The following is a 230,686-nucleotide window of genomic DNA, read 5'->3' as shown; positions in this document are numbered from 1 at the left end:
GGACATCCAGGGCGGAGAGGATCTCCACCTGGTCGTCCTCCGGGAGTTCCTGGAGGACGTCCGCCAGGCGTTCGTCCTGCAGTTCGCTGGCCACCTCGAAGCGGCGCTTGTCGCTCATCTCTTGGAGCGCCTCGGCGAAGTCGGCGGGTTTGAGGTCCTCGTGGTTGGCCACGAACTGGGTGGCGGCCTGCGGCTCGGTCTTCTGGCCCTGCTGGGCATCCGCCCAGTCGATGATCAGGGTCTCGTTGCGGCGCAGCCGGCTCAGGGGTGACAGCGAGTGTCCGCGCCGGACGAAGAGCTTGCTCACGAACCAGTCACGGGACCTGTGCTGGTCAATGGCGATGTCTTCGATGGTGGCGTCGCCGCTGCCGTCACGGAGGGTGACGCGCCGGTCGAACATCTCGGCCACCACCAGGGTTTCCGCGCCGCGCTGCTCAAACCGGCGCAGGTTGACCAGGCCGGTGCAGATGACCTGGGTCTGGTCGATCGAGGTGATGCGGGTCATGGGCACGAAGACGCGCTTCTTGCCCGGAACTTCCACCACGATGCCCACCACGTGCGGGGCGCCCTGGGTTCCCCGGGACAGCACAACAACATCGCGCAGCCGGCCCAGCCGGTCGCCCAGCGGGTCGAAGACATCGAGGCCCAGAAGGCGCGCCACGAAGACGCGTGTAGGTGTTGTGCTCACCACTACAGGCTACCGAGTCTGCTCTCTTTTAGCTGAATTTACAGGCAGTACCCACCTTGATGGGCAAGAATGGGACTATGTCGAACTTATTTGGTGCACCCAAGGCCGGCGCCCCGAGCGGACCGGACGATGCCCGGGCCGTTCCCACCGGTGACACCGTTGGCTCCTACACCTCCTACCTCGACGCCCAAAAAGCGGTGGACTACCTGGCAGACCAGCAGTTCCCGGTCCAGATGGTCTCCATCGTCGGCAATGAGTTGAAGATGGTGGAGCGGGTGACGGGGCGGCTGAGCTACCCCCGGGTGGCGCTTTCGGGGGCACTGAGCGGCATGTGGTTTGGCCTGTTCGTGGGAGTCATGCTGTCGTTTTTCGCGCCTTCCCCCGGATACTTTTCGATCATGACGTCGGTGCTGATGGGTGCCGCCTTCTTCATGCTCTTCGGCATCGTCACCTACGCCATGCAGCGCGGCAAGCGTGACTTCACGTCCACCAGCCAGGTGGTGGCAACTAGCTACGACGTCATCGTGGCCCCCGAAGCAGCCCATGAGGCCCGGCGCCTGCTGCAGCAGCTGCCGATGTCCCGTTCCGACGCTGCCTCGGCCCATGGCCCCTACACGCAGAACGACTACTACAACCAGCCCTATCAGCAGCAGCATCCGCAGCAGCAGGGGCCTGCGCGTCCGGCCGGTTGGAACGATCCCTACGGCCAGCGGCAAGGCGCGGTCAACGATACGTCCCCGTCCCGCGAGGGATCAGAGCACGGCTCATCGGCCCAGGACGGACAGGCTCACCCGCACGACGGCGGCCAGCAGTATGGGGGCGGTCAGCAGCAGCAGCCCGTCCGTTCGGCCCGCTATCCGGACCTGCCGGACGGACGCCCGCAGTACGGTGTCCGGCTCCCGCAGGGACCTGCCGCAGATGCCGGGCAGCAAAGTCCGGGTCAGAGCCCGGAACATGGTGCGGAACAGCACGGTGGAGAACATCGTGCGGAAGAACGTCACGTGTCCGACGGCGACCAGCACCAGGGCGAAAACCGGCAGTAACAGCCAACAGATTTACAGGGCCTGACAGCAGGGCATACAAAAAGCGGGACCGCCGGAAAGAATCCGGCGGTCCCGCCTCTTTGTAATTTCTGCCGCGTCAGGCTTCTTCGGTCCGGTAGATGCCGGCCATCCAGTCCTCCACGTCCTCCGCATTGCGTGGCAGGGCGGCGCTGAGGTTTACCGGGCCATCGGCAGTCATCAGGATGTCGTCCTCGATCCGGATGCCGATGCCGCGGTACTCCTCCGGGATCGCCAGGTCTTCCTTCTTGAAGTACAGGCCCGGCTCAATGGTGAACACCATGCCTTCGGTGAGGACGCCGTCGAGGTAGAGCTCCCGCTTGGCCTGCGCGCAGTCATGCACGTCCAGTCCAAGGTGGTGGCTGGTGCCGTGCGGCATCCAGCGCCGGTGCTGCTGGCCTTCGGGGCTGATCGCTTCCTCCACAGTGACGGGCAGGATTCCCCACTCGGCCAAACGCTCGGCCAGGACCGTGGTGGCGGCAGTATGGATGTCCCGGAACTTGGTTCCCGGCTGGGCAGCGGCGAAACCGGCGTCGGCGGCATCCAGGACCGCTTGGTACACCTTGCGCTGGATGTCGCTGAAGGAGCCGCTGGCCGGAAGTGTCCGGGTGATGTCTGCGGTGTAGAGGGAGTCGGCCTCGACGCCCGCGTCCAGGAGCAGGAGTTCGCCGGCATGGATGCGGCCGGTGTTGCGGGTCCAGTGCAGCACGGTGGCGTTGTTGCCGGACGCCGCGATGGTGTCGTAGCCGAGTTCGTTCCCCACCTCGCGGGCCCGGGCAAAGAACGCTCCCTCCACCACGCGCTCGCCGCGGGCGTGGGTGAGGGCGCGCGGCAAAGCCTTAACAACCTCTTCAAAGCCTTCCACGGTGGCGGACACCGCGATCTTCATCTGCTCGATTTCCCACTCGTCCTTGAGCAGGCGCAGTTCGGAGAGGGCCTCGCTGAGCTTCTCGTCCAGGGCATCCAGGACGCCCAGGTCCAGGTTCTCGGGGTCCCTGGCAGTGTTGTACCGTGCGGTGTCCACCAGGGCGTCGATGTTCTCGTCGACTTTGCGGACCAAGCGGATGGAGATGCCGCCGATTTCCGGGGCGCCCACGTCCTTGGTGACGGCTGTTTCCAGTTGGTCGATGTGCGCGGTGGCCAGCCCCAGGCGGGCCTCGAACTCTTCGAGGGTGGGGCGCGCACCAATCCAGAATTCGCCGGAGCGGGAATCCGCGTAGAACTGTTCCGTGTCCCGGCCGGCCAGTGGCCGGAAATAAAGCGTGGCGCGGTGGTTCCCGCCGTCGTCGCCCGTTCCCTCCTTGACCGGTTCCAGGATCAGGACAGCGTCGGGCTCGTGGTCCAGCCCGAGCCCGGTGAGGTGTGCGAAGCCGGAGTGCGGGCGGAAACGGTAGTCGCAGTCATTCGACCGCACCTTCAACGGCCCCGCGGGGATGACCAGGCGTTCGCCCTTGAACAGGGAGGAGATCGCCTTGCGCCGGTTTGCGGCATAGGGGGCGACGGCGTCCAGTTGCGGAAGCTCCTGGCTGGAAGGTGCCCAGTTGCTGGCCATGAAGGCCTTGAACGCGTTGGAACTGGGCCGCTGGGAGCGGTTGTTGACGCGCTCTTCCAACGGCTGGGAAGCAGAGTTTTGGGTGTTTTCGGCATCGTTCACGGCACCATCGTCTCACCAGCTTCGCGGCTAAGCGAACAGGCCTCCCCGGTCTCTAGTCCCCGGTCCACTACGCTGGATAAGTGAGGATTGACCTGCATGCCCACTCCAACGTCTCCGATGGCACCGAGACCCCTGCCGATGTCATGGCCTCTGCTGCCCGCGCGGGATTGGACGTGGTGGCGCTGACCGACCATGATTCGACGGCAGGTTGGGCGGAGGCTTCCGCGGCCGCTGCAAGGTACGGCGTGGCCCTGGTTCCTGGCATGGAGGTGTCGTGCCGGACCGAGGAGGGCATCAGCGTCCACCTTTTGAGCTACCTGCACGATCCCACCCATCCCGGCCTCCTGGAAGAGATCACCAAAGCCAAGGATTCCCGGCAGACCCGGGCTGAGCGGATGGTGACCATCCTGGCGGAGGATTACCCGCTTACCTGGGACGACGTGATCCACCATGTCGCGCCCGGTGCCACCCTTGGCCGTCCGCATATCGCGGATGCCCTCGTCGCCGCAGGGGTGGTGGAGGACCGTTCGGAGGCTTTCGCCTCCATTCTGACCTCCCGCTCGCGGTACTTCATCCCGCACTACGCTCCAGACCCTGCCACCGCCGTCGAACTTGTCCGTGCCGCCGGCGGCGTGCCGGTGTTCGCCCACCCCGTGGCTTCTGCCCGGGGGAGGATCGTGGGGGAGCGCACGTACCGCGAGATGATCGACGCCGGCCTGGCAGGCCTGGAGATCGATCACCGGGACAATCCGGAAGAGGGCCGGGACTTCCTCCGCAGGCTCGCGGCGAAGCATGACCTGCTGGTCACCGGTTCCTCCGACTACCACGGAACCGGCAAACCCAACCTGCTCGGGGAGAACCTCACTGCCGCCGGCATGCTGGCGCGGATCGAGGAACTCGGCACGGGAACTGCCGTCGTCCGCCCCTGACGTTACCTAGCTGGGCTGGCGGGTTACCAGGGTGGCGTGCGCACCGAGCCGCTTGGCCATGATGTCGATGGCCGGCTGGTTCTGGTCCACGCACACGAACTTCCGGCCCAGCTTCGCGGCCACTGCCCCCAGGGTGCCGGAGCCGGCGAAGAAGTCCAGGCACCAGTCCCCGGGGCGGGACGATGCGGCGACCACCCTGCGGACCAGGCCCTCCGGCTTCTGCGTGGGGTAGCCGGTCTTTTCCTTGCCGGTGGGGGAGACAATCGTGTGCCACCAGACGTCGGTGGGCAGCTTTCCCAGCTCCCGTTTGGCAGGGGTCACCAGGCCGGGCGCCATGTAGGGTTCACGGTCCACCTCGGCGCTGTTGAAGTGGTACTTGGCCGGGTTCTTGACGTACACCAGGATGTTGTCGTGCTTGGTGGGCCACCGGTTTTTCGCACGCGCGCCGTAGTCGTAGGCCCAGATGATCTCGTTCAGGAAGCATTCCCGGCCAAAGATGGCGTCCAGCATGACCTTGGCGTAGTGCACCTCGCGGTAGTCCAGGTGCAGGTACAGGGTTCCGTCGTCGGCCAGGAGCCGCCAGGCCTCCACGAGCCTGGGTTCCAGGAAGGACCAGTAGTCGCTGAACGCGTCGTCGTAGCGGTGCAGGGCGCCCTTGATGGTGTCGTAGGAGCGGCCCTTGAAACCCACCCGGTCCCCGCCGCCGTCAGCGTTGACCACCATACGGGTTTGCTGGCGCTGCTGCGGCCTGCCCGTGTTAAAGGGCGGGTCCACGTAAATCAGTGTGAAGGCGCCGTCCGGCAGCGTGGGGAGGTACTCCGCGTTGTCCGCGTGCACCACCAGGCTGCCGCCGTCCGGCGCCCAAACAGTGTCAGTCATCGGGGCAGTTAGCCCTCGGAGTTGCCAGGCTGCGTGCCCTTGTCGGCGCCGGCCACCACTTCGCCGTTGCGTCGGCGGGTGCGGGTCCGGCTGCGGCGGGCGCGGTTCGGCTTTTCGGCGTCCGCTGCGGGTGCTGCAGCTTCGGCGGCAGGAGCTGCTGCAGAGTCCGGCGTACGACGGCGGCGCTCACCTGAGCGGCCAGCGGAGTCACTGCTGCGGGCACCTTCGCGGTTGCCGCTTCGGCTTTCCCGTCCACGGCCGTCCCGGTCGCGTGAGCGGCCTGCGTCACGGCCGCCGCGGCTGTTCTTCTTGCCGGTTTCGCCCAGGTCCTCAAGCACCTCGGCATCGACGCCGGCCAGGGTGCGCTTGTCGCGCGGCAGGCGGCCCTTGGTGCCCTCGGGGATGTCAAGATCCGTGTACAGGTGCGGCGAGGATGAGTAGGTTTCCACGGGCTCCGGAACGCTCAGGCCCAGGGCCTTGTTGATCAGCGCCCAGCGCGGCATGTCGTCCCAGTCAACGAATGTGACGGCGGTGCCCTTGTTGCCGGCGCGTCCGGTGCGGCCCACCCGGTGCAGGTAGATCTTCTCGTCTTCCACGCACTGGTAGTTGATCACGTGGGTCACGTCGTCAACGTCGATGCCGCGGGCAGCCACGTCCGTGGCCACCAGGACGTCCACCTTGTTGTTGCGGAACGCGCGCAGAGCCTGTTCGCGGGCGCCCTGGCCCAGGTCTCCGTGGATGGCGGCGGCCGCGAAGCCGCGGTCCACCAGTTCCTCGGCCACTTTGGCGGCGGTGCGCTTGGTCTTGGTGAAGATGATGGTCCGTCCGCGGCCGCGGGCCTGCAGGATGCGGGCCACCACCTCGGTCTTGTCCATGCTGTGGGCACGGTAAATGAGCTGGCGGATGTCCCGCTTGGTCAGGCCCTCGTCCTCGGGATCCGCTGCGCGGATATGGGTGGGCTGGGTCATGTAGCGGCGCGCCATGGCAATGACCGGGCCGGGCATGGTAGCCGAGAACAGGAGCGTCTGGCGGACCGCAGGGGTGCCGGCGATGAGGGTCTCAACGTCCGGCAGGAAGCCGAGGTCCAGCATTTCGTCGGCCTCGTCGAGGACCACGAGCTTCACATTCTTCAGGCTCAGGTGCTTCTGCTTGTACAGGTCGATCAGGCGCCCGGGGGTGCCCACCACTACCTCGACACCCTGCTTGAGCGCCTCAACCTGGGGCTCGTAGGCGCGGCCACCATAGATGGTGGTGATCCTGGCGTTGCGTTTGCGGGATGCCGTCTGCAGGTCGCTGGCCACCTGCACGGCGAGCTCACGGGTGGGGACGATCACGAGGGCCTGCGGGGCTCCGGGAACGGCGAGCTTGGCGTACCCGGGGTCGTCCTGGCCGATGACCCGTTGCAGTGCGGGAATACCGAAGCCGAGGGTCTTGCCGGTGCCGGTCTTGGCCTGGCCGATGATGTCATGGCCGGCAAGAGCCACCGGCAGGGTCATGGCCTGGATGGGGAACGGGTGGGTAATCCCGGCGTCCGCCAGGGACTCAACGATGTCCGCGCGCACGTTGTAGTCGGCAAAGGACTTCTCCGCGATCTCGTGGGGCGTCTCGTCGGAGATGATGGTTTCTTCCGGCTCGATAGTTTCCGTGCCGGACTCATCGCTGAGGAGCTGGTGGGTATGCAATTCACTCACAGGGGAGTTTCCTTATTCATTTGGGCAATGGCGCTGCCTGCTCAACGGGCCGGCCAAAGCTGGCCGCTCCGGAGCACGCTCAGGCGCGCAAGCGATTCCAGTGGAAGCCGATCGCGGGCTATCTAAATGCTGGCACTGGTGACCAACGGGTAAATCTCAAGATCGCGTAGGGGCGGGCTTGTTGGTTTCAAATCGAGGAAATCAACGACCGGGCATCCAGTTCTACCCTTCAAGTCTAGCCGCATGGGCGTGGAAACACGGTTTCCTCCCGCCCGGGGCGTTCCGCCGGCCCTTTAGGAGACGAGTTCGAAGTGGATCTCCCGCGTGGTGATGTCTGAGGACACCAGCCGGACCCGGACCTTGGTGCCGGACTCCAGCTCGCCGGCGCAGCGCGCCGTCACTGCGGGTTCGGCAATCTGGATGATCCCGGAGCTGCCGTTGCCGTACTTGCCGTTTTTCCCGTTGCCGTTACTGTTCCCGTTCTGCGGCTTGGACCCGGAGATCACGATCGCGTCGAACTCCTGCCCGATGTGGTTCAGCAGCAGGGCCGCCTCCACGGTATCCAGGGCCAGGCGTTCCATCCGTGACGCCAGTTGGTCCGAGCCTGCCATGATGCCCGGCAGCAGCGGCAGGGCCTCCCGCGCCCAGCCGGGAACATCGCCGCCGTTGCTCAGGGCCTCGCAGATGACCAGCACGAAGCGGTCCACTAACCGGCGCAGCGGCGCGGTGGTGTGGGCATAGGCAGCGCCGATGGCGGACTGGATCCCATCCTCGGGGACGGTCCCGTCGAAGGCGGTGTAGGAGGCTCCGCGGAACAGCATGCCTGCCGAATGCATGATGGCCAGCTGCCGCGGATCGGTGGGGTCCAGGGACCGCAGATACTCGCCATAGCTGACTTCGCCGTCCCATGGCCTGCCCAGCACCCCGGTCTGCAGGCGAAAATGCTTCAGGGACCGTTCGTCCGGGGCCGGCATGGTGCGCAGGATGCCCACCTTGCCCTCCAGCATGAGCTGCGCCGCCGCCATCCCGGTCATCAGCGAAATCTGCGCGTTCCAGTCCTCCACCGGAAGCTGTGGAACAGCGTCAATCCGGTAGCCGCCGTCGGGCAGCTGGACAATCTCCTGCTCAGGCATGTTCAGGCTTGCACCTTCACGCGCCCGTTCCAGTGCCACCCGCTTCAGGCCCACCTCACGGAGCAGCTGGAGCACGGGCGGGGCGGTCCCGGCGTCGAGGGCTGCCTGGGCGCCCCGGTAGCTGAGCTTGTCGCGGCTGCGGACCCGCGCGCGACGGACGCTGACCGTCAGTACGGTTGCTTCGCCGTCGAGCGTGAAATCCCAGACGAAGGCCGAACACTCCTGGCCGGGCAGCAGGCTCCCGGCCCCTTCGCTGATGATCTCCGGGTGAAGCGGGATCCGGCCGTCAGGAGCGTAGAACGTCTGTCCGCGCCGCCGCGTCTCCGCGTCCAGGGGGCCTCCCGGCGCAACGAAGGCTGGAACATCGGCGATCGCGTACATCACGCGGTAGCCATCCCCGTCCAATTCAATGAACACTGCCTGGTCCAGGTCCGTGGAGGACGCCGGGTCGATGGTGACAAACTCGACGGCGGTCAGGTCGTAGGACGGCAGCTGCAGCGCCGCAACGGCAGCCAGGGCGTCTTCCACGGCTTCGGCGGGATAAGGACCCGGAAGCTCAAGCTCCGTCCGCAGCAGGCCCAACGCCTCTTCCAAGGCGTTCTTATGGTCGTGGACGTTGGGAGCCAGCCGATGATGTGACACAAAATTCAGCGTAGCCCCAAGTTCCGCGATTAAGCAGGCTCAGGAACCGGCAGCGTCCAGCGCGTCGAGGAGGGAGGCAGCAGCGGCGGCGGGATCAGGGGCTTCGGTGATGGCCCGGACCACCACGATCCTGCGCGCACCCGCCTCCGCCACATGGCGGACGTTGCCGTGGTCGATGCCGCCGATGGCAAACCAGGGCACCGGGTCCGCAGCCTGCCGTGACGCCTCGGCCGCGTACTTGACCAGTTCGGGACCGACGGCGGCCCTGCCGGGTTTGGTGGGCGTAGCCCAGACGGGGCCCACGCAGAAGTAGTCCAGCCCGGACGGTGCGGCAGTTGCGGCAAGGGCGGCATCCACCTGTTCGGGTGTATGGCTGGAGAGTCCGATGGCGGCGTTGCCGTCGACCAGCGTGCGTGCGGCCGCCAGCGGCAGGTCCTTCTGGCCGATATGGAACACCGGGGCCCCGGAAAGCACAGCGATGTCGGCGCGGTCGTTGACCGCCCACAGCTTGCCGTGCCGCACCGCCACTTCCTTCAGCACAGCCAAAAGGTCCAGTTCCTCGGCTGCCTCGATGGTCTTGTCGCGCAGCTGAATGATGTCCACGCCGCCGGCAAATGCCGCGTCCACGAACTCCGCAAAATCGCCGCGGTCCCGCCGTGCATCGGTGCAGAGATACAGGCGGGCAGCCTTGAGGGCCTCGCTGTCGCGGGCGTTGACAACCTCGGCATTGGCAACTCCGCCGGCCGGAGCGTGGGAACCTGCGGGAAGGGAAGGGGTGGTCGCATTCATGCCTGCAAGCCTAATTCCTCTAAACTGGGGAGGTACTGCGGGAGCCCGCGGCAGCTGTCACAAAGCGCCGGGCTGAGAGGGCGTCAGAGCCGACCGCTTGACCTGATCCGGTTAATGCCGGCGTAGGGAAGGAACCCAGATGCGTACCCCCGGCACCACCCAGCCCTCGTCCGTTGATGCGTCCATTCCCTCCACCCTTCGTGCCGACGTCGCCGTCATTGGCGGGGGAGTGGTGGGACACGGTATCGCCTGGGAAGTGCAGCGTTCCGGACGCTCCGTCGTCCTCATTGACGACGCGCCAGGTTCCGGCGCGAGCTGGGCTGCCGCCGGCATGCTGGCCCCCGTGAGCGAACTGCACTACCAGGAGGAGGACCTCCTGGAACTCATGCTGGAGGCATCGTCACGGTGGCCGGCATTCGCGGCCGCCGTCGCCGATGCATCGGGCACGGATTCCGGATACCTCACGACGCCGACACTCGCCGTGGGTGCCGACGCCGCCGACCGCCGCGCCCTGATGGACCTGCGCACAGTTCAACAGGCGAGCGGGCTGTCCGTGGAACCCTTGACCGTCCGGGAGGCCCGCAAACGCGAACCCCTCCTCAGCCCCGCCATCGCCTGCGCCCTCGATACCCCGGGGGACCACCAGGTGGATCCCCGCCGGCTGGTGGCGGCCCTGCGGCTGGCACTGGCCGGCGGCGTCCGCGAAACGCACCACCTGGCCGTGGCAGGGGCAGTGGACGGTTACGCAGTGCCGGAGCGGGCAAGCGGGCTGTTGTGGGAGGACGGCATCGTTACGGGGGTTCGGCTCGCCGGTGGCGGCACCGTCCTGGCAGCGGAAACCGTGGTGGCCAACGGGCTGCAGGCGGGGGCGCTCGCGGACCTCCCCCATGGCCTCGAGCTGCCCCTGCGTCCCGTCCACGGGGACATCCTCCGGCTTGCAGTGCCCGGCCACCTCCAGCCCCTGGTGACCGCAACGGTGCGGGGACTGGTGCACGGAGTTCCGGTGTACATCGTTCCGCGCCGGGACGGGACCGTGGTGATCGGAGCCACCCAGCGCGAGGACGCCCTGTCCGACGCCGTCAGTGCCGGCGGCGTCTACCAGCTGCTGCGCGATGCCCAGGCGCTGGTGCCCGCGGTCGCCGAGCTCGAACTTCTGGAGTGCACGGCCCGGGCCCGCCCGGGAACCCCGGACAATGCGCCGCTGCTGGGAAGGGTGCCGGTGGACCTGGCCTTAAGAAGCGAAGGGTCCGCAACGGAAGCCGGTTACGTTCCGGGGCTCATCATCGCCACCGGTTTTTTCCGGCACGGCGTCCTGCTCACACCCGCTGCAGCAGCGATCTGCACGGATCTGCTCGACGGAAAAGCCGACCCCCGCTGGGTCCCCTTCCGCCCGGGCCGGTTCTCCGGCCTGGGAACGGCCACCCACGGCCTCCACGACAATGGCACCCACACCAAGGAAACAGCGTGAACATCACCCTCAACGGAAACCCGCACACGGTGGCCGACGGCGCCTCCATCACCACACTCGTCAGCCAGGTCACCGGACGCCCGCTGGCTGACAACGGGCAGGCGACGGACGGCGGGAAGCTGGGCGTCGCCGTCGCCCATAACGCCCAGGTGGTGCCGCGCAGCCAATGGTTCGCCACGGCGCTCGCCGAGGGCGACGACATCGAACTCGTTACAGCAGTACAGGGAGGCTGACGCCATGACCGAAACCAGCACCATCAACCCCGCCGGAAACCCCGGTGCCGGCGACGCCCTGGTGATTGACGGCGTCGCCCTGGAATCCCGCCTCATTATGGGCACCGGCGGGGCGCCCAGCCTGGATGGCCTGGGCGCAGCACTCCTGGCCTCCGGCACCGCCCTGACCACCGTGGCCATGCGGCGCTACTCACCCGCCGAAACCGGCTCGCTGTTCCAGCTGCTGGTGGACCACGGGATCCGGGTGCTGCCCAACACCGCCGGCTGCTTCACCGCCAGGGATGCTGTGCTCACAGCGGAACTCGCGCGGGAAGCCCTGGAAACGGACTGGGTGAAGCTCGAGGTCATCGCCGACGAGCAGACCCTCCTGCCGGACGCCGTGGAGCTCGTGGAAGCCACGGAGCAGCTGGTGAACCGAGGCTTCAAGGTGTTCGCCTACACCAACGATGACCCCGTACTTGCGCTGCGGCTCGAAAACCTCGGCGCCGCCGCCGTGATGCCCCTGGGCGCCCCTATCGGCACCGGCCTGGGGATCCTGAACCCGCACAACATCGAGCTCATCGTTTCGCGTGCGTCGGTTCCGGTGGTCCTGGATGCAGGCATCGGTACGGCGTCGGACGCCGCCCTTGCCATGGAGCTGGGCTGTGACGCCGTACTGCTGGCCACTGCCGTGACGCGGGCGCAGAACCCCGCCCTTATGGGCGAGGCGTTCAAACACGCCGTGATCGCCGGCAGGATGGCCCGGGCGGCCGGGCGCATCCCCCGCAGGGAGCATGCCCTCGCCTCGTCGGCAATGGAGGGCCGGGCGGAGTTCCTCTGACCGCGGACCTTAAACAGCTGTGGCCACCACCCGGATGGGTGGTGGCCACAGGCCGTTTACGGATGCCTTAGCGCCGCAGGATGGCGGTCAGCCGCTCCATGTCGTGGCGGGTGCGGGTGCGGCCCAAATAGACCACAGCACCGATGGCGGCAGCAATGCCAAGGACCATGGGCAGGACCCAGGGGAGCCAGGTCAAGCCGGGCAGATAGCCGAAGCCGGCCGCCATGAGGATGATCCATGCCAGCGCCGCGACAGCCACGGCGATCCCCGCCGGCAGCACGGCGCCGTACTTGGCATGGCGCTTGTCATTGGCCCAGACAATGACACCGCCGGCGGCTGCAACCAGCACCACGATGGTCAACGAAAGCATGGATGCTCCCTTTCAGGCGCAGGCTAGAACTGGCCGAAGCCCACGCGGCGGACCTCTTCTGCCCCGATTTCCACGTACGCCAGGGCATTCCCCGGAACGATGATCAGGCGTCCCTTGTCATCCTTGAGGCGCAGCTCATTGCCTTCGCTGATGGCCTCGCCGACAACCTTGGCCACCGTCTCGGCATCCTGGGTCGATTCCAGTACGATTTCGCGGCCAACGTTCTGAACGCCGATCTTAATTTCCAAGGGGGCCTCCCAGCCTGTGAAGTTCTCGTACTTCTCTACGAGGTGTTGTCTTATTTGTAGTCTAGGACTCTTTGGGGAAGCGAGAGATTCCGCGCCAAGCTAAACGGTAGATGAGGTCGCTGGCCACATCGAGGTCCAGGTTGCCGTCGGTTTCCAGCCAGTACCGGGCGCTGACCTGCGCCATTCCGGCCAGACCGCGGCCCAGCAGTTCCGCCTCGAGATGGGGGAGTTTGGTGTCTTCCGCGATGACCCGTGCAATGGCATCGGCGAAGGTGCGGTTGAAGGTTTCCAGCCGGGAGCTGACGTCGGGGTCGTTGATCAGGTCCGATTCGAAGACCAGCCGGTGGGCCTGGTCGTCGCTGGCGATGAAGTGGAAGTACGCACGCATGACGGCCTGGACGCGTTCGTCATTGTCCGTGGTGGAGTTCAGTGCCCCCAGCATCAGTTCGGTCAGGGACGCCAGGTGGCTTTCCAGCAGGGCGAGGTACAGGTCGCGCTTGGAAGGGAAGTGCTGGTACAGCACCGGTTTGCTCACATGGGCGGTTTCCGCGATCTCGTCCATGGCAGCGCCGTGGTAACCGTTGGCAACGAACACTTCCTGGGCCGCAGCAAGGAGCTGGGCACGGCGCTCATCCCGGGGCAGCCGGGCGGACCGTTGGCCTGCGGGGCGGGAGGGAGTTTGCGGTTCGGCTGCGGGCGGGCGGTCGGCCCGTGCTTCAGGGACCACAGTTATCCTTCTTTCCATTGCAGTTACCTTCACTTTACTGCGGGGTAATATGACCTGGCGGTATCCCGGGGCATACATTGAAGTATGGCTTCGTCTTTCACCGCAAATGTTTCAACTATTTCCCTCGATCCACTGGTGGAACCGGCTGCGGACCTGACTCCTGACGAGGTGGAACGGTATTCCCGGCACCTGATCATTCCCGAGATTGGTGCCCTGGGGCAGCGGAGGCTCAAGAACGCCAAGGTGCTGGTGATCGGCGCCGGCGGCCTGGGCGCCCCGGCACTGCTGTACCTTGCCGCAGCGGGTGTGGGCACCATTGGAATCATTGACGACGACGTGGTGGACCTGAGCAACCTGCAGCGCCAGGTGATCCATGGTGTGAGCGACGTCGGACGGCCCAAAATCGAATCGGCGCGGGATACCATTGCGGAGCTGAACCCGCTGGTGGACGTCCGGCTGCACAACGTGCGCCTGGACTCGTCCAACGCCCTAGGGCTGTTCAGCGGCTACGACCTCATCCTCGACGGTGCCGACAACTTCGCCACGCGCTACCTGGTCAATGACGCCGCCGCCATCCTGGGCAAGCCCTACGTGTGGGGTTCCATCTTCCGATTCGACGGCCAGGTCAGCGTCTTCTGGGAAAAGCACGGCCCCACGTACCGCGACCTGTATCCGGAGGCGCCGCCGGCGGGCTCCGTCCCTTCCTGCGGTGAGGGAGGTGTGTTCGGCATGCTGTGCGCTGCCGTGGGATCGCTGATGGTGACCGAAGCCGTAAAGCTGATTACCGGCGTCGGACGTTCCCTGCTTGGACGCGTGGCACTGTTCGACGCCTTGGGCGGCAGCTGGCGCGAGATCCGCGTGGCCAAGGACCCCGCCGCGGAACCCATCACCGAACTTACGGACTACGAGGCGTTCTGCGGCATTGCCCCGGCAGCGCAGGCCGATATCGAACACACCGTCACTGCCACCCAGTTGGCCACCATGCTGGCGTCCCGGAAGGCCGGGCTCAAGGACTTCGAGCTGGTGGACGTCCGGGAATCGGGAGAGTACGACATTGTCCGGATCGATGGGGCCAGGCTCATCCCGCAGGGACGCATCCTGGCCGGTGAGGCCTGGGACGAACTTCCGCAGGACCGGGACATCGTGTTCCACTGCAAGGCCGGGACCCGGTCCGCCAACGTGCTGGCGGCGGCACGGCAGGCCGGCTACCAGCGGGTCAGCCATCTCGACGGCGGGATCCTGGCCTGGGTGCGCGACGTGGAACCCGAAAAGCCCGTCTACTGACCGGCATGCTCTATCAGATATGGCTCCCAAACCGGTGGTTTGGGAGCCATATCTGATAGAGCAACTTGGGTCTTGAAGGGACCTCAGGCGGTTTCGCGGCCCTTGTGGTCCACCGGGCACTCGGCCTGGGCCAGTGCAGCGGAAGCGGTGGGGGAGGCGGCGGGCTGTTCGACCGTGATGCCGTACAGCGCCTCCAGCGCAGCCACGTAGTCGTCCTGCTGGCCGTTGGCGGCGAGTTCGCGGGCGCGAACCGTGGGAACGTGCAGCAACTGCTTGACCATGCGGCGGAGGGCGAACTCCACTTCTTCGGCGGCGGCGGTGCAGCCGTGCCGGGCCCGGACCTTTTCCATCTCCGCGTCCAGCACGTTCATCGTGTGGCGCCGAAGGGCAACGATGGCCGAGTCGACAGAGCGGGCCTCGCGTTCCTGCTCAAAGGCCTTGGCCGCACCTTTCACGATGCCGCTGGCCTGGGCGAGTGATTCTGCCTGTTCCTGCGGTGCCGCGAGCCGCACCGACTCAAGGGTGAGCAGTTCAACGCCCTCCAGCTCGCCGACGGCGGGGTCGAAGTCATGGGTGAGGGCCAGGTCGATGGCGATCAGGGGCTGCGCGGAGTCGGCGCGTACCTGGGACAGTTCATCAGCCTCAACGCGGGTGTCCGAGCCGCTGCAGCCGATCATGACGTCGGCAGCAGCCACGGCGGGACGCAGGGAGTCCGCGTCCAGGGCCACGCCGCCGCGCGAGGCCACGAACCCTTCGGCCCGGCCGGATGAGGAGAAGACGGAAATGTCCGTGCAGCCGCGCTCGCGCAGCAGTGCCATGGTGGCGCCGGCGTAGGCGCCGGTCCCGAAGAGCACCACCTTCTTGGTGGACCAGTCGGGGTTTTCGGAAAGATCGGTGGCCAGGTCCAGCGCCACGGAGACGATGGAAAGCCCGCGGGAACCAAGGGCGGTCTGCGCGCCCACGTCCTTGGCGGTCTTCGAGGCCGCCTGGAACAGCCGGACCAGGCCGGCGCTGGCGGTGCCGTCGTGCTGGGCGTTGATCAGCGCCCGCCGCACCTGGCCGGCGATTTCACGTTCACCCACGACGGCGGAGTCCAGTCCCGCGCTGACGGCGAACAGGTGCTGGGTGACTTCCGGTCCGGTACGGGTGCTGAAGGACCGCGAAACGAGGGGTTCGGCCAGGCCGCTGGCCTCGCTGATCCGGGATACGAGGGCCGCCCGGGCCGCTTCGACGTCGTTGGGGTTGGGGGCTTCGCCGTAGATTTCGTAGCGGTTGCAGGTGGCAAGGACCACCGCCCCGGCCACGGCAGGGGATTCGGTCAGCGCGGATGCGGCAATCCCGGAGGAACCGTTGCTCAACTGAGCAACGGTTTCGAGATCGATGTCGGCGTGTGTAGCCACCAATGAGAAAAGAACCACAGCAGACCAATCATAGCTTTTTCGTTGTCCGGTAGAACAACCTCCGGAAAGGATAGTCGCCACACTCTGCAGTGATTCGCGCCACCTTGCCGAAGCGGGCCCGGACAGCGACAGGTTGTCGTTATCTTTTGCTGCTCTTTTTGGGCACAATCAAAAGCATGACTCCTAGCCCCGCCGTCTCAGCTGCCGGCGCCCTCGCCGCAGACCATCCATTGATGGACGGCCGCACCGCCGACTCCCCGCTGATCACGGCGTACCGCGGGGGCAAGCCGTCCCGCCGTCCCGTGTGGTTCATGCGCCAGGCTGGCCGGTCGCTGCCGGAATACCTGAAGGTACGCGAGGGCATCGCGATGCTGGACTCCTGCCTCCGCCCTGAACTGGCGTCCGAGATCACGCTCCAGCCCGTGCGCCGCCATGACGTGGATGCCGGTATCTTCTTCTCCGACATCGTGATCCCGCTGAAGCTGGCCGGCGTCGGAGTGGACATCGTTCCCGGGGTGGGGCCCGTCCTGGAGAAGCCCGTGCGCACAGCGGCCGACGTTGCCGCCCTGCCGCAGCTCACCTGGGAAGCGCTGGAGCCTATCCGCGAAGCCGTTCGGCTCACGGTGGCGGAACTGGGCAAGACGCCCCTCATCGGCTTTGCCGGTGCACCGTTTACCCTTGCTGCCTACATGGTGGAGGGAAAGCCGTCCCGCGACCACCTTGGCCCCCGGACCATGATGCATGCGGATCCCGAGACCTGGGCCGCCCTCGCCAACTGGGCTGCTGACGCCTCCGGCATGTTCCTCCAGGCCCAGCTCGAGGCAGGTGCCTCGGCCGCCCAGCTCTTCGACTCCTGGGCGGGTTCGCTGGGACTGGCCGACTACACGAAATATGTTGCGCCGGCGTCGGCCCGTGCCCTGGACCATGTCCGCCACCTCGGCGCCCCGCTGATCCACTTCGGCACCGGCACCTCCGAGCTCCTCGTTGCAATGCGCGATGTCGGTGTGGACGTCGTGGGCGTTGACTACCGGCTGCCGCTCGATGAGGCAAACCGCCGCCTGGGCGGAACCGTCCCGCTGCAGGGAAACATCGACCCCGCGCTGCTGTCGGCCCCCTGGGAAATCCTCGAGGCCCACGTCCGCGAGGTCATAGCCGCGGGATCGGCAGCTCCTGGCCACGTCCTGAACCTCGGCCACGGGGTTCCCCCGGAAACGGACCCCGACGTCCTGACCCGGGTCGTGAAACTCATCCACTCCATCTCGCCGGAGTAAACCCATGGGCAGCTCTCCGGCGGCGCCCGGCCCGGCACTGGTGGTGGGCGGCGGAATCTCCGGGCTCCTGTCGGCCCGGGAACTTGCCGCGGCCGGTTATGAGGTGACCGTCCTTGAAGCGGGGACGGCGTGGGGCGGCTGCGTGGGCAGCCACACGGTTGCCGGGCTCACGCTGGACAGCGGCGCCGAGTCGTTCGCCACAAGGTCCGACGCCGTTGCCCGGCTCTGTGTAGAGCTCGGCCTGGGCGAAAAGATCGTTCCTCCAAGGCCAGGCGGTGCGTGGGTGCAGCTTCCGGACGGGCCCCGCGAACTGCCCAGGACAGGAGTCCTGGGCATCCCGGCGAACCCCTGGGATCCTGAGGTTCGCCGCACCCTGGGCATGCTTGGCTCGTTGCGCGCCTCCCTGGACCGCTTCCTGCCTGCCTCCGTAGGCGCCGGTGCGGGTGTTACCAGCGTGGCCGCCCTGGTCCGGGCCCGGATGGGCTCGCGGGTGCTGGAGCGGCTCGTCTCGCCGGTGGTGGGCGGCGTGCACTCGGCCGACCCCGGGCTGCTCGACGTCGACATGGTGGCTCCGGGCCTGCGTGCAGGCCTGCGGAAACACGGTTCGCTCGCTGCCGCGGTGTTGGCGCAACGCCGCCGCGCCGGTGCTCCGGCCGCCCAGCAGGCACAGCAAGGACAGTCACCGCAGCCTGGTAAGCCGGCCAAGGCAGGTTCCGCCGTGGCCGGCCTCGAAGGCGGCATGCACACCCTGGTGGATGCCCTGGTATCGGATCTCCAGCGCCTGGGCGTGACGCTGCTGCCGGGCACTGCCGCCACGGCTGTCGCCCGCACCCGGGACGGCTGGCGCGTCGAAGCGCCCGGAACTTCCTATAGCGCCGCCTTGCTGGTCATGGCCGTGGACGGACCCGCCGCCGTCGAACTCCTGGAAGGTGCGGTTCCTGCCATCGCAGGGAAAAAGCCCGCCTCCGGGCCGGACGTCAAGCTCGTGACGCTGGTCCTGGATAAACCGGACCTGGACGCAAGGCCGCGTGGAACCGGAATCCTGGTGGCCCCGCAAACGCCTGGGGTCCAGGCTAAGGCCCTGACGCATGCCACCGGCAAATGGGACTGGCTCGCTGCTGCCGCCGGTCCGGGGAGGCACGTGGTGCGCCTCTCCTACGGCCGGATGGACGGCGAACCTGCCCCGGCAGCGGCATCGCCATCCGAAACAACGGTGCAGCCGGGCGGCCCCGAAACTGATGATGAGCTTTTTGCGGCTGCCCTCCGTGACGCCTCCGGGCTCCTCACTGTCCGGATCGCGGAGGAGGACGTGCAGGGCTGGGACGTGGTCCGCTGGCGCGGAGCCCTGCCGTTCGCGGCCGTGGGCCACCGCGCGCGGGCAGCGGAAATCCGCAAGGCCTGCACGGCTGCCGGCGGGCTGGCCGTCGTTGGCGGCTGGGTGGCCGGGAACGGACTGGCTGCCGTGGTCGCCGACACACGTGAGCAAATTGGCCAACTGGCCGCCGCCTGAGCATCGCTGCTGGTCAACCGGCCACCCCGGGATTCTGGAGCTGTCCAGCGCACACCCCGGTGGGCCTTCCGGTTTTCAAACGGCCCACCATTCTGGTTAGGGTCGATGACTATGGTTTCAAACAGGTCCGAGCTTTCACTGTCCCGGACCGGTATCCATGGGGGACTTCGACGCGGCACCGCAGCAGCGGCCGTCGGAGCGGTACTGGTTCTTTCCGCCGGCGTCCAGGCAGCATTGGCTGACGATGCAGTTTCCACTCCCCAGGACCCGCCGGTGCAGGCGTCCCCGGTGGCAACTGCTGATGCGGGTGTCGCCCCACACCAGGAGGCCATGACGGTTCAGCGCGGTTCAGAGGGGGATGGGAAGATGCCTGCCGCCGACGCCCAGCGTCCGACGGCTCCCGCCCTCCCCGCAGTGCCTGGGGTGTTGCGTCCAGCCGTGACGGTGTCCCTGTCCACCGCCATACCCACGGCAACGGCTCGGGCCACAGCCGCCGCCTCCATGACGGCACTTCCACTTCCCGACCTTCCGCTCCCGATCGTCTCAGGCACGCCGCTGGTTACGGGCGGGCAGGCCAGCGCGCCTACGGCCACATCTTCTCCGGCACCGTCTTCTCCAGTGCCGGCCTCGCCCGGATCGCCAACTGAGGCCGGGCCTTCCGCGGCCTCCGTGCCAGGCACTGCCCCTGCACCCGGCAGGTCGCCTGCATCCGGCACCGCCCCTGCTGTGGGCGCCCCGGTTGGAGCAGGCGCGCAGGCCCCAGCACCGGTTCCTCCATCGGGCGCATCGGGAACCGACCCACTGGCTGTAGCACACGCCGGCGGAGCACAGGCATCCGGGACTGGTACGGCGGGGGCGGCAGGAATGCCAGGGGCAGCCGCTTCCGGCATTGCGGGATCTACCGCGGCCGACGCGAGCCAAGCATCTTCGGATCCTGTGACCGCATCGGCTCCGGTGCTGCCGACTGATCTCCCCGCCGCCCTGTCCATCAACGCCCGCCAGTCCCTGCCCACCCGTGCCCCGCAGGCTGCCGGTGAGCCCGCGGAGCCGGGCCGGGCCGTTTCATCCACCGGACCGCTGCCGGACGTGCCCGGTGCCATGGTGTGGCTGGGGGCTGGACTGGTCGGCGTGGGGGCCGCGGCAGGGCTGGTATTCCTGCGCATGCGCCGCCTCTAGCAGTCCTCCTGGAGACTGCCTGCTGCACTGCCAAATGTGACTTTGCTCACTTCTACGTGCTGTAGAAGTCTTCGGTTTCGTCTTGGAGGCGGGGAGGGGGCAAACTTGTAACCATGAGCCACACTTCTGCCGAATCTGTCACTAAAACCGAAGAATCAGCCGAGCAGTTCTTTACCCTTTGGACGGTCTTCAAGCGGTCGGAATCAGTGGTCCGCAGCGCCGACGCCGCCGCCGACTTTGAAGCACTGCTGGAGCGGCTCGCCGCTGCCGGCGTGACGCACCGGGGCAGCTACGACGTCTCAGCCATGCGCGCCGACGCCGACGTCATGGTGTGGCTCCACGGTTCCAAGCCGGAAGCGCTGCAGCAGGCCATCCGCGACATCCGCCGCAGCACCCTCTTTGCCGGCACTGAGATTGTCTGGTCCGCCATGGGCGTGCACCGCGAGGCCGAGTTCGCCAAGAACCACACCCCCGCCTACTCCCGGGGCGTAGCTCCCGCCGAGTGGCTCTGTGTCTACCCGTTCGTGCGCTCCTATGAGTGGTACATCCTGCCGGAGGCCGAGCGCGGCAAGATGCTCCGCGACCACGGCCTGCTGGGACGTGACTTCCCGCAGGTCATCTCCAACACCGTGTCTTCCTTCGCGCTGGGTGACTGGGAATGGATCCTGGGCCTGGAGGCGCCGGAGTTGGTGGACCTGGTGGACCTGATGCGCCACCTGCGTGCCACGGAGGCCCGCAACCACGTCCGTGAAGAAGTCCCGTTCTACACCGGACGCCGGATCTCCGCCGACGAGGTTGCCGAGGTGCTGGCATGAGCCCGGAGCAGCAGGCAACCGCCGTCAACCCGGTGACCGAGGCCGGCCGCATGGCGCCCAAGAATTACGACGCCGTCCTGCTCGCCTCCTTCGGCGGTCCGGAAGGGCAGGAGGACGTCATTCCTTTCCTCCGCAACGTCACCCGCGGCCGGGGGATTCCGGACGAGCGGCTTGAGGAAGTCTCGCACCATTACCGCGCCAACGGCGGCGTCAGCCCCATCAACCAGCAGAACCGCGAGCTCAAGGCAGCGCTGGAAGCCGAACTCGCTGCCCGCGGCATCGACCTGCCGGTCCTGTGGGGCAACCGCAACTGGGCGCCCTACATCCCGGAAACCCTGCAGGAAGCGTACGACGCCGGCCACCGCCGGGTGCTGATGCTCACCACCAGTGCCTACTCCTGCTACTCCAGCTGCCGCCAATACCGCGAGGACATCGGCATGGCGCTGACGGAGACTGGCCTGGACGGCCGCCTGGAAGTGGACAAGGTCCGCCAGTACTTCGACCACCCCGGCTTCGTGGAGCCGTTCGTGGAAGGCACCGCCGCCGGCCTGGCCGACGTCCGCGCCAAGCTCGCGGAAGCGGGTACGCCGGACGCCCCGATCCACGTCCTGTTCGCCACCCACTCCATCCCCACCCGGGACGCCGAGGCCGCGGGCCGGTCCGAGGGGGAGCCGCGCGAGTTCGAGGAAGGGTCCGCCTACGTGGCCCAGCACCTCGCCAACGCAGGCGCCGTCATGGACAAGGTCAAGGACGAATCCGGGCAGAGCGCACCGTGGTCCCTGGTGTACCAGTCACGTTCCGGTGCCCCGCACGTGCCGTGGCTGGAACCGGACATCAACGACGCCATCGAGGAGCTTGCCGGTCAGGGCGTCAAGGGCATCGTCATTGTTCCCCTCGGCTTCGTCAGCGACCACATGGAAGTTGTCTGGGATCTGGACACCGAGGCGATGGAAACCTGCGCCAACCTGGGCCTGGCCGCCACCCGCGTCCCCACGCCCGGGACGCACCGGAAATTCGTCGACGGCCTGGTGGACCTGATCTGTGAACGCACCGTTGCCAACAACATCGCCGACCGGCCGGCCGTCACGGACCTTGGCCCCTGGTACGACGTCTGCCGGCCGGGATGCTGCGCCAACTTCCGCGGCGAAAAGCCCACCATCGCAGGGGCAGACACCACCGTCGGCACCGGCCACGATCCGTACCCTGCCGACGCAGCCGGGAAAACGGACCAGCTGTGACGGTCCGGATCGGAACCCGCGCCAGCAAGCTGGCGCTCACCCAGACCCAGCAGACCGCAGACCAGCTGGCCGCCGTCGGAGGTTTCCCGGTGGAACTGGTGCACGTCCGCACCGACGGCGACGTCCTCACGGGGTCGCTGTCCCAGATGGGCGGCACGGGCGTGTTTGTTGCTGCCCTGCGCGACGCGCTGCTGCGCGATGAGTGCGACGTGGCCGTTCACTCGCTCAAGGACCTGCCCACCGGGGCAGCGGTAGGGTTGGCTCTCGCCGCCACCCCGCGCCGGGTGGATGTCCGCGACGTCCTGTGCGCCCGCGACGGGTTCAAGCTGGCAGACCTGCCGACCGGTGCCCGCGTCGGCACAGGTTCGCCCCGCCGCGCAGCCCAGTTGCGCGCCGCCCGTGCGGACCTGGACATCGTGGATATCCGCGGCAACGTCGATACCCGCCTGGGCCGTGTCCCCGGGTTGCCCGGCAACTCCACCGACCAGGTGGTGCCCGGCAAGTCCTGCGACCTGGATGCTGTGGTCCTCGCCGCCGCCGGCCTGGAGCGGATCGGCAGGCTGGACGCCGTCACTGAGTACCTCGAAACCGACGTCATGCTGCCCGCCGCCGGCCAGGGATCCCTGGCCATCGAGTGCCGCACGGCCGACGCCCCGCCAAAGCCGGGATCAAGCGAGGGCTCCCGGGCCGTCCTGGCCCAGGCCCTGGCCGCGCTGGATGACCCCGACACCCGTCTCGCCGTCACCGCCGAACGCGCGCTGCTGGCCCGGCTCGAGGCAGGGTGTGCAGCCCCCGTCGGCGCCTACGCCTACCGGAAGGGCAGCATGCTGCATCTGGAGGCCGTGGTGTGCGCCGTCGACGGAACGGACATGGTGCGGGACAGGCGCGCCACGGACGGGCTGACAGAAGTCGGTGCCACCCTGCTGGGAATCGAACTGGCCGAAGCCCTCCTCGCCGCCGGAGCCGCCGACATCGCAGACCTGCAGGCGTCCTGACCTGGCAATGACGCAGCCTTCCAGTAGATCCGGACAGAACCACCCGAACGGCGGCAAGCTGCCCGGCGGAGTCCGGGTCCTGGTCACGCGCAGCCCCGAACGCTCCGCAGACCTGGTCGCGGCACTGCAGGAAGCCGGTGCCTCGCCGGTTCTGCTTCCGCTCATCGACTTCGAACGGGCCCCGGACCAGCACGCGCTGGATGTCGCCTGCGACGCCCTGGCAGCGGGTGCCTTCGACTGGCTGGTGGTCAGCAGTGCCACCACCGTGCACGTCCTGATGGAAAAGGCGGCCGAACGTGGCCTGCGCATGGACCAGATGGTTTCTTCCGGTACGCAGGTCGCCGCCATCGGTCCGGCAACACGCCGCCTGCTGGACTCGGGCGGAGTTCAGGTAACCCTCACGCCGGACGCCGAGCAGTCTGCTGCCGGCCTGCTTGCTGTGTGGCCCGGCGGCGGCACAGTGTTCCTGCCCCAGGCGGACATTGCCGCACCCACCCTGGCGGAAGGCCTGACAGCGGCGGGCAGTGCCGTTGAGGCGGTAACCGCCTACCGCACCGTTGACTACCCGGCGGCAGCGGAGCGAAGGCTCGGCGTGCATCCGGAGGACGGCGACGCCGGCCCGCAACCGCCGTCGTACTCCCTCCTGACGCCTGAAGCCGCCTCGGCAGAGATCGCGGCCGGAAAGATCGCCGCCGTGATCGCGGCCTCCCCGAGCGCCGTCCGGCGGATCGCTGTGCTGGGGCCGCTGGCGGCTTGCAGGCTGGTGGCCATAGGACGCTCGACGGCGGACCAGGCCGCCGCCCTGGGCCTGGACGTGGCGGCGGTGGCGGCTGAGCCGACGCCGGACGGGCTGGTGGCGGCCGTGGCCAAAGCACTCAACCCGCCCTGACCGGGACCGGCACGTTTACCTCCAAAAAGGCTTCACCACCAATGCGAAGGACAGGATCCATGACTTTCCCCAACCAACGCCCCCGCCGCCTGCGCACTACCCCCGCGATGCGCCGGATGACCGCCGAAACCCGCCTTGCACCGGCCGAACTCATCCTTCCGGCCTTCATTCGGGAAGGCCTCACCGAACCCAACCCCATCACGTCGATGCCCGGGGTGGTCCAGCACACCACCGACACCCTGAAGCGCGCCGCGGCGGAAGCCGTTGGGCTCGGCCTCGGCGGCATCATGCTCTTCGGTATCCCGGAAACCCGCGACCCGGAAGGCTCGGCTGCGCTGGACCCGGACGGGGTGCTGAACAAGGCCATCCGGGACGTCCGTGCCGAGGTGGGCGACGACCTGGTGATCATGAGCGACGTGTGCCTGGACGAATTCACCGACCACGGCCACTGCGGAGTGCTCGACGCCGACGGGTACGTCGACAATGACCGCACCGTGGAGATCTACGCCCGGATGGCCGTTGCACAAGCGGAGGCCGGGGCGCACATGCTTGGCCCTTCGGGCATGATGGACGGCCAGATCGCCGCGATCCGCTCGGCCCTGGACGAGGCCGGCCACGTCAACACCTCCCTCATCGCCTACGCCGCAAAGTACGCCTCGGCGTTTTACGGTCCCTTCCGCGAAGCCGTGGACTCCCAGCTCAAGGGCGACCGGCGGACCTACCAGATGGACGCCGGCAACCGCACCGAAGCCCTGCGCGAGGTCGAACTCGACCTCGCTGAAGGTGCGGACATCATCATGGTCAAGCCGGCCATGAGCTACCTGGACATCGTGGCGGATGTGGCCGCGATGAGCCCCGTGCCCGTGTCCGCGTACCAGATCTCCGGTGAGTACGCGATGATCGAAGCCGCCGCCGCCAACGGCTGGATCGACCGCCGGGCCGCCATCACCGAATCCGTGCTGGGCATCCGGCGCGCGGGCGCCCACACCGTCCTCACCTACTGGGCAGCCGAACTGGCCGGCTGGCTCAAGGAATCCCGATGACGGACGGGCCTGCTGCTGGGCGCACCGCACCGGGACCCACCGCACCGGTGGGGGAGGAGCGGATCCTCCTGGGCCTGAACACCTTTGGCGACGTTGGCGAAAATCCCGACGGCAGTCCTCAAAGGCACGCTGAGGTCCTGCGCCAGCTGCTGGAGCAGGCGGAACTGGCCGACGCCGTCGGGCTTCATGCCTTTAGCGTGGGGGAGCACCACCGCAAGGACTACGCTGTGTCCGCGCCGGAGGTCTTCATGGCTGCCGCTGCGGCGCGGACGTCCCGCATCCGGCTGGGCTCCGCCGTAACGGTCCTGAGTTCCGACGATCCCATCCGGGTTTTCCAACGGTTCGCCACGGTGGACGCCATCTCCAACGGCCGCGCCGAAGTGATGCTGGGCCGCGGATCGTTCGTGGAGTCCTTTCCGCTGTTCGGGCTGGACCTGGCGGACTACGAGGTCCTGTTCGAGGAGAAACTCGAGCTGTTCGACAAAGTGCGGGCGCAAAAGCCCGTGCACTGGGAAGGCCGCACCCGGCCCGCACTCGCCGGCCTGAGCGTCTACCCGCCGCTGGAGCACCACCTGCTCCCAACGTGGATCGGGGTGGGCGGAACGCCCGAATCCGTGCTCCGCTGTGCCCAGTACGGCTACCCGATCATCTTCGCCATCATTGGCGGCCAGCCGCGGGCCTTCAGGCCCCTGGCGGATCTCTACCGCGAGGCGATGGCCAAGTACGGGCACCCGATGCAGCAGATTGCCACCCACTCGCCGGGGCATGTGGCCGAAACCGACGAACAGGCCCGGGAAGAGCTGTTCCCGCACTGGCTGAAGCTGCGCAACAAGCTGGGAGCCGAGCGCGGTTGGGGGCCGGCGGGGCGGGGCGAGTTTGACGCCCTCTGCTCCACGGAAGGTGCCCTCTACGTTGGATCGCCGGAAACGGTGGCCCAAAAGATCGTCCGGCTCAAACGGAACCTCGGCGTGGACCGCTTCGACCTCAAGTACAGCAATGGGCCGCTTCCGCACGCGGCCATGATGCGCTCCATCGAACTGATGGGTACCGCGGTGGCGCCGCGGGTGGCGGAGCTGCTCGCCGGCTGACCGGGCCTTCCGATTGACTTCGCTGCCCTGCCAACTCCGCTTTTCGGCAAACTGAGAGAATAGGAACCATGACTTCCAGCAATCCTCGCAATGAGGCACTCTTCGACCGCGCCCGCCAGCTGATGCCGGGCGGCGTCAACTCCCCGGTCCGGGCTTTCGGTTCCGTCGGCGGAACGCCGCGCTTCATGGTCTCCGCCAAGGGACCATACCTGACGGACGCCGACGGCAAGGAATACGTGGACCTCGTCTGCTCCTGGGGCCCGGCGCTCCTGGGCCACGCCCACCCGGCCGTCCTGGATGCCGTGCACGCCGCTGTCGACCGCGGGCTGTCCTTCGGTGCTTCCACCCCCGACGAGGCCAACCTCGCCGAGATCGTCAAGGAGCGCGTTCCCGCCGTCGAACGCCTCCGCATGGTGTCCACCGGCACCGAGGCCACCATGACGGCCGTCCGGCTGGCCCGCGGGTTCACCGGCCGCAACCTCATCATCAAGTTCGCCGGCTGCTACCACGGCCACCTGGACGGCCTCCTGGCCGCGGCCGGTTCGGGCGTGGCCACCCTGGCCCTGCCCGGCTCCGCAGGTGTCACCGAGGCCACCGCCGCTGAGACCCTGGTGCTGCCCTACAACGACCTCACGGCTGTCAAGGAAGCCTTCGCCGCCCACGGCCAGAACATTGCGGCCGTCATCACCGAGGCAGCCCCTGCGAACATGGGTGTCGTCACCCCTGCCGAAGGATTCAATGCAGGGCTCTCCCGGATCACCCGCGAGCACGGCGCACTCCTCATCGTTGATGAGGTCCTGACCGGCTTCCGCACCGGCTACTCCGGCTACTGGGGCCTCACCGGCGGCGCGCCCGACGCCGAGGACCCTTGGACGCCCGACCTGCTCACCTTCGGCAAGGTCATCGGCGGAGGAATGCCGACGGCGGCACTGGGCGGCCGTGCAGACGTCATGGACTACCTGGCCCCCACAGGCCCGGTGTACCAGGCCGGAACGCTGTCAGGAAACCCGGTGGCCATGGCGGCAGGCGTTGCCACGCTGACCCATGCCACCCGCGACGTCTACTCCTTCATCGACGTCCGGTCGCTGGAACTGTCATCCGCCCTCTCCAACGCCCTGGATGCCGCGGGCGTGGACCACTCCATCCAGTTCGCCGGGAACCTCTTCTCGGTGGCCTTCGGAACCTCGGCCACCGGCGTGCACAACTACGCCGACGCCCAGGCGCAGGAGGCGTTCCGCTACGCGCCGTTCTTCCACTCCATGCTGGAATCCGGGGTCTACCTGCCGCCGTCGGTCTTCGAGGCCTGGTTCCTTTCGGCCGCCCACGACGACGACGCCATGAACCGTATCTACGACGCCCTTCCCGCGGCAGCGAAGGCAGCCGCCGCTGCACAGGGCTGAGCCCCCGGCGATAGGTGCCTCCCGCCGTCGTCCTCCAATCGCGAGATGGCATTTAACGGCAGTTCCCGGGCATGGGACTGCCGTTAAATGCCATCTCGCGGAAGGCAAAAGGAACCCCCGCCTGCAGGCCGCAGGCGGGGGTTCCTTGTGTGCTTCAGCTGCTACAGGACGTCCGAGAGGAAGCTCTTGAGCCGGTCGGTCCGCGGCTCGGTGAAAAGCTGTTCCGGAGGGCCGGATTCCACCACCACTCCGGCGTCCATGAACGTTACCGAGTCCGAGACGTTGCGGGAGAAACCCATTTCATGGGTCACCACCACCATGGTCATGCCGCCCGTGGCGAGGTCCGCCATCAGCGCCAGCACGCCCTTGACCAGCTCAGGGTCGAGGGCGGACGTGGCCTCGTCGAAGAACATGACCTCCGGCTTCATGGCCAGGGCGCGTGCAATGGCCACACGCTGCTGCTGGCCCCCGGAAAGGTTGGCCGGACGGGAATCGGCCTTGTGCTTCAAGCCCACCAGGTCCAGCTGCTCCAACGCTTCGGCTCGGGCCTGCTCCTTGGAAAGCTTGCGCAGTTTCCGCAGGGCCAGCGAGACGTTTTCCTCCACGGTCTTGTGAGGGAACAGGTTGAACTGCTGGAACACCATGCCGATCCGGCGCCGGAGCTCGTCCGGATTGTCCTTCAGCACGGACCGTCCGTCCAGCAGGATGTCGCCCTGGTCAGGTTCGATCAGTCGGTTCATGACCCGCAGCAAGGTGGACTTGCCCGAGCCTGATGGCCCGATGACCGATGCCGTGGTGCCCTGCGGAACGTGCAGGTCAATGCCCCGCAGGACGTGATTGCTGCCGAAGGAAAGGTGGATGTTCTTGGCGCTCAGTGTTCCCGATGCGAATTCGCTCATGCCTGGGCTCCCTTTCCAACGACGGCTGCTGCCTCGTCCGGTTCTTTCTTTTCCGGCCGGCCTGTCCGCAGGCGGGTATCGATGTAGTTGACCAGGTGGGTGAGCGGAATGGTCATAGCCAGGTAGAAGATGGCAGCTGCCACATACGGGGACAGGTTACCGCTGCGGGCGGCAGCGTCCTGGCCGATCTGGAACAGTTCCCGTTCCGTGGCCAGCAAGCCCAAGGTGAAGACCAAGGAGGAATCCTTGATCAGGGCAATGAACTGATTCATGAGGGCAGGAAGTACCCTGCGGATACCTTGTGGCACCACCACAAGACGCATCGAGGGACCGTAGCCGAATCCCAGGGCGCGCGATGCCTCAAGCTGCCCCTTGTCCACGCTCTGAATGCCGGAGCGGAAGATCTCACCCGTGTAGGCGGCAGCCATGAGTGACAGCGCCGCGACGCCCATGGGGTACGGGCTGTTGCTGCCTGTCAGTTCGCGGAAGATCGGTCCGAATCCAAGACCGATGACCAAGATGGTGAGGACCGCCGGGAGCCCACGAAACACGTCCGTGTACACCCGGGCAGTCCACCGCGCCACAGGATTCCTTGAGATTCCCATGAGAGCCAGGAGCAGGCCGACGACGGCCCCGATCAGTCCCGAGGTGATCGCCAGGACCAGCGTATTGGGCAGGCCCACCGCGAACATGCTTGGCAGAACCTCGGCGATCTGCTTCCAGTCAAGGAAGGTCTCTCCGAGTCGTGTCAGGAAATCCATATGGCGTCGCTATCTTTTGTGGTTGGCAGGTTTCTACTTTGCTGGGACCGTGACGGCCTTGCTGCCCGGCTTCCAACCCTCGGGGGTCTGCTCGGCAGCGGTCGGACGGTCCTTGTACCACTCGGCGGTCAGCTTGGACCAGGTACCGTCGGCAACTACGGCATCAAGGGCAGAGTTCAGCGCTTCCAGCAAGGCAGGGTTGTCCTTGGCAACGGCGTAGGCAGTGAAGTTCTGCGTGTTGAGCTTCTTCTCGGCAATCTTCGTGCCGTCACCGGGCTTTACCTGGCCGGTTGCCTGCTGCGACGGTGCCACCCAGGCATCCACCTGCCCGCTCTTCAAGCTGGCGAAAACGGTGTTGTAGTCAGGGAAGGACACAGGCTCAAGGTTCAGGGTGTTCTTGACGTAATCTTCCTGGACGCTGCCGCTGACAACGCCAATGCGCAGGCCGCTCTTCAGTTCACCGAACGTCTGGACCTTGGCGTCTTCCTTGGTCACCAGGGCCATGTAACCGAAGTCGTAACCATTGGTGAACGCAACTGTTTCACGGCGGGCGTCCGTGGTGGAGATCGAGGAGGATCCGACGTCGAACTGCTTGTTCTTGACCTGGCTGAGAAGCGCCTGGAATTTGGTGGAAGCAAACTCGACCTTGAGCCCCAGCTTGTCGGCCATAGCCCGCAGAAGCTCGTTGTCGTAGCCAGTGAACTTGCCGGACGAATCAACGAAGATATTCGGCGGGGCGTCTGACAGGGTTCCGACGCGCAGGGTGCCCTCATTAACGAGGCCCAGCTTGCTCTTGTCGATTTTGTCGAGGGGGGTGACATCGGCAGTGGTGTACTTGTCCAGCGTCTGCTGGTCGCTGCCCTTCAGGGCGTCCGTGGGGGTGCCGCTGGGCTGGGAAGACCCGCCGCCGCAGGCTGCAAGGGAAACCGCGAGGGCAAGTGCAACGGGAGCGGTAGTGAGCCACTTCATCGCTTTGATTTTCATCTGGTTGTCACTTTCATGAGAGTCGTAAGTCGACCGGGCCGCAAGGCAGCGCTGGGGCGCCTGGCACCTGCCCGGCGCTCATCCAACTCTCCGGGACAGGGGTGACTGCAAAACTTTATTGTCTCACCAGGGCAGAACCGGGCTGGCGCCGAAGAAAAAGAGTAGCTTTCCGTCTAGAGGCGAATTTAATGCGCTCCACGACGGTTTCAGGCGTCAAGGGAAGTGCTAGTGGTCCCTGCAGGCGAACGCTGCTCAGCGAGGGGCAGGCTTTATGTTTCCCGGCGTGACTGTGAGATGCCTCCCACTTGGAGGCACGGCGATGGTTCTAGAAGCCGCCTGCCGTGGCATCCTGCGGCGGAAGTACGGGCCAGTCTCCCTCAATGACGGCCGCGGGCTTCGTCTTCCGAAGATACCCCTGGAAGTCGGCGGCCTGGCTGACGGCCCAATCCACCTGGAGCTGGTGGAGCTGGCTGGCGGGCATCATCAGCTTTGGGAACTTCCCTGCCATCGCATCAAGGACCCGGAGGGTTGCCAAGGCATCAGCCGCCGACGTGTGGGCGTTGTCCAGCACCACTCCGTACTCCTCGCAGAGCGCGGTGAGTGTGCGTTTGCCCTTGCGGTACCGGTCAACCTGCTTGTTCATGATGTACGGGTCCAGGACCGGGAAGCGGGTGAGCTGCGGGATTCCGTAGCGGGCCGACTCGGCGGCAAGGACCGTGAAATCGTAGCTGGCGTTGAATGCAATCACCGGGGTCCCGGAATCGAAGAGCTCCTGCAGCGCCGCCGCCACTTCGCGTGTGACCTCGTGGGCGGGCCGGCCCTCCCGCCTGGCCTGTTCTGTGGTGATGCCGTGCACGTCGCTTGCCTCGGTGGGGATCTCGACGCCTGGATCGGCCAACCACTCGTGTTCCTTGATGACCTGGCCTTCGTGGTCCACCACGGTGATCGACGCCGTGACGATTCGTGCCGCCCGTGAATTACGGCCGGTGGTCTCAAGGTCGAAGGCTGCGCGGGGGAGTGTGTTCCAGGAGCTCATGCTTCAACGCTAAGGGGACCCGCCGACAATTCCCGGGAGCGCCACTGCGGCTACATTGGATCAATGCGGAATGAGTACGTCCAAGCGGTCCTGGCCGTCGTGAGGCTGGTGCCCGCAGGGTCCGCAGTGTCGTACGGGGACGTCGCCGAGCTCCTGGGGTCAGGAGGCCCGCGCCAGGTCGGTTCCGTCATGAGCCACCATGGCGGAGGTGTTCCATGGTGGCGTGTCCTGAAAGCCAGTGGCCATGCACCCGAGGGCCACGAAGCCGAGGCGCTGCTCCTTTACCTTGAGGAAGGAACCCCGCTTCTGGGGGATTACAGTTTGTACTTGCGCAGCGGGGAGGGGCGGTGGCGGGTGGATCTGGCCGCGGCGCGCTGGGCGCCGACAGAAAGTGATTTTGACACCATCGATGAAGTTGCCGAGGCCCTGGAGCGCCGCCTCCACCGATTGTCGGTGGCTGATGATGGAATGAGTTTGTGACCGTAACTATTCCTTTGACCGGCCCCTGGGACCCCCACCGGCAAGAGCCCGGGACTGGCCAGGAACCGGCAGCACCGGGTGCAGGAGGCACTGGAACCAGCAGTGCCCTGCCGGGGTCGCCGGCCCTTCGGCTGCTTCCGCCACGTCGGTTGCATGTGGAAGTGCCCCGGCTCACACCCGATCAGCAGGCAGCGGTCGACGTCGTGCAGGGTTCGGGACCCGTACTGGTGGCTGGCGCCCCGGGTACCGGGAAGACCACCGTCCTCGTCGAGGCCGCCGCCCAGCGCGTTTTTCGCGACGGCGTCGACCCCGAACGCATGCTGATCCTTGCACCCACCCGCCTGGCAGCGGACTTCCTGCGCGACCGTTTCACTGCCCGGCTGGACAGGAGCCTGAGCACCACCCCGGCCAGGACATGGGCTTCATATGCGTTCGACGTCATCCGGCGGGCAAAGGCCGAAGGCGTCATCCCGCTGTCCAGGCCGCCGCGCCTGCTGTCGGGTCCGGAACAGGACCTCATCATCAAGGAACTCCTAGGGGGCCACCAGCTGCCAGGACTGGAATTGCCCTGGCCTGCCGACCTGGAAGGCGCCATGGAGACACGCGGCTTCCGCCAGGAAGTGCGCCAGCTCTTTGACCGCATCATTGAATCAGGCCGTACAGCCGAAGACCTTGCACAGCTGGCGGATGACTGCGACCGGCCGGACTGGAAGGCCGCAGCGGCCCTCTATGCCGAATACCGGGACGTCCTGGACCTGCGGATGCCGGAGGCCTTCGACCCCGCTGGGATCATCACGGCGGCCAGGCAGATCTTCCAGGACTCACCCGATTTCCTCGCGGCGGAGCGCGCCCGGCTGCAGGTGGTCCTGGTGGACGATATCCAGGAGGCCAACCCAGCCATCTTCGAGTTACTGGCGGACATCACCGGCGGCAAGGACTGCTACGTGACGTCATCCCCGGACACGGTGGTCCAGGGCTTCCGGGGTGCCCGGCCCGATCTGGTGGCTGAACTGCCCCGTCTGCTCTCGGCTACGGGGGCCGTCATCGAGCGCCCGCTTTGGAATGCCCACGGCCTCGCGCCTGCCGTGGCGCAGGCCTGGCTGAACGTCGCAGGCCGCATCTCCCAGCGCGCGGGCGGGCAGCTGGCCCGCCGCCTCGAGCAACCCACGTGGCCTGCGCAGGTTGAAGACCCGGGCAAGCATGAAAATTCCGGACATACCGCCCGTGAGGCGGCGGAGGGCAGCGTGGAGGCCCACTTGGTCCCCACTCCCGTGCATGAGCTGCGGTATGTTGCCCAGCGGATCCTGGACCAGCACATCAACCACGACCGCGACCTGGCGGACATTGCCGTCATCGTGCGCAACGGCGGCCAGGTCAGCGAGCTGCAGCGGTACCTTGCCGGACAGGGCATTGCCGTACGGGTACCGGTGGCGGAGTCCGCAGTCCGGGACGAGGTAGCTGTACGTCCCCTCCTTGATGCGTTTGCCGTCGCCCTGGATCCGGCGCTGTTGACGCCGGAGGCCGCGGTTTCATTGCTTACCTCCCGCATCGGCGGGGCCACCTCCATTGAGCTGCGCAGGCTGCGGCAATCGCTGCGGCGGGAGGAACTCCTGGGCGGGGGTGGGCGGGCAAGTGACGCCCTGTTGGTCGAAGCACTGCTCGAACCGGGCGCGCTGGGTGCGTTGGGTATCGAGGGCCGCGCCGCCCGCCGCACTGCCCGCATGATCCATGCTGGGAGGGAGGCAGCAGTCCTGTCCGGAGCCAACGCGGAGTCAGTGCTGTGGGCACTGTGGGACTCCACCGGGCTCTCGCGGGTGTGGACAGCCGCGGCACTGGAGGGCGGACCCCATGGCGCCCGCGCCGACCGTGACCTTGACGCGATGATGGCGCTCTTCCACACGGCGGAGCGCTATGTGGACCAGATGCCCGGCGCCGGGCCCGAACAATTCCTCGAATACCTCCTGAACCAGGAGCTTCCCATGGACACCCTCGCAGCCCGCGCCCAGCTCGACGATGCTGTGGAACTGATGACTCCTGCCAGTGCGGCAGGCCGGGAATGGCCGGTTGTGATCATCGCCGGGCTGCAGGAGGGAGTATGGCCCAATACAAGGCTCAGGGGTGAACTTCTCGGAAGCACGCTGTACGCGGACGCTGTGGAGCACGGTCCCGCCTACGCCCTCCAGCGCGATCCCTTGAGCCGGCTGCGGGACATCCGCTACGACGAACTCCGAAGCTTCTCCACCGCGGTCTCGCGGGCACGCGAACTGCTGGTGTGTACCGCGGTGTCTTCGGAAGACGACCAGCCATCGTCCTTCCTGGATTTCGTTGCGCCCTTGGTGCCCGGCCAGGAGGCAAGGCCGTTCACCCAAGTGGAACGGCCCATGACTCTGCGCGCCCTGGTCGCTGAACTTCGGCAGCATGCCCAGCTGGATGGAGATTCGGCCCAGGCGCAGGAAGCAGCCAAGGTCCTGGCACACCTTGCCGCCGCGCAACCGGCCGTTGCCGGCGCGCACCCGGACAGCTGGTGGGGATTGGCCCCCCTGACATCCTCCGAGGCAGTGGTTCCGCCCGGCGGGACCGTTTCTGTATCCCCATCGAAGGTGGAGACGGTGCAAAAGTCGCCCTTGGACTGGTTTGTCCAGGCAGCAGGAGGCGAACCGGCCACCGACTTCGCCCGGAGCCTGGGAACCCTGGTGCATGCAATCGCCCAGGACATGCCAGACGCATCCGGATCCGAATACGTGGCTGAACTCGTTCGCCGCTGGCCGGCGCTGGGCATGAAGGACAACTGGGAGGGAAGGCTGGACTTCCAGCGCGCCGAGGCCATGGTGCGGAAGCTGGCGCAGTATGTGCTGTCCATGAGGAGCGAAGGCCGCAGCCTTCTGGGCGTGGAGCAGGACTTCGAAGTGGCCCTTGGCGAGGTGGCGGTGGATGAAGCGACGCCGCGGGAAGCGGTTCTCCGTGGGCAAGTGGACAGGCTGGAGATCGACGGCGAAGGCCGCCTGGTGGTGGTGGACCTCAAGACCGGGAAGCGGCAGCCGGGCAAGGGCGAGCTGTCCCGCCATCCGCAGCTTGGTGCATACCAGGCCGCAGTACTGGCCGGCGGCTTCGACGCCGGACCCGCCGGAGCCCGGCAGCCCGGGGGAGCGGTGCTGGCACAGCTGGGGACCACAGCCAAGAGTCCCGCCATCCAGCAGCAGGAACCACTAAACCCGGAGGAGAACTGGGCCTTGGACATGGTCAAGGACGCCGCCACCGTCATGGGCGGCAGCGAGTTCATTGCCCGGCACGACCCCTCAAAGGGCAGCCATGGGGGCCATGGTTGCCGGCTCCCCGAGGTATGCCCCTTGTGTGTGCGCGGAAGGCAGGTGACCGAATGAGCGAGGCACTTTCCACGCTGCCTGCGGCACAGGATGTACTGCCCGTACGCTTCAGCCCGGAAGAACTTTCCGTGCTGCTCGGCGAAAAGAACACCCCTACACCTGAGCAGTCGGCCATCATTTCCTCGCCCCTGGCACCCCGTCTGGTGATCGCCGGAGCAGGATCGGGAAAGACCGCCACCATGGCGGACCGGGTGGTTTGGCTGGTGGCCAATGGCTGGGTCACCCCGGAGGAGGTCCTGGGGGTGACCTTCACCCGCAAGGCTGCAGGCGAGCTGGCCAGCCGCATCAGGTCAAAGCTCCTGGCCTTGCAGCGCCTCGCCGCCAAGGACACCAGGATGTTCTCGGAGGGCCTGCTGAGCACCGACGCCCTGGAGCCCAAGGTGTCCACGTACCATTCGTTCGCGAGTGGCGTCGTGTCGGACTATGGGTTGCGGCTTGGCGTGGAGCGTGACGTGGTACTGCTGGGCGGAGCGCAGGCCTGGCAGTTGGCAAGCGAAGTGGTGGAGGCGTACGACGGCGAATACGCCCACTTCCGGGCCGCCAAATCCACCTTGGTCAAAGCCGTCATCCAGTTGGCGGGAGAGTGTGCCGAGCACCTCCAGGAACCCGAGGACGTCGAAGCGTGGCTCATGGCGCGCCTTTCGGAGTTTGAGTCACTGCCCTACCTGGCCGGCAAGATGAAGAACCCGCCCAAAGCGGCCGCGGACCTTGCGGGTATGCTGCGGACCCGCGCAAGCGTCGCGGACATGGTAGGCCGTTACGCCGCGGCCAAGCGTGCCCGGGGCGCACTCGATTTCGGCGACCTGGTGGCGCTCGCCGCCAAGGTGGCACAGGATGTCCCGTTGGCGGCCCAAATGGAGCGGCAGCGGTACAAGGTGGTTCTGCTGGACGAGTTCCAGGACACGTCCTACGCGCAGCTGGTCCTCTTTTCCCGTCTCTTCGGCGGCGGCCATGCGGTTACAGCGGTGGGTGACCCCAACCAATCAATTTATGGGTTCCGTGGCGCGTCGGCCGGACAGTTGTTCCACTTCGTCCGCGAGTTTCCGGTCCGTACCCGCGCGGCGGAACCTGGAGCGGGTTGGGCGCCCGCTCCAACTTCCTACCTGACGACAGCGTGGCGGAACGGCCGGTCCATCCTCTCGGCCGCCAATGTCATGTCGCAGTCCCTCGGCAGGGCAGCTGTACAAAATGGACCTGCCGGGGGCAAGGCCGCCGCCGCTGAGGTCCCTCCATTGCAGCCGAGTCCATTTGCCGTGGAGGGGACTGTGGTGCTTGGCCGCTTTGCCAGCGACGTGGAGGAGGCCGCCGCCTTGGCCGACGACGTCCTGAAATACCGGGTCACCGACTTTGAGCTGAAACCCGACGGCACCGCCGAACCTCCGGCCATCGCAGTGCTGTGCCGCAGGCGCGCCCAGATGGAGACCGTCCGGCGGCAGTTTGAAGCCCGGGCAATCCCTTACGAAATCGTGGGTCTTGGCGGTCTGCTGGACACCCCGGAGATCGTCGACCTTGTTGCCACCCTGCGGGTGCTTGCCGATCCTGGCCGCTCCGATGCCCTGATGCGGCTGCTTGCCGGTGCCCGGTGGCGGATAGGTCCCGCCGACCTCATGGCATTGCGCGACTGGTCAAGCCAGCTGGCGCGGAGCCGTGGAACGGCTGCACAGGGATTCGACGACCACAGCCTTGACACCGACAGCGACGAGACGGATGCGCCAATCCTCGAAGGTGACCTGACTGACGGCGCCAGCCTGGTGGAAGCTTTGGACTTCCTTCCCCGGGACGGGTGGACGTCGCCGACTGGACGTACCCTCAGCATGGGGGCGCGCAGCCGGTTGTCGCGCTTGTCGATTGAGCTGCGGCAGCTGCGGGCCTATCTGGGTGACGACCTGACCACACTTCTGGGTGAGGTAGAGAGGGCCATGCTGCTGGATATCGAGGTGGCGGCCCGCCCAGGGATCAGCATCCACCAGGCCCGCCGCAACCTCGACGCCTTCCAGGATGCAGCTGCCGGCTTCCTCCGCACCTCCCAGCGGGTGGACATCCTCGCCTTCCTGTCCTGGCTGGAGGCTGCATCGGCGGAAGAAAACGGGTTGGAAGCGCCGGCCAGCGACGTAAACCGGGAAGCGGTGCAGCTGCTGACCGTGCACGCGTCCAAGGGCCTGGAATGGGATGTGGTGTTTGTCCCCGGAATGAATGCGGGCGCCTTCCCCAGCGACAGGGACTCCCGCTGGAGCAGCGGCGCCGCCGCGCTGCCCTGGCCCCTGCGCGGGGACCGCGCGGACCTCCCCCAGTGGGACCTTGACCAGCCGGACCAGAAAGGCTGGCTGGATGCCGAGAAGGACTACAAGGCCGGCGTACAGGCACATGGCGAGTCGGAGGAACGGCGCCTGGCCTATGTTGCCTACACCAGGGCCAAGCACGTGCTGTGGGTGTCCAGCGCCGCCTGGGTTGGTTCACGGGCCGGGCGGGCGGAGATGTCACCCTTCCTTGCCGAGCTTGAAGCCTTGACCCAGCCGGCGGACGGCGTCCCGTCTCCGAATGCGGTGGTCCACCCGCTGTCGCTCGCGGAAGCCGACCTTCCTGACCAGAGCCCGCTGACCCTCGAAACAGAAGAAGCAGGCTGGCCGTACGATCCACTGGAAGGACCGGTGGATCCGCGGAGCGGTGAACGCCTTCGCTTGGCCCGCGGACGGCGTACAGCCATGGAAGCAGCCGCCCAGCGCGTGCGGGGGATCCTGGAGGCAGGCGCCGGCAGGCCGGTTCCCGGAGAGGTGGCAGGGAACCACAGCGCTCCCGGGAAGGGGAACAGCCCACTGTCCGGGGCCCGGCCCGAGCTTGCGGGTGTGGCGGCAGGCTGGGCCCGTGAAGCAGCCTTGCTGCTGGAGCGCAGGGCAAAGAGGTCCGGTGGCCGGGATATTCATCTGCCCACCCACATTTCCGCTTCAACCCTGGTTGACCTCGGCGACGACCCCAGCGCCGTATTGGGACGGCTGCGCCGGCCCGTGCCGCGTGAACCTGGTATGTCGGCGCGAAAGGGCACCGCTTTCCACGCCTGGGTTGAGGAGTACTTTGGAACGGCAGGGATGCTGGACCTCGGTGAAGCGCCGGGTTCAGACGACCACATCGATGCCGCTTACAACCTCGACGAGATGGTGGCCACCTTCAAGGCCTCCCCGTGGGCCGACAGGTCACCCGCGTTCGTTGAGGTCCCGGTGGAAACCAGGGTGGGCGAGGTTGTGGTCCGCGGACGGGTGGATGCCGTCTTCCAGGACGCCGATGGCCGCTGGGACCTGGTGGACTGGAAAACCGGACGCCGCCCGTCCGGGGAACAGCTGAAGACCCGTTCAATCCAACTCGCGGTGTACCGGCTCGCGTGGGCGCGGCTGAAGGATGTGCCGCTGGAGGATGTGCGGGCAGCATTCTTTTACGTTGGCGATAACGCCGTCGTCCGGCCGCACGACCTGGGAACGGCGGCTGAGCTGGAAGGAATCGTTGCTGCGGCGCTCAGCCGCCCCTAGGACCGGCGGGCCAGGACCGCCGCGCCTGGGGGCACCGGCACCAACGCGTCGCGGCCTACTCTCCAGCCGACACGGGCCGCTCCCTGCGAAGCTCAGCCCTGTTTGACGTTGATGACGGAAATAGCGGCAGTTGAGGTGTCGTCCGGACCCTTTTCTTCCTTACCCGGCCCCGCCTGGGCCTCGCCTTCGGCCGCGGGTGGTTCCACCGGAATGGGGGCTACATGCACGGCAGGACGGGGGCGTCCTGCCAGCTCTGCCTGGGCTGCCGGCTGGGCGCCTACGGCAGGCCGTGCCTGTCCGGAAGGTGTGGCCGGACCAGGCTGAACGGTCGCAGGTTGGGCGCCCGCAGGGCTGCCGGGATCGGCGTGGGTGCCCTCAGGGCTGGCAGGGCCAGGTTGGCCAGGGCCGGTTTGCGCGGGGACGGGGATGACAGTAACGGCGGGAGTGACGGCTGAACTGCCACTCCCCGTTACATGGGCTGTTGCGGAAGCTCCGGCAGCGGCAGGTGCTGCTGCTCCGGACGTATCCGGCCCGTTCTTGGCCGGCAGCGGCTCGACGCTGATGGGCTGCCCGCCGTACTCGGCGATGTCGCTGGCGAGGCTTTCCAGCATTCCCTCCGCTTCGCTGACCATTTCAGGATCACCCGCGGCCAGGCCTTTGACCAGGTACTGCGCCAGGGCGAACTCCGCGGACAGGGCGGCCCGGCGCAGCAGGTGCTGGTCCGGGACGTCGCGCCGGCTGGACGTGTAGGCGGCCAGCACCGTGTCGATGAAGTCCTGCTCGTTGGATGCCACCAACCAGGCAAAGTCGTCGGCAGGGTCGCCGATGCGCAGATCCGTCCAGCCGGTGACTGCGGTAACACGTCCGGACTCCACCAGCAGGTTGTCCTCGTGCAGGTCGCCGTGCACCACACAGGGGTTGAACCGCCACAGCGAAACATCCTCCATGGCGTGTTCCCACCGGCGCAGCAGGGTGGCGGGTATCTTCCCGGTGGTTGCAGCCTGGTCCAGTTCGTTCAGCCTCCGTTGGCGGAACTCGTTGGGGGTGTAGCTGGGAAGATCGGCGTTGCTGACCAGTGACCGCGGCAGGTCATGGATTGCAGCCAGGGCGGAACCGATTTCGCGGCCCAGCGCGGCGGGGCCCGACGTCAATTCCTCGACGCTGCGCGTGCTGCCGGACAGGTGCGAGTATACGAAAGTGGTTAGGGCCCCCAACCGGACGCTGCCCGCCACGGTCGGCATGAGGAACGGCAGTTCCGCCCGGACCCCCGGCGCGAAAGCACGCAGCACGAGGAACTCCGTTTCGAGCCGGGCGCTGGCTTCGGCGTGCCGCGGCGACCGTACCCGCCAGCGCTTTCCCTCGGAGTCAAGGAGCAGGGCTGAGTCGAAGTCCGCTGGGTCATCCGGCGCAGAGCTAACGGCCGTCGGGGTCAGTCCGGGGACTGCCGCGGTTGCAATCGCCGCCAGTTCAATCGGTTTTCTTCTCACCGTTCCACGGTAAGTTGCGCGCCGTCCCAGAAGGCGGTCCGGCCGCGGCGAGTCTTGAGATAGCTGCAAATCCCGGAAACCAACCCGGACGGACGCCCGGGAAATGTGAAATGTCGGTGGCAGTCAGTACGGTGGAACCATGAGCCACGCGGAGTCCGTAACACCCGTCCATCAGGCCGTGCCCGCACCACTGCCGGCAAACCACCTTGTGGACACCCTTCTTCCGGTGAGGCCGGCCCTGGTGGACCGCGGATCTGCCGTGCGCGGCAGGCCCGGCATGGTGGATGAGCTGCTGGCCGGTCCGGAGGCTGTGGCCGCAGTCCTGTCCCGGCGCCAGGGGCTGGTGCGGGGGAGCAGCCTGGTCCTGACTGGGGCCAGGGACCTCCTTGCGGAACTCAATGCGGCAGGATTCGCGCCGGAGCTCGTCGTATACCTGGGGTCGGCCCTGCCCCCCGCCGATCTCCCAGCCGGGACCGAGCTGTTGCTGTTCGTGCTGCCTGAACCCCCGGAACCTGGCACCGCCGGGATTCCTGCCGACGCAGCCTGGGCCGGGTTCCGGGAGGTCGCGGCAGGATTGACCGCCACCTCCACTGCCCTTTTCGTCGAGTCCAGCGCCATCGCCAACTGGCACGCAGCCCACATGCACTGCCCCCGTTGCGGGACACCCACAGAGGTGGAAGCCGGCGGCTGGGTGCGCCGGTGCCCGGCAGACAATTCAGAGCATTTTCCCCGGACTGATCCCGCCATCATTGTCACGGTGGTAGGACCGGACGGCCGGCTGCTCCTGGGCGGCGGCGGCCCTCCGGAAGCCCGGAACTACTCCACGCTGGCCGGCTTCGTCGAGCCAGGGGAGTCGCTCGAGGAAGCCGTAGTCCGCGAGATCCAGGAAGAGGTGGGGGTGCGAGTCACCGCCTGCCAGTACCTGGGCTCCCAGTCGTGGCCGTTCCCGGCCTCCCTTATGCTTGGATTTACCGCCGTTACCGAGGACGCCGAAGCAACGCCCGACGGCGTGGAGGTCACCAGGGCCCGCTGGTTCAGCCGCGGGGAACTCCAGGATGCGGTGCTCAGTGGGGAGATCACCATTTCCACCAGGCTTTCCATCGCCCGTTCCCTGATCGAGCACTGGTACGGCGGCCGGATCCAGGACCTGGCCGACGCCTAAGTTATTCCATTCACCAGACACCAGCACGCGGTAGTCGAGAAACAAAGCAGCAGAAGTGACTACAGAGAATTTTGATGGATCCGGTTCCCTTGAGGACCGGATCCTTGGAGGGCTGGACGACGAACAGCGTGAGGTGGCCAGCACCCTGAACGGTCCGTTGTGCGTGCTGGCCGGGGCGGGAACCGGGAAGACCCGCGCCATCACCCACCGCATCGCCTACGGCGTGCACTCCGGGGTTTACACACCGCAGCGCGTTCTCGCAGTCACCTTCACCGCCCGCGCGGCCGCTGAGATGCGGAGCCGCCTGCGGGACCTCGGCGCGGGAAATGTGCAGGCAAGGACGTTCCATGCTGCCGCCCTGCGCCAGCTGCAGTTCTTTTGGCCGCAGGCTGTGGGCGGCACACTGCCCAACCTGCTGGACCACAAGGCCCAGCTTCTTGCGGAGGCGGCCCGCCGGCTCAGGCTCAGCACCGACAGGGCGTCCATCCGCGACCTTGCCTCGGAAATCGAGTGGGCCAAGGTATCGATGCTGACGCCTGCCAACTACCTGGAAAACGCCCAGGGGAGGGGCGCACCCGGCGGGTTCGACCTCACAGCGGTGGCGCGTGTCTTCCAGTCCTACGAGGATGTCAAGACCGACCGCAACGTGATTGACTTCGAGGACGTCCTGCTGATCACGGTGGGCATCCTGCAGGAGGACGAAAGGGTAGCCGCCACCGTTCGCGAACAGTACCGGCACTTCGTGGTTGACGAATACCAGGACGTGTCACCGCTGCAGCAGCGGCTCCTGGAGCTCTGGCTCGGCGGGCGGGACGAACTCTGCGTGGTGGGCGACGCCAGCCAGACCATCTACTCCTTTACCGGCGCATCGCCCCGGCACCTCCTGGACTTCAAGGCCCGCTACCCGCAGGCCAACGTGGTCAAACTCATCAGGGACTACCGTTCAACGCCTCAGGTGGTGAAGCTGGCCAATGACCTGCTGGCGGGCCGCCCCAGCGGAGGGCCCACCGCTGACGCCGCCTGGGCCGCGCCCCTGCAGCTTGTGGCCCAGCGTCCAGCCGGGCCTGCACCGCAGTTCACGGAGTGCACGGATGATGAAGCGGAAGCCGCCACCGTGGCGCAGAAGATCAAGGCACTGCTCGACGCCGGCACTCCGGCCAGCCAGGTGGCCGTCCTTTTCCGCACCAACGGGCAGTCTGAGGCGTACGAGCAGGCATTGGCAGCGGCGGGCATCGGCTACCAGCTCCGCGGCGGTGAGCGCTTCTTTGCCCGCAAGGAAGTCCGGGACGCCATCCTCCAGCTGCGCGCGGCCACCAGGGCTGTGTCCCCAACGGATGCCCCGGAACCTCTCGGGCAGCTGGTGCGCGACATCGTTTCCTCCTTGGGTTACACAGATTCCGCGCCGCACAGCGGCGGGGCCCTGCGCGAACGCTGGGAGTCGTTGGCGGCACTGGTGGCGCTGGCCGATGAACTCGTGCAGAACCGCGGAGCCCAGTTCGGCCTGGGGGACTTCGTCAACGAACTCCAGGAACGCTCCCTCGCCCAGCACGCGCCCACCGTGCAGGGCGTTACGCTCGCTTCCCTCCATGCTGCCAAGGGCCTGGAATGGGATGCCGTCTTCCTGGTGGGCCTCAGCGAAGGGCTGATGCCCATCTCCTTCGCCGATTCGCCTGAATCGGTGGATGAAGAGCGGCGGCTGCTGTACGTCGGCATCACCCGTGCACGGGAACACCTGTCCCTCTCGTGGAGCACGGCAAGGACACCAGGGGGCCGGGCCAACCGCAAGCCGTCCCGGTTCCTTGACGGCCTGCGGCCTGACTCGGTGGCAAGTTCAAGCACCCGCGCAAAGGGAACCGTACCGCGCCGCAAGGCTGCCGCCCCCGCCGTCTGCCGGGTCTGCGGCAGCATGCTTGCCACGGGAGCTGAACGGAAGGTGGGCCGCTGCAACGCGTGTCCGCCCACCTATGAGGAACAGACCTTCGACGCCCTGCGCAGCTGGCGCCGGGAAGTGGCGCAGTCAGCGGACGTTCCGGCGTTCGTGGTCTTCACCGATGCCACCCTTACTGCCATCGCCGAAGCCAGGCCCGCGTCGATGGAGGAACTGTCGGGCCTCGCCGGCGTGGGTCCCTCCAAGCTGGAAAAGTACGGGGAAGACGTCCTCCGGGTCCTGGCCGAAAGCTCGGTCCTGTGAGGCCCAGCCCCAACAGCAGCTCGCGGCAGGCAGCACCCCAGCCGGCCGCGGCCCTGACCACAGCGGACGGTTCCCCCGTGGAGGTGCGGCGGTCTGTCCGGCGCACCCGCACGGTTGCTGCGTTTTGGGAGGACGGGACGGCGGTGGTTGCCATCCCGGCCCGGTTCACGGCAGCCCAGGAGCGCGAGTGGGTTCACCGCATGCTGGCCAAACTGCACAAACAAGGGGAGCGGCACGCTGCATCCGGCCGGCGGCGTCCTGCCACTGATGAGGCCCTTGCAGCCCATGCGGCACAGCTGTCCGCCCAGTATCTTGGCGGCCGGTCACGTCCTGCTGCCGTCCGATGGGTGGGCAACCAGAACTCCCGGTGGGGGTCCGCCACCCCGGCCGACGGAACCATCCGACTGTCGGACAAGCTACAGCCCATGCCGCAGTGGGTCATCGACTATGTCCTGCTCCACGAGCTTGCCCACCTCCTGGTGGCCTCGCACAACGCGGCTTTCTGGAAGCTGCTGGAGGCCTATCCGGAAACCCAGCGGGCCAAGGCGTTCCTTGAGGGCGTCTCGTTTGCCACGTCCCGCGGCCTGGCGCCCCGGGGTCTGGACAAGGACGGGGCGGAGAGCCAGGCAGGCACTGGGCAGCTGCCCGGCGAGTGGTCCGACGACGCCGACTAGGACTTTTCCGGGCACTCCGCCCCTGCTCCCGGTCCTTGAACACGGCTCCCGGACCTTCAACACGGTTCCTGGTCCTTAAACACGCTGGCGGGCCAGGAAATCCTGGCCCGCCAGCAAAGTGTCAGCCCCTTGGCTGGTCTGTACCGCCGTCGTCGTCCTGGCCTGGGGAGTCCTCGCCTCCGGAGTCCCCACCCCCGGCGCTGTCGTCAGTATCGTTGGTGTCCTCGAAGCCGCCGCTGAGCAGCTTCTGCAGCGCATCGTCCACCTCGCTGTCGCTGGCCTCGGCGAGCTTACGGCGGGAGCTGAAGCCCTTGGGGTCATCCAGGTCCTCGGCAGTGGGCAGCAGGTCGGGGTGGTGCCAGATGGCGTCACGGCCCTCGATGCCCCGCTCCTCCTTCAGGGTGGCCCACAGGGTGGCGGCGTCGCGGAGCCTGCGCGGGCGCAACTCAAGTCCCACCAGGGAAGCGAAGGCGTGTTCGGCGGGGCCGCCGGTTGCGCGCCGGCGCCGCACTGTTTCGCGCAGCGCGCCGGCGGACGGCAGGACCTTCTCGGTGGCAGCAGCGGTCAGTTCATCCACCCAGCCCTCCACGAGGGCCAGCGCGGTCTCGAGCTTCTCCAGCGCCTGCTCTTGGGCGGGGGTCCGCTGTGGCATGAAGACGCCCTGGGACAGGGCCTCCTGGATGCCCTCGGGATTGCTGGGGTCCAGGTCGCGGGCAAGCTCCTCAATGCGTGAGGTGTCGATGTGGATGCCACGGGCGTAGGCCTCGATGGCGCCCAGCAGGTGTCCGCGCAGCCACGGGACCTGCACGAAGAGGCGCGCGTGCGCGGCTTCGCGCACGGCAAGGAACAGCCGGATGTCGTTCTCGGGCAGGGACAGGCCTGCACCGAATGCGGCGACATTTGTTGGCAGGAGCGCCATTTCAAGGTCGGCGAGCGGCACACCGATGTCGGTGGAGCTCACCACGTCCTGGGACAACGCGCCGATGGCCTGCCCCAGCTGCATGCCGAAGATCGCGCCGCCCATGTTCTGCAGCATGGACGAGGCGCCGCCCATCATGGCCTTCATTTCCTCGGGCATCTGCTCCGTCATGGCGGAGGAGAGGGCGTTGGCGATGCTGTTGGCCACGGGCTCCGTGAGCCGCTTCCAGGTCCCCAGTGTGGCTTCCACCCATTCGGCGCGCGACCACGCCTTGCCGATCAGGCCGGTGGAGGGCAAATCGGTGACGGGGTCCAGCCACAGCTCAGCGAGGCGTAGGGCTTCGTCCACATCCCGCGACTGCTGCGCCGTGACCGACGGATCAGAGCTGCTTGCGGCCACACGGCGGGCATTGTCGTGGGCCAGGGTCCAGTTGACGGGGCCCTCCGACGGGGCGCTCATCATCGCCTGCACCTGTGAGAACATCTGTGCCAGCAGGTTGGGGTCATCCGGCAGCCCGGCCGCCTTGGCCAGTTCGGCGGGGTCGAAGTTCTCCATCCCCTTGCCGCCCATCAGGTTCTGCAGCATTTCGGTCAACGGATCCTTCGGATTGTCGTCGCCGTTGGACGGATTGAGTGGGTTGGAGGTCATGTTCCCGCCGATCGCTGGTGTGACTGTTGATCAACCTTCACGGTACCCCGGCGCGGGTCGGCTGTCTGCCGCCCGCCGCCGTCGTTCGCTGTAGGCAAAGCGCCCCCGGCGAGCCGTCACCGCGTAGTGTTGGTAGGGTGACTACAACCCGTGGCGGACATCCCTCCGAGGACCACGTTCCCGACGTTTCCCCCTTCTCCGCTCCCGGCCCCTTTGGCCCTGGCAGCACGCCGGAAAGCGCCGGCAGCGGCGACGCCGTGGAGGCGGACCGCGGGGTTGAAGCGGCCGACGGCGGACGTCCCGGCAGGCGGCTGTCCACCATGATGATCGCCGGGCTGGCTGCGCTGGGGTTGGGAATTGCGGTGGGTACACTGCCGGTGCCTTACGTCATCGAGTCGCCCGGCCCCACCTACAACACGCTGGGGGAGAGCCAGGGCCACCCCGTGATTAATGTGAGCGGCCATGAAACGTATCCCGCTGCCGGGAGCCTGGACCTGACCACCGTCTACGTTGACGGCGGCCCCACCGGCTCCGTCAGCATCCTCAGTGCCTTCTCCGCCTGGCTGGACGGCTCCAAGTCCGTCTATCCGGTGGAACTGATCTATCCGACCGGCACCACGAAGGAAGAGGCGCAGGAACAGAGCGCGGTGGCCATGGCCACGTCGCAGGAGAATGCCGTGGCCTCCGCACTGAACGAACTGAAGATCCCGTTCGGACAGCAGCTGCAGGCCGCGGGTCTGTCCAAGGATTCGGCGTCGGCAGGCAAGATCCAGCAAGGGGACATCCTCAAGGCCATCAACGGCAAGGACATCACCTCGCTCTCCGTTGTCCAGGATGAACTGGCCGAGGGCAAGGGGGCCCCGGCAACGGTGACAGTTGAGCGTGCAGGCCAGCCGGTCACTGTCCAAATCACTCCCAAGGACAATGGCCAGGGCCGCTTCATCCTGGGTGTCATGCTGAAATATCTCTTCACTTTCCCTTTCCAGGTGCAGATCTCCCTGGACAAGGTGGGCGGCCCCAGCGCAGGGCTTATGTTCTCGCTGGGCATCATCGATACGGTCACGCCCGGTGACCTCACGGGCGGCAAGCACATTGCCGGCACCGGCACCATCTCCCCGGAAGGAACGGTGGGCCCGATCGGTGGCATCGGCCAGAAGATGCGGGGTGCGCGCTCCGCCGGTGCCACCCTTTTCCTGGCGCCCGCCGGCAACTGTGACGAGGTTACCGGCCACGTTCCCGACGGACTCCAAGTAGTCAGGGTGCAGAACCTGGCCGAGGCCCGGCACGCAGTGGAGCTGGCCGGAAGCGGGCAGGATACCTCCGCACTTCCTGCCTGCACCGGCAAATAGCACCTGCGCCAGCACTAGACTGAGCCCAACTAGACTCGACAGGAACTAAGCTCCACCGCCACTCGTGGCACAGATGACGGACGAAACCAGCCGTTTGACCGGTACCGTACGTCGCTCGCACGCTTCGAATCTCGACGACCAGCTATGAGGTACCCAGTTTGTCCCGTCCCGCCAGCACCATGTCCACAGGCAGACCCCCTTCACGACGCGGCGCCCTGACGCCCACGTTGATCGTTGTCGCCCTGGTGGTAGTGGGCTTCATTTTCTTCGCCAACGTCTGGACCGATGTCCTCTGGTACCGGCAGCTGGGCTTCGTCGAGGTCTTCGTCACCGAGAACCTCGCCAAGATCGCAACCTTCGTGGCCGGCTTCGCCATCATGTTCGCGGCCGTCTTCTTCTCGATCCGCATTGCCTACAACGCCAGGCCGGTCTACGCGCCTGACTCGGAGGTCCGGGACAACCTCAACCGGTACCAGGCACAGCTGGAGCCTGTCCGCAGGATTGTCATGATTGGCCTGCCCGTCCTCTTTGGCTTGTTTGCCGGCAGCGCAGCCGCCAGCCAGTGGCAGAAAGTCCTGCTGTTCTTCAACCAGGTGGGCTTTGGCCAGGCCGATCCGCAGTTCAACATGGACATCAGCTTCTACCTGATGACCTTGCCGTTCCTCGGGTTTGTAACCGGATTCCTGATCAGCGTGGTGGTGATTGCGGGCATCGCCGGCATCCTCACCCACTACCTCTACGGCAGCATCCGCCTAATGGAGCGCGGCGTGTTCACCAGCCGCGCCGCGCAGATCCACATCGCAGTGACCGGCGCCGCGTTCCTGGTGCTCCTGGGCGTCAACTTCTGGCTGGACCGTTACTCTTCCGTGCAGAACAACGGCGGCCGCTGGGCCGGTGCCCTCTACACGGATGTCAACGCCGTCATCCCCACCAAGGCCATTCTCGCCGTGGCCGCCGTGCTGGTGGCCATCCTGTTCATCGTGGCGGCCGTAATCGGCCGTTGGCGCCTGCCGGTGATCGGCACGGCAATGCTGATCATCACGTCCATCCTGGCCGGCGGTGTTTATCCCTGGGTCATCCAGCAGTTCCAGGTCCGCCCCTCGGAGCAGACGCTGGAAAGCGAATACATCAAGCGCAACATCGAGAACACGCGCAAGGCCTACGGCCTGGACGGCATCGAGGAAACCCGGTACGAGGCCACCAACACCGCCAACACCGGCGCCCTGGCCCCCGATGCGCAGACCACGGCCAACATCCGCCTCCTGGACCCGAACCTCATTTCAGACGCCTTTGCGCAGCTGGAACAGTACCGCCCGTACTACCAGTTCCCCAAGGCCCTCAACGTGGACCGTTACGAGGTGGACGGCAAGATCCAGGACACCGTCATCGCGGTGCGTGAACTGAACCCCACGAACGTGGCCACCAACCAGCAGGGCTGGCTGAACCAGCACGTGGTGTACACGCACGGCTATGGGGTTGTGGCTGCCAAGGGCAACAAGTTCACGGCTGACGGCAAACCCGAATTCCTTCAGTCCGGTATCCCGTCGACAGGCGTGCTGGGCAATGACAACACTTACGAACCCCGCATCTACTTCGGCGAGTCCTCCCCTGAGTACTCAATCGTGGGCGCCCCCGACGGCGCTACGCCCCGCGAGCAGGACCGGCCTTCCGGCAAGGAAGGGGAGGGGGAGACCCAGTACACCTTCAAGGGCAACGGTGGCCCCAACGTTGGCTCGTTCTTCAACAAAATCCTCTACGCCATCAAATTCCAGTCCTCGGATCTGCTGCTGTCCGACGGCGTGAACCCGGAGTCGCAGATCCTCTACGACCGCAACCCGCGCGAGCGGGTCCAGAAGGTGGCCCCCTACCTGACCGTTGACGGCGGTGCGTATCCGGCAGTCGTGGACGGCCGGGTCAAGTGGATCGTGGACGGCTACACCACCAGCCAGTACTTCCCGTATTCACAGCAGAAGTCATTGTCCGATGCCACCGCTGATTCGCAGACTACTTCCGGCCGCGCCGTGGCCCTGCCCAACAGCACCGTGAACTACATCCGCAATTCGGTGAAGGCAACGGTGGATGCCTATGACGGTTCGGTCACCCTGTATGCCTGGGACGACACCGATCCTGTCCTGAAGGCCTGGCAGAAGGTCTTCCCGTCGACGCTGAAGCCGTACTCCGAGATGTCCGGCGCCCTCATGAGCCACGTCCGGTACCCGGAGGACCTGTTCAAGGTCCAGCGTGAGCTGCTGGGGCAATACCACGTGACGGATCCCACGAGCTTCTACAAGAACAACGATGCCTGGAGCACCCCGGCTGACCCGACCGTGAGTACGGATGTGAAGCAGCCGCCGTTCTACATGTCGCTGCAGATGCCTGACCAGGAGAAGCCGGCCTTCCAGCTGACGTCCTCATTCATCCCGCAGATCGTCAACGGAAATGCCCGCAACGTGCTGTACGGCTTCCTCGCCGCCGACTCCGATGCAGGCAACCAGGCCGGCGTGAAGGCGGACGGCTACGGCAAGCTGCGGCTGCTGCAGATCCCGCCGGAGACCCAGGTTCCCGGTCCCGGCCAGGCGCAGAACAAGTTCAACTCCGATCCCACCGTGTCGCAGGCGCTCAACCTGCTGCGGCAGGGAGCATCGGACGTCCTGAACGGCAACCTGCTCACCCTGCCCGTGGGCGGCGGCATCCTCTATGTCCAGCCGGTTTACCTCAAGTCGACGGGTGAGACATCCTACCCAACGTTGCAGCGCGTCCTGGTGGCGTTCGGCGACAAGGTGGGCTTCGCGCCTACCCTGGACGCTGCGCTCAAGCAGCTCTTCGGTGGGGATTCGGGTGCGGCAGCGGGTGACTCCGCCAACAACGGACAGACTCCGGCAGGTCCGGCAGCGCCTGCCACCCCCGCCGAGGCGGATGCCAAGGCCCAGTTGAAGGCGGCGCTGGATGAGGCGAACTCGGCCATCCAGGCCGGCCAGAGCGCGCTTGCAGCCGGCGACTTCGCTGCCTACGGCGACGCGCAGAAGAAGATTGCCGCGGCGCTGAAGAAGGCCATGGACGCGGAGGCCAAGATCCCGGCGACTGCCCCGCAGGCCAGCCCGGCCCCCGCAGCCTCCGCCGCGCCTTCGGCCACGCCTTCACCGTCCGCGTCAGCGGGTCGGTAGTACGACGTCGCCAGCCCGGTATCTGCGCCCACGGGAGCAGATGCCGGGCTGGCGTAACGGACGTCACGCCGCTCTGATTTGGCCTGCGGTTCACCTCCCGGTAGAGTAGTTCTTGCGACGCGGGGTGGAGCAGTTCGGTAGCTCGCTGGGCTCATAACCCAGAGGTCACAGGTTCAAATCCTGTCCCCGCAACTGAGGAAAGGCCCGGACATTGGAAACAGTGTCCGGGCCTTTTTGCTGTCCCCCGCAGCCGCGGCAGCACCGCCGTCGAACTTTGCCATAGCGGCGGACGGGACCAGGGTGCCCGGTCAGGAGTTGGAACCCGAGTGGCCGCGCTGGGTGGTCAGTCCGCCGGCAAAAGTAGGGTAGTGTTGATCAAGCGACGCGGGGTGGAGCAGTTCGGTAGCTCGCTGGGCTCATAACCCAGAGGTCACAGGTTCAAATCCTGTCCCCGCAACTTATGAAGGCCCCGACCGGCAGTTACGCCGGTCGGGGTTTTCCGTTTCCTTGGATGGGCCCAGTTCCTAGTATTCTCTTTCGAAGGGCCCCGCGATCTGTGGGCAGCCCCAGTCATTCCTGAGAGGTATGTTGTTCGATGGCCACACCCACGAAGAAGCCCGGCACCGCTACGGGCAAGCGGTCCCGGCTTTACTGGATGGTTCCCGCCGTCCTCGTGGCCGTGGTCCTGGTGGTGTTGGTCGCCAAGCTGCTCATGGGGCTTCCGGCCGTGGCTTCCTTCGTCAGCGACTACCCGGGCCAGTCGAAGCTGCCGGCCAATGCCCCGGTGGGATTTCCCGCGTGGCTGGCCTGGCAGCACTTCCTCAACGCTTTCTTCCTGCTCCTGATCATCCGAACCGGCTGGCAGGTGCGGACCACCACGCGGCCCAGCGGCCACTGGACCAGGAACAACAAGGGTTTGATCCGCACCAGGAACGCGCCCGCCAAGATCAGCCTTGAGCTCTGGTTCCACCTGACACTGGATGCCCTCTGGATCCTGAACGGGCTCATCTTCGCCGTCCTGCTGTTTGCCACCGGGCAGTGGACGCGCATCGTCCCCACCAGCTGGGACGTCTTCCCGAACGCGCTCTCGGCGGCGCTGCAGTACGCCTCGCTTGACTGGCCCACGGAGGACGGCTGGATCAACTACAACGCGCTGCAGCTGCTGGCATACTTCGTGACCGTCTTCATCGCCGCGCCACTGGCGTTTATCACCGGCCTCCGGATGTCCGGGGCCTGGCCCAAGAAGGCCGCCGGCCTCAACAAGGCGTTCCCGATTGAGTGGGCCCGCGCCGTCCACTTCCCGGTGATGATCTACTTCGTGGCCTTCATCGTGGTCCACGTCTTCCTGGTGCTTACCACCGGTGCCCTGCGGAACCTGAACCACATGTACGGGGTCCGCGACGACGACGGCTGGTTCGGTTTCTGGGTGTTTCTCGCCTCCGTCGCCGTGATGGTGGCTGCCTGGTTCCTGGCCCGTCCCATCTTCCTGCGGCCCATTGCTTCCCTGATGGGCAAGGTCAGCCGCTAAGCCTGGCGCCGCCAGCAGTGGTCAGGCGTTCTTGATCTGCTGGTAGGCCTCAAGCGCGCGTTCCCGCGACTCTGCCAGGTCCACAAGCGGTGCGGGGTAGCGGTCAACGTCGGCCGTCCAAGGCTCGTGGATCTTCTTGCCCTGGACGTCCCGGAGCTCCGGAATGAAGGTCCGCAGGTAGCTGCCGTCGGCGTCGAATTTCTTGCTCTGCGTGACGGGATTGAAGATCCGGTAGTAGGGCGAGGCGTCCGCCCCGGACCCTGCAACCCACTGCCAGTTGGCCGGGTTGTTGGCAGCGTCCGCATCCACCAGCGTGTCCCAGAACCATTCCTCCCCGATCCGCCAGTCGGTGAGGAGGTTTTTGACCAGGAAGGATGCAGCGGCCATCCGCACCCGGTTGTGCATCCAGCCTGTCTGCCACAGTTGCCGCATCCCGGCATCCACCAGCGGGTAGCCCGTGTTTCCCTGCTGCCAGGCGGCAAGCTCTTCACGGTTGGTGGGGGCCCAGCGGAAGTTGTCGAAGGCCGGCCGGAAATTGCGGGTGGCCAAATCCGGGTTGTGGTACAGCAGGTGCCAGTTGAATTCGCGCCAGCCCAGTTCAGCCCGGTAAATACCGACGTCGGAAGGGACCGTGCCCGGATGCCGGCGCCGGATCTCGCGCCACACGCGGAACGGACTGACCTCCCCGAACCGGAGGTGCGGCGACAGCCGGCTGGTGCCCTCGGTGCCGGGCAGGTTGCGGCCGGTTCCGTACTCCTCGATGGGCCCATCCAGGAAGTCTTCCAGGCGCTGCTGGGCGCCCATTTGGCCTGGCCGCCACGTGGCAGCCAGTCCGCCGCTCCAGTCGGGGGAGGAGGGCAGGAGATTCCAACTGGCCAGGCTGTCACTGGCCGGCAGCCCGCGTCCGGCAGGAGCGGGGTGGGGCGGCGTCTCCGGCGCCTCGAAGGGATCCCGGATGTCCTGTGACGCGAGGCAGGCGCGCCAGAATGGGGAATAGACCTTGTAGGGGCCGCCCGCCCCGGTCCTGACGGTCCAGGGCTCGAAGAGCAGGTTCGCCTGGAAGCTGGACGCCTGCATCCCGTTGCCGCCGGCCCACTCCTTGAGGTCGGCGTCGATGCTCCGTTCCGGCTGCCCGTACCTGCGGTTCCAGAACAGGTGGCTTGCCTTCGTCTGGGAGGCCAGCGTCCTGATGGCCTCTCCGGCAGGGCCTCGACGAAGGACCAGGCGTGATCCGCGGTTTTCGAGATCCGCGGAGAGTGCGGCGAGGGAGTGGTGCAGCCACCAGCGGGCGGCGCCGCCGAGGGGCCGGACGCCGCGGGACTCCTCATCCAGGACGTACACCACCGTGAGCGGCATGCCCCGGTGCACCGCTTCGGACAGGGCCGGGTTATCGTCCAGCCGCAAATCGTCGCGAAGCCAGACCAGGGACGTTCCTTCAGAAGAAGCCATGGCCCCACGCTACACAGCGGATACAACTATGGCCGGGACCGCGGTCCCGGCCATGGCCGTGTATCATCCGCCGACGTGATGGCGGGCCTTACAGCTTGTCGAAGTCTGCCTCCTCGACCGTTGATTCAGACGAAGCCGGGCTCGCCGCACCCAGGGCAGGCTTGGAGTTGCCGCCGGCCTTGAGCGCCGCCAGGCGGGCTTCGATCTCGGTCTGCTCACCCAAGTCCTCCAGCTGGTTGAACTGTGCGTCCAAGCTGGATGCCGCGAGCTCCTGCTGTCCGCGGACCTTGGCCTCTTCGCGGCGGATCTTCTCCTCGAAGCGGCCCACCTCGCTGGTCGGGTCCATGATGTCGATGCTCTTGATCGCGTCGTGGACCTGGGACTGAGCGGCTGCTGTCTTGGACCTGGCCACCAGCTCGTTGCGCTTGCTGGTCAGCTGGTTGAGCTTGTTCTTCATCTGGTCCAGGCCGGTCTTCAGCTTGTCCACCACTTCCCGCTGGGAGGCGATGGCAGGCTCTGCGCCCTTGGCTTCGTTCTCGGCAGCCATTTGGCGCTGCAGGGCGACCTTTGCCAGGTTGTCGAACTTCTCTGCGTCGGCAACGTCGCCGGCAGCACGGAACTCGTCAGCCTTGCGGGAGGCGGCCAACGCCTTGCTGCCCCAATCGCGGGCATTCTTGACGTCTTCGTTGTAGTCGTCTTCCAGCATGCGGAGGTTGCCGATGGTCTGCGCCACTGCGGACTCGGCTTCGGCGATGTTATTGGTGTAGTCGCGGACCATCTGGTCCAGCATCTTCTGGGGGTCCTCGGCGTTGTCCAGCAAAGAGTTGATGTTTGCCTTTGCCAGCTGCGCGATCCGGCCGAAAATGGACTGCTTAACCATGGTGTTTGCCTTTCATCCTGCTCTTTGTTGACCACTGGAACCGGTGCACAGTGGTGTACTTCGTCTCTCCGCCCCGCCGGGATCTTCCAGCGTGTCCGGCGGAAGTCTTTAGAAACTGCCGGAGTCGCCGCCGCCGAAATCGCCGCCGCCAAAGTCCCCGCCGCCGAAGCCGCCCGAGTCTCCGCCAAAGCCGCCTCCGCCGTCGCCGCCCCAGCCACCGCCGCCGCCCCAACCGCCATGGCCCCCATGAAGGATGGAATTGATTAGGATCCCGCCCAGGATGGCGCCGCCCAGTCCGCCGCCGCCTCCGCCGCCAAACATGCCGCCGCGCCCAAAGCCCGAGTTTGCGTAGCCGTCGAAGTGCTCAACGTCGGCCTGGGCCAGCTGCGCCGCCTGCGCCGCGAGGGCATGCGCCTGCTGCGCGTAAGTAAGCGCGGTGACGGGATCGGTCCTCGCGATGGACAGCGCGTAGTCGAGGTTCCGCTGGGACTCTGCCAGCCGGGTCCGTGCCTCGGTTCCCACACCGCCGCGCCGGGCGGTGATGTAGTCGGAGGTGGCGCTGATCTGGGCCTGTGCGGACATGATGGTCTGCTGCAGTGACGCCTGTGCCCGCCTCGCCTGCTCCTGCTGGTCGCGGATGCCGGCCAGGGCCTGGTCCAGGGACTGGTGGGCCGTCTCCACCCGCTGAAGGGTGGCGATGGGATCGATCTTCCCACCCTGGATCTCGGTCTTCACCTGGGCCAGCGCCGCTTCCACCGCGGCCACCGGACCTGCCAGTTCGGTGTGTGCTCCGGACTGGATCATGGCCTTTGCCTGGGCCAGGTCCTGGGAAGTGTCCACAACCGCTGCTTCGAGACCGTTGCGGGCCTCGTCGAGATTGCCGGCTACCTTGGAGATCGCGTCCAGGAGGACGTTGGTCTGGTGCAGGCTTTCCTCGGCCGCACGGACGGCTACCGCGGCCAGGCTGCCCTCGCCCTCACCCAGCTTCTGCCGCGCCGTCTCGGATGCGTTCTGCACGAAGGCCAGGCGTTCCTTGGCCTGCACGATATTGTCCGAGACCTGCACCAGCGCGCTGTCGGCATACTTGGACCGCATGGCCGCCAGGGACTGTTCAGCGCTGGAGATCTTGGCGTCAGCCTCGCTGGCTCCCGCGTTGACGGCCGCAAGGGCCTGCGGAGCGTTCTTCTCCAGCTCACGCAGCGAGTCAAAGTCCGCTTTTTGCTCTTGGAGCGATTCCAGGGCTGCCTCCGAGCGGCGGATGATCTCACCCATCCAAGTCCGCTGCTGTTCCTCGGTATCCGGGATGTGGTCATCGAGCTGCTGCTGCAGCTTGAAGGACTCCGCCATGTGGGCCTTTGCTTCCGCCAGGGCCTTGGTGAAGTTCCCGACGGCGGAATCCCCGTACTGCGCCTGGGCGAAACCGAGTTCCTGCTCGCTGGATTTGATGGCGTCGTCGGCTTCGATCAGCAGGGAACCACTCTTGCGTCGGAGTTCCTCAACGCTGAGTGACGCCAGCGGGTCCAGCTCGGCGCCCTGCGGGCCGTAGCTTCCGCTGGAGGCCGCTTGGACGGCGGCTTTCTTCCGGCGGTTCCGGTAGTACAGGTACGCCCCGCCTCCTGCGACCACTACGCCCGCACCCACCAGGACGCCGGCGCCGGCTCCGTTCCCGGACGAGACGTTGCCGCTGCCGCCGCCGGCGGCGTCGCCAACAGCGGCGGCGGTGTCGATGGCAGCTTGGGCGAAGTCACGCTTGCCGGCTCCGAGGTTGGGCACAATGGCGTTTTGGGAAATGCTACTGGTCTTCGACGCGATCGAACTGGCTGAGTTGGGTGCGAAGTAGTAGTGACCGTCATCGGACATGGTCAGGATGACGTCTGACTTGCCCATGCCCTTTTTGGTCGCAACGGCTTGAGCCCATTGTTTGGGATCGGTGGGGTTGGTGAACGTCTTCACGGTGACCACGTACAGGTTGTACTTGTGGTCCTTCAGCAGCTTCTGGATCGCATCCTGGACTTCGCCCTTCCGGCTGCCCAGCACGTTGGCGTCGTCAACGATGTTGGTCCCGGAGGGGATGGGGACAGGGTCTTCGGCCCAAGCGGCGCCGGCGGGTACCGCCAGCAGCCCGGCAAGGCCGATCACGGCGAGGATACGTCTGAACTTTGACCGCATGTGCAACCCTTCAGCATGCCTGACACCGATTCGGGACGAATCAGTCGTCGAATCCACAGCGCCCCCACGCTTGGTGTGAAGCCGCAGGTCGCTGTGGCATTTCATCTTGATTCTATGGTGCACCCCACAGGCAGTCCATGCGACCGAATATGCCTCCAGCGAAACGCCTTGCTGCCGGAGACCCTTGCTTGAAGCGTTCAGGAAGCTCTCAGCAAACATCCGAGCTTGTTCCAGCGGAACGGGTCATAGTTAATGGCAGACGAGGATGAAAGGAAGTCTCATGACTGAGAATCAAACCCCAGGACCGGTCCCTGAGGACAACCGCGCGCAAAGCCGGAACCCGTGGGACCGGCAGGGCGCGGAACAGCCTGGAGACCGCCAGACGGAAACTCAGTATGGGAACGCGGGCGGACCCGGCACCCCTCAAGGCAACACGGGCGCCCAGGACCACACGGGCCCCCAGACCCAAGCCGGCCCACAGAACAACACCGAGCGGCTGGACCCGCCGCAGGCACGCGACCACCACACCCAGGAACTTCCGGGCGCACCACGCCCGGTCTACCCGCAGCGGCAGCCGTTCTACGGCCAGTCCGCCAATTATGGACAGCAGCACCAGGATGGCCAGTCCGGATACTACGGACAGCAGCAGTACCAGAATGGCCAGCCCACGCACGGCACCGGCCACGGCGCACCCAATGGGAGTGTCGGCCTGGCCCCCAATCCCAAGGACGCCCCGCGCCGGAAGGCGACATTCGGTATCGGCACCCTTGTGGCCAGCATCCTCGCAGCAGGCCTGGTGGGCGGTGGAGTGGCTACGGTAGGTGCGGGCGAGCTCTCCGGCCACAACGCCTCCAGCACATCGACCGTCGGCAGCAACAGCCAGCCCGGCACGGTCATCGTCAACAACAAGGACGACGTCAACGCCATTACGGCAGCTGCGGTGAAGGCCTCGCCCAGTGTTGTCACCATCAGCGCCACCAGCGGCAGCTCCGGCGGCACCGGTTCCGGCATTGTCATCGATGACCAGGGGCACATCCTGACCAACACCCACGTGGTGACCCTGGACGGCCAGACCGCCAATGCCACCCTTGAGATCCGCACCAGCGACGGCAAGGTCCTCCCGGCAAAGCTGGTGGGAACCGATCCCCTGTCCGATCTCGCCGTCATCAAGGTCGACGACACCTCCGGGCTCACCCCCGCCACCCTTGGTGATTCCTCCAAGCTCAATGTAGGGGACACTGCCATCGCCATCGGTTCCCCGCTTGGCCTGACCGGGACCGTCACGGACGGCATCGTATCCACCCTCAACCGGACCATCAGCGTGGCATCATCGGCAGCGCCCAAGGGGGGCGACAACAGCCAGGGTGGCGACCAGGGATTCCAGTTTGCCCCTCCTGGCGGCGGGCAGAGCCAGCAGAACTCCAGTGAAGGTTCCATCGCCATCAACGTGATCCAGACGGACGCGGCCATCAACCCCGGCAACTCCGGCGGCGCCTTGGTGAACAGCAAGGGCGAGATCATCGGCGTGAACGTGGCCATCGCGTCCGCCGGTTCAGGCACCTCCACCTCCCAGAGCGGCAATATCGGCGTCGGGTTCAGCATCCCGATCAACAACGCCAAGCGTGTGGCCCAGGAGATCATCGACAGCGGCAAGGCCTCCCACGGCCAGCTCGGCGTGAGCGTCAAGGCCAAGACGACGTCGGGCGCGGCCTCCGAATTCTCGGTGGGAGCTGACGTCGCCACCGTTGAGGCCAACTCGGCAGCAGGAAAAGCGGGCATCAAGGCGGGCGACGTCATCACTAAGTTCAACGACCTCACCATCGGCGAGCCGAACCAGCTGACCGCGGCGGTCCGGGAACAGCCGGCAGGATCCAAGGTGAAGATCACCGTGCAGCGCGGCGGCAGTGAGCAGACGTTCGACGTCACGCTGGGCGCTGCAGCCAGCTAGGCACAGCAGGACCAACGCAAGCCATGACGACGGCGGCGTCCCCCACCAAAGGGGGCGCCGCCGTCGTCATTCCCTGCTTGGGAAACGGCGCTGAAACAGGCGTTAACGGAAGAGGGCGCGGGGACGCGCCGATATGGTTAGCTAGGAGCTACCCGCCTGCCGGGCATTCCGCGGCCATGCCCACCCGGCTGGCTGTCCACAAGCATGGAAGGCTGCTGTAAACACAGTGGAAGAGACATTGAAGATCGTAGTCCTGGTCAAACATGTACCGGACGCCCAGTTCGACCGCCACCTCAACGGGGACGGCAACACCGTGGACCGCGACGAAAGCATTCTGTCCGAGCTTGACGAGTACGCCCTTGAAGCAGCGCTGCAGCTGGCGGAGGCGCGTGGCGGCAGCAAAGCGGGCAACCAGGTCATCGCCCTCAGCATGGGACCTGCCGGTGCCGTCAACGCGGTCAAGAAGTCACTGCAAATGGGCGCCACTGAAGGCGTGCACCTCACGGACGATGCCCTGGCCGGATCCGATGCCGCGGCCACTTCACTTGCGCTCGCCGCAGCAGTGCGGCACCTGGGCGACGTGGACCTGGTCATCACCGGCATGGCCTCCACAGATGGCGAGACCTCCCTTGTTCCGGCCCAGCTGGCCGAGCGGCTTGGGCTGCCGCAGGTCACGTTCGCGTCCACGCTCCAGGTGGACGGCGGCCGCTTGACGGCCCGCCGCGATGCCGACACGTCGTCTGAAACGGTGGAGGCACCGCTGCCCGCCGTTGTGTCCGTCACCGACCAAATCAACGAACCCCGGTACCCCAACTTCAAGGGCATCATCGCCGCCAAGCGCAAGAGCATCACCACGCTGTCCCTGGCCGACATCGGCGTGGAGCCCGCGCAGGTGGGCTTCGCCGGTTCCTGGACCAGCGTGACCAATGCGGAGCAGCGGCCGCCCAGGACCGCGGGCACCATCATCACCGACGAGGGCGACGCCGGCATCAAGCTGGTTGACTTCCTGGCCGCCCAGAAGCTGCTCTAAGAGGGACACCGACATGGCACAAGTACTTGTATTCATCGACAACCCCGGCGCGTCGCTCAAGAAGAGCAGCCTGGAACTGCTGACCCTGGCGCGTTCCCTGGGCGAGAGCACAGTGGCGCTCAACGGCGAACTGGCCGACGGCGTCGCTGCCACCTTCGCCGAATACGGCGTGGCCGGCATCCTGCGCCCGTCCGTCCAGGACCTGGACGACTTCCTGGTGGCACCAAAGGCCGCCTACGTTGCCGCCGCCGCCGAAACCGCCGGTGCCGCCATCGTCCTGCTGGACAACTCGCCCGAGGGCAAGGAAATCGCTGCACGTGTGGGCATTCGCCTGAACGCCGGCGTCATCACTGACGTCGTCGCCGTGGACCCGGACGGCACTGCACACAAATCGGTGCTGGCTGGTTCCTACAACACCGCCTGCAAGGCCAGCACCGCGGTGTCGGTGTTGACCCTGAAGGCCAACAATGTCACCCCGGAGCCTGCAGCCGCCCCAACAACTCCCGGGACCGCCACGGTGGAGGTTCCCGCGGTAGCCGCAGCGGCCCGCATCACGGAGCGGCAGCAGAAGGTTGCCAGCGGCCGGCCTGACCTCACCGATGCCCGCATCGTGGTGGCCGGCGGACGTGGCATGGACGGCGACTTTGGTCCCGTTGAAGAACTCGCCGATGCCCTTGGCGCGGCCGTCGGCGCCTCCCGGGCCGCCACGGACGCGGGCTGGATCAGCCACGACGCCCAGGTGGGGCAGACCGGCAAGACCGTTTCCCCGCAGCTGTACATTTCCGCGGGCATCTCCGGCGCCATCCAGCAGAAGGCCGGCATGCAGACGTCCAAGGTCATTGTCGCGGTGAACAAGGATGCCGAATCCCCGGTCTTCGAAATTGCGGACTTCGGCATCATCGGCGACGTCTTCGATGTCCTGCCGCAGGCGGCCGCCGAGATCAAGAAGCGCAAGGGCTGAATCGTTGACTGCCTCCACTGGGCAGGCAGGGAGCCCGTTCAACCCGGATACGCACCGGGTTGGGCGGGTGCTCTGTTTTGCGGCCCATCCTGACGACATCGACTTTGGCGCGGCCGGAACCGTCGCCGCCTGGACGGCGGCCGGCGTGCAGGTCAGCTATTGCATCATGACCGACGGCGATGCGGGCGGCTTCGACCCCGCCAACCGTGCGGACATCATCGCCATGCGCGACGCCGAACAGCGCCGGGCCGCGAAGCTGGTCGGTGTCACCGACATTCACTACCTTCACCAGCGGGACGGCTACCTTGAGCCGTCGCACGAGGTGATGAAGGAAGTGGTGCGGCTGATCCGCCAGGTCCGTCCCGACGTCGTCCTTGCCATGCATCCGGAACGGAACTGGCAGCGCATCCAAAAGAGCCACCCGGATCATCTGGCCGTGGGGGAGTCGGTGACACGGGCCGTGTATCCGGCACTCGAAAACCCCTTCGCCTACCCTGAATTGGCCGACGCCGGGCTCGAGGCCTACAAGCTGCCGTGGCTGTGGCTGTACGCGGGACCCGAGGAACGGGAAAACCACTTTGTGGACGTCACGGACCAGGTGGAAGCCAAGCTGGCCGCGATCCACGTCCATGTCAGCCAGCATCCTGACGTCGCGGCGATGGAAACCACCGTCCGCCGGGGGATGCAGCTCAATGCCGGCAGGGCAGGGTTGCCCGAAGGGCGCAGCGCGGAGGCCTTCCACGTGGTGGCCGTTAACGGACCTGGCACCATCGCGGGTTTCTAGGACGGTGAAACGCCCCCGGTTCCTTGATCAAGGAACCGGGGGCGTTTTCCTGTCGCCGGGACCGGGGACCTCAGGCTCCCAGCGGAGCCGCCGCCACCGTGGGCAGCGTGGGGGCCTTGGATCCACCGGCCGGCTCAACGGTGATGCCCAGCGAGGCAGCCGTGTGGATGCCCTGGACGACGGCAGGCTTGGAGAGGGCCTGCTCATCCATCAGCCCCTGCGACACCGGCGCCGAACCGTCCTTGGGGATCAGCCACATCTGGTAGACCTTGCCGGCAGGGGGAGCGGGCACGCCGCTCATCTTCACCACGGCCGCGTCCTCGGAAGCTGAAATCAGCAGGGTTGCCTTGCCGCCGCCGGCCACGTTCACCGACGCCTCGCGCAGGTCGCCGGCCCTGGCCACCTGGTTGACGGGATCGTTCTGGTCAGCCATGTAGGCACCCACGCCCACACCGCCCAGGGCGATGGCCGCTGCTGCTGCCACGCCCACCAGCCAGCGTCGGGTGCCGGATGTGCCTCGGCGCTCCTCGCGGCGCTTGCGGGCCTGCGCCAGCTCATCCTGTGGGCCGGACCCGCCTGGAGTCCCCATCGGATGGGCCGGTGGCGTGCTTCCGGCCGGTGCCGGTGCGTCGCCGGCGCCCGGTCCACCCTGGCTGGGGAATTGGGCAGGAAGTTGGGCGACGATCCGCTTAAACAGGTCCGACGGCGGTTCCTCCTCTACCCGGAAAGTGCGGGCCAGCGCCTCCCGGGACTGCCGGACGCGCGCAAGGAAGGCCAGCCGCTCCGGCTCCGGGGCGGTCGAGATGTACTGGTCGATGGCATCGCGTTCCTGCTCCGTGACCGCGTCAAGAGCGTAGAGTTCGGCGAGGTCCACGGCGCGGCCTGCGGCAAGGTCCATCGCCACCGTGTCCCCGAAGGACCTTGACCGGCTGTTGCGGCCTTCATCCATTCCGCTCATCTCAACTCACCCCCAAACAGGTCTTCAATCGGATCAGTCCGTCGCGGATGCGGGACTTGATAGTGGGCACTGCCGCATTCAGCCGCTCTGCCACCTCACGGTAAGTAAGGCCGCCGTAGTAGGCCAGGCGGACGGATTCCTGCTGTGTTTCAGTCAGCGTGCCGAGGCAGCGGACCACCGCCTCCGCTTCCAGGCGGCTGCCCACTTCATCGGAAACGGTGTCATGGTCGATGTCCTGGGTGCTGGCACCGTACTTGGCTTCCCTGTCAGTGGAGGACTGCGACGAGCGCACCTTGTCCACGGCCCGCCGGTGCGAGATGGTCATCAGCCAGGAGAGCGGGCTGCCTGCCTGCGGATCGAACTTCGCGGCGTTCTGCCAGACCTGCAGGAAGACTTCCTGCGTGGTGTCCTCGCTGAGTTCGGGATCGATCAGAACACGGCGCGCCATGCCGAAGACCCGCCGGGACGTGAGCTGGTAAAACTCAGCAAACGACGCCTGGTCCCCTCGGGCGATGCCCGCCAGCAGGACCGAGAGGCGTTGACTGAGGTCAGCAGGTGGGTCAGTCACCGCGGCCGAGCCTTCGGAATTGGGCGCGTTGGGAGTTTCCATTACGTCCAAGCATAAGTCTCCGGGCGGGGAATCCTCAGCAGTGCCGTGCCGGTTGCGGCTGTCCGGCCTGGATGGTGCCTCCAGTAGTGTCACCTGCCGCTCCTCGGTCCTGGTCCGCTCGAATGCTTACAGGAGCTATTCGGCGCAGGGCAGGGCGCGGATGGGACAACGGATGAAGATTTTCCGTGGGGCGGAGCAGGGGATCCTAAAGCGTGGCCCCCGCGAATCCCTGCTGGCGCCAGGCCTCGTAGACCGCGATGGAGGCGGCGTTGGCAAGGTTAAGGGAACGCAGGGCCGGCAACATGGGCAGCCGCACCGTGGCAGTCACATGCGCATCCTTCTTCAGTTCGGGCGGCAGTCCGACGGATTCGCGGCCAAACAACAGGACGTCCCCCGGAGCGTAGGCAATGTCTGTATAGCTGGTGGTGCCGTCAGAGGTGAAGGCGTAAACGCGCTCGGGCTGGAGGTGCTGCCAGGCGTCCTCGATGGTTTTGTGGACGGTCACGACGGCGAGGTCGTGGTAGTCCAGCCCGGCCCGGCGCAGCTTGGCGTCGGAAAAGTCGAAGCCAAGGGGTTCCACAAGGTGCAGTTCGGCGCCGGTGATGGCGGCGAGGCGGATGGCGTTGCCGGTATTGCCGGGAATCTCTGGTTCATGGAAAAGGATGCGGAACACCTTTCCATCCTAGCTACCGCCGTCAGTGCATGCCGCGCAGCAGCCTGGCCAGGACCGGGACGTTCACAGTGTTGGGGGCGGGCCCGGAGGCCAGGAACTCCTTAAGGCCCCGCACCATGCCCGCCGCGTTGACGATGTGGACAGTCTCCAAGGCTCCGGACGGCCGCCTGTGGTGGTCGATTACGGGTTCGTGGAGGTTTCCGTCCGGGCCATGCACCACGGTCCATCCGGTGACGTTGAGCTCCGGGAAGATCTCCTGCATGGCCCACACCACCCGGGCCAGCTGCGGAGGCGCCACGGAGCGGCCGCCATGGTTGAGGGTCCTGCCGTCCCAGGCGTAGGCGCCCTTGGGCAGGAGCATGGAATTGACCAGGGCCAGCCGGTAGCCGGACAGGACCGCATGATCGATGTGGCTGTTGTCCGCCGGGGATTGCAGGCCGTTGATGAGCCTGGCGGCGGGAATTGCCGGCAGCACCTGCCGGGTCAGCAGTTGGACGGTGCGCATCTCGCGCTGGATGCGGGCCTCAGCGCCGAAGATGCCGCGTTTCCGCGGCATCCCGTGAACCTGCTGGCTCGCATGGGCCAGGGGGATGAGCGGAGCACCGCTTCCCTCGTACGGCGGCACGTAGATCGGCGGGTCGCCTGCGGTGTTCCTGCCGTTGTCCGGCCTCCGGACAGTGGCCGACGCCCTGCTTCCGGCGGCCGGGGCATCAAAGTGGGCGCCGTCGTCGGGCGCAACGCCCTGGACTGATCCGGCGCCATAGGACCGGTCGTAGGCTTTCCGCCGCTGCGGATCGATCAGGGTCTCGTAGGCAGCAGTCACGCGCCGGAAGGTTGCGGCGTCACCACCGTGGTCTGGATGGGCAATCCTCGCAGCGCGACGGTAGGCCACCTTGATCTCCTTCTCGGTGGCGGTGACGGCCACGCGCAGGACCTGGTAGTGGGAGCTGCTGCTCTCGGTCAAGCATTCTTCCTTTTCATCATGCGCGGCTTCCTGTTTTTCGTCAGGGAAGCGGCTGCCCGCCCAGTCTAGCCAGCGCTTGTGGCGGCCTCACCGTGACAACGAACGCCGGGTGCTTGCGGGTTCCCGGGGCACCGGAGTCTAGACTCGTGCCTGCGCGGCTGAACGGTGACACAGGAAAACCATGTGCGCGGTGACCCGGGCCGGCGGTCAAATTGAAGAACAACAGCCGGAAGGAAACAGGCAGGGGTGGAAATGGAAATGCCGACGACGGCTGGGTGGCCCGGCAGGACGCGGCGCACGGGAGTGCCGCTTGCCTTTGCATGCCTGGGCGCTGTGCTTCTGGGCGGATGCAGCGTAGGCGTTCCGGATCCTTCCGTGCCGGCCGCAACTCCGAACACTCCGGTGCTGGCCACTCCCACCATCACCCCGGGACACGATGCCGCTGCAGTGGCGGCGCGCGACCTGCCCTTCTCCGCCGGTGGGACCCTGGCGCCCGGAGTTCCGGTAGGCATCTCTGATGAGCTGAAAGGCGCGCCCGGCTGGAAGCTCGAAAAGGAAAACGTGGCCGGTGCCAGCCAATACGCAAAGACGGATGGCTGTGTTGTGGCGGCACGGGTCAGTACAGGACAGGCCCCCTTGGCGCAAGGCGGGGACAGGGAATCCACCGTTGCTCTTTTCCAGTACCTGGACGGCACCATCCAGCCTTCGTACCTGAAGACGGAAACACTGCAGTGGGGCGGTGCCCCGGATGCGCCCGGCAGGAACGTGGAAGTGCTGGCGCTGGAGCAGCCGGCTCCGGGCGGCAGGTCCACTGTGGTTCTGGCGAGGGTTTTTGGCACGGCGGATTCGTCGGCCTATATAACGGTGTCCTGCCCCAATCCGGCAGCACTGGCGTCAGCGCGCAACGAGGTCCGCCGCTACCTGCCGCTGCTTCCTCCCACTGCTTGAGCCGGCCGGTTGGCCGCTGGGCCAGTTGGCGCGTCGACCAGTTGGCGCAAGGCCGCCGGCGGCTGGAGGGCACAGCTGCCGGCGGATACTTTGCACAGAGCGCCCGCTTCCGCGGACAGGAAAGGGCTACGCAGCGGCCGCGGTGGTCCCCGTTGACAGCCGGTTGAGGGCCAGGGCGCCCACCAGGAGCCCGAAGTCGCGCAGGGCCACGTCGTAGAAGCTTCCCAGCAGCAGCAGGTTGATGATGATCCCGACCAGCCAGGCGGCCACCAGCAACGAGCCAAGTTTCGGACGCACCGCCACTACGACGCCGGCGATGATCTCCACGACCCCAACCACATACATGAAGGTCTGGGGTGGCAGCGGCACCACCGCAGTGGCTTGGGGCGCCAGGTACACGGTCCACTGCGTAAGGATGTTCGTGAACTTGTCCAGGCCGAAAAGGATGGGTGCGACGGTAAAGACAGTGCGCAGAAGCAGGAAGGCCTGCCGGGCTGCCGGCATGGTGGTGTATACATGCTGGGCGCGCACTGCCGATGCTGACTTCATGGTGTACTCCTTCTAAAAGTAGATAATGTAATTTTAGAAAGCTGATGGTCTATAATCAAGAGATCTTGACTTTGGATTTGGGAGGCATCATGTACCGACTTCCCTGGGCCGACAGGATCGCAGCCGTCGCCTCACTCACGGATGCGAAGAGGCTGCAGCTGTTCGAGCTGGTTGCGGCATCGATCCGGCCCGTGGGACGCGACGAGGTGGCCGAGGCTTCGGGCATGGCACGGAGCACCGTTTCCTTCCACCTCGACAGGCTGGTCCAGGACGGGCTGCTGGCCGTGGAGTTCCACAAGCCCGCGGGCAGGGTGGGGCCGGGCTCGGGGCGTCCGGCCAAGATGTACCGGCCGATGGCTGGCGAAGTGGGAGCCTCCGTGCCGGACCGGAACTATGACCTTGCCGGGGAACTGATGGCCGCTGCCATCGAAACCTCGCAGGCCGACGGTGGGCCGGTGGGGGAGTCCCTGCGCGCAATTGCGTTCCGGAAGGGGCGGGAGCTCGCAGAATTAGCCGGTGGGTTGGAGGAGTTCCTGGCGGAGGCGGGCTACCAGCCGCAGCCTGACGGTGACGGCGGCTACCTGCTGCCCAACTGCCCCTTCCATCGGCTTTCCCGGGCCCACGCCACAGTGGTCTGCGATATGAACGGCGCCTTCCTGCGGGGGGCGGCGGTTGGCTGCGGCAGCCCCGAGGACCGTGTTGCCGAGGCCACCGGACCCGGTCACTGCTGCGCACGGATCCAGGGTGCGGGCTGACCGCAACCGCCGGGAATTGGGGCCTGCAGGGATAGAATTGGAGGATGCCCGCCTACCTCGACCATGCCGCCACCACGCCGCTTTCGGGCGCTGCGCTCGCCGCCTTGACCCGGGAACTCGCGCGGACCGGTAACCCCTCATCGCTGCACGGGTCCGGCCGGCGTGCCCGCCGTGCCGTGGAAGATGCGCGGGAGGCCATCGCCGCAGCGGCGGGAGCCCACCCCTCGGAGGTGATCTTTACCTCGGGAGGAACCGAGTCGGACAACCTCGCCGTCAAGGGTATGTACTGGTCCCGGGTGGCAGAAGACCCCAAGCGGCGGCGCATCCTCTGTTCCGCCGTCGAACATCACGCGGTTCTCGACACTGTGGAATGGCTGGAGCGCCACGAAGGTGCGGAGGTGACCTGGCTGCCCGTCGACGGCGAAGGAGTTCTGGACCTCGACGTGCTCCAAACCGAGCTTTCGCGCGATCCAGGGAGTGTGGCGCTGGTGACCGTCATGTGGGCCAACAACGAGGTGGGCACCATTCAGCCGATCCCGCAGATCGTTGAACTTGCCCATGGCGCCGGCGTCCCAATGCATTCCGATGCCGTCCAGGCATTCGGTTCGGTGCCGGTGCACTTCAAGGACTCCGGCCTGGATGCCATGTCCATCTCCGGGCACAAAATTGGTGGTCCCGTCGGGGTGGGGGCACTTCTGCTGGGGCGGGCGGTGAAGCTGACACCAGTGCAGCATGGTGGGGGGCAAGAGCGCGACGTCCGCTCCGGCACGCTGGACACCGCTTCCATTGCTGCCTTCGCCGCAGCTGCGGAAGCGGCCGCCGCTGCGCTTCCCACGGAGTCGGCCCGCATTGCTGCCCTTCGGGACAGTCTGATCGACGGCGTCCGCGAACGGGTACCGGAAGCGGTCCTTCGCGGCGCGCCCGGCGACGGCCGGCTTCCTGGCAACGCCCATTTCACGTTCCCCGGCTGCGAAGGGGACTCGCTGCTGTTCCTCCTTGACCTGGCGGGCATCGAATCGTCAACCGGTTCGGCCTGCACCGCGGGCGTGCCCCGGCCGTCCCACGTGCTGCTGGCCATGGGGCTGGACGAGGAAACGGCGCGTGGAGCCCAGCGGTTCAGCCTGGGGCACGCGTCCACCGAGGCGGACGTCGATGCCCTTCTTGCTGCACTCCCCGAGGCGTACGCACGGGCGCGCCAGGCGGGCATGGCCGGGCATGAGTCCTCGATCCAGACCGCGGGTACCGTGGCGCGGCAGGTGCTGGGCGGCGCCTGACCCTCAGGCCTGACCTGTCCGGCCGATTTGCCTGCCGCCGTAGAATGGATAGGCGAACATCGTTTCCGCCGCCGGTGCAACCAGCACGGCCCCGGAAAACAAGCATCCCCCAACAGAAAGCCAGCATGCGAGTACTAGCAGCCATGAGCGGCGGAGTTGACTCCGCTGTTGCCGCCGCCCGCGCGGTGGAAGCCGGGCACGACGTCGTCGGTGTCCACCTGGCCCTTTCGCGCATGCCCGGAACCTTGCGCACGGGCAGCCGTGGATGCTGCACCATCGAGGACTCCCGCGACGCATGGCGTGCCTGCGACGTCCTCGGCATTCCCTACTACGTGTGGGATTTTTCCGAGCGCTTCAAGGAAGACGTCGTCCAGGACTTCATCGACGAATACGCGGCCGGCAGAACGCCCAACCCCTGCATGCGCTGCAACGAACGCATCAAGTTCGCCGCCCTGCTGGAGAAGGCCATCGCCCTGGGCTTCGACGCCGTTTGTACCGGCCACTACGCCAAGGTCATCGAGGACGCCGACGGCAACCGGGAACTGCACCGCGCTGCCGACTGGGCCAAGGACCAGAGCTACGTCCTTGGCGTGCTCACCCACGAACAGCTCAAGCACTCGATGTTTCCGCTGGCGGACACCCCGTCGAAGGCCGAGGTGCGGGCCGAGGCGGAGCGGCGCGGCCTCTCCGTCGCCAACAAGCCGGACAGCCATGACATCTGCTTCATCCCCGACGGCGATACTGCGGGCTGGCTCGCCGAAAAAATCGACATGGCCAGCGGTGACATCGTGGATGAGACCGGCGCCAAGGTAGGGGAACATCCCGGGGCGAACGCCTTCACCGTGGGCCAGCGGCGGGGACTCAAGCTCGGCACGCCTGCTGCCGACGGAAAGCCGCGCTTTGTCCTGGAAATCAGGCCCAAGGAGAACAAGGTGGTGGTGGGACCCGAGGCCCTGCTGGCCATTGATGAGATCCGCGGCATCAAGGTTTCCTGGGCAGGACTTCCCATCAACGAGGTGGAAACCGGAGCCGAATTCGACTGCTACGCGCAGGTCCGGGCACATGGGGACCCGGTTCCGGCCACTGCCTGGATGGAGCCCGCCGCCGACGGTAATGGCCGAGGCCAGCTGGTGGTCCGACTGACCACCCCGCTGCGCGGAGTGGCGCCCGGCCAGACCGTGGTCCTTTACCAGGGCACCAGGGTGCTGGGCCAGGCAACCATCGACGCGGCGCGTTCGCTCCAGCGGGCCCCCCTCTAGCCTGTTTGATCCAAGGCACTGTCCCGGGTATTGCCGGGGCAGTGCTTTGCTGTCCCCGGAACTTTGATGCCGCCCGGCGCCAGCAGAATCTGTCCGGCCAGTGGGCAGCAGTACCAATGAGATAAATTTTGTGTTTCAAGTCACGGAATTGGCCGTATTGAGGACTGACTCTCTGATTGAATCTAGGGATCAGCACTGCTCGCCGGGGCAGGGGCCAACATTGCCCGTGTCTCCGGCGTGCGCGTACTCATCGGACAGAAAGTTCACAGATGATCAAGAGCACAACCGGCCTGCACCGCGCCATCGCGCTGGCAGGCATCTCCGCCCTGGCCCTGACAGCCTGCACCGGGCCATCGGGCGGCGGCGGTGGAACGTCCAGCGGCGGCAGCGCCGGTGGCGGTGCCATCACTTTCGGAACGACCGACAAAGTCGTCACCCTCGACCCCGCCGGCTCCTACGACGCAGGATCCTTCCTGGTGATGAACCAGGTCTACCCCTTCCTGATGAACTCCAAGCCCGGCTCTGCCGAGGTCAGCCCCGATGTCGCGGAGTCCGCCTCCTTCACGGCACCCACCGAGTTCACCGTGAAGCTGAAACCGAACCTGAAGTTCGCCAACGGCCATGCCCTGACCGCCTCGGACGTGAAATTCTCCTACGACCGCGTGGTGAAGATCGACGACCCCAACGGTCCGGCGTCCCTGTTGTCCAACCTCAAGTCGGTTGAGGCGAAGGACGACACCACCGTCGTCTTTACTCTCAAGCAGGCCAACGACCAGGTGTTCCCCAGCGTCCTGGGCACCAACACGGGCCCCATCGTCGATGAGGAAGTGTTCCCGGCCGACAAAGTCATGAGCGACGAAGACATCGTTGCCGGCAAGCCCTTCGCGGGCCCGTACACCATCGATTCCTACAAGAAGAACGAACTGGTCAGCCTCAAGAGCAACCCGGACTACAACGGGCTGTTGGGCAAGCCGGCCAATGACAGTGCCGTCATCAAGTACTACGCCGATTCCAACAACCTCAAGCTGGACGTGCAGGGCGGAAACATCGACGTTGCCGGCCGCAGCCTGACCGCAACCGATGCCGCGGACCTGGACAAGGACTCCAAGGTCAAGGTCTACAAGGGCCCCGGTGGCGAACTGCGGTACATCGTCTTCAACTTCGACACCATGCCCTTCGGCGCCAAGACGCCGGAAGCCAACCCTGCCAAGGCCCTCGCGGTGCGGCAGGCCATGGCCGACATCGTGGACCGCCAGGCCATTTCGGACCAGGTCTACAAGGGCACCTACGTCCCGGCGTACTCGGTTGTCCCTGACGGCCTGCCCGGCGCAACCCAGCCGATGAAGGAGATGTACGGCGACGGCAGCGGCAAGCCGAGCGTGGACAAGGCCAAGAAGGCCCTGTCCGACGCCGGCATCACCGGTCCGGTCAACATCAAGCTGCAGTACAACCCGGACCACTACGGCAAGTCCTCCGGTGACGAGTACGCCATGGTCAAGGAGCAGCTGGAGAAGTCAGGGCTGTTCACCGTGGACCTGCAGTCCACCGAATGGGTGACCTACTCCAAGGCACGCACTGCTGACGCCTACCCCGTGTACCAGCTGGGGTGGTTCCCGGACTACTCCGATGCGGATAACTACCTCACGCCGTTCTTCATCCCCGGCAACTTCCTGAAGAACCACTACGAGAACCCGACCGTCACGGACCTGGTGCAGAAGCAGCTCACCACCCCGGACAAGACCGAGCGGCAGAAGCTGATCGGCGACGTCCAGACAGCTGTGGCCAAGGACCTTTCCACCCTGCCGCTTCTCCAGGGCTCGCAGCTGCTGGTGGCCGGGAAGGATGTCAAGGGCGTCGAGAAGACCCTTGATCCTTCCTTCAAGACCCGTCTTGGCGTCCTTTCCAAGTAAGCACTCCACCCCCATCGGGCTCTGACAGGCCAGAGGCGGGACGCCGAAACGGTGTCCCGCCTTTTGCCGGTCATCAGCCAGCACCGAGGGGAATGCTGGCTCCCGGTCACCACGAATCCAGGTACCGATGACAACTTTGATTGAAGCGCCACCCAGTGACGCGGACGCACTCCTTCCGCCCAAGAAAAAGCAGGCAGGCGGAGGGCTGGGCCAGTACATCCTGGTCCGCTTCCTGCTGATTTTCCCAACCATCCTCATCCTGGTCACCATGGTGTTCTTCCTCATGCGGATCACCGGGGATCCCATCACGGCCGCCATGGGCGGCCGGCTGCCCCCGGACCAGTTGCAGGAACGTATCCATGCCGCCGGCTATGACCGGCCCGTGCTCGTGCAGTACTTCGAATACCTGGGCCAGCTGGTCTCAGGAAACTTCGGCACGACGCTTTCGGACAACCGCCAGGTCACCGAGATGCTGACCACCTACGGCTCGGCCACACTGGAGCTGGCCATCAACGCCCTCATCGTCGCCCTGCTGGTGGGAATCCCGCTCGGCATGGTTGCCGCGCAACGGCGTGACCACCTGCCGGACGCCGTGCTCCGAATCCTGGCCATCCTCTTCTACGCCACCCCGGTCTTCTTCGCCGGCATGCTGCTGAAGCTGGTGTTCTCGGTGTGGCTGGGCTGGCTTCCCGTAGCCGGCCGTGCCAACACCAGGACCGAGCTGTCCCTCACCGCGCTGGAAGCTCCCACCGGCATCTACTGGCTGGACGCCCTCCGCAGCGGGAACATGGCGGCCTTCAGCGACGTCATGTCCCATGCTGTCCTTCCGGCGCTGGCACTGGGCCTCCTGACCGCAGGTGTCTTCCTGCGGCTGGTCCGCACCAACGTCATCGGTACCCTCGGCAAGGATTACGTCGAGGCCGGCCGCTCACGTGGCGTCAGCGAGTTCCGGCTGGTCACCAAGCACGCCTACAAGCCGGCGCTGATCCCCATCATCACCGTCATGGGCCTGCAGATCGCGGTGCTGCTCGGCGGCGCCGTGCTCACCGAAACCACCTTCGAATGGAAGGGCCTCGGGTTCCAGCTGGCCAACTACCTTACGGCGCGCGACTTCGTGGCCGTCCAGGGCATTGTGGTGCTGCTGGCCGTCATCGTCGCCGTCACCAACTTCATCGTGGACATCCTCGCCGCGCTGATCGACCCACGCGTGAGGTACTGACATGACCGCCGAAACCACTCTCGCACCTGTCGCCAACCCGCGGGCATCCTTCATCGGCCGGCTGCCGGTTGTGTCGCACTACAACAAAAGCGTCGGCCTGCAGCGCTTCATGCTGGTGGTGGGCCTGGTCCTTACCGGCATCTTCCTGCTCACGGCGCTGGCCGCACCGCTGCTGGCGCCCTACGGCTTCGCGCAACTGTCCGACGCCGACGGCAGTTTCCCCACCCAGCAAGCCCCGGGCGGCAAACACCTCCTGGGCACCACCGTGGGCGGCTACGACGTCCTGTCACGCGTCATCTGGGGTACCCAGACAGCGCTGCTGGTCATCATCGTGGCCGTGGTCCTCTCCATCTTCGCCGGCGTCATCCTCGGCCTGGTGAGCGGCTACATCGGCGGCTGGCTGGACCGCGTCCTCGTAGTGGTGGCCGACGCGATCTACGCGTTCCCGTCACTGCTGGTGGCCATCGTGATGGCCATCGTCATCAGCGGCGGCCAGTCCAGCCTGTTTGGCGGGATCCTGGCGGCGGCCATCTCCATCACGGTGGTGTTCATCCCGCAGTACTTCAGGGTGATCCGGGCAGAGACCATCCGGCTGAAGGCAGAACCTTTCGTTGAGTCGGCCAAGGTGGTGGGTGCATCGAACATCCGGATCATGACCCGGCACATCTACCGCAACGCCACCCGCACCCTGCCGCTGATCTTCACCCTCAACGCCTCCGAAGCCATCCTGACCCTGGCCGGGCTCGGCTTCCTGGGCTTCGGCATTGAACCAAGCTCTGCGGCCGAGTGGGGCTTCGACCTGAACAAGGCGCTTGCGGACACCACATCGGGCATCTGGTGGACGGGCCTTTTCCCCGGCCTGGCCATCGTCTGGACAGTCCTTGGGCTGACGCTGGTGGGCGAAAGCATCAACGACCTCAACGATCCGCGCCTCCGCGGCCGTAAGCGCAGCGGCCGCAAGGGCGCTGGTGCCACGCCGGCCGCTCCCGCTGCAACCGCCGCTCCCGGCGGGTCCGGCCCCGAAACAGAATTGAGCAACCCGTGAGCGAAAATCTCGGTTACCTGTCAGACCAGCAGGACCGGAAAACAGTCCTGGATATCGACCACCTGAAAGTCACCTTCGCTACGGACGGCGGTGACGTGCGTGCCGTCAAGGATGTCAGCCTGGAGGTCAGGGCCGGCGAGGTGGTGGCGATCGTGGGCGAGTCCGGGTCCGGCAAGACGGTGACGGCGAAGACCATCCTTGGCCTGCTGCCGGAAACGGCTGTGAGTTCGGGTGCGGTGCTGATCAACGGCGCCAACGTCATCAGCCTCAGCCCGGGTCGGCTGCGCCAGATCCGCGGCCGCGACGTGGCCATGGTGTTCCAGGAGCCGTCCACCGCCCTGAACCCTGTGTTCACGGTGGGGTGGCAGATCGCCGAAGGCATCCGTGCCCATGCGGGAGCAAACGGCGGGGGACGGGTGTCGGCGAAGGAAGCCAAAGCCCGCGCCATCGAGGCCCTGGGCAAGGTGGGCATCCCCGATCCCGAACACCGCGTCAACTACTACCCGCACCAGTTCTCCGGCGGGCAGAAGCAGCGGGTCGTGATCGCGGCGGCACTGGCGCTGAATCCAGGCCTTATTGTTGCCGACGAACCCACCACTGCCCTGGATGTCACCGTCCAGGCCGAAATCCTGGAACTCCTCCGGGACCTGCGGGACAAGTACGGCACCTCGATCGTGCTGATCACGCACAACATGGGCGTGGTGGCAGACCTGGCGGACCGCGTGGTGGTGATGTACCAGGGCGACGTCGTGGAGGAAGCCCCTGCGAAGACGCTGTTCGCCGAACCCAGGCAGGACTACACGCGCAGCCTCCTTGCCGCGGTGCCGCACCTTGGCCGCAACTCGGCGTCGGCAGGCCTGACCGAACGCCGCCACCAGGATGAGGAAGTGCTGGTGGCGGCCGACAAGCTGGAGATCGAGTACCCGGGGCGGCTTGGGACGCCTGCCTTCAAAGCCGTGGATGGTGTCAGTTTCACCTTGTCCAGGGGGGAGGTGTTTGGCTTGGTGGGGGAGTCGGGGTCCGGCAAGACCACTATCGGCCGCGCTATTGCCGGGCTCAACCGCACTACCGGCGGGAGCCTCAAGGTGCTGGGCTACGAGATGCTGAACCTTCGCGAGCGCACGTTCAAGCCGCTGCGCAAGGATATTGGCTTCGTGTTCCAGGACCCGGCTGCCTCCTTCAACCCGCAGTTGACCATCGGAGAGTGCATCGCCGAGCCCATGGTTATCCACACCCGGCCAAGCGATGCCCAGGCGCGCAAGCGCGTTGGTGAGCTGCTTGAATCAGTCCAGCTGCCGGCGTCGTACGCGGGCCGGTACCCGCACGAACTGTCCGGCGGCCAGCGGCAGCGGGCGTCGCTGGCGCGTGCCCTGAGCCTGAACCCCCGGTTGCTGATAGCGGATGAGCCGACGTCGGCCCTGGACGTTTCGGTGCAGGCGAAGGTCCTGGAGCTGTTCCGGGACATCCAGGAGGAATTTGGCTTCGGCTGCCTGTTCATCAGCCACGATCTTGCGGTGGTGGACATCCTGTCCTCCTGGGTCGGCGTCCTGTACAAGGGCAAGCTGGTGGAGCAGGGGATCGGCAGCCAGGTCATGGGTAACCCGCAGCATGACTACACGCGGCGGCTGATTGCCTCCCTGCCGGTGCCTGATCCGGCCGAACAGGCGAAACGCAGGGAGGAGCACCGGGCGCTCCTGGGCATCTGACCCGGAAAGTCGTTACCGTAAAGCTCCGGTGCCGGCAGTGTGCCGGCACCGGCGCTTCACACCCGCGGTGACTCCGTCCGCTCCCATAGACTGGAGCCATGACGCAGCACAACCCCATCCCTCCTGGCTCCGATGATTTCGACCCCTCCGCCAGTTCCCTGGCAGGTCAAGTGGACGATTCGGTGATGGCTGAACTGCTGTCCATCCGTTCCAGCATTGACAACATTGATGCCACCCTGGTGTACCTCCTGGCTGAACGCTTCAAGGCCACCCAGAAAGTGGGGTTCCTCAAGGCAACCCACCGCCTGCCCGCCGGTGATCCGGGACGGGAAGCCGCCCAGATCGCACGCCTGCGCCGCCTGGCCGAGGACGCCCACCTTGACCCGGCGTTCGCCGAGAAGTTCCTCAACTTCATCATCGGCGAGGTAATCCGCCACCACGAGGCCATCGCCGAGGACCACCAGGCGTCATCCGGACAACAGTCCCAGACCTCCGCACTGGCGTGAGCCGGGAACAGTACCAACGGGGCTCCGCCCCGCGTCCGGCCAACGCTGCGGACACTTCATTCGAAGCCCCGGAAGTAACGGCCACGGCGCTGGGTCCGTGGCCAGGCGAAGACCCGCTCGAAGCCACCCGGATTATCCGCGGCGAGCTCGGCAGCCCACACCTGCCGTTCCTTGCCGAGCTTCCGGACCGCGGGGTGGGTTCCGACGCCCTGGGCCGTACCGCGTCCCTCCTTGAGGAGCTGGCGGTGGACGTGCAGCCGCACGGGTGGCGGCTTGTGGACCGGCCCGGCAAGGACATGCGGCGTGCCGCGTCGGCGCTCTCCACCGACCTGAACGTGCTCGCCGACGTGGCGGGCGCGGAGGACGTTTCCCCTGCAGAGTTCAAGGTTCAGTTGGTAGGCCCGCTCAGCCTTGCGGCAGGCCTGCACCTGCACAACGGTGAGCGCGCGCTGCTGGACTACGGCGCGCGGCGGGACCTGGCCGCTTCCCTCGCAGCAGGAGTGGGCAGTTACCTCACGCGGGTGGCAGCGGCCGTTCCCGGCGCCCGTTTGGTGGTACAGGTGGACGAGCCCGCCATCGCCTCAGTGCTGGCCGGAACCATACCCACCGCCAGCGGCTACCGCACCCTGCGCGCGGTACCGGCATCGGAAGCGCGGGAGTCCTGGCGGCTGGTCCTGGATGCCCTGCGCGAAGCCGGTGCCGCGGACATGGTGGTGTCGTTTCCGGAGATCGAGGCACCGATCGAACTGGTCCTGGCCGCAGGCGCCGACGGTGTTGCACTGCCGTTGAAGGCGTTGACCAACCGCCAGTGGGAGCAGGTGGCCGGAGCGGTGGAGGCCGGAAAACAGTTCTGGGCAGGCGCCCTGGAGGTCTCGGGCGGCCCAATGCCCAAGGTTGCCGACTGCATCGAGTCCGTATGGCGTCCCTGGCGCCAGCTGGGCCTTCCGGCGTCGCTGCTTGCCGCCACCAGGGTGACGCCCTCGGCAGGACTGGCCAATCTCACACCCTCACAGGCCACCGCGGTGCTCGGCAGGCTTACCCAGGTGGCTGACGGCCTCAACCAGCTGGTACTGGGGTAGGCGTCAGACCCTGTTTTCCCAGCGATCCGGCTGCGCATAGCGGGGCAGGTAGCTTTGCGCGGAACTGCCGCCGGTGTAGGGGCGCAGCCGGTAGTCGAAGGTACCGGCGTACACCAGGACCAGACCGATCTGGGGCTGGATGACCTTGACCTGGATGCGGTGCCGCCCGTTGCTGCCCTCCGCCGGGTCCCACCATTGTTCGGCATAGGCCTTGGCGTCCAGGGCTGCCGGAAGGGGTACCCGGAGGGCACCCAGGAAAAGCCGGGAAGCTTCTGATACTCCGCGCAGCCTGCCGTCCAGGGTGACGCTGAGGTTCAGATCCGTCACCAGGCGCCGGTACCGTCCCACGTAGTCCACCAGCCGGGTGGCGCCGGCCCGGGTGATGGCGCTCGTGGTGTCCTGGAAAAGCCGGGTCCGTTCCGGGAACCGTATCTCCCGGCGGGCGGTGAGGCTGGAGCGGCCGAACGGATCCTGGTGCGCGTGGTTCTCGATCCGGAACGGAATGTTTTCACCGTACTCGGGAAAGAAGGCTTCTTCGCCCCCGGTGAGCCGCAGCAAGGGGCGCAGCCACCGCTGGCGGCACCCAACGACGTCGAACGTTCCTTCCCCCACGCCGTAGTGCCCGGACCCCGGTGCCAGCGAGAAATACTCCTGCAGCTCGGGCTGCAACCGGGAGAACTCCCTGCCCAGGACCTGCCGGTAAATGGGGACGCTCATCAAATGGACCTCCTGTTGCCTATGCCGTCTTGCTGTTCGGGGCTGACTGTCTCCGGGTTCACAATCTACCGGCAGCCTTAAGCCGGATGTACATGTCCGCAAGCCGGGGCGGCAGTTCGTGGGGCTCGGCGTCCACCACCTCCGCTCCATAGCGCCGCAGCTCGGCAGTCACCGCCGCACGCTGCAGGAGCGCGCGTTCAGCCGCAGCAGCACGGAAGACTCCGGTGGCATCGTGGCGTTCCCTGAGCATGGCGCCCAGCTGGGGGTCGCGGACGGCTGCCACCACCACGACGTGCTGGCTTGCCAGCCGCTCGGCCACCGGCAGCAGGCCTTCCTCCGGAGCCCCGCTGTCCAGCGACGTCAGCAGCACCACGAGCGACCGGTGCGCGGATACGGCACGGACCTGCGCCGGGACGGCAGGCCAGTCCATCTCAATCAGTTCCGCTTCAAGGGGTGCCATTGCCTGGACCAGCCGGCCCAGGATGGTGCCCTGCCCGGCCGAGCCGGCCCGCGCCCGCGTCCTGCGGTCAAACGCCACGAAGTCCACCCGGTCTCCGCCCCGTTCAGCCAGGACACCCAGGAGGAGCGCCGCTTCGATCCCGGTGTCCAGGCGCGTTTCGTCACCGATCCTGGCCGCGGACGTGCGGGACGTATCGAGGACCACCACCACCCGTCGGTCCCGTTCCGGGCGCCACGTCCGGACCACCACCGCGGAGCGCCTGGCCGTGGCGCGCCAGTCGATGGAGCGCACGTCATCACCGCGGACGTAGTCGCGCAGGGAGTCGAACTCCGTGCCGGCGCCGCGGATCTGGACGGCGGCCTTTCCGTCGAGTTCGCGCAGCTTCCGCAGCTTGGAGGGCAGGTGCCGCCTGGAATGAAAGGGCGGCAATACCCGCACTGAGCCGGGGCAATCGATGGTGCGCTGGCGGGCGGCCAGGCGCAGGGGCCCGAACGAGCGAATCGTCACGTGCGGCGCTGCCAGGTCGCCACGCCGGACAGGATGGAGCTTGACCTGGTACCGCCTTCCTTCCCCGGCCGGTACGTCGATGGCCTGGACCGGGTTCTGCGCCCCGGCGGAGGGTTGCCAGCCATCCCGCAGCGAGCCGCGGAGCGGGCGGGCACCGCCGTTGCGCACCGTGAGGATGGCGTCCACCGACTTGTTAAGCGTCACGTTCTCCGGATCCGCACGCACCACATTGATCCGGCGGAGGGATGCCGCGAAGACCAGGTCCGCAACCAACAGGGCCACGAGCACGGCGGCGGTGGCAAGTACGGTCAGCCACCCGGGGGACAGCAGCACCGGCACCAGGCCAAGCAGCACCAGCGCAACGAAGCGCCCCGAGATGGCCATCAGCGGGGAACGGGGACGGACGCCAGGATGCTGCCCAGGACGTCGTCCACGCGGACGCCGTCCATCTGGGCTTCGGGCTGCAGCGCCACGCGGTGCCGCAGGCACGGGAGGGCCAGCGCCTTGACGTCGTCCGGGGTGACAAAGGGACGCCCCGAGAGCCATGCCCAGGACCGTGACGTGTTGAGGAGTGCAGTGGCACCGCGCGGTGACACTCCCAGCTGGAATGAAGGGGCGGCCCGGGTTGCCCGCACAAGGTCAACGATGTAGCCAATGATTTCCGGTTCCACCGCCACGCGCGCCACTGCCTCCCGCGCCCGTTCCAGGTCCTCCGCGCCGGCCACCGCCCGGACCCCGGCCGCCACCAGGTCCCGGGGATCGAAACCGGCGGCATGGCGGCGGATGACTTCGATTTCGTCCCCGCGTTCGGGCAGCGGCATGGTGAGCTTGAGCAGGAACCTGTCCAGCTGGGCCTCCGGCAGGGCGTAGGTGCCCTCGTACTCCACCGGATTCTGGGTGGCCGCCACCAAAAAAGGCGCCGGAAGCCGCCGGGAGGTGCCGTCCACCGATACCTGCCGTTCTTCCATGGCTTCGAGGAGTGACGCCTGGGTCTTTGGCGGCGTGCGGTTGATCTCATCAGCCAACAGCAGGTTGGTGAAGACGGGACCCTCCCGGAAGCTGAATTCGGAGGTGTGGGAGTCATAAACCAGGGAGCCTGTGACATCGCCGGGCATGAGGTCGGGGGTGAACTGCACCCGTTTGGTGTCCAGGCTCAAGGCGGAGGAGAGCGCGCGGACCAGCAGGGTCTTGGCAACCCCGGGCACGCCCTCCAGCAGCACATGCCCCTGCGAAAGCAGGGCAATCAGGAGGCCGGTGACCGTGGCGTCCTGTCCCACCACTGCCTTTGCCACCTCCTGCCGGACAGCAAGCAGTGCCTGCCGTGCGCCGTCGTCGTCCATGTAGCTGCCTGAGTCCATGGCATTAAGGGTTGCCGGGCCACTGCTCTGTTCGCTCATCGGGTCATGACCTCTTTCTCGAGTTTGTCCAGCGACTGTGACCAGGCCACCAGCCGGGCTTCGGTTGCCGGGCGTTCGTTTATCAGTTCGCGGATGCCGGTGGCGTCCGTGCCGAGGTACCTGGCCACCGCGGCTATGGTGTCCTCGGCTGTGGCACCTGGGCCGAGGCGGAGCTTTCCGGAAAGCCGCACCAGCAGCCCTGCCCGCAGGTTGTCCCGGGCCTGGCCGACGGAGCGGGAGTCCTGGTAAAGCCGGGCACGCCCTTCCGCAGTCTCAACAGCCTTGACCACCACCGGCAGCGGCTCGAACACCAGCGGGCCGTGGCGGCGCCCCCGCCACAGGACGGCGGCCGATGCCACCAGGAGCAGCCAGGGGCCCAGGAAACGGGCCCAGTCCGGTGCAAGGTCATCCAGTGTCTTCCCGGATCCGGTCACTGCGACGTCCTCCAGCGAGGGCAGGTACCAGACCAGGTCCGGCGATGCGCCCAGCATCCGGACTGCCAACGCGGCGTTGCCCAGTTCATCCAGCTTGTCGTTGCCCAGCACCGCCCGGTTGCCCAGCACGGCCAGGCGTCCGTCGTTGCTGACGGCGAACATCCCGGCGGTTCCGGCTGCCCGGTAGCAGGCCGTCCCGCCGTCGTAGACGAAGCCGCCCTGGCCCGTGACCTGTCCCGCTGCCTCCGCATCCGGCTGGTCGCAGCCCGGGTTTAGGACCGGGAAGCCATCGGGAACCACACCGGCCTGGCGGATCCCGCTGTCAAGGGCGGTGAGGGTTTCCAGCCTGGGCGAAACCACCACCACTTTGTCAGCGGCCGACATAAGTGCGGCCAGCTGCGGCTCACCCAGGATGCCGTTCCTGTCATAGAGCAGGAGCGTGGGGGAGGAGCCGGAGCGCAGGTCATCCAAGGCTGCGTCGAAACGTGCGGGCGTGTGGACGGAGACTCCGTGCCGGCCCAGAATCTCGCCCAACGCCCTGGCCCCGTCCGGCCCGGCATTGTGGACGGAGAGGGGAATCGTGTCGCCCTTGGGAGCGAGTTGCGTGCCGATCACCAGCGCCAACGCGGCGGCCACCACAACACCCGCTGCCGTAAGTCCCCGGTGCTGCCGGAGCCAGGCGAGGAACCTCCCTGCGTGGGAGGTCGGTGGCGCGGACACGGCTTCCGGGATGTCCTCGCGGCCAGCGGCAGGACCCGGATGCCTGGTATCAGTAGCGGAGCCGCTCATGCCAGCCGTACCGCGCTGCCGGATGGAACCGGCTTCGTGGCATCCAAGTCGGAGTCCAGGCCCACCATCTCCTGGTAGTCGGCGCTGCCTGCATACCTGTTCCCATACCGAATGCCGTCAAAGACGGCCGCCGCCCGCAGCAATCGCCCGGACTCAGCGTTGAAGGACACGGACAGTGCCCGCGCCGCTTCATCGGCGGTACGGCCCGGCTGCGGGTCCAGGATGGTGCGGTCTTCAGCGCTGCGGACCACGGCACGGAAGCGGTCGACGACGGCGTCCCCCCACTTTCCGGCCGCGGCTGCGGCTTCTGCGCGGTTCCGGTAGTCGATCGCTGACATGGCCGCTTCCCGTTCGAAGACGTCCTTGGCCTTCCGGGCGCGGGCGTTCAGCCGGGGGCGCGCGAGGATGATGGCAGCTGCGATGATGGCCGCAATGACGAGGGCGATGACCGGGCTGGGCACAGCTGTTGAGTCCCCGGAGGAGCCGTCCAGGGACTGCAACCAGTCGAGGAAGTTCCGCCAGAGGGTGTCCACCCAGGATGGGGCGGCGTCCCGGTATTCCGGTTTGGCCAGCTCCTCTGCCGCCCAGCGCCGTGCCTCCGCCGAATCCGGGAGCACCGGAGGCTCAGCGGCCATACGGCCATGCCCCTGGTGACCCTGGCGCCGTCCCATACCCGGGGTACGGCGTGCTCCTGCCTGCCTGCGTCCCCCTGCCCGGGACGCCGTCAGGATCAGCACCGGTCTCCAGCTGGCGCAGCAGCGCGATGTCCAGGCCGTCCTTGCGCATCCGCAGGTCCATATAGAGCAGCGCCATCACGGATGTCTGGTAGGCGTAAGCCACCGCGCCCACCAGGGCACCGATCACCGCGGTGACCACACCCATGACAACGCCCATTGTGGCGTCCTGCCCGCTGCCGCCGTGCGGCGAGACCACACCGGACACGAACGTGGGCAGGAGGCTTACCGGAATCAGGACCACCTGGGTGATTACCCCCACCAGGACCGCCACCACCAAGGTGATGCCCAGGATCCGCCACCAGTTAGCCCGGGTTAATTCCCAGGAACGACGGATTCCGGCAAAGGCTCCAACCTCTTCGATGACGACGGCGGCAGGCGCCACCATGACCTTGACCGCCACCCACGCAACCGCGACGCCAAAAGCCAGCATGAGGGGGAATACCAGCAGCACGGCCGCGCCCCGGACGTTGGAGAACAGGAAAACAATGATGGCGACAAAGAGCGCCATGGTGGCCAGAACCGCCGCCACCATCAGCGCCGCCAGCCCGGCCAGTGCGCCGAACCTTGGCCGCGCCAGCGACAGCATGCGCCGGAAGCCGGTGGGCCGGTTCAGGATGGAACGCGCCACAGGCACCACCATGGCGCCTTGGAGGATGGCGGAAATGAACACCGACAAGATGGACAGGAGGGCAAAGCCGGCCATCATACCGATCCCAAGGGAGGTGAGTTCGGCGCTGCTGGCCGTTTCGGCCCAGGCCTCGACGGAGCCCGACGAAGTGGCAAGGAGCGCTGTGACTACCGCAGCGAGGATGGCCGACAATGACTGCGCCAGCAAACCGGCCCCGAGCATTGCCTTGGCATTGCGCCTGATGGCTTGGAACGATCCGTCCAGAACTTCCCCGAACATCAGGGGCCGCAACGGAATGATCCCCGGCTTCGGCGGGGCTACGTAGCGCGGCTGACCGCCGGGTGAGGCCCCGTATGGTGACGCCCCATACGGGGTTGCTCCATAAGGTGATGCCCCATAAGGCGCAGCGGGATAGGCAGAGCCGTTGTACTGGGACCCGTTGTAAGGGGAACCATTAGGCGGCTGCCCGCCGCTGGCCTGTCCGCCATTGGATTGTCCGCCGTATGCCTGGCTTCCAGAGGGGGAGGCGCCGGGGTATGGGCCGCCGGCGTACGGGTTATTCGCGGACGGTTGCTGGCCGGGCGTCTGCTGCCACGGCTGTGTTTGAGGCCGTTGCTGCCATGGCTGCTGCTTCTCCCAAGGGGACTGCTGCCCGGACTGTGATTGCTGGCCTTCGTGGGGTTGGTGCCCGGGCGGCGCCCACGGCTGGTTCCATGCACCCGCGCCTGGTTTGGGCGTTGCGGGCCTGGGCGCGTCGGGTCCTGGCGTCTCCGGGCCGGGCATGCCTGCCGACACGGGCGTGCTGCCGTCCGGTGCATCCCGCGGCCGCTCCTGCCTGGGTTCCCCGGGCCCCGACTCCTGTGGTGACACTGATTCCTCCCCCAATACCAGTCTGCCCGCCCTGTACCAGCCGCCGGAAGGTGCGCACCGGCAGCGCGGGACATGACCCCAAGACTATAGTTCCGGCGTCGGACGGCCTAGTACTCCCGCCATGCCGGAAGCCGCTCAACAGGACAAACCCATTTCGATAAGGGAATATATAGCTATGAAGGCACGCATTCTGGTGGTAGACGATGACGAAGCGCTGGCCGAGATGATTGGAATTGTCCTCCGTAATGACGGCTTCGAGCCGGTCTTTTGCGCGGACGGAGCCCAGGCGCTGGACGTCTTCCGGTCATCGCGGCCGGACCTGGTCCTGCTCGACCTCATGCTTCCCGGCATGGACGGCATCGAGGTCTGCCGGCAAATCCGCGGCGAGTCGGACGTGCCCATCGTCATGCTGACCGCCAAGTCGGATACCTCCGACGTCGTCCGCGGACTCGAGTCCGGTGCTGATGACTACGTGCCCAAACCCTTCAAGCCCGCCGAGTTGGTGGCGCGCGTGCGGGCCCGCCTTCGCCCCGGGGACCAGAAGGCGCCCGAGACACTGCGCATCGCGGACATCACCATCGATGTTGCCGGCCACACCGTCAGCAGGGGCAATGAGCGGATCTCCCTGACCCCGCTGGAATTCGACCTCCTGGTGGCGCTGGCCCGTAAACCCTGGCAGGTCTTCACCCGGGAGCTGCTGCTGGAGCAGGTTTGGGGATACCGCCATGCTGCAGACACCAGGCTGGTCAACGTCCATGTCCAGCGACTGCGGTCCAAGATCGAGCAGGACCCGGAAGCCCCGGAAGTTGTATTGACGGTGCGTGGTGTCGGCTACAAAGCAGGGGTCTGACCCCTCCGCGCGGGACGGGGAACCGGACCAGCGCACAACCCCGCACTCTGTCGTTGCCGGCATGGACCGGAACACCGCGGGCCAGGACGACGTCGCGGGGGACACCGCGCCCCGCGACGGCGCCGCACCCGACGCTGCCTCTCAGGGATCCGGCTCACAGGACGCTGGCTCACAGGGCGCGCCCGGTCCCCGGGATGGCATCACTCCCGTCCTCAGGCATGTGGGCTTCAGGGCCAGGATTTGGCAGCGGCGTGCCCTGATCGTCGCCCTGCGCGTGGCACGCCTGGTCCGCACGGGCGTCCGCCGCTTCCTTCCCGGCCTGAGGTACCTGGGCCGCGCCCTGCAGCAGCGCTGGCGCCGGTCCCTGCAGTTCCGTACCGTCCTCACCACCCTCATGCTGGCCGTGACCTCGTTTGCCGTCGTAGGCGCATACCTGTCCAACCAGATCGCCAACAACCTCTTCCAGGAGCGGCTGACCCAGGCAGAGTCGGAGACCCGTTACAACGTCAAGCAGGTACAGGACACGTTCGACGGCGCCCAGGTCACCGACCAGTCCAGCGTTATCACCTTGGTTTCGGACACGCTGAGCGCCGTGGAAGGCCGTGGTTCGGTCATCCAGCGCCGCTACGTCTTCGAAGCGATGCCCAACCAGACCAAGCCCCGGAACCGCTGGGTGGAGTCACGCGCCTCCGACCAGCTGACCGTCAGTGTCATCCCCGCGGACCTGCGGAAGGCAGTCCAGGACTCCGGCAAGGACCAGTACTGGGCCTCCACGGTCATCCCGGTGGGCACCGAGGACCGGCCGGGAATCGCCGTCGGGAACAAAGTGACCTTCAACGGCACGGTGTACGAGCTCTACCTGATCTATGACCTGAATACCGCCCAGCAGACGCTCAACGAAATCCAGAGCGTGTTGTGGGCCGGCGGTGCCGTGCTGGTCCTCATGATCGGCGCCGTAGCCTGGTACGTCACCCGCAACGTGGTCAGCCCGGTCAGCCACGCCGCCATGGTGTCCGAGAAGCTGGCAGCCGGACAGTTGCAGGAGCGCATGGTGGTCAAGGGCGAGGACGAGGTGGCGCGCCTTGGCGCTTCCTTCAACCACATGGCAGCCAGCCTGCAGGAGCAGATCACGCAACTGGCAACGCTTTCGCAGATGCAGCAGCGATTTGTCTCCGACGTCTCGCACGAATTGCGGACGCCGTTGACCACCGTCCGGATGGCAGCAGAAGTCCTCTATGACGCGCGTGATGATTTCGACCCCATCAACAAGCGGTCCGCAGAGCTGCTCTACAACCAAGTGGAGCGGTTCCAGTCCCTCCTCTCCGACCTCCTTGAAATCAGCCGCTTCGATGCGGGCGTGGCAATGCTGGATGCCGAGCCGGAGGACCTGCTACAGGTGATCGCCCACGTCATTGAAGGAGCGGCACCCGTAGCCGCGGAGTATGGCTCCGAAATCATTTTCGCTGCCCCCGAAGGGGCGATGATCGTGGAAATGGACGCGCGGCGGATTGACAGGATTTTGCGGAACCTGATCCTGAACGCAGTCGAGCACGGTGAGGGCAAACCCGTGACGGTCACCGTCGCGGCCAATGAAACTGCCGTCGGCGTCGCGGTCCGGGACCACGGCATTGGCATGGACCAGGCACAGGCTGCCCGGGTTTTCGACAGGTTCTGGCGTGCCGATCCCGCCCGTGCCCGCACCACCGGCGGCAGTGGCCTGGGACTGTCCATCGCCATGGAAGACACAAAGCTGCACCACGGCTGGCTGCAGGCCTGGGGAAGGAAGGGGGATGGTGCCAACTTCCGGCTCACCCTCCCGCTGCGGCAGGATGCCGTGATCGCCGAGTCGCCCGTCCAACTGGAACCAAAGGACGCCACCATCCCGGGAGCGCCGGGAAGCATCCCGGCGGAACAGGACTACAAGAACATGCTGGTGCTCCAAACAGGCACCGCCAGGCCTGCTCCGGTGCGGGCACCCGAGGAGACACCATGAAGGCGGCAGCGCGCCACGCCAGGTACCCGGCGGCGCTGCTGGCGCTGCTGATCGTCCTGCTGTCGGGCTGCGCGCGGATCCCCACGTCCGGCCCGGTCGGCAAGAGCAGCGAAAGCAGCGCGGGAAACGTCAGTGCACCGGTGTTCCTGCCGGCGGCGCCACAACCGGGCGCATCACCGGAAACCATCATCGACTACTTCTACCGGGCCGGCAGCGGCTACGAGGACGACTACGCGGTGGCCCGCCAATACCTGACGCAGGCATCGGCAGTGTCCTGGAAACCGGACAAGCGCGCCCTGGTGTACCGGGAGGCCCGCGTTGTCCCCACTGGCACCGAGAACGTCTTCAACTACGAACTGGACGTCTCCTACACGGTGAACGCGGACGGCATCGCCACGCAGTCGCCGCCGGGAACAGTGGAACGTATTCCCGTGACGGTGACGCAGGTGGACGGGGAGTGGCGGATCTCCGCGATTCCGGACGGGACAGCCATCGCGGAGGAAACGTTCAAGGTAATCTACGGCGCCTACCCCATCTATTTTTACGACCCCACCTTCACCTACGCCGTCCCCGACGTCCGCTGGTTCCTGAAGAACAAGACTGTCAAGGCCATGACCAGCGCATTGCTGGCCGGCCCTGCTCCATACCTGCGCGGCGCCGTCGCCAGCGCTTTTCCCTCCGGGATCAAGCTGGCCCGTGAATCGGTGCCCGTCGTGTCCGGGGCGGCCCAGGTGGACCTGACGGCCAAGGAACTGACGGAAACATCGGCCGAGGACCGGCTGCGCATGCAGATGCAGCTGACGCTGACGTTCCGAAGCCAGCCCGACGTGGTCAATGTCGAGCTGCGCGCCAACCAGGACCTGGTCCGGGTGGAGGACAACGGGAGTGTCCTTCCGCCGGTGCTGGACAAGACCGTGCCGTCGCGGCAGATCGCCATTAGCGGTAATGAACTGGTGCGGTACGAGAACAACCGGGTGTCGCCGCTGCCGGACATGCAGCCGGTTTCAGCGCTCAATCCCCGGTATCCTGCCGAGTCTCCGGTCTCGCAGACTGCGGCCTTCCTCAACGACGGCCGAACCACGCTGTACAGCATCAGCCCAGGGCAACCTGCGCGTTCCCTGACCACCAGGAGCACCCTCAGCCGGCCGTCCATCAGTCTTAGCGACTGGGTATGGACAGCGGGGCCGGGCGCCACGGGTGCCACCGAAGTGGTGGCCTTCCACCCCGCCGGCGTGGCGGAAGGAGCAGCAGTCCCGTCCGTAACGATGGCACCCGCTTGGCTCGCCGGCCGCACGGTGAAGGAACTCCGTATCTCGCGCGACGGGGTGCGCGCCCTGGTCATTTCCGAACAAAACGGCAAGTCCAAGGTACAGGTAGCGGGCGTGATCCGGGCCGGGGACGGCACACCGCGGGAGCTGACGGTGCCCATCACCTTGGTGGCTTCCAGTGATCCCGACCAAGGCGTCTGGGTGAACGGCACCACCGTGGCGGTCATGAAGGGGGCCGCCGGTACGAATGTCACGCCGGAACTTCTGTCCCTGACTTCCGGGCAGCCGCAGCAGTTGGCTCCCTGGCCGGGCCTGGTCTCCATCAGCGCCGGAAATGGCGCCGACGACCTCTACGTGCAGTCCGGGGAAGGGATCTTCCAGCGCCTCGGCAATGGCTGGTCGCCGCAGATCAAGGGGCCCATCGATCCGGCATTCCCGGGCTGATCCTCTTCTGCCCCCGAGCTGGCAACGTGCAGGCAGCGCAGCGCTTCGCCGGGTTGGGATCCCGTCTTGTCCACATAGCCGCCGGCCGGCTGCCCGCTGCCCCTGGATCTGGTCCACAGTGGGACGGTGGACGGTATGAAGCCAGGAAAGGATCCCGCCGATCGCGGCCGCAATCGTAGGCGGGTCATCGATCCCGATCTTTGCCCGCCGCCGCCCTCGGCGGCACTGCACCGCGCTGAGCACCAGGCGGCCTTCCTGCGCCTTCTCGACTGGGTGACCGGTGCTGCGGAAGAACTCCTCGCTTTGGCGGTCCCGGTGGACTGCGTGTGCTGCGGATCGGAGGACCACAGCCTTTGCCCATCCTGCGCCGGCCGCCTCCGGCAGCTGACCAGGCAGCCCTTCCGCGCCGAAAGCGGGGCGCCGGCCCTGATGGACGTTGCGGGGACCGTCATGCTGCCGGTGGTGGCAGCAGGTGTGTACCGCGACGAACTGGCACAGGGGCTGTTGTCGTTCAAGCGGCATGGGCAGCACCAGCTTGCCAAAAGCCTTGGCCGCGCGCTGGCCTCGGCAGTCAGGGCAGCAGCACGTGGCGGCACCGGGTTCCTGTTGGTTCCGGTGCCCACCAGCACGTCCGCGTATGTCAACCGGGGTTTCAGTCCCGTCCACCTCTTGCTGAAGCAGGCGGCACGGCAATTGCCGGGGTTCGACGTCGCCGATGTCCTGCGTAAGGCCCCGGCATCCGGACGCCGCTTTCCGGACCGGTGCAAGGGGCTTGTCAGCCGGGAAGCGTTGGGGGGTCAAAAGGGGCTGGGTCGGGGAGCCCGGTCACAACGGGTCCGGGGGTCCATGCAGGTCAGATCCACTGTCCGGGAAAAGGTCGCAGGACGCCCCTGCATCCTCATCGACGACGTCCTGACCACCGGCGCCACCCTTGGCGAAGCGGCCCGGGCGCTGCACCTTGCCGGCGCCCAGGTGAGGGGCGCTGTCGTGCTGGCGGCGACACGCCCACCCGACGCGCCGGACCCGGAGGCGGTACCCGCGGTACGGCCAGTGAACCACCATGACTTAGAAAAAAATAAACCGGGAAAGGATGAATAACGGGTGGCTATGAACTAACGTCTGAGGTGGGTACCAAGAACAGAATGTACCTTTCGATGGCGGCTCGGAGAGGGGCTCGACTGTCAGGCAGCCCGGCCCATGGAAGTGCCGCCGTCGTGTCACCGAAGTCATTTGGAGGGCACCATGGAGTTTATGATCAGCGGACGAAATCTGACAGTTTCAGACCGGTTCCGCGAATACGCCGGGGAAAAGATCGCAAAGATCGAATCGTTGGGTGACAAGATCCAGCGGGTCGATACGAAAGTCTCCAAGGAGACCAATGCCCGGCAGACCGGCGACCAGTTGACCGTCGAGGTGACAGTCCTGGGCCGGGGCCCCGTAATTCGTGCCGAAGCGAGCGCCGCAGACAAATTTGCCGCCTTTGACCTCGCCTACAACAAACTGCTTGAACGGCTCCGGCGGGCAAAGGACCGTAAGAAGGTCCACCACGGCCGCCACACGCCCAAGGCTGTCCGTGAAGCAACAGCCACCCTTGAACCAGCCAGCGCGCACGAACCGCTGTACCTTGAAGCCAACCGCAGGAGCGAAACCGCGCAGGCACCGGAAGAAAAATCCCCTTACGATGTCGAGAATGACATCCCGGCCGGGAGTTCGCCGGTACTGATCCGGCGCAAGGTCTTTCCCGCTGCTTCAATGACCCTCGACGATGCCGTGGACAACATGGAGCTCGTCGGCCATGACTTCTATCTTTTCGTGGACAAGGCGACCAACACGCCGTCCGTCGTGTACCGCCGCCGCGGCTGGACCTACGGAGTCATCACTCTGGACCACGAATGCGAGCCAGGGGACACTGCCGTGGAGGAAAAGGTCCTGGCCTACCGCTCGGATGACGCCGCCGCTAACGCATAAGGTGGATTAAACCACCGCCAGAGAGGACTCAATTGTCAGCAACGCTGAGCCTTGACCAGGCCCGGCGGATCGCACTGGCAGCACAGGGACTCCATAAAGGACGGCCCACCGGCCCCGTGACAGCACGGACGGTGGGCCGTACTTTTGCCCGACTGCAGCTCGTCCAGATCGATTCCGTCAACGTCCTGGTCCGGAGTCATTTCCTGCCCTTCTATTCCAGGCTAGGCAATTACGACCGCGACATCCTGCAACGCATGTCAGCCAGCCACCCCCGCCGTATGCTGGAGTACTGGGCCCACGAAGCGAGCTATATCCGGCCGGAGCATTACCAGGACCTGATTCCATGGCAGAAGCGGTCCTGGGTGGGCGCCTCCCGGCTGGACCCCGTGATCCGCGCTGACGTCGCTGCCCGGATCCTGGCAGTCCTTGCCCGGTCCCGGCCCATGACCGCCTCGGAGCTGACAGCCCGGCTTGGCCACGTGGAGGAAAAACAGTCGGTTAACTGGGGCTGGAACTGGAATGCAGTTAAACGCGTGCTGGAAGACCTGTTTGAAGAAGGCCTGATATCGGCGGCCTCCAGGACCGGGCAATTCGAGCGCAGGTACACGCTGACATCGAAGGTCCTGCCGTCCCCGGCTCCTGAAGTCCGGGACGTGGACCCAACGGCAGCACTCCAGCGGCTCACCGATTCTGCCGCGCTGGCGCACGGAATCGGAAGCATCCGCTGCTTCGCGGACTACTTCCGGACGCCGGTCAAAGCAACCGCCCAGGCCGTGGAGCACCTCGTGCAGCAAGGCAGGCTGGAACCTGTCACGGTCACTGGCTGGGGGCGGGACGTCTTCCGGCACGTGGAAGCGACACTGCCACGGCGTGCCACCGGCCGTGCCCTGTTGAGCCCCTTCGATTCCCTGGTTTTCGAGCGCCGACGCCTGTGGGAACTGTTCGGGTTCCATTACCGGATCGAGATCTACACGCCCGAGCCAAAACGGCGCTTCGGATACTACGTCCTGCCCTTCCTTCTCCGGGACCGCATCGTGGCACGGGTCGACCTGAAAGCGGACAGGGCTGGCGGCCGGCTGTTGGTGAGGTCCGCTTTTGCCGAGCCGGACGCGCCGGTGGACACCGCCGTCGAACTCGCTGCCGAGCTGAAGCTAATGGGCCAATGGCTTGGCCTGCCGGAGGTGGAAGTGGGGGAGGCAGGCGACCTCGCCGTGGTTCTGTCCCGGGAGCTGGCACGCCTGTAGGGAGTATCCGCTCTGAGGGAAAAGGGGCACCGGCTGCGTGTCTCTCCCGTAGACTGAACACGCCAGAATTCGGCGGCATCAGACTGGGAGCATCTTCACGTGGCATCACTTATCGAAAAAATTCTCCGCACGGGTGACAAGAAAACACTCCGGCAGCTGCGGAACTATGCCGATTCCATCAACGCCCTCGAAGACTCATTCAAGACCTTCACCGACGCCGAGCTGCGTGAGGAGACCGATCGTCTCCGCGAACGCCACCGGGACGGTGAGAAACTCGACGACCTGCTTCCGGAGGCCTTTGCCGCCGTGCGGGAAGCCTCCTCACGCACCCTGGGGATGCGCCACTTCGATGTCCAGCTGATGGGCGGCGCCGCCCTGCACCTGGGCAATATCGCTGAAATGAAGACCGGTGAAGGCAAGACCCTGGTGGCGACCGCTCCCGCCTACCTGAACGCCCTCACCGGCAAGGGCGTGCACGTGATCACCGTTAACGACTACCTCGCCGAATACCAGTCCGAGCTCATGGGCCGCGTGTACCGTTTCCTTGGTTTGACCAGCGGCGTTATCCTCGCCAACCAGGATCCGGCCGTACGCCGCCAGCAGTACGCGGCAGACATCACCTATGGAACCAATAACGAGTTTGGCTTCGACTACCTGCGCGACAACATGGCCTGGGACCGGAATGAACTCGTCCAGCGCGGGCACAACTTTGCCATCGTCGACGAAGTCGACTCCATCCTGATCGACGAGGCACGGACGCCGCTGATCATCTCCGGCCCGGCCCAGGGCGACACCAACCGCTGGTACAGCGAATTCGCAAAAGTTGTGCTCCGGCTGCAGCCTGAGAAGGACTACGAAGTCGACGAGAAGAAACGCACCGTCGGCGTCCTGGAGAGCGGGATCGAAAAGGTCGAGGACTACCTCGGCATCACCAACCTTTACGAATCCGCGAACACCCCGCTGATCGGATTCCTGAACAACGCCATCAAGGCCAAGGAACTGTTCAAGCGGGACAAGGACTACGTCATCCTGGATGGCGAAGTCCTCATTGTTGACGAGCACACCGGCCGCATCCTGGCCGGACGCCGCTACAACGAAGGCATGCATCAAGCGATCGAGGCCAAGGAAGGCGTCGAGATCAAGGCCGAGAACCAGACGCTGGCCACCGTGACGCTGCAGAACTACTTCCGCATGTACAGCAAGCTTTCGGGCATGACGGGTACCGCTGAAACCGAGGCAGCTGAGTTCATGAGCACCTACAAGCTGGGTGTTGTGGCCATTCCAACCAACCGCGACATGCAGCGGATCGACCAGTCGGACCTTGTGTTCAAGAACGAAGTTGTAAAGTTCGACGCCGTGGTTCGCGATATCGCCGAACGGCACGAAAAAGGCCAGCCCGTCCTGGTTGGCACCACCAGCGTGGAAAAGAGCGAGTACCTGTCCAAGCTCCTGGCCAAGGAGGGCATCCGGCACGAGGTCCTGAACGCCAAGAACCATGCACGCGAAGCTGCCATCGTCGCGCAGGCAGGGCGGAAGGGCGCCGTCACCGTGGCCACCAACATGGCCGGCCGTGGTACCGACATCATGCTCGGCGGCAACGCCGAATTCACTGCCGTCGCCGAGCTCGCCAAGCGGGGGCTGGACCCGGAGGAGAACTCGGAAGAGTACGAGGCCGCCTGGCCCGCTGCCCTCGAAGAAGCCAAGCAGTCCGTGAAGGATGAACACGAGGAAGTCCTGAACCTCGGGGGACTGTATGTCCTGGGCACCGAACGCCACGAGTCACGCCGCATCGACAACCAGCTCCGCGGCCGGTCCGGCCGACAGGGCGACCCCGGCGAATCGCGCTTCTACCTTTCGCTGACCGATGACCTGATGCGGCTCTTCAATTCCGGGGCCGCAGAGCGGTTGATGAACAGCTCCGTCCCGGACGACGTGGCGCTGGAATCCAAACTCGTCTCGCGGGCCATCGCTTCCGCCCAGGGACAGGTGGAAGGCCGCAACGCCGAGCAGCGCAAGAATGTGTTGAAGTACGACGACGTCCTCAACCGCCAGCGTGAGGCCATCTACAGCGACCGCCGGCGCATCCTTGAGGGCGACGACCTGCACGAAAAGGTGCAGTTCTTCATCGAGGACACCATCACGGCCCTCATCGACGCCGCAACCGCAGAAGGAAACGGCGACGACTGGGACTTCCACCAGCTGTGGACAAACCTCAAGACGCTCTACCCTGTCAGCGTTACCGCCGAAGACATCATCGAAGAGGCCGGCGGCAAGTCCAGGGTCACCGTGGAGATGCTGAAGGAGGAAATCCTTTCCGACGCCCGCCTGGTGTACCAAGCCCGGGAAGAGGTCATTGGTTCCGAAAGCATGCGCGAGCTTGAGCGCCGCGTGGTGCTCTCTGTCATCGGCCGGAAATGGCAGGAACACCTCTACGAGATGGACTACCTCAAGGAGGGCATCGGCCTGCGGGCCATGGCACAACGCGATCCGCTGGTGGAGTACCAGCGCGAAGGTTTCGCGATGTTCCAAAGCATGATGGAAGCCATCCGGGAGGAGAGTGTTGGCTTCCTCTTCAACCTTGAGGTGGAAGTGACCCCTGCCCAGGATGTGGTTGTGCAGGACGCTGCGGGGGGCCACACCGAGCACATGGACCCCCAGGTTCGCGCTGCCGGCCTGGAAGCTCCGGAGAAGCCTGCCCAACTGCAGTACACCGCTCCCTCTGAGAGCGGTGGAACGCAGACCCGGGTGGAAACCCGGTCCGGGGGCGGACGTTCCGGAAACCCTGCCAAGGCAGCAGCCCAGGATGCCGCGAAACGGCCGGCGAAGAAGAAAAAGCGTTAGCAACACCGGCAACCCCGCCGGAAGCATTGGCGGCAGCAAGCAGGGCAGGGACGGAAGCGTCCCTGCCCTGCTTGCTGCCGCCTCGCTGTTGTTCTCCGCCAATGCCCGTCCCCAAAAGAATCAGCCGATGACGAGTTCAACTATCCGCCATACCTGTTTGCTGCGCTCAAGCCGGACAGCAACGGCACGGGCGCGTACATCATCCACCACCACGGCGCTGGCCTCATAGATTCCGTCGGCCACCTCACATAACCGCACCGAGCGGACCGTCGAGTTCCGGTGCAGCCGGGCCAGCGCAGGGTTTCCAGTCCTCGTTATTTCGCGCCTGATCAGTGCCGCCCGGTGCTGCAGGGACGCCAGGCACCGGGGATCAAGGCGCCGCGCCAACTGGTGGACGGGTCGGATTCCGGCCAGGACTTCCATGGCGGCCTGGATCGTCCCCCTCGTGATCGCCCTGACTTCCGCCGCCTCATTGACCGGCTGCAGAGCTGGCTTCACCCCGGGAGGCTGGGCCCCCGGTGCCGGCGCAGGGCGCCTTTGCACCATGCCCCTCCCCCCGATTCCCCTGGTGGCGTCAATCCCCTGGACGGTCCCGACAGATGTCGCTGCAGTCATTGTGTTCTCCTGGTTCAAATCGTTTGATGGAGTGTGGCAGGCCTGCCGGTAAGGCCGCCGGCCGGAATTGGCGAAAGGCACCCGGGCCGAGTGGCCCTGGTTACGGCGCCGCAGGCGCCTGCAGTATTTGGCCGGGAAGCAGGACGTCAGGACTTCCGCCGATTAGGGCGCGGTTTGTTGCATACCACCGCGGCCATTCAAGGGCTACGTCCACGTCGGATGCCTCCGGTCCCAGATAGGTGGCCACGATGTCCCATAGCGTGTCGCCGGCGATTACGGTTACTGCGGTTCCCTCGCCACCCGAGTCTGGACCGGAGGTACTTCTCGTTTGCGGTCCCACCAGCAAACCGGGTTCCACCATCGGGGGAGCTGGCTGCCAGCCGGGGTCGAGTGTGGCGTCAGGAGGTTCACTGCGTGAACTGCGCGCCGTCGCAGGGTCTTCAAGCGCTCCTGGCGCGTCGTCCGCAACAACCGTTGGCGTTGGGACCTGCGTACCGCCAGCGCCAAGGGTCCTGCCTCGCCCCTCAGCAGTGCCCAGGGCCGCAGGGTCCGATGGAACTGACGCTGCGTATGCCTGGGTCGGCGTCCACTCAGGCCCAGGTGTGGCCGGCGCGGCATTCGCCGCGGCTCCTGCCACAAGTTGCAGCGACAGGGCGGCAACCACCGCCCGCCGCATAAAGGCGGGAGACAGCCTGCGCGCGGCAGCCGCCGCACGCCGTCGTCCGAGGTGTTCCAGCAAAACCGACGCACCTGCGGCCAGGATCGAGAAGGCCCACCACAGCAGAAGGCCCAAGCCGGCCGCCGCCGCGGCCGCCCCTAAAAGAACGCCGACGGGTGCTTCCTGGTTGCGGTCCGCCGAGGTCTGCCACTGTCCAAGCAGGCCAACCCCCAGGAAGCAAAGCAGAATGCCCAACGCCAGAAGGGCCAGAGCCATGACGGCATTGGACCACCCCGCCTCTTCGGAACGTGCCATTACTACTCCTTTAATGCGGTTTGATGCTGTTTGATGCCACTTGACCAAGTCTGCTGTGAACCATTGGCATTTGTCCATACGTTGGAGAGGAAAAGGCGAAGCCGTTGACTGACCGGGCAGGGCACCCTACTCTGTCGGGATGCGCTGGGATGCTCTCTTCAACGACATGGAAAGCCAGTTCGCGGAGGCCGACCGACTGGCGCTTGACAGCGAGATCAACGAGCGGACCCGGGCTGAGATGGTCAGCGTTCCGCTCGAGCACCGGTTGCGTGCGGCCGTCGGGTGCCGCATCGGCGTTTACCTGCTTTGTGGAGAATCAGCGCGCGGGGAACTCAGGCATGCCGGAGCGGACGCACTGGTCCTCGACGAAGATCAGCACCAAGTGCTCATCCCCTATGCTGCTGCGGCGCGGTACGTCGGGCTCGGTAGGCACGCGTTGCCGGAAAACTCACCGGTCCGCCGCTCAATTGGGCTTGCCCACGCCCTCCGTGGCCTTGCCCGCGACCGTGCGGAACTGTCCGTGACCATTTCAGGGGGAGGCGGCGCACTGCGGCTGGCCGGCGTTATCGACCGGGTCGGCAGGGACTATATAGACCTGGCCTCGGTCACTCCCGGAGAGGTGCGGAGGAGCCGGAGTGTCCGTGAAGTGTCAGCAATCCCCTTCACTGTCCTGGCCATGATCAGGTCGCCCAAGGCCGGCTGACTCCGGCCGTGGACCTGTGAAGGGGGTGAGGCGTCAAACGGACTTGGAGCGTGACTCCTGAATCATGCGGCTGGCCTCGGCGTAGCGTTCCTCGATGTATTGCTCCAGCATCTTCTCTTCCACCCGCCATTGCCCGCGGCCGCCGACCTGGATGGCCTTCAATTCGCCGCTGCGGACCAAGGCGTATGCGGCAGGGGAGTTGATCTGGAGTTGCTCTGCGACATCTGCAAGCGTGAGGAACCTTGGCATGCATCCATTTTGCCATCAACTGGCATCTTATGTGCCTGTTATCCACAGTTTGGCGGTATTTGGATAATTGACTTTTGTTCGCGTGGCCTTGCGGTAACAATGAGAAGTCCGGCCAGAGCGGGCAGGTCCGGTGTACCTAGGGGGAGAACGGTATGGTTCCTGATTCAAGCACCACTGCGCCACGGCTGAAGCGCCCTTCGTGGAAGGACCCGCGGCTGCTGGTGGGCATCCTCCTGGTCCTGGCATCCATCGCGGGGGTCATCTTCCTGGTGGGCAGCGCAGACCGAACCACCGAGGTTTACGCCGCGCGGGAGGGCATTGCTGTTGGCGAGCGCCTGACGCCGGAGAATGTGGTGCGCGCCAAGGTCCGGCTGGGCGACACGGAACAGCACTACATCACAGTGGAGGCCGGCCTGCCCCAGGATGTCGTCGCCATGCAGAGGATTGGAAAGGACCAGCTTGTTCCCCGGGCGAGCCTTGGTGCGGTGGACCAGCTGAACCGAAAGCCCGTTGCCCTCAATGTCGAGCAGACTTTGCCCTCGCAGGCAGTCGCCGGTGCCCGCGTAGACGTCTGGGTGGCCCAGCCCGACGCGAAAAACGGTTTCACCGAGCCCAAGCTCATCCTTCCCGGAGCGGAAATTGCAGAGGTCGCCAACGGGTCCACCGCGCTTGGGTCGTCGAAAACCACCGTGCTCATGGTCCTGGTCGAGGACAAGCAGATGCCTGCCTTGCTGGGCGCCCAGGCAAATGAGGCAAAGATATCCGTCGTCTGGAACCCGGGCGGCGCCCGATGAACATTCCCGTCGTCACCGTCGGCCAAAGCCGTGAGGACCTGGTTGGGGGTCTCGAAAGACTGCACGGTCCGGTCACGGTGGTACGCCGGTGCGCGGAACTTCCCGAACTGCTGTCGGCCTGCCAGAGCGGACTGGCCCGGGCGGCCGTGATCGCCGATGGGTCTGAAGGGTTAACGGCTTCCCTGGTCGACCGCCTTGGGGCAGTTGGCGTCGCGATCATCGCGCTGACCGACAACGCGGAGGAGGCTGCGAGGCTCCGCAAAATTGGCGTCGCCTCGGCGTTGACGCGGGTTGAGTCGGCGGAGCTTTCCGACAAGATTGCCGACGCCGTCGCGCAGCTTACGGGCGCGGTCCGTCCGGTCAGCCTCAGCACGGCCGCTGATACCGGAGCTGCGCTGGCAACCGTTCCTGTGGGGCCGGAGCAGGAGGCGGAAGGGCGCGGAACCGGAAGGCTCGTCGTCGTCTGGGGGCCAGCGGGATCTCCCGGAAGGACCACGGTGGCAGTGAACATCGCGGGCGAGATGGCGGCCGACGGCCAGGACGTCCTCCTGGTCGACGCCGACACATACGGCGCCAGCGTGGCCGCAGTACTCGGTCTCCTGGACGAATCGGCCGGGCTGGCCCAGGCATGCAGGCTCGCCGATCACGGGCAGCTGGATGCGGATGCACTCCGAAAGGTCGCCGCCACCGTCGCTACGGCATCAGGGCAGTTCCGGGTGCTGACGGGCATCACCCGGGCGGATCGATGGACAGAAATCCGTGCCACGGCCCTGGCGCTGGTTCTTGAGCGGGCCCGGGAAATCGCCGATGTGGTAGTGGTCGATACCGGCTTCTGCCTGGAAGCCGACGAGGAACTGAGTTTCGATACCATGGCGCCGCGCCGCAACGCGGCCACACTGCGCCCGCTGGAGCTGGCTGACACCGTCTATGCCATCGGCGCCGCTGATCCCGTGGGCGTACCCCGGATGGTGCGTGCGCTTGCCGAGCTTGGAGACGCAGTTCCGCAGGCGTCACCCACCGTCCTGATGAATAAAGTGCGTTCCTCCTCCGTCGGGAGGGATCCGGAGCGCCAATTGCGCGATGCTTGGGACAGGTACGCGCCGGCCTCGGAACTGACGGCATTCCTGCCCCATGATCCCCGTGCCGCCGACGCCGCCCTCCTGTCAGGATCCCTGCTGCTGGAGGCTGCCCCGGATTCGGACCTGCGCCGGGCAATCCGCGAACTCGTTTGTGCACCAGACCAGCGAAAGCGCAGATCCTCTGTAATTTCTTCCACACCATGGCGAAGGGCGAAGGACTAGGCTCGCCATAAGAGCTGCAAAGGTGCGGCGAATATCTCTGATGGAGGCGTTGTCGATGTCGTCTGGATCCAGTGTGGAGGACCAGCCCCTCTCTATTGAAGGCCTTGAGGGTTTCATGGGGGACTACTACCAGCACCTGGCTGAGGAGGATGCGCGCAGCTACCCGCGCGACGTGCTGGAAGCCCGGGCTGAAGAGCACCGCCGTGCAGCTTCCGTAAGGCAGCCAGGTCAGGCCAGGATCTCGATTGTCGACGAAGAAGACAGCAGCGTCATCTTCGTCGTCACTGACGACATGCCATTCCTGGTCGATTCGGTAAACGCCGAACTTGTCCGGCAGCACGCCGCCATCAAGCTTGTCGTCCACCCGCTTTTCGTGGCCACCCGCAACCGGGAGAGCGGTGAGCTGGTCAAGGTCAACAGGGTGCCGGCGCACCTCGGGATATCCAGCGGGGACACCGCTGCGATGCCCAACCTTTCCCACCTGATCGCGCAGGGGGAGAACGCCTCCCACATGGAGTCGTGGATCGCCGTCGAAATCCAGCGCGTCCCGGACGAAACGAAGACGTCGTTGCTTGAGGGCCTGACCCGCGTGCTGAACGATGTCCGGGCCGCCGTGGAGGACTGGCCCAGGATGCGCCAGAAGGCGCTGGAAATCGCCGAGAGCCTGGACCGCGTGGCAAACTCAGCGCAGATCGCCGAACTCCGGCAGGCGAAGGACCTGCTGCGGTGGCTGGACGACGGGAACTTCACGTTCCTCGGCTACCGTGAATACGACCTCCTCAACGTGGACGGGGAAGACGTCCTCGAATTGCGCGAGGACAGCGGGCTCGGGCTGCTGCGCGCGGCCGCAGACTCCCCGCACATCCAGCACCTGACCGACACCGGCCGCAAAAAGGCACGGGAAAAACGTGCGCTCGTCATCACCAAAGCCAATTCGCGTTCCACCGTTCACCGCTCCGCCTACCTGGACTACATCGGCATCAAAAGCTTTGACGCTGCGGGGAACGTCAACGGGGAGCGGCGCTTCATTGGACTTTTCGCCACCAGCGCCTATGCCGGTTCCGTCCGCGACATTCCCATTGTCCGGGAAAAGGTGGACGCCGTGCTGCAGAATGCAGGCTTCCCGCCGGACTCGCACTCCGGGAAGGACCTGCTGGGAATCCTGGAAACCTACCCCCGCGACGAGCTGTTCCAGATCGAAGTCCCCGACCTTGCCGCCACCGCGCTGGGAATCCAGAAGCTGCAGGAACGGCGGCGCACCCGCCTGTTCCTGAGGCCGGACATCTATGGCCGTTTCATGTCCGCTGTTGTCTACCTGCCCCGTGACCGCTACACCACCAACGTCAGGCTCCGCATCGAGCAGGAACTGCGGGAAACGTTCCAGGCAGTCTCGATCGACTACGAAGCCCGCATGACGGAATCTGCCCTTGCGCGGCTTTTCTTCCGCATCCGCCTGCCCAAGGACGCCGACGTTAGCCACGTGAACAGCGATGAGCTGGAAAAGCGGCTGGTCCGGGCCGCCCGGTCATGGAGCGAAGGCATCGCGGAAGTCCTCCGCGAGGGCCGGGATCCGGCCGAGGCCAAGGAACTTGCCGCCATTTGGGCCGAGGCGTTTCCGGCCAGCTACCGGGTGGACTACGAAGTAGAGGACGCGCTTGAGGACATTGCTCGCTTCGAGAAGTACGGTGCTGCGGCCGAGCGGAGCACCGGCGCGCAGCAGGACCGGCCCGGCGTGCACGTGTACCTTCCCGAAGGCGCCGGAGCCACGCTTGAGGAAGATGCCCGGGTGAAGCTCTACATGCTGGAGCCCAAGAGCCTGAGCCAGATCCTGCCGTACTTCCACAACCTTGGACTGGAGGTCCTGGATGAGCGGCCGTTCGAAATCGAAACGGCGGACCACCGGGACTTCTTCCTGTACGACCTGGGGCTGAAATATCCGGCGGCAGTGGACCCGATGTCCACGGGCGGGCTGCTGGCCGAGTCCTTTGGTGCGGCCGTCACCGGCGCCGCGGAATCGGACAGCTTTGACCGGCTGGTACTCCGGGAAGGGCTGCACTGGCGGCAGATCACCATGCTGCGGGCATATGCCCGTTACATGCGCCAAATGGGCAACAGCAGTTCCTTCGGCTTCATGGCGGACACCCTCCTTGCCAATCCGGACGTGACCAGGGGCCTGACCGCGCTCTTCGCCGCCCGCTTTGACCCCGCACTCGGGGAAGACAGCCGGGCCGAGGCCCAGGCGTCCGTGCGGCAGGAACTGGCAGCGGCCATCGAGAAGGTGGCAACGCTCGACGCCGATCGGGTGCTGCGGACTTTCGTCAACCTGATCGAGTCGACCCTCCGCACCAACTTCTACCAGGACAAGCCCCACCTCAGCTTCAAGCTGGATCCGGCGCAGATCGAAGGGTTGCCGTTCCCGCGGCCAATGTTTGAAATCTGGGTGTACGCTCCCCGGGTTGAGGGTGTGCATCTTCGGTTCGGCAAGGTGGCGCGCGGCGGGCTCCGCTGGTCCGACCGGCGGGAGGATTTCCGGACCGAAATCCTGGGCCTGGTCAAGGCACAGACAGTCAAGAACGCCGTGATCGTGCCTACGGGGGCAAAGGGTGGCTTCTTCGCCAAGCAGCTCCCGGACCCGTCCGCGGACCGTGCCGCCTGGATGGCGGAAGGCGTCGAAAGCTACAAGACCTTTATCAGGGGGCTGCTGGACCTTACTGACAACCTGGTGACCGAAGGTGACGGCCAGCGGCTCGTGCCGCCGTCGAACGTTGTCAGGCATGACGACGACGACTCCTACCTTGTGGTCGCGGCGGACAAGGGCACGGCTACTTTCTCCGACATCGCCAACGGATTGTCCGCCGAGTATGGTTTCTGGCTGGGCGACGCCTTCGCCTCCGGCGGATCCGTGGGCTACGACCACAAGGCGATGGGCATCACGGCCCGCGGCGCCTGGGAATCGGTGAAGCGGCACTTCAGCGAGCTGGACCTGGATACACAGACCGAACCGTTCACCGTGGTGGGCGTGGGGGACATGTCCGGGGACGTGTTCGGAAACGGAATGCTCCTGTCCCGGCACATCCGCCTGCTTGCCGCCTTCGATCACCGGCACATCTTCCTGGATCCCAATCCGGATGAGGAATCCTCGTTCGCGGAGCGGCAACGGCTGTTCGAGCTGCCCAGGTCCTCGTGGGACGACTACAACAAGTCGTTGATCAGCGAAGGCGGCGGGGTCTTTGCCCGTCAAGCCAAGTCGATTCCGGTGTCCGCGCAGGTACGCACCGCGCTGGGGCTGCCGGCCGACACCACCGAACTCAGCCCGCCGGAACTCCTGCGCGCCATTCTGCTGGCACCTGCCGACCTGCTGTACAACGGCGGAATCGGGACCTACGTCAAGGCAAGCTCAGAGTCCAACGCCTCTGTGGGTGATAAAGCCAACGACGCGATCCGCGTCAACGGCCGGGACCTGCGTGTCAAGGTGGTCGGCGAGGGCGGAAACCTGGGCATGACACAGCGCGGCCGCATTGAAGCAGCCCTGCAGGGTGTCATCCTCAACACGGACGCCATTGACAACTCCGCTGGCGTGGACTGCTCCGACCACGAGGTCAACATCAAGATCTTCGTGGACCGGATGGTGGCCGCCGGCAAGCTGCCTGCCGATGAGCGCGCAGACTTCCTCGCGTCGATGACAGACGAGGTGGGCCGTCTGGTCCTGGAAGACAACATCGACCAGAACATCCTGCTCCTGAATGACCGCACCAGGGTGGCGGAGTGGAGCCCCAGCTACGAACGGCTCATGGACTGGCTGGAGAAGACCGCAGATCTGAACCGGGACCTGGAAGCGCTTCCCAGCACTGAAGCTCTTCGGGAGCGGCTGCAGCAGGGGCAGGGGCTGACTTCCCCGGAGCTGTCGGTGCTGGCCGCTTATGCCAAGATCGAACTGGCATCGGCCCTGCGCGACAGTGAACTCGCGGACGATCCGTGGTTCCGTGGGACGTTGCGTTCCTACTTCCCACACCAGTTGCGCGAACGCTTTGACGCGGAGCTGGACACCCATCCGCTGCGCCGCGAAATTATCGCCACCGTGGTGGCGAACGACATGATCAACCTGGGCGGTATCACCTTCGCCTTCCGGGTCATGGAGGAAACGTCGGCCAGCGAAGTGGCGGTTGCCAAGGCATTCGTAGCGCTGCGCGAGGTGTACGAACTCGACGCAATGGTGTCGGAACTGAACAGCCTGCCTGCTTCGTTCCCCACCGAGCACTGGAGCGCAGTCCACTTGGACATCCGCCGGCTCCTGGACCGGGCAGTCCGCTGGCTGCTCAGCCAGGAAAGTGTTTCCCGCCCCATCGCCGAGGTGGTGTCCGAATTCAAGCCGCTGATGGATCCGATGCGGGCCCGGCTGCTCGACTATCTGCGCGGTGATGACCGCGAGCGGGTGGCGGCGTGGCTGGCCAAGGGCCGCGAGTGGCAGCTGCCCGAAGACCTGGCCCTGCGCTGGGCCGAGCTGTTCGAGAGCTTCGTCCTGCTGGATATCGCCAAAATCGGCCGCTCCCGGAAGGACCCCGTCGAGGAGATTGCGGCCGTTTATTACACGGTGTTTAACCGTTTCCACGGGGACTCGCTGCTGGAACGGATCAGCAGCCTGCCCCGGCAGGACCGGTGGCAGGCGCTGGCCCGTGCGGCGTTGCGTGACGACCTCTACTCGACAGTGTCGGACATGACGACGGCGGTGCTGGACGCCACGTCCACCGCCGAGTCACCCGACGCGCGGCTCAAGGACTGGGAGGCCCAGAATGCCGAGCAGCTGGGCAGGGCCAAGAGCATGTTCGATGAGGTGAACGCCCTGGAGGCCGACGACATGGCCTCACTGTCGGTAGCATTGAGGCTCTTGAGGTCAATCGTCCGACGCTAGCAAGCCGGCGTCGAAAATGGAGGTGCAGTGGCAATCTTTACGGACCCCATCAGGGAACACGCTGATTTCGGGCCGGGCGATGCCGAATGGCTGCACCTCCTGGTGGGGGACTGGCAGATGGTGGCGGACCTGGCGTTCGCCGACCTCGCGCTGTGGTTCCCCCACCCGGAGCTTGGCTACATTGCCCTGGCACACGTGCGCCCCTCTACCACCCACACCGCGTTCCACAGTGACTTTGTGGGCGAAGGCATCAGGTCCGATCTGCAACCACTTGTGGACAAAGCGTGGAACAGCAGGACCATCGAGCGTTCCAGCGAGACGAACTGGAACAGCGAGATGGCCCTGCGGGTGGAGGCCGTTCCCATGGTCCGCAACGGCCGCACCCTCGCGGTGGTCACCACGCACATGGATCTGTCCAGCTCCCGGATGCCGTCCCGGCTGGAACTGACCTACCGTCAGTGCGCTTACGACCTCCTGCGGATGGGCACCCTGGGGCTGTGGCCCGATTTCGCCTCGCCCACCGGATCCCGCCGGGGCGCTCCCCGCGTGGGGGACGGCCTGATCAGGCTGGACGCCGATGGCGTGGTGCAGTATGCAAGCCCCAACGGCGTGTCGGCCTTCCGTCGGCTGGGTGACGGCGAGTCCCTGGAGGGCCGTTCGCTGGCTGAGGTTACGGCCGGCCTGCTGAAAGACCGTCGGATGGTCGATGAGACCCTGCCGCTGGTGGTGACGGGGCGCATGCCCTGGCGCAGCGAAATCGAGTCCCGCGGGGTAAGCCTGTCCCTCCGGGCCATTCCGCTGCGCGACGAGCAGCAGCGGTTTGGCGCGCTGGTGCTCTGCCGCGACGTCTCCGAACTGCGCCGGCGTGAGATGGAACTGGTGACGAAGGACGCCACTATCCGGGAGATACACCACCGGGTCAAGAACAATCTCCAGACCGTGGCTGCACTCCTGCGGATGCAGTCCCGCCGCATGGTGAGCGACGAGGCAAAGCAGGGCCTGGAACAGGCGATGCGACGTGTTGCCACTATTGCACTGGTTCACGAGACCTTGTCGCAGGGCCTCACCCAGAGTGTGGATTTTGACGAGCTGATCGGGCGCCAGTTCCGGCTGTCCGCGGAGGTGGCGTCCCCCTCCCAGCAGGTCAGGACCGAGCGGGCGGGCACATTTGGTGAACTCCCCAGTGATCTCGCAACCCCGCTTGCCCTGGTCATCAACGAACTGGTGACCAATGCCGTTGAACATGGGCTTGAGGGCAGGGCGGGAACAGTATGGCTTATTGCCGACCGGTCCGAAGGTGAGGACGGCGAGGAGTTGACGGTCACTATTGCCGACGACGGCGTGGGACTTCCCGAAACCCCGCACGTCGAGGGACTGGGCCTGCAGATCGTGCGGACCCTGGTCACCAGCGAACTGGGCGGCACCATCACGTGGCAGCGGCGCGAGGGCGGCGGCACCGAAGTCAAGATCCGGCTGAGCCTGGCGGGCAAGTAAGGCGCAGCCTTCCAGACTGCCTTCCTCCGGGCGTGCGCCCGCAGGAAGGCAGGAAGGCCAACGCTGGCAACGAGAACAAACAGAGGCCCCGGGACAATCCATCTGGATTGTCCCAGGGCCTCTGTTTTAGTCGACCTGTGCTCCTGCCCTGCCGTTGCGGACTCTAACTAGGAGGCGCGGCGTGCACGGGCAGCGCGACGTTTCAGGGCGCGGCGCTCGTCTTCGCTCATGCCGCCCCACACACCGGCATCCTGGCCGGACTCCAGGGCCCACTGCAGGCACGTGTCCACGACGGGGCACCGCCGGCAGACGCTCTTGGCTTCCTCGATCTGCAGGAGGGCCGGTCCGGTATTCCCGACGGGGAAGAACAGTTCCGGGTCCTTGTCGAGGCACGCTGCGCGATTACGCCAATCCATGCTGATCAGTTGCTCCATTTCTGGGAATTGCCTTTGTGAAATTATTCACTAGTGGCTACAAAGGAAAAGGGCCCTTTGGGCCCCCTTGGTCATCTGCATCAAGCCTGTCATGTTAACGCTGTGTAAACAAGGGGTAATAACGCCCGAAATCCCACGAAACCTGAGCGATGCATCACAGTGACGGCTGGCGCCCTCACCAGTGTCCGACTATGTCCGGTAGGGTGCCAGTGTGTCAAGACCCCCGGTGAACCCAGCAGGTACCCCATCTTCTCCCGATGACTCCGGTAGAGGCGCCGACCGCCCAACGGCCCGGCCGACCACGGTGCCTGCCGGGGCCAAGGTGGTAGCGCTCGTGGCAGCTGCCGAGGCCTCCGCGCTCCTGGTGGCAGCCGGATGGTATGCCTTCGAATTGCTGTCCGGGAGTCCCGTCCTGTCCTTCTGGGGGGCAGTCTTCACCATGGGCCTCCTGCTTGCCTTTTCCGCATGGCTTTATGCCGTCGCCGTCTTTCTCTACCGGGGCCTCCGGTGGACCAGAGCGGCTGCGCTGGTGGCCCAGCTGTTCGTTCTGACCATCGGGGTGCCGGCAATGACCAGCGGCCTGGTCCTCGTGGGCCTCGCAATGGTGGTTCCGGCGGTCATCGCTATCGTTCTGCTGTTTTCCAACAGGGTGATAAACCATGCCTCGCGCACAGGGGCCGCGCCGCCGACCCTCTGACCCGTGCCTGTGTCTTCCGGTCCGTGACCGAAAGGCTTAGGCGACGGTGCAGCCAGCTCTCATTTTCCCGCCCAAGCCACCTGAAGGGGGCAGGATCGGCCGCCGGAGATCAACACGCCGCGGCCGGGCGGCGGGCTGGCCTCGGTTTCGAACCGGCTCCCGAACAGGTCGCCGTCAGCTGCTGAACGGGGACAGAGCAGCAGCCCCAGCCCCGATGCCCTGGCATTCATGATCAACGGAACGCGCTGGAGGAGCGCCGGGCTGAAAGCGGCGGTGACGACGGCAGCGTAGCCAAGTGCATTCAGCTGGCCCAAATCCCGTACCGCGGGCGGGGCGAGCAGATCCACATCATCAACAAGGAGAATTGACCCGAGGGGAAGCTTCCCTGCCTCAGCCTGCACCAGCCGCTCACCCCAGGCATTTCCGGCCGCCTCGGAAGGTCCGGGACAGGTGCACCAGGCCTGCTCCGGGTTGAGTGCCTGCAGAGCGTGCAAGGTATTGGTCTTGCCGCTTCCGGGCCCGCCAAGGATTCCGATGACGCCAGCGCCGGGCAACCGAAATGTCACTGGGGCAAGCTCGTCCCCGGACACGCCCAGAAGGATTTCGCGTTGGCGTCGGCCCGCTTTCGAGGGCAGTACTGTTTCAGGCCGCCGGGAAAAGCGCCCTTCTTCAACCAATGCCCGGCCGGGCTCAGGTTCGGGGACATGACCGGCTCCCGTTTGCCCTGCCATCGCTGCAATTTGCCGGACCGTAATTGTCGCCGGAAGGGGTTCCACGCGGAATGGAGGCGAACCGGCGCGTGGATAACCGGGGTTACCGATACTGTCTGGGGAAGAGGGTCGGTAGAACTGGCAAAGTGCGGGCCCGCCGCCGGAGACAGGGCCAAAGGCTGCCGCCCGCCCCTCGATAGCCGGGACGGAAGGCAGCCGCGGCCACATGGCCCGGCTTTCCTCCGTGGAACCGGATGGAAAGTAGAAGCGGTTGGGGAGGGCACCGAAGAATCGGGCCGTCACCAGCTCGCGCTCGCCGGAGAGCAGCAGGGTGATGCCCACCCTGGCGCCGTCACGGACCAGGTCGTTGACCAAGTCCTCAGCCCAGGCCAACGGTCCCGAGCGGAAGGCCGAGACCCAGGATCCCCAGCCGGAGATGGCGATGACGAGAGGTATCCGGCCGGTGGCTTGGCTGGCCAACCGCTGCCCAAGTTCCCGGACAAGCCGCTCCAGGATGCGTACGCCCCGCCGAAGCTCGTGCAGTCCGGCATAGGCGCCCGTCCTGCCTGCCCGGGCCAGCGGCAGGAAGCCTCCGAAGCCATCCAACAGGTAGAAGTGGGTTTCAGCAGGGCCGAGCATCAGTTTGGAGACAGCCAGTTGGAGTCCCTCTGCGGCACCGGAGGCCGGACTGCCGATGAATGCTGCGTGGCCGTGGTGGGTAGGGTCCCACACCAAGGCCTCTACCCTTTGTTTTTCGGGTACATCCATCAAGCCCAGCCGTACCCCGCCGACCGGGCGCATTGGCTCTGCCTGGCATGGGTCGCAGGTGGGGTTAGCCGGAGTGGGTTCTTCCAGTTGCTCTGGAAGGGGAGGAGCCACAGGCCTGCGTGGCAGTTCCTTTTCCTGGGCAGCGCACAGGTTCCGCACCATGGCTGTCAGCGGCTCCACCGCTTGCGCGGGGGTTGAGACAGTGGCTGCCCCGTGGCCGACGTCGATGCCTTGGGCGGCGAGGTAGTCGGTTGTCCGGTGGACGTCAACGGCAGCGGGACGTCCCACTCCGGAAGGTGAGGCCAGGGAGGCTCCCTGGAACTCCTCTGCCGCCTGGGCCCCGCGGGCCAAAAAGGCGCGGCCTGGCGAGTCGACACTGATGGCCGCGGCGTCCTTGGAGTTGACGATATCCACCGACTCCATTTCTGACTGCACTCGAAGGGCAATACTGGAGGTGACGTTGGCGCGGATGTCTGCCGTCAAGGCACCCTGCGGCCTCTGCGTTGCCATCACCAGGTGGATACCCAGCGATCGGCCGATAGCTGCGATCCGCAGCAGCTCCCGAAGTACTTCGGGTGCATCGTCAACCAGCATCCTGAACTCGTCGATGACGATGACCAGATGGGGGAGGACGAAGTCCCTGGCGGCAGGTGTGGAGCGGTAGGCGGAGATGTCCGGGACGCGCGCGGCCGAAAGGCAACTCTCCCGAAGCCGCACTTCGGCGCGGAGTGAGGTCAGCGTTCGATCCATTTCGCCGTAGGAAAGGTCTGTCTGCAATCCGACGCAGTGCACCAGGCCCGCCAGCGGGCCAAGTCCTGAACCGCCCTTGAAATCGATGAAAAAGAAGTTGACCCGCTCCGGCGGATGGCTCAGGGCGAGGGCAAGCGTGAGGCTCCGGAGGAGTTCCGATTTTCCCGAGCCGGTGGTGCCTGCCACCAGAAGGTGGGGGCCGTCAGCATGAAGATCGATGAACTTGGTTCCGGCTGAGCTCAGTCCCAGTGGTGCTGCCAGTCCATCATCCTCTGCGCTGAAGCCCCATCGGTCAGCCGTGGCCTCCGGAGTAAGGGGCAGGACCTGGCCGAGGCTGCAGACAGCCGGAACACCTGAGCCCGGTCCCTTGCCCTCCGGGAGTTGGCCTGCCCGGCGCCGGCAAAAACGAGTGAACACATCTTCCGGCACCAAATCGGGAACGAAGACGGTCTCGCGGAGATCCAACAGCGCGACTGAGCGTCGTTCGGCCAGGAGGACATCGGGCGGAGGCCATTCCCCTTCGTCCGGAAGAAAGTGAAGGACCTGCCACCCACACCGTAGTGCGGCTTCGCGGACGCCCTTTTCAGCTTCGGCGGTGGAGGGTTCACCCCGAATCAACAGCACTCCGCGCTCGCAGCCCCCGGGATGGACGCCGTTTAGGACACTGAGTCCGGCATCGACTGTTGCCGTGAGCGTCACCCTGCAAAGGTACCGGGCAGCGAGTGGCAGGGTTCCCGGCGTCCCGTGGACGACGACGTGCGTGGTACGCCCGCGCGGGTACCCCGCCAGTTGCATGAGAAGGGAGCGGATAAGGCCGTCGGTTGCAAACCGCGGTCCGCCCACCGTCGTGAGCGGGCGGTCCGGGTCCAGCAGGACAGGGGCCATTTCGGACGGTGGAATCACATGGGCTGCGCCAGCCGGTTCTACCCGTACGTTCGGCGCCTGTTCCGCCTGGCCCACCCGCAGCCAGATGCCATCGGCACCCGAACAATCACGGGCCGTCTCCTTACCTGTCTCCGCTGCCAACGCCACGAGAGACAGGGGAGGGGCGCACCGCCGTCGGCGTTTTCTGTCTTCCTCGGCAGCCGCGTGCACCGCAGCGGACAATTTCTGCTTTTGCCGCCTCCCGCTGAGCGCAGTAACCAGGACCGGGAACGCGGAGCCCAGGGAAAAGACGAGGAACATCCACATGCCTGTGAGCATGGCCAGCAGCACCCCGATTACCAGCGGCAGAACCGCGGCCAGGAGGAGCGCAGAACGGTTTCCGGCCTCGACCCGGCCGGCCACCACGATGGGGTCAGCCACCGACTTTCCTGCATCTGCCAGGACCCGTACAGGCAGTTCGGCAAAAACGAGGGACAAGTTCGACTGCCCGCACCTGATGTTGGAGTCCGTGGAGATGACCGCGCTGCGGATCCGCTCCCCGTTGACGTAAGACCCGTTGGCACTGTCCAGGTCAACCAACATAATGTCCGTCTCCGTAACGATCACCCGGGCGTGTTCGCGGGAAAGCTCCGGATCCGGAATGACAATCCGCGTGCCGCTGCGGCCAATGCTGTAGCTGCCACGTTGGAGCCGGACAACCGTTCCCGCTGCCGGGCCACTGTCAATCATGAGGGCCAGCGGAGCCGCACGATCCCCGACCGGCGGACGTTTCGGCCGCCGCCTTAGAGGCGCGGTGCCGCCATCGACAAAGATCGCCGCCTCCACCAGCGGAGGAACACCGAGCACCAGGGAACACAAATCTTCCCCGTCCACGGAGACAGCGCCTGCGCCGAACTTCCGTACCAACTGCTGGTGAATCACGGAGCCGGACGTGCCAGGCGGCGCATCGATGGATAATTCCACAGGTGGCTCGACCGTCGGTGATCCCGGGCCGCCAACCAGCGTGCAGTTGAATGTCATGGTTGGGATCCTTCGCGTATTTACCCACACGCTAGTCACGGCCGTCAGTACCGGGCAGGCAGTTCACGCTCTATGTGGATAAAAGAGTAGTTGCGCCTGCCTGATGCGGCCTGTGTGCCGGCTCACAGCGAGCGGCTGATTCGACGGCCCGTGCAGTCCCTCGGGTAGGCTAGAGCAGCAGACAATGCGCACGATTGCGCTGCCCGCATTCGAACCAGGAGATTTTGTGACCGCTGACCTCGTCATCGTAGGGTCCGGCTTTTTTGGCCTGACAATCGCAGAACAGGCCGCCACTGAGCTCGGCCTGAAGGTCGTCGTCATCGACCGTCGCCACCACATCGGCGGAAACGCGTACAGCGAAAAGGAAGAGCAGACCGGGATTGAAATCCACCGGTACGGCGCCCACCTTTTCCACACCTCCAACGAGCGGGTGTGGGAGTACGTCAACAGGTTCACCACCTTCACGGACTACGTCCACAAGGTCTATGGCGTCCACAAGGGGGAGGTTTATTCGCTGCCCATTAACCTGGCCACCATCAACCAGTTCTTCCGGGCCAACCTCACCCCCGGCGAGGCCAGGGACCTGATCCAGGAGCAGGCCGGCGAACTGGCAGGAACGGACCCGCAAAACCTGAACGACAAGGGCATCCAGCTCATCGGGCGCCCGCTCTACGAAGCATTCATTAAGCACTACACGGGCAAGCAGTGGCAGACCGACCCCAAGGACCTGCCGGCGGGCATCATCTCCCGGTTGCCCGTGCGCTACAACTACGACAACCGGTACTTCAACGACAAGTACGAGGGCTTGCCGACCAACGGCTACACCGCATGGATCGAAAAGATGGCGGAGCACCCCCACATCGAGGTGCGGCTCAACACGGACTTCTTCGACGAATCCCACGAGTACAGCAAAAACAAGGTAGTGGGCAATATCCCGGTCGTATACACAGGGCCGGTTGACCGGTACTTCGACTACGCCGAGGGAGACCTGTCCTGGCGCACCATCGACTTCGAGGAAGAAGTCCTGGAGATGGGCGACTTCCAGGGCACGTCCGTCGTGAACTACAACGACGCCGACGTTCCTTACACCCGCATCATCGAGCCCCGGCACTTCCACCCGGAGCGCGACTACCAGACCGAAAAAACGGTCATCATGCGTGAGTTCTCCCGCTTCGCCGAAAAGGGCGACGAGCCCTACTACCCGGTCAACACCTCCGCGGACAGGGAGCGCCTGCTCAAGTACCGCGACCTGGCAGCGGCCGAGAAGGACGTCCTGTTCGGCGGCCGGCTGGGCACCTACAAGTACCTGGACATGCACATGGCCATCGGGTCCGCGCTGAGCATGTTCGATAACAAGATCAGGCCGCACTTCGAAAGCGGCGTACAGCTTGAAAGCGGGGGAGTTGACGCATGAGCGTGCCTACCGACAACAAGACGAAGAAGTCCGTGAAGACTGATACGGCCAAAACCCAGCAGGCGTGGCAGACGCTTCAGCGCGTGATCCTGCCCAGCGCGAGCCAGATGGATACGGTGCCCCTGTACATGGATATGGGCACCGCTACCGGTATCCAACTGCCTACTGCCGGGGACCGGGACGGGAAGGCGAACAAGGCCCGGACCATCAGCAGCCCCACCAAGGAAGCGCACGTGGAAGACTTCCTTTCACGCCACTCAACGTCTGTCCGCTCAGGCGAGCGGGTGTCCTTCGGTTCCTACTTCAACGCCTTCCCGGCCAGTTACTGGCGGCGGTGGACCACGGTGGACAAGGTCCGGTTGCAGGTCCGGACCCAAGGGGCCGGCTCCGTCATCGTCTACAAGTCGAATGCGCGCGGGTCCCTGCAGCGGGTGGACACCCGGAGAGTTGAAGGCACGGCGGAAAGCACCTTTGAGCTTTCGCTCGCGCCTTTCGGTGATGGCGGATGGTACTGGTTTGACCTGCTTGCGGGTACAGAGCCGTTGATTATGCTCGACGCCGAGTGGCAGGGAGCGGCGGTCGAAACGACGCCGGGGTCAGTTACGCTCCAAATCACCACCCTGAACAAGACGGACTTCTGCCTGAACAACCTGCGCCTCCTTGCCGAAAGCGAAGAAGCACTTGCCCACGTGCAGGAAATCCTGATTGTGGACCAAGGGACGCAGAAGCTTGCCGACGCAGCGGGCTTCGATGAGGTTAAGCGGTCCCTGAACGGCAAGCTGCGCATCATCAACCAGTCCAACCTGGGTGGCTCAGGCGGGTTCGCCCGCGGCATGTTTGAAGCTGTAGAGAACGGCAGCGACTACGCCCTGCTGATGGACGATGACGTGGTTGTCGAACCGGAGAGCATCATTCGCCTGCTGACTTTCGCGGACCGGTGCAAGACGCCGACCCTCGTCGGCGGCCATATGTTCGACCTGTACAACCGCACCGTGCTGCATACCTTCGGCGAGGTGGTCAATCCTTACCGGTTCCAGCCGTCGCTCCCCAGCGAGGACATGATCCTGGGCCACGACTTCCTGTCGTCCAACCTTCGCCAGACCCCCTGGCTGCACCGGCGGTGCGACGTCGATTACAACGGCTGGTGGATGTGCCTCATCCCCACCCAGGTAATCCGTGAAATCGGGCTGTCACTCCCGCTGTTCATCAAGTGGGACGATTCCGAATACGGGTTGCGGGCCAAGGCCGCCGGCTACCCGACGGTGTCCCTGCCTGGTTCAGCCGTTTGGCATGTTTCGTGGATCGACAAGGACGACCTTGTCGGCTGGCAGGCCTACTTCCACGCCCGCAACCGGGTAGTGGCCGCGCTCCTGCACAGCCCCTACGAGTTCGGCGGCAGGGTCATCAAGGAGTCGCAGTACGCCGACGTTAAGCACCTCGTATCGATGCAGTACGCCACAGCGCAGGGCCGGCAGTGGGCATTGGAAGATGTGCTGAAGGGCCCGGATGCCTTGCCAGGGCTGCTGTCCGCCAAGCTGCCGCAGATCCGCAGCATGATGTCTGCACACTCTGACGCGGTCTTCCGGCCCGATCCTGATGACTTCCCCGCACCCAAAATGGACAAACCTCCACGCCGGGGCCACGGACCGTCACAGCCACGGAAGCTGACTCTCTTGCCATGGGCGGCCAAGACTGTCGTTCGGCAACTCGCGAGCCCGGTCAAGGGCACCAACGCCGAACGGCCGCAGACCACAGTTGCGCACCAGGACAACCGGTGGTGGCGGATGGCGCAGTATGACAGCGCTGTTGTGTCCAACGCCGAAGGCACAGGAGCTTCCTGGTACCGGCGTGATCCCAAGCAGCTGAGGAAGATGCTGGCCGAAAGTGCCAAGCTCCACTCTGCACTGCTGAAGGAGTGGCCTGCCCTCAGTAAGAAGTACAAAGCCGCCGTTTCGGAGCTGACCTCCATGGAGTCTTGGAGGAAGACGTTCGAGCAACACACGCAGAACGAGATCAAGTGAGCGCAATTGCGTCCGGTGAGCTAACTACTCCCGGACTGGGCGGTGGCCTGCGGGACATCAGGCAGTCCGGCTTCCTGCTGAAGCTGCTGGTCCGCAAGGAACTCAAGGTGCGTTACCGGGGATCTGTGCTGGGACTCCTCTGGTCATACGTGAAGCCGGGAGTGCAGTTCATTGTCTTCTACGTGGCCCTGGGGGTTTTCCTCGGCCTTGAACGGAGTGCGCGGAACCCGGAAGGGCTTTCCAACTATGCGGTCTACCTGTTCTCTGGCATCGTCCTGATTAACTTCTTCACCGAGGCCCTGGGCAACGCCGCACGGTCGATAGTCAATAACGGAAACCTCATCAAGAAGATCTATCTTCCGCGCGAGCTCTTTCCCGTTGCTTCCGTCTGGGTGTCGGCCGTGCACTTCTTCCCGCAGCTGGTGGTGCTGGTCATAGGGTGTGTCCTGGCCGGCTGGCATCCCAACCTCGTTCAATTGCTGGCTGCGGTTGCGGGTTTCGTTATCGTGGCTCTGCTCGCAACGGGACTCGGTCTGCTGTTCGGGGCGGCCAACGTCTACTTCCGCGACTCCGAGAACCTGGTGGACATGCTCCTGATGATTGCCACTTGGGCTTCCCCTGTGATGTATGCGTGGTCCATGGTCCAGGAGAAGCTTGGCCCAGGGTGGTTCGCCGTCTACCAGGCAAACCCGATCACGATTGGAGTGGAACTGTTCCACTACGCCTTTTGGTTCCCCACAACGGACGGATCGGTCGCCATGCCACCGAATCTCTTCAGTCTCTGGCTCTTCGTTGGGCTCGGCGTGGCCCTTGCCATCCTCCTGCTGGGCCAATTCACCTTCCGGCGCCTTGAGGGCCGTTTCGCGCAGGAGCTCTAAGTGGTTAAGGCAATCGAAGTTTCCGATATCAGCAAGCAGTTTGTCCTGCGCCATACCCGGTCCATCAAGGAAGCCGTCGTTTGGCTTTTGAAGGGCCGCAAGGGGGATTTGTCCGAGAAGTTCCACGCCCTCAAAAACGTTTCTGTTGACATCGAAGCGGGGGAAACGGTGGCGCTCCTGGGCCTGAACGGTTCAGGCAAGTCCACTCTGCTCAAGCATATTTCGGGCGTCATGCTTCCAGACACGGGGACGGTAAAGACGAGGGGCCGGGTTGCGGGACTCATCGAAGTAGGCGCCGGGTTCCACCCCGACCTCTCCGGGCGGGACAACGTGTTCCTCAACGGTGCCATTCTGGGAATGACGGAACAGCAGATCAACGAGAGATTCGACGATATTGTCGAATTTTCCGAAATCGGCCAGTTCATCGACACCGAGGTTAAGTTCTACTCTTCCGGGATGTACCTTCGCCTGGCTTTTTCGGTCGCAGTGCATACAGACCCGGAAGTCTTCCTGATCGATGAGATCCTCGCGGTCGGTGACGAGCCTTTCCAGCGTAAGTGCATCGACAAGATCCAGGAACTGGCGCACGAGGGAAAGACACTCGTTGTGGTGAGCCACGACCTGGATCTGGTTTCCCGCATCTGTGACCGGGGAATCCTGATGGAGCACGGTAACGTGAAATTTGATGGACCCATTCACGAGGCTGTCTCGATCCTGAGAGCCTGACGGGCGCAATTCGCAGCAGGTCATCAGCTGCTTGCAGATTTTGTTTGACAATCAGCGGTACGAGGTGCCGCTTCGGCCCGCGTGCCGGTAACTTTTCGGAGGATTCTTGTCCTGGTTTGACGCAGTACCGCAGTTTCTCCTCGCACTGGTTCTGCTGTTCATTCCGGGGCTCGCCGTGGCCGTTGCAGCCCGCCTCGAAGGACTCCGCATCTTCGCCCTGGCCCCGGGAATCAGCGTCTCCATAGTCGCAATTTCGGCTGTTGCAGCTCCCTTCCTGGGGCTCTCCTGGTCGTTGCTTCCCGTGCTGGGCACAACCGCTGTCATGACCGGACTCGCTCTTGCTGCATCATTCTTGGTTGCGCGGAAAAGCAACAAAGTTGGGGCCAGACACAGTGGCAGACCGCAGTGGAGTGTCCTTGCTGTTTCGGCGGTCTCGGTTATTCTGGCCGCGGTGCTCGTCTCGCGCCGACTAATCAAAGCCATTGGGCAACCGGAGTCCTTTTCCCAGACATTCGACAATGTTTTTCACCTGAACGCCATCCGGTACATCCTCGATACGGGTTCCGGCTCGTCCTTGACCCTTAATGCGATGACGGGCGCCTCGTCATATCCTGCTGCCTGGCACGACCTTGTCTCGCTGCTTGTCAGCGTCGGTGGAGGAGGAATACCCGCGTCCGTCAACGTCGTCAATATTGTGGTGGCCGCTTTGGTTTGGCCGCTTGGCTGCATCTACCTTGCGCAGGCTATTTGGGGGAACCGTCCAGCAATTTGCATCTCCGCCGGCGTGCTCTCGGCAGCCTTTGGCGCCTTCCCAATCTCGCTCCTCGACTTTGGGGTGCTCTACCCAAACTTTCTCGCGGTTGCACTCTTGCCGCTGGTCGTGGGCATATCGGTGGAGGTACTGGGTTTGTCGCCAGCACCGATTCGCTCCAGGTTCATTGGGGTGCTGGTCCTGCTCGCTGTGCTCCCGGGTCTTTCCCTTGCCCACCCCAGCGCCGCCATGGCCTGGATAGCGATGATGACGCCGGCCGCCGCCTACGTCTATGTCCGTCTGGTGGCGCGGACGCTTGCGTCGTCGCGCGGCCGCAGGCGCGCACTGAATCTCGCCGCGCTGGTCGCCGTCCTGGTGGGCACCGTAATGGTTGTCCGCCTTCTGTGGAACCTTGTTCGTCCTCCAGCCGAGGCGGCATTCTGGCCCCCCGTGGAGACCACGGGACAGGCCATCGGCGAGGTGATCGCGAGTTCGGCGATCGGACGCCCGGTCGGCTGGGCCGTCCTGGCGCTGACCCTTATCGGCATCTACGTGACAATTAGGTCCCGCCGGCAGCTGTGGTGGCTGGGTACATACGCTGTGGTGGGTTTCCTGTTCGTGGTTGTCAGTTCGTTTCCCGCCGACCAGTTCAGGATGTACTGGACCGGTATCTGGTACAACGACCCGCCGAGGCTTGCTGCGCTCTTGCCACTGGTGACAATCCCGCTTGCCTCCCGCGGGGCAGTTTGCATCTGGGATCTGTTCTTCAAGAGCAGCGTGAGGGGTATGGAGGCTTTGCAGCGGAAGCGGTTGGCAAGGCCTGAAGGAGCTGCAACTGATCGCGCCGGCGTTCGTCAGGTAGCGACGTACTCGACCGTTGCCGGCCTCCTCATGGTGCTGGCCCTGGGTGCGGCCACGCAGCGGGCGAATGTGCGCCAGGCGCAGGATGCGATGGCAGGCTCCTACCGGCTGGCCGCGGATTCGCCTCTGGTCTCCCAGGATGAGCTGAAGCTGATTGACCGGCTGCCGAACGAAGTGCCGAAGGATGCCGTCCTGGTTGGAAACCCATGGAACGGCAGCTCACTCGCCTACGCGCTTGCCGACCGCAAACTGATCCAACTGCACATCCTCAGTGCCGTTCCAGAAGGGACTGCAGCACTCCTGAACGGCCCTACTCCTGCGAAAGATGATCCCGCCACCTGCCCAGCGGTCCGGAAGCTGAACATCGACTACATCCTGGATTTTGGTCACCGTGAAGTGCATGGCAGGGACAACGGATACAAGGGGCTGGACAACCTCATCGCCTCCGGCCTGGCGACGTTGGAAGACTCGGAAGGCGAAGCGAAGCTCTACAAGCTGCACCTGTGTGATAGCTGACGTGCGCAGCCTGGAATTTATATAGCCCTAAGCGTCCTGAGACCAGGGAGCAGTAAGCCAAGGAAAAGGACTGCTTCACTGATTGCCATTGACATCGCGACCCCATCTATCCACCCCGCGATTGCAGTTGAGAACATTAGGCTTACGCCGATGACGGCCGAAATAACCGTCCAAGTCAGAATCAGCCGCTGGCGGCCATGCGGCAACAGGAGATTGCGAATAAACGGAGAACTGGCCGAAATAAACAAAAACGAGGCTCCGTAGAGTGCGCATGTTGCCTGGCTGGCCTTGTTAGCGGAACCAAACAGGATTTCCGACGTCAATGGACCGAGTGCGGCAAGGAAGACAGCTCCAGCCAGGCCCAGCGCAAAGTGGGCTGCGACGGCGGCTGTATGGCGTTTCCTGGCGCTGGAGGCCTGCGGTTCGAGAGTCCAGCCCTGGAAGGTATTGCCTAAAGCCATCACCGAGAAGAGGCCAAAGCGGTAGATGGTATCGGCAGAGCCGAACCCTGCCACTACCGTGCTGGGAATGAAGGCCTGGGCGATCGGAACAGGTGTTGCAGCGTACGTGGTACCGGAGAGACTGATCGCTGCCGGCCCGAATTGGCCGCGCAGATGCTTAGTGGTTCCACGCCAAGAGGTGAACGTTTTGCCCCTCTCCGTAACAACGAGTCTGTGGAAGACCACAAGACTTATCCCAACAGCAGCCAGCAGTATGACTGGATAGAGCCAGATCTCCTTGGTCACCAGTATTGTTGGGACCGCAACAAGGGTTGCCGCCACCCGGGGCAGAGTATCAAAGGTCGCAAGCAGCGTTGGCTTTCCAACCCCTATGCAAAACCATGCCGGTGACAGGCCAACCACTGCAGTCGTTAGGGACATTGCTGCGCCGTCATAGCGATGCTCGGGGGCAGCCAACTGCCACGCCAAAGCGAAGACCGCGGGAAATACCACCGCTGAGAGGACCAGACGGGTTCTGATGCTCTCCCTGTAAACCTCTGCTCTGTGGAGAGGAGAGGGGTTCTGGGCTATTTCGACCGGACCGACTGTAGTCCATCCCCAGGCAATCACAGCACCACCAAAGGCGCCGATGGCCTGCCCGGATACAAGGCTCGACCAACCTCCTTCTCCGGCAACTCGGGACAAAATGGGCAGGAGTAGGAACGGCGTTACGAGCGATAACAGGGGTAAGCCCGTAAAACCGGCAAGCCTCAACAACACGGCTTTCATACTCAAGCACTTCCTTCGATTAGTACTGCAAGCCTGCTGCGTGGCGTGACCGTATTTTTCCAAGAGGGAGCCGGAACGTCGCCCGGACACCCGCTGCCGCGGAACGGTGAAACCCGCAGCAGGGGCAGGGGCCGGCTTTGACTAAGTGGCCGTGCCGAGCGGCATCCGCGGGAGAATCACACCGAGGTAAATCTCCAACGCGCGGATCGGTGCCACGTTCTTACGGAGCACGCCACCTAAAAGGCAACGAAGCAGGCGCCAAGCTCGGGGCTGCCCATAGGTCCTCAGCGCTTCCTGCAAGCCGGGGCAGGAAGATTGGTCCACGGTCCCGGACCGTTCCAGCAGGGTCCGGGCCATGAGCGTGCGCCAACCAAGTCCTGTCTTATAGATGATGCTGCAGATACTGCGGGGCCTCGTGCTTCCTTCATAGCGCTTGACGAACCGAAGGGTGTTGCGGATCGACGTGGGCAGGCTCTGCCGCGACTCGCCCACCACATTGCCGCTGTGCTGGATGTAGTCCTGCAACACGTCGTTCTGGATGCTGATTCCCCCGAAAGCAAGCGCACAGAGTCCGATCCAGTGATCGTGATATTGGGACGGCGCAGCGAGCGATGGAAAGGGGAGGGCTACGTCAAGAAGTTCGCGGCGGAACACACACAGAGACCCCGTCACCTGGTTGTTGGCAATGAGGTCGGCGGCACCGACGTTGCGCCTGTCGGTCAGGGTTCCTTTCGCAGGATCCTGATCGGCTGTCGAAATCTCCGGTGTCACTACCCGTGCCTGGCCTGTCACCAGTGCGGAATCATCCAGATGGGGGAGCAATGCTTCGAGTTTGCCCGGGTACCAATAGTCGTCCTGGTCGCTGAGGGCAACCCAGCGCGCTGCTTCCGGGACTGCTTCCAGGGCACGCTCGAAGTTGTGGTGGAATCCGAGCCGGCTTTCGTAGCCGAGCACCTGGAAGCGCGCATCGTCGCCGCATGCCCGGCGCACCATGGCCTCAACAGGCTGGTAATCGCCATCCACGGAAATGAGGCAAACAAAGTCCTTGTGGGTCTGCGCCTGGATGGATTTGAGCTGGCGGGCGAACATTGGCTCGTCCGGCTGGTAGGCGGCAAGTGCCACCGCACCGAAGCTGCCCGCGTAGCTGTCCGGGGAGGGGAGTATCGAGTCTGCATTGTGCCCGGAGGTCATCTGGTCCGGACCCTCCTGCCCAGGGCCACGAAGAACGCGCGAAGAAGCATGATTCTCGCACGCAGAATCACCGCGGTGGGCCGGCGTGACTTGGGGGTCGTGTTCTCGTCATGCAGGCGGCGTGCAACAGTCGGCGCCTCAACATGGATCATGTCTTGGTTAAGGTTGGCCACGATGGCGATCCACTGATCGTGCGTCTCGGTCAGGAAGTCCGGAAAAGGAAGTATCAGTTTTTTCGCGGCAGCACGGAAAGCCATGGTGCACCCGTAGTATGGCCGCACCCCAATCCAGGTGGTGATGATGTTTGCCACCCACCGCCGGCTGTCGGATTCTTTCAGCTGAATCTTGTGGTACCTGTTTGCCGGGCCTCCGAAAACGGTGAAGTTGCTTGCGGCAAAGTTCTTCTCTTGAAGGGCGTTGACCAGAGTTTCCACGCGTCCGGCAGGCCACACGTCGTCCTGGTCCGACAGCATGATGTATTCGCCCCTGCTGGCGGTTATCGCCTTTTCAAAACTGGCGACGTACCCCCTGTTTTCCTTGCTGGGCAGGAAGACGATGCGGGGATCGTCGAAGCCACGGACGACGTCGAGCGTGCCGTCAGTGGACGCATCGTCAACAATGATGAGTTCGTCCATGGAAGTTAACTGCGCAAGGATGGATTCCACTTGTTCCGCAACAAATTCCTGGCCGTTGTACGTTGCCATGCAAACGGAGACCCGCACGGGCGCATTCGCGTTCATGCGCTGATCTTCCGCTGGAAGGCGGCGTCAATCTTTCCAAGGCGTCCGAGCCACCCGTCCAAACAGCCCCGGATAAATGCCTGGTACTGTCCTTTTCGGTTGGCTCCGTAAAGCAACCTGAATACGTCGCTTTCGGCCTGGAAGCGGAGTCTGCGGATCAGCCACACAGGGAATCTCGCACCATACTGCCGCCAGAGGTAGATGCTGTTCCTGGTCATGTAGTACACCCGGAAAGGGGCATGCGAATGCACGTGGCGCTTGACGCCCAACACTGTCACGTGCCAGCCGAAAAGCATCATAGGCTGTGCGTGGCCCAACGCATGCGTCATATTGCATCCCTTTCCGACCAGGGTGGCCAGCCCGTGGGACCTCACACGAAGATTGAACTCGGAGTCGACACAGTCGATGAAAAGCCTCTCGTCAAGCATTCCGGCAGTCTTGAAAGTGGACACCGGGATAACGGCTCCCGACTGGAGGGGATCGAACGCTTCGGGAAAACGAGCCCTTTTGGTGAGCAGCGGGACGTTCAGGCCATTATGCGACTGGGCGCTCACCAGGCCGGCGTTGATGCCGTTGGCCCGGGCTTCCGCATACGTGTCCAGAGCTGCTGCGATGTAGCCAGGATCAAGGGCAGAGTCCTGGTCGAGGGTCACCACGAAGTCGGGGGACCAGGACTCAATCGCGGCCTCTATACCTGCATTCAGTGCTGCCGCAATTCCAACGTTGCCCGGCATCCGAATTACGGTGCAACCGAGGTCTTCCAATTCCCGCAACACGCTGCTGTTCCGCTCGAGGTCCGATCCGTCGTCGACCACAACCGTGTGAATGACTTGCTTGCTGAGGTCTCTCACCCTCTGGGGAAGGTCCTGGGGAGGGTGGAAGGCTGAAATAACAGCCGCCACACGCGGGTCACTCCGGTGCGTCACGTCTTATCGTTCCTTCTCGCTTCATCAAATAGACCGTTCCAATGCGTCAGGGAACTGTCAGACAGCAGGCTCCAGTCTATCGTCGGTTCAGAGGGGCCTCCATTTGCCTCTTCCAGCAAGTCGAACAGGCTTCCGGAAAGGGGCGGCCAGTGGCGACGCGGTAGCATTGTCGAGGTGCTCATCTCCGGGCAGACAGATCCAACACTCTGTATCTTCAAGAAAAGGACCTACCTGGCACATGGCCATTGATGTATTGCTTCCCTACTATGGGGACGTCGACCTGATGAAACTTGCGGCCCAGAGCGTCATGAGCCAGCAGTTCGAGGATTGGCGTCTCATCGTGGTCGACGACGGGTACCCCAGCCCGGAACCCCAGCGCTGGTTCGAATCAATGACCGACCCCCGGGTAACGTACCGGAAGAACGAAACAAACCTCGGCGCCAATGGCAACTACCGCAAGGCGCTCGAACTGGCTGAAGCGCCGATTGTCGTCGTGATGGGCGCGGACGACATTATGTTGCCCAACTATCTCGACGTTGTCTCCCGCGCGTTTGACGCCTATCCCGAGGCGAGCGTTGTGCAGCCGGGTGTGCAGGTCATCGATGAGCAGGGCCGCGCTTGCTCCCCTCTCGTGGACATCGTCAAGAAGGTATACGCTCCGTCCACCAAAGAGACGGTGCTGCTCCAGGGTGAAAGAATGGCCACTAGCCTTGTCCGTGCGGACTGGGCTTACTTCCCGTCTCTGGCGTGGCGAACGGACGTAATCCGTCGTATCGGGTTTACCGAAGGCCTGCATGTGGTCCAGGACCTCGCTTTGCTGCTTGATATCGCGGCCGAAGGCGGTTCCATGGTGGTAGACCCCACCCTGTCATTCCTCTACCGCCGGCACTCGGCGTCGGACTCGTCGGTCAAGGCCCTCGACGGGCGACGGTTCGATGAAGAACGTGCCTTCTTTGAGGGCCAGGCGCGCCGCTTCCGCGAACTTGGGTGGAACGCCACAGCACGGGCAGCGGCCTTCCACACAACATCACGCTTGAACGCCGCTACTTTGGTGGCCCGGTCTTTGATGATCGGGAAAACAGACTCGCTGCCGAGGCTGTTGAAACACGTGGTCTCGTAGAAAGTTTCGTTTAACGGCCAGGTGGCTGCCCGGTGATACCGAGCAGCCACCTGGTCCTTTTAAGGCGTTGGCTCCTGGGGGCGAACTTCCGGCGGAAGCTGCCCACCGCCGGCGGCATTGCCACCCTGCAGCCGGCCCGTTTCGAGTTCCTCCACTTTGAGGCGGAGAATGCCTACCTCTTCCGCCAGAACCCGGATTTCATCCTCCGCCTGTGACTGCTCGAAGGAGAGGTGCAGGCAGACCGACACCAGCAGTACGAGTGCAATCGCGAACAGAAGGTTCGATGGAACTTTGACTCCGAGCACGCTGCTGGACCAGAAGAGAAGCTGGGGAAATGCCACCAGCACCAGCACGCCGACGCCGATGATGATCCAGATGACGGCGTACTTCTCCCGCAGGTGACGGCGCCGCAGCATCTCGAAGATGATAAGCAAAATAACGAGCACAAAAATGAAGCCAACGAGGGTGGCCATGGAAACTCCTAGTTGGACGACGGTTCATTCCTCTTGCGCGTCAAAGCGAAGAGGAGGGCGAATGCTGACCGGCCCAGATAGATGGCGGCCTTGACCGGATCGTGGCTGGGAGTGCCGCCTTGGCGTTCCCGCATCGAAACCCCAACCTGGCGCACCGTACATCCTGACCGGATGGCTACGACCAGTGAATCGATCGTGTCACCCAGGTATTCGGCCGGGTAGTGGTCCACGTACTGTCGAATGGCCTTGGCATTGGCAGCGCGAAAACCCGACGTCACGTCTGTGAGCCGGGTGCCCGCGATCCGGGAAATGGTCCAGGCCAGAACATTCATGGCCCACTTGCGGGGCCCCCGGACAGTGTAATTTCCTTTTTCCGCGAAGCGGGCACCAATGACGATGTCGGCTTCCTGGAGCCCGTCGAGCACGGCCTTGATATCGCGTGGATCGTGCTGGCCATCGGAGTCGACCTGAATGACTTGCGAGTAGCCGTGCATCTTGGCGTACTTAAAACCGGTCCTCATGGCGCCGCCCACACCCATGTTGAAAGGGAGCTGCACGACCAGCGCACCCGCCGCACGGGCGACCTGCGCAGTGTTGTCGCGTGAACCGTCGTCCACTACGAGGACGCTGCAGTCGGGGCCAAACTCGAACACTTCCCGGATGGTGTTGCCGATGGACTCCGATTCATTCCAGGCCGGCATGATCACCAGGGTGCGGTGGGCTTGCTCTGCGGGAGTCATGCTTTATCGTTTTCCGCCTTCAGGTAGGCGCTTAGCCTCGACTCGGCGTCGGGGATCTCAAACCCTGTCGACTGCGCCTTCACCAGCTTCAGGTAGCTGTTGAGCGGCCGGGGAGCCGCTGCTTTGTCCTTGAAGTACTCGGCGGTCGTGACGCCCGTTACGTCACTCCGGGCTGCCCCGGATTGCTCATAAACGTCTCCAGCGATATCCGCCCAGCTTTTCACCGGACCTTCATTGCTGAAGTTGTAGGTCCCGTAGGCCGCGTCCCCATCCAGCAGGTGTCGGATGAAGGCCGCGATGTCTTCGGTGAAACTCAGCCGGCCCTTTTGGTCGTTGACGACTGAGGGTTTGACGCCTTGGCGCGCGAGGCTTGCCATGGTGCGGACAAAGTTGTTGCCTTCCCCGATAACCCAGCTCGTCCTGACGATGTAATGGCGGGGAACGACGCTGACCACCGCATCCCCGGCCGCCTTGGTTTGCCCATAGACGCCCAGGGGCGTGAAGGACTCGTCCTCGTCGTGGCTGTCCAAAGTTCCGTCATAGACATAGTCCGAAGAGACATGGACCAAAGTGAGGTTATGTTCGACGGCGGTGCGCGCCAGGTGCGCCACCGCGGCAACGTTGATGGACCAGGAGGCGCTCCGGCCTTCTGCCGTTTCTGCGGCGTCGACGGCGGTGTAGGCGGCAGCGTTGATGATGGCGGAGTAGTTCTTCCAGTTCCTGCCCGCGAAGCTTGCCTCGCTGGTGAGGTCAAACTCCGCCCGGCTTGCGAACTCAACTGTTGTGTCGCCGTCGTACGTCCTGCGCAGTGCTTTGCCCAGTTGTCCGTCCGCGCCCACTACAAGGATCTTCTTGGCGGGCATCGGCGCGACGTCCGCCATCCGTGGGTGCGCCTTGTCCTTATCGGAGAGCTCGGCCTGGGCAAGGGGAATGGGCCACTGTATCGCCGCTGTCTCATCCGCCAGGTTGAGGAAAGTGTACTGACCCTGGGCGTCCGCGGACCAGTGGTCATTCACCAGATACGTGTAGGCCGTGTTGTCCTCGAGTGTCTGGAAGGCGTTGCCAACACCCCGTGGAATGAAGATGGCCTGGCTTGGATCAAGCTCCGCCGTGAAGACGGCCCCAAAGGAGGGCCCTTCACGCAGGTCCACCCATGCCCCGAAAATACGGCCGGTAGCAACCGAGATGAACTTGTCCCAAGGCTCCGCGTGGATCCCGCGGGTGGTGCCGGCCTTTTCGTTGTAGGAGATGTTGTTCTGGACCGGCCGGAAGTCGGGCAGCCCAAGGGCCACCATTTTTTCCCGCTGCCAGTTCTCCTTGAACCAGCCCCGGTTGTCACCATGGACCGGAAGGTCATAGAGGACGACGCCGGGAATGGGGGTTTGGTGGGCGGCAAGCTTTTTCGAGAACTCCAGGGACATTTGTTACTGGCCCTGTTCCTTGTACTTGGCCTCGGTGGCGGCTTTCTGCGGACGCCACCAAGCCTCGTTTTCCCGGTACCACGCGATGGTGTTTTCGATCCCCTCATCGAAATTGGAGAACCTGGGCTCCCACCCGAGCTCATTGCGAAGCTTGGTGGAGTCAATGGCGTACCGCAGGTCGTGGCCGGGGCGGTCAACCACGTGGTCGTACGCGTCAGCGGACTGCCCCATGTGCTTAAGGATCAGTTCGACAACTTCTTTGTTGTTCTTCTCTCCGTCAGCCCCGATCAAGTACGTTTCGCCGATGGTTCCCTTGGCGATGATGGCCAGCACAGCTGAGGAATGGTCATTGGCGTGGATCCAGTCCCTGACATTTTCGCCCTTGCCGTAGAGCTTGGGACGGATCCCGTCGATCACGTTGGTGATTTGCCGGGGAATGAACTTTTCCACGTGCTGGTACGGCCCGTAGTTATTGGAGCAGTTGCTGATGGTGGCCTGCAGGCCGAAGGATCGTACCCATGCCCTGACCAGAAGGTCGGATCCGGCCTTGGTGGAGGAGTACGGGCTGGACGGGTTGTAGGGAGTTTGCTCCGTGAAGCGCTCCGGGTCATCCAGTTCCAGGTCTCCGTAGACCTCGTCAGTCGAAATGTGGTGGAAGCGCTTGTTGTGCTTGCGGGCTGCTTCGATCAGTGTGTAGGTGCCGATGATGTTGGTGTCCAGGAACGGGCGGGGGTCGTGGAGGGAGTTGTCGTTGTGGGACTCCGCAGCGTAATGGACAACTACATCGGTGTCGGCCACAAGGGCATCTACAAGCCCGGCGTCTGCAATGTCTCCCTGAACGAAGTTGAAGCGTTCCTGCGGAAGGCCCTGCAACGACTCAAGGTTGCCCGCGTAGGTCAGCTTGTCCAGAACAGTGACGTGGTCTTCGGTGTTTTCGATAACGTAGTGGACAAAGTTCGAGCCGATAAAGCCGGCTCCGCCGGTCACTAGAAGTCGCTGCATAATTCCCTAGACTACCGGATTTGCCGCTGCCCTAAGCGAAGGGAAAGATGGGGGCATGCGCGGAATAATACTTGCCGGCGGAACCGGCTCCAGGCTTCATCCCATCACGCTGGGTGTCAGCAAGCAGTTGGTACCGGTCTACGACAAGCCGATGATCTACTACCCGCTGTCAACGTTGATCCTTGCAGGTATCCGGGACATCCTCATCATCACGACGCCCCACGACGCGGAGCAGTTTGAACGCTTGCTGGGAGACGGGTCCCGTTTCGGTGTTTCCATCACCTATAAGCAGCAGCCTTCGCCCGATGGATTGGCCCAGGCCTTTGTCCTCGGCGCCGACCACATCGGCGATGACAGCGTCGCACTGGTGCTGGGCGACAACATCTTCTACGGCCAGGGCATGGGGACCCAGCTGCGCCGTTTCAAGACCATCGACGGCGGAGCGGTCTTTGGGTACTGGGTCAAGGATCCCTCCGCCTACGGTGTGGTGGAGTTCGACGACAATGGCAAGGCCCTGTCGCTGGAGGAGAAGCCAGCGGCTCCGAAGAGCCATTATGCGGTTCCAGGGCTGTATTTCTATGACAACAATGTTGTTGATATCGCCAAGAACCTGAAGCCCTCTGCCCGTGGGGAACTGGAAATCACCGACGTAAACCGGATCTATCTGGAGGCCGGTAAGCTGCAGGTCGAAATTTTGCCGCGTGGAACCGCTTGGCTTGATACGGGCACCTTCAATGACCTCAATGATGCCTCGAACTTCATCCGAACCGTCGAGAACAGGCAGGGCCTGAAAATTGGTGCCCCCGAGGAGATTTCGTGGCGGCTCGGGTTCCTGAGCGACGACGAACTCCGCGAACGGGCCGAGCCCTTGGTCAAGAGCGGTTACGGGGCTTACCTGTTGGAGCTCCTGGCTGAAAAGTAGCCTGGACACGATTAAGGGGGGTGAAGCCGCGGCTTCACCCCCCTTAATCGTGTCCTAGTAAGTCAACGAGCGGCATCCCAACTGGGAGTTGTACGCAGCAAACATTGAGACCGCAACCCCGTAAGTGCAGACGCGGTATTGGCCGCGGGCGGTGATTGGGACAGATGTCGAGTAGCCGTGGTCACCCACCGTCTGCAGGGCGCTGTTGACATCCGGCCGCTTGAGATTGGCAGTGAAGGGATATCCTCTGGTGCTCCCGTCCGGGTACGTGACGTAGACGTGAACAGGATTGGAAATGCCGGGCAATGCAGGGTCCAGTGTCCAGCCCTGGGTTACGACCGCAGCCTGCCCATTGGACACCTGGATGCCGGCGCTGTCGAGGAATCCCATGGTGGGCGGCGTAGAGGAAACGGAGAAGTTCCTGCATCCAAGTAGGGTGGGCCCGTTGGAGACAGGTGCCACGCCAGCAGCCTGGACGCAGACCGAATAGGTGCCGGTCGAGTTGATGGGAAGTGCGGCCTGGAAACCATGGTCACCCACTGTCCCCAGTGCGGAGTTCACATCTGGCCTTTTCAGGTTGGCCGTGACGTTCACAGGTGTAGGGCTCGTCACCGCGGTTCCGTCTTTGGCGGAAATGTACACGTTGACGGGAATGCTGGTGGCGGGCTGGGTGGGATCCAGGGCCCAACCGGTGACCTGAAGGGCCGCCGAGTTGGTGGCTTGGGTGATGGTCAGGGTGTCGTAACTGCCAATGGGGGACGGATTCGCATCGACGCTTATAGTCCTGCAACCCAAGGGAGTGTTTGCATTCTGGCCTATCGCATACGTGCAGACCTTGTAAGATCCCGGAGCTGTTACGGGGACCTGATAGTCGAAACCGTGGTTGGAACCCAGGCCTGTCGCTGACTGCACGTCTGGCCTGGAAGTGTTTGCGGTCATGCGGTAGCCGGTGGTGGTTCCGTTCGGAGCTGTCACGTAGGCGTCTGTATACGAGGACGTTGAGGGATTGGCCTGGTCAGCCGCCCACCCTTTGAGCTGCAGTGTGACCTTGTCCACGGTTCGGTTTTGCGTGAGGCTGTCGAAGCTGCCTACAGGCACGCCAATTCCTGTAGCGCTTACGCTCTTGCAGCCCAGGGGCGTGTTGCCATACGTGCCGATCGAGTAGGCACATGCAGTGTATGTTCCTGAGCGGGTGATAGGCACAGATCCGTCGAAACCGTGGTTGGGCCCGTAGCCCAGGGCCTGGTCAACATCAGGTCTTGAGGCATTGGCTGTCCAGGCGTAACCCGTGGTGCTGCCGTCCGGTGACGTGACGTAGACGTGTGTTTGGTTCGAGGCGGCGGTGTTGGCAAGATCAACCGACCAGCCCCGCGCGCGCAGCGCAAATTGGGTGCCGCTGCCTGTCACGGACAGGGAGTCGAAGCTTCCTGTTGGAAGCGCCGCACCTGCAAACCGCTGCAGGGATGGATAGTCGCCGTTCCATACGTTGGAGTCGCCCGCAAATGGCCCTGTGCTGCTGTATTGCCACATGCTGTAGGTGCTCCAACTGCCTGTCGGGACTGCCCCGGCATCGTTGGTGGGCGCTCCGGGGTAGGCTGCCACCCACAGGGGGTAGTCACCGAAGCCCGCAGGGTTTCCAAGGCACTGGTTCCACCAGATTGTGTTCGTGTAGATCGCCGGAAGCCGGCCGGTCAAGGACCTCATGGTGTTTCCAAAGTCCTGTACCCAGGACGCCAGCTGCCCGGGAGTCATGTTGTAGCAGGTGTTTCCAAAGTAGAAACCGTTGATGGTCCGGCCCTCATAGGGATTGAACTCGAAATCGAGGACCGGCGGCATGGTGTACCCGTCGGCGGACCATCCGCCGCCGTTTGCTACAAAGTACCGGGCCTGGTCGGCGCCTGATGACCAGTTTGGGATGGCAAAGTGGTAGGCACCGCGGATCATTCCGACGTTCCTGGAGCCCTGGTACTGCGGGCTGAACTGGTCATTCGTCATGTAATTGCCCTCGCTGGCCTTTACATAAGCAAATCGTGCACCCATGTTCCACTGCTGCTGCCAGTCGACGTTGGGCTGGTAACCGCTGACGTCAAGTCCCTGGATTCCAAAGGTGGGCGTCCATGTCCCTTGGGTCGCCAGCGACTCGGTACTGAGTCGCTGGACAGCGGAGGTGCTGGACGACGATGTTACCCGGGCTGACCGCTGGCCCATCTGAGCGCCCTTCCCGACGGCCTCAGCCATGGACTGCGCCGGTGGCGCCGTCGGCGCCGTCGGCGCCGGGGCCGCGCTGGCTGCGGGCGAAGAGGCGGGGACTGAGGCCTCGGGTGACGGGGCGGGAGACGACGAAGGGGCGGTCCCAGCAGCTGTCCCGCTTATTGATGGTGAAGGAGTAGGCGAAGGATTGGAGTCCACCGCGAAAGCTGCACCGCTAATGCCGGGACCCAGCGTCAGCGAGCAGGCAAGGACGAGCACCCCTAAGGGTTTCAGGGCCAGGCGACGGGACTGAGACAGGTTCCGCTTCATTTTTTGCTCCGGAGAAATTGCGACGCTCCCCCGAGCGCCCTTTGGATACTGCTCAGGCGATTTCCCCCAGGAAGTCCCCTGATAGTGCTATTTCGTTAAATAACGCGCTCACCATAGCATCCTGTTACTACTGGGACCAGTGTTGTGCAGGTTGCAGCTGTGAAGACCGCGGAAGTCCCGGGGGTAGGCCGCCGGCTACAAGTTGTCTAAAGCAGGAGCACAAAGACGTCGGGGGAAAGGCGTCCTGCCCTTCCCCCGACGTCTTATTTCATGCCCTATCCTGCCAAGGCAGGAGGTTTCGTGCTAACCCCCGAGGAAGTAGCCGCTGACATCGCTCACCAGCTGCACAGTCCCCCCGGTGGAGCTGTTCCTAAGGCTCACCTTGCCGTCGGAACCCACCGGAACCACCACCAAGTTCGGCACTGTTTGGCTCTTGCCGAAGTTGACGTTGGAGGCGTTCGGTACAGCCTGCCCGGACGGGTATGCGGTGATGAAACCGTTGGAGGTAGGTTCTGTCACCGTCAGGTTGAAGACCACACCTGCAACAGAGGCAGGAATGCCCGAGGCGCCGGCTACCTGGAACGTAGCCGAGGTGTTGGTCGCAACGGGCCCGGTGGAAAGGCGTGTGTCGAGGAACCGGGACGGTCCTACCGGCACAAAAGCTCCAGCCGCGGTGGGTGTCCCGGCAATGTAGTAGCCAAAGACGTCAGCCACAAGTTGTGCTGAGCCGTTGGAGTTGTTTGTGAGGTTCACTTTGCCGTCAGCGCCCACTGGCACGGTGACCAGGTTGGGTACGGTCTGGTTCGGCGCATAGTTGACGTTCGAGGCATTGGGTGCAGCGCCGCCGGAAGGATAGGCGGTGATGAACCCATCGGATTGCGGCTGGGTGACCGTCAGGTTGAACACCACCGCGGAAACCTTGTCCGGGATGCCGGAGCTGCCGCCTACCTGGAAGGACATCGTGGCATGGGCCGCAACAGGGGAGGAGGACCGGGTATCCAGCAACCGCGAGGGTCCGACCGGGACAAGTGCGCCGGGTACAGCCGGGGTACCTCCGAGGTAGTACCCGCTGACGTCAGCTACCAACTGGGTTGCACCGGTGGAGGAGTTCTTGAGCGTTACCTTGCCGTCGCTACCCACTGGCACAGTTACCAGGTTCGGCACAGTCTGGCCTTTCCCATAGTTCACATTCGACGTCGCAGGAGCGCTTGTGAGTGAGGGGTAGGCCGAAATGAATCCGTTCGCCTCCGGTTCTGTCACGGTCAGGTTGAACACGACTGACGAGACGTTCGCCGGAATCCCTGAGGCACCGGCCACCTGGAAGGACACGGTACCTCCAGGTCCCACTTTTGAGGATGTCCTCGTATCCAGGAACCGCTTTGGCGTGACCGGAACGAATGTTCCCGGTGCCGTGGCCGTCTTGCCGCCAGCAACAGGCAGATCGGCGAACCAGTAGCGCTTGGCCACGTCATCGGTGGCCAGAGCCACGATGCCCGTGGTGCTGTTGACCGGTTGCTTACTGGTGCTCACGTTGTTCATGTTCAGTGAAGAGCCATCCTGGATAACAGGAGTCCCACGGCCGGATGCAAAGACAGGATTGTCCATGTCGGCGGTCTTTTGGTAGATGGCGCCCGAAACGCCGGTGTACGGGCAGCCACTGGCTGACGTCGCCGGCCCCGTCTGGAACGCGTGCACCTTGTTGTTTTCAGGATCAAGCACGATTTGTGGCCGGGTTTCGCAGTCAGCCAGCGTGGAGATGGTGGACCGTGAGAAGGACCCTGTACCAGGCTTGAAAACCAGAAGCTGCAGCTGCGGAAGCGTCTTGTCCGTGGCAGTTTCATCGAGGCTTGTCTTAACGGCGGCGAATACCCGGCCAGCGCTGTCCGCTTGCAGGGACTTGAGGTTGAGGTGGTCGTCTGCGATGCCCTTCCCCTGCACTGCGGGCTGGGCCTTCCAGGAGCCGGCCGACTGGCCATCCGTGTGGGTAGCCCACCAAACAGAACCTGTGGACTGGTCGGACCACATCACCCCGATCTGCTTCTTGCCAAACGCCACAACGGCGGAAATATCATCCGGCGTGGGGTGCACGTTGTTAACAGGGAGGACCGCGGGCGTGCCCCAGTTCGTGCCACCGGCCGCGGAACTGTTGACCATCACGCTGTTGGTGTATCCCGCAGTTGCGTCACCTGTGACGTGGGTCCACGTAGCCCAAATGGCCCCCGTGCTGTCCTTGTCGATGGTCATCGTTTCACTGCTGTCAGTGGTGATGGTAGTGGGGAACCCGGAGTCCAGCGTGTACTTCCCGTTTGCATAGCTGTACCGGTAGAGCCTGGCAGGTTGGTTGGGTAGAGAAGCAACTGGAGCGTTCTCGGTTGATGTTGTGACGACATGGGAGGCGACGTACAGGTGCGTGCCGTCCCATAGGGTGTCTGCAAGTGTGTTGGTTCGGCTGTCTATGGCAACCCCGGTGTCAACCCACTTTTCTGCGGTGCGATCAAGCTTGTAGATTCGCCATCCGCTTCCAGTGGTCCACATGTCAGCCCACCAGGAGCCATCGTTCCACCAGAGCTTGCTCTGAGGCTTCTCTTCCGTGGCTGCCTGCCCAGACCCGGTATATGTCACGCTGGGAAAACCATACGTTGGGGCCGGCGCAGCCACTGTTGGGGCTGCCGCGCCGGCTGGCGCCCCAAATACTGTTGCCAGCCCAGAGACAACAAGAACTGTTGCCAGTCCTTGGCCCAGGGCGCGCGTCATGCGTCTCTTCACGATTCTCCTAACAATCAGCCCCAACGCTGCTGCGTCCAGGTCCCTAAGGAAGCTGGTGCCCCCGCTCACCATTAATCCCTCCTGCAACACTTGGCACACGGGTAGTGAGTACTCCACTTGGAGAGGGCTGCCTACCGGTCCACGGGGCCAAGGTACTCAGGGTACTGATCGTTCTGCATTGTTCGGTTTGTCCACAGCCTTGTCATTTGACTTGTTGTGGCAGGACCGGCTCCTTAGGCTGGACCTCAGTCGCACTGCCTCCGCCGGGGGCGGCAGTTGTATGGGGGAACATATGGACGCGCTGGGAATAGTCGAGGACGAAGTCCGCGAGCTCATTCGCCGCCGCGGGCTGGACCCGCTCAGGCAGGCAGGCGAGGTCCGTCGATTGGTCGAAGCCGCAGTCACTGACTACGACGAACGGGCCCTCATGGGACCTCTTCCGCCCCTTGGCCCTCTTGACGCAGCGCGTCGGTTCCTTTTCGACGCCGTCGCAGGGTTCGGCGTACTTCAACCCCTCCTCGATGATCCATCGATTGAAGAGATCTGGCTCAACGCCCCCAATGAAATCTATGTCGCACGCAACGGCGAGTCAGAGCTGACGTCGCTCAGCCTTTCCGAGCAGCAGGTGCGGGATCTGGTGGAACGCATGCTCAAAAGCTCCGGCAGAAGGCTGGATATGTCGTCGCCCTTTGTGGATGCAGCGCTGCCCGACGGCTCCAGGCTCCATGTTGTCATTCCGGACGTCACGCGCCGCCACTGGGCCGTGAACATTCGTAAATTTGTCGTAAAAGCCAGCCGTCTTGAACATCTTGTGGAGTTGGGAACCCTGACCCCACAAGCTGCGCGCTTTCTTGGCGCGGCAGTTTCCAGCGGCCTCAACATCCTCGTTTCCGGGGCAACGCAGGCAGGCAAGACAACCATGCTGAACTGCTTGGCGGCCAGCATCGGAAGTCGGGAGCGCGTCATCACCGTCGAGGAAATCTTCGAGCTTCAGTTCCCCCTCAGGGACGTCGTAGGCCTGCAGTGCAGGCAGCCGAACCTCGAAGGTGAGGGCGAAATTCCACTTCGCCGACTAGTGAAGGAGGCTCTGCGCATGCGCCCGGACCGTTTGGTGGTGGGGGAGGTGCGGGAAGCTGAGAGCCTGGACATGCTGATCGCACTCAATAGCGGACTTCCCGGTATGTGTACTGTCCACGCCAACTCGGCACACGATGCAGTAACCAAAATCTGCACCCTTCCTTTGCTCGCGGGGGAGAACATATCCAGTGCGTTCGTGGTCCCCACCGTTGCATCGTGCATAGACCTAGTGGTGCACTGCAGCCGGCACGCCGATGGGCGGCGGCAAGTAACCCAAGTCCTGTCATTGGGACGCCGCGTGGAAAACGGCATTATCGAATCCTCATTGGTCTTCGCCATGGAAAACGGGGTCCTGCAGCCCCGGGCAAACGCTATGCCTGCAGCGGAGAAGCTTTCGAAGGCAGGGTACGACGTCGCCGCGCTGCTGGATCCGCGATGATCGCGGCCCTGGTGGGAACTACGGCGGGGGTTGGCTTCTTCCTCATTTGGTGGTCCTGTTGGCAAACGCCTGACTCTGCAAAGCGGGAGCGCAAGCCGGGCCGGCTGGCAGACCTGCTCGTCGGCGCCGGAGTGGATAAAGTCTCACCCCGCGGTTTGGTTGGGACTTGCCTTGGGCTCGGGGCATTTGTGGCCCTGGTCTTCTATGGTCTCAGCCGTTCCTGGCCCATCGCCTGCTGCTTCGGCCTTTTCGGCGGGTGGCTGCCAATCACCCTTCTGCGGTGGCGCGCTAAAAAGAGGACGGCCATGCTGCGTCAACTGTGGCCTGACGTTGTTGACCACCTCCGATCCGCAATCCGTGCAGGCCTGCCGCTGCCTGAGGCGCTTATCCAGCTTGGAGACAAAGGGCCCGAGGAACTGCGGCCGCTCTTCCGGGAGTTTGGGGCTGACTACCGGGCCGGTGGCCAATTCGATGGTTCGCTGAACAAGCTGAAACAGCGGCTCGCCGACCCCGTGGCTGACCGGATTATCGAAGCACTCCGGCTGACGCGGGAAGTGGGCGGCTCAGACCTGGGAAAACTCCTGGGGACCCTGGCAGAGTTCCTGAGGGAAAATGCCCGGACCCGCAGTGAACTTGAGGCACGCCAGTCGTGGACCATAAATGCCGCCCGCCTCGCAGTTGCTGCGCCCTGGATCGTCATGATTCTGCTGGCGACCAGACCGGAAGCGATACAGGCCTACAACACGCCCCTGGGCGCCGCCGTGCTGCTTGGTGGGCTGGTGGTCTCGCTGGTTTGCTACACCGTGATGTTGAAGATCGGGGCCCTGCCGCAGGACGAAAGGGTGCTGCGTTGACGAGTCTTTCCCCCGCCGCCGTAATCTGCGGAATTGCCCTGGGCTTCGGCTTGTGGCTCGTTATCTTCCGGTCTCCTCCCATGCGCCCCATAACGTTGTCTGAGCGGATTGAGCCCCAGCTGAAGTCCCAGAACCTGGAATCGCGGCTTCTGCGCAGTGGGGAGCAGAATCTAACGCCGTTCGGACCGCTTGAACGGATTCTCCGGCCGGTTTTCCGGGACTGGCTCACCACCTTGGGGAAGCTCAATCCCGCACCCGGGGCCACGGGACGTCGGCTCGCGCAGGCGGGATTGGACAAATCGCCGCTTGATTTCCGTGCAGAACAATTGCTGTGGGCGGCGGCCGGGTTTGGCGTCTCTCTGATCGTCGTCCTGGTCGGAGCAGCCGCCGGTAGGTTCAGCCCGGTCTTTGCGGCCGCAGTGGTTATCGGCAGTGCCGCAGCAGGTTTCGTACTGCGGGACTACTGGCTGGGCGCCCAAGTCCGCCGGCGGGAAACACGGATGATGGCAGAGTTTCCCAGCCTGGCCGAATTGATGGCCCTTGCTGTTGGCGCGGGGGAGAGCGCAACAGGCGCTTTGGATCGTGTGTGCAGGAGTGCCAACGGTGAGCTGTCCAAAGAGTTCTCGAAAATCCTCGCAGAGACAAGAGCCGGCAAGCCCTTGGTTGTGGCCCTGCAGGAGTTTTCTGCACGCACCGACCTTGCACCGCTGGTCAGGTTCGTCGACGGGATCATCGTGGCGGTGGAAAGAGGAACACCTTTGGCCGACGTGCTTCGCGCACAGGCGCAGGACGTACGCGACTCAGCCAAGCGCGATCTGATGGAAGCTGCCGGGAAAAAGGAGATCGCAATGATGGTGCCCTTGGTTTTCGGGGTGCTTCCCCTAACCGTCGTATTCGCGGTATTTCCCGGCCTCGCCGCCATCAACCTGGGCTTCTGATGGCTGCCAAAACCAAAGGCCCGCACTTCAGCAACAACTGCATGCCCCGTCAAGGAAACAGGAATAGGACCAAGATGAAAACCATGGAAACCCGCTTCGTGATGCTGCTTCTTGGCCTTGCGGCTTTGCTCCAGTTGCAGGTGACCCGGAGGGGCCGCCCGCAGCCGCTTCGCGCCGCGCAGGGCCGCCACGGACAGGATAACGACGAATTGTCCGTAGCGAACCCCAGCGATGATCCTGAACGCGGCGACGTTCCGGGCTGGGTGATGATAACCCTGATGTCCGCTGTCCTGGTTGCCGCCCTGCTGGCGCTTGCAGGCCCAGCACTGGAGGCGATGTTCAACCAGGCAATGGACAAGGTGGGAAACTGAACCATGGAGGTGTCCGCTCCCGGTCCGGCGGTGCAGCCGGACTTGTCCCGCCCCGGGGAGCGGGGTTCGGCCGTGGTGGACTTTGTCCTGGTAGGCGGGCTGCTGACAATGTTCTTTCTGGCGATCGTCCAGTTGACCCTGGTACTGCATGTCCGGAATACGCTCATAGATGCGGCTGCATCAGGGGCACGGTATGGAACCCTTGCTGACCGCACCGCCTCGGACGCCGAGGAACGAACCCGCAGCCTCATAAGCATGGCCTTGAACAAAGGTTTTGCAGAGCAGGTCAGTAGCGAGGAAGTAAGCGTGCAAGGTATGCGGACACTGGAGGTGACGGTCAGGTCTCCAATGCCCGTCATCGGCCTGATAGGACCGCGGGACATGCTGGAGGTGAAAGGTCATGCCGCCATCCAGCCCTGATCGGTCCCGCTCTACGTCACTGGACGGGGCCAACGTACAGTTTGGTTCCAGTCTCCGCCTGCGCCTCCAGGCGCGCCTGGCTGAGACACTCTGCTTCAAAAGCGACCGGGACTGTGAGTCGGATCAAACATCCAAAGGGCCTGTGTACCGGCAGCGGCGTTCCAGTGAACAGGGAAGCGCGGTAGTCGAGTTCACCTTCCTTGCACTCCTGCTGATGGTCCCGCTCGTGTACTTCGTAATCACGGTTGGCCAAATCCAGGGAGGATCGTTTGCGGTGGTGGGCGCCGCAGACCAGGCAGCGAAGGTGTTTGTCGCCCAGCCCGATTCCTCCACGGCCCAGGCAACAGCGGAGCGGGCGGTGGCTCTTGCCCTTTCCGACTTCGGGCACCAGCCGGACCGCGCCACCATGACCACCACCTGCAATCCCGCCGACTGCCAGGCGGCGGGCACTGCGGTAACCGTGACCGTCAGGCTGGGCGTGCCCCTGCCGTTCGTGCCGTTTGCCGAAGGGTTGTCCGCAACGGAGGTAGAAGCATCTTCTACCCAGCTCGTCGGTCGGTACCGGTGAAACGCAGGGAACCGGATGAAAGCGGACAGCTGATGGTGATGATCCTCGGCTACGTGCTCCTGGCGCTTTTAGTGGCGACCGTGGTCATCGGCATAACCGCGGTGTACCTGGAGCACAAGCGTCTCCTGTCCTTGGCGGATGCGGCGTCCCTGGCTGCGGCCGACAGCTACACACTGGGGGAAGTCTCAGCAGAGGGGGGAAGCCCATCCGCTGTCCTCAACCCCGCCCGGGTCCGAAATGTGGCCGCCGATTTCGTCGCCAGGAGCCCCGCCTCGCAGCGGTTTTCCAGCCTTGCTGTCACCGGGGCAACGGGCACGCCGGACGGTTCCACTGCCGTCGTGGTCCTCACTGCCTCCGTCCACCCGCCCGTAGTGAACTTCCTGGTTCCTGACGGCATCCGCATCGAGGCGACATCAACCGCGCGTTCGCGGCTGACCCGCTGACGCGTTGGCCGGCTGGCCGTCGCGACGACGGGCCACTGAACCGGCTCACGGGCCGGGCCGGGCGGTATGCCCCGATAGCGTAGGCTTAAACCACCATGGCCAATATTGATTTTTCCGCTGAAATCCGCGCGCTCCGCGCCACCTACGAGTCCATTGAACGCGTTTCCGACGTGGAGGCACTCAAGGAGGACATCGCAGAACTCAGCGAGCGGGCAGGGGAGCCCGACCTTTGGGACGATCCCGCGGCCGCACAGAAAATCACCTCGCGGCTCTCCCACCGACAGTCGGAACTGGAACGCCTCACCAATCTTGCGGCCCGGATCGACGATCTGGAAGTACTGGTTGAGCTCGGGCAGGACGAGGACGACGCCGACTCGATGGGGGAGGCCGCGGCCGAACTTGAGTCCATTAAGAAGGCCCTCAAGGACCTGGAAGTCGTGACACTGCTTTCGGGTGAGTACGACGAGCGCGAAGCCGTGGTTTCCATTCGCGCGGGCGCAGGAGGCGTTGATGCCGCAGACTTTGCCGAGATGCTCATGCGCATGTACCTCCGCTGGGCGGAACGGCACGGCTACCCTACAACCGTCATGGATACTTCCTACGCGGAAGAGGCTGGACTCAAGTCCGCCACTTTCGAGGTGAAGGCGCCCTACGCGTACGGGACCCTGAGCGTGGAAGCCGGGACCCACCGCCTCGTCAGGATCAGCCCCTTTGATAACCAGGGCCGCCGGCAGACCTCCTTCGCTGCTGTTGAAGTCATTCCGCTGATCGAACAGACCGACTCGATCGACATCCCCGACAACGAAATCAGGGTGGACGTCTTCCGTTCATCCGGCCCTGGCGGCCAGTCGGTGAACACGACCGACTCCGCTGTCCGCCTTACCCATATCCCGACGGGCACCGTGGTGTCCATGCAGAATGAAAAGTCCCAGCTGCAGAACCGTGCAGCTGCCATGCGCGTGCTGCAGTCCCGCCTCCTGCTTTTGAAGAAGGAGCAGGAGGATGCGGAAAAGAAGGCGCTGGCCGGGGACGTCAAGGCATCCTGGGGTGACCAGATGCGCTCCTACGTCCTGAACCCGTACCAAATGGTTAAGGACCTGCGGACCGAGCACGAGGTGGGCAATACCGCGGCAGTGTTCGACGGTGAAATTGATGACTTCATCGACGCCGGCATCCGCTGGCGAACAGACAACCGGAACGCCGAAAAGTAGCCGTCACTCCAAGGCCCGGGGACCGCTGATCCGGCGACACGCCCCTGGAAGCCCGGCCAACCGCCGAACGTTTTGCGTATAGTCAAGGGGCCGGGGCCCTACTTTCCCCAAACGAAAACCCGTGCACCGGCTGCAGAACTGGGCTGCATCTGAAGAATCAGCCGTGCCCTGCAGGGTACTTAGGGCCATGATCCGATTCGAAAATGTCACCAAGGTTTACGACCAGAAAGCCCGTCCGGCGCTGGATTCGGTCACCCTTGAGATTGACCGCGGCGAATTCGCCTTCCTTGTCGGCGCCTCCGGCTCCGGAAAGTCGACGTTCCTCCGGCTCGTTCTGAAGGAAGACCGCGCCACCTCCGGTGCCGTCTATGTCGCCGGCCAGAACGTGGCCAAGATTTCCAGCTGGCGCGTTCCGCGCCTCCGCCGGGGCATCGGCGTCGTCTTCCAGGACTTCCGCCTCCTGCCGCAGAAGAATGTGTTCGCCAACGTAGCGTTCGCCATGCAGGTCATCGGCAAGAGCCGCAGCGTTATCCGCGACACCGTCCCCGAGGTCCTCAAAACGGTAGGGCTTGAGGGCAAGGAACACCGCATGCCGCACGAGCTTTCTGGCGGCGAGCAGCAGCGCGTCGCCATCGCCCGAGCCGTGGTCAACCGGCCCGGGATCCTCCTCGCTGACGAACCCACCGGAAACTTGGACCCCACCACCTCCATGGGCATTATGGGCGTGCTGGACAAGATCAACCAGAACGGAACCACCGTGGTGATGGCCACGCACGATGACGACATCGTCAACGAGATGCGCAAGCGGGTGGTCGAGCTCAAGAACGGCGTTGTGATCCGCGACGAAGCCAAGGCCCTGTACACATCGATGATTCCGGTCGTCGGCCAGTCCCGCCGCCTGAAGGACGCCAGCGGCAGGGAAACGCCCGACGGCGGCCTGCCGGGCAACGGTGCCGAAGGCGAGGCCCAGCGATGAGGCTCGCGTTCATCCTGTCCGAGATCGGCAGCGGCCTGCGCCGCAACCTTTCCATGGTGGTCTCGGTGATCCTGGTGACGTTCGTGTCCCTTACCTTCGTGGGCGCCGCCGGCATGCTGCAGATGCAGATCAACCAGATGAAAGGCTACTGGTACGACAAAGTCCAGGTGGCCATCTTCCTGTGCAGTGAAGGTTCGACGGCGCCGGGCTGCGCGTCCGGGCCCGTCACCCCTGAGCAGCAACAGGGCCTCAACGCTCTCCTGGAGTCCCCGGCTGTGGCCCAGTACATCAACGACTTCCAGTTTGAGTCCAAGGATGAGGCCTACAAGCACTTCAAGGACCAGTTCTCCAATTCGCCCATCGTCGATTCCGTGACGCCGGACCAGCTGCCGGCATCGTTCCGGATCAACATGAAGGATCCACAGAAGTACCAGATCATCAGCGAGACGTTCTCGTCCCAGCCGGGCGTGGAAACGGTCATTGACCAGCGCCAGTTGCTCGAACGCCTGTTCTCGGTGATGAACGGCGCCTCCTTGGTGGCAGTGGGCATCGCAGGTGTCATGATCGTCTGCGCCATCCTGCTGATCGCCACCACCATCAGGCTCTCCGCCTTCAGCCGACGCCGGGAAACCGGAATCATGCGGCTCGTGGGAGCCTCAAAAACGGTGATCCAGCTGCCGTTCATCCTGGAAGGCGTCATCGCAGCAGTGATCGGTGCTGCCCTGGCCTCGGGCACCCTGTGGGCGGTGGCGCAGTTCTTCCTCGGCGACTACATGTCGCGGCAATACCCCGATACGGCCTTCATCTCATCCGGCCAGACCCTGATCCTCGCTCCGGCGCTGCTGGTCCTTGGCGGATCCTTGGCAGGAATTTCGTCTCTCTTGACCTTACGTAGATATTTGCGCGTTTAGGCTGTGCACACCGACCAAGGAATGCCCATGAACCTGATTGATCAACCCTTGCCCCGTCCTCGGCACAGCCGAGGGCGGACCGCCGGACGCCGTTTGGGGGTCATCAGCGGTGTGCTCACCATTCTGCTGTCCGCGGGGATGGCCGTTGCGACGCCCGTCGCCTTCGCCGACGACCTCGAGGACCGCAAAGCTGCGCTCGAAGCAGAAGCCGCACGCGTGCAGGCTTCCCTCGAATTTGTCGATTCCCGGATTGCAAAGGCCGCCGGGGACCTGGTGATTTACCAGGGCCAGCTTCCGGGTGCCCAGCAGGCGCTGCTCGACGCGCAGGGTCGCGTGGCCAGCGCGGTGAAGGAATCGGAGGCACTGGCCGCGCGTGTGGACATGGCCCAGCAGAACAAGGCGAAGATCACCCAGCAGCTTGAAACGGACAAGCAGAAGATCGCCGATACCAAGAAACTGATCGGCCAGATTGCCACGCAAGCCTACAAATCCGGCGGCGTTCCCTCCAACCTGTCGCTGTTCTTCGGCTCCAACAGCGGCAGCAGCCTGACTGAAACCATGGACCTGGCTGACCAGGCCATGCGCAGCCAGAACGCGGCCATGGACAAGCTCAACCAGCAGAACGCCACCAACGTAAACTCTGAAGCCCGCCTTCAGGCCGTGGAAGTGGAAATCAAGGACCTCAAGGCGAAAGCCGACGCCGCTCTGGAACGGGAAAAGGCGGCGCGTGACGAAGCTGCGGCGAAGAAGGCGCAGGTAGACCAACTGATTGCGGATACCACGCGCCTTGACGCTGAGCTCCAGGCCGCCAAGCCCGGAATTCAGGCCAAACTTGCCGGTGTCCAAGCCAACCAGAACCAAGTTGCCAACGAAATCGCAGAACGTGACCGAAAAGCCCGGGAGGCGTGGGAAGCGGAGCAGCGCCGGCAGGCAGAGGCTGCTGCTGCAGCTGCCGCCGCTGCAGCAGCCGCAGCCGCGGCAGCGAACCGCCCGGCGCCGCCCGTTCAGCCGTATGTACCGCCCGCGGTAGGGTCGCCGTCGGCCTTTGGCCTCCGCCACCCGTTCGACGGCAGCATCCCCATCACCTCAGGCTTTGGCTACCGCACAACTCCGCCGGGAACGATCGACTTCTACGGCACCGGCGGCTATATGCACACGGGAATCGACTTCGGTGCCGCCTGTGGCACCCCTGTGTACGCGGCGGCGGCCGGGGAAGTCTTTAGCTCCGGCTGGAACTCCGCCGACGGTGGCGGGTGGCGCGTCAAGATTGATCATGGCCTGGTGCAGGGGAACACCCTGACCACCATCTATTACCACAACTCCAGCATCGTCGTCTCGAATGGGCAGCGCGTCTCCCAAGGCCAGCTCATTGCCTACTCCGGCAGCACCGGTAACTCCACCGGCTGCCACGCCCACTTCGAAACATGGCTCAACGGCAAGGCTGTAGATCCCATGGGACTGCTGTAGGGGAGAACACCCCTGCCGTAGACTGGGATAGCTCTGCGCCGCCAGGCGGGGAGCTGCCAACTTGAACTTGAGGAGTTTTCCCGTGCCTAAAGAAAGTGGCCGTAAGGTGGTGGCCACCAACCGCAAGGCCCGGCACGATTACCATGTGCTGGACACCTACGAGGCCGGCATCGCGTTGATGGGCACCGAAGTGAAGTCCCTGCGCGAGGGCCATGCCTCCATGGTGGACGGATTCTGCACGTTCTATAACGACGAGCTGTGGATGGAAGCCATCCACATTCCGGAGTACAACCAGGGCAGCTGGACCAATCACGCTGCACGCCGCCGCCGTAAGCTGCTGCTGCACCGCGAGGAGCTCATCAAGATCTCCCGCAAGGTCCAGGAAGCCGGCTACACCATCGTTCCGCTGCAGCTCTACTTTGTGGACGGCCGCGCCAAGGTGGAAATCGCCGTGGCCCGCGGTAAACGCGAGTACGACAAGCGGCAGACGCTGCGGGAGCAGCAGGACAACCGCGAGGCGCAGCGTGAGATGCGCGAACGCAACCGTCGCCGGTAGGAATTATTTCGCCGGGGTATGCGTTAGTATGGATAGTCCGGCAGGCTTGCCAGCCGGTTTGGTAACAAAATACGGGGATGATCGGTTTCGACGGTGTTAGTCGCGACAGGTGAAGCGGGCCGAGGATGCAGAATTATCTCGTAAACGCTTTCTGCAAACCAATAAGTGCCGAATCTAAGCGCACTGACTTCGCTCTCGCTGCCTAAGCAGTAAGACAGTCCGTCAGCCCGGGGTTGCTATCGCCCCGGATCCTGGCGTCATTTAGATAGCCACTGCTGTTTGCTCCCGTCATCGGAGTAAACGGGACTTTTAGATGACTGGGCCCGGATCAGCCAGCTGTTTGCAGCATGGCTGGGGCCGAGAAAATCCGACGCAAACTGCGCCCGGAGAAGCCCTGACAACACGACATCGGACGGGGGTTCAATTCCCCCCATCTCCACCCAATGGTGACTCGAGCCATCCTTCACGGATGAGTCGAGTCATCGGTAGCACCCCGGTCTTCGGACCGGGGTGTTTTTCTTTGCCCTGTTTTTCTGGGCTGGCGGTTCCTTGGCGGGGTCGATGGTGAGTTCGCGGATGATCCCGCCGGTGGTGGCGTCGCTGATGGTGACGTCGTTGTGGACGAGCATCAGGACATGTTTGCGGGCGTCGGCGCAACCGATGCCGATGTGGTGAGCACCCCGGTCAACTGGCCGGGGTGCCGTAGGAGGACCTATTGCTGGGCCTCGTTAAACCTCTGAGCCAGCACGGGCACGAGGGAGCGGATGTAGCTGCGTGCCGCATGGTCATAATCGGCGTAAACCTGGAGGCCACCTATCACTGCATAGCAGCTGCGGTCGTCACAGAACTGATCGGACAGGTCGAGGACTTTCACATTAGGTTTGCCGATGCGGTGGGCGGCATCAGCGACAGGGTCCGGCAGCAAAGCCTCGGCCCGCGCGTTTGCACAGCTAATCGGGTGTTGCTGGTTGAGCGCGACGCAGTCCGGGCTGCTGTGCCGCAGGGTCAGCGGGGGATCCCGGAAGACGAAGACCCGTGAACCGGCGTCGGTCCATTCTCTGAATCGCTTGGTTACCGCATCGTTGTACTGGTCCAGCTGGGAGCGGCCGGTGCCGTCATCTATGCTTTCGCCGGCTCCAAATGATGAAACGAAAACCATGTCGGGCTTTTCCCGGACAATTCGGTCCGTTACCTGCTGACTCCACGACAAGCATCGCAGTTGCGAGTGAGGATCGGTGGCTGGGTCTCCCATGAAGGCGACTCGCTTTACATCCACAAATGGACAGCCGCCGACCATGGACTCCTTTAGCTTCCACTTGTGAAGCTTTGCAAGCTCGTATAACGCGCCTTTCCATTGCTCCGCGTGCGAGTCACCGATCAGCCATACGGTTGCTGCGGATTGCGCGCCCCCGGTGAAATCGCAGTCCGTCAGGATCTTCTGGTCTTCGAAGACTATGGGGTCAGCTGCAGGGTGACATTCGGGAGCGTCAAAACGTGGTGCTTCATTCGGACCCACATTTGCGACTTGGGCAGCCCCGAACGGATCGCTGCAATTGTTTTTCGGGTCCAGGCTGCGCGCCCCGTAACAGGGCCCTCCGGAGAGTGACTGAAGCTTCGCAGTTTCGGCTTCCTGGGCCTTGCCAAAGCTCAGCAGGAGGCCGCCGCCAAGGGCGCAGACAAATGCCATAGTCGCTGCCATATATCGGACGACGTGAACTGGTTTGGCCGCGCGCAGGAGTTTAGTGCGGCCCGGGTCTTCAACAAGTTTCTTGGAAACATAGGCCAGCGCAATGGCGAGGACCAGTACAAGTATTTTGTCCTTGGTCCACAGGGAGTGGCCCAAAAGTGCCGGGGCCAAAACGATCAATGGCCAGTGCCACAGATACAGGGAATAGGACACGTCACCCACCAGCTGGATGGGCTTGACGGCGAAAATCCGGTTAGGGGACCAGAACGGGCTGTTGGGTCCGGAGGCGATCACGAGCGCAGTGCCGACGACGGGGACTGCCGCAGCGATACCAGGGAAATACGTCTGCTCGTTGTAGGAAAACGCGGAATACGCTATCAAACAGTATCCGAGCCATTGTGCCGCGCCGGACACAGACAGGTGATAACTCGGCAGCCGCAGACGTAAAGCCGCCAATGATTGGGGGCCACCGATCGCAATCAGGGCTCCCGCGCCGAACTCCCATACACGGGCAGGCGTGACAAAGTAGGCCGGGCTCTTGTTTGTGTAGGTGAACCAGATACAAAAGGCCCAGGCCAGGGCGCTGACGACAGTAACACCCAGCGCGAGAAACACCCGCCGGCGGACACGGAGCCGGGCCGCAGCCAAGAACAGCCCAAGAAGGAGCAGCGGCCAGAGCAGATAGAACTGCTCCTCCACTGACAAGGACCAAAAGTGCTGTACGGTCGACGCGACTTCGTTATGCGCAGAGTAATCCACGGACTTGGCCGCCAGGACCCAGTTTTCAACGTAGAGAACGGACGCCATTGTTTCCTGTGCGATTGAGACCCAGCGCGAGAAAGGCAGCAGGGCCCACGCGGCCAATAGCGAGATTACGGCGACAAGGGTTGCGGCCGGAAGCAATCTCCTGATCCGCCGTGAATAGAACTTCCCGAGGTCGATCCGGTTCGAGCGCTCCAGTTCCCCAAGCAAGTGCTTGGTAATCAGGTATCCCGAAATCACGAAGAAGACGTCGACGCCGACATAACCACCTGGAAGCCTTAGTGGCCACAGGTGATTGAGCACCACGAGTCCGACGGCCAAGGCGCGAAGGGCCTGAATGTCCTTGCGGGTAGCGCTGGCCGCTTCTGTCCGCCGCACGTCAGCCCTGGATAGCAAGACCTGTCCGGTCACACGTACTCCTCAATTTTTCTGTCAAGTGAATGCAAGCCCTGCCCCCTCGACGCCGACACCTGTTTACGACCGGTGCTCGTTTCACGCGCGACGTGCAGTCGATAAAGCCAAGAAAAGGGCCCGATTTTGACCAGGTAAGGGGAGAGAATTACCCGGTTGTACTTTAGCACCGGGCATGGCGCGAATTGCTGCTGGATATATGCACCGGGAGTCCGCGCCGAAATGTGGCCTGCACCCGGGCCGGGCCGAAATGCTCTGGTACTCCGGGCCGCCGCCCCGCTATCTTCGGAGCATGCACAACGACGCGCTGCAAACGCCTACCGAAGTCCTCGACGCAGGAACGTGCTGGGACCTCCTCCGAGGCGTGTCCGTCGGGCACCTGGCCGTACTGGTGGACGGGTATCCGGAAGTCTTCCCGGTCAATTACAAGGTGGATCAACAGTCAGTTGTTTTCCGCACCGGGGAAGGTGCCAAACTGCGCGCAGCCGGGGGACCGCTAGCCGTCGCGCTTGAAGCCGACGGCCATGACGCATCCAGGGCATGGAGCGTGCTGGTCAAGGGCAGAGCGGTCACCCTGGAGCCCTCAGAGGAACTCCTGGCAGGGGCCGGGCTGACACTTTTCCCTTGGCAGGCTGGCGAAAAGGATCACTTCGTCCGAATCGTCCCCACCTCCGTCAGCGGACGGCGCTTCACCATCACATCCCCGCTTACGTGGTGGAACCATGTGGGACACGCGGCACGCAGGGACACTGCTTAGTCGGCGCCGGGCCCATCGGCCCTTTCCGGAACCCGGGCTTGCTGGTACCACTTACCTATGATCGGGTCGCCCACCGCCGCTGCCGCCAAACCACCATTCGACGCCGTCATTTTCGACCTCGACGGGGTGGTCACCAACACGGCGCTGGTCCACCAGGCAGCATGGAAAGACGCGTTTGAGCGGATCCTGCATGACCCCAGGGTTCCGGCGGACGCCAACCGTGCCCCCCTCAGCAGGGCTGACTACCTCACCTTCATTGACGGGATGCCGCGTGAGGAAGGGGTGGTGCGGTTCCTCGCCGCCCGCGGAGTCAAGGTTGAAAAGGGGAAAGAGACCGACGCGGCCGGAGCCTGGACCGGATTCGGCCTGGGGGCCTGGAAGAACGAATACTTCCTGCAGCACCTCCGCGATGACGGCGTCCAGAGCTACCCCGGAACACTGGAACTGCTGCAACGGCTTGCGGGCGCGGCGGTGCCAACCGCCGTGGTCACCTCAAGCCGGAACGCCTCGCTGGTCCTGCAAGCGGCAGGCATCCATGATTTGTTCCAGGCAGTGATGGACGGAACGACGGCGGCCGGGCTGGGTCTGCGCGGAAAGCCGGCACCGGACGTTTTTCTTGAGGCCGCATCACGGCTGGGGGTGGCTCCGGCACACGCCGTGGTGGTGGAGGATTCGGCGGCGGGGGTCGAGACCGGCCGGCGCGGCGGTTTCGGCCTCGTGGTGGGAATCGACCGCACCGGGAACCGCCGCCAGCTCGAAGCGGCCGGTGCCGGAATCGTCCTCAACGACGTGGGAGAGCTGGACCTGGGACAAGTCATCGGCAACGCATGGCACCTCGTCTACGAAGGTTTCGACGCCGCGCACGAGGGGCACCGGGAAGCGCTGACCACGCTGGGCAACGGTTACATGGGCGTGCGGGGAGCGGCACCCGAGGGCGGACCCTTCAGCTACGCGGGCATGTATCTTGCGGGCGTGTACAACCGGGTCCTCGCCAAGGCCGCCGGCGAGACGCTGCTGGAAGAACACATGGTTAACGCACCCGATTGCCTGCCGCTTGACTTGCGCTTGTCCGGCCAGCCGTGGTGGTCGGAAGGCGGAATGACCGTCATCCGCGAGCGCCGTGTCCTGGACCTTAGAAAGGCGTTGCTCGAACGGAGGCTGCTGTTGGAGGGCGCAGACCACCGGTGCCTGGAAGTGGTGCAGACCCGCTTTGCATCCATGGCAGAACCCCACCTGCTTGTCCTTGAAACGGTGATTACTGCGCTGGGCTGGAGAGGTGACGTGGAAGTCCGCAGCGGCATAAATGCCGCCGTGCGCAACGCCAACCTGCCTGAACACGCCCAGGGTTCCGACATCCATCTCGCTGACATGACTGCCCCGCGCGGCTCCAGCCTGGAGCTGCCTTCCGACGGAACCTCCGTCGTCGAAGTGGAAACCACGCAAAGCCTGATCCGCATCGCCGCAGCCTATCGGACATCCCTGTCCCAGGCGGCGAAAGGAAGCGAGGGCGGCAGGAAAGGCGCGTTCCATTTCCATACCCTGCTGCTTTCCCTTGAGGCAGGCGCGACGGCGCGGATCACCAAGACAGTGGCCGTGGTGACGTCCCGCGACCGTGCCATCTCCTCCCCGGCGACTGAGGCCAGGGCCGTGCTCGGGCGCGCAGGCGGTGACTATGATGCGTTGCTGGCGGCGCACGAGGATGCCTGGCGGCGCGAAGTCCGGCCGTTTTTGGTGGACATCGATGCTCCGGTCCAGGTGAAACTGGTTCTTAACCTGCACATCTTCCATTTGTTGCAGACATTGACCCACCACACGGCCGAACTCGACGCCGGCGTCACCGCGCGCGGCCTGCATGGCGAAGGCTACCGCGGCCACGTCTTTTGGGATGAGCTGTTCGTCCTGCCGGTGCTCACCTCAAGGACGCCCGACATTGCCCGCTCCGTGCTCGATTACCGGTGGCGGCGGCTTCCCGCTGCCCGGCATGCTGCAGTGATGGCGGGACTGGAAGGAGCCAAGTTCCCATGGCAGAGCGGCAGTGATGGGACCGAGGAGACGCCAAAATGGCTGTACAACGAAAGGTCCGGAAGGTGGGTGAAGGACCACTCGCATCTGCAGGTCCACTCGGGGCTGGCCGTTGCCTTCAACGCCTGGCAGTACTTCCAGGCCACTGGGAACAAGATTTGGCTCCTCCAAAAGGGGGCCGAGCTGGTGATCGAGGTTGCCAGGTTCTTCCGATCCCTGGCCTGCTACGACGAGCAGGGCGGCCGGTACCACCTGCGCGGCGTGGTGGGACCGGACGAATACCACACGGGGTACCCTGGCCGGGACAAACCAGGCCTGGACGATAATGCCTACACCAACGTCATGGCCGCGTGGGTCTGCGCCCAGGCGGCGGGCATCCTGTCCTTCCTCCATGGCAGCGAGCGTGCCGGGCTCATGGAACGCCTCGGTGTCACCGATGAGGAAACAGCCGGGTGGGCGCACATGGGAAGCGCGATGTACGTCCCCTTTCACAGTGACGGCGTCATCAGCCAGTTCGAAGGCTACGGGGATCTGAAGGAGCTTGATTGGGAGCATTACCGGGACGAGTACGGTGACATTGAACGCCTGGACCTGATCCTGGAAGCCGAGAACGACGCGACCAACTGCTACAAACTGGCAAAACAGGCGGATGTCCTGATGCTGCCGTACCTGCTGGGCCACGAAGGACTGGTCAGCATGCTTCAGCGGCTGCATTACGGGTTCGGGCAGGAACAACTCAACCGGACCATTGAGTACTACCTCGCCAGGACGGCCCATGGCTCCACGCTAAGCAGGGTTGCACACGCATCCGTCCTGGCAGGGCTGGACGCGGACAGGGCCTGGGACAGCTTCCGGGAAGCGCTCGACGCCGATTTGGACGACACCCAGCACGGCACCACCCGCGCGGGGATCCATTTAGGCGCAATGGGCGGCACGATCGACGTGGTGCAGCGCAGCTTCGCGGGCCTGCGGTTCAGCGGGGAGACCATCGTGTTCGCCCCCAACCTGCCCACGGGTCTTCGCGGCGTGGCCTTCGAAGTCCTGTACCGGGGGCACCGGCTTCGGGTGCATCTCAAGGATGGGCGGATGAGCATCGCCTCCGCCCCTGGCGACGCCGGCCCCATCAAGGTGCATGTGTACGGCACCGACGTTGTCCTGCCTCCCGGCCGGACCCGGCACTTCCCGTTGCCTGCCCGGGCCCCCGGACTGGCGGCGTCGTGAAACGGCTGGGAATCCTCACCAGTGGTGGTGACTGCCCGGGGGTCAATGCGGTCATCCGCGGAGCCGTACTGGGCGGGGACGTGGCGCACGGATACGAATTCCTGGGGTTCAGGGACGGATGGCGGGGTGTCCTTGAACAGGACGCCGTTCCTTTGCCCCGGACGAGCGTCCGTGGGATCTCGCGCCTGGGCGGAACCATCCTGGGCACGTCGCGAACCAACCCGCTGGTAGGGAAGGGAATCGATGGCGTGCGGAGCTGTTTTCGGCGCAACGGCCTGGAAGGCCTGATCGCCATCGGGGGAGAGGGGACGCTGGCGGCCGCCCGGGAACTGTGCGCGCAGGACATCAACGTGGTGGGGGTGCCCAAGACCATCGACAACGACCTTGGCGCTACGGACTACACCTTTGGCTTTGACACCGCAGTCCAGACTGCCACGGAAGCCATGGACCGCCTGCGGACCACAGGCGAATCCCATCACCGCTGCATGGTGGCGGAAGTCATGGGCCGCAACGCAGGGTGGATAGCCCTGCATTCCGGGATGGCCTCCGGCGCGCACGCCATCCTCATACCGGAGCATCCCGTATCCCTGGACCAGGTCTGTTCATGGGTGGTATCCGCCCGCGACCGCGGCAGGGCTCCCCTTGTGGTGGTGGCCGAAGCCTTCGCACCCGAGGGGCACCCTGCGCCTTACGCCCCCCGCGGCCTGGATACTTTCGGCAGGCCACGACTGGGAGGCATCGGGCTGCTGCTTGAAGGGGAACTACAGATGAGGACCGGCATCGAAACCCGGGCCACGGTCCTGGGCCACATTCAGCGCGGCGGCGAGCCAACGGCCTTCGACCGTGTCCTTGCCACCCGCCTGGGCCTGGCCGCGGTCGAATCCGCAGCAGCGGGACGGTGGGGCACCATGGTGTCGCTGCGTGGCACGGACATCGTGAATGTCGGCCTGGACGAGGCGCTGGGACAACTGAAAGTGGTGCCCGAGGCGCGCTACAAGGAGGCCGCCGTCCTGTTCGGCTGAGGTGGCGCAGTGACGGGAATCGGGCGGCCTGCAGAAACTATTGCACAGCCTGTTCGGGGCGGACCCGCAGGACCGCCGACCCGGTTATCCTGTCCGCCGCCAGGTCTTCCAGGGCCTTATCGGCAGCGGCAAACGGGTACACCGTGGTGGTGAGGGCCAGGGAAAGCCGGGCTGCGAGGGTCAGGAACTCCTGCCCGTCCCTCCTGGTGTTGGCTGTCACGCTGCGCACCTGCCGTTCAAAAAAGAGCTCCCTGGCGTAATCCAGGGCCGGGATGTCGCTCAGGTGGATGCCCGCGATTGTCAGCGTCCCGCCGCGGTCGAGGGCACGCAGGGCGACGGGAACGAGGTCACCTGCCGGTGCAAACAGGATGGCGGAATCGAGCGGTACCGGCGGTTCGGCGTACGCGTCCCCTGCATACTCCGCTCCCAGGTCCAACGCCAGTGACCGTGCGCCCGGGGACCGGGTCATGACGAACACAGAGGCGCCCTGTTTGAGTGCCAGTTGCGCGGTGATGTGGGCTGAACTGCCGAAGCCGTAGATGCCCAGGCGCCCGCCGACCGGCAGGGCTGCGCGTTTCAGGGCGCGGTACCCGATAATTCCGGAACACAGCAACGGCGCAGCTTGTTCGTCGGTAAATGAGGCAGGCAGAGGGTAGGCAAAGTCCTCCGCTACCGTCAGGTGCTCTGCGTAGCCCCCATCCCTGTCCCAGCCGGTAAAGACGGGTGACGAGCAAAGGTTCTCTTCACTTCGGCGGCAGTAGGGGCACCGGCCGCAGGTCCCGCCGAGCCACGCCACGCCAACCCTGTCACCTACTGTGAACCGCGTGCAATCCGCCCCCGTTTCAATGACGACGCCGACTGCTTCGTGGCCTGGCACCACGTGCGGATGCCGCGGCGCCAGGTCTCCTTCAGCGAGGTGGAGGTCTGTCCGGCAGACGCCGCAAACGCTCACTTCCACCAGAAGTTCGCCGGCGGCAGGTCTGGGGGTGGGCCGCTCACCCAGCAGCAGTGGATGGGTGGATATGGGCCCCGGCTGGTTCACCCACCATGCCCGCACAGCGTTCTCCTGTCCGTTGTCCTGCCGGCGTCTCCTGCCCGGCGGCCGCCTATTCGAAGCCGGCGCGGGTTGCGTCGTCCAGCGGGGTTTGCCACAGCAGCGGCGCGTTTACTGTAAAACGCCTCCCCGTGATGGACTCCGGCGTGATGCGGATGAAGTGCTCCTGCCCTACGCCCTGCCAGGGAAACAGGGCACGGCGGATGTCGTCGAGGTCGGGGCCCGTGGGCGTGGTCTCCTGTGCCTTGCCCTTGATAACGACGCTCCAGGCAAGGCCGAACTGCGGGCTGACAGCATCGGCTTCCAGTGCAACCGCGGCATCCGACTGGATTGCCTGCTGCTTGGTGCCGCTGCCGGTGCGGAACACCAGCGTTTGGCCGTCCACCTTGTAGTTGACGGGGAAGACGTCGGGGTGGCCGTCGGCGATGACGGCGAGCCGCCCCACCCCGGTTTGGGAGAGGAGTGTCCAGCATTCCGCCGTGTCAAGGATTTCCGGCGCCGGTACGTTCGTGTTGTCAGTCATAGGCCACAGCGTAGGCAACTCTCCTGCTTGCGGAAAGGGCATAAAGGCCTGGCATGGAAGGAAGGACCTATGGCCCTTGGAGGCCGGCCAGGGCGAATGCGACGCTGTGGGAGAGCCCCGGGAACCTGACTCTTCCTGCGAAAGGTGGCCATGCTGACGCATCTGTTCCTCAACCGCCTGCTGTGGGCTGTTGCCGGACTGCTGGCGCTGGGCGCTGCAGCAACAGGAATATTGCGAATGGAAATCTATGACGGCGTGGTCGCCCCAAGGCTTGTGCCCGGGGCGTACTCCCAGGACCTGCTCTCCCTGGGGGCGGGGCTCGGTCTGCTGTACCTGGCGTATGCAGCCGGGCCGCAAAGGACCAAGCACCAAATTGTGGCCCTTGGGCTCCTCGGCTACCTCTTCTACGCCTACGGAATCTACGTCATCGAGCGGACTTACAACGGCTTGTACCTGCTGTACATGGCCGTCTTCGCACTGTCTTTTTGGGCGCTGGCCACGGCGGGAGCCAGCCTGGACCGCGCAAACCCGTCGGTATCCCTGCCCCGCGCGGTGAGGATTACGTCGGCTTCGGGTGCCATTCTTCAGCCCCTGATTTTCTATCCCCTCTGGATCGGGATGCTCCTGCCCCTCATGGCGACGGGCGATCAAATCGACTCCCTCTACTCAATCTTCATCCTGGACCTTTGCTTCATCATGCCCGGGTTCCTGATCCTGTCCTTCCTGGCATACCGGAACCACCGGACAGGGTTGCTGCTCCTGCCGGCCCTGCAGGTCCTGGGCTTCACGCTCATCTTCTCCCTGGCGGTGGGCGAACTGGTCAAGCCCCTGTTCGGGGCAGCACCGGACGGGGCCGCACTCCTGCAGGCGCTTGCACTCTCGGCGCTGTTCCTGGTGCTGGCAACCGTGCACCTGGCCAAACTCCGGACCGTATGGACGCCGGGGAAACGCCTTCCGGGCCGCAAGCCCGGCGAAACGCATCCCGCCGAAAGCCAACACACACAAACGCCACCCGCCTCAACGCAGCCACCGCATGGCCAGCCATCCCAAACCGGCAGGCGGCCGCAAAGCCGGCCCTCACATTAAGGAATTAGCCCATGAAAGCCCTCGTCTACGGCGGACCCGGCGAAAAGTCCTGGACCGACGTCCCGGATCCCCGCATCCAGCAACCCGGCGATGCCATCGTTAGAGTCGATACCACCACCATCTGCGGTACCGACCTGCACATCCTCAAAGGTGACGTACCCGCCGTGCAGAAGGGCCGGATCCTGGGCCACGAGGGAGTGGGGACCGTCGTGGAAACCGGCCCCTCCGTGACGGGCCTGAAAGCCAACGATCGCGTCATCATCTCGTGCATCAAGTCCTGCGGCCACTGCATCAACTGCAGGACAGGCCTGTACTCGCACTGCCTGGGAGCAGAAGGCCAGCAAGGCACCGGATGGATCTTTGGCCACCTGATCGACGGTACCCAGGCCGAGTACGTCCGCGTGCCCTACGCCGAGAACTCGCTGCACCTGTTGCCTCCCGGCGTCAGCGACGAACAAGCAGTCATGCTCTCGGACATCCTTCCCACCGGATTCGAAATAGGTGTCCAGTACGGCCGGGTCAAGCCCGGGGACAGCGTGGCTGTGGTGGGTGCAGGGCCGGTGGGCCTGGCGGCGATCACCACGGCAGGACTGTATGGCGCCGCCACCGTGGTGGCCATTGACCTGGACGCCAACCGCCTCCACAAAGCAAAGGAGTTCGGGGCGACGGACACGGTCCTCTCCGGCAGCGCTGATTGGAAGGAACAGGTCCTTGCCCTCACAGGCGGCTACGGCGTCGACGTGGCCATCGAAGCGGTGGGCGTGCCCGCAACGTTCGCTATGTGCACCGAGATTGTCCGGCCGGGCGGTTCGGTGGCCAACGTGGGCGTGCACGGAAAACCGGTGGAACTGCACCTCGAAGATCTTTGGATCCAGAACATCAACATCAGCATGGGCCTGGTGAATACCAACACCACGCCCATGCTGCTCAAGCTGGTATCACAGGGAAAGATCCGTGCGGAAAAGTTCGCCACCCATCATTTTGGCTTCGATCAGTTCCTCGATGCCTACGACACCTTCTCCCGCGCTGCCGAAACCAAAGCGCTCAAAGTGGTCCTCAAGCCCTGAAGCGTCCAGCTAAACGGGAGAATCCGGTCCAAAGCGGGCCGTACCGAAAGCCAGTTCCTACAACCAGTCGGCGGAAAAATCCACTGGAGGCCACCACCGCGTCCGTGACCTTACCGCGAACGTGCGCCCGGTGAGGTCCGTGGGCGTGAGGGCCACCAGGTGGTCCTTGATACCGGGCTGCCACGGTTCCCGGTCGGCGTCACCGTCCGGCAGGGACATCCGGGTTTCGTCGAAGGGTTCCGGCCTGCCCTTCGCCACCACGCTCCAGACTTCCGTGGCATACGGATTGAGCCCGTCCACCTCGAAGGCGGCAACTGCACCGCTGAGCAGCGCGCGGAGCTTCGTGCCCGGCGCGGTGCGGAAGACCAGCGTTTCCCCAGTCACGGAGAAATTCACGGGAAAGATCTCCGGAACGTCACCGTTGATGACCGCCAGCCTGCCGATGTAGGACGACCGAAGATACTTCCAGCACTCATCGGCGGGCAGGATTTCGGTTTGAGATCCTGCAGGGGAATCAGTCATGGTACCGATCCTAGGGCCTGGACAGCAGCCGCGCACGGGTGGCGGTTTCACCCAAGGCGTAGCGAAGCCGGGACTGGAGATGCCCCGGCCGTCGTTTTCTTCTATAAGGCCCCAACAGGGCAAACCACCGCCACAAGCGTATAGAACGGAACATGGCGGATCAGGGCGGAAACGCAGGCAGGAGGTGCGCCGTGGAGCAGGCGCCGGAACCCCAGCAACCGGAGGACGACGACGTTCTGGATGCCTATTCCCGGACCGTCATGCGGGTAGCGGCTGCGGTGACCCCGCATGTGGCGGCGATCGAGATGACTGCCCAGCGCCGTAATGGCCGGGTCAGGGTGGGAGCGGGCTCGGCCGTACTTTTCACGGAGGACGGCTACCTGCTCACGAATTCGCACGTCGTGGCCGGTACCCGGCAGGGCTACGCTGTCTTTGGCGACGGCACCAGGATGGAACTCGAGCTGGTGGGCGCAGACCCCCTGTCCGATCTCGCGGTGGTCCACGGTTCCCGGCCCAAGGTCCGGCCCGCCGTGTTTGGCGCGGCGGAGACCCTGCGTGTGGGGCAGCTTGTGGTGGCGGTGGGGAACCCCCTGGGTCTGGCAGGTTCCGTGACCGCAGGGGTGGTCAGCGGCCTGGGCCGTGCCATACCTGTCTGGTCAGGCGGTAACCGGCGTGTCATCGAGGACGTCATCCAGACGGACGCGGCCCTGAACCCCGGAAACTCCGGCGGTGCGCTCGCGGACACCCATGCCAGGATCGTGGGCATCAACACCGCGGTGGCGGGCGCCGGCCTGGGACTGGCCATCCCCATCAACGCCACCACCCGCAGGATCATTTCCGCGCTGCTGGCGGACGGGCGGGTGCGCCGCGCCTACCTTGGCCTTGTCAGCACTCCCATCCAGCTCACACCCAGTGCGGTGATCCGGACCGGGCTGCGCGAAGGACTTCGTGTCGTGGAGGTGCTGCCCGGTTCGCCCGCGGACAAGGCGGGCCTGTCCGCAGGGGACATCATCATCACGGCGGGTGGCCGCGCCGTGAACAACGCCGAGAGCCTGCAGCGGCTCCTGTTTGCGGACGCCATCGGCCAGCCGCTCGACGTGGCAGTGCTGCGCGACGGCGCCGAACTGCACATCACCGCTGTTCCGGAGGAAATGACGGGAAACGGCACGGCTTAAGGTTCGACGGCGGTCAGGCACCCTGGGCAGGCAACGCCCGGTGACCTACGGACGAACCGGGGGCGCTTCCACGTCCGCGATGCCCACGAAACGGGTCCCCACGCCGTCGTACTCGCTGCGGACGTGGCCGGCGCGGACAGGCGGAACCTCCGCTGGGGCGTGGTGTCCGCACACCACGTACGTAAAGTCGGGCCACCACTTCTTGGGCCGCGCCGCTTCCTCATAGCCACAGACGGCGCATTCCAAGTGCACCCAGACGGGCCGCTTTCCCGTCCGGTTGGCGCGCGACTGCACCAGCCAGGGCGGGGGATTGTCCAGGATGGCACGGAGCTCGGCCTCCGTCATCCACTTGGGCAGGCCATGGCGCTGTGCCATTTCAAGGGGAACATCAAGGGTTATTGCCGCGTCGCGTCTGCTGATCATCACCTTCAACCATACGGGAGGCGGCCAAATCGCCTGGCCGGGCCTGGCCGGGCCGGGCCGGGCTGGAGCCGGGCTCCGGAACTCAGCCGACCAGGGCGATGCCCGCGGCCGCAGCAGCAAAGCCCAACGCAAGGTTGACCGCCACGTTCAGCACCGCCGAGCCGAACCGTGCTTCGCTGAGCAGGCGGATGGTGGCCGTGGTCCAGGAACTGAAAGTGGTGAGCCCTCCGGCCAAGCCGGTGGCCAGACCCAGCTGCCATTCGGTGCCCAGTCCCAGTCCGGTGGTCAGGCCGTGGGAGAGCCCGATGACGAAGCACCCCACCACATTGACCAGCAGGGTGGCCCAGGGCCAGTGCAGGGCTCCGCGGCCGTCCGCGCGGACGCTTCGGATGCTGCTGTGGTGCGCAAACCAGCTGTCCACCCCGAACCGCAGGAGGGCGCCGGCCACGCCAAATACCCCCACCAGGGCCGCAGCGATCATGGCCGGCCATCCCGGCTGCACGATAGGAACCTGCCGGTCCGCCACCCGGCGCCGGCGGCCGCCAGGCCGAGGACCAGGGACAGGCCCAGATAGGTGATCCATACCGGGTGGGCGGAGGCGCGCGCCAGCTGGTCCGAGGCGTAGATGACTGCCGAGAAGGTGGTGAAGGAGCCCAGCAGGCCGGGTCCCACCGCTGCCCGCAGCCAGAATGCCGTGTGCGGGCGGGCCATCCAGACTGTGGTCAGGGCCGCCAGGACGAAACTGCCGCTGATGTTGATGGCCAGCGTGGCCCAGGGGAGGGAGCCGGGTGCGTCCGGGAATGCCAGCCCCAGCCCGTACCGCAGTTCGCTGCCGATCAGCCCGCCGGCGGCCACGGCCAGCCACGCCGAGCCGTTGGGCATCGCCACGTCAGGATCCGCCCAGGACGCAGCCAGGGTGCGGGGTGTCGCTGGAGACCCACAGCGCTGAGGCGATTTCATCGGCCAGGTCGTAGTCCCGGGGCGTGCCCGAACTGCCGATCCGCACCACCATGGGGCCGCCAAACGGGCGCCGTCCCACCACCTCCACCTCGGCATCGAGGTCGATGTCCTGGGCGGCGAGGTACCGCAGCAGCTCTGGGTTGTCATCGCTGATCCGGGTGATCCGGCCGCTGTGGCCTTCGTCCAGTTCGGCGAGCAGGTGGGCGCGCGGCATCAGTACCTGGCCGTCGGCGGTGGGGATGGGGTCGCCGTGCGGGTCCCGCTTAGGGTCCCCGAGCTTCGCCGCGACGCGTTCAATGAACGTGTCCGAGACCGCGTGCTCCAGCTGTTCAGCTTCATCGTGGACCTCGTCCCAGCTGTAGCCAAGGCGCTGGACAAGGTAGGTCTCGATCAGCCGGTGGCGGCGGACCATGGCCAGGGCCAGCCGCAGGCCGGCCTCGGTGAGGGTGACGGCGCTGTACGGCTTATGGTCCACCAGGCCCTGGTCCTTGAGCTTGCGGACCATCTCCGAAACCGAGGAATTGGCCACGCCCAGCCGCTGTGCCAGCTGCGAGGACGTGATGGGCTTGTCCTGCCATTCCGTGAACGAATAGATGACCTTGACGTAGTCCTCGATCGAGGAGGAGGGCGCGCTGGTCTTCACAGGTTCAAGCCTACCGGTTGGGCCGCGGCGGCAGAGTCCGCTGCACTGGTCATGCCTTGACCGCGCGCCAGGCGAGCGTGAGGTAGGGAAGGTGGATCTGCTGGTCCGGGGCGTAGGCAAGGTGCTCGTGCAGGTACCAGTCCAGGTTGGCCAAGACCTTGGCCCTCGTTGCCTCGTTGGCGCGCAGGTAGTAGCTGCGTGACTTGGTGAGCTCCATCAGGTCCGTGGTCGTCACAGTGTCCTGCCAGTGGCTGACGTGTCCCTCGAGACCTTGGAATTCAGGCCCCACGACGGGTTTGTGGCCAGGCCGGTACACGTCACCTGCGTGCATGATCCGGGAAAGGCGGTGTACCCAGGGCACGGAGGTGTCCAGCTGGTTCCATACCAGGCCCAGGGTTCCATGCGGGCGCAGCACCCGGGCGAGTTCGGTACTTGCGGCCAGCGGGTCGCACCAGTGCCACGCCTGGGCAACGGTTACGACGTCGAAGCTGGCGGTGGGAAGGCCGGTCACCTCGGCGGAGCCCACCACAGCTGCGGCGCCCGGGCAGTGGGTCTTCAGCTGGGCGAGCATGTCCGCGGAGGGGTCGACGGCGGTGACGTCCAGGCCCAGGTCCAGCAGCAAGGAGGTGAACTTTCCGGTACCCGCGCCGACGTCCAGTGCCTCATGGGCGCTGGTGGGCACCAGCCAGCGGACCGAGTCTTCCGGATATCCGGGGCGGACGCGGTGGTAGTGCCCGCCGCCGTCCTGGAAGCTCTGGCCAAGCTCCCGGCGCCGCCCGTGATCGAGCCTGGGGCCACCCCGAACCAAGCGTGGCCTCCTTCGTGTGCTGCCGATGTGGACGTCTCTCGAATGTACCGCACGGACGGTCACCGGCTGGTGCCCCAAGGGGCACCCTCTTTGCTGTAGCTGCTCAGTCGTCGATGCAGGGGGCCGCGCCGGCCGTTCCCGGCGTGTTGGGCGCCCAGTGCGGGTAGGTGCGGAAGTCGTTGGCGGGGACCCAGCGCCCAGCGTCCACCACGTAGTCCCACCCCAGCCCGTTGCTGCGCAGCGCACGGATACCGGCGAGGAGGCGTTCGGCATCCTCCAGCCGTGAGCCGATGCCAAAACTTGCGCGGAGCGAACCGGACGGCAGGCCAAGGCGCTTCAGCAGGGGATGGGCGCAGAAGCGTCCATCGCGCAGGCCCACGCCGTGCTCGGCGGCGAGATAGGCGGCCACCAGCCCCGCGTCGTAGCCCTCCACGGAGAAGTTAACCACGCCGATGGTGTCCGTTTCCGGGTTGCTGTCCTTGAAGATCTGGTGCACGGTAACGCCGTCGATGTCCTGCAGGCCCTCCACCAGGAAGGAGCGGATCGCGGCTTCGTGGGCGTGCCACCGGTCCTGGTCGAGCTCAGCAATGACCTGGGTGGCGCGGGCCAGCGTGGCGGCTCCGAGGACGTTCGGCGAGCCCCCCTCATGGCGGGCCGGGCCGCTGGCCCAGCTGACGCCGTCGAGCCTTGCTTCCTTGACCGCGCCGCCGCCGGCAAGGTGCGGGACGCCCGCGTCCAGCCAGTCAGGCCGTCCCACCAGGACGCCGGCGCCGAACGGTGCGTAAAGCTTGTGGCCGGAAAACGCGAGGTAGTCGATGTCATCCGTGCTGATGTCCACCCGGCGGTGCGGTGCCAGCTGGGCCGCATCCACCACGATCCGTGCGCCGTGCTGGTGGGCCAGCGCGGCCAGGGCGCGGATGGGAAGGATCTCGCCGGTGACGTTTGAAGCGCCGGTGACGGCCAGCAGGCTGACCCCGCCCTGCTCCAGCTCCGCGCGGACGGCGTCGAGGGTGCCGGTGATCGTCTCCGCGGCCACGATGCTGCGGTGCGGCACGCCCTGCCACGGCAGCAGGTTCGCGTGGTGTTCGATGTCCAGGTAGAGGACATCGCCGTCAGGGCGGCCATGGGTGACCGGGAGGCAACCTGCCAGGAGGTTCAGCGAGTCGGTGGTGTTGCGGGTGAAAATGACCGAGTCGTCCGGGCGGCCGCCGACGAAATCGCGGACGATGGTGCGCGCGTTCTCGTAGACAGAGGTGCTGATCTGGGAGGCGTATCCTGCCCCCCGGTGGACGCTGGCGTAGTAGGGCAGGATTTCGTTCAGGTAGGCGGACACCACGGAGAGTGCAGGGGCCGAGGCGCCGTAATCCAGGTTTGCGTACCGCACGTGGCCGCCGGTGATCAGCGGCGCCTGGATCTCGGCTCCGGTGACTGCCGCGAGGGGCCGGCCGGCAACGGCATGCCGTTCAGCAACTGCCGCTTCGGTGCTGACGGGCTGGGGGGAGACGGTGGCAGTTGTCACAGAGACCTCACTTGAATACAGGACTCCGGCATAGTGGAATCCGCGCTTGCCGCATCCGCTCCGGACCGGCCTGGTCGTCACCCGGGGCACCCCACCGCGAATGGAGGGTTGCCGGCCAGCAAACCGGGGTTTAGCGCTGGCACTCGTGACCTGGATAAAAGCGTAGGACATGCGGCTGACAGGACTGAACCCGCAGCGATTGTTAAGCGGTTTGTTACGCGATTTCGAATAAACGGCGGCGGACACCCCCATCGGGAGGTGTCCGCCGCTGCTTTATTCGTTTTTTCGGGGAAAAGCCAACCGTTACAGCAAATCGTCCAAATAAGGGTTCAGGCGGTGCAATACCTCTGAGTGCAGGATCGAGTTGGTGGCCAGCGCGTTCCCGCCGAAGGGGCCGTCCTCGCCTTCCAGCGACGTGAAACGGCCGCCGGCCTCCACGACGATCGGCACAAGGGCGGCCATGTCGTAGAGGTTCAGTTCCGGTTCGCAGGCGATGTCCACGGAGCCCTCCGCCACCATGCAGTACGACCAGAAATCGCCAAAGGCACGGGTCCGCCACACGTCCTCGGTGAGGCCCAGGAACTCGTCAAGGTTTCCCCGTTCCTTCCAGCCCGTGAGGCTGGAGTAAGAGAGGGAGGCGTCCGATAGTGTCGAGACGTTGGAGACGCGGAGCCGGGTGGCAGCTGCCAGGGACCTGCCCATGTATGCGCCCATACCCTTCGCCGCCCACCAGCGCTTGCCCAGGGCCGGGGCGCTGACCACGCCCACCACCGGCTCGCCCTCGTCGACGAGGGCGATAAGGGTAGCCCAGACCGGAACGCCGCGGACGAAGTTCTTGGTCCCGTCAATGGGGTCGATGATCCAGCGCCGCGACCCGTGTCCCGTGCTGCCGAACTCCTCGCCCAGGACCGCGTCCCGGGGGCGGGAACGCGAGAGCTGGCCGCGGATGGCTTCTTCGGCGGCCTTGTCCGCATCGGTGACCGGCGTCAGGTCCGGCTTGGTCTCGACGTGGAGGTCCAGGGCCTTGAAGCGGCTCATGGTCTGGTCATCCACGGAGTCGGCCAGGACATGTGCCAGGCGCAGGTCATCGTTGTAGCTCGAAGCGGGTTGGATCATGGTTCCAAACTACAGTCTGCGCACGCTTCTGCCGGGGAGAACGCGTCAGTTGACGCTGCCGAGCTCCTTGGTTTCCTGTGCTTCCAACCTTGGATCCGTGCCGAGCAGCCGCCGCAGCGACGCCAACCGGGCGGGACCGGTGGGACCTGCGTGTCCGCCCGCCACCCAGTCGTCGAGGCCGCAGTTCACTGCAATTGCCGTGTGCTTGCAGCCCCGTTCGCAGTTCTCGATGCCGGGGGAGAGGTCGGGGAAGGAGCGCAGGATCCGGTCGGGGTCCACGTGGGCGAGGCCGAAGGACCGGATGCCCGGAGTATCAATGATCCAGCTGCCGGCCGGAGCGTCCGCGAGGCGCAGCGCCAGGGCAGAGGACGACGTGTGCCGGCCCCGTCCCGTCACGGCGTTCACTCCGCCGGTGGCCCGCTCGGCCCCAGTAAGCGCGTTCACCATGGTGGACTTGCCCACGCCTGAGTGCCCGAGCATGACGGTGACCTTGCCGCCCAGGTGGGCGCGGAGGGCTGCCACCGCGGTGCTGTCCAGCCGGGCCGAGAGGCCGTCGTCGGAGCGCGCGTCGATCCCGGAGGCCTGGGCGTCAGCGGTTCGGCTGATGATCACCGGGAAATCCAGGTGGGTGTAGTTGGACAGCAGTTCCGCTGGATCCTTGACGTCGGCCTTGGTGACCAGCAGGATCGGCTCGATACCGGCGTCGTACGCAGCCACCAAGGCACGGTCGATGAATCCGGTCCGCGGCTCCGGATTGGCGGCCGCCACCACGATCACCAGCTGGTCCGCGTTGGCCACCACGGCACGTTCGATTGGATCCGTGTCGTCGGCGCTGCGCCGCAGGAGCGTTTTGCGGTCCTGGATCTTCACCAGGCGCGCCAGCGTGTCCGGTGCCCCGGAGACGTCCCCCACGAGCGAGACGAAGTCGCCGGCAACCACCGGCGAGCGGCGAAGTTCGCGGGCGCGTGCCGCAATGACCACGCGTTCGTTGTTCGAGTCCTCACCCACGACTGCGGTGTACCGCCCCCGGTCCACCGTGATGATCCGTCCGGTGACCGCATCGTCGTGGCTGGGACGGTCCTTGGTGCGGGGCCTGGAGCCCTTCTTGTTGGGCCTGATACGGACGTCGGACTCGTCCCAGGAGTCAGTGCGCCGTGCCACCGCTGGGCTCCTCCGGTCCGGATGCCGCAGCGGCGTCCTGGGCCAGCATGCCTGTCCACAGCTGGGGGAAATCGGGCATGGTTTTGGCGGTGGTGGCGATGTCCTCCACCTGTACGCCCTCCACTGCCAGGCCCAGGATGGCGCCTGCGGTGGCCATTCGATGGTCCGCGTAGCTGCGGACGACGCCGGCGTGCAGCGCGGCGGGCCGGATCACCAGGCCGTCGCTGGTTTCCTCTGCGTCCCCGCCGAGCCGGTTGATTTCCGCCACCAATGCAGCGAGCCTGTCCGTCTCGTGTCCGCGCAGGTGGGCGATCCCGGTGAGCCGGGATGGGCCCGTGGCCAGCGCGCACAGGGCTGCGACGGTGGGGGCAAGCTCGCTGGTGTCCGCGAAGTCGCCGCCCTTGATCTCCGGGCCGCCGGTGACAGTCAGGACGCCGTCGGACAGGGTGACGTGTGCGCCCATTTTCACGAGAATCTCGCGCCACAGGTCTCCCACCTGCTGGGTATCCGCCGGCCAGTTGGGAATCCGAACTGTTCCCTTCGAGGCCAGGGCGGCCGCCAGGAACGGTCCGGCGTTGGAAAGGTCCTGTTCGATCCGCTGGTCGAAGGCACGGATTGGCCCGGGTGCCACCACCCAGTGGTTGGGAACGGAGTCGTCCACGGACACGCCGGCGCCGCGCAGGACAGCCACGGTCATGTTGATGTGGTCCAGGCTCGGCACCGGCTTTCCCACGTGCTCCAGGTGCAGGCCCTCGTCGAACCTCGCCCCCACCAGGAGGAGGGCGGAGACGAACTGGGACGACGCGCTGGCGTCGATCACCAGATGGCCGCCCCGCACCGCGCCCTTGCCTTCCACCACGAACGGGAGCGACGACGGAGCGGAGCCGTCTTCGGAGGCAACGGCCACACCGAGGGCCTTAAGCGCCTCGATGATGGTTCCCATGGGGCGCTTCCGGGCGTGCGGGTCGCCGTCGAAGACGCTGGTTCCGTTGCGGAGCGCCGCCAGCGGTGGAACGAACCGCATGACCGTGCCCGCCAGCCCGCAGTCGATCCTGGTCGGGGACGCCTCAGCCGCTGCCGGCAGCGGAACCACTTCCAGGTCAGGGCCAAAGTCGCCGTCCCCCGGCACTTCCGTGATAGTGGCGCCCAGCTGCCGGAGCGCATCGACCATCAGTGCCGAATCCCTGGAGTGCAGGGGTGCGCGCAGCCGGGACGGGCCGTCCGCCAAGGCGGCCAGGACCAAGTACCTGTTGGTCAGGGACTTTGATCCCGGAACCGTCACGGTGGCATCGACGGGCCGGGACGCAAAGGGTGCGGCCCAGTGCTCGACAGGTGTTCCGGACCCGTCCCGGGTGGCAGCTGTTGCGGTCATTCGTGCTTATGCTCCCGTGGCGTGTACGGCGCGGCGTACGGCTTTGTCCGCCTTGTTCAGCTTCTTGGTGGTGGTCCGGCGCGCGTCGGCAGCAAGGTGCGAGGCATTCCTGCGGGCATCGGCGGCCAGGTGTTCGGCACGCCAGGCCAGGCCCGGCTTGCCCGCTGTGTCCACCGAGGCCAGCAGCGCGCCGCCGCTCAGCGAGAGGTTCTTGAGCAGCTGGTTCCGGCGGTTTTCCCGCCCTTCCTTGCTGCTGATATCCGCACTGCGCCACTCAACAAAGGTGTTAAGCAGCGAAATCACCGTCAGGAGGCCGGCTGAAAGCCTGGAGAACTTGCCAAGGCCGAACAGGACGCCTGCTCCCACCTGGGTTCCGCCGATGACGCGCGCCAGCGTCTTCTCGCTCGCCTGGAAGGGGAGCGAAGCCGCCGCCTTACGCAGGAGCGGCGAGAGCTGCTGGGCGGTGTCGTCGGAGTTCTTGAGCTTATCCAGTCCGGCAAGAACGAAACTGGAGGCAAGCATGGGCCGGGCGAGCGTGCGGACAAAGGACATGAATTTCCTCCTGGATGGACGAGCCGCGGCAAGCGGCGGAGTCGGTCCTAGTCTTGCACTTTTGGGGAATATTTGCCCGCTGAGGGCGGTTATCGATGTCGGGTCCGTGACAGGGACCCAGGCGATCATTCACCCGATACAGAGCGGAGTTGGGCCTTGGGGAAGGTGTTGGACGAAACCAGACCGGCGGGGCCGGTGGCATTGGATACTCTTGCCGCGGAGCCGCTGGAGTACGGCATGCCCCGGGCGGGAAGCCGGACAGTAGACTTGAAGGCAATGAGCACCTTGGATCCGGCCGCCGCGGCCATGTATGAGGCCACCCCTGCCGAAGTGAACGGCAAGGCGGGAGCCGCGCCCCTCCCGTCCGGTCAGGATGGTCCTGGTTCCCGGGCCGCCGACGCCGACGCAAATGACAGTACCGAACTGGATGTCTCCGCGGAGACCATGGAGCAGCGCCGCCTTCGCTTCGAGCGGGACGCCATGCAGTACGTGGACCAGCTGTATTCGGCTGCGATGCGCATGGCACGGAACCCGTCGGACGCGGAGGACCTGGTCCAGGAGGCCTACACCAAGGCCTTCTCGGCGTTCCACCAGTACAAGCCGGGAACCAACCTGAAGGCGTGGCTGTACCGGATCCTCACCAACACGTACATCAACCTGTACCGCAAGCGGCAGCGTGAGCCCTTGCAGTCCAACTCGGACAGCATTGAGGACTGGCAGCTGGCGCGGGCGGAGTCGCACACCTCGAGCGGACTGCGGTCCGCCGAGGCCGAGGCATTGGACCACCTCCCGGACTCGGACGTAAAGCGGGCGCTGCAGGATATCCCTGAGGAATTCCGCCTGGCGGTCTATTTCGCTGACGTGGAGGGCTTCGCCTACAAGGAAATCTCAGACATCATGAACACGCCCATCGGCACCGTGATGTCCCGGCTCCACCGCGGTCGGCGAATGTTGCGGGACATGCTCGCGGAATACGCCGCCGAGCGGGGATTCAAAACAGCCGTGGATACGTCGGAAGCGGCAGGAAGCAAAGCACAGGAGAACAGGAAATGAGCGATTGCCAGGGATTGGGCGACTGCGACGACACCCGGATGCAACGCATCTACGAATACCTTGACGGGGCGCTGACCCGCGAGGACTTGACCGAGATCAAGAACCACCTGGATGAGTGCCCTGAGTGCACCCAGCAGTACGACCTCGAGTGCGTCATCCGCAACATGGTCAAGCGCTCGTGCAAGGAGTCCGCTCCGGATAACCTGAAGAACGCCATCCTGGACAGGATCCACGCGATCCGTCCCGTGGAGGCATAGGCATAAAGCGCCGGCCTCCGGATCAGGGCCGCAGACAGCAAAGGACCCCGTAAGCCGAATGGCTTGCGGGGTCCTTCGCTTGAACCGTGTTCCTGGCATTTGCCTAGGTGTTGGGGCGCTTCCCGTGGTTCGCGCCGCCACGCTTACGGTCACGACGCTTGCGTGCACGCTTGCTCATAGCTGGCCTCCTTACTGTTGGTACTCAAAAGAGCTGCCCTCCAGTCTCCCACATGATGTGGCGCCCCGCGAACCGGGAAACGGCGAATGACCTGCGGCAGTGCCTGCAGGTCATGCCCTAATGCCGCAGGGTGCTGCGGATGGCTGCCCGGGCGTCTTCCAGGACAGTACGGACAGTTTCCAGGGTCACCGGGCCTATGGGCTCGCGCAGGGCGTACCGGCGCAGTTCTGCACGGAGGTCGTCACCGAAATGCTGCAGCATCAACTCCACGTCACGCCGTTGCACCGAGGCTGCAATGCCGTTCTCCACGCCCGCCAGGTCATCCCGGCGCCGGTCCAGCTCTGCGAGGCCCGCGGGGGTGATGTGGTAGTTGGTGCGGCGCCCGGCCTGCTCAGTGGACACCAGGCCGTCCTCCTCGAGCTTGCCCAGCCTCGGGTAGATGGTCCCGGCGCTGGGTGCATAGGTCCCGCCAAACCGGTCCCGGAGCGCCTTGATGAGTTGGTATCCGTGTTTGGGCCCGCTCTCGAGCAGGGCCAGGAGGTAGAGGCGCAACGCACCGTGTGCGAAGACGGGCGGCATCAGCGTTCCGTTTCGCCGCCGTCAACGGATGCCGGAGCGTGGAAGATGGAGGTCTTGCCCGACACCGAGTTGGTCCGCACCAGCATCAATTGGCCATCCGGCCCGGCGATGGTCTCCACCTTGCCGTTGGCCAGGAGGCACTGCTGTCCGTCCAGAACCACCGCACCGCCGGCCGACTTGGCCACAATGTCCACGCCTACGTCATGGGGCAGGCGGATGGTGAGGTCCCCGGAAACCGAGTTGGAGCCGAAATCCCGGGTGAAATCGAGCAGGTCGAAGCTGAGGTGGCCGCTGACCGTGTTGGTGCGCACATTGGTGAAGTGGCCGGACGCAGTAACCTCACCGGAGACGCTTTTGGCGGTGAGTACGCCGCGGTGGTCCCGGACAGCCACGTTTCCGCTGATGGTGTTGACCTGGAGTTCGCCGGACGTGCCCTCTGCTGCCACCGTGCCGGAGACGGTGTTGAGGCGGACGTGGGCGGAGGTGCCGGAGACCAGGCCGTCGCCGCTGACAGTTCCCGCTTCGACCTCTGTGCCGCCAGGAACGGCAACGGTGATGACGGCGGAATTCCCGCTGTTGTGATTGACCGTCTCCATGAGGTTCTTGAACCACCCCTGCGCGCCGTGCAGCTGGTGCCGGACCTCCAGCCTGCCGCCACTGAGGGAGACGGCGACGGGGTCGCCGTGGACCTCGGACACCTCAATCCGGACCACAGGTTCGGCATGCGCCACGACGCGGAAGCTGCCGCGTACCATCCCCAGCTTCAGGGACGCCACGTCTCCTACGACGATGGTCTGCGGGCTCTCGACAGTCCAGGTTTCCTCAGCCACGGTCCCTCCAAAAGACGATATATCGCGTTGCCACTACAACTTATCGCCGCAGGCGGACCGGGTCAAGATATATCTCGAAGCCTACTGCGGTGCTTCCAGGCCCAGCCACTGGAACCAGCCGCGGTGCAGAACCAGCCACGCCATGAGGCCATATCCGGCCTGACCGGGTGTGCCGCCGTTGGCGGCCAGGTCCTGGCGCCACTGTTCGTGGTTCAGGAGGGGTGAGAAGGTGTCGACGTAGAGGTGCTTGCGGCGGGTGGTGACATCCGCAAAGGCGGTGTTCAGCTCGTCAAGGCGCCGGTTCTGGGCCGGATCGAGAGTGGGGGGCGGTCCCACCACGAAAACCTCGATCCGGTTCTGGGAAGCCGAGTCCAGGATGTTGGCCAGGTTCAGCCTGCTCCGTGCCGTGGACAGGCCAAACTCGATATCGCGTCCGGACAGGCCTATAACGAGCCGATTCTCCGCTTGGGCGCTGAAGCGGCGGCCTGCTTCGTCCAGCCACCGCGCCGCCAGCCCCTCAGTGCCTTCCTGGGGGCAGGGGAGCGCGTAGCTTTCCAGCAGCATGCCGTCCTGGGGAGTGCGGGCCAACACCCGGCCCAGCCAGCCAAGCGCACGGGGATCGCCCAGTCCGGCCAGCAGTTCATCTCCTACAGCTGCGATCCGCAGCTTCCTGTCTTCCACGCGTTCCTCTTTACTTCGGTACGGGTCTACTTCGGACGGCATCTGCCGCCGTCGCCGCCGCGGCTGCGGAGGTTGAAGGCGGCGCTGTCCATCCATTAAACAGAACTGCCCGGCCGGAGTCTGGTATTTCGACGTCCGGCCGGGCAGCCTTACTGCTTACTTCCTGTCAAATGCCTGCTTCAGGAGCGCATCCTGTTCCGCAGCGTGGCGCTTCATGGAACCGGCGGCCGTGGAGGCAGAGGCCGGCCGGGACACCAGGCGGACGCGGCGGTCGAGAATCTCCGGCAGGTTCAGGCCGATGAATGGCCATGGTCCCTGGTTTGCAGGCTCGTCCTGGGCCCACACCACCTCGGCGTTCGGGTACTTGGCGAGTTCCGCAGCGATCTCCTGGTGCGGCAGCGGGTACAGCTGCTCCACGCGGACGATGGCAGTGGTCTGGTCGCCGGTCTTCTGCCGGGTGGACAGGAGATCGTAGTACAGGCGGCCGGAAACCAGGAGGACGCGCTCGACGGCGGTGGCCGGCAGCTGCTCATGCTCACCGATCACCGGGCGGAACGTGCCGTTGGTGAAGTCCTCCACCGACGAGGCGGCGGCCTTCAGGCGCAGCAGCTGCTTCGGCGTGAAGATGATCAAGGGCTTCCGTGGGCGGCTGTAAGCCTGCCGGCGCAGCAGGTGGAAGTGCGAGGCGGCCGTGGTTGGGTTGGCCACGATCATGTTGTCCTCCGCGCACAGCTGCAGGAAGCGCTCGATCCTTGCCGAGGAGTGGTCCGGGCCCTGGCCTTCGTAGCCGTGCGGCAGCATCAGGACCAGCGAGGAGCGCTGTCCCCACTTCTGCTCTGCGGAGGAGATGAACTCGTCGATGATGGTCTGTGCACCGTTGACGAAGTCACCGAACTGGGCCTCCCAGAGGACCAGGGCATCCGGACGCTCCACGGAGTAGCCGTACTCGAAGCCCATGGCCGCATATTCGGACAGCAGGGAGTCGTAGATCCACAGCTTGGCCTGGTCATCAGAGAGGTTGCCCAGGGGCAGCCATTCCTTGCCGTTGGCGCGGTCGTGGAATACGGCATGGCGCTGGACGAACGTTCCGCGGCGGGAGTCCTGGCCGGCCAGGCGCACGGGGACGCCTTCCATGATCAGGGACCCGAAGGCCGCGATCTCGCCGAAGCCCCAGTCGATGCCGCCCTGGCGGGACATCTGCTCGCGCTTTTCGAGCAGCTGCTTCAGCTTGGGGTGGACGGTGAAGCCCTCGGGGATCTCGACGTGGGCCTTGCCGATCCGGGCCAGGGTCTCGGCGCTGATGGCCGTGGAGGCCGGCGCGTTTACGCTGGAATCGGACTGCTGGGCCTTGGGCCGTTCGATGTCGGACACGGCGGCGGAATCCGCGGTGACGATCGGAATCGGTGAGGTCTGGGCGGCGTGGGTCTCGGCGAAGACCCGCTCCAGCCGTTCCTGGTAGTCGCGGAGCAGCTGCTCGGCTTCTTCCTCGGTGATGTCCCCGCGGCCAATGAGCGACTCGGTGTACAGCTTGCGGACGGAGCGCTTGGCTTCGATCAGGTTGTACATCAGCGGCTGGGTCATCGAGGGGTCGTCACCCTCGTTGTGGCCCCGGCGGCGGTAGCAGACCATGTCGATGACAACGTCCTTGTGGAAGCGCTGCCGGAACTCGTAGGCAAGCTGGCCGATGCGGACAACGGCCTCGGGGTCGTCGCCGTTCACGTGGAATACCGGTGCCTGGATCATCTTGGCAACGTCCGTGGAGTACGTGGACGAACGCGAGGACGACGGGGCGGTGGTGAAGCCCACCTGGTTGTTGACCACGATGTGGATGGTGCCGCCGGTGCGGTAGCCGCGGAGCTGGGACAGGTTGAGGGTTTCGGCCACAACACCCTGTCCGGCGAAGGCTGCGTCACCGTGCACCATGATGGGCAGGACGGGGAATGATTCGCCCTGGTCCAGCCGGTCCTGCTTGGCCCGAACGATGCCCTCAAGGACGGAGTCCACGGCTTCCAGGTGCGACGGGTTGGCGGCGAGGTAGACCTTGGTTTCCTTGCCGTTGTCCGAGGTGAACGTGCCTTCGGTGCCCAGGTGGTACTTGACGTCGCCGGAGCCCTGGACGGAGCGGGGGTCCTGCGTGCCCTCGAATTCGCGGAAGACCTGGGCGTACGTCTTGCCGGCAATGTTGGTCAGGACGTTGAGGCGGCCGCGGTGGGCCATACCGATGGCGACCTCGTCCAGGCCGTCGTCGGCTGCATCGGACATGATCGCGTCCAACAGCGGGATCAGGGACTCGCCGCCCTCAAGGGAGAAGCGCTTCTGGCCCACGAACTTGGTCTGCAGGAACGTCTCAAAGGCCTCGGCAGCGTTCAGCTTGGAGACGATCCGCAGCTGCTCTTCCCGGCTGGGCTTGGAGTAGGGGTGCTCCAGTTGGTCCTGGAACCACTTGCGCTCGGCAGGTTCCTGGATGTGCATGTATTCGATGCCGGTGGTGCGGCAGTAGGCATCGCGCAGGACCCCCAGGATGTCGCGGAACTTCAGCATCGGCTTGCCGCCGAAACCGCCGGTGGGCCATTCGCGGTCCAGGTCCCAGAGGGTCAGGCCGTAGGTGAGGACGTCAAGGTCCGGGTGCTTGCGCTGCACGTATTCCAGCGGATCGGTGTCGGCCATCAGGTGGCCGCGCACGCGGAAGGAGTGGATCAGCTGCTGGATCCGGGCCACCTTGTTGATCTCGTCAGCGGGGTCGACCTGCAGGTCGGGGCTCCAGCGGACAGGCTCGTAGGGGATGCGCAGGGCTTCGAAGATCTCGTCGTAGAAGTTCTGCGCGCCGAGCAGGAGCTGGTGGACCAGCTTCAGGAACTCGCCGCTGCCGGCGCCCTGGATGACCCGGTGGTCGTAGGTCGAGGTCAGGGTGAGGACCTTGCTGATGGCGTTCTGGGCGATGATCTTCTCGCTGGCGCCCTGGAACTCGGCGGGGTAGTCGAGGGCGCCGACGCCGATGATGGCCGCCTGGCCCTTGGAAAGACGCGGTACCGAGTGCACGGTGCCGATGCCGCCGGGGTTGGTCAGGGACACGGTGGTGCCCTGGTGGTCCTCAGCGGTGAGCTTGCCGTTGCGGGCGCGCTTGATGAGGTCCTCGTAGGTGTGCCAGAACTCGGCGAAGTTGAGGGTCTCGGCCTTCTTGATGTTCGGGACCATGAGCAGGCGGGTGCCGTCAGGCTTGGGCATGTCGATGGCGATGCCGAAGTTGACGTGGGCCGGCTGGACCGCGACAGGCTTGCCGTCCACCTCGTCGTAGTACACGTTCATCGACGGGAACTGGGACAGGGCCCGGATCACGGCGTAGCCGATGAGGTGGGTGAAGGACACCTTGCCGCCGCGGGCACGGGCCAGGTTGGAGTTGATGACCACGCGGTTGTCGATGAGCAGCTTGGCGGGAATGGCGCGGACGCTGGTGGCGGTGGGCACCTGGAGGCTGGTCACCATGTTGGTGGCGATCGCCTTGGCCGGGCCGCGGAGGACGGAGACGACGTCTTCCTCGGGAGCCGTGGGGGCCTTAACGTTCTTGGGCAGCTGGGCCGGGATGGGCTGCGAGCCGGTGCCGGCTTCGGTCTTCTTGCCGCCATCGCGCGCTTCGGTTGCGGGGGCCTTCTTGACGGGCGCGGGGGCTGCTGCAGGGGCAGCGGCGGCCGGTGCGGCCGGGGGAGTGGCAGGGGCAGCTGCCGGCGACGGTGCCGGTGCTGCGGGAGCCGTTTTTACGACAGGGAGTTCCCGGGTGGGAGGGTTGACGGCGTGCGCGGAATTTCCGTTGGAAGATGAACCGTTGCCCGAGTCGAAGGATTCAAACAGGGGCCACCACTTGGCGTCCACTGCATTCTTGTCCTGTTGGTACTGCTCGTACAGTTCGTCAACGAGCCACTCGTTTCCGCCAAATTCCTCTGGTAGACGGTGGCTTGGCTGCTCTGGCACTTGAAATACGCCTCTTCCATGAGTTTGATTTCTCTTTGGCCCCCCGGTGCTTCAGCACTACGTTCGAACCAGTCTCTGTCCTCTGAACCCGGACCTTTGCAAGTCTAGTGAGCTTTCCGTGTTAACTGCCAATAAGGGTGACCCAAATCATGATGTGGCGGAAGGGGGCCGAAATATGGCGGCTATCCGGTGTCGCCGCCACGTCCCCGGGCCAGGACTTCGCCTCCTTCCGGCCGCCGGAACAGGGCGTTTTCCGCCGTCCGGCCGGGCCTTGCGGCAAGGGGTGCTCCTGTAGACTGAAATTCTTATGGACAGTAAATCTAGGTGCCGGCCTGGGCGCTGTCAGCGGAGCATGAAGAGAAGCGCCGCGCAGTCCGCCCACAGAGCCGGCAAACCCCGACAACGCGCCCATCACCAGCCAACGGCCCAGCTTGCCGCAACCCGCACGGACCAGGCATCGGTATCTGCCGACCATCCTCCGCCGGGACGAAACAGCTTCCCGACCTTCCCATTGAGCACGCTTGAGGCATTTTCCGCACGTCAGGCGGGATGCTGAATGGAGTGGCTTCTCCTTGCAGCAGGCTTGCTGCTGATCGCCGGCACCGGATTCTTTGTTGCCGTCGAATTCTCCCTCATCGCCCTGGACCAGCCCACTGTCCAGCGGGCAATTGACGACGGCGACACGGGGGCAGTGCCCCTGCTCACCTGCCTCAAGTCCCTGTCGACCCAGTTGTCCAGTTGCCAGCTCGGAATCACCTTGACCACACTGCTCACCGGTTACGTCATGGAACCGTCAGTAGGCCGCCTCCTTAAGGCGCCGCTGGCCGCCGTCGGGCTTCCCTCCGTGGCGGTCGAGTCCGTCTCGCTCATCCTGGCGATGGTCCTGGCGACGCTGCTGTCCATGCTCCTGGGTGAGCTGGTGCCGAAAAACATGGCGATCGCGCTGGCCTTCCCCGTGGGCCGCGCCCTGGCGGGGCCGCAGCTGGTTTTCACCGCGATCTTCAAGCCGGCCATCCTGGTCCTCAACGGCTTTTCCAACAGGATCCTGCACATCTTCGGGCTGGAAGCCAAAGAGGAAATTTCGGGAGCACGGACGCCGGCGGAGCTTGCTTCCCTGGTTCGCCGGTCCGCGGCTATGGGAACGCTCGATGCCGGGACCGCCAACTTCATTGCCCGCACCTTGAATTTCTCGTCGCGGACAGCAGCCGACGTGATGACCCCGCGCATCCGGCTGGAGACGATCGACGCCGACCAGCCGGTGTCCGATGTGGTGGATGCGGCACGCAGGACCGGGTACTCGCGGTTCCCCGTCATCGGTGACTCGGCCGATGACATCCGCGGCCTGGTGCACATCAAGAAAGCCGTTGCCGTTCCGTGGGAACGCCGCCAAAACCTCGAAGCCGGCGCCATCATGACCGAGGTGCTGCGCGTGCCGGAGACCATCCACCTGGATGCGCTGCTGGCAGAACTGCGGGAAGGAAACCTGCAGTTGGCCGTGGTTCTGGATGAATATGGCGGAACCGCAGGCATCGCCACCCTGGAGGACCTGGTGGAAGAGATCGTGGGGGAGGTGGCGGACGAGCACGACAAGGTCCGCCCGGGACTCCTGCAAAGCGCCTCCGGCGACTGGTATTTCCCGGGGCTCCTCCGGCCCGACGAACTGTCCGAACAGATCCCGGGGTTGAGTGTTCCCGACGAAGCGGCCTACGAAACCGTGGGCGGCTATGTCATGAGCAAGCTGGGCAGGATCGCCGTCGTGGGCGACACAGTGGCCGTCAACGGCGGAACACTGAGCGTCACCAGGATGGACGGCCGCCGGATCGACCGCATCTGCTTCCACCCGGCAGCAGCAGAAGCGGCTGCGCAGGATGCCAATGACAGGAGCAAGCCATGAGCGACTGGGCCGGAATACTCTGGCTGTGCTTCCTCCTGCTGGGCAACGCTTTTTTCGTGGCTGCTGAATTCGCAATCATGTCAGCCCGCCGCAGCCAGATTGAGCCGTTGGCAGACACCGGGTCCAAGCGGGCCCAGACCACCCTGCGCGCCATGGAGAATGTCTCCCTGATGCTGGCCTGCGCGCAGTTGGGAATCACCGTCTGCTCGCTGCTGATCCTGCTGGTGGCCGAGCCGGCCATTCACCACCTTCTTGCTGTTCCCATCGAGACGGTGGGCCTGCCGTCGGAAGTGGCTGATGTCGCTGCCTTCGCAGTGGCCCTGATGCTGGTGACGTTCCTGCACGTGACGTTCGGCGAGATGGTGCCCAAGAACATCTCCGTGTCCGTGGCGGACAAGGCAGCCCTGTTCCTGGCTCCGCCGCTGCTGTTCATCTCGCGCCTGGTCCACCCCGTGATTTCAGTCCTTAACTGGTCGGCCAACCACATCCTGAAGCTGATGCGGGTGGAACCCAAGGATGAGGTGACGTCCTCCTTCACACTGGAGGAGGTGCAGTCGATCGTGCAGGAGTCCACGCGCCACGGTTTGGTGGACGACGACGCCGGGCTCATCACCGGCGCGCTCGAGTTCTCCGAACATACGGCGCAGGACATCATGGTGCCGCTTGAAAAGCTCGTCATGCTGCCGGCTTCCACCACCCCGGTGGAGTTCGAAAAAGCCGTCAGCCGTACGGGTTTCTCCAGGTTCCCGATGCTGGATGACGAGGACATGCTTTACGGCTACCTCCACGTGAAGGACGTGCTGTCCATTCCGGAATCAGGTTACGAACTGCCGATTGCCGAAAGCCGCATCCGCTCGCTCGCCAACCTTTCCCTGGGTGACGAGATCGAAAAAGCCATGTCCGTCATGCAGCGCACCGGGTCGCACCTTGCCCGCGTGATCGGCCCTGATGGCAACACAAGGGGCGTCCTCTTCCTTGAGGACGTGATTGAACAGCTTGTCGGTGAGATCCGGGATGCAACCCAGGCCACCGGCATTCGCCGACTGGGGCAGCCGAACGGAGGCTGACCTACCGTGGCGCCCCTCGGGCAGGCAGGGGCGCCCCGGCCCAACCAGTCCCCGTGAAACCTAAATAGGAATCATTCGCATTTGGGTATAGGCTTGTGTCTGTCGCCTTCCCTTCCTGTGTGAACTGAGGTTTTTCGTGCGCCGTACAGCCACTGCCAGCTCCTTCCTTGCCGCCCTGACAGGCGTCGGTCTCCTGCTCAGTGCATGTAACGGCCAACCGTCGCAGGCCCCGGATGCGGAGCAGGGTATCAACGTGGTGGCATCAACGAACGTTTACGGCGACATTGCCCGGACCATCGGTGGTGACAAGGTCAAGGTCACCTCGATCATCAACAACGCCGGGCAGGATCCGCACTCGTACGAGGCGACCGCCCAGGACCGGCTGGCCGTGTCCAAGTCCCAGCTGGTCATCGAAAATGGCGGCGGCTACGACGACTTCATCCATACCTTGGTGGAGGGCAGCAGGATCGACAGTGCAGGCGTGCTGACCGCCGTCGAAATTTCCGGGCTTGCCCACCCGGAGGATGCCACGGCCGGCCCGTCGGCAAAACCCGCGGAGGAGTCCGGCGCACACAGCGGACACGACCACGGCGGCCTGAACGAGCACGTGTGGTACAGCCTGCCGGCCATGGAGCGCGTGGCCGATGCCATTGCGGGCAAGCTGGCGTCGCTGGATCCGGCCTCGGCCGCCTCCTTCACCGCCAACGCGGACTCCTTCAAGTCCTCCCTGTCACAGCTTCACTCCAAGGTGGACGCCATGAAGGCGGCTACGCCGGGCAGCCGCGTAGCAGTCACGGAGCCAGTCCCGCTCTACCTTTTGGAGGAGGCCGGCCTGGTCAACGCCACGCCTGAGCAATACACCGCTGCCATCGAGGAGGGCAGCGACGTTCCTCCCGCGGTTCTGAAGGAGGCCACGGACCTGGTTGGCTCGAAGTCCGTACGCCTCCTGGCCTACAACGCCCAAACGGAAGGCCCGCAGACGGAGGCACTCAAGAAGGCAGCCGAATCCGCTGGTGTTCCGGTGGTCGACTTCACCGAGACCCTGCCTGAAGGCAAGACCTACCTGCAGTGGATGACGGACAATGTGAACAACATCAGCAAGGTTCTGGAGACAAACTAGGTGAAATCCGTCGTAAGCCTCAAAGGGGCGTGCCTCGCGTTTGGTCAGCGCACCCTTTGGGAGGACCTGGACCTGGACATCAGGCCCGGGGAGTTTTTCGCCGTGCTGGGCCCCAACGGCAGCGGCAAGACAAGTTTCCTCAAGGTCCTGCTGGGCCTGCAGAAGCTGCAGTCCGGACAGGCAACCTTGGGCGGCCGCCCGGTGGAACGGGGCAGCAGCCTGATCGGCTACATTCCCCAGCAGAAGTCGTTCGCGCCGGACACCCCCATGCGCGCCCGTGATTTGGTGGCCCTGGGCGTGGACGGCCACAAGTTTGGGATCCGGCTTTCAGCCCGCAAGACCAACCGCAGGGTGGACCAGTTGCTGGAACTGGTGGGAGCCTCCGACTACGCCAAAGTCCCGGTTGGCCAGCTCTCAGGCGGAGAGCAGCAGCGGCTCCGGGTGGCGCAGGCACTGGCCACGGACCCAAAGGTGCTGCTCTGCGACGAACCGCTGCTGTCCCTTGACCTCCACCACCAGCAGGCCGTCAGCGCCCTGATCCACCAACAGAGCCGGGAACACGACACCGCCGTCGTCTTCGTGACCCATGAAATCAACCCGATCATCGACTACGTGGACCGGGTCCTGTACCTGGCGGGGGGACGCTTCCGCGTGGGGGCGCCGGAAGAGGTCATGACCACCGAAGTGCTCTCAGACCTCTATGGCAGCCACGTGGAGGTGATCCATGCCAACGGCAGGATCGTCGTCGTCGGCCTGCCGGATGCCACCACGCATCACCACCACGAGGCGGACGCGCTGGCAGGGGAGGTGGCCTGATGGACGCCGACAGCATCCTGGGCGCCATCTTCAACTTCGACAACTATGGCGAACTGCTGGTCCTGGTCCAGAACTCAATCTGGGCAGGCGCCATCCTGGGCCTCCTCGGCGGGCTGGTGGGAACATTCGTCATGAAACGGGACCTTGCCTTCGCGGTCCACGGCATCTCCGAACTTTCCTTCGCAGGTGCCGCCTTTGCCCTGCTGGTTGGGGCGGACGTGGTGTTTGGCTCGCTCATAGGCTCGGTGGCGGCCGCCCTGCTGCTGGGCCTGATGGGGGTCCGGGCCAGGGATAAGAACTCCATCATCGGCGTCATCATGCCCTTCGGCCTGGGACTTGGCATCCTGTTCCTTTCCCTGTACCAGGGCCGTGCGGCAAACAAGTTCGGCCTGCTGACCGGCCAGATCGTCTCCGTGGACACCGTCCAGCTGCAGGCCCTGGCGGGGACCGCCGTCGTGGTTGTGCTTGTGCTGGTGGCCGTGTGGCGTCCGCTGAACTTCGCCAGCGTTGACCCGGAGCTCGCCGAGGCCAGGGGAGTGCCCGTCCGAACGCTGGGAATCGTGTTCATGATTGTGCTGGGCGTCAGCGTGGCCCTGTCCATCCAGGTGGTGGGGGCCCTGCTGGTGCTTGCCCTGCTGATAACGCCCGCAGCCGCGGCGCTGCGGGTAACGTCGTCGCCGGCAGCGGTGGTGGTCCTGAGCGTGGTCTTCGCCGTGACGGCAACCGTGGGCGGCATCCTGCTGGCCCTGGGGGGACGGATCCCGATCAGCCCCTACGTCACCACGTTGTCGTTCCTGATTTATGTGGTGTGCCGCATCATCGGTTCCGTGCGCGACGCCCGGGGGATCAACGGCCGGGTCCTTACAGTTTCCCGGCAGCCTTAAGGGCGGTGCAGTCGGGGCAAAGGCCGAAAATTTCCACGGTGTGGTCCACCTCGGTGAACCCGTGTTCGGCCGCCATGCGCACCGCCCACGTTTCCACCGCGGGTGCTTCCACCTCCACTGCCTTTCCGCAGTTCCTGCACAGCAGGTGATGGTGGTGGCCGGTCACGGCGCAGCGCCGGTACACCGCCTCGCCGTCGCCGTTGCGCAGCACGTCCACCAGGCCTTCGTCGGCCAGTGACTGCAGGATCCGGTAGGCAGTGGCGAGCGAAACGGAGACGCCCTGGTTCTGCAGGATCCGGTAAAGCTCCTGCGTGCTGACAAAGTCATCGAGATCGTCCAGGGCCGCGCTGACGGCCTTCCGCTGTTTGGTGACGCGCTGTTCCTTGCCGCCTCCTGCCGGGGATGGGGCGGCGGAATCAGCCTTGACGCCGATCGGCATGGACGAACTCTCTTCCGTGGGAGGCAGACATCAAGATTACCAGTCGGTGCCTGGCAGCCGGATTTCGCCGGCAGGGTTCGTGGACAGCCTTCAGGAACGGAACCTAGGCTGGCGCTATGAAGCTGACCAAGTACACCCATGCCTGTGTCCGTCTTGAGAAGGAAGGCAGGGTCCTGGTCCTCGATCCGGGCACCTTTTCCGAATCGGCAGAAGCGCTGGCGGGGGCCCAGGCCGTCCTGGTGACGCACGAACATGCAGACCACCTTGACACCAAGGCCGTGGTGGAAGCCCTGGAAAAGGATAAAGAGCTGGCGCTGTTTGCCCCAGCGGGCGTCGCCGGCCAGCTGCGCGGGGAAGCCCCGGAGGCAGCGGACCGGATCCACACCGTGGAACCGGGGGCGTCGTTCCAGGCTGCCGGCTTTGACATCCGCAGCTTCGGGGGACAGCACGCCCTCATCCACCCCCAAATTCCCTTGGTGGCGAACATCGGCTTCCTGGTGGACGGCAACGTGTACCACCCGGGCGACTCGTTCATCATCCCGGACGGCATCGACGTCCAGACCCTCCTGGTCCCGTTGCACGCACCGTGGAGCAAGTCCGCGGAGGTGGTGGACTTCGTGATCGGCGTGCGGGCGCCGCGGGCGTTCCAGATCCACGACGGGCTGCTCAATGAGAACGGCCTGGGCATCGTCGAAGGGCACGTGAAGCGGATTGGCGCCAAGTACGGCACGGAATACCGGCACCTGGCCCCGCGCGAGTCAGTGGAAGTCTAGGCCACCGCCCCGGTCCACTCCCCGGTGTCCAGGAAGCGCGCGATTGCCGCTTCGTAGGGTGCCGGATCCAGCCCCTGGGAAGCCAGCCACTCCTGGTTCCAGTGCGTGCCCGCATAGCGGTCGCCGCCGTCGCACATCAACGAAACGACGCTGCCCCGCCGGCCTTCGGACAGAAGCTGCGCGACTGTTTCCCAGACGCCCCAGAGGTTGGTGCCCGTAGACGGGCCGGCATGCAGGCCCGCGTAATGGTGCAGGTGGCGCATCGCGGCAACCGACGCCGCATCCGGCACCCGGACCATCCTGTCTATAACCGTGGGGATGAAGCTCGGCTCCATCCGGGTCCGCCCAATTCCTTCGATCCGCGAGGGAACGCTGGCGGGCTGTCCATCTGCCTCACCCAGCCAGCCGGGGTAGAACGCGGAGTTTTCGGGGTCCACCACCAGCAGCTTGGTGGGATATGAGTGGTAGCGCAGGTACCGGCCGATGGTGGCGCTGGTCCCGCCCGTGCCGGCGCCCACCACTACCCAGTCGGGGACGGGGTGCGGCTCAAGGCTGAGCTGGCCGAAGATGGATTCGGCGATGTTGTTATTCCCGCGCCAGTCCGTGGCCCGCTCTGCGTAGGTGAATTGGTCCATGTAATGCCCGTTGCAGGTGGCGGCTACGTCTTCTGCCACGGCATACACGTCCGAGGCGTTCTCCACCAGGAGGCAGGAGCCGCCGAATTGCTCAATCAGGGCGATCTTTTCCTGGCTGGTGGTGCGGGCCATGACGGCGATGAAGGGAAGTCCCAGCAGCTGGGCAAAATACGCTTCCGATACCGCAGTGCTGCCGCTGGAAGCCTCGACGATGGTGGTGTCCTGCCGGATCCAGCCATTGACCAGCCCGAACAGGAAGAGGGACCTTGCCAGGCGGTGCTTGAGGCTGCCGGAACGGTGTGTCGACTCGTCCTTGAGGTACAGCTGGATGCCCCAGTGCTCCGGGAGCGGTACTGCATAAAGGTGTGTATCCGCGGAGCGGTTGTTCTCCGCTTTGATGGTGCGGATGGCCTGGTCCGCCCACTCCCGGTCCCTTGCGCCGCTACTCCTGCCGGTGCTGCCCTCGATCGTCACTAATCCAGCGTACCCGCGGTTCGGGAGCCGCCCGTCTAGAGTGGGACCCGTTGGCAAAACAAGGCGTAGGGAGTGCAATGAAGCCGTTGATCGACGTCCCGGAACTTGAGGCAAGGCTTGCCGCCGGATACCGGACGGTCCTACTGGACGTGCGCTGGGCCCTGGGCGATCCGCACGGCCATGAACACTACCTCGCGGAACACCTGCCGGGCGCGGTCTTCGTAGATCTGGCCACTGAACTCTCTGATTCGTCGGTTCCGGACCGCGGGCGGCACCCGCTGCCGGCTCGGGAACAGTTCCAGGAGTCGGCACAGCGCTGGGGAATCCGTAATGGCGACGTGGTGGTTGCCTACGATGACAGTGCCAACATGGCGGCGGCGAGGCTGTGGTGGATGCTGCGTGACGCAGGCTTGGCAGCGGTCTACCTGCTCGACGGCGGCCTGGCCGCCTGGAGGGCCGCCGGACTTCCGCTCGAGTCGGGCCCGGTTCAGCCCAGCCCCGGCAACGTGGAGTTGGGCAGCGGGCACATGCCTGCGCTGGACGCCGGTGCTGCCGCCGGCTGGGCGCACAGCGGACTGTTGCTCGATGCGAGGGCAGGGGAGAGATACCGGGGCGAGGTTGAGCCCGTGGACCCGCGCGCCGGCCATATCCCCGGGGCGGTCAGTGCCCCCACCGCGGGCAACGTCGATAACGCCGGACGCTTCCTGCCGCCGGGGCAGTTGCGGCGGAGGTTTGCGGACCTCGGGGTCCAGGACGGAACGCCGGTGGCGGTTTATTGTGGCTCAGGCGTTACGGCAGCCCATGAGGTTGCTGCGCTGGAAGTTGCCGGGTTCCGGGCAGCGTTGTATCCAGGCTCTTTCTCCGAGTGGTCCAACCGCCCGGAACTGCCGGTGGCGATCGGCGCGGAGCCAGGGGGCGTCGGGTCGGATACCGGAGGCACCGGAGCCCCGGCTGGAAAGTCCGCAGGAGCCGGGGGTAGCGTCGCACTATGACACCAGGACGCCCTGTACCACCGCCCCTTGCCAAACCCATCACCCCGGCCCCGGAAAATGCGCCCGCCCCTGGCAGTGTGCCAGCGACGGAAGCCGGTGCTCTCGCCGCAGCCTACGGTGCAGCGTCCGGGGACAGCGGCCTTGTACCGCTGACAGTGGCCCGCCGGGCACCCAAACCGGACGACGTCGAAATCGCCATCGAATTCTGCGGGCTGTGCCACTCGGACGTGCACGCCACCCGCGGCGAGTGGGGCGGCCAGACCTACCCGCTGGTGCCAGGCCACGAAATCGTGGGAACTGTCAGCAGGATCGGCTCGGACATCACTGACTTCGCGGTTGGTGAGAGGGTAGGCGTGGGCTGCATGGTGGACTCCTGCCGTGAGTGCGACAGCTGCCTGGACGGCCTGGAGCAGTACTGCGAAAACGGCATGACAGGCACCTACGGTGCAAAGGACCGCAGGAACGGTGACGCCATCACCCAGGGCGGCTATTCCTCGTCGATCGTGGTGGACCGCCGCTATGTCCTGCGCGTCCCGGACTCACTGGACCCGGCCGCCGTCGCGCCCCTGCTGTGCGCGGGCGTCACGACGTTCTCCCCGCTGCGGCACTTCGACGTCGAAGAAGGCGACGTGGTGGGCGTGGTGGGCCTGGGCGGACTGGGCCATATGGCCGTCAAGCTCGCCAAGGCCATGGGCGCGAAGGTGGTGGTGTTCACCACCTCGGAGTCGAAGGTCGCCGCCGCCCTGGAACTGGGGGCCGATGAAGTTGTCCTCTCCCGGGACGAAGCCGCCATGGCTGCCGCGGACCGCACCATCGACCTCATCATCGACACCGTTGCCGCCCCGCACGACCTGAACCCGTTCTTCCGCACCCTGCGCGTGGACGGCGCACTGTTCCAGCTTGGCCTGCCGTCGGAAGCCATGCCGCCGGTCAACCCGGGCGCCCTCATCCGCCGCAGGATCGCGTATGCCGGGTCATTGATTGGCGGCATCGCCGAAACCCAGGAGATGCTGGATTTCTGCGCGGAGCACGGCGTGGTGGCCGATATCGAGATGGTGTCCGCCGGCCAGCTGAATGAGGCCTACGACCGGATGGTCGCTGGAGACGTAAAGTACCGGTTCGTGCTGGATACCAGCACGCTGCAGCCAGCCGCCGAGGAGGCAAACGCATGAGCACGCTGTTCACGAAGATCCTGAAGGGCGAGATCCCCGGCCGGTTCGTATGGCGCGAGGACGATGTGTCGGCCTTCCTGACCACGGGCCCGCTCGCCGACGGCCATACACTGGTGGTTCCCACCGAGGAAGTGGACCGCTGGACGGACGCCCGGCCGGAAACCCTTGCCAAAGTCATGGAAGTGGCGCGGCGGATTGGCGCCGTGCAGGTGGACATCTTCGGTGCGCGGCGTGCGGGCCTGATCGTGGCCGGCTATGAAATCAACCATCTGCACGTCCACGTGTGGCCCTCGCGCAGCATGGCCGACTTCGACTTCGGCTCCGCGGACCAGAACCCGGATCCCGCGGTCCTGGACGCCAACGCGGAGAAGCTGCGTGACGGGCTGCGCGCAGCCGGCTACGGGGAGTTCGTTCCGGCGTCCTAACCTTTGTTCCCTGCCCGCCGCTGCTGCGGCGGGCAGGGAAAGGGTCAGTCCCTGCGTGGCGTCATGGCCACCATACCCGCATAGGTGAAGCCGCCGCCAAATCCGAACAACAGCGCGGGGACGTCCGCCGGGATCTTCCCGGAATGCCACCATTTGCTCAGTCCCAGCGGCACGCTGGCAGCGGACGTGTTCCCCGACTCGGTGACGTCGGTGATGACGACGCGGTCCGTCAGGCCCAGGGCTTCCGCCAGCGGCTCGATTATGCGCAGGTTGGCCTGGTGCGCTGCGAGGACCTGGATGTCGTCCAGTCCCAGCCCGGCGCGGGCCACGATTTCACGGGCGCGCTCCGGTGCCTTGGTGAGGGCCCACCGCAGCACTTCCCGCCCGTTCTGGGAGAACCTGCCCAAGGGAGGCGAGATGCGGACGGCGTCCGCCATGCCACCCTCCGAACCCCAGACCACCGGGCCAATCCGGGGCATTTCGGATGGGCGTACGACGGCGGCCCCGGCGCCATCGGCGGTGAGCACAGCCGTCGCGCGGTCCGTCCAGTCGGTAACTGCCGAGAGGGTCTCGGCGCCGACTACGATCGCGTGCGAGGCGCTTCCGCTGCGGATCGCCTGGTCCGCCACGCCGAGGGCATACTCGAAGCCCGAACACGCCGTGTTGACATCCATGATCGCCGGTCCCCGGCGGTTACCGCCCAGGCCAAGTGCCTCGGCTACGCGGCCGGCAGTGTTGGGGGATCGCTCGGCCGCTGTGGTGGTGGCCACCACCACGAGGTCAATGTCTGTGGCCGCAACCCCGGAATCGGCCAAGGCCATCCGGGCTGCGGGGATTGCGAGGTCAACCACGGTTTCACCCTCACCGGCGATATGCCTGGTGACGATGCCGGTGCGCTGGCGGATCCACTCGTCGCTGGTGTCCATCATGCCTTCGAGCTCATGGTTGTCCATGATGCGCGCGGGCTGGGCGTGGCCGAGCCCGGCGATCTCTGTCCCTGCCGGTCCTTGGGCAAGCGTGAGCTTCATGTGTTCCTCTCGTAGGGGAGTGCTAGGCGGGTGCCAGCGCCTTGTTGAGTACGGCGCGGATACGTTTCTCGGAGACGGAGTAGGCCGTGCCGAGCTCGACGGCGAACAGGCTCACCCGAAGCTCCTCGATCATCCAGCGCACCTGGGTTAACTCCTGGCCCGCACCCCGTCCCGGCAGTAGCGCCGAGACAGCGTCGTCATAGTCGTCCTCGAGCCGCTGCACCACTGCCATATTGAGGGCATCCCGCTGGACGTTTCCGGGCAGGCGTTCCAGCCGCTTCTCAATTGCGGCCAGGTAGCGCGGCAGCTGGCTCAGCTGGGCGTAGCCCGTGCGTGCTACAAAGCCGGGATACACCAGCTGCTCGAGCTGGCTTTTGATGTCGTTCAGTGCGCTGATCAGGGCCAGGCTGGTGGTTCCCTTGAGTTGCTTTTCGATGCGCCGGGTGCTGGACAGGATCCGCTCGACGACGGCAGTGACCGAGAAGACTGTGTCGATCAGTTCCGCGCGCACCACCTCATACAACGCATCGAAGGCCTTGCGGTCCCACGGAAGTTCCACAGGGGTGAGCTTGTCGATGGCCGCCAGAGCGCAGTCTGCGATGAGGGCGGACACCGAACCGTGCGGGTTCTGGCTGAAGGTAAGCTTCTCGGTGTTGCTGAGGTGCTCCAGGACGTACCGGTCAGGCGCCGGAACGCGCAGCGCCAGCAGCCGGATCACGCCGCCGCGCATTGCCTCGGACTGTTCCTCCGCGCTCTGGAACACACGCAGCGACACCGAGGTCCGCTGGTCCACCAGTGCCGGATAGCCGGTGATGGTGTGGCCCTTGACCATGCTGCTCACCTGACGCTCGATGGTGCCGACAGTCCACTCAGTGAGGCCATCCTGCTCCACAAACCCAGCCGCGGCAGGGGCTTGCGGCACCCGGGCGGCCTCCTGGCGCGTGCCCGGCCCGCCGTCGGACGCCTTCCCGTTGCGCCGCTTGGACGTGCCGGCAGCGCCGGGCGCCGTGGATGCCGGGGTGGCACCGAGCGATTCGGCGATGGCGCGGCGCGTGGCCGGTGCAAGCCGTTCCTGCAGTTCCGCAAGGTCCTTGCCTTCGCCCAGGACCTTGCCCTTGCTGTCCACCACTTTGAAGCTCACCCGCAGGTGCGGCGGGACGGCGTCCCAGTTCCAGGAGCCGGGCGGGATGATGGCGCCCCGGATCCGCCGCAGGGCAAGCTCCAGGGACGGTTCCAACTCGTCCTTGGCGGGATCGAAGTCCGTTTCGAGGACGGCCACCGCCTGCCGGGCGACGTCTGGGGCGGGGACGAAGTTCTTGCGGACCTGCTTGGGCAGTGACTTGATGAGCGCTGTCACCAGCTCTACGCGCTGGCCCGGAATCAGCCACCGGAACGGCGCGTCGTCGAGCTGGTTCAGGAACAGCACCGGCACTTCGGCCGTGACACCGTCGGACGGATCGGGGGCAGAGCCCGGCGCCACGGGATGGAACTCATACGTCAGCGGGAGCTCGAAGCCCTTGTGCAGCCATGTCTTCGGGTACGCCGACTCGTCCAGGTCGTCGGCGTCGTCGCTTAGGAGCAGCGATTTGTCGTAATCCAGGAGGTCGGGGGTGTCCCTGCGGGCATCCTTCCACCACTTGTCGAAGTGCCGCTCGGAGACCACGTCGGGTCCGATCCTGGCGTCATAGAACTCGAACAACGTCTCGTCATCCACCAGCAGGTCGCGGCGGCGCATGCGGGCCTCGAGTTCCTCCACCTCGTGCAGGAGGGCGCGGTTGCGGTGGAAGAACTTGTGGTGGGTTCGCCAGTCGCCCTCCACCAAGGCATGCCTGATGAACAGTTCCCGGGCCACCACCGGATCCACCCGGCCGTAGTTGATGCGCCGCTGCGCGATGATCGGAACGCCGTAAAGGGTCACCTTTTCGTAGGCCATGACGGCGCCCTGCTTGGTGGACCAGTGCGGTTCGCTGTAGCTGTGCTTGACCAGGTCCGGAGCCACCTGTTCGGCCCACAGGGGATCGAACTTTGCGGCCACCCGGGCCCACAACCTGCTGGTTTCCACCAGCTCGGCGGCCATGACGAACGTGGGGGACTTTTTGAACAATGCGGAACCGGGGAAGATGGCGAACCGGCTGCCCCGGGCGCCGGCGTATTCGCGCTTGCGCTCATCCAGGATGCCGATGTGGCTTAGGAGCCCGGAGAGCAGGCTGATGTGGATGCCATCGTGGTTGCCTACGGGGTCGGCCAGGCGCTTGTTGTCCAGCGTGATGCCCAGAGGCCGGGCGAGCTGGCGCAGCTGGGTGAAGAGGTCCTGCCATTCCCGTACGCGCAGGTAGTTGATGAACTCGGCGCGGCACAGCCTGCGGAAGGCTGATGAGGACAATTCCTGCTGCTTCTCCTGCAGGTAGTTCCAGAGGTTGAGGTAGCCGGTGAAGTCGGAATTCTCATCGCGGAACCGGTTGTGTTTTTCCGCAGCCAGCTGCTGCTTATCGGTGGGACGTTCGCGCGGGTCCTGGATGGTGAGGGCCGCCGCCAGGACCATGACTTCCCGGACGCAGCCCCGTTTTCCGGCTTCCACGATCATCCGGCCCAGGCGGGGATCAACGGGCAGTTGGGCGAGTTTCTGCCCGACGGCGGTGAGCCCGCCGCCTTTGGTTCCGTCCCTGCCGTCGGCTGCTTCCGCCCTGCCGTCCTTGCCCTGCGTGCGTGGGGGAGCAAGGGCGCCGAGCTCGCGAAGGAGGGTGACGCCGTCGTTGATGGCCCGGGTTTCCGGCGGTTCGACGAAGGGGAATTCCTCAACATCCTTGGGGCCTTTCGCCACGCCCATCGCCGTCATCTGGAGGATGACGGCTGCCAGGTTGGTCCGCAGGATTTCGGGGTCCGTGAACCGGGGGCGGGACTCGAAGTCCTCCTCGGAGTACAAGCGGATGGCGATGCCGTCCGACACGCGGCCGCAGCGGCCCGAACGCTGGTTGGCCGATGCCTGGGAGACGCGCTCAATGGGCAGGCGCTGGACCTTGGTGCGGTGCGAATACCGGGAGATGCGCGCCGTACCGGTATCGATGACGTACTTGATGCCCGGGACGGTCAGGGATGTTTCCGCCACGTTGGTTGCCAGCACGATCCTGCGCTTGCTGCCGGGGTGGAACACCTTGTGCTGCTCCTGCAGGCTCAGGCGGGCGAACAGGGGGAGTATCTCGGTGTTGGCGAGTCTCCGGTTGGACTGGATGCGGGACTGCAGGGCCTCGGCGGCGTCGCGGATCTCGCGTTCACCCGAGAAGAACACAAGGATGTCCCCGGGCGCTTCCGCTGCCAGCTCATCCACGGCGTCGCAGACGGCATCCAGGGGATCGCGGTCCTCTTCGAGCTCATCGTCGGAGGCCTCCTCATCGTCCGCGGCCGGCTGCGTGAGGGGGCGGTAGCGGATCTCCACGGGGTAGGTCCGGCCGGAGACTTCGATGATGGGTGCCGGACTTTCCGGGGTGCCGAAGTGGTTGGCGAACCGTTCGGGGTCGATGGTGGCCGAGGTGATGATGACTTTCAGGTCCGGGCGCTGCGGGAGGATCCGCTTGAGGTAGCCCAGGATGAAGTCGATGTTGAGGCTGCGTTCGTGCGCCTCGTCAATGATGATGGTGCTGTACTTGCGCAGGAGTCTGTCCCGCTGGATCTCGGCGAGCAGGATGCCGTCGGTCATCAGCTTGACCTTGGTCGCCTTGCTGACCTCACCTGTGAACCGGACCTGGAAGCCGACCTCCTGGCCAATCTCGACGCCGAGCTCCTCTGCGATGCGCTCGGCTACCGTCCGGGCTGCCAGCCGCCGGGGCTGTGTGTGCCCGATGAGGCCCTTCTCACCCAGACCCAGCTCAAGGCACATCTTGGGAATCTGGGTCGTTTTCCCGGAGCCGGTCTCGCCGGCGATGATGGTCACCTGGTTGGCGGCGATGGCGGCCATCAGGTCCTCGCGGCGCTCGGAAACCGGCAGCTCGGCGGGATAGGAGATATGAAAAGTCATGGCTGCAGACAGTCTACTGCCGCCACCAACGGCCCTTTATGCCAATTCCGCCTGCAGCGCAGCCTTCAGCTTTGGGCGTCGGCGTCCGCATCGTCGTCCTGCCCGGGACGGAACGCACCGGCAGATTGCTCGGAGGCAGCCCGTGCGGTGTCGACCAAAATGCGCCACGGGCCGGTAAGGGCCCGTTCAGGCAGGGCAGCCCTCCGCTGCCCTGCCGTGATGGAGTAAATGAAACGGTCCGGCTGCGGAGCCTCGAAGGCGGCGGCCGCGGCCCGCGGGGTGCTGGGAACCGCATCCCACGGGCAGGCCTCCACAATGGGCTGCCACTGGCTCAGGTCGCTGTCTGTCTGGGCGTCCACCGTCCACACCCTTGTCATGGCCGCGATCCCGCCGGTGCGCTCCACCTTGATCTTCATGGCCTGGCCCCTGGGCTTCCATTTGGCCCCGCGGCCACGAGCGGGCCCCAGGGCAGCGGTTAAACCTTGACCTTTACAGTTTCCCACGCGGCCCCTACGGCGTCATGCTCCCGCGAAGCGGCGCCGAAAAGGTCGGCGGCGGCACGCATTGTGGCGCGGGCAAAAACCGTGAAGGTTGCCGCGGCCGGCAATGAGCCATTGGTCAGGGTCTCGTACCAGATCCGGCCGGGCGCCTCCCAGGCACAGCCGCCCAAGGCAGACGCCACCTGGTAAAAGGCGCGGTTGGGGATGCCGGAGTTGATGTGGACGCCACCGTTGTCTGCGCTGGTCCGGACATAGGAGTCCATGGAATCGGGCTGTGGGTCCTTGCCCAGCACGTCGTCGTCGTAGGCGGTCCCCGGTGCTTTCATGGACCGCAGGGCGAGCCCCTGGACCTTGGACGTGAAGAGGCCTTCGCCGATCAGCCAGCTTGCCTCCGCAGCTGACTGGTTTTTCACGAACTGCTCCACGAGCGCGCCGAAGACGTCCGACATCGATTCGTTCAAGGCACCTGCCTGGTTCCGGTAGGCAAGGCCGGCCGAGTATTGGGTTACCCCGTGCGCCAGTTCGTGTCCAATGACGCTCAGAGACTTGGTGAAGCGTTGGAAGACGTCACCGTCACCATCGCCGAACACCATCTGGCTGCCGTTCCAGAAAGCGTTGTCGTACAGCTTGCCGAAGTGCACCGTGGCGTCCAGCTTCAGCCCGCGCCCGTCAACCGAATCCCGTCCGAAGGCGTCCGCATAAAGGCGGTGCGTGTGCCCCAGCCCGTCGTAGGCTTCGTCCGCGGCGGGATCGCCGGTGGCGGGCCCGCCTTCGCCGCGTACAAGCCTGCCCGGGAGCGTTTCCTCCCGGCCCGCATCATAAATGGTGCGGCTGACGGGCCCTGGTTTTACCTGGCGCAGTCCGGGCGGGAGTGCCGGCACAGCCTGTGCGCGGGCGGCCTGGAACGACTCGACGTGGCCCAAGGCGTTCCTGGCAGCGTTTGCCGCCGATGAGAATCCGGGCGCATCCTGCTGCGCGAGCCGCCGCAGCAGGTAGGGCGGAACGATGGAACAGAACTGAACGTGCATGGCGTACTCCCTCAGCTAGGTGTTTTCAGCCTATGAGGGGCCACCGACAATCAGTGGCAGGCCCGCCTCAGGGAATTTATTGGCCTGCCGGGCGCTGCAGCGCGCTCCGGTGGGTACGGTAGGCGCATGGCTCAAACCGAAACCCCCGCCAAGTCCGGCTCCACGCTGCTGACGGTCATCGTCGCCTTCGCGGCCAACACGCTCGTGGCCGCGGCGAAGACGGTGGCGGCTGTCCTCTCCGGTTCCGCCTCGATGGCCGCGGAGGCTGCACATTCCTGGGCAGACACCGGAAACCAGGTCTTCCTGTTCTTTGCCGAGCGGCGGTCTTCCCGCCCCCGGGACAAGAGCCATCCCATGGGCTACGGCCGGGAAGCCTACGTCTGGTCGATGTTCGCCGCTTTCGGTCTGTTCACCGCCGGCGCGGTGGTGTCGATCATGCACGGCGTCCAGCAGATTTTTGAGCCGGAACCCGCATCGGACTTCGTGGTGGCCTACGTGGTCCTGGGCGTGGCCTTCGTCCTGGAAGGGATTTCGTTCGCCCAGGCCTTCCGGCAGACCCGGAAAGCGGCCCATGAGCTGGAACGGCACACGCTTGAACAGGTCCTCATCAGTTCAGATCCCACCCTGAGGGCAGTCTTCGCCGAGGATGCGGCGGCGCTGATCGGCCTCGTCGTGGCCTTCGTGGGCGTGTTCCTGCACCAGGTCACAGGATCACCGCTGCCGGATGCGATCGGTTCGATCGCCGTCGGCGTGCTGCTCGCCGTCGTCGCCGTCGTACTGATCGACCGCAACAGGCGCTTCCTGGTGGGGCAGGGCGTCACACCCGACATTGAACGGTCCATGGCCCGCCGTGTGCTGGAGCACCAGGACATCGCCCGGCTCACCTACCTGCACCTGGAATTCGTTGGCCCGCGCAAGCTGTACCTCGTGGCGGCCGTGGATCTCCAGGGGGACCACCCGGAGCACGAGGTTGCGGTGGTCCTGCGGCGGATCGAGCGCGAGCTGGAGGACCACGAAACGGTGGAGGAGGCTGTGCTCACCCTGGCCACGATGGACGAGGCAGCGCTGCGTTTCTGAGGGCACACGTCCCGCTCAACAAACGAAAACCCCGCCGCTTCAATGAAGCGGCGGGGTTCTTTGGTGCCCTCGATAGGATTCGAACCTACGACCTTCTGCTCCGGAGGCAGACGCTCTATCCCCTGAGCTACGAGGGCAATCCGGATATCCTGCCGTTCCCGGCGGGACGTCCTAGAGCTTAGCAGGAAGGTGCCCTGCAAGGGAAAACCGCCTCCGGCGCCGGCTCCGGAGGGCCGGAAAGGCGGGCTCAGTAGCCCGAAAAGGAGTCCGTCCGCACCCGGCGCGCGCCTGCACGGCCGGCTGCACGGCGGAGTGCCGCCACGCTTGCGGGGGAGCCGGAGACGTAAACGTCCCGCCGGGAAATATCGGGTACCAGTGCGGCAAGGGCCGCTCCGTCCAGTCGGCCGTCCGCACCGAAGCTTCCGGCGCCAGAGAGGCTGCCGGCGGCAGGGGCCAGGCCCGACGGCGGCACGGACCCGTCTGCGAGCCGCACCAGCACGCGCACTCCGGAACTCCGTAGTTCCTCCGCGTAGGCCACCTCCTCATTGCTCCTGGCCAGCACCAGGATCACCGCGTCCCGTTCCTGCAGCGCACCCGAGGCCAGATACGAGATGAACGGTGTAATTCCGATTCCCGCCGCGACAAGAAGCACGGGCCGGCGCGGATCGCGTGGCAGGACGAAGTCCCCGCCCACCGCCGTGGCAGCCACCTCATCGCCCGGCCGGAGCGCCAGCAGCGCCTCCTTCGCCGCAGACAATGACCCGTCCGTCCGCACGCCAAACTTCACCAGGCGGCCGCCTGGGCCGCCCGCAAGGCTGAAGACCCGGCGTCGTCCTTTTCCGTCCGGCTTGGCCTGGGGAAGATCCAGCTCCATGTACTGCCCGGGAAGGAAGCGCACCGGCCGGGCAGGTTCGAAGGAGAACTCGGTGGTGGCGGGCGTCAGCGGGCGGGCGCCGGCGAAGCGGAGTTTCACGGCTCCGCGCTGGCCCGCCAGGAAGGCCAGCAGGTTGCCCGCAAGCAGCGCTGCCTCCGGTGAATTGGCAAAGATTCCCAGGTTCCAGGGGACCGCGAAGAGCACGCCCACCAGTGTTGCGAGCGCCAGCTGCTGCCAGCGCCGTGGCGGCAGCGTCAGGGGCTCGGTGAGCATGAATCCCACAAAGAAGAGCACCGGCCGCTGGGCCAGGGCCTGCCAGGCGCCCATCCCCGCTGTCATGCCGGCGCGAAGCAGCTCGAGCATGATGATGGCAGTGGCCACCGCCGTAAACAGCGACGCCATCAGGAGCTTGCGTGTCCGGTACAGGACCAGCAGCACGCCGGGGACCAGCAGCCAGAGCATGGCGGGCGTCGCTGCCCACCACGTGGCGATGTTCAGTCCAGTGAGTCCGGTGGCGAAGGCACCTGCGGCGGCTGGGTTGAAGATGTGCCGGCCACGCCACGCCAGGGTGTATTTGGACGCGGACGCCAGGATGCAGGCCAGCGCCACTCCTGCCAGGTCCATCGACTGCAGGGACGGCCAGAACAGGAAGTAGAGCAGCAACCCGGTGATAAGCGCCGACTCCGTGTGGGGCCGGACCCGGAAGAGCGCCGCCATGGCCCTGTTGGAGGCATAGGTCAGGGCCAGGCACAATGCCAGGTGCGCCAGCATTTCCGGGATGCCGAACGTCAGCCAGCCCAGCACGTTCAGCAGCAGGCTGTAAGCGGCCAGTGCCGACAGGACCAGCAGGACAAGCCGGTACATGGTGAACCTGCCGACGACGGTCTCCACGCGCCCGGCCAGGTAATGCGCAGGGCGGGCTTGGGGTGCTTCCACAGGGTTCATGAAAACAACGCCCCTTCAAATCCGGCGGAATAGGCGGCGCTGCCGTCGGAAAAGACGGTCAGCCAGGAGAAGTCGAAGGTTTCCTGCAGCGTTGCCCCTGGCACGAAGAAGAGCGCCGTGGCGAGCGCGTCAGCCACCAGGGCGGTGTCTGCCAGCGTCCAGGTGGCGACGGCGGTGCGCACCGGGTGGCCGGTGGTTCCGTCCAGCACGTGGTGAAGTCCGTCGCCCCAGGCACGGCGGTTGGCGGCGGAAGCACAAAGAGCCCGGCCGTCCAGATGGATCATGCCGATCGCCTGCTCCGGGTTGTAGGGATGTTCGAGCGCTACGCTGACGGGTCCTGCGCCGCGGGCCAGGAGGTCGCCGCTGGCATCGATGAGGAACTCACCCATACCGGTGGCCTCAAGTTCCGCCGCCAGGAGGTCCACCAACAGCCCCTTGCCGGCGGCGCCGATGTCCAGTACCACAGGGGTGCTGGCGGTCAGGACTGTTCCGGACCAGCGAAGGACCGCCTCCCATTTTGGCGCCGGGAGGGGCGGGCCGGCGGGCAGGAGCGAATATGCTGCGTCATACCCCAGACGCTCAAGGCTGCCGCCAATCAACGGCGTCATGGCCCCACCGGTAAGCCGATAGAGCCGGCCGTACAGCTCGCCGAGCGCGGCGGCCTCGCCGGGAAATTCATACTGCCCCGGCTCCCTGGCCAGTTCCCCGACCAGCGAGTCGGAGCGGAAACGGGACCAGTCGGCGTCGAACTTTTCGACCCTGTCCAGCAGGCGCCTGCGAACGGACGCCGGCAACGGCAGGGGAGTGCTGACTGCCCAGCCGGTGCCGATCCCCTGAAACGAGAAGTCCTCCCAGTCCGCCACGGGCACCGCCTACTGCGCCTCGGACTTGATCTTCTCCACTGCCTGGTTGAAGCCTCCGCTGGTCAGCGAGGAACCGGCAACCTTGGAAACGTTCAGTTCATCGATGTTCTTACCCACCACCTGGGCTGCAATGCCACCGGCAAACTGGCCCTGGAACTTCCGCGTGTTCGGATTCGACGGGTGCTGGGTGATCTGCACGTCCGTGACCTTTCCCGCGGCAAGGGTCAGCTGGACGCCCACGGTTTCGGTGCCGTTGGGCGAAACGTAGTTTCCATCGGCGTTGTAGGTGCCGTCCTTGTACTCGGCCCCGCTGGCGGCCAGGGAGGAGGATCCTGGGGTGGGTGCCGGGGCGTCGGCGGGTGTGCTGTCGGCGGACGAGGGTGCGCAGCCGGCGACGGTTCCCGCCAGCGACAAGCCGGCGATACCGGTAAAAAGACCGTTGCGGACTGCGTGCATGGATGGGCTTTTAGGGCTGGAGGGTCTCATGACGGCTCTCGATTCACTTTCGGGGCGGTACCGGATCACCGATGCCGTGCGGCAGTGGCTATGCTCTTGTCAACGCCGGATGCATGCAAATGGTTCACGTATGGCGGGGCTCACTCCTTTCCGTGACGCCGGGCGCAGTCACGGCCGCCAAATTCTTTGCTGTCACTGGCCCCCGGTAGGCTAGAGGGGTGACTCCCGAAGAACTTTCCCTCGCCATATCCGCCTGCCTCAAGGACGCCGTCGCCGCCGGCGATATTGCCCTTGCTGTATCAGCCATTCCGGCTGACGTGCGCGTGGAGCGACCCAAGAACCGGGAGCACGGTGACTGGGCCACCAACATTGCCCTCCAGCTCGCCAAGCAGGCGGGCACCAACCCGCGCGAGTTCGCCTCCATCCTCAGCAGCCGGCTCAAGGCCATCGACGGTGTTTCCGCCGTTGACATCGCGGGCCCGGGCTTCCTGAACATCACCGTGGACGCCGCAGCCGCCGGTGCCCTGGCGAAGGCCATCGTCGAGGCCGGCCCGGACTACGGAACCAACACAGCGCTCGCGGGGCACACGGTCAACATGGAGTTCGTCTCTGCCAACCCCACCGGTCCGTTGCACATCGGGCACACCCGCTGGGCCGCGCTGGGCGACTCCATCGCGCGTGTGCTGCGCGCTTCCGGCGCCGATGTTACGGCCGAGTACTACATCAACGACGCCGGCTCGCAGATGAACACCTTCGCCAACTCCGTGTACTCCCGGCTGCATGGCCTTCCCGTGCCGGACGGCGGCTACCCCGGCCAGTACATCGCCGATCTGGGACATGAGGTACTTTCGGCGCATCCGGACATCCGGGAACTCACCGAAGTTGCCGCCCTGCCGGTGATCCGCGCCGCCGCCTACGAAGCACAGATGAAGGACATCAAGGCCACGCTGGCAGACTTCGGCGTCGCGTTCGACGTCTTCTTTTCCGAGCAGGAACTGCACGACGCCGGCGCCATCGAAAGTGCCGTGGCGCGCCTGCGCGAACAGGGCCACGTGTTCGACGACGGCGGGGCGGTCTGGCTGCGGACCACGGACTTTGGCGATGACAAGGACCGCGTGATGATCCGCGCCAACGGCGAGCCCACCTACTTCGCCGCCGACGCCGCCTACTACCTGTCCAAGAAGGACCGCGGCTTCACGGAGAAGATCTACCTCCTGGGTGCCGACCACCACGGCTACATCAACCGGCTCAAGGCCATTGCGGCCGCTGCAGGCGACGATCCCGAGGTGAACATCGAGGTGCTGATCGGCCAGCTGGTGTCGGTCAACGGAGCAAAGCTGTCCAAGCGTGCCGGCAACATCATCGAGCTCAAGGACCTGATTGACTGGCTGGGCAAGGACGCCGTCCGCTATTCGCTGGCGCGTTTCCCGGCGGATTCGCCCTTGACCCTGGACCCGGACCTGCTGAAGAAACACAGCAATGAGAACCCTGTGTTCTACGTCCAGTACGCCCACGCACGTTCGCGCGGCGCTGCGCGCAATGCCGTTGACGCAGGCGTGGAGCGCACTGTGGACGGCAAGGACAGCTTCGACGCTTCCCTCCTGGACCACGCAACCGAAAACGAGCTGCTGTCCTACCTGGGCAGCTACCCGTCGATTGTGGCCAAGGCCGCGGAGCTGCGCGAACCGCACCGGGTGGCACGGCACCTCGAGGCCATCGCCGGCGCGTACCACCGCTGGTACGACGCATGCCGGATTGCCCCCATGGGTGAAGAACCCGTCACCGACCTGAACCGCACCAGGCTCTGGCTCAACGACGCCACCAGCCAGGTACTGGCCAACGGCCTTGACTTGCTTGGCGTCTCCGCGCCGGAACGGATGTGATTCCCATGCCTGCACAGGACACCAACCCTGCATCTCCGCTGGCCCCCGAATGGCTTTCGGTCCCGGCCGACCTGAATGTCCTGGAGCCAAAGATGTGGGCCAAGGATGCCGGCCGGAACGAGGCCGGTGAACTCACCCTGGACGGCGTTCCCGTGAGCGACCTCCAGCGGAAGTACGGCACCCCGCTGTTCGTTATGAGCGAGAACGATTTCCGGGCCCGGGCCCGGGCCTTCAGCGATGCATTCAACGATGCGTTCGCGGACATCTGCGGCGGAGTGGACGTCTACTATGCCGGCAAATCGTTCCTGTGCACCGCCGTGGTGCGGTGGGTCGAAGAAGAGGGACTGCGGCTGGACACCGCCTCCGGCGGTGAGCTCGCCGTCGCGGCGAAGGCCGGGATTCCTGGTGCCGACGTTGCCCTGCACGGCAACAACAAATCCGACGGCGAGATCCACCGTGCGCTGGACATGAAGCTCGGCCGGATCGTGGTGGACAGCCTCAGCGAACTGGTCAGGGTGGGCGCCATCGCCGAACGCCGGGGGGAAGTGGCCAAAGTCATGCTCCGGCTCACGCCGGGCGTCCATGCGCACACCCACGAATTCATTGCCACGGCCCACGAGGACCAAAAGTTCGGCCTGTCCATGGCCGCCGACACCACTGACCAGGCCGGCGTCTCCGCTGCCGAGGAGGCAGTGGCGGCGGCAGCTGCGCACCCCGCCATCGAACTGCTGGGCCTGCACTGCCACATCGGCTCGCAGATCTTCGAACCGGACGGTTTTGCCCTGGCCGCGCAGAAGCTCCTGCGCTTCCTGGCCGCCATGCAGGAAAAATACTCCATCATCATGCCGGAACTGGACCTCGGGGGCGGCTACGGAATCGCCTACACGCCGGTGGACACGCCCCGCCCCGCAGCGGAGATCGCGAACGCAATGGCCGCCGTCGTGCGTTCCACCTGCGCTGAGCTTGGCATCGACGCACCCCGCATCTCCATCGAGCCCGGACGCGCCATCGTGGGCAGCACCACGTTCACCCTGTATGAAGTGGGCACCCTGAAGACCGTCCACGTGGACGCTCCCGCGGCGTCCGGCGACGGTGACGCGGGCAACAACGTTACGTATCCGCGCCGCTATGTTTCGGTGGACGGCGGCATGAGCGACAACGCCCGGCCGGTGCTCTATGACGCGGATTATTCGGCTGTCCTGGCCTCCCGCACGTCCGGCGCGGCCCCGCAGCTGTCCCGCGTGGTGGGCAAACATTGCGAGAGCGGCGACATAGTTGTTAGAGATGTATATCTGCCCGAGGACGTGGCAGCCGGTGATCTGCTCGCTGTCCCGGGAACCGGCGCCTACTGCTGGGCCCTCTCGAGCAACTACAACTATCTGGCCCGGCCGGGCGTTGTCGCGGTGCGCGACGGATCTGCCCGGCTGATTGTCCGCGGGGAAACCGAAGAAGATTTGCTGAGCCGCGACATGGGAGCCTGAATGACGGAAATGCGAACGCTGAAAGTGGCCCTGCTGGGCTGTGGCAACGTTGGGGCCCAGGTTGCGCGGATCCTCATTGAGGACGCGGACGCCCTTGCAGCACGTACCGGCGCCCGCCTGCAGCTCAGCGGCATCGCCGTGCGCAACGTCAATGCCCCCCGCGACGTGGACCTGCCCCAGGAACTCTTCACTGCCGACGCCGACACCCTGGTCAAGGACGCTGACCTGGTCATCGAACTCATGGGCGGCATCGAACCGGCGCGCACGCTGATCCTTTCCGCACTGCGCAACGGCGCCTGCGTGGTCACCGGCAACAAGGCACTCCTGGCACAGGACGGCCCCACCCTCTACGAAGAGGCCGACAAAGCGGGTGTCCAGCTGTCCTACGAAGCCGCCGTGGCCGGAGCCATTCCCATCCTCCGCCCCATCCGCGACAGCCTGTCCGGCGACCGCATCACCCGGGTCCTGGGCATCGTCAACGGCACCACCAACTTCATCCTTGACCAGATGGACAGCACCGGTGCGCAGTTCGCGGACGCCCTCGCAGAAGCCCAGCGGCTTGGCTACGCGGAAGCCGATCCCACTGCCGACGTCGAAGGCCACGACGCTGCCGCGAAGGCTGCCATCCTGGCCTCGCTTTCCTTCCATACCCGTTTCTCCCTGGACGACGTCTACTGCGAGGGCATCACGTCCGTCAGCGCCTCGGACATTGCCGCCGCAAAGGATGCAGGCTTCGTCATCAAGCTGCTGGCCATCGCGGAGAAGTTGGCCGGAGCCGACGGCAACGAAGGCGTCTCCGTCCGCGTCCACCCCACCCTCCTGCCACGCGAACATCCCCTGGCCGCCGTCCGCGGTGCGTTCAACGCGGTGTTCATTGAAGCCGAGAACGCGGGCGAGCTGATGTTCTACGGCCAGGGCGCCGGCGGAACCCCCACCGCGTCGGCCGTCCTGGGCGATCTTGTGTCAGCAGCCCGCCGCCTGGTCCTTGGTGGTCCCGGACGCACCGAAACCACCACCGGCCATGTTCCGGCGCTGCCCATCGATGCTGCCACCACCAGCTACTACATCGGGCTCGACGTCGCCGACCAGCCCGGCGTCCTGGCCAGGATCGCCCAGTTGTTCGCCGAGCACGGCGTCTCCATCGAAATCATGCGGCAAACCATCCACCGCGACGCCGGGTCCAACGTGGAATCGGCCGAACTGCGGATCGTCACCCACCGCGCGTCAGAGGCTGCCCTTGCGGCCACCGTCGAGGCCGTGAAGGGCCTGGACGTCATCAACTCAGTTACATCCGTTCTGCGGGTAGAAGGAGTCTAAGTGGCTCACCAATGGCGCGGAGTCATCCGCGAATACGCTGACCGTCTGCCCGTGACGGAATCCACCAGGGTCATCACCCTGGGCGAGGGCGGCACCCCGCTGGTGCATGCGCAGAAGCTCTCCGAACTCACCGGTTCCGAGGTCTACCTCAAGGTGGAGGGCATGAACCCCACCGGCTCGTTCAAGGACCGCGGCATGACCATGGCCATGACGGCGGCAGTCGCGTCGGGGGCCAAGGCTGTCGTCTGCGCTTCCACCGGAAACACTTCCGCCTCCGCGGCTGCCTACGCAACCGCCGCCGGCCTCAAGTGCGCCGTGCTGGTTCCTGAAGGCAAGATCTCCATGGGCAAGCTCAGCCAGGCCATCGCCCACGGCGCCACCCTGCTCCAGGTGGACGGCAACTTCGACAACTGCCTGGACATCGCCCGTAAGCTGGGGGAGTCCTATCCTGTTTTCCTGGTGAACTCCGTCAACCCCGCCCGCATCCAGGGCCAGAAGACCGGCGCCTTCGAAGTGGTCGACGCCCTGGGCGACGCACCGGACATCCACGTCCTGCCCGTGGGCAACGCCGGCAACATCACTGCGTACTGGAAGGGCTACAAGGAGTACTCCGCTCCCTTCGAATCCGAGACCGCCGGCACCCTGCCCGCAGTGTCCACCAAGACCCCTGCCATGTGGGGCTTCCAGGCCGCCGGGGCAGCCCCCTTCGTTGCAGGCCACCCCATCACCGAACCCGACACGATCGCCACGGCCATCCGCATCGGAAACCCCGCCTCCTGGGACGGGGCCGTGGGCGCCCGTGACGAATCCGGCGGACTCATCGACGCCGTCACCGATGAAGAGATCCTGAACGCCCACCGGTGGCTGTCAGCCAGGGAAGGTGTCTTCGTGGAGCCCGGCTCCGCCGCAGGCGTGGCAGGCCTGCTGAAGAAGCACGCCGCCGGCGAAGTTCCCAGCGGAAAGAAGATCGTCATCACCGTCACCGGCCACGGACTCAAGGACCCCCAGTGGGCCCTGCGCACCGAGGACGGCAGCGACGTCCAGCCGGTCAAGGTCCCGAACGACGTGGTTACCGTCGCCGCCGAGCTGGGACTGGAAGAAAAATAGCCTTGGACACCACCTCGCAGGCCGCTGTTGGACTGCAACTGATTGAGCCGGGCCAGTGCGTCACTGTCCGCGTACCCGCCACCACGGCCAACCTTGGGCCCGGCTACGACAGCCTGGGCCTCGCCCTGGCCCTGCACGACACCCTCACCGTGGAAAGCCTGGATACGGACGAACTCGTGTTCGAGCTCAGCGGCGAGGGTGCCGACACCCTGCCGCAGGACGCCAGCCACCTGGTGATACGCGCCATGGAGGCAGCTTTCGAGCGCTTGGGTTACCGTCACGGCGGGCTGAAGGTGACCGCCCAAAACGTCAACCCGCACGGCCGTGGGCTGGGCTCCTCCGCGTCCGCCGTGGTGGCTGCGGTGTCGGCCGCCAACGCCATGGTGCCGGCCGAAAGCCAGCGTGGAAAGGAGTGGATCCTCCAGCTCACCAGCGAACTGGAGGGTCACCCGGACAACGTGGCACCCGCCATTTTCGGCGGACTGGCGCTGTCATGGCAGGACAGTGAGCAGTACAGCAGCACCAGTGCCACCGTTGCCGGAACCGTCATCCCCATCGTGGCAGTCCCGGACTTCGAACTCTCCACCGAAGCGGCCCGCGCACTGCTGCCGGCATCGGTGGGACACCATGCCGCGGCGATGAATTCCGGCCGCGCGGCGCTGTTGATCCATGCGCTGACGCAAAAGCCTGAATTCCTGTTGCCGGGCACGGAGGATTACCTGCACCAGAGCTACCGCGCCGAGGCCATGCGGCCCAGCGCGGCCCTGATCGGCGCGCTGCGCCGGGCCGGGTACGCGGCCGTAGTGTCCGGGGCTGGACCCACCGTCCTGGTCCTGGCCAACGGTGAGCTGCAGGCAGCTGACGCACTGGCTTTCATCCAGGCCTTTACGGCAGAGAACACGCCGGACATTGGCTGGCGTGTGCTGAAGCTCGCAGTGGACGTCGAAGGTGCTAAGGTGGACTTGCACCGGCGGTAATTCCGCCTATCTGATCTGCTCCTGCATTCAGTTGCTATTTGATCTACGACTGTGAATGTATTCCGGTGCCGCCTGCTTGGTCTGTCGCAGGAATCTGCAGCATCCAACTGCCCCTGAACCGTCAGTCCGGCGTTGTGCCATGGGCGCAGCGCAAGGTGAATCAGTATCCGGCCCTGCTGGCCGAAATCCAACCGGCAAGGCCGAACAATCCCGGCTGCAGATCTGAACTGCAGCCCAGATCAAATCATCGCGTCCAGCTCCCAGTCTGGACGCCGTCGAGGGGGAAGGATCCTTCGTGACCGAAACCACTGAGCTGTCACCAGCTGTGGAACACACAACTTCTGCTGCCGAACCAACGGCTGCACCCGCCAAGAGCAGCGGCCTCGCCGGCCTGAAGCTCGCCCAGCTGCAGGCCCTTGCCAGCCAGCTCGGTATCTCCGGCGGATCCCGCATGCGCAAGGGGGACCTGGTCTCGGCCATCTCCGCCCATCGCGCCGGGACCCTCACCGCCAAGGCCCCCGCAAAGTCAGCGGAAAAGGCTCCGGAAAGCACCGTGGCTCCGGCTTCGACCGCACCGGCTTCCGCGGTGGACGCCCCTGCCGCAGAAGCTCCTGCAGCGGAAGGCACCCGTGCCCGTGGGCGTGGCCGCAGCCGCCGCGCCGTCAGTGACGGCGTGGTTGCCCCCGCAGCCGAAGCTCCCGTCGTGGAGACCGCAGCCGCGCCCGCCCCCGCAACTGTCGAAGCGCCGTCGGCCGCTCCTGCGGAAGCACCCGAGGCGACGGAAGGTGCTGCAGAGCGCCGCCAGCCGCGCACCCGCAACCGCCGCCGCAGCGAAGCCCCTGCCGCCTCCGTCCAGGAAGCCCCGGTGGAAACCCCGGCAGAGCAGCCGGCCGCTGAACAGCGTTCCGGCGAGCAGCGTACCGAAGCCCCCGCAACTGAAGCGGGCGACGCCGGCCAGCGCACCGAACGCCGTGAAGGCGGCCGCACCCGTGGCCGTGACCGCGATGCCGACGGCGGCCGCGACAACCAGGGCAGCCGCGAGGCAGGCCAGCGTGAAGGTGGCCGGGATAACCGCGACAACCGCGACGGCGACGATTCGGACGGCGGAAACCGCCGCAACCGCCGCAACCGCCGTGACCGGAACGACCGCTCCGGCGGCCAGGACCGGGACAACTCGCGCAATGACCGCTTCCGGGACCGCAACGACCGCCGCCGCGGCCGCAACCAAGGCCCGGACGTGGACGACGTCGAAGTCACCGAAGACGACGTCCTGCTGCCGGTTGCCGGCATCCTGGACGTCCTGGAGAACTACGCGTTCATCCGCACCTCCGGCTACCTGCCCGGCCCCAACGACGTCTACGTCTCTTTGGCGCAGGTCAAGAAGTACAACCTGCGCAAGGGCGACGCCGTAGTCGGCGCCATCCGTGCACCGCGGGAAGGCGAGGACCGCAGCCAGCAGTCCAACCGCCAGAAGTTCAACGCTCTGGTCCGCGTCACCTCCGTCAACGGCAAGACGCCGGAAGAGCTGAAGGACCGCGTCGAGTTCGCCAAGCTCGTTCCCCTGTACCCGTCCGAGCGCCTGCGCCTGGAGACCGACCCCAAAAAGATCGGCCCCCGCGTCATCGACCTCGTGGCACCGATCGGCAAAGGCCAGCGCGGCCTGATCGTCTCCCCGCCCAAGGCAGGCAAGACGCTCATCCTGCAGTCCATCGCCAACGCGATCACCACCAACAACCCTGAGGTCCACCTCATGATGGTGCTGGTTGACGAACGCCCCGAAGAAGTCACGGACATGCAGCGCACCGTCAAGGGTGAGGTCATTGCCTCCACCTTCGACCGTCCCGCCGACGACCACACCACCGTGGCTGAACTCTCCATCGAACGCGCCAAGCGCCTCGTGGAAATGGGCATGGACGTGGTGGTCCTCCTCGACTCCATGACCCGACTGGGCCGTGCCTACAACCTGGCAGCACCGGCCTCCGGCCGCATCCTGTCCGGTGGTGTGGACTCCGCAGCGCTCTACCCGCCCAAGCGCTTCTTCGGCGCCGCCCGCAACATCGAAAACGGCGGCTCACTCACCATCCTGGCCACCGCGCTCGTCGAGACCGGTTCCAAGATGGACGAGGTCATCTTCGAAGAGTTCAAGGGCACCGGCAACATGGAACTGCGCCTGTCCCGCCAGCTGGCCGACAAGCGCATCTTCCCCGCAGTCGACGTCAACGCCTCCGGCACCCGCCGCGAGGAAAACCTGCTGTCGCCCGAAGAAGTCAAGATCATGTGGAAGCTGCGCCGCGTCCTCTCCGGACTCGAAACCCAGCAGAGCCTTGAACTGCTCACCAACAAGATCCGGGAAACCCAGAGCAACGTCGAGTTCCTCATGCAGGTCCAGAAGACGACGCTTGGTGCGAAGTCGGATAACGACAAGTAGCTGAGTTACGGGGCGGGGTGCGGATACCTCGCGTGGTTCGCCGCGCGGGTTTTCCGCCCCCGCCCCTTCGCGTGGCGGCTCAGTCCTGACGGACTTGAGCCGTCACGCTCCGGCAGGCCCGAAGCCACTCCCGGGGCGGAAAACCCGCGCGTCGGTCGTCCGGCTCACCGTACGCCCGGCCTGCTTTGGGATTGGATTCCTGCGCCCCACTAAAATGGGCACAGAACGAAAGAGGTTTATAGATGTTTGAGTCCGTACAGGGCCTGCTTGATGAGCATGATGCCATTCAGGCGCAGCTCGGGGATCCTGCTGTTTATGCTGACCAGCGGCTGGCCCGGAAGCTTGGGCGGCGGTCGGCTCAGCTCAATGGCATTGTTGAGGCGTACCACAAGTGGGAGGGCCTCCGGGATGATCTTGCCGCTGCCAAGGAGATGGCTGCCGAGGATCCCGAGTTCGCTGCCGAGGTGCCTGAACTCGAGGCCGCGCTGGAGACTGCTGCGGCCAAGCTTCGCCGCCTGCTCATTCCGCGCGATCCGGACGACGCCCGCAACGTGATCCTTGAGGTCAAGGGCGGCGAAGGCGGCGACGAAGCTGCCCTGTTCGCCGGCGACCTGCTGCGCATGTACACCCGGTACGCGGAATCCCGCGGCTGGAAGACCGAAATCATCTCCGCCACCGAATCCGACCTTGGCGGGTACAAGGACGTCCAGGTGGCCGTCAAGGGCAACTCGAACGATCCCGCCGAAGGCGTTTACGCGCGGCTCAAGTTCGAAGGCGGCGTGCACCGCGTGCAGCGCGTGCCCGTCACCGAATCCCAGGGCCGCATCCACACGTCCGCCGCCGGCGTGCTGGTCCTGCCCGAAGTGGACGAGCCCGAAGAACTCGAGATCAACCAGAACGACCTCAAGATCGACGTGTACCGGTCCTCGGGTCCGGGCGGGCAGTCCGTGAACACCACCGACTCCGCCGTCCGAATCACGCACCTTCCCACCGGCATCGTGGTGGCCATGCAGAACGAGAAGTCGCAGCTGCAGAACCGCGAAGCGGGCATGCGCGTCCTGCGGGCACGCATCCTGGCACATCAGCAGGAGCAGATCGACGCCGAAAACTCGGCCCAGCGCAAGTCGCAGATCCGCACCATGGACCGCTCGGAGCGCATCCGCACCTACAACTACCCTGAAAACCGGATCGCGGACCACCGCACTGGCTACAAGGCGTACAACCTGGACCAGGTCATGAACGGCGACCTGGAACCGGTCATCCAGTCCGCCATCGAGATGGACGAGCAGGCCCGCCTGGACGCCATCGGCGACTGACCGGAACTACGCCATGATCGAGCCCACCTCAGCGGCGCCGTCCCAGACCCTGGCCGCGGCGGTCCGGGAGGCCGCTGCGCTCCTGGCGGAAGCCGGTGTGCCGAGCCCCCGGGCCGATGCTGAACTCCTGGCCGACCACCTCCTCAACGTAGGGCTGGGGCGACTCCGCTCTTTGATGCTGGGTGACACCCCCGCACCGGAAGGCTATGCCGAACTCGTGGCCGAACGTGCCCGCCGCATCCCGCTGCAGCACATCACCGGGGTTGCGCACTTCCGCTACCTGGAACTGGCAGTGGGGCCCGGGGTGTTCATCCCGCGACCCGAGACGGAGTCCGTTGTCCAGCTGGCCATCGACCGCGTCAAGGGCATGCCGCATCCCCGGATCGTGGACCTGGGGACCGGCTCCGGTGCCATCGCCGGCTCCATTGCCCACGAGGTACCCGGCGCAGAGGTCCACGCCGTCGAATACAGCCCCTTCGCGCACGCCTGGGCGGCTAAGAACCTGGCGCCGCTGGGCGTGAACCTCATCCTGGGGGACCTGCGCGACGCTTTCGCCGAACTTGACGGAACTGCCGACGTCGTTGTTTCCAACCCCCCGTACATCCCCGCCGAAGCCATCCCCAACGAACCCGAAGTAGCCCTGCACGATCCTCCCGAGGCACTGTACGGCGGGGGAGCGGACGGCATGGAACTGCCGACGGCGGCAGCGGCCTCCGCTGCCCGGCTGCTGCGGCCCGGGGGGTACTTCGTCATGGAACACGCCGAAGTCCAGGCGGGCTGGATTGCCGCCATGCTTGCCAGCAGCGGAACCTGGACAGCCATCACCACGCACCTGGACCTGAACGGCAAGGAGCGCGCCACCAGTGCCGTGCTCGCGGACCAGTCCACACGGAATGAAAGAATGGGCCAGTGACCACAACTTATGACTGCACCATTGACGACGAGCGGGCCCGGGGCCTGGAACACGCGCAGCGTGCCATCAGCGAAAAGAAGTGCGTCGTGCTCCCCACGGACACGGTTTACGGCATCGGCGCGGACGCATTCTCACCCCAGGCCGTCACGATGCTGCTGGTATCGAAGGGACGCAGCCGCACCATGCCGCCGCCCGTCCTGATTCCGCGCATCAACGCCCTGGACGGCCTGGCCACCGAGGTATCGGCGGACGCCCGGAAGCTCGCCGAGGCCTTCTGGCCCGGCGGCCTGACCCTCATCCTGCATGCGCAGCCGTCCCTGGACTGGGATCTTGGCGAAACCAAGGGCACCGTGGCGCTGCGGATGCCCGCCGACGACGTTGCCCTGGAACTGCTGACCCTGACCGGTCCGCTTGCCGTTTCCTCCGCCAACCGCACCGGCCAGGCCCCCGCCCAGACGGCCGCAGCGGCGCGCGAACAGCTTGCAGACTCGGTGGAGGTGTACCTTGAAGGCGGCGCCCGCCCGCTGGAAGGTGAGGCCGGCGTACCCTCAACCATCGTTGACGCCACAGGGCCCGTCCTGCGCGTGGTGCGCACCGGCGCCGTGAGCCTGGACCAGTTGCGGGAGCACGTCCCGGGCGTCCTTGGCCTGGGCGAGATCCCGATGGCTGAAGCGGAACCCGCACCGGAGCAGCAGGCCTCAGGGGATGCAACGGACGACGCCGGTCACGCACCTGCGGTGTCCGGTTCCTCCGCGGTGACGGCTACTGACGCAGAACCGACCACGCCGGCCGGGAACCAGCAGCCTTGATGGCCCTGGACCGCCAGCAGATCCCCGTCCTGGACGTCCACGCGACACCCCTGCGCGTTTCCGAGCTGGTCGAGGAGCTCAACCGGTTCATCGAAGACGGATCAACCCGAACCGTCCTGGGCCATAACCTGCACAGCGTCACGCTCACCTTGTCCGATGACGGCTTCCGCCGCTTATATGAAGAAAGCGACGTGGTGCTCCTGGACGGCGCCCCGGTGCTGTGGCTGTGGGGGAGGACCGGTAACGCCGAGGGCCCGGTGATGGATTACCGGCTGGGTTCCACCGACTGGCTGCCTGCCCTCCACGAGGTGCGCGGCCTGGAGCGGATTGCCGTGATCGGCGCAGGCGCGGAAGCGAACGCGGGCGCCGTCAGCAGGTTGAAGGACATCGTTCCCAGCGCCCATGTCGCCGGCTTCCCGGGGGAGGGCTGGGGACCTGCCCTTGAGGACGAGGTTGTGGCGTGGCTGCACCATGAGCAGCCCCAGTTGGTCCTGCTCGGACTCGGCATGCCACTCCAGGAGGAAGTCCTGCAGCGGCGGCTGCGCGACATGCCGCCTGCCGTCTACTGTGCCGTGGGCGGCGCCATCGAACAGTTGGCCGGTGTGCAGAAACTTGCTCCTCGCTGGCTGGGCAGGATGGGACTTGAGTGGGCATGGCGCCTGCTCCTGCATCCCCGCCGTGTTGCCTATCGCGTGCTGGGGGAGCCGTGGGTCCTGCTGTGGCTGCTGGTTGCCCGGCGGATGAAAAACCGGGGCAGGGCCTAGAACTTCTGGTCCTCCAGCGGAGCGAAGCCCTTGCCGCGAAGGCCGGTGCTGAACGAACGCGCCCAACCCAGGAAGCCCCGCAGGTCGCGGCGCTGCAGGAAGTAGCCCAGGTAACCGCCGACGTCGGCCACGAACGATCGCACCCGGAAGTACCGGCGGATGAGGTAGCCCCGGTTCCGGTAGTAATAGAAGCGCTTGAAGGCGGAGTCCGGAACGATCACGTGCCAGCGGGCACCGTAGACATGCTGGGTTTCCGAGAAGGCATGCGGGTGCGTAATGGCGGTGGTGGTCACCGTGCCGAACCGTACCCCCGCCTTGCGGAGCCGGATGGTGAAATCCACCTCGTCGCCGCGGATGAACAGGCGCATGTCGGGCAGGCCGACTTTGAAGAACACGTCTGACCGGATCAGCGCGCCGTTGAAGAAGTGCCCGTCGTCGGGCAGGAAGCCGCGCTTTTCAACCTCCGCGCGGTCGTGCGTGACTTTGCCGTCAAGGCGGAAGAAAAAGGACAGCCGGTCGGGATTTCCGGGCGCTGTCACCAAGGGGACCACCGCTTCCAGGTCGCGGGCCTCAGCCTCACGAAGCAGCGTGGCGAGGCATTCCGGATCGGCCGGCTCGGCGTCGTCGTCCATCATCCAGACCCAGCGCGCGCCGCTGGCCACCGCCTTGAGCGCAGCCAGCGCGAACCCGCCGGCGCCGCCCAGGTTGGCTTCGGAGCGGACATAGTCAACGTTGGGGTGCGCCGCCGCCACCTCCGCAGCCGGGGTGGTGCCGCTGTCCACCAGGCAAATGGTGTCCACGTGGCGGCTCTGGGCGTTAATCGACTCCAGCAGGACGGACAGTTCCTTGGGCCGGTCGAAAGTCACGGCGGCAACCGCAATGCGGGGGGTCATGGGGGTCCTTTCCGCATGGCTGCCAGGGAGTTCCCCACCTGTTGTGCGCCCGTGTGGCGCGGAGCCATGGTGCCGGTGGCACTAGTATCTTTGACTAGAGTCCACTGTAATACAGCCCTGTAAGGCGCTGCGCGTAAGTCTGGCGCACTGCCTGCTGCGCGCTCGGCGACGGAGAAGTTTCATTTATCGAAGAACAGATTCCCGGCCAATGAGCCCTTCCACCACGGACCGGCTGCCGGCACAGCTGAACGGCTTCGACACCATTACTCCCCAGACGGTGCCTGCCCCATGATCATGTACCTGCTTATGGGGCTGACGGCTGCCATCGTGTCCTACGCTGCCACGTGGGGCGCCCGGGTGGTGGGCCACAGGCTCGAGCTGCACCTGCCCATCCGCAGCCGGGACATGCACTCCATCCCCGTTTCCAGGCTGGGCGGTGTCGCGATCTTCCTGGGGATCATGGTGGCGCTGGTCGTGGCCAGCCAGTCTTTCTTCGTCAAAGACATCTACCGGAACAATTTCTCACCCTGGGGGGTCCTGGCCGGCGCAGCCGTGATCGTCCTGGTGGGCGTGGCGGACGACCTGCTGGACATCCGGTGGTGGGTCAAGCTGATCGGGCAAAGCGCAGCCGGCCTGACAGTGGCCCTCTTGGGGGTCCGAATGACCATCATCCCCTGGATTCCAGAGCCCATCTACCTGCAAAACGAAACGCTCCGGGTGGTGCTGACAGCTGGGCTGATCGTCACCACCATGAATGCCTTCAACTTCATCGACGGACTGGACGGGCTCGCCGCCGGGGTGGCCATTATCGGCGGCACGGCTTTCTTCTTCACCGCCTACTGGGTGCACCGTAACGCGGTGCTGCTGGACTACTCGGATCTGGCGACCCTCATCACGGCCGTGCTGGTAGGCGGCTGCCTGGGATTCCTGCCGCACAACTGGTTTCCGTCGAAGATCTTCATGGGTGATTCCGGCGCCATGCTGATCGGACTGCTCATGGCTTCGGCCGGTGTGGTGTCCACGGGGCAGATCTCCTCGGGCCTCTACGACCGCGCGAACGGCATCTCGACGGTGATCCCCATCCTGCTTCCGTTCGCCGTCCTGTTCCTTCCGCTGCTGGACCTGGGACTGGCCGTGGTGCGCCGGACGGCCCGTGGACGTTCCCCGTGGTCGGCGGACCGCGGCCACCTGCACCACAAGCTCCTGGACATCGGCTACTCCCACCGCACCGCCGTGATCCTGATGTACCTGTGGACGGCAGTGCTCTCCTTCGGTGGCCTGGCGTTCGCAATCTTCCCCTGGCAGATCGTGCTTGCGGTCGACATCTTTGCCACGCTGGTCATGGGACTGGTCACCGCGTGGCCCTACCTGGCGCGGGGAAACGGGGAAACCAGGGCGTAACGCCGGTTCTGAATTATTTCTATCTCGTGTAGAATTTAGTGGCAGCCCAAGCTGCCACTCCACCCCCTGCCTCCTGGCGTTTTGCCATGTGGTGCCGACGATTGGGATCGAATGACCTCCAACGCCGAGTCCGGACCTGCCTCCGGCAATGGTCCCGTTGGCGCCTCCGGTCCCACGCCTTCACTGTGGCTGAACCTGCTCAAGCGCAGTTCCATCGCCGCGGCGGCGGGACTTGTGCTGTGTGCCATCCCGGCCGCCCTCCTGAACGGGTTCACCGGCGCCGTGTCGAGCGTCCTCGGTGGCCTGCTGGTGATGCTGTTCTTTGGCATCAGCCTGCTGGTGGGGCACTTCGTGGGACGCCGCAACCCGTCGGGGGCGATCGGCATGTTCGTCGCCACCTACTTCATCAAGGTAGTGGGCTTTGCCGTGGTCCTGTTTGCCATCGGTGCTCCGGAATGGCTCCACGGCCGATGGTTCATCATCGGCGCGGTGGTTGCCGTCGTCCTTTGGCAGGCTGCAGAAATCCATGGCTTCAGCCGCGCCCGCCTCCAGATCTACAACGATCCAGAGGACAGGGGAGCAACCGATGCGTGACCCGAAGAAGTCCGCGGGCGCTGCCCACGGCAAACGTGGATCCAACAGCTCCGCGCCCGCTGCTTCCGACGCTTCCAACGATGGCGGCTACAACGCTGGAATGGCTGTATTCAGCTACATCATTGGCGGAATCATCGTCTGGAGTTTGATAGGGTGGGGACTGGATTATCTGTGGGGAACGCGCTGGATCGTGCTCGCAGGCGCTCTGCTTGGAGCCGTCGGAGGTTTCTACCTTTCCCACATGCACGGCCTCACCAGTTCCCGCAAAAATGCTGATGAGCGCCATGCTTCCAGCGCACCGTCCCAGGACGGAGAAGATAATGCCAAATAATTTCACAGGGGGAACAGCAGGCTGTCAGGCTGCCGGACCCCGCCCAACGCCCAATGATGGACACTGCAGAGAGGAAACGCGTTGATCGCGCTTGCGCTCCCGGCCCAAGATTCAGGAGAGTTCACTCCTCCTGGTATTAACGAAATGCATTTGCCGGCAATCCTGCCGTGGGGTGCCGCAGAAGGATTCTCCAAGCAGATGCTGCTGGTCCTCCTCTCTGTCGTCTTTATCGCCGTCTTCTTCGTGCTGGCCGCACGCAAGCAGCAGCTGGTACCCGGCAAGCTCCAGTTCGCCGGCGAGGCCGCCTACGGCTTCGTCCGCAACGGCATTGCCAAGGACATCATCGGCGGCAGGGACTTCATCAAGTACGTCCCGCTGCTCTTCAGCCTGTTCTTCTTCATCCTGGTCAACAACATCTACGGTGCCATCCCGGTGTTCCAGCTCCCCACGTTCTCGCACGTGGGTGGAGCGTACGTGCTCGCCGGCCTGGTCTACATCACCTGGATCGCCATCGGCGTCAAGAAGAACGGCCTGCGCTACTTCAAGCTGGCCACCGTCCCCTCGGGGGTACCGTGGTACATCCTGCCGATCGTCATCCCCATTGAGATCATCTCCAACTTCGTAGTCCGGCCGGTCACCCACAGCCTCCGTCTGTTCGCCACGATGCTCGCAGGCCACCTCATCGTGATGATCGCCGGCTCCGGCATTGAGTACCTGATCATGCAGGAGAACGTCCTGCTGAAGGGCACCTCGGTCCTGGTCCTCGCCGGTGCCATCGCCATGTACATGCTCGAGGCCCTGATCATGGTCCTGCAGGCCTACGTCTTCACGCTGCTGACCGCGATTTACATCGAAGGCGCGCTGCACGCCGACAGCCACTAGGCACCCCGCCGGGGGAGCCATGCTCCGCCGGCACACCACAGTCTTCCCCTCGCGGGGATGAAGCAACCCAAACAACCTGCCGCACAAAGCGGCATCTTGAAAGGAAAAAAAATGGAAGGCTCCATCAACGGCTCCCTCAACCTCATCGGCTATGGCCTCTCGGCTATCGGCGGTGGTATCGGTGTGGGTCTCGTGTTCGCTGCCTACATCAACGGCGTCGCACGCCAGCCGGAAGCCCAGCGCGTCCTGCAGCCGATCGCATTCCTTGGCCTGGCGCTGACCGAAGCACTCGCCATCCTGGGCCTGGTCTTCGCTTTCGTTCTCAAGTAAACCTTCAGAACCTCAGCGAACATTCAGAACCGAGTAGATAAGGACGGGTGAAATATGCATCAGCTGATCATCTCAGCCGCCGCTGAAGGCGACGTCAACCCCCTTGTTCCCAATGCCTGGGAAATGCTGGTTGTCTTCGTGGGCTTTGCCATCCTCTTCTTCATCGTGGTCAAGTATGTTGTCCCGATGTTCGAGAAGACCTTTGCAGAGCGTGCCGAGGCCATTGAAGGCGGCATCGCCAAGGCTGAAAAGGCCCAGGCTGAGGCGTCTGCTGCACTCGAAGAGTACAAGCAGCAGCTGACCGACGCCCGCACCGAAGCCAACCGCATCCGTGAGGAAGCCCGCGCCGAAGGTGCCCAGATCCTCGCGGATCTCAAGGAGAAGGCGGCAGCAGAGTCTGCCCGCATCACGGCACAGGCTCACGCGCAGATCGAATCCGAGCGCCAGGCGGCCGTTGTGTCCCTGCGCTCTGAGGTTGGCACCCTGGCCACCACCCTTGCCGGCCGCATCGTGGGCGAGTCCCTCGACGACGACGCACGCGCAGCGCGGGTAGTGGACCGCTTCCTGGCAGATCTGGAGTCCCAGAACGCAGGTGCAGCAAAGTAATGGCAGGCGTATCGAGCGAATCGCTGGCAACAGCGCTGGCAGAGTTGGAAGCAAAGCTTCCGACTGCGTCGCTGCAGCTGGCAAAGGAACTCTTCGGAATTCTGGGAATGGTGGACAGCTCGGCTGGCTTGCGCCGCGCCCTGACTGACCCGTCCCGCAACGGTGACGAAAAGTCGGCGCTGGTCAAGCAGCTGGTTGGCGGAAAAGTCTCCGCTGATGCTGCAGACATCGCAGGCGGACTGGCCAGCCTACGCTGGGCCAACGCACGTGATATCGGCGATGCACTCGAGACTCTTGCCGCAACGGTGGTCATTTCCGTTGCTGAAAACAAGTCGGCCGTTTCTGCCTCCGGAATCACTGGCCTGGAAGAGCTGGAGAACGACCTGTTCTCCTTCAACCAGGCTGTTGCCTCCAGCCACGAGGTACAACGTGCTCTGTCCGAACCACAGGCCAGCAGTGCAGCCAAGGTTGCACTCGCGGAGAAGCTTGTGCCAGGTGCCAGTGAGGAAGCGAAAGTCCTCATTGCCCAGGCTGTGACCCAGCCCCGCGGTATCAAGCCCACCCGGTTGGTGCAGCGGTTCGCTGAATTGGCAGCCAAGCGGCAGCAGCGCTGGATTGCAACGGTCAGCGTAACCCGTCCTTTGACGCAGACACAGCTTGCCCGCCTGCAGGCTGGCCTGAATGCCATGTACGGGCGGGAACTGAAGGTCAACCTCAATGTTGACCCGGCACTCATTGGCGGCATCCGCGTCCAGGTTGGTGACGAAGTGCTTGACGCTTCGGTCCTCACCAAGCTGGGTGAGCTGCAGCGCCAGCTGGCCGGCTAGCCGGACAAGCACAATACAACTGATAGAAACCCCGGTCACCGTTTGCGGTGATCACAAACAGGAGAGCAGGGACTGCAGATGGCCGAATTGACCATCAACGCCGACGACGTCCGTAATGCGCTGAACGAGTTCGCGGCGTCCTACGAACCCGGGAACGCAGAGCGCGTAGAGGTCGGCCGCGTAACCACCGCTAGTGACGGCATCGCCCGTGTTGAGGGTCTTCCCTCGGTCATGGCGAACGAGCTGCTGCGCTTTGAGGACGGCACCCTGGGCCTGGCCCAGAACCTTGACGTCCGCGAAATCGGCGTCATCATCCTCGGCGACTTCACCGGCATCGAAGAAGGCCAGGAAGTCCACCGGACCGGACAGGTTCTGTCCGTGCCCGTGGGCGATGCCTTCCTTGGCCGCGTTGTCGACCCGCTGGGCGTGCCCATCGACGACCTCGGCGAGATCAAGGCCGAGACCACCCGCGCACTGGAGCTTCAGGCCCCGGGCGTAACCCAGCGCAAGTCGGTCCACGAGCCGATGCAGACCGGCCTCAAGGCCATTGACGCGATGATCCCGATCGGCCGCGGCCAGCGCCAGCTGATCATTGGCGACCGCCAGACCGGCAAGTCCGCCATTGCGATCGACACCATCATCAACCAGAAGGCCAACTGGGCCTCCGGTGACGTGACCAAGCAGGTCCGCTGCATCTACGTTGCCATCGGCCAGAAGGCGTCCACCATCGCCGCCATCCGCCAGACCCTCGAGGACAACGGCGCACTGGAGTACACCACCATCGTGGCATCTCCCGCCTCTGACCCCGCTGGCTTCAAGTACCTGGCACCGTACGCCGGCTCGGCCATCGGCCAGCACTGGATGTACGGCGGCAAGCACGTCCTCATCGTGTTCGATGACCTGTCCAAGCAGGCCGAAGCCTACCGCGCCGTGTCGCTGCTGCTGCGCCGCCCGCCGGGACGCGAGGCTTACCCGGGCGACGTCTTCTACCTGCACTCCCGCCTGCTGGAGCGTTGTGCCAAGCTCTCCGACGAGCTCGGCGCCGGCTCCATGACCGGACTGCCGCTGATCGAGACCAAGGCGAACGACGTGTCCGCCTACATCCCGACCAACGTCATCTCCATCACGGACGGCCAGATCTTCCTGCAGTCCGACCTCTTCAACGCCAACCAGCGCCCCGCTGTTGACGTGGGTGTTTCGGTGTCCCGCGTTGGCGGTGCCGCTCAGGTGAAGTCCATGAAGAAGGTCTCCGGTACCTTGAAGCTGGACCTGGCCCAGTACCGAGACATGCAGGCGTTCGCGATGTTCGCATCCGACCTGGATGCAGCGTCCCGCCAGCAGCTGACCCGTGGTGCCCGCCTGATGGAATTGCTCAAGCAGGGCCAGTACTCGCCGTTCCCGGTCGAGGACCAGGTCGTCTCCATCTGGGCCGGTACCAACGGCTACCTGGACGACGTTCCGGTCGAGGACATCAGCCGCTTCGAGTCTGAGTTCCTTGAGCACCTGCGCCACAAGTCCTCGATCCTCACCACGCTGGCCCAGACCAACGTGCTGGACGATGACACCGTTGCAGCCTTGAAGTCCTCGATTGTGGACTTCAAGAAGGGCTTCTTCGGCGAGGGCGACAACCTGCTGGTCGGTGCCGGGCATGAAGAGCATGCCCCCATCGACGAGGCCCAGGTTGACCAGGAAAAAATCGTCAGGCAGAAGCGCTAGTTCCACTGGCCGAGTGTGCCGGGCCCACGGGTCCGGCACACCCGGTTCACGGAACGCTAGGAAAGGATAAGTATGGGAGCCCAGATCCGGGTCTACCGCCAGAAGATCAGCTCGACCACGTCGATGCGCAAGATCTTCAAGGCGATGGAACTGATCGCTACCTCGCGCATCGGCAAGGCCCGTGCACGTGTAGCAGCTTCACTGCCTTACGCGAACGCGATCACACGCGCCGTTTCTGCTGTCGCCAGCCAGAGCGAGATCGACCACCCGCTGACCACTGAGCCCGAGCAGATCCGCCGTGCCGCCGTCCTGGTAATCACCTCGGACCGCGGCCTTGCCGGCTCCTACTCGGCCAGCGTCCTCAAGCAGGCGGAAGGTCTCATCGAGCTTCTTCACGAAGAGGGCAAGGAAGTCAAGACCTACGTCGTCGGACGCAAGGCACAGGCCTACTTTGATTTCCGGAACCGCGAGTATGCGCGGGTCTGGACCGGAGGGACCGATGCGCCTGAGTTCGCCACGGCACGCGAGATCGGCGAAGCACTGCTGTCGGAATTCGCAACTGAGTTCGAAGAGGGCGGCGTGGAGGAGATCCACGTTGTTTACACCCGCTTCAAGTCCATGGTCACCCAGGAGCCGACGGTCATCCGCCTGCTGCCGCTGGAGGTCGTGGAAGAGCAGGCCGAATCTGAGTCTGACCTTCTGCCGCTGTACGAGTTCGAGCCGGAAGCGGAGCGGGTCCTTGACGCCCTCCTGCCGCGCTACATCGAATCCCGTATCTTCGCGGCCATGTTGCAGGCAGCAGCCTCCGAGCTCGCCGCGCGCCAGCGGGCGATGAAGTCCGCGGGCGACAACGCAACAGACCTGATCAAGAAGTACACGCGTCTGCGCAACACGGCCCGCCAGGCTGAAATCACGCAGGAACTCTCCGAGATTGTTGCCGGTGCCGACGCCCTCGCGTCCTAGCCTCCACTGCCTCGGTTCCCGCGGAACCTGCACCACCACAGATACACTTAACCCCACGCCATCTACTGAATGAAGTGAGAGAGATGACTGCCACTGCTACCGAACACGTAGCCGCAACGTCCGGTGCATCCGGCCGTATTGCGCGCGTAATCGGCCCGGTTGTCGACGTCGAATTTCCGGCTGACGCAATCCCGTCCATTTACAACGCTCTGACAACCGAGATCACCCTCAACGGTGTCACCAAGACCATCACGTTCGAGACCTCCCAGCACCTGGGTGACAACCTCGTTCGCGCCATCTCCCTCCAGGCCACCGACGGACTCGTCCGCGGCACGTCCGTGGTGGACACTGGTGCCCCCATCTCCGTTCCCGTCGGTGACGGCGTCAAGGGCCACATCTTCAACGTCCTGGGACAGCCCCTGGACGTTGCCGAGTCAGAGTTGGAAATCACCGAGCGCTGGCCCATCCACCGCAAGGCTCCCAGCTTCGCTTCGCTCGAAGGTTCCACCGAGATGCTGGAGACCGGCATCAAGGTCATCGACCTCCTCACCCCGTACATCAAGGGTGGAAAGATCGGCCTCTTCGGCGGCGCCGGCGTGGGCAAGACCGTGCTCATCCAGGAAATGATCACCCGTGTTGCGCGCAACTTCGGTGGTACGTCGGTATTCGCCGGTGTTGGCGAGCGTACCCGTGAGGGCAATGACCTCTGGGTTGAAATGGAAGAGGCAGGCGTCCTCAAGGACACCGCCCTTGTGTTCGGCCAGATGGATGAGCCGCCGGGAACGCGCCTGCGCGTGGCCCTGTCCGCGCTGACCATGGCGGAGTACTTCCGCGATGTGCAGAACCAGGACGTGCTGCTCTTCATCGACAACATCTTCCGCTTCACCCAGGCAGGTTCCGAGGTTTCCACCCTCCTCGGCCGCATGCCTTCGGCCGTGGGTTACCAGCCCAACCTTGCGGATGAGATGGGCCTCCTGCAGGAGCGCATCACCTCCACCAAGGGCCACTCGATCACCTCGATGCAGGCCATCTACGTTCCCGCGGATGACTACACCGACCCGGCACCGGCCACCACCTTCGCGCACCTCGATGCGACCACGGAACTCTCCCGTGAAATCGCCTCCCGTGGTCTGTACCCGGCCGTGGACCCGCTGACGTCCACCTCCCGAATCCTGGACCCCCAGTACATCGGCAAGGACCACTACAACACGGCCGTCCGTGTTAAGCAGATCCTGCAGAAGAACAAGGAACTCCAGGACATCATCGCCATCCTCGGTGTCGATGAGCTCTCCGAGGAAGACAAGATTGTCGTGTCGCGTGCACGCCGTATCCAGCAGTTCCTCTCGCAGAACACCTACACCGCCAAGCAGTTCACCGGTGTTGAAGGCTCCACGGTCTCCATCAAGGACACCGTTGAAGGCTTCGCGGCGATCTGCGACGGCGAACTCGACCACATCGCGGAGCAGGCGTTCTTCAACGTCGGTGGCCTTGATGACGTCGAGCGCCAGTGGGCCAAGATCCAGGAACAGACCAAGTAATATGGCTGAGCTTGAGGTTGAGATTGTCGCAGCGGACCACTTCGTGTGGTCCGGAGCGGCCAAGATGGTCAAGGCCCGCACCAGCGATGGTGAAATCGGAATCCTGCCCGGCCACTCGCCCCTGCTGGCGATCCTGGCCGAGGGTGAACTGGCAATCCAGCCGGTGTCCGGAGACCGTATTGCGGTGGACGTCGACGGCGGGTTCTTCTCCGTCGACAACAACCGCGTGGTGATCGTTGCTGACAACGCCCAGTTGGGCGGCTCGGCTACCGCTGGGATCCGCTAGCACGACCTTGATGGACGCACCGGGTATTACGTTCATCGCACTGGCAGTCGTGTTCGGATTGCTTATTTTTGCACTGTGCCTTTCGGGGGTGCGCCGCTTCAACCTGCGGCGTGCCCTCGGCACGGTGGACGCCTCCATTTGCGTAGCTGGAAACAGTTGGCAGATGGGGGTTTGTCGTTATCAGGACAACGACCTTGAATGGTTCAAGCTCATCTCGTTGAGTGTCCGCCCCAAGTACACGTTCAAACGCAGCTCCCTTGAGCTGCTCGGCCGCCGGAAGCCTACTGAAGCGGAGGCGGTGAAGGTACAGCCGGACGTGGTGATCGTCGAACTTCGCTACGAGGGGCAGGACCTGCACCTGGCCATGAAGTTCGACGCCTATACCGGACTGTCATCCTGGCTGGAAGCAGGTCCTGTCATTGGCGTGGGGACCTGGCGCTAGCCAACGTGGACTGGCTTTTAGACATCCGGCTCACCGACGGTCCACTCTATGGAACCGTGCTGGTATTGGGAATGGGCGGCGCCGCCTACCTCCTGGTGCCGCCTTGGCGCGCCGCCATGGTTCCGGTCCATCGCGTCCGGGCGTGGGCGGTCCGTATCCTCACGGCCACAGCAGCCGCATTTGCCTTGGTCGGCACGGTCCACTGGGCGCTCATCAACATCTTCACCATCTTCCCCGAGGACTTGCCCGACCCCGTCCTGCTGTGGCTGGTGCCGGGTGTGGCGGCCCTGCTCCTGTGCCTGCTCCGGCTGCCCAGGACGAGTTGGAGCCGCCGCGGGGGAGGGATCCTCGCTGCGCTGCTGGTGGTGCTGCTCTCGGCGATCCAGATCAACGCCTACTTTGGCCTGAACAGGACCGTCAGTGACCTGCTGGGTACGGCCCTGGCCCGCATTCCCGCGCTGGAGCAGGACCTCATGCGCCACACCGGGGAACCCGACGGCCTGCCCCTGCGGGGCTGGAAGCCGCAGGGGGAGTTGCCTGCCGGAGGTGTCCTGCGCAAGTCCGCGATCCCTGGAACGTTGTCCGGGATGAACACCCGCGACGCCTACATTTACCTTCCGCCCGCCTACTTCGCAGCCAACCGCCCCGCCCTGCCGGTGCTGGTCCTGGTCGCGGGCCAGCCTGGCGGCCCTGCCGACTGGCTTACCGGCGGCGCCATCCGCGGCCATATGGATTCTTTCGCCGCTGCCCACAGCGGAGTGTCTCCCGTAGTGGTCATCCCCGATCCCAACGGCTCGCAGTCCGCCAACACCATGTGCATGGACAGCCGGATCGCCAAAGCGGACACGTACCTTTCCCAGGACGTTCCACAATGGATCGGTTCCACCCTGGCGGTGGACACCAACCACAGCCACTGGGCCATCGGAGGTTTCTCTTTCGGCGGCACGTGTGCGGTGCAGATGGGGACCAGGCATCCCGACATCTACGCCGACGTGCTGGCTTTCTCCAGCGAAGCGGAACCGGCAATTGCCAAGGAACGGCAGAAGACAATCGACGCGGCGTTCCCGGGGAACCCCGACGAATTCACCCGTCAGACTCCACTGGAGATTATGAAACACCAACGGTTCGAGACCCACGGCATGTACCTCACCGCAGGGCAAAACGATCCGGAGTTCGTGGCCAACCTCCAGACGCTTGCCGCGGCAGCGCAGAATGCCGGCTTTACGGTGCAGGCACACGTCGTGGAACACACCGGCCATTCCTGGGACACCTCATCCAAGCGGTTTGCCGACGCGCTGCAGTTCCTTGGCGATCAGTGGGGGTTGCAGTGGTGACCACCAGCCAACCCAACCGCACGGCCGCCCTGATGTGGGCCTCCGTCGGACGCCCCGCAGTGCAGCAGGTCCTGCGCACGCTGAAGTCCATGCCGTTCACTCTCGGCGTGGTTGTTGCCTTCCTCGCCACCGCTGCCCTGACCGGAAGCTTCCTGGACGGCCCGCCGGAGCAGCTGCTGGGGCTTGCGTCCGTCAGTGGCCCTGGCCTGCGGGGCGGGCAGTGGTGGTCGCTGTTTACCAGCCTCTTCTTCGCCACCAACCCGCTTGCGTACATCACCGCATCGCTGATGATTGTCCTGCTGCTGGGACTCGCCGAACGAAGGCTGGGCCGCCGGGCCGCCGTAGGACTGTTCTTCGGCGGCCAGTTCGCGGCCGTCACCGTGTTCCTCCTGGTGACCCAGTTGGCGGGATATGTGGGTGACGGCTGGTTGGACACCATGGCCGACGACAACCTGATTGGACCCTACGCCCCGGTGCTGACGGCCGGGCTGGCCGCCAGCGCACGGATCACCCTCCTGTGGCAGCGCCGGCTCCGTACGGTGGTGTTGTCCATCTCGCTGCTCCTGGTTCTCTATGTGGGGCATGCAGAGACCGTCATCGGCCTTATCGGCGCGCTCCTTGGCCTGTTGGCCGGTTGGTGGATCCAGGGGGACCAGGGGCGCCTCCACCGTCACCGGTCCACGGGGCGCGAGACCAGGAACCTGCTGGCCCTCACTGTTGCCGTCTTTGCCGTGGGGCCTATACTGACCGGCATCACGCGGGCGCCCACGGGTCCGCTGGCCCTGCTGCGCGACGTCGTGCTCAGCCCGATGCCCACCCTCAGCCAGCTTGTGTTCAACTGCGGCGCCACGGTGGACGCGTCCTGCCTGGAGACCGGAAGGGCAGGATTTGCCGGGCCGTTCGGTTTGGCCCTGGCGGTGGTGCCGGTCATCCTGCTGCTGATCTGCGCGGACGGCATGCGGCGCGGCCGCCGGCTGGCCCTTAACATCGCCCTGGCCATCCAGTTGGCTGTTACCGCGCTGGCCGCCGTCTACCTTGCCTTGTTCGCCCTTGTCCCGTCCCGCCTGCAGGGCACGCATGCCACGCCGCTGTCCTCGGCCTTCGCGCACGTGCTTCCGCTCGTGGTTGTCCCGCTGCTGCTGGCGGTCGTCCTGTGGCTGAACCGGCGGCAGTTCCGCGTGCAGACGCGGCCAGGCGCCCGGCGCGTGCTCGGTGCGGTGGTCTGCGGAACCTGGCTTGCCCTGGCCAGCTCCTACACGGTGGCCTGGTTCTGGTCCGGGGGACTGGCCCGCGACGGCGGTCTGCTGGGTCTCTTCGCCGAGCTGGCCCGGCAGTACGTTCCGGTGCCCATTCCACAACATTTCCGCCGGGTCTTTCCTGAGCAGGACAGCGCTGAGGCCATGCTGTTCGCCTATTCGGGTCCGGTGTTCTGGCTTGTAGCCCTGGTGGCCGTGTGGTGGGTGCTGGTGGGCCGGCACCACGGCCTCAACTTCGGGCGGCAGGACCGGGACCGCGCCCGGGAGTTGCTCCACCGGGGCGGCGGGCCCTTGTCCTGGATGGCACTCTGGGAGCCCAACACCTACTGGTTCAGCCCGGACGGTGCCGGTGCCATGGCGTTCCAGCAGCATGGGACGGTGGCGCTGACCCTGGGCGGCGCGATCGGTGACCGGGCGGCTGAGCAGCGGGTGACCGAGGGGTTCCTGGATTACTGCCGCAGCCAGGCCCTGGTCCCCGCGCTGTATTCCTGCGACGACACCATGTGGCCGATGCTCAGGGAACGCGGTTTTTCCCGCGTGGCCGTTGCCCAGGAGACCCGGCTGGCGCTGAACGAGCTCGAGTTCAAGGGCAAGGAATGGCAGAACGTCCGGACAGCCCTGAACCGCGCCGCCAAGCTGGGGGTCCACGCGGTCTGGGGCTCCTACCACTCGCTGCCGCCAGCGCTGCGGTCGCGGTTGAACGAAGTGTCCGAGGAGTGGGCGGCCACCAAGTCGGTGCCGGAAATGGGCTTCACGCTTGGGGGAGTGGACGAACTTGATGACGAGGAAGTCCTCTGCTGCTTGGCTGTGGACGGTAACGGCACGGTCCACGGCGTGACAAGCTGGTTGCCCGTGTACGACGGCGGGCGGCTGGTCAGCCGGACATTGGACGTCATGCGCCGGGGCAGCGAGGGATTCCCTGGGGTAATGGAATTCCTGATCGCCTCGGCTGTCCTTGAGCTGCGGGATTCCGTGGACGTTATTTCCCTGTCCGGCTCGCCGCTGGCCAGCCGTCCGGACATCGAGCCCGAGACTGGAGCCGCTGCAGAGGATACGGCCGCGGCTAAGGGCCAGGAGGACGCGGGTGCCACCGACGAGGGAGCGCAGAACCTGGTCAGGATCCTGGATCTGGTAGGCCACGCGCTGGAGCCTGTCTACGGCTTCCGTTCCCTGGCGGCCTTCAAGTCCCGGTTCAAGCCGGAGTACCGGGCGCTCTACCTGTATTACCAGGACCCGCTGCACCTGCCCGCCATCGGCCGGGCGCTGACCCGGGCCTACCTCCCCGGCCTATCCCTGGCGCAGGGCGCCCGGCTGGTCCGTAAATTGGTCACCTGACGCCGGATAGGCTGCCAAAATTGTGCCGCTGTAAAGCACCCCGGGAGAAATCCTGCATTTCGGCTGCGTAATTCCGCACAAACAAAATGGTCCCCGGCGTAAATTGCCGGGGACCATTTGTCGCTGGCGGCCGCGGAAAGCGGCCGGGCGGTTTACTTAGACGACAGTTACGCCGGTGGCCTGGGGGCCCTTGGCACCCTGGCCGATTTCGAACTGAACGCGCTGGTTCTCGTCGAGGGTCTTGAAGCCGCCGGTCTGGATTTCGGAGTAGTGAACGAAGACATCGCCATCGGAGTCGTCCGGGGTGATGAAGCCGAAGCCCTTTTCAGCGTTGAACCACTTAACGGTTCCCTGTGCCATTTATTTCTCCTCATTGTGGAACTTTTTAAGACCGGCACACCTCGTGCCGCCCTTGGTCACTCCGCGAGAAGAATCCTGGATTGCCTTCCCCGGGAGGGGTCCGGCGCTGCAGGAGCTTCGCGCTCGCAACATGTCTTGCGAGCATGAAAAACACCTACACAAAGACTGAGATAAGAATTTCATGCCCATTCCCGCAGGTCAACGGCCCGGACAGCAAAAAAGCGAAAATTTAGGTAAAAAACAGGTGACGAAGAGGCCTGCCCTGAACGCAGCCATTTAGGTGCCTGAAGCAACAAAGGAAAGTCGCTTAGAAGAGCCGCGATTCGCTGTCGTCAACTCCGCGCATGGCGTCGTAATCAAGGGTTACGCAGTCGATCCCGCGGTCGTTGGCCAGCACCTTTGCCTGCGGCTTGATCTGCTGGGCCGCAAAGATGCCCCGCACCGGTGCCAGCAGCGGGTCGCGGTTAAGGAGTTCCAGGTACCTGGTGAGCTGCTCCACGCCGTCGATGTCCCCCCGGCGCTTGAGCTCAATGGCCACCGTGGCGCCGTCAGCGTCCCGGGCCAGGATGTCCACGGGACCAATGGCGGTGAAGTACTCGCGCCTGATCAGCGAGTAGCCCTGGCCCAGCGTTTCGATCTGCTCGGCCAGCAGTCGCTGCAGGTCCGCTTCCACGCCGTCCTTGATCAGCCCGGGGTCTACCCCAAGGTCGTGTGAGGACTCACTGATCTTCTCGTGGATGTTGATGATGAGCCGGTCATCGGTCTTGGCCGACTGCACGGTCCACTGCTCCACCACCCCAAGCTCCAGGTCCACCTCGTCAGGGGACGAAACCCGGAGCGTGGCCGGCGGGCTCATCCAGTTCAACGGCTTGTAGGAACCGCCATCGGAGTGCACCAGCACGGAGCCGTCCGCCTTGACCAGCAGGAGCCGGGTGGCGAGGGGGAGATGGGCTTTGAGCCGGCCAACGTAATCAACGGAGCAATGGGCTATGACAAGTCGCACGCCGTACAGACTATCGCGTGGGCTCCGGCAGGTTATGCCCGACGGCGGGACGCACCTTGGGGGAAGCGGCGCGGGTCAGCGGGCAGGCTGGGGCAGAATGGATACATGCCGCGCTCCAACCGTCCCCGCCGTCCCGTTTCCGGCAGGGCTCCCGTTTCCGGCAAAGGTGCAGGGCGGAAAAGGAACGGGGACGTCCCCGAACTGGACCTGGAGCGTGCGCGGGCCGGAATTGCCCGCCGGGAAAGCGCCCCCGATGGTGAGTGGATGGTGCGGACCATGACTGCCAAAAACGCCGAGAAGACCTACATCTGCCCGGAGTGCTCCACGGCGGTGCTGCCCGGGGTCGCACACCTGGTGGTATGGAAGGACGACCACCTCTTTGGCGCCGCCGCAGGCCTTGCCGAACGCCGGCACTGGCACACCAACTGCTGGCTGACGCGCAGCTACCGCTACCGCTGACCGGCCGGGAACGGCGGATGCCCCCACTGTCGCTAAGCTGGCAGGCATGACTTTTGATCCGGCGTCGTACCAGTTCACCCAGGGCCAGGGCCCCGTTCCCATCCGTGCCTCCACAGTCCTGCCGGCCCGGCGGGAGAACATCGAGCTGCAGACGGAGGACGGCCACACGCTGGTGGGGGAGCTGGCACTGCCTGAATCGGGGCCAGTGAAGGCCACATTAATCACGCTCCACCCGCTGCCGACGCACGGCGGCTTCATGGACTCCCATGTCTACCGCAAGGCCTCGTACCGGCTGCCGGCGCTGGCGGGCATCGCCGTTCTGCGCTTCAACACCCGCGGTACCGCCTCTCCGCGCGGCACCAGCAGCGGCGGCTTCGAGGAAGGAATCGGCGAACGCTATGACGTGGAGGCGGCCGTCCGTTTCGCCGTGGAACGGAATCTGCCCAACCGTTGGCTGGTGGGCTGGTCCTTCGGCACCGAACTTGCGCTGATGTACGGCGCCATCGAGCCCGTGGCGCCCCAGATCGAGGGCGCGGTGCTGCTGTCGCCACCGCTGCACCGCGCAACGGACAAGCACCTGCAGCTGTGGGCGGAATCGGGCAAGCCGCTCACGGTCCTGGTACCGGAGCACGACGACTTCCTGCAGCCGGCGGAGGCCACCGCCCGGTTCAGCGTGGTGCCGCAGGCCCGGGTGGTGGGCGTGGCCGGGGCCAAGCACCTGTGGGTGGGGGAGAAGTATGCTGCCAGGGTCCTGAACGACATCGTGGCGCAGGTCACTCCCGTCCAGGCCGACGCGGAACTGCCGCAGGAGTGGGACGGTCCGACGGCGACTGCCGGGGCCTAGCGGTCAAGCCCCGGGCGCAGCGCCAAAGGCAGGCGCCAAGGGACGGCCCGTTTCAGTGCTGGTCCTGCCGGACCCTCAGTGCTGGTCCTGCCGAACGATGTAAATCTCCCGGAGCAGCAGCAGCACGGCAGCGGCGGTGGGGATGGCGATCAGGGCCCCCAGGACGCCCAGGAGGCTGCCGCCGGCGATCACCGAGATCACGGCCACCGCACCGGGCACGGCAACTGCCTTCTGCATGATGCGCGGTGAGATGAAGTAGGCCTCGAACTGCAGGTAGGCGAAGTAGCAGATGGCGTAGATGGCCGCCACCTGCCAGCCCTCGGTAAGGGACACGAGCGTTACTACAATGCCTGCGATCATCCCGCCAACCAAAGGGATGAATGCCAGCAGGACCACCACGAACGCCAGGAGCAGCGCGAAGGGGACGCCCACGATGGACATCACCACGAAGGCGAAGGTGGCGTTGAGCAGGGCCACGCACGCCTGGCCGATCACGTAGTTTCCCACCGACCGGGTGATTTCCTCCGAGAGGGCGGCCACGCGCTTTCGGCGGGAGCGCGGCGCCAGGCGGTAGCCCCACTTCTTCATGGCCGGCAGCGCTGCCAGGAAGTACAGGCTCAGAACCAGGACGATGAGGGCGCCGAAGAGGCCGTTGGCCACGGTGGACCCGAAGCCCAGCACGCCACCGAAAATACCGCCCATCGCGGCGGGGTCGTTGACGAACTTGTTGACCTCCTCCGTGATGCGGTCGCGCACGCCGAACTGGTCGTCAAGGCTGCGGAAGAAATCCGAGTCCATGAAGTTGCGCATCCAGTCCGGTGCCTGCCGCACGATCTCGGAGACCTGCTCCACGATGGTGGGAATGAGCGTGGCGAAGAATCCGACGACGGCGCCCATCAGGACCGCCACGGAGACCAGGATTCCGGCGGGCCGGGGAATTTTGCGGCTCTCCAGCCAGCCCACCACGGGCTCCAGGCCCAGGGCGATGAACAGCGCCGCCACGATCCACAGCAGCAGCTGCGTGGTGTGGGAGCCGATCCAGTAGACCAGCAGCGCCAGGCCCACGCCCACAGTCCCCATGAAGCCCATGTACAGCGGGTGTTGCGGGGACATGCGCGGACCAGGGTGGCCGAACTGCGGCTCCTCGTCTCCGCCGTGCTCCGTTTCCGGGGCCTGCCCCGTGTATTCGGGTGGCATCTCGAACCGGAGCCTGGGCTGCGCCCCGGGCAGGGGCTGGCGAAGCCGTCGGACCACCTGGCCAAGGGCGGCGGCGGCAGTACCCCTGCGGCGGGCGGTTGCCGCCATGCCCAGGGGAGGCACCGGAGCAGGGACAGGGTCCCTGGGATCCCCGGGATTTGCGGCTGCCGCCGAGGACGGGTCCGTCTTGTCTGTCACTGGTTCTAGGGGCCTGTTCCGTGCGTGGCTCCGCCTTCGCGGGCCGGTGTGATGATCATCGCAAACACTATCAGCAGGCTTGCCACCGCCTGCCTAAGGCGCTGCCCGGGTGCCCACTGGGAAAGGCGGGGAACCGCCTGACAGGGGCCCCTGATAACAGAAAGGTTACTATTGAAGGTAAACCCCCGCTGATGATAGGTGTTTCCCTTGCGTTTAAAGACTGCAGCCGCACTTGTGCTGCTCGGCCTCCTGACACTTTTGGCCGGCATCGGCCAGAGAACCATCTGGGCTCCATCCGAGACGTTTACCGCTTCCGCGCCGGCCGATGCCGCCGCGGCGCCGCTAACGGTCATTGACCAGAAGCTGCGCACCCTGCACGGCGGAACCGTGAAGATCAACATCCAGGGTGACGGCAACTTCATGCTGGCATCGGGCCGCCCCGACGACGTCAATGCCTGGGTCGGCAAGACGGCCCACAACACCATCACCGGGGTTTCCGAGGACGAAAAGTCCCTTCAGGTTGACCACACTGACGGCGATGCTGCCGCCCCCAACCCGGCCGGCTCCGACCTGTGGGTGTCCAGCGAGAACGCGGGCGGCGAGCTTGATTACACCTGGACCCCGCCGGCTGACGGCGAGTGGACCCTCCTGCTGGCCTCTGACGGCACCAAGCCGGCACCCGCCTCCGTGTCCATGACGTTCCCGAACGACACTTCCACGCCTTGGGCGGTGCCGCTGATGGTCCTGGGCAGCCTGCTGATCGTCGCCGGAATCGTCCTGGCGTTGCTCGCCGCGCGCAGGAAGAACGGAGAAGGTGCCGGTGACGGCACCGACGGTGACATCAGCGACGGCGGCAGCAGCAGCTATGCGCGCCGGGCCCGTGCACGCAAAGCCAAGTCGGCGGATGCCGGCTCGCAGAACGAAGGCTCACTGAACCCGGACACATCGAACGCCGGCAACCAAAACCAGGCGCCGTCGTCGTCCTCCTCCAAGGCGACCATGGTGGCAGCGGCTGTTGCTGCCGCCGTGCTGGCTGGTTCCGCCACCGCCGCCCAGGCGGCCACCCCCAGCCCGCAGCCTTCCGGCAGTGCCTCGTCACCGGCCAAGGAAGCATCCGGTCTGCCGGTGCTGCTCGATGCCCAGTTCCGGCGGATCCTGGAGCAGGTCTCCAGCGCCACCGATGCCGGAGACGCAGCCAAGGACGCGGCGAAACTTGCCGGCCGGGTGGGCGGACCTGAACTGGAGATCCGCACGCAGAATTACAAGATCCGCTCGCAGGTCGGCTCCTACGAACCGCGGATGCCGGTGCGCTCCACCAAGCTGCTGACTTACGTGGTCACCAGCGACCGGAACTGGCCGCGTTCGGTGCTGGCCGTGACCCAGGGTGAAGGCAACGTGGTTCCGCAGATCCTGACGCTGGTCCAGAAGTCGCCGCGCGAAAACTACAAGCTGACGGAAACTACGCCCCTCCAGCCGGGCACCACATTCCCCAACATCAGCCGCGGGGGCACTGAGACCCTTGCCGCGTCGGACAAGTCCGGCCTGCTCTACAGCGGCGAGGAAGCGATGTCCGGACTCGCCGACCGGCTTACGTCGGCGGACTCGCCCTTCAAGGACAAGCTCGTCGAGGGCCAGTCCTCGCCGTACATCGCCGACACCCTGTCCTACCAGGCGGAGGTGGTGAAGTCCGGCCAGAACGGCAACTTCTCCTTCACGCACAAGGTGGTTCCGGAGAACACCGTGGTGTTCCGCACCGCTGACGGCGGGGCGCTGGTCCTGGGCCGGATCAACTTCGGCTTCGAAGGCACACCGAAGGCGGCCGGCGACAAGCTCAGCATCGGGGACGACGCCGCTGCCCTGGCCGGCGGCAAGGAAACCACCACGGGAATGGTCCTGAGCTTCGCCGAATCCATGGCGGTCTACGTGCCCCCGGCAGGATCCACGGACCCGATGAAGCTCGTTGCCGCCACCCGCGGCCTGGTCGGCGCCAGCTTCAAGTAGCGCTTGGCTGTATTACCACCGGCAGCGGCCGGAGTGGCTAGAGTGGGAAACATGAGTTCGCCAGCTTCCCGCCCAGTCCCTCCTGCCGCTGCCAACCTGCTTAACCTGCGCGGCGCCGTCGACCTTTCCTCGCTGAAGCGCCCCGCATCCCCATCCGGCCCGGCTCCTTCCGGTCCCGCCGCTGGGGCGGACCAGGGTGCGCAGCCCGGCGGACCCGACGGCGGACCCGAACTCACGGTCAACGTCACTGAAGCGAACTTCCAGCAGCTGGTGGAGTTGTCCGCGCAGGTGCCGGTGGTGTTTGCCCTGTGGGCCGCCTACTCGCCGGAGTCCAGCAGGATGCTTGACACCCTGGACCGCGTGGTGGCCTCCTACGGCGGCCGCCTGGTCCTTGGGGCAGCCGACATCGAAGCCTTCCCGCAGCTTGCCCAGGCCTTCCAGGTGCAGGCCGTTCCCACTGCCGTTGCCGTCCTCAAGGGACAGCCGGTGCCGCTCTTCCAAGGCGCGGCGGATGAGCAGCAGGTGCGCAGCCTCTTCGACGAACTCCTCAAGGTTGCCGCGGCCAACGGGGTCACCGGCAGCCTGGACGCCGGTGCCGCCGGTGCCCAGGAGACTGCGCCGCTGCCGCCCCTGCACCAGGCGGCGTTCGACGCCATCGAGGCCGGCGATTATGCCGCAGCCGCCGAAGCTTATCGCCAGGCCCTGAAGGAAATGCCGTCGGACCATGAAGCCAAGGCCGGGCTGGCGCAGGTGGAGTTGATGGACCGGCTGCAGTCGCTGTCCGCCCGGGACAGGGACGCACTGCGTGGGCTTGCCGCCAATGAGCCGGACAACCTGGACGCGCAGCTTGGCGTGGCGGACCTGGACGTGGCCGGCGGGCACGTGGAGGACGCACTGAACCGCCTGGTGGCCTTCATTGGCAGGAATTTCGGCCCCGAACGCGAGACCGCCCGCGTCCGGCTGCTGGAACTCTTCGACGTGGTGGGCGCCGGTGATGAGCGTGTGGCAAAGGCGCGCCAGGCGCTCGCGCGGGTGCTGTTCTAATGCCGGCCCTGTTCCAGCCGCTGGCCCTGCGGTCCATGGAGCTGCAGCACCGGGGCTGGGTGTCGCCCATGTGCCAGTACAGCTGCGATCCCGACGACGCCCCCGGCGTCCCGCACGACTGGCACCTGGTGCACCTGGGCGGCTTCGCCGTGGGCGGCGCGGCGATGATCCTCACCGAGGCCGCGGCAGTGAACGCCCAGGGCCGCATCAGCCCCCGCGACGCAGGCCTCTACAACGACGAGCAGGCGGCGGCGTGGGAGCGGATCATTTCCTTCGTCCACCGGAACGGTGTGGCCGGCACCAAGATCGGTGTCCAGCTGGCCCACGCCGGCCGGAAGGCCTCCACGTACTGGCCTTTTTCCGGCAAGCACGGCAGCGTTGCGGCGTCCGAGGGCGGCTGGGAAACTGTGGGCCCGTCCACCACTTCCTTTGAGGGCTATGCGGCGCCCGCGGCCATGACCGTGGAGCAGATACAGGGAGTCATCGATGACTTTGCCGCCGCCGCTGTCCGCGCGGTGGATGCCGGTTTTGACACCATGGAGATCCACGGGGCTCACGGCTACCTGCTGCATCAGTTCCAGAGCCCGCTGATCAACCAGCGTGAGGACGAATGGGGCGGGGACGAGGCCGGACGGAACCGGCTGATGTTGTCCGTTGTAGATGCAGTCAGGGCCGTGATTCCGGATTCCATGCCGTTGCTGCTCCGGGTCTCGGCCACCGACTGGGCCCCGGGCGGCGTGGACCAGGCGGCGTCCGTCCGGCTGGCCCGGGAAGCGGCCGCCCGCGGTGTGGACCTGGTGGACGTCTCCAGCGGGGGAGCTGTGGCGCACCAGCAGATCAAGCCGGGGCTGGGCTACCAGACCGGTTTCTCGGCCGCCATCCGGGACGAAGCCGGCGTCGCCACCGGCACCGTGGGGCTGGTGACCACTCCCGGCCAGGCGGAGCACGCCATTGCCACCGGACAGGCCGACGGCGTCTTCATCGCCCGGGCCGCGCTGCGCGATCCGCACTGGTGGCTTCGCGCCGCCTTCGAATTGGGCTACGACCTTCCCTGGCCGCCCCAGTACGAGCGGGCTGTCCCGCGGCGGACGTTCTAAGCCTCGTCTTTTGACCGAGGAGACCGGCCTGGCCGGCAGCAGCAGGCATGATCAGCAAAACCCGGTTGAAGGGCAGCTGGAAGCGAAGATCCTGGAACTCCTGGCGGCAAGGGCGGCAACCTCCACCATCTGCCCGTCCGATGCTGCCAGGGCCGTAGGCGGCGACGACTGGCGCCACCTCATGGAGCCGGCACGGGAGGCTGCCCGGCGCCTGGTGGACGCCGGTCAGGTGCACATCACCCAGGGCGGATCCGTCGTCGATCCCGCCACGGCAAAGGGACCGATCCGCATCCGCAAGGCGCCCTGAGACACCACCCTGTCAGCCCAGCAGCTCGTCCACGTAGCACCAGCGCCAGTCTTCGCCGGGTTCTGCGCTGCGCATGACGGGGTGGCCCGTGTCCTTGAAGTGCCGGCTGGCGTGGCGCCCAGCGGAGGAGTCGCAGCAGCCGACGGTCCCGCAGGCAAGGCACATGCGCAGGTGCACCGGCGAGGTGCCCTCCCGCTCGCACCCGGAACAGGCCGGGTTGTCGGGGACCGGCGCCGGCATGGCAGCCGTCAGGTGGTCGCACACACCGCCCGGCTGGGACAGCCCCTCGCCGCCACCGTCGGCGGCGGAATCGAGCTCATTGAGGGAGGCGTCGAGCATGGACTCCTCCACGTCCAGCCGTTCCAGGACTTCGCTGAGGACCTCATGGGCAAAGTCCCCGCCGCGCCTGAGCTCCAGCACCTTGTCCCGCTCAGCCTCCAGCATCGCCATCCGCAGCTGGGCATAGCGCTGGCTGGGCGTGGCCGCCTCGGCCGTCGGCCTGCCCAGGCGCTCCCAGGCTGCCAACCCGCGTTCCTGCGTCCGGCGCCGCAGCATGTCCATGACCTCCGGCGGGTCGCTCCCGCGCCGCAGCTGCTCCAGCCGCTCCATCCCCGCAGCTGTAGCCAGCTGCATCAGCGAGGCCTGGTTCAGGGCGTCCTCCCGCCGGTCCGGCCCCGGCAGCCCCAGTGCCCGGACCAGGGCCGGCAGCGTGAATCCCTGCAGTACCAGCGTGCCGCCCACCACCACCATGGCCGCCAGGACCAGCACGTTGCGGTGCTGCAGGTCGTCGGGCAGCGTGAGTACCGCGGCCAGGGTGACCACACCCCGCATTCCTGCCCACGACACGATGGCCGGGAACTGCCAGGGCGGCGCCGGGTCCGACCGCCGTACCGAAGGGATCAGGCGGGGCAGGTAGGTCGCGGGGAAGACCCAGACCGGCCGCAGTACCAGCACGGCCAGCAGGACCACCGCGCAGCCGAACCACACGCGGCCCGCTCCGAGCGAATCGTCCTGGACGCTCTCGACGATGGTCCGCACCTGCAGGCCGATGAGCAGGAACACGGAGTTCTCCAGCAGGAACTGGATGGTGTCCCAGTTGCTCCTGGCGCTTTGCCGCGCGGCGCCGTTGGGCATGGACGGCGCCTTGGTGCCCATCACCAGGCCGGTGACGACGACGGCGAGCACACCGGAGGCGTGGATGGCCTCGGCCGGGAGGTATGCAACGAAGGGTGCCATCAGCGATGTGGAGGTGTTGATGGCCACGTTGTGCACCCGTTTTCGGATTTCGGTGAGGACATACGCCACGGCGAGGCCCACCGCCAGGCCGCCGCCCGCGGCCACCACGAACCCGCCGGCCACGTCCAGCGCG

197 protein-coding genes, 3 tRNA genes, 1 other RNA gene, 1 pseudogene and 2 riboswitches (2 of these 204 running past the window's edge) are annotated in these 230,686 nt (G+C 65.3%); of the genes and pseudogenes, 122 read left to right on the top strand and 80 right to left on the bottom strand.

The genetic code is table 11. The features are described 5' to 3' along the window. A protein-coding gene (locus tag LFT46_RS13660) for a magnesium transporter MgtE N-terminal domain-containing protein (protein WP_236798978.1) crosses the window boundary here: on the bottom strand, positions 1-688 show its 5' portion. 596 nt of this gene lie to the left of the window's left edge; only the first 688 of its 1,284 coding nucleotides appear in the window; it begins with the start codon at positions 686-688; its stop codon lies off the left edge, out of view. A 77-nt stretch (positions 689-765) separates the two neighbouring features. On the opposite strand from LFT46_RS13660, the gene LFT46_RS13655 reads away from it, so the two are divergent. Continuing rightward, positions 766-1,731: a general stress protein gene (locus LFT46_RS13655; RefSeq protein ID WP_236798977.1), complete on the top strand. Its 966-nt coding sequence runs from the start codon at positions 766-768 to the stop codon at positions 1,729-1,731. Positions 1,732-1,828: 97 nt separating this feature from the next. Here the strand turns inward: LFT46_RS13655 and LFT46_RS13650 are convergent, their stop codons facing one another. After that, entirely contained in the window at positions 1,829-3,403 is a 1,575-nt protein-coding gene (locus tag LFT46_RS13650; protein ID WP_236798976.1) for an aminopeptidase P family protein, read from the bottom strand. A gap of 80 nt (positions 3,404-3,483) precedes the next feature. On the opposite strand from LFT46_RS13650, the gene LFT46_RS13645 reads away from it, so the two are divergent. After that, on the top strand, positions 3,484-4,332 hold the full coding sequence (locus LFT46_RS13645) for a PHP domain-containing protein (protein ID WP_236798975.1): 849 nt from the start codon (positions 3,484-3,486) through the stop codon (positions 4,330-4,332). A 6-nt stretch (positions 4,333-4,338) separates the two neighbouring features. On the opposite strand, the gene LFT46_RS13640 is transcribed toward LFT46_RS13645, so the two are convergent. The 4 genes from LFT46_RS13640 to thiE form a co-directional block, all read right to left on the bottom strand. Continuing rightward, positions 4,339-5,211 (bottom strand): DNA-methyltransferase, encoded by an 873-nt coding sequence (locus tag LFT46_RS13640; protein WP_236798974.1) that lies wholly within the window; start codon positions 5,209-5,211, stop codon positions 4,339-4,341. 8 nt (positions 5,212-5,219) lie between these two features. Beyond that, positions 5,220-6,902: a DEAD/DEAH box helicase gene (locus LFT46_RS13635; protein ID WP_236798973.1), complete on the bottom strand. Its 1,683-nt coding sequence runs from the start codon at positions 6,900-6,902 to the stop codon at positions 5,220-5,222. A 293-nt stretch (positions 6,903-7,195) separates the two neighbouring features. After that, positions 7,196-8,677 (bottom strand): RNB domain-containing ribonuclease, encoded by a 1,482-nt coding sequence (locus LFT46_RS13630; protein ID WP_236820133.1) that lies wholly within the window; start codon positions 8,675-8,677, stop codon positions 7,196-7,198. 39 nt (positions 8,678-8,716) lie between these two features. After that, positions 8,717-9,466 carry a thiamine phosphate synthase gene (thiE, locus tag LFT46_RS13625; RefSeq protein WP_236798971.1) on the bottom strand — a complete coding sequence of 250 codons (750 nt, stop codon included), beginning with the start codon at positions 9,464-9,466 and terminating at the stop codon, positions 8,717-8,719. 27 nt (positions 9,467-9,493) lie between these two features. Next, positions 9,494-9,612, top strand: a riboswitch (TPP riboswitch). Between thiE and thiO the strand changes: the two genes are divergently transcribed. From thiO to LFT46_RS13610, 3 genes are all read left to right on the top strand, one after another. Further along, on the top strand, positions 9,606-10,934 hold the full coding sequence (thiO, locus tag LFT46_RS13620) for a glycine oxidase ThiO (protein WP_236798970.1): 1,329 nt from the start codon (positions 9,606-9,608) through the stop codon (positions 10,932-10,934). Its footprint overlaps the riboswitch before it by 7 nt. Beyond that, on the top strand, positions 10,931-11,167 hold the full coding sequence (thiS, locus tag LFT46_RS13615) for a sulfur carrier protein ThiS (protein ID WP_236798969.1): 237 nt from the start codon (positions 10,931-10,933) through the stop codon (positions 11,165-11,167). The genes thiO and thiS overlap by 4 nt, the downstream gene beginning before the upstream one ends. 4 nt (positions 11,168-11,171) lie before the next feature. Continuing rightward, entirely contained in the window at positions 11,172-11,987 is an 816-nt protein-coding gene (locus LFT46_RS13610) for a thiazole synthase (RefSeq protein ID WP_272910799.1), read from the top strand. Between the two features lie 67 nt (positions 11,988-12,054). Here LFT46_RS13610 and LFT46_RS13605 read toward each other — a convergent pair whose 3' ends face one another. The 3 genes from LFT46_RS13605 to LFT46_RS13595 form a co-directional block, all read right to left on the bottom strand. Further along, entirely contained in the window at positions 12,055-12,357 is a 303-nt protein-coding gene (locus LFT46_RS13605; RefSeq protein ID WP_236798968.1) for a hypothetical protein, read from the bottom strand. Positions 12,358-12,380: 23 nt separating this feature from the next. Further along, complete coding sequence (locus tag LFT46_RS13600) at positions 12,381-12,605, bottom strand: DUF3107 domain-containing protein (RefSeq protein ID WP_142133232.1); 225 nt, start codon at positions 12,603-12,605, stop codon at positions 12,381-12,383. A 61-nt stretch (positions 12,606-12,666) separates the two neighbouring features. Then, entirely contained in the window at positions 12,667-13,332 is a 666-nt protein-coding gene (locus LFT46_RS13595; RefSeq protein ID WP_236798967.1) for a TetR/AcrR family transcriptional regulator, read from the bottom strand. Between the two features lie 84 nt (positions 13,333-13,416). On the opposite strand from LFT46_RS13595, the gene moeB reads away from it, so the two are divergent. Beyond that, positions 13,417-14,616: a molybdopterin-synthase adenylyltransferase MoeB gene (moeB, locus tag LFT46_RS13590; RefSeq protein ID WP_236798966.1), complete on the top strand. Its 1,200-nt coding sequence runs from the start codon at positions 13,417-13,419 to the stop codon at positions 14,614-14,616. A gap of 83 nt (positions 14,617-14,699) precedes the next feature. Here moeB and LFT46_RS13585 read toward each other — a convergent pair whose 3' ends face one another. Beyond that, positions 14,700-16,034: a glutamyl-tRNA reductase gene (locus tag LFT46_RS13585; RefSeq protein ID WP_236798965.1), complete on the bottom strand. Its 1,335-nt coding sequence runs from the start codon at positions 16,032-16,034 to the stop codon at positions 14,700-14,702. Positions 16,035-16,192: 158 nt separating this feature from the next. On the opposite strand from LFT46_RS13585, the gene hemE reads away from it, so the two are divergent. From hemE to hemL, 10 genes are all read left to right on the top strand, one after another. Beyond that, the gene (gene hemE, locus LFT46_RS13580) at positions 16,193-17,287 is read left to right on the top strand and encodes a uroporphyrinogen decarboxylase (RefSeq protein ID WP_142133236.1); all 1,095 of its coding nucleotides are present in this window, start codon (positions 16,193-16,195) and stop codon (positions 17,285-17,287) included. Positions 17,288-17,291: 4 nt separating this feature from the next. Then, positions 17,292-18,797, top strand: coding sequence for a protoporphyrinogen oxidase (gene hemG, locus LFT46_RS13575; protein WP_236798964.1), 1,506 nt, complete (start codon positions 17,292-17,294; stop codon positions 18,795-18,797). 936 nt (positions 18,798-19,733) lie between these two features. After that, the gene (locus tag LFT46_RS13570) at positions 19,734-19,973 is read left to right on the top strand and encodes a hypothetical protein (RefSeq protein ID WP_236820132.1); all 240 of its coding nucleotides are present in this window, start codon (positions 19,734-19,736) and stop codon (positions 19,971-19,973) included. Positions 19,974-20,086: 113 nt separating this feature from the next. After that, complete coding sequence (hemQ, locus tag LFT46_RS13565) at positions 20,087-20,788, top strand: hydrogen peroxide-dependent heme synthase (RefSeq protein WP_236798962.1); 702 nt, start codon at positions 20,087-20,089, stop codon at positions 20,786-20,788. Beyond that, positions 20,785-22,026: a ferrochelatase gene (locus LFT46_RS13560; protein WP_236820131.1), complete on the top strand. Its 1,242-nt coding sequence runs from the start codon at positions 20,785-20,787 to the stop codon at positions 22,024-22,026. The genes hemQ and LFT46_RS13560 overlap by 4 nt, the downstream gene beginning before the upstream one ends. After that, positions 22,023-23,021, top strand: a complete 999-nt coding sequence (gene hemC, locus LFT46_RS13555) for a hydroxymethylbilane synthase (RefSeq protein ID WP_236820130.1) — start codon at positions 22,023-22,025, stop codon at positions 23,019-23,021. The genes LFT46_RS13560 and hemC overlap by 4 nt, the downstream gene beginning before the upstream one ends. Positions 23,022-23,028: 7 nt before the next feature. Continuing rightward, on the top strand, positions 23,029-23,910 hold the full coding sequence (locus LFT46_RS13550; RefSeq protein ID WP_236820129.1) for a uroporphyrinogen-III synthase: 882 nt from the start codon (positions 23,029-23,031) through the stop codon (positions 23,908-23,910). A gap of 59 nt (positions 23,911-23,969) precedes the next feature. Beyond that, complete coding sequence (hemB, locus tag LFT46_RS13545) at positions 23,970-24,953, top strand: porphobilinogen synthase (protein WP_236820128.1); 984 nt, start codon at positions 23,970-23,972, stop codon at positions 24,951-24,953. Continuing rightward, positions 24,950-26,041: an LLM class flavin-dependent oxidoreductase gene (locus tag LFT46_RS13540; RefSeq protein WP_236820127.1), complete on the top strand. Its 1,092-nt coding sequence runs from the start codon at positions 24,950-24,952 to the stop codon at positions 26,039-26,041. The genes hemB and LFT46_RS13540 overlap by 4 nt, the downstream gene beginning before the upstream one ends. Before the next feature lie 68 nt (positions 26,042-26,109). After that, complete coding sequence (gene hemL / locus LFT46_RS13535) at positions 26,110-27,441, top strand: glutamate-1-semialdehyde 2,1-aminomutase (RefSeq protein WP_236820126.1); 1,332 nt, start codon at positions 26,110-26,112, stop codon at positions 27,439-27,441. Between the two features lie 161 nt (positions 27,442-27,602). Here the strand turns inward: hemL and LFT46_RS13530 are convergent, their stop codons facing one another. From LFT46_RS13530 to LFT46_RS13515, 4 genes are all read right to left on the bottom strand, one after another. After that, entirely contained in the window at positions 27,603-28,340 is a 738-nt protein-coding gene (locus LFT46_RS13530; RefSeq protein ID WP_236820125.1) for an amino acid ABC transporter ATP-binding protein, read from the bottom strand. After that, a complete protein-coding gene (locus LFT46_RS13525) occupies positions 28,337-29,101 on the bottom strand; it encodes an amino acid ABC transporter permease (protein WP_236820124.1) in 765 nt (254 codons plus the stop codon). Before LFT46_RS13525 ends, LFT46_RS13530 begins: the two co-directional genes overlap by 4 nt. Before the next feature lie 33 nt (positions 29,102-29,134). Further along, positions 29,135-30,085 carry a substrate-binding periplasmic protein gene (locus LFT46_RS13520; RefSeq protein ID WP_236820123.1) on the bottom strand — a complete coding sequence of 317 codons (951 nt, stop codon included), beginning with the start codon at positions 30,083-30,085 and terminating at the stop codon, positions 29,135-29,137. A 325-nt stretch (positions 30,086-30,410) separates the two neighbouring features. Beyond that, the gene (locus LFT46_RS13515; protein ID WP_236798952.1) at positions 30,411-31,121 is read right to left on the bottom strand and encodes a 3'-5' exonuclease; all 711 of its coding nucleotides are present in this window, start codon (positions 31,119-31,121) and stop codon (positions 30,411-30,413) included. Positions 31,122-31,184: 63 nt separating this feature from the next. Here LFT46_RS13515 and LFT46_RS13510 point away from each other — a divergent pair, with 63 nt between their 5' ends. The 3 genes from LFT46_RS13510 to LFT46_RS13500 all read left to right on the top strand — a co-directional run bounded on the left by LFT46_RS13510 (position 31,185) and on the right by LFT46_RS13500 (position 38,502). Continuing rightward, a complete protein-coding gene (locus LFT46_RS13510; protein ID WP_236798951.1) occupies positions 31,185-31,601 on the top strand; it encodes an MGMT family protein in 417 nt (138 codons plus the stop codon). A gap of 161 nt (positions 31,602-31,762) precedes the next feature. Beyond that, a complete protein-coding gene (locus LFT46_RS13505) occupies positions 31,763-34,981 on the top strand; it encodes an ATP-dependent helicase (protein WP_236820122.1) in 3,219 nt (1,072 codons plus the stop codon). Next, positions 34,978-38,502 (top strand): ATP-dependent DNA helicase, encoded by a 3,525-nt coding sequence (locus LFT46_RS13500; RefSeq protein ID WP_236820121.1) that lies wholly within the window; start codon positions 34,978-34,980, stop codon positions 38,500-38,502. The genes LFT46_RS13505 and LFT46_RS13500 overlap by 4 nt, the downstream gene beginning before the upstream one ends. Before the next feature lie 92 nt (positions 38,503-38,594). Here LFT46_RS13500 and LFT46_RS13495 read toward each other — a convergent pair whose 3' ends face one another. Then, positions 38,595-39,989, bottom strand: a complete 1,395-nt coding sequence (locus LFT46_RS13495) for a macrolide 2'-phosphotransferase (RefSeq protein ID WP_236820120.1) — start codon at positions 39,987-39,989, stop codon at positions 38,595-38,597. A 139-nt stretch (positions 39,990-40,128) separates the two neighbouring features. Between LFT46_RS13495 and nudC the strand changes: the two genes are divergently transcribed. The 3 genes from nudC to LFT46_RS21280 are packed head-to-tail and all read left to right on the top strand — an operon-like array spanning position 40,129 to position 44,016. After that, the gene (gene nudC, locus LFT46_RS13490; protein ID WP_236820119.1) at positions 40,129-41,151 is read left to right on the top strand and encodes an NAD(+) diphosphatase; all 1,023 of its coding nucleotides are present in this window, start codon (positions 40,129-40,131) and stop codon (positions 41,149-41,151) included. Positions 41,152-41,206: 55 nt separating this feature from the next. Continuing rightward, positions 41,207-43,342 (top strand): ATP-dependent helicase, encoded by a 2,136-nt coding sequence (locus tag LFT46_RS13485; protein WP_236798946.1) that lies wholly within the window; start codon positions 41,207-41,209, stop codon positions 43,340-43,342. After that, on the top strand, positions 43,339-44,016 hold the full coding sequence (locus tag LFT46_RS21280) for a M48 metallopeptidase family protein (protein ID WP_373462119.1): 678 nt from the start codon (positions 43,339-43,341) through the stop codon (positions 44,014-44,016). Before LFT46_RS13485 ends, LFT46_RS21280 begins: the two co-directional genes overlap by 4 nt. A 121-nt stretch (positions 44,017-44,137) precedes the next feature. Here LFT46_RS21280 and LFT46_RS13470 read toward each other — a convergent pair whose 3' ends face one another. Further along, a complete protein-coding gene (locus LFT46_RS13470; RefSeq protein WP_236798945.1) occupies positions 44,138-45,583 on the bottom strand; it encodes a zinc-dependent metalloprotease in 1,446 nt (481 codons plus the stop codon). A 137-nt stretch (positions 45,584-45,720) separates the two neighbouring features. Here LFT46_RS13470 and LFT46_RS13465 point away from each other — a divergent pair, with 137 nt between their 5' ends. The 5 genes from LFT46_RS13465 (at position 45,721) to LFT46_RS13445 (ending at position 51,624) form a co-directional block, all read left to right on the top strand. Beyond that, complete coding sequence (locus LFT46_RS13465; RefSeq protein ID WP_442863648.1) at positions 45,721-46,932, top strand: YlbL family protein; 1,212 nt, start codon at positions 45,721-45,723, stop codon at positions 46,930-46,932. Positions 46,933-47,111: 179 nt separating this feature from the next. Beyond that, positions 47,112-50,096: a UPF0182 family membrane protein gene (locus LFT46_RS13460; protein WP_236798944.1), complete on the top strand. Its 2,985-nt coding sequence runs from the start codon at positions 47,112-47,114 to the stop codon at positions 50,094-50,096. Positions 50,097-50,214: 118 nt separating this feature from the next. Continuing rightward, a tRNA-Met gene (locus LFT46_RS13455) sits at positions 50,215-50,288 on the top strand. A 191-nt stretch (positions 50,289-50,479) separates the two neighbouring features. Continuing rightward, positions 50,480-50,553: transfer RNA gene (locus tag LFT46_RS13450), tRNA-Met, on the top strand. 138 nt (positions 50,554-50,691) lie between these two features. Further along, on the top strand, positions 50,692-51,624 hold the full coding sequence (locus LFT46_RS13445) for a cytochrome b/b6 domain-containing protein (RefSeq protein ID WP_236798943.1): 933 nt from the start codon (positions 50,692-50,694) through the stop codon (positions 51,622-51,624). Between the two features lie 21 nt (positions 51,625-51,645). On the opposite strand, the gene LFT46_RS13440 is transcribed toward LFT46_RS13445, so the two are convergent. From LFT46_RS13440 to LFT46_RS13430, 3 genes are all read right to left on the bottom strand, one after another. Further along, entirely contained in the window at positions 51,646-53,073 is a 1,428-nt protein-coding gene (locus LFT46_RS13440) for a cryptochrome/photolyase family protein (protein WP_236798942.1), read from the bottom strand. A gap of 88 nt (positions 53,074-53,161) precedes the next feature. Beyond that, a complete protein-coding gene (locus LFT46_RS13435; RefSeq protein WP_236820118.1) occupies positions 53,162-53,953 on the bottom strand; it encodes a PspA/IM30 family protein in 792 nt (263 codons plus the stop codon). Positions 53,954-54,061: 108 nt separating this feature from the next. Continuing rightward, positions 54,062-56,122, bottom strand: coding sequence for a TPM domain-containing protein (locus LFT46_RS13430; RefSeq protein WP_236798940.1), 2,061 nt, complete (start codon positions 56,120-56,122; stop codon positions 54,062-54,064). Positions 56,123-56,402: 280 nt separating this feature from the next. Between LFT46_RS13430 and LFT46_RS13425 the strand changes: the two genes are divergently transcribed. The 4 genes from LFT46_RS13425 (at position 56,403) to LFT46_RS13410 (ending at position 60,845) form a co-directional block, all read left to right on the top strand. Next, complete coding sequence (locus tag LFT46_RS13425; protein WP_236798939.1) at positions 56,403-58,070, top strand: S1C family serine protease; 1,668 nt, start codon at positions 56,403-56,405, stop codon at positions 58,068-58,070. A 238-nt stretch (positions 58,071-58,308) separates the two neighbouring features. After that, positions 58,309-59,100, top strand: a complete 792-nt coding sequence (locus tag LFT46_RS13420; RefSeq protein WP_236802898.1) for an electron transfer flavoprotein subunit beta/FixA family protein — start codon at positions 58,309-58,311, stop codon at positions 59,098-59,100. Between the two features lie 13 nt (positions 59,101-59,113). Then, positions 59,114-60,061: an electron transfer flavoprotein subunit alpha/FixB family protein gene (locus LFT46_RS13415; RefSeq protein ID WP_236798938.1), complete on the top strand. Its 948-nt coding sequence runs from the start codon at positions 59,114-59,116 to the stop codon at positions 60,059-60,061. Positions 60,062-60,065: 4 nt separating this feature from the next. Further along, complete coding sequence (locus LFT46_RS13410) at positions 60,066-60,845, top strand: PIG-L deacetylase family protein (RefSeq protein ID WP_236820117.1); 780 nt, start codon at positions 60,066-60,068, stop codon at positions 60,843-60,845. A 70-nt stretch (positions 60,846-60,915) separates the two neighbouring features. Here the strand turns inward: LFT46_RS13410 and LFT46_RS13405 are convergent, their stop codons facing one another. From LFT46_RS13405 to LFT46_RS13390, 4 genes are all read right to left on the bottom strand, one after another. After that, complete coding sequence (locus LFT46_RS13405; RefSeq protein WP_236802897.1) at positions 60,916-61,794, bottom strand: anti-sigma factor; 879 nt, start codon at positions 61,792-61,794, stop codon at positions 60,916-60,918. 10 nt (positions 61,795-61,804) lie between these two features. Beyond that, complete coding sequence (locus LFT46_RS13400; RefSeq protein WP_142133266.1) at positions 61,805-62,413, bottom strand: sigma-70 family RNA polymerase sigma factor; 609 nt, start codon at positions 62,411-62,413, stop codon at positions 61,805-61,807. Between the two features lie 205 nt (positions 62,414-62,618). Next, the gene (locus LFT46_RS13395; protein ID WP_236798936.1) at positions 62,619-63,086 is read right to left on the bottom strand and encodes a tRNA (cytidine(34)-2'-O)-methyltransferase; all 468 of its coding nucleotides are present in this window, start codon (positions 63,084-63,086) and stop codon (positions 62,619-62,621) included. Positions 63,087-63,108: 22 nt separating this feature from the next. After that, entirely contained in the window at positions 63,109-64,050 is a 942-nt protein-coding gene (locus LFT46_RS13390; protein WP_236798935.1) for a J domain-containing protein, read from the bottom strand. Positions 64,051-64,425: 375 nt separating this feature from the next. Between LFT46_RS13390 and LFT46_RS13385 the strand changes: the two genes are divergently transcribed. Next, positions 64,426-64,998: a hypothetical protein gene (locus tag LFT46_RS13385; protein ID WP_336885525.1), complete on the top strand. Its 573-nt coding sequence runs from the start codon at positions 64,426-64,428 to the stop codon at positions 64,996-64,998. Between the two features lie 126 nt (positions 64,999-65,124). Here LFT46_RS13385 and LFT46_RS13380 read toward each other — a convergent pair whose 3' ends face one another. After that, complete coding sequence (locus LFT46_RS13380; RefSeq protein ID WP_236820114.1) at positions 65,125-65,547, bottom strand: hypothetical protein; 423 nt, start codon at positions 65,545-65,547, stop codon at positions 65,125-65,127. 89 nt (positions 65,548-65,636) lie between these two features. Between LFT46_RS13380 and LFT46_RS13375 the strand changes: the two genes are divergently transcribed. From LFT46_RS13375 to LFT46_RS13335, 9 genes are all read left to right on the top strand, one after another. Next, entirely contained in the window at positions 65,637-66,302 is a 666-nt protein-coding gene (locus LFT46_RS13375) for a helix-turn-helix transcriptional regulator (protein ID WP_236798932.1), read from the top strand. A 44-nt stretch (positions 66,303-66,346) separates the two neighbouring features. After that, positions 66,347-67,576 carry a cysteine desulfurase family protein gene (locus tag LFT46_RS13370; RefSeq protein WP_236798931.1) on the top strand — a complete coding sequence of 410 codons (1,230 nt, stop codon included), beginning with the start codon at positions 66,347-66,349 and terminating at the stop codon, positions 67,574-67,576. Positions 67,577-67,701: 125 nt separating this feature from the next. Further along, entirely contained in the window at positions 67,702-68,835 is a 1,134-nt protein-coding gene (gene mnmA, locus LFT46_RS13365) for a tRNA 2-thiouridine(34) synthase MnmA (RefSeq protein WP_236798930.1), read from the top strand. Positions 68,836-69,104: 269 nt separating this feature from the next. Continuing rightward, the gene (locus tag LFT46_RS13360; protein WP_236820112.1) at positions 69,105-70,745 is read left to right on the top strand and encodes an ABC transporter substrate-binding protein; all 1,641 of its coding nucleotides are present in this window, start codon (positions 69,105-69,107) and stop codon (positions 70,743-70,745) included. 127 nt (positions 70,746-70,872) lie between these two features. Further along, positions 70,873-71,964 carry an ABC transporter permease gene (locus tag LFT46_RS13355; RefSeq protein WP_236798928.1) on the top strand — a complete coding sequence of 364 codons (1,092 nt, stop codon included), beginning with the start codon at positions 70,873-70,875 and terminating at the stop codon, positions 71,962-71,964. Between the two features lies 1 nt (position 71,965). Then, the gene (locus LFT46_RS13350) at positions 71,966-73,009 is read left to right on the top strand and encodes an ABC transporter permease (protein WP_236798927.1); all 1,044 of its coding nucleotides are present in this window, start codon (positions 71,966-71,968) and stop codon (positions 73,007-73,009) included. Then, entirely contained in the window at positions 73,006-74,715 is a 1,710-nt protein-coding gene (locus tag LFT46_RS13345) for an ABC transporter ATP-binding protein (RefSeq protein ID WP_236798926.1), read from the top strand. Before LFT46_RS13350 ends, LFT46_RS13345 begins: the two co-directional genes overlap by 4 nt. Positions 74,716-74,813: 98 nt before the next feature. Next, positions 74,814-75,221, top strand: coding sequence for a chorismate mutase (locus LFT46_RS13340; protein WP_236798925.1), 408 nt, complete (start codon positions 74,814-74,816; stop codon positions 75,219-75,221). Beyond that, positions 75,218-76,300 carry a hypothetical protein gene (locus LFT46_RS13335; RefSeq protein ID WP_442863647.1) on the top strand — a complete coding sequence of 361 codons (1,083 nt, stop codon included), beginning with the start codon at positions 75,218-75,220 and terminating at the stop codon, positions 76,298-76,300. The genes LFT46_RS13340 and LFT46_RS13335 overlap by 4 nt, the downstream gene beginning before the upstream one ends. 3 nt (positions 76,301-76,303) lie before the next feature. On the opposite strand, the gene LFT46_RS13330 is transcribed toward LFT46_RS13335, so the two are convergent. The 6 genes from LFT46_RS13330 to LFT46_RS13305 are packed head-to-tail and all read right to left on the bottom strand — an operon-like array spanning position 76,304 to position 82,248. Next, a complete protein-coding gene (locus tag LFT46_RS13330; RefSeq protein ID WP_236798924.1) occupies positions 76,304-77,017 on the bottom strand; it encodes a DUF4166 domain-containing protein in 714 nt (237 codons plus the stop codon). A 58-nt stretch (positions 77,018-77,075) separates the two neighbouring features. After that, positions 77,076-78,368 (bottom strand): DUF58 domain-containing protein, encoded by a 1,293-nt coding sequence (locus LFT46_RS13325; protein ID WP_236820103.1) that lies wholly within the window; start codon positions 78,366-78,368, stop codon positions 77,076-77,078. Then, the gene (locus LFT46_RS13320; RefSeq protein WP_236822043.1) at positions 78,368-79,342 is read right to left on the bottom strand and encodes an AAA family ATPase; all 975 of its coding nucleotides are present in this window, start codon (positions 79,340-79,342) and stop codon (positions 78,368-78,370) included. The genes LFT46_RS13325 and LFT46_RS13320 overlap by 1 nt, the downstream gene beginning before the upstream one ends. A 35-nt stretch (positions 79,343-79,377) precedes the next feature. After that, positions 79,378-80,604, bottom strand: a complete 1,227-nt coding sequence (locus tag LFT46_RS13315; RefSeq protein WP_236820101.1) for a DUF4350 domain-containing protein — start codon at positions 80,602-80,604, stop codon at positions 79,378-79,380. Further along, positions 80,601-81,239 (bottom strand): DUF4129 domain-containing protein, encoded by a 639-nt coding sequence (locus LFT46_RS13310; RefSeq protein ID WP_236820099.1) that lies wholly within the window; start codon positions 81,237-81,239, stop codon positions 80,601-80,603. The genes LFT46_RS13315 and LFT46_RS13310 overlap by 4 nt, the downstream gene beginning before the upstream one ends. Beyond that, complete coding sequence (locus tag LFT46_RS13305) at positions 81,229-82,248, bottom strand: DUF7847 domain-containing protein (RefSeq protein WP_236820089.1); 1,020 nt, start codon at positions 82,246-82,248, stop codon at positions 81,229-81,231. Before LFT46_RS13305 ends, LFT46_RS13310 begins: the two co-directional genes overlap by 11 nt. Positions 82,249-83,014: 766 nt before the next feature. Here LFT46_RS13305 and mtrA point away from each other — a divergent pair. The 7 genes from mtrA to secA all read left to right on the top strand — a co-directional run bounded on the left by mtrA (position 83,015) and on the right by secA (position 93,447). Beyond that, a complete protein-coding gene (mtrA, locus tag LFT46_RS13300) occupies positions 83,015-83,689 on the top strand; it encodes an MtrAB system response regulator MtrA (protein ID WP_018768515.1) in 675 nt (224 codons plus the stop codon). 61 nt (positions 83,690-83,750) lie between these two features. Next, entirely contained in the window at positions 83,751-85,682 is a 1,932-nt protein-coding gene (gene mtrB, locus LFT46_RS13295; RefSeq protein ID WP_236820087.1) for an MtrAB system histidine kinase MtrB, read from the top strand. Further along, positions 85,679-87,394, top strand: coding sequence for an LpqB family beta-propeller domain-containing protein (locus tag LFT46_RS13290; RefSeq protein WP_236820085.1), 1,716 nt, complete (start codon positions 85,679-85,681; stop codon positions 87,392-87,394). Before mtrB ends, LFT46_RS13290 begins: the two co-directional genes overlap by 4 nt. 135 nt (positions 87,395-87,529) lie before the next feature. Further along, a complete protein-coding gene (locus tag LFT46_RS13285) occupies positions 87,530-88,492 on the top strand; it encodes a ComF family protein (protein ID WP_236802894.1) in 963 nt (320 codons plus the stop codon). 144 nt (positions 88,493-88,636) lie between these two features. Further along, positions 88,637-89,362, top strand: coding sequence for a ribosome hibernation-promoting factor, HPF/YfiA family (gene hpf, locus LFT46_RS13280; protein WP_236798917.1), 726 nt, complete (start codon positions 88,637-88,639; stop codon positions 89,360-89,362). Between the two features lie 32 nt (positions 89,363-89,394). Then, complete coding sequence (locus LFT46_RS13275; RefSeq protein ID WP_236820083.1) at positions 89,395-90,606, top strand: winged helix-turn-helix domain-containing protein; 1,212 nt, start codon at positions 89,395-89,397, stop codon at positions 90,604-90,606. Between the two features lie 99 nt (positions 90,607-90,705). After that, the gene (secA, locus tag LFT46_RS13270) at positions 90,706-93,447 is read left to right on the top strand and encodes a preprotein translocase subunit SecA (RefSeq protein WP_236798915.1); all 2,742 of its coding nucleotides are present in this window, start codon (positions 90,706-90,708) and stop codon (positions 93,445-93,447) included. Between the two features lie 120 nt (positions 93,448-93,567). Here secA and LFT46_RS13265 read toward each other — a convergent pair whose 3' ends face one another. Together LFT46_RS13265 and LFT46_RS13260 are read right to left on the bottom strand one after the other, a co-directional pair. Further along, positions 93,568-93,945, bottom strand: a complete 378-nt coding sequence (locus LFT46_RS13265) for an Rv3235 family protein (protein ID WP_236820081.1) — start codon at positions 93,943-93,945, stop codon at positions 93,568-93,570. Positions 93,946-94,162: 217 nt separating this feature from the next. Beyond that, positions 94,163-95,035: a LysM peptidoglycan-binding domain-containing protein gene (locus LFT46_RS13260; RefSeq protein ID WP_236820079.1), complete on the bottom strand. Its 873-nt coding sequence runs from the start codon at positions 95,033-95,035 to the stop codon at positions 94,163-94,165. A 139-nt stretch (positions 95,036-95,174) separates the two neighbouring features. Here LFT46_RS13260 and LFT46_RS13255 point away from each other — a divergent pair, with 139 nt between their 5' ends. After that, positions 95,175-95,738: a hypothetical protein gene (locus tag LFT46_RS13255; RefSeq protein WP_236820071.1), complete on the top strand. Its 564-nt coding sequence runs from the start codon at positions 95,175-95,177 to the stop codon at positions 95,736-95,738. Between the two features lie 33 nt (positions 95,739-95,771). Here LFT46_RS13255 and LFT46_RS13250 read toward each other — a convergent pair whose 3' ends face one another. Then, positions 95,772-95,987 carry a helix-turn-helix domain-containing protein gene (locus LFT46_RS13250; protein WP_018768505.1) on the bottom strand — a complete coding sequence of 72 codons (216 nt, stop codon included), beginning with the start codon at positions 95,985-95,987 and terminating at the stop codon, positions 95,772-95,774. 152 nt (positions 95,988-96,139) lie between these two features. On the opposite strand from LFT46_RS13250, the gene LFT46_RS13245 reads away from it, so the two are divergent. From LFT46_RS13245 to LFT46_RS13230, 4 genes are read left to right on the top strand one after another with little or no spacing between them, the layout of a single operon-like run. Next, positions 96,140-96,781 (top strand): hypothetical protein, encoded by a 642-nt coding sequence (locus tag LFT46_RS13245; protein WP_236820069.1) that lies wholly within the window; start codon positions 96,140-96,142, stop codon positions 96,779-96,781. Next, a complete protein-coding gene (locus tag LFT46_RS13240) occupies positions 96,778-98,082 on the top strand; it encodes an AAA family ATPase (RefSeq protein ID WP_236820067.1) in 1,305 nt (434 codons plus the stop codon). Before LFT46_RS13245 ends, LFT46_RS13240 begins: the two co-directional genes overlap by 4 nt. Before the next feature lie 55 nt (positions 98,083-98,137). Continuing rightward, positions 98,138-102,991 carry an NAD-glutamate dehydrogenase gene (locus tag LFT46_RS13235; RefSeq protein WP_236820065.1) on the top strand — a complete coding sequence of 1,618 codons (4,854 nt, stop codon included), beginning with the start codon at positions 98,138-98,140 and terminating at the stop codon, positions 102,989-102,991. 27 nt (positions 102,992-103,018) lie between these two features. Further along, the gene (locus LFT46_RS13230; protein ID WP_236798902.1) at positions 103,019-104,485 is read left to right on the top strand and encodes a sensor histidine kinase; all 1,467 of its coding nucleotides are present in this window, start codon (positions 103,019-103,021) and stop codon (positions 104,483-104,485) included. A gap of 167 nt (positions 104,486-104,652) precedes the next feature. Here the strand turns inward: LFT46_RS13230 and LFT46_RS13225 are convergent, their stop codons facing one another. Then, positions 104,653-104,901 carry a WhiB family transcriptional regulator gene (locus LFT46_RS13225; RefSeq protein WP_003804966.1) on the bottom strand — a complete coding sequence of 83 codons (249 nt, stop codon included), beginning with the start codon at positions 104,899-104,901 and terminating at the stop codon, positions 104,653-104,655. A 322-nt stretch (positions 104,902-105,223) separates the two neighbouring features. Between LFT46_RS13225 and LFT46_RS13220 the strand changes: the two genes are divergently transcribed. Beyond that, a complete protein-coding gene (locus tag LFT46_RS13220; RefSeq protein WP_236822042.1) occupies positions 105,224-105,616 on the top strand; it encodes a hypothetical protein in 393 nt (130 codons plus the stop codon). Between the two features lie 59 nt (positions 105,617-105,675). On the opposite strand, the gene LFT46_RS13215 is transcribed toward LFT46_RS13220, so the two are convergent. Then, the gene (locus LFT46_RS13215; RefSeq protein WP_236820063.1) at positions 105,676-109,749 is read right to left on the bottom strand and encodes an FtsK/SpoIIIE domain-containing protein; all 4,074 of its coding nucleotides are present in this window, start codon (positions 109,747-109,749) and stop codon (positions 105,676-105,678) included. A gap of 226 nt (positions 109,750-109,975) precedes the next feature. Here LFT46_RS13215 and glf point away from each other — a divergent pair, with 226 nt between their 5' ends. From glf to LFT46_RS13190, 5 genes are all read left to right on the top strand, one after another. After that, a complete protein-coding gene (glf, locus tag LFT46_RS13210) occupies positions 109,976-111,163 on the top strand; it encodes a UDP-galactopyranose mutase (protein WP_236820061.1) in 1,188 nt (395 codons plus the stop codon). Continuing rightward, entirely contained in the window at positions 111,160-113,184 is a 2,025-nt protein-coding gene (locus LFT46_RS13205) for a glycosyltransferase (protein WP_236798896.1), read from the top strand. The genes glf and LFT46_RS13205 overlap by 4 nt, the downstream gene beginning before the upstream one ends. Beyond that, the gene (locus LFT46_RS13200) at positions 113,181-114,062 is read left to right on the top strand and encodes an ABC transporter permease (protein WP_236798895.1); all 882 of its coding nucleotides are present in this window, start codon (positions 113,181-113,183) and stop codon (positions 114,060-114,062) included. Before LFT46_RS13205 ends, LFT46_RS13200 begins: the two co-directional genes overlap by 4 nt. After that, on the top strand, positions 114,063-114,788 hold the full coding sequence (locus LFT46_RS13195) for an ABC transporter ATP-binding protein (RefSeq protein WP_236798894.1): 726 nt from the start codon (positions 114,063-114,065) through the stop codon (positions 114,786-114,788). 106 nt (positions 114,789-114,894) lie between these two features. Further along, positions 114,895-116,916, top strand: coding sequence for a DUF6541 family protein (locus tag LFT46_RS13190; protein WP_236820059.1), 2,022 nt, complete (start codon positions 114,895-114,897; stop codon positions 116,914-116,916). A gap of 17 nt (positions 116,917-116,933) precedes the next feature. On the opposite strand, the gene LFT46_RS13185 is transcribed toward LFT46_RS13190, so the two are convergent. From LFT46_RS13185 to LFT46_RS13170, 4 genes are all read right to left on the bottom strand, one after another. Then, a complete protein-coding gene (locus LFT46_RS13185; protein WP_236798892.1) occupies positions 116,934-118,145 on the bottom strand; it encodes a lipopolysaccharide biosynthesis protein in 1,212 nt (403 codons plus the stop codon). Between the two features lie 141 nt (positions 118,146-118,286). Beyond that, positions 118,287-119,336, bottom strand: a complete 1,050-nt coding sequence (locus LFT46_RS13180; protein WP_236820057.1) for a glycosyltransferase — start codon at positions 119,334-119,336, stop codon at positions 118,287-118,289. After that, entirely contained in the window at positions 119,333-120,076 is a 744-nt protein-coding gene (locus LFT46_RS13175; protein ID WP_236820055.1) for a glycosyltransferase, read from the bottom strand. The genes LFT46_RS13180 and LFT46_RS13175 overlap by 4 nt, the downstream gene beginning before the upstream one ends. Further along, positions 120,073-121,002 carry a glycosyltransferase gene (locus tag LFT46_RS13170; protein WP_236820053.1) on the bottom strand — a complete coding sequence of 310 codons (930 nt, stop codon included), beginning with the start codon at positions 121,000-121,002 and terminating at the stop codon, positions 120,073-120,075. The genes LFT46_RS13175 and LFT46_RS13170 overlap by 4 nt, the downstream gene beginning before the upstream one ends. Positions 121,003-121,240: 238 nt before the next feature. Here LFT46_RS13170 and LFT46_RS13165 point away from each other — a divergent pair, with 238 nt between their 5' ends. Further along, on the top strand, positions 121,241-122,122 hold the full coding sequence (locus tag LFT46_RS13165) for a glycosyltransferase family 2 protein (protein ID WP_236798888.1): 882 nt from the start codon (positions 121,241-121,243) through the stop codon (positions 122,120-122,122). 59 nt (positions 122,123-122,181) lie between these two features. On the opposite strand, the gene LFT46_RS13160 is transcribed toward LFT46_RS13165, so the two are convergent. Genes LFT46_RS13160 through rfbB form a run of 4 tightly spaced genes read right to left on the bottom strand, consistent with a single transcriptional unit; the run spans position 122,182 to position 125,758 of the window. Then, entirely contained in the window at positions 122,182-122,595 is a 414-nt protein-coding gene (locus LFT46_RS13160; RefSeq protein WP_236798887.1) for a DUF2304 domain-containing protein, read from the bottom strand. An 8-nt stretch (positions 122,596-122,603) separates the two neighbouring features. Beyond that, a complete protein-coding gene (locus LFT46_RS13155; RefSeq protein ID WP_236798886.1) occupies positions 122,604-123,335 on the bottom strand; it encodes a glycosyltransferase family 2 protein in 732 nt (243 codons plus the stop codon). Further along, complete coding sequence (locus LFT46_RS13150) at positions 123,332-124,756, bottom strand: sugar nucleotide-binding protein (protein ID WP_236820052.1); 1,425 nt, start codon at positions 124,754-124,756, stop codon at positions 123,332-123,334. Before LFT46_RS13150 ends, LFT46_RS13155 begins: the two co-directional genes overlap by 4 nt. A 3-nt stretch (positions 124,757-124,759) precedes the next feature. Further along, positions 124,760-125,758 (bottom strand): dTDP-glucose 4,6-dehydratase, encoded by a 999-nt coding sequence (rfbB, locus tag LFT46_RS13145; RefSeq protein WP_236798884.1) that lies wholly within the window; start codon positions 125,756-125,758, stop codon positions 124,760-124,762. A gap of 55 nt (positions 125,759-125,813) precedes the next feature. Here rfbB and rfbA point away from each other — a divergent pair, with 55 nt between their 5' ends. After that, positions 125,814-126,680: a glucose-1-phosphate thymidylyltransferase RfbA gene (gene rfbA, locus LFT46_RS13140; protein WP_236798883.1), complete on the top strand. Its 867-nt coding sequence runs from the start codon at positions 125,814-125,816 to the stop codon at positions 126,678-126,680. Positions 126,681-126,734: 54 nt separating this feature from the next. Here rfbA and LFT46_RS13135 read toward each other — a convergent pair whose 3' ends face one another. Then, entirely contained in the window at positions 126,735-128,888 is a 2,154-nt protein-coding gene (locus LFT46_RS13135) for a GH25 family lysozyme (protein WP_236820050.1), read from the bottom strand. Between the two features lie 615 nt (positions 128,889-129,503). Beyond that, positions 129,504-131,735: a hypothetical protein gene (locus LFT46_RS13130; RefSeq protein ID WP_236798881.1), complete on the bottom strand. Its 2,232-nt coding sequence runs from the start codon at positions 131,733-131,735 to the stop codon at positions 129,504-129,506. A 523-nt stretch (positions 131,736-132,258) separates the two neighbouring features. Here LFT46_RS13130 and LFT46_RS13125 point away from each other — a divergent pair. The 13 genes from LFT46_RS13125 to ssrA all read left to right on the top strand — a co-directional run bounded on the left by LFT46_RS13125 (position 132,259) and on the right by ssrA (position 142,639). Further along, a complete protein-coding gene (locus tag LFT46_RS13125) occupies positions 132,259-133,482 on the top strand; it encodes a CpaF family protein (RefSeq protein WP_236820048.1) in 1,224 nt (407 codons plus the stop codon). Beyond that, positions 133,479-134,336, top strand: coding sequence for a type II secretion system F family protein (locus LFT46_RS13120; protein WP_236798871.1), 858 nt, complete (start codon positions 133,479-133,481; stop codon positions 134,334-134,336). Before LFT46_RS13125 ends, LFT46_RS13120 begins: the two co-directional genes overlap by 4 nt. Next, complete coding sequence (locus LFT46_RS13115) at positions 134,333-135,274, top strand: type II secretion system F family protein (protein ID WP_236820046.1); 942 nt, start codon at positions 134,333-134,335, stop codon at positions 135,272-135,274. Before LFT46_RS13120 ends, LFT46_RS13115 begins: the two co-directional genes overlap by 4 nt. A 74-nt stretch (positions 135,275-135,348) precedes the next feature. Next, the gene (locus LFT46_RS13110) at positions 135,349-135,645 is read left to right on the top strand and encodes a hypothetical protein (protein ID WP_236798869.1); all 297 of its coding nucleotides are present in this window, start codon (positions 135,349-135,351) and stop codon (positions 135,643-135,645) included. Between the two features lie 3 nt (positions 135,646-135,648). Next, positions 135,649-136,065 carry a TadE family protein gene (locus LFT46_RS13105; RefSeq protein ID WP_236820044.1) on the top strand — a complete coding sequence of 139 codons (417 nt, stop codon included), beginning with the start codon at positions 135,649-135,651 and terminating at the stop codon, positions 136,063-136,065. A 142-nt stretch (positions 136,066-136,207) separates the two neighbouring features. After that, positions 136,208-136,633 (top strand): hypothetical protein, encoded by a 426-nt coding sequence (locus LFT46_RS13100; protein ID WP_236820042.1) that lies wholly within the window; start codon positions 136,208-136,210, stop codon positions 136,631-136,633. Next, positions 136,630-137,076, top strand: coding sequence for a pilus assembly protein TadG-related protein (locus tag LFT46_RS13095; protein ID WP_236820040.1), 447 nt, complete (start codon positions 136,630-136,632; stop codon positions 137,074-137,076). The genes LFT46_RS13100 and LFT46_RS13095 overlap by 4 nt, the downstream gene beginning before the upstream one ends. Before the next feature lie 95 nt (positions 137,077-137,171). After that, the gene (gene prfB, locus LFT46_RS13090) at positions 137,172-138,287 is read left to right on the top strand and encodes a peptide chain release factor 2 (RefSeq protein WP_236798865.1); all 1,116 of its coding nucleotides are present in this window, start codon (positions 137,172-137,174) and stop codon (positions 138,285-138,287) included. Positions 138,288-138,474: 187 nt separating this feature from the next. After that, positions 138,475-139,263 (top strand): cell division ATP-binding protein FtsE, encoded by a 789-nt coding sequence (ftsE, locus tag LFT46_RS13085; RefSeq protein WP_236798864.1) that lies wholly within the window; start codon positions 138,475-138,477, stop codon positions 139,261-139,263. Continuing rightward, positions 139,260-140,174 (top strand): permease-like cell division protein FtsX, encoded by a 915-nt coding sequence (gene ftsX, locus LFT46_RS13080; RefSeq protein ID WP_236798863.1) that lies wholly within the window; start codon positions 139,260-139,262, stop codon positions 140,172-140,174. The genes ftsE and ftsX overlap by 4 nt, the downstream gene beginning before the upstream one ends. A 27-nt stretch (positions 140,175-140,201) precedes the next feature. Beyond that, positions 140,202-141,641 carry a M23 family metallopeptidase gene (locus LFT46_RS13075; RefSeq protein ID WP_236798862.1) on the top strand — a complete coding sequence of 480 codons (1,440 nt, stop codon included), beginning with the start codon at positions 140,202-140,204 and terminating at the stop codon, positions 141,639-141,641. Between the two features lie 82 nt (positions 141,642-141,723). After that, positions 141,724-142,197, top strand: a complete 474-nt coding sequence (smpB, locus tag LFT46_RS13070) for an SsrA-binding protein SmpB (RefSeq protein ID WP_043453530.1) — start codon at positions 141,724-141,726, stop codon at positions 142,195-142,197. A 73-nt stretch (positions 142,198-142,270) separates the two neighbouring features. Continuing rightward, positions 142,271-142,639: a transfer-messenger RNA gene (gene ssrA, locus LFT46_RS13065) on the top strand. A 21-nt stretch (positions 142,640-142,660) separates the two neighbouring features. Here the strand turns inward: ssrA and LFT46_RS13060 are convergent. Further along, positions 142,661-142,868 (bottom strand): annotated as a pseudogene (locus tag LFT46_RS13060) (IS481 family transposase); the annotation flags it as partial. 41 nt (positions 142,869-142,909) lie between these two features. Continuing rightward, on the bottom strand, positions 142,910-145,057 hold the full coding sequence (locus LFT46_RS13055) for an acyltransferase family protein (protein ID WP_236820036.1): 2,148 nt from the start codon (positions 145,055-145,057) through the stop codon (positions 142,910-142,912). Between the two features lie 292 nt (positions 145,058-145,349). Here LFT46_RS13055 and LFT46_RS13050 point away from each other — a divergent pair, with 292 nt between their 5' ends. Genes LFT46_RS13050 through LFT46_RS13040 form a run of 3 tightly spaced genes read left to right on the top strand, consistent with a single transcriptional unit; the run spans position 145,350 to position 150,079 of the window. Continuing rightward, positions 145,350-145,814, top strand: a complete 465-nt coding sequence (locus LFT46_RS13050) for a pyridoxamine 5'-phosphate oxidase family protein (RefSeq protein WP_236798859.1) — start codon at positions 145,350-145,352, stop codon at positions 145,812-145,814. A 57-nt stretch (positions 145,815-145,871) separates the two neighbouring features. Continuing rightward, a complete protein-coding gene (locus LFT46_RS13045; RefSeq protein WP_236820034.1) occupies positions 145,872-149,057 on the top strand; it encodes an HAD-IA family hydrolase in 3,186 nt (1,061 codons plus the stop codon). Then, positions 149,054-150,079: an ATP-dependent 6-phosphofructokinase gene (locus LFT46_RS13040; protein WP_236798857.1), complete on the top strand. Its 1,026-nt coding sequence runs from the start codon at positions 149,054-149,056 to the stop codon at positions 150,077-150,079. Before LFT46_RS13045 ends, LFT46_RS13040 begins: the two co-directional genes overlap by 4 nt. Positions 150,080-150,116: 37 nt before the next feature. Here LFT46_RS13040 and LFT46_RS13035 read toward each other — a convergent pair whose 3' ends face one another. Beyond that, positions 150,117-151,136, bottom strand: a complete 1,020-nt coding sequence (locus LFT46_RS13035; RefSeq protein WP_236798856.1) for a zinc-dependent alcohol dehydrogenase family protein — start codon at positions 151,134-151,136, stop codon at positions 150,117-150,119. Between the two features lie 49 nt (positions 151,137-151,185). Then, positions 151,186-151,656 carry a pyridoxamine 5'-phosphate oxidase family protein gene (locus LFT46_RS13030; RefSeq protein WP_236798855.1) on the bottom strand — a complete coding sequence of 157 codons (471 nt, stop codon included), beginning with the start codon at positions 151,654-151,656 and terminating at the stop codon, positions 151,186-151,188. Between the two features lie 150 nt (positions 151,657-151,806). On the opposite strand from LFT46_RS13030, the gene LFT46_RS13025 reads away from it, so the two are divergent. Both LFT46_RS13025 and LFT46_RS13020 read left to right on the top strand, forming a co-directional pair. Further along, on the top strand, positions 151,807-152,742 hold the full coding sequence (locus LFT46_RS13025) for a hypothetical protein (protein WP_236820032.1): 936 nt from the start codon (positions 151,807-151,809) through the stop codon (positions 152,740-152,742). An 11-nt stretch (positions 152,743-152,753) separates the two neighbouring features. Continuing rightward, positions 152,754-153,809: a zinc-dependent alcohol dehydrogenase family protein gene (locus LFT46_RS13020; protein ID WP_236798852.1), complete on the top strand. Its 1,056-nt coding sequence runs from the start codon at positions 152,754-152,756 to the stop codon at positions 153,807-153,809. Positions 153,810-153,866: 57 nt separating this feature from the next. On the opposite strand, the gene LFT46_RS13015 is transcribed toward LFT46_RS13020, so the two are convergent. Next, positions 153,867-154,331, bottom strand: a complete 465-nt coding sequence (locus LFT46_RS13015) for a pyridoxamine 5'-phosphate oxidase family protein (protein WP_236798851.1) — start codon at positions 154,329-154,331, stop codon at positions 153,867-153,869. A 152-nt stretch (positions 154,332-154,483) separates the two neighbouring features. Here LFT46_RS13015 and LFT46_RS13010 point away from each other — a divergent pair, with 152 nt between their 5' ends. Then, positions 154,484-155,506 (top strand): S1C family serine protease, encoded by a 1,023-nt coding sequence (locus tag LFT46_RS13010; protein ID WP_373462116.1) that lies wholly within the window; start codon positions 154,484-154,486, stop codon positions 155,504-155,506. A 45-nt stretch (positions 155,507-155,551) separates the two neighbouring features. Here LFT46_RS13010 and LFT46_RS13005 read toward each other — a convergent pair whose 3' ends face one another. The 10 genes from LFT46_RS13005 to LFT46_RS12960 form a co-directional block, all read right to left on the bottom strand. After that, positions 155,552-155,929: a hypothetical protein gene (locus tag LFT46_RS13005; protein WP_236798849.1), complete on the bottom strand. Its 378-nt coding sequence runs from the start codon at positions 155,927-155,929 to the stop codon at positions 155,552-155,554. 82 nt (positions 155,930-156,011) lie between these two features. Then, positions 156,012-156,410 (bottom strand): fluoride efflux transporter FluC, encoded by a 399-nt coding sequence (locus LFT46_RS13000; RefSeq protein WP_236798848.1) that lies wholly within the window; start codon positions 156,408-156,410, stop codon positions 156,012-156,014. Next, a complete protein-coding gene (locus tag LFT46_RS12995) occupies positions 156,407-156,811 on the bottom strand; it encodes a fluoride efflux transporter FluC (protein ID WP_236802893.1) in 405 nt (134 codons plus the stop codon). Before LFT46_RS12995 ends, LFT46_RS13000 begins: the two co-directional genes overlap by 4 nt. 7 nt (positions 156,812-156,818) lie before the next feature. Next, positions 156,819-157,532 (bottom strand): metal-dependent transcriptional regulator, encoded by a 714-nt coding sequence (locus LFT46_RS12990; RefSeq protein ID WP_236798847.1) that lies wholly within the window; start codon positions 157,530-157,532, stop codon positions 156,819-156,821. 49 nt (positions 157,533-157,581) lie between these two features. Beyond that, the gene (locus LFT46_RS12985; RefSeq protein WP_236798846.1) at positions 157,582-158,340 is read right to left on the bottom strand and encodes a class I SAM-dependent methyltransferase; all 759 of its coding nucleotides are present in this window, start codon (positions 158,338-158,340) and stop codon (positions 157,582-157,584) included. Between the two features lie 103 nt (positions 158,341-158,443). Beyond that, a complete protein-coding gene (locus LFT46_RS12980; protein ID WP_236820030.1) occupies positions 158,444-159,859 on the bottom strand; it encodes an aminotransferase class V-fold PLP-dependent enzyme in 1,416 nt (471 codons plus the stop codon). Between the two features lie 37 nt (positions 159,860-159,896). Then, positions 159,897-160,010, bottom strand: a riboswitch (SAM riboswitch). Between the two features lie 152 nt (positions 160,011-160,162). Beyond that, a complete protein-coding gene (gene hisN / locus LFT46_RS12975; RefSeq protein WP_236798844.1) occupies positions 160,163-160,975 on the bottom strand; it encodes a histidinol-phosphatase in 813 nt (270 codons plus the stop codon). A gap of 45 nt (positions 160,976-161,020) precedes the next feature. Further along, positions 161,021-162,136, bottom strand: a complete 1,116-nt coding sequence (rsgA, locus tag LFT46_RS12970) for a ribosome small subunit-dependent GTPase A (RefSeq protein ID WP_236798843.1) — start codon at positions 162,134-162,136, stop codon at positions 161,021-161,023. After that, positions 162,120-163,508 (bottom strand): 3-phosphoshikimate 1-carboxyvinyltransferase, encoded by a 1,389-nt coding sequence (gene aroA / locus LFT46_RS12965; protein ID WP_236820028.1) that lies wholly within the window; start codon positions 163,506-163,508, stop codon positions 162,120-162,122. Before aroA ends, rsgA begins: the two co-directional genes overlap by 17 nt. 6 nt (positions 163,509-163,514) lie before the next feature. Next, positions 163,515-164,060, bottom strand: a complete 546-nt coding sequence (locus tag LFT46_RS12960) for a DoxX family protein (RefSeq protein WP_236798841.1) — start codon at positions 164,058-164,060, stop codon at positions 163,515-163,517. 195 nt (positions 164,061-164,255) lie between these two features. Here LFT46_RS12960 and LFT46_RS12955 point away from each other — a divergent pair, with 195 nt between their 5' ends. Together LFT46_RS12955 and rsrA are read left to right on the top strand one after the other, a co-directional pair. Continuing rightward, positions 164,256-165,113, top strand: a complete 858-nt coding sequence (locus tag LFT46_RS12955) for a sigma-70 family RNA polymerase sigma factor (protein WP_373462123.1) — start codon at positions 164,256-164,258, stop codon at positions 165,111-165,113. Beyond that, on the top strand, positions 165,110-165,370 hold the full coding sequence (gene rsrA, locus LFT46_RS12950; protein WP_236798840.1) for a mycothiol system anti-sigma-R factor: 261 nt from the start codon (positions 165,110-165,112) through the stop codon (positions 165,368-165,370). Before LFT46_RS12955 ends, rsrA begins: the two co-directional genes overlap by 4 nt. A 103-nt stretch (positions 165,371-165,473) precedes the next feature. On the opposite strand, the gene LFT46_RS21355 is transcribed toward rsrA, so the two are convergent. The 5 genes from LFT46_RS21355 to LFT46_RS12930 form a co-directional block, all read right to left on the bottom strand. Beyond that, positions 165,474-165,548, bottom strand: a complete 75-nt coding sequence (locus tag LFT46_RS21355) for a 50S ribosomal protein bL37 (protein ID WP_369299106.1) — start codon at positions 165,546-165,548, stop codon at positions 165,474-165,476. A 117-nt stretch (positions 165,549-165,665) separates the two neighbouring features. Further along, positions 165,666-166,127 (bottom strand): PadR family transcriptional regulator, encoded by a 462-nt coding sequence (locus LFT46_RS12945; RefSeq protein WP_236820026.1) that lies wholly within the window; start codon positions 166,125-166,127, stop codon positions 165,666-165,668. Next, positions 166,127-166,957 carry a DUF4097 family beta strand repeat-containing protein gene (locus LFT46_RS12940; protein WP_236820024.1) on the bottom strand — a complete coding sequence of 277 codons (831 nt, stop codon included), beginning with the start codon at positions 166,955-166,957 and terminating at the stop codon, positions 166,127-166,129. The genes LFT46_RS12945 and LFT46_RS12940 overlap by 1 nt, the downstream gene beginning before the upstream one ends. Positions 166,958-167,038: 81 nt before the next feature. Then, positions 167,039-167,638 (bottom strand): GDSL-type esterase/lipase family protein, encoded by a 600-nt coding sequence (locus tag LFT46_RS12935; protein ID WP_236798827.1) that lies wholly within the window; start codon positions 167,636-167,638, stop codon positions 167,039-167,041. Positions 167,639-167,794: 156 nt separating this feature from the next. Further along, entirely contained in the window at positions 167,795-171,604 is a 3,810-nt protein-coding gene (locus LFT46_RS12930; RefSeq protein WP_236820022.1) for a multifunctional oxoglutarate decarboxylase/oxoglutarate dehydrogenase thiamine pyrophosphate-binding subunit/dihydrolipoyllysine-residue succinyltransferase subunit, read from the bottom strand. 556 nt (positions 171,605-172,160) lie between these two features. Between LFT46_RS12930 and LFT46_RS12925 the strand changes: the two genes are divergently transcribed. From LFT46_RS12925 to LFT46_RS12905, 5 genes are all read left to right on the top strand, one after another. After that, positions 172,161-173,498 carry a hemolysin family protein gene (locus LFT46_RS12925; RefSeq protein WP_236820020.1) on the top strand — a complete coding sequence of 446 codons (1,338 nt, stop codon included), beginning with the start codon at positions 172,161-172,163 and terminating at the stop codon, positions 173,496-173,498. After that, positions 173,495-174,565, top strand: coding sequence for a hemolysin family protein (locus tag LFT46_RS12920; protein WP_236820018.1), 1,071 nt, complete (start codon positions 173,495-173,497; stop codon positions 174,563-174,565). Before LFT46_RS12925 ends, LFT46_RS12920 begins: the two co-directional genes overlap by 4 nt. A 136-nt stretch (positions 174,566-174,701) precedes the next feature. Further along, positions 174,702-175,685, top strand: a complete 984-nt coding sequence (locus tag LFT46_RS12915) for a metal ABC transporter solute-binding protein, Zn/Mn family (protein WP_236820010.1) — start codon at positions 174,702-174,704, stop codon at positions 175,683-175,685. Further along, positions 175,686-176,501: a metal ABC transporter ATP-binding protein gene (locus tag LFT46_RS12910; RefSeq protein WP_236820008.1), complete on the top strand. Its 816-nt coding sequence runs from the start codon at positions 175,686-175,688 to the stop codon at positions 176,499-176,501. It begins immediately after the preceding gene. Continuing rightward, complete coding sequence (locus tag LFT46_RS12905; RefSeq protein WP_236798821.1) at positions 176,501-177,385, top strand: metal ABC transporter permease; 885 nt, start codon at positions 176,501-176,503, stop codon at positions 177,383-177,385. The genes LFT46_RS12910 and LFT46_RS12905 overlap by 1 nt, the downstream gene beginning before the upstream one ends. On the opposite strand, the gene LFT46_RS12900 is transcribed toward LFT46_RS12905, so the two are convergent. Then, complete coding sequence (locus tag LFT46_RS12900) at positions 177,363-177,824, bottom strand: Fur family transcriptional regulator (protein WP_236798820.1); 462 nt, start codon at positions 177,822-177,824, stop codon at positions 177,363-177,365. The two genes, LFT46_RS12905 and LFT46_RS12900, sit on opposite strands and share 23 nt — an antisense overlap. A 116-nt stretch (positions 177,825-177,940) precedes the next feature. On the opposite strand from LFT46_RS12900, the gene LFT46_RS12895 reads away from it, so the two are divergent. Further along, on the top strand, positions 177,941-178,597 hold the full coding sequence (locus tag LFT46_RS12895; RefSeq protein WP_236820006.1) for an MBL fold metallo-hydrolase: 657 nt from the start codon (positions 177,941-177,943) through the stop codon (positions 178,595-178,597). Here the strand turns inward: LFT46_RS12895 and LFT46_RS12890 are convergent. After that, positions 178,594-179,706 (bottom strand): PLP-dependent cysteine synthase family protein, encoded by a 1,113-nt coding sequence (locus tag LFT46_RS12890; RefSeq protein WP_272910797.1) that lies wholly within the window; start codon positions 179,704-179,706, stop codon positions 178,594-178,596. The genes LFT46_RS12895 and LFT46_RS12890 overlap by 4 nt on opposite strands. 77 nt (positions 179,707-179,783) lie before the next feature. Between LFT46_RS12890 and LFT46_RS12885 the strand changes: the two genes are divergently transcribed. From LFT46_RS12885 to LFT46_RS12875, 3 genes are read left to right on the top strand one after another with little or no spacing between them, the layout of a single operon-like run. Next, positions 179,784-180,698 carry a sulfurtransferase gene (locus LFT46_RS12885; protein WP_236820004.1) on the top strand — a complete coding sequence of 305 codons (915 nt, stop codon included), beginning with the start codon at positions 179,784-179,786 and terminating at the stop codon, positions 180,696-180,698. Then, entirely contained in the window at positions 180,695-181,870 is a 1,176-nt protein-coding gene (locus LFT46_RS12880) for an NAD(P)-dependent alcohol dehydrogenase (protein WP_236819998.1), read from the top strand. The genes LFT46_RS12885 and LFT46_RS12880 overlap by 4 nt, the downstream gene beginning before the upstream one ends. Continuing rightward, positions 181,867-182,295, top strand: coding sequence for an HIT family protein (locus tag LFT46_RS12875; protein WP_236798814.1), 429 nt, complete (start codon positions 181,867-181,869; stop codon positions 182,293-182,295). The genes LFT46_RS12880 and LFT46_RS12875 overlap by 4 nt, the downstream gene beginning before the upstream one ends. Before the next feature lie 44 nt (positions 182,296-182,339). Here LFT46_RS12875 and LFT46_RS12870 read toward each other — a convergent pair whose 3' ends face one another. The 4 genes from LFT46_RS12870 to LFT46_RS12855 all read right to left on the bottom strand — a co-directional run bounded on the left by LFT46_RS12870 (position 182,340) and on the right by LFT46_RS12855 (position 188,863). Further along, entirely contained in the window at positions 182,340-183,323 is a 984-nt protein-coding gene (locus tag LFT46_RS12870; RefSeq protein ID WP_236819996.1) for a beta-ketoacyl-ACP synthase III, read from the bottom strand. A 22-nt stretch (positions 183,324-183,345) separates the two neighbouring features. After that, entirely contained in the window at positions 183,346-187,335 is a 3,990-nt protein-coding gene (gene hrpA, locus LFT46_RS12865) for an ATP-dependent RNA helicase HrpA (protein ID WP_236819994.1), read from the bottom strand. Between the two features lie 65 nt (positions 187,336-187,400). Beyond that, the gene (locus LFT46_RS12860) at positions 187,401-187,751 is read right to left on the bottom strand and encodes a protealysin inhibitor emfourin (protein WP_236819992.1); all 351 of its coding nucleotides are present in this window, start codon (positions 187,749-187,751) and stop codon (positions 187,401-187,403) included. Between the two features lie 59 nt (positions 187,752-187,810). Continuing rightward, a complete protein-coding gene (locus LFT46_RS12855) occupies positions 187,811-188,863 on the bottom strand; it encodes a M4 family metallopeptidase (protein ID WP_236819991.1) in 1,053 nt (350 codons plus the stop codon). Between the two features lie 126 nt (positions 188,864-188,989). Here LFT46_RS12855 and LFT46_RS12850 point away from each other — a divergent pair, with 126 nt between their 5' ends. After that, a complete protein-coding gene (locus LFT46_RS12850) occupies positions 188,990-189,940 on the top strand; it encodes a cation diffusion facilitator family transporter (RefSeq protein ID WP_236798804.1) in 951 nt (316 codons plus the stop codon). 61 nt (positions 189,941-190,001) lie between these two features. Here the strand turns inward: LFT46_RS12850 and LFT46_RS12845 are convergent. The 4 genes from LFT46_RS12845 to LFT46_RS12830 all read right to left on the bottom strand — a co-directional run bounded on the left by LFT46_RS12845 (position 190,002) and on the right by LFT46_RS12830 (position 193,078). After that, positions 190,002-190,077, bottom strand: a tRNA-Arg gene (locus tag LFT46_RS12845). Positions 190,078-190,187: 110 nt separating this feature from the next. Next, positions 190,188-191,759 carry a ferredoxin--NADP reductase gene (locus LFT46_RS12840; protein WP_236798803.1) on the bottom strand — a complete coding sequence of 524 codons (1,572 nt, stop codon included), beginning with the start codon at positions 191,757-191,759 and terminating at the stop codon, positions 190,188-190,190. After that, positions 191,756-192,628, bottom strand: coding sequence for an FAD:protein FMN transferase (locus LFT46_RS12835; RefSeq protein WP_236798802.1), 873 nt, complete (start codon positions 192,626-192,628; stop codon positions 191,756-191,758). The genes LFT46_RS12840 and LFT46_RS12835 overlap by 4 nt, the downstream gene beginning before the upstream one ends. A gap of 3 nt (positions 192,629-192,631) precedes the next feature. Further along, positions 192,632-193,078 carry an FMN-binding protein gene (locus LFT46_RS12830; RefSeq protein WP_236819989.1) on the bottom strand — a complete coding sequence of 149 codons (447 nt, stop codon included), beginning with the start codon at positions 193,076-193,078 and terminating at the stop codon, positions 192,632-192,634. Positions 193,079-193,296: 218 nt separating this feature from the next. Here LFT46_RS12830 and argS point away from each other — a divergent pair, with 218 nt between their 5' ends. The 10 genes from argS (at position 193,297) to LFT46_RS12780 (ending at position 206,073) form a co-directional block, all read left to right on the top strand. Continuing rightward, on the top strand, positions 193,297-194,961 hold the full coding sequence (gene argS, locus LFT46_RS12825; protein WP_236798798.1) for an arginine--tRNA ligase: 1,665 nt from the start codon (positions 193,297-193,299) through the stop codon (positions 194,959-194,961). A 5-nt stretch (positions 194,962-194,966) separates the two neighbouring features. Then, positions 194,967-196,442: a diaminopimelate decarboxylase gene (gene lysA / locus LFT46_RS12820; protein WP_236819986.1), complete on the top strand. Its 1,476-nt coding sequence runs from the start codon at positions 194,967-194,969 to the stop codon at positions 196,440-196,442. Then, positions 196,443-197,759: a homoserine dehydrogenase gene (locus LFT46_RS12815; RefSeq protein ID WP_236819980.1), complete on the top strand. Its 1,317-nt coding sequence runs from the start codon at positions 196,443-196,445 to the stop codon at positions 197,757-197,759. It abuts the gene before it with no gap. Further along, positions 197,760-198,866, top strand: coding sequence for a threonine synthase (gene thrC, locus LFT46_RS12810; protein ID WP_236819978.1), 1,107 nt, complete (start codon positions 197,760-197,762; stop codon positions 198,864-198,866). Positions 198,867-198,868: 2 nt separating this feature from the next. Further along, positions 198,869-199,843, top strand: a complete 975-nt coding sequence (gene thrB, locus LFT46_RS12805; RefSeq protein ID WP_236819977.1) for a homoserine kinase — start codon at positions 198,869-198,871, stop codon at positions 199,841-199,843. Positions 199,844-200,138: 295 nt separating this feature from the next. Then, positions 200,139-202,271, top strand: coding sequence for a transcription termination factor Rho (gene rho / locus LFT46_RS12800; RefSeq protein WP_236798788.1), 2,133 nt, complete (start codon positions 200,139-200,141; stop codon positions 202,269-202,271). A 242-nt stretch (positions 202,272-202,513) separates the two neighbouring features. After that, positions 202,514-203,587 carry a peptide chain release factor 1 gene (gene prfA / locus LFT46_RS12795; protein WP_236819975.1) on the top strand — a complete coding sequence of 358 codons (1,074 nt, stop codon included), beginning with the start codon at positions 202,514-202,516 and terminating at the stop codon, positions 203,585-203,587. 13 nt (positions 203,588-203,600) lie between these two features. Continuing rightward, a complete protein-coding gene (gene prmC / locus LFT46_RS12790) occupies positions 203,601-204,500 on the top strand; it encodes a peptide chain release factor N(5)-glutamine methyltransferase (protein WP_236819973.1) in 900 nt (299 codons plus the stop codon). Next, entirely contained in the window at positions 204,497-205,309 is an 813-nt protein-coding gene (locus LFT46_RS12785) for an L-threonylcarbamoyladenylate synthase (protein ID WP_236819971.1), read from the top strand. The genes prmC and LFT46_RS12785 overlap by 4 nt, the downstream gene beginning before the upstream one ends. Continuing rightward, complete coding sequence (locus LFT46_RS12780; RefSeq protein ID WP_236819969.1) at positions 205,309-206,073, top strand: WecB/TagA/CpsF family glycosyltransferase; 765 nt, start codon at positions 205,309-205,311, stop codon at positions 206,071-206,073. The genes LFT46_RS12785 and LFT46_RS12780 overlap by 1 nt, the downstream gene beginning before the upstream one ends. On the opposite strand, the gene LFT46_RS12775 is transcribed toward LFT46_RS12780, so the two are convergent. Continuing rightward, entirely contained in the window at positions 206,070-206,966 is an 897-nt protein-coding gene (locus LFT46_RS12775; protein ID WP_236819968.1) for a glycosyltransferase, read from the bottom strand. The two genes, LFT46_RS12780 and LFT46_RS12775, sit on opposite strands and share 4 nt — an antisense overlap. A 288-nt stretch (positions 206,967-207,254) precedes the next feature. Between LFT46_RS12775 and LFT46_RS12770 the strand changes: the two genes are divergently transcribed. The 14 genes from LFT46_RS12770 to LFT46_RS12705 all read left to right on the top strand — a co-directional run bounded on the left by LFT46_RS12770 (position 207,255) and on the right by LFT46_RS12705 (position 220,807). Then, a complete protein-coding gene (locus tag LFT46_RS12770) occupies positions 207,255-208,367 on the top strand; it encodes an MraY family glycosyltransferase (RefSeq protein WP_236798776.1) in 1,113 nt (370 codons plus the stop codon). Between the two features lie 111 nt (positions 208,368-208,478). Next, positions 208,479-208,961, top strand: a complete 483-nt coding sequence (locus tag LFT46_RS12765; RefSeq protein WP_236819966.1) for a hypothetical protein — start codon at positions 208,479-208,481, stop codon at positions 208,959-208,961. Further along, complete coding sequence (locus tag LFT46_RS12760; RefSeq protein ID WP_236819963.1) at positions 208,954-209,292, top strand: AtpZ/AtpI family protein; 339 nt, start codon at positions 208,954-208,956, stop codon at positions 209,290-209,292. Before LFT46_RS12765 ends, LFT46_RS12760 begins: the two co-directional genes overlap by 8 nt. An 81-nt stretch (positions 209,293-209,373) precedes the next feature. Beyond that, positions 209,374-210,174 carry a F0F1 ATP synthase subunit A gene (atpB, locus tag LFT46_RS12755; RefSeq protein WP_236798771.1) on the top strand — a complete coding sequence of 267 codons (801 nt, stop codon included), beginning with the start codon at positions 209,374-209,376 and terminating at the stop codon, positions 210,172-210,174. A 111-nt stretch (positions 210,175-210,285) separates the two neighbouring features. Continuing rightward, positions 210,286-210,504 carry an ATP synthase F0 subunit C gene (gene atpE, locus LFT46_RS12750; RefSeq protein WP_003804776.1) on the top strand — a complete coding sequence of 73 codons (219 nt, stop codon included), beginning with the start codon at positions 210,286-210,288 and terminating at the stop codon, positions 210,502-210,504. A 54-nt stretch (positions 210,505-210,558) separates the two neighbouring features. Next, positions 210,559-211,110, top strand: a complete 552-nt coding sequence (locus tag LFT46_RS12745; protein WP_142133430.1) for a F0F1 ATP synthase subunit B — start codon at positions 210,559-210,561, stop codon at positions 211,108-211,110. Beyond that, a complete protein-coding gene (locus tag LFT46_RS12740; protein ID WP_236798769.1) occupies positions 211,110-211,937 on the top strand; it encodes a F0F1 ATP synthase subunit delta in 828 nt (275 codons plus the stop codon). Before LFT46_RS12745 ends, LFT46_RS12740 begins: the two co-directional genes overlap by 1 nt. Positions 211,938-212,015: 78 nt before the next feature. Then, positions 212,016-213,653, top strand: a complete 1,638-nt coding sequence (atpA, locus tag LFT46_RS12735) for a F0F1 ATP synthase subunit alpha (protein WP_018768403.1) — start codon at positions 212,016-212,018, stop codon at positions 213,651-213,653. A 72-nt stretch (positions 213,654-213,725) separates the two neighbouring features. Next, complete coding sequence (locus tag LFT46_RS12730; RefSeq protein WP_236798768.1) at positions 213,726-214,616, top strand: F0F1 ATP synthase subunit gamma; 891 nt, start codon at positions 213,726-213,728, stop codon at positions 214,614-214,616. 83 nt (positions 214,617-214,699) lie between these two features. After that, positions 214,700-216,154 (top strand): F0F1 ATP synthase subunit beta, encoded by a 1,455-nt coding sequence (atpD, locus tag LFT46_RS12725; RefSeq protein ID WP_236798766.1) that lies wholly within the window; start codon positions 214,700-214,702, stop codon positions 216,152-216,154. Between the two features lies 1 nt (position 216,155). Further along, positions 216,156-216,440: a F0F1 ATP synthase subunit epsilon gene (locus LFT46_RS12720; protein WP_018760117.1), complete on the top strand. Its 285-nt coding sequence runs from the start codon at positions 216,156-216,158 to the stop codon at positions 216,438-216,440. 10 nt (positions 216,441-216,450) lie between these two features. After that, positions 216,451-216,882, top strand: coding sequence for a DUF2550 domain-containing protein (locus tag LFT46_RS12715; RefSeq protein WP_236798765.1), 432 nt, complete (start codon positions 216,451-216,453; stop codon positions 216,880-216,882). A gap of 5 nt (positions 216,883-216,887) precedes the next feature. Then, entirely contained in the window at positions 216,888-218,216 is a 1,329-nt protein-coding gene (locus tag LFT46_RS12710) for an alpha/beta hydrolase (protein WP_236819961.1), read from the top strand. A gap of 32 nt (positions 218,217-218,248) precedes the next feature. Next, positions 218,249-220,807, top strand: a complete 2,559-nt coding sequence (locus LFT46_RS12705) for a bifunctional lysylphosphatidylglycerol flippase/synthetase MprF (protein WP_236802890.1) — start codon at positions 218,249-218,251, stop codon at positions 220,805-220,807. A gap of 156 nt (positions 220,808-220,963) precedes the next feature. On the opposite strand, the gene LFT46_RS12700 is transcribed toward LFT46_RS12705, so the two are convergent. Next, on the bottom strand, positions 220,964-221,167 hold the full coding sequence (locus LFT46_RS12700; RefSeq protein WP_003804766.1) for a cold-shock protein: 204 nt from the start codon (positions 221,165-221,167) through the stop codon (positions 220,964-220,966). Between the two features lie 307 nt (positions 221,168-221,474). Further along, positions 221,475-222,170, bottom strand: coding sequence for an endonuclease NucS (gene nucS, locus LFT46_RS12695; RefSeq protein WP_142133437.1), 696 nt, complete (start codon positions 222,168-222,170; stop codon positions 221,475-221,477). 105 nt (positions 222,171-222,275) lie between these two features. Between nucS and LFT46_RS12690 the strand changes: the two genes are divergently transcribed. Together LFT46_RS12690 and LFT46_RS12685 are read left to right on the top strand one after the other, a co-directional pair. Further along, positions 222,276-222,629: an ATP/GTP-binding protein gene (locus LFT46_RS12690; RefSeq protein ID WP_236798761.1), complete on the top strand. Its 354-nt coding sequence runs from the start codon at positions 222,276-222,278 to the stop codon at positions 222,627-222,629. Positions 222,630-222,675: 46 nt separating this feature from the next. Then, on the top strand, positions 222,676-223,473 hold the full coding sequence (locus tag LFT46_RS12685) for an alpha/beta hydrolase (protein WP_236819955.1): 798 nt from the start codon (positions 222,676-222,678) through the stop codon (positions 223,471-223,473). A gap of 75 nt (positions 223,474-223,548) precedes the next feature. Here LFT46_RS12685 and LFT46_RS12680 read toward each other — a convergent pair whose 3' ends face one another. After that, a complete protein-coding gene (locus LFT46_RS12680; protein WP_373462115.1) occupies positions 223,549-224,868 on the bottom strand; it encodes an AI-2E family transporter in 1,320 nt (439 codons plus the stop codon). A gap of 234 nt (positions 224,869-225,102) precedes the next feature. On the opposite strand from LFT46_RS12680, the gene LFT46_RS12675 reads away from it, so the two are divergent. The 4 genes from LFT46_RS12675 to LFT46_RS12660 are packed head-to-tail and all read left to right on the top strand — an operon-like array spanning position 225,103 to position 229,317. Next, positions 225,103-226,869, top strand: coding sequence for a hypothetical protein (locus tag LFT46_RS12675; RefSeq protein WP_236822039.1), 1,767 nt, complete (start codon positions 225,103-225,105; stop codon positions 226,867-226,869). Positions 226,870-226,920: 51 nt separating this feature from the next. Beyond that, positions 226,921-227,913, top strand: a complete 993-nt coding sequence (locus LFT46_RS12670) for a tetratricopeptide repeat protein (RefSeq protein WP_236819953.1) — start codon at positions 226,921-226,923, stop codon at positions 227,911-227,913. Next, complete coding sequence (locus LFT46_RS12665) at positions 227,913-229,010, top strand: NADH:flavin oxidoreductase/NADH oxidase (RefSeq protein WP_236819945.1); 1,098 nt, start codon at positions 227,913-227,915, stop codon at positions 229,008-229,010. Before LFT46_RS12670 ends, LFT46_RS12665 begins: the two co-directional genes overlap by 1 nt. 28 nt (positions 229,011-229,038) lie before the next feature. Continuing rightward, positions 229,039-229,317, top strand: coding sequence for a DUF3253 domain-containing protein (locus tag LFT46_RS12660; protein WP_306967775.1), 279 nt, complete (start codon positions 229,039-229,041; stop codon positions 229,315-229,317). Between the two features lie 12 nt (positions 229,318-229,329). On the opposite strand, the gene LFT46_RS12655 is transcribed toward LFT46_RS12660, so the two are convergent. Further along, positions 229,330-230,686, bottom strand: the 3' portion of a protein-coding gene (locus tag LFT46_RS12655) for a Na+/H+ antiporter (RefSeq protein ID WP_236819943.1). It continues 518 nt past the right edge of the window; the window shows 1,357 of its 1,875 coding nt (coding positions 519-1,875); its start codon lies beyond the right edge, outside the window; its stop codon occupies positions 229,330-229,332.

This window comes from Arthrobacter sp. FW306-07-I, assembly GCF_021800405.1.
In the GTDB taxonomy this organism is placed as follows: Bacteria; Actinomycetota; Actinomycetes; order Actinomycetales; family Micrococcaceae; genus Arthrobacter.
The sequence above is the reverse complement of the archived record's forward strand: the minus strand, read 5'-3'. Positions and strand labels throughout refer to the sequence as shown.

Bases quoted from the DNA above. Each gene is read 5' to 3' on its own strand.
- LFT46_RS13655 (WP_236798977.1), top strand. From the start codon at position 766: ATGTCGAACTTATTTGGTGCACCCAAGGCCGGCGCCCCGAGCGGACCG.
- aroA (WP_236820028.1), bottom strand. From the start codon at position 163,508: ATGACCGCAACAGCTGCCACCCGGGACGGGTCCGGAACACCTGTCGAG.
- LFT46_RS13285 (WP_236802894.1), top strand. From the start codon at position 87,530: ATGAAGCCAGGAAAGGATCCCGCCGATCGCGGCCGCAATCGTAGGCGG.
- mnmA (WP_236798930.1), top strand. From the start codon at position 67,702: ATGCGAGTACTAGCAGCCATGAGCGGCGGAGTTGACTCCGCTGTTGCC.
- LFT46_RS13445 (WP_236798943.1), top strand. From the start codon at position 50,692: ATGGCCACACCCACGAAGAAGCCCGGCACCGCTACGGGCAAGCGGTCC.
- LFT46_RS12920 (WP_236820018.1), top strand. From the start codon at position 173,495: ATGAGCGACTGGGCCGGAATACTCTGGCTGTGCTTCCTCCTGCTGGGC.
- LFT46_RS12740 (WP_236798769.1), top strand. From the start codon at position 211,110: ATGGCAGGCGTATCGAGCGAATCGCTGGCAACAGCGCTGGCAGAGTTG.
- hemG (WP_236798964.1), top strand. From the start codon at position 17,292: ATGGGCAGCTCTCCGGCGGCGCCCGGCCCGGCACTGGTGGTGGGCGGC.
- LFT46_RS12885 (WP_236820004.1), top strand. From the start codon at position 179,784: ATGAAGCCGTTGATCGACGTCCCGGAACTTGAGGCAAGGCTTGCCGCC.
- LFT46_RS12770 (WP_236798776.1), top strand. From the start codon at position 207,255: ATGATCATGTACCTGCTTATGGGGCTGACGGCTGCCATCGTGTCCTAC.
- LFT46_RS13025 (WP_236820032.1), top strand. From the start codon at position 151,807: ATGCTGACGCATCTGTTCCTCAACCGCCTGCTGTGGGCTGTTGCCGGA.
- LFT46_RS13605 (WP_236798968.1), bottom strand. From the start codon at position 12,357: ATGCTTTCGTTGACCATCGTGGTGCTGGTTGCAGCCGCCGGCGGTGTC.
- LFT46_RS13470 (WP_236798945.1), bottom strand. From the start codon at position 45,583: ATGACCTCCAACCCACTCAATCCGTCCAACGGCGACGACAATCCGAAG.
- hrpA (WP_236819994.1), bottom strand. From the start codon at position 187,335: ATGACTTTTCATATCTCCTATCCCGCCGAGCTGCCGGTTTCCGAGCGC.
- LFT46_RS12685 (WP_236819955.1), top strand. From the start codon at position 222,676: ATGACTTTTGATCCGGCGTCGTACCAGTTCACCCAGGGCCAGGGCCCC.
- LFT46_RS13530 (WP_236820125.1), bottom strand. From the start codon at position 28,340: ATGAGCGAATTCGCATCGGGAACACTGAGCGCCAAGAACATCCACCTT.
- LFT46_RS12860 (WP_236819992.1), bottom strand. From the start codon at position 187,751: ATGAAGATCAAGGTGGAGCGCACCGGCGGGATCGCGGCCATGACAAGG.
- LFT46_RS13130 (WP_236798881.1), bottom strand. From the start codon at position 131,735: ATGTGGACCACTGGAAGCGGATGGCGAATCTACAAGCTTGATCGCACC.
- LFT46_RS12905 (WP_236798821.1), top strand. From the start codon at position 176,501: ATGGACGCCGACAGCATCCTGGGCGCCATCTTCAACTTCGACAACTAT.
- LFT46_RS13355 (WP_236798928.1), top strand. From the start codon at position 70,873: ATGACAACTTTGATTGAAGCGCCACCCAGTGACGCGGACGCACTCCTT.
- LFT46_RS13400 (WP_142133266.1), bottom strand. From the start codon at position 62,413: ATGGAAACTCCCAACGCGCCCAATTCCGAAGGCTCGGCCGCGGTGACT.
- prfA (WP_236819975.1), top strand. From the start codon at position 202,514: ATGTTTGAGTCCGTACAGGGCCTGCTTGATGAGCATGATGCCATTCAG.
- thiO (WP_236798970.1), top strand. From the start codon at position 9,606: ATGCGTACCCCCGGCACCACCCAGCCCTCGTCCGTTGATGCGTCCATT.
- LFT46_RS13510 (WP_236798951.1), top strand. From the start codon at position 31,185: ATGCGGAATGAGTACGTCCAAGCGGTCCTGGCCGTCGTGAGGCTGGTG.
- hemB (WP_236820128.1), top strand. From the start codon at position 23,970: ATGACTTTCCCCAACCAACGCCCCCGCCGCCTGCGCACTACCCCCGCG.
- LFT46_RS12760 (WP_236819963.1), top strand. From the start codon at position 208,954: ATGCGTGACCCGAAGAAGTCCGCGGGCGCTGCCCACGGCAAACGTGGA.
- LFT46_RS13135 (WP_236820050.1), bottom strand. From the start codon at position 128,888: ATGGGCCAGCGGTCAGCCCGGGTAACATCGTCGTCCAGCACCTCCGCT.
- LFT46_RS13405 (WP_236802897.1), bottom strand. From the start codon at position 61,794: ATGGATGAAGGCCGCAACAGCCGGTCAAGGTCCTTCGGGGACACGGTG.
- LFT46_RS13205 (WP_236798896.1), top strand. From the start codon at position 111,160: ATGAGCGTGCCTACCGACAACAAGACGAAGAAGTCCGTGAAGACTGAT.
- LFT46_RS13105 (WP_236820044.1), top strand. From the start codon at position 135,649: ATGGAGGTGTCCGCTCCCGGTCCGGCGGTGCAGCCGGACTTGTCCCGC.
- rsrA (WP_236798840.1), top strand. From the start codon at position 165,110: ATGAGCGATTGCCAGGGATTGGGCGACTGCGACGACACCCGGATGCAA.
- LFT46_RS13125 (WP_236820048.1), top strand. From the start codon at position 132,259: ATGGACGCGCTGGGAATAGTCGAGGACGAAGTCCGCGAGCTCATTCGC.
- LFT46_RS13075 (WP_236798862.1), top strand. From the start codon at position 140,202: ATGAACCTGATTGATCAACCCTTGCCCCGTCCTCGGCACAGCCGAGGG.
- LFT46_RS13325 (WP_236820103.1), bottom strand. From the start codon at position 78,368: ATGGCCATCTCGGGGCGCTTCGTTGCGCTGGTGCTGCTTGGCCTGGTG.
- LFT46_RS13185 (WP_236798892.1), bottom strand. From the start codon at position 118,145: ATGAAAGCCGTGTTGTTGAGGCTTGCCGGTTTTACGGGCTTACCCCTG.
- LFT46_RS12850 (WP_236798804.1), top strand. From the start codon at position 188,990: ATGGCTCAAACCGAAACCCCCGCCAAGTCCGGCTCCACGCTGCTGACG.
- LFT46_RS13515 (WP_236798952.1), bottom strand. From the start codon at position 31,121: ATGAGCTCCTGGAACACACTCCCCCGCGCAGCCTTCGACCTTGAGACC.
- LFT46_RS12995 (WP_236802893.1), bottom strand. From the start codon at position 156,811: ATGCCCAACGGCTCGGCGTGGCTGGCCGTGGCCGCCGGCGGGCTGATC.
- LFT46_RS13610 (WP_272910799.1), top strand. From the start codon at position 11,172: ATGACCGAAACCAGCACCATCAACCCCGCCGGAAACCCCGGTGCCGGC.
- LFT46_RS12855 (WP_236819991.1), bottom strand. From the start codon at position 188,863: ATGCACGTTCAGTTCTGTTCCATCGTTCCGCCCTACCTGCTGCGGCGG.
- hpf (WP_236798917.1), top strand. From the start codon at position 88,637: ATGGAGTTTATGATCAGCGGACGAAATCTGACAGTTTCAGACCGGTTC.
- LFT46_RS13380 (WP_236820114.1), bottom strand. From the start codon at position 65,547: ATGAAGTCAGCATCGGCAGTGCGCGCCCAGCATGTATACACCACCATG.
- LFT46_RS13500 (WP_236820121.1), top strand. From the start codon at position 34,978: ATGAGCGAGGCACTTTCCACGCTGCCTGCGGCACAGGATGTACTGCCC.
- LFT46_RS13525 (WP_236820124.1), bottom strand. From the start codon at position 29,101: ATGGATTTCCTGACACGACTCGGAGAGACCTTCCTTGACTGGAAGCAG.
- LFT46_RS13460 (WP_236798944.1), top strand. From the start codon at position 47,112: ATGTCCACAGGCAGACCCCCTTCACGACGCGGCGCCCTGACGCCCACG.
- LFT46_RS13370 (WP_236798931.1), top strand. From the start codon at position 66,347: ATGCCCGCCTACCTCGACCATGCCGCCACCACGCCGCTTTCGGGCGCT.
- LFT46_RS13180 (WP_236820057.1), bottom strand. From the start codon at position 119,336: ATGACCTCCGGGCACAATGCAGACTCGATACTCCCCTCCCCGGACAGC.
- LFT46_RS13415 (WP_236798938.1), top strand. From the start codon at position 59,114: ATGGCACAAGTACTTGTATTCATCGACAACCCCGGCGCGTCGCTCAAG.
- LFT46_RS12945 (WP_236820026.1), bottom strand. From the start codon at position 166,127: ATGCCGCCCGTCTTCGCACACGGTGCGTTGCGCCTCTACCTCCTGGCC.
- LFT46_RS13225 (WP_003804966.1), bottom strand. From the start codon at position 104,901: ATGGATTGGCGTAATCGCGCAGCGTGCCTCGACAAGGACCCGGAACTG.
- LFT46_RS13120 (WP_236798871.1), top strand. From the start codon at position 133,479: ATGATCGCGGCCCTGGTGGGAACTACGGCGGGGGTTGGCTTCTTCCTC.
- hemE (WP_142133236.1), top strand. From the start codon at position 16,193: ATGACTCCTAGCCCCGCCGTCTCAGCTGCCGGCGCCCTCGCCGCAGAC.
- LFT46_RS13255 (WP_236820071.1), top strand. From the start codon at position 95,175: ATGCGCTGGGATGCTCTCTTCAACGACATGGAAAGCCAGTTCGCGGAG.
- LFT46_RS13330 (WP_236798924.1), bottom strand. From the start codon at position 77,017: ATGAGCGTCCCCATTTACCGGCAGGTCCTGGGCAGGGAGTTCTCCCGG.
- ftsX (WP_236798863.1), top strand. From the start codon at position 139,260: ATGAGGCTCGCGTTCATCCTGTCCGAGATCGGCAGCGGCCTGCGCCGC.
- LFT46_RS13430 (WP_236798940.1), bottom strand. From the start codon at position 56,122: ATGCGGTCAAAGTTCAGACGTATCCTCGCCGTGATCGGCCTTGCCGGG.
- LFT46_RS13320 (WP_236822043.1), bottom strand. From the start codon at position 79,342: ATGGACTCAGGCAGCTACATGGACGACGACGGCGCACGGCAGGCACTG.
- atpA (WP_018768403.1), top strand. From the start codon at position 212,016: ATGGCCGAATTGACCATCAACGCCGACGACGTCCGTAATGCGCTGAAC.
- LFT46_RS13150 (WP_236820052.1), bottom strand. From the start codon at position 124,756: ATGTCCCTGGAGTTCTCGAAAAAGCTTGCCGCCCACCAAACCCCCATT.
- LFT46_RS13160 (WP_236798887.1), bottom strand. From the start codon at position 122,595: ATGGCCACCCTCGTTGGCTTCATTTTTGTGCTCGTTATTTTGCTTATC.
- LFT46_RS12870 (WP_236819996.1), bottom strand. From the start codon at position 183,323: ATGAAGCTCACGCTTGCCCAAGGACCGGCAGGGACAGAGATCGCCGGG.
- LFT46_RS12815 (WP_236819980.1), top strand. From the start codon at position 196,443: ATGACGGAAATGCGAACGCTGAAAGTGGCCCTGCTGGGCTGTGGCAAC.
- LFT46_RS13010 (WP_373462116.1), top strand. From the start codon at position 154,484: ATGGCGGATCAGGGCGGAAACGCAGGCAGGAGGTGCGCCGTGGAGCAG.
- LFT46_RS12895 (WP_236820006.1), top strand. From the start codon at position 177,941: ATGAAGCTGACCAAGTACACCCATGCCTGTGTCCGTCTTGAGAAGGAA.
- LFT46_RS13235 (WP_236820065.1), top strand. From the start codon at position 98,138: ATGTCGTCTGGATCCAGTGTGGAGGACCAGCCCCTCTCTATTGAAGGC.
- moeB (WP_236798966.1), top strand. From the start codon at position 13,417: ATGGCTTCGTCTTTCACCGCAAATGTTTCAACTATTTCCCTCGATCCA.
- LFT46_RS13350 (WP_236798927.1), top strand. From the start codon at position 71,966: ATGACCGCCGAAACCACTCTCGCACCTGTCGCCAACCCGCGGGCATCC.
- LFT46_RS12960 (WP_236798841.1), bottom strand. From the start codon at position 164,060: ATGTCCTTTGTCCGCACGCTCGCCCGGCCCATGCTTGCCTCCAGTTTC.
- LFT46_RS13540 (WP_236820127.1), top strand. From the start codon at position 24,950: ATGACGGACGGGCCTGCTGCTGGGCGCACCGCACCGGGACCCACCGCA.
- LFT46_RS12875 (WP_236798814.1), top strand. From the start codon at position 181,867: ATGAGCACGCTGTTCACGAAGATCCTGAAGGGCGAGATCCCCGGCCGG.
- LFT46_RS12700 (WP_003804766.1), bottom strand. From the start codon at position 221,167: ATGGCACAGGGAACCGTTAAGTGGTTCAACGCTGAAAAGGGCTTCGGC.
- LFT46_RS13215 (WP_236820063.1), bottom strand. From the start codon at position 109,749: ATGACATTCAACTGCACGCTGGTTGGCGGCCCGGGATCACCGACGGTC.
- LFT46_RS13260 (WP_236820079.1), bottom strand. From the start codon at position 95,035: ATGGCACGTTCCGAAGAGGCGGGGTGGTCCAATGCCGTCATGGCTCTG.
- hisN (WP_236798844.1), bottom strand. From the start codon at position 160,975: ATGATCCAACCCGCTTCGAGCTACAACGATGACCTGCGCCTGGCACAT.
- LFT46_RS13375 (WP_236798932.1), top strand. From the start codon at position 65,637: ATGTACCGACTTCCCTGGGCCGACAGGATCGCAGCCGTCGCCTCACTC.
- LFT46_RS13640 (WP_236798974.1), bottom strand. From the start codon at position 5,211: ATGACTGACACTGTTTGGGCGCCGGACGGCGGCAGCCTGGTGGTGCAC.
- LFT46_RS13290 (WP_236820085.1), top strand. From the start codon at position 85,679: ATGAAGGCGGCAGCGCGCCACGCCAGGTACCCGGCGGCGCTGCTGGCG.
- LFT46_RS12880 (WP_236819998.1), top strand. From the start codon at position 180,695: ATGACACCAGGACGCCCTGTACCACCGCCCCTTGCCAAACCCATCACC.
- hemL (WP_236820126.1), top strand. From the start codon at position 26,110: ATGACTTCCAGCAATCCTCGCAATGAGGCACTCTTCGACCGCGCCCGC.
- mtrB (WP_236820087.1), top strand. From the start codon at position 83,751: ATGGACCGGAACACCGCGGGCCAGGACGACGTCGCGGGGGACACCGCG.
- LFT46_RS13240 (WP_236820067.1), top strand. From the start codon at position 96,778: ATGAACATTCCCGTCGTCACCGTCGGCCAAAGCCGTGAGGACCTGGTT.
- mtrA (WP_018768515.1), top strand. From the start codon at position 83,015: ATGAAGGCACGCATTCTGGTGGTAGACGATGACGAAGCGCTGGCCGAG.
- LFT46_RS13340 (WP_236798925.1), top strand. From the start codon at position 74,814: ATGACGCAGCACAACCCCATCCCTCCTGGCTCCGATGATTTCGACCCC.
- hemQ (WP_236798962.1), top strand. From the start codon at position 20,087: ATGAGCCACACTTCTGCCGAATCTGTCACTAAAACCGAAGAATCAGCC.
- rfbA (WP_236798883.1), top strand. From the start codon at position 125,814: ATGCGCGGAATAATACTTGCCGGCGGAACCGGCTCCAGGCTTCATCCC.
- atpE (WP_003804776.1), top strand. From the start codon at position 210,286: ATGGAAGGCTCCATCAACGGCTCCCTCAACCTCATCGGCTATGGCCTC.
- LFT46_RS13015 (WP_236798851.1), bottom strand. From the start codon at position 154,331: ATGACTGATTCCCCTGCAGGATCTCAAACCGAAATCCTGCCCGCCGAT.
- LFT46_RS12730 (WP_236798768.1), top strand. From the start codon at position 213,726: ATGGGAGCCCAGATCCGGGTCTACCGCCAGAAGATCAGCTCGACCACG.
- rfbB (WP_236798884.1), bottom strand. From the start codon at position 125,758: ATGCAGCGACTTCTAGTGACCGGCGGAGCCGGCTTTATCGGCTCGAAC.
- LFT46_RS13435 (WP_236820118.1), bottom strand. From the start codon at position 53,953: ATGGTTAAGCAGTCCATTTTCGGCCGGATCGCGCAGCTGGCAAAGGCA.
- LFT46_RS12745 (WP_142133430.1), top strand. From the start codon at position 210,559: ATGCATCAGCTGATCATCTCAGCCGCCGCTGAAGGCGACGTCAACCCC.
- LFT46_RS13155 (WP_236798886.1), bottom strand. From the start codon at position 123,335: ATGACTCCCGCAGAGCAAGCCCACCGCACCCTGGTGATCATGCCGGCC.
- LFT46_RS12720 (WP_018760117.1), top strand. From the start codon at position 216,156: ATGGCTGAGCTTGAGGTTGAGATTGTCGCAGCGGACCACTTCGTGTGG.
- LFT46_RS12705 (WP_236802890.1), top strand. From the start codon at position 218,249: ATGTGGGCCTCCGTCGGACGCCCCGCAGTGCAGCAGGTCCTGCGCACG.
- LFT46_RS13245 (WP_236820069.1), top strand. From the start codon at position 96,140: ATGGTTCCTGATTCAAGCACCACTGCGCCACGGCTGAAGCGCCCTTCG.
- LFT46_RS13520 (WP_236820123.1), bottom strand. From the start codon at position 30,085: ATGAAAATCAAAGCGATGAAGTGGCTCACTACCGCTCCCGTTGCACTT.
- LFT46_RS13425 (WP_236798939.1), top strand. From the start codon at position 56,403: ATGACTGAGAATCAAACCCCAGGACCGGTCCCTGAGGACAACCGCGCG.
- LFT46_RS12900 (WP_236798820.1), bottom strand. From the start codon at position 177,824: ATGCCGATCGGCGTCAAGGCTGATTCCGCCGCCCCATCCCCGGCAGGA.
- LFT46_RS13175 (WP_236820055.1), bottom strand. From the start codon at position 120,076: ATGAACGCGAATGCGCCCGTGCGGGTCTCCGTTTGCATGGCAACGTAC.
- atpD (WP_236798766.1), top strand. From the start codon at position 214,700: ATGACTGCCACTGCTACCGAACACGTAGCCGCAACGTCCGGTGCATCC.
- nudC (WP_236820119.1), top strand. From the start codon at position 40,129: ATGAGCCACGCGGAGTCCGTAACACCCGTCCATCAGGCCGTGCCCGCA.
- ftsE (WP_236798864.1), top strand. From the start codon at position 138,475: ATGATCCGATTCGAAAATGTCACCAAGGTTTACGACCAGAAAGCCCGT.
- LFT46_RS12780 (WP_236819969.1), top strand. From the start codon at position 205,309: ATGGCCCTGGACCGCCAGCAGATCCCCGTCCTGGACGTCCACGCGACA.
- LFT46_RS12715 (WP_236798765.1), top strand. From the start codon at position 216,451: ATGGACGCACCGGGTATTACGTTCATCGCACTGGCAGTCGTGTTCGGA.
- LFT46_RS12830 (WP_236819989.1), bottom strand. From the start codon at position 193,078: ATGCACGCAGTCCGCAACGGTCTTTTTACCGGTATCGCCGGCTTGTCG.
- LFT46_RS13560 (WP_236820131.1), top strand. From the start codon at position 20,785: ATGAGCCCGGAGCAGCAGGCAACCGCCGTCAACCCGGTGACCGAGGCC.
- prmC (WP_236819973.1), top strand. From the start codon at position 203,601: ATGATCGAGCCCACCTCAGCGGCGCCGTCCCAGACCCTGGCCGCGGCG.
- LFT46_RS13550 (WP_236820129.1), top strand. From the start codon at position 23,029: ATGACGCAGCCTTCCAGTAGATCCGGACAGAACCACCCGAACGGCGGC.
- LFT46_RS12775 (WP_236819968.1), bottom strand. From the start codon at position 206,966: ATGACCCCCCGCATTGCGGTTGCCGCCGTGACTTTCGACCGGCCCAAG.
- LFT46_RS13110 (WP_236798869.1), top strand. From the start codon at position 135,349: ATGAAAACCATGGAAACCCGCTTCGTGATGCTGCTTCTTGGCCTTGCG.
- LFT46_RS13030 (WP_236798855.1), bottom strand. From the start codon at position 151,656: ATGACTGACAACACGAACGTACCGGCGCCGGAAATCCTTGACACGGCG.
- LFT46_RS12765 (WP_236819966.1), top strand. From the start codon at position 208,479: ATGACCTCCAACGCCGAGTCCGGACCTGCCTCCGGCAATGGTCCCGTT.
- thiE (WP_236798971.1), bottom strand. From the start codon at position 9,466: ATGAATGCGACCACCCCTTCCCTTCCCGCAGGTTCCCACGCTCCGGCC.
- LFT46_RS13310 (WP_236820099.1), bottom strand. From the start codon at position 81,239: ATGGCCGCTGAGCCTCCGGTGCTCCCGGATTCGGCGGAGGCACGGCGC.
- lysA (WP_236819986.1), top strand. From the start codon at position 194,967: ATGCCTGCACAGGACACCAACCCTGCATCTCCGCTGGCCCCCGAATGG.
- LFT46_RS12925 (WP_236820020.1), top strand. From the start codon at position 172,161: ATGGAGTGGCTTCTCCTTGCAGCAGGCTTGCTGCTGATCGCCGGCACC.
- LFT46_RS13165 (WP_236798888.1), top strand. From the start codon at position 121,241: ATGGCCATTGATGTATTGCTTCCCTACTATGGGGACGTCGACCTGATG.
- prfB (WP_236798865.1), top strand. From the start codon at position 137,172: ATGGCCAATATTGATTTTTCCGCTGAAATCCGCGCGCTCCGCGCCACC.
- LFT46_RS13000 (WP_236798848.1), bottom strand. From the start codon at position 156,410: ATGATCGCTGCGGCCCTGGTGGGGGTATTTGGCGTGGCCGGCGCCCTC.
- LFT46_RS13305 (WP_236820089.1), bottom strand. From the start codon at position 82,248: ATGTTCGGGGAAGTTCTGGACGGATCGTTCCAAGCCATCAGGCGCAAT.
- LFT46_RS13020 (WP_236798852.1), top strand. From the start codon at position 152,754: ATGAAAGCCCTCGTCTACGGCGGACCCGGCGAAAAGTCCTGGACCGAC.
- LFT46_RS13250 (WP_018768505.1), bottom strand. From the start codon at position 95,987: ATGCCAAGGTTCCTCACGCTTGCAGATGTCGCAGAGCAACTCCAGATC.
- LFT46_RS13050 (WP_236798859.1), top strand. From the start codon at position 145,350: ATGCACAACGACGCGCTGCAAACGCCTACCGAAGTCCTCGACGCAGGA.
- LFT46_RS13360 (WP_236820112.1), top strand. From the start codon at position 69,105: ATGATCAAGAGCACAACCGGCCTGCACCGCGCCATCGCGCTGGCAGGC.
- LFT46_RS13440 (WP_236798942.1), bottom strand. From the start codon at position 53,073: ATGGCTTCTTCTGAAGGAACGTCCCTGGTCTGGCTTCGCGACGATTTG.
- LFT46_RS12840 (WP_236798803.1), bottom strand. From the start codon at position 191,759: ATGAACCCTGTGGAAGCACCCCAAGCCCGCCCTGCGCATTACCTGGCC.
- LFT46_RS13315 (WP_236820101.1), bottom strand. From the start codon at position 80,604: ATGAGCGGCTCCGCTACTGATACCAGGCATCCGGGTCCTGCCGCTGGC.
- LFT46_RS12665 (WP_236819945.1), top strand. From the start codon at position 227,913: ATGCCGGCCCTGTTCCAGCCGCTGGCCCTGCGGTCCATGGAGCTGCAG.
- LFT46_RS13045 (WP_236820034.1), top strand. From the start codon at position 145,872: ATGATCGGGTCGCCCACCGCCGCTGCCGCCAAACCACCATTCGACGCC.
- LFT46_RS12670 (WP_236819953.1), top strand. From the start codon at position 226,921: ATGAGTTCGCCAGCTTCCCGCCCAGTCCCTCCTGCCGCTGCCAACCTG.
- LFT46_RS13005 (WP_236798849.1), bottom strand. From the start codon at position 155,929: ATGATCAGCAGACGCGACGCGGCAATAACCCTTGATGTTCCCCTTGAA.
- LFT46_RS12690 (WP_236798761.1), top strand. From the start codon at position 222,276: ATGCCGCGCTCCAACCGTCCCCGCCGTCCCGTTTCCGGCAGGGCTCCC.